General features: G+C 70.7%; 199 protein-coding genes, 4 tRNA genes and 2 pseudogenes (2 of these 205 cut by a window edge). 79 read left to right on the top strand and 126 right to left on the bottom strand.

Translation table 11 applies throughout. From position 1 onward, the window contains the following. From rpoC to AC3RJ7_RS02845, 6 genes are all read right to left on the bottom strand, one after another. Positions 1-1,174, bottom strand: partial view of a DNA-directed RNA polymerase subunit beta' gene (gene rpoC / locus AC3RJ7_RS02870; RefSeq protein WP_491454343.1) — the 5' end (the start) only. Its footprint begins 2,723 nt before the window's first position; the window shows 1,174 of its 3,897 coding nt (coding positions 1-1,174); the start codon lies at positions 1,172-1,174; the stop codon falls past the left edge of the window. Positions 1,175-1,215: 41 nt separating this feature from the next. Then, positions 1,216-4,707, bottom strand: coding sequence for a DNA-directed RNA polymerase subunit beta (gene rpoB, locus AC3RJ7_RS02865; protein ID WP_491454342.1), 3,492 nt, complete (start codon positions 4,705-4,707; stop codon positions 1,216-1,218). A gap of 297 nt (positions 4,708-5,004) precedes the next feature. Beyond that, a complete protein-coding gene (locus tag AC3RJ7_RS02860; RefSeq protein WP_491454341.1) occupies positions 5,005-7,374 on the bottom strand; it encodes an Ig-like domain-containing protein in 2,370 nt (789 codons plus the stop codon). A gap of 264 nt (positions 7,375-7,638) precedes the next feature. Continuing rightward, the gene (locus AC3RJ7_RS02855) at positions 7,639-8,043 is read right to left on the bottom strand and encodes a hypothetical protein (RefSeq protein WP_491454340.1); all 405 of its coding nucleotides are present in this window, start codon (positions 8,041-8,043) and stop codon (positions 7,639-7,641) included. A gap of 1 nt (position 8,044) precedes the next feature. Further along, a complete protein-coding gene (locus AC3RJ7_RS02850; RefSeq protein ID WP_491454339.1) occupies positions 8,045-8,422 on the bottom strand; it encodes a DUF6620 family protein in 378 nt (125 codons plus the stop codon). Positions 8,423-8,543: 121 nt separating this feature from the next. Continuing rightward, on the bottom strand, positions 8,544-10,235 hold the full coding sequence (locus AC3RJ7_RS02845) for an Ig-like domain-containing protein (RefSeq protein WP_491454338.1): 1,692 nt from the start codon (positions 10,233-10,235) through the stop codon (positions 8,544-8,546). Positions 10,236-10,510: 275 nt separating this feature from the next. Between AC3RJ7_RS02845 and AC3RJ7_RS02840 the strand changes: the two genes are divergently transcribed. Beyond that, a complete protein-coding gene (locus AC3RJ7_RS02840; protein ID WP_491454337.1) occupies positions 10,511-13,201 on the top strand; it encodes a helix-turn-helix transcriptional regulator in 2,691 nt (896 codons plus the stop codon). Positions 13,202-13,252: 51 nt separating this feature from the next. Here the strand turns inward: AC3RJ7_RS02840 and AC3RJ7_RS02835 are convergent, their stop codons facing one another. Continuing rightward, positions 13,253-13,609 carry a group I truncated hemoglobin gene (locus tag AC3RJ7_RS02835; protein ID WP_491454336.1) on the bottom strand — a complete coding sequence of 119 codons (357 nt, stop codon included), beginning with the start codon at positions 13,607-13,609 and terminating at the stop codon, positions 13,253-13,255. Between the two features lie 102 nt (positions 13,610-13,711). On the opposite strand from AC3RJ7_RS02835, the gene AC3RJ7_RS02830 reads away from it, so the two are divergent. Both AC3RJ7_RS02830 and AC3RJ7_RS02825 read left to right on the top strand, forming a co-directional pair. Then, on the top strand, positions 13,712-14,479 hold the full coding sequence (locus AC3RJ7_RS02830) for a spermidine synthase (RefSeq protein WP_491454335.1): 768 nt from the start codon (positions 13,712-13,714) through the stop codon (positions 14,477-14,479). Positions 14,480-14,528: 49 nt separating this feature from the next. Continuing rightward, positions 14,529-15,398 (top strand): spermidine synthase, encoded by an 870-nt coding sequence (locus AC3RJ7_RS02825; RefSeq protein WP_491454334.1) that lies wholly within the window; start codon positions 14,529-14,531, stop codon positions 15,396-15,398. Between the two features lie 12 nt (positions 15,399-15,410). On the opposite strand, the gene AC3RJ7_RS02820 is transcribed toward AC3RJ7_RS02825, so the two are convergent. From AC3RJ7_RS02820 to AC3RJ7_RS02810, 3 genes are read right to left on the bottom strand one after another with little or no spacing between them, the layout of a single operon-like run. Further along, complete coding sequence (locus AC3RJ7_RS02820; RefSeq protein WP_491454333.1) at positions 15,411-16,274, bottom strand: 5-oxoprolinase subunit C family protein; 864 nt, start codon at positions 16,272-16,274, stop codon at positions 15,411-15,413. Next, positions 16,274-16,924, bottom strand: a complete 651-nt coding sequence (locus tag AC3RJ7_RS02815; RefSeq protein WP_491454332.1) for a 5-oxoprolinase subunit B family protein — start codon at positions 16,922-16,924, stop codon at positions 16,274-16,276. The genes AC3RJ7_RS02820 and AC3RJ7_RS02815 overlap by 1 nt, the downstream gene beginning before the upstream one ends. Continuing rightward, a complete protein-coding gene (locus AC3RJ7_RS02810; RefSeq protein WP_491454331.1) occupies positions 16,921-17,682 on the bottom strand; it encodes a LamB/YcsF family protein in 762 nt (253 codons plus the stop codon). The genes AC3RJ7_RS02815 and AC3RJ7_RS02810 overlap by 4 nt, the downstream gene beginning before the upstream one ends. Before the next feature lie 51 nt (positions 17,683-17,733). Here AC3RJ7_RS02810 and AC3RJ7_RS02805 point away from each other — a divergent pair, with 51 nt between their 5' ends. From AC3RJ7_RS02805 to AC3RJ7_RS02795, 3 genes are all read left to right on the top strand, one after another. Next, entirely contained in the window at positions 17,734-18,966 is a 1,233-nt protein-coding gene (locus AC3RJ7_RS02805; protein ID WP_491454330.1) for a PQQ-dependent sugar dehydrogenase, read from the top strand. A gap of 81 nt (positions 18,967-19,047) precedes the next feature. Next, positions 19,048-19,545, top strand: coding sequence for a SprT-like domain-containing protein (locus AC3RJ7_RS02800; protein ID WP_491454329.1), 498 nt, complete (start codon positions 19,048-19,050; stop codon positions 19,543-19,545). 95 nt (positions 19,546-19,640) lie between these two features. Next, a complete protein-coding gene (locus AC3RJ7_RS02795; protein WP_491454328.1) occupies positions 19,641-20,330 on the top strand; it encodes a CGNR zinc finger domain-containing protein in 690 nt (229 codons plus the stop codon). A 113-nt stretch (positions 20,331-20,443) separates the two neighbouring features. Here AC3RJ7_RS02795 and AC3RJ7_RS02790 read toward each other — a convergent pair whose 3' ends face one another. The 3 genes from AC3RJ7_RS02790 to AC3RJ7_RS02780 are packed head-to-tail and all read right to left on the bottom strand — an operon-like array spanning position 20,444 to position 25,552. Further along, entirely contained in the window at positions 20,444-23,497 is a 3,054-nt protein-coding gene (locus AC3RJ7_RS02790) for a hypothetical protein (RefSeq protein ID WP_491454327.1), read from the bottom strand. A gap of 9 nt (positions 23,498-23,506) precedes the next feature. Further along, positions 23,507-24,292 (bottom strand): 2-phosphosulfolactate phosphatase, encoded by a 786-nt coding sequence (locus AC3RJ7_RS02785; RefSeq protein ID WP_491454326.1) that lies wholly within the window; start codon positions 24,290-24,292, stop codon positions 23,507-23,509. Positions 24,293-24,301: 9 nt separating this feature from the next. Continuing rightward, the gene (locus AC3RJ7_RS02780) at positions 24,302-25,552 is read right to left on the bottom strand and encodes a hypothetical protein (protein ID WP_491454325.1); all 1,251 of its coding nucleotides are present in this window, start codon (positions 25,550-25,552) and stop codon (positions 24,302-24,304) included. 148 nt (positions 25,553-25,700) lie between these two features. On the opposite strand from AC3RJ7_RS02780, the gene AC3RJ7_RS02775 reads away from it, so the two are divergent. The 4 genes from AC3RJ7_RS02775 to AC3RJ7_RS02760 all read left to right on the top strand — a co-directional run bounded on the left by AC3RJ7_RS02775 (position 25,701) and on the right by AC3RJ7_RS02760 (position 29,695). Next, positions 25,701-26,216 (top strand): hypothetical protein, encoded by a 516-nt coding sequence (locus AC3RJ7_RS02775; RefSeq protein WP_491454324.1) that lies wholly within the window; start codon positions 25,701-25,703, stop codon positions 26,214-26,216. Beyond that, the gene (locus AC3RJ7_RS02770; RefSeq protein ID WP_491454323.1) at positions 26,213-26,842 is read left to right on the top strand and encodes a DUF1684 domain-containing protein; all 630 of its coding nucleotides are present in this window, start codon (positions 26,213-26,215) and stop codon (positions 26,840-26,842) included. The genes AC3RJ7_RS02775 and AC3RJ7_RS02770 overlap by 4 nt, the downstream gene beginning before the upstream one ends. A gap of 289 nt (positions 26,843-27,131) precedes the next feature. Continuing rightward, complete coding sequence (locus tag AC3RJ7_RS02765) at positions 27,132-28,679, top strand: DEAD/DEAH box helicase (protein ID WP_491454322.1); 1,548 nt, start codon at positions 27,132-27,134, stop codon at positions 28,677-28,679. 428 nt (positions 28,680-29,107) lie between these two features. Further along, positions 29,108-29,695: a hypothetical protein gene (locus AC3RJ7_RS02760; protein WP_491454321.1), complete on the top strand. Its 588-nt coding sequence runs from the start codon at positions 29,108-29,110 to the stop codon at positions 29,693-29,695. Positions 29,696-29,729: 34 nt separating this feature from the next. On the opposite strand, the gene AC3RJ7_RS02755 is transcribed toward AC3RJ7_RS02760, so the two are convergent. Together AC3RJ7_RS02755 and AC3RJ7_RS02750 are read right to left on the bottom strand one after the other, a co-directional pair. Beyond that, the gene (locus AC3RJ7_RS02755; RefSeq protein WP_491454320.1) at positions 29,730-30,218 is read right to left on the bottom strand and encodes a hypothetical protein; all 489 of its coding nucleotides are present in this window, start codon (positions 30,216-30,218) and stop codon (positions 29,730-29,732) included. Beyond that, positions 30,215-30,922, bottom strand: a complete 708-nt coding sequence (locus AC3RJ7_RS02750; RefSeq protein ID WP_491454319.1) for an RNA polymerase sigma factor — start codon at positions 30,920-30,922, stop codon at positions 30,215-30,217. Before AC3RJ7_RS02750 ends, AC3RJ7_RS02755 begins: the two co-directional genes overlap by 4 nt. Positions 30,923-31,087: 165 nt before the next feature. Between AC3RJ7_RS02750 and AC3RJ7_RS02745 the strand changes: the two genes are divergently transcribed. Together AC3RJ7_RS02745 and AC3RJ7_RS02740 are read left to right on the top strand one after the other, a co-directional pair. Continuing rightward, entirely contained in the window at positions 31,088-31,591 is a 504-nt protein-coding gene (locus AC3RJ7_RS02745) for a GNAT family N-acetyltransferase (protein ID WP_491454318.1), read from the top strand. Positions 31,592-31,594: 3 nt separating this feature from the next. Next, positions 31,595-32,557 carry a nucleoside hydrolase gene (locus tag AC3RJ7_RS02740; RefSeq protein WP_491454317.1) on the top strand — a complete coding sequence of 321 codons (963 nt, stop codon included), beginning with the start codon at positions 31,595-31,597 and terminating at the stop codon, positions 32,555-32,557. A 41-nt stretch (positions 32,558-32,598) separates the two neighbouring features. Here the strand turns inward: AC3RJ7_RS02740 and AC3RJ7_RS02735 are convergent, their stop codons facing one another. From AC3RJ7_RS02735 to AC3RJ7_RS02725, 3 genes are all read right to left on the bottom strand, one after another. Continuing rightward, positions 32,599-33,180: an NUDIX hydrolase family protein gene (locus AC3RJ7_RS02735; RefSeq protein WP_491454316.1), complete on the bottom strand. Its 582-nt coding sequence runs from the start codon at positions 33,178-33,180 to the stop codon at positions 32,599-32,601. 65 nt (positions 33,181-33,245) lie between these two features. Beyond that, positions 33,246-33,806 (bottom strand): gluconokinase, encoded by a 561-nt coding sequence (locus tag AC3RJ7_RS02730; protein ID WP_491454315.1) that lies wholly within the window; start codon positions 33,804-33,806, stop codon positions 33,246-33,248. A 16-nt stretch (positions 33,807-33,822) separates the two neighbouring features. Next, on the bottom strand, positions 33,823-35,259 hold the full coding sequence (locus tag AC3RJ7_RS02725; RefSeq protein WP_491454314.1) for a GntP family permease: 1,437 nt from the start codon (positions 35,257-35,259) through the stop codon (positions 33,823-33,825). Positions 35,260-35,385: 126 nt separating this feature from the next. Here AC3RJ7_RS02725 and AC3RJ7_RS02720 point away from each other — a divergent pair, with 126 nt between their 5' ends. Beyond that, a complete protein-coding gene (locus AC3RJ7_RS02720) occupies positions 35,386-36,138 on the top strand; it encodes a FadR/GntR family transcriptional regulator (RefSeq protein WP_491454313.1) in 753 nt (250 codons plus the stop codon). Continuing rightward, positions 36,135-36,782 carry an alpha/beta hydrolase gene (locus AC3RJ7_RS02715; RefSeq protein ID WP_491454312.1) on the top strand — a complete coding sequence of 216 codons (648 nt, stop codon included), beginning with the start codon at positions 36,135-36,137 and terminating at the stop codon, positions 36,780-36,782. The genes AC3RJ7_RS02720 and AC3RJ7_RS02715 overlap by 4 nt, the downstream gene beginning before the upstream one ends. 132 nt (positions 36,783-36,914) lie before the next feature. Here the strand turns inward: AC3RJ7_RS02715 and AC3RJ7_RS02710 are convergent, their stop codons facing one another. Continuing rightward, positions 36,915-37,283: a DUF5997 family protein gene (locus AC3RJ7_RS02710; protein WP_491455218.1), complete on the bottom strand. Its 369-nt coding sequence runs from the start codon at positions 37,281-37,283 to the stop codon at positions 36,915-36,917. 161 nt (positions 37,284-37,444) lie between these two features. Here AC3RJ7_RS02710 and AC3RJ7_RS02705 point away from each other — a divergent pair, with 161 nt between their 5' ends. Together AC3RJ7_RS02705 and AC3RJ7_RS02700 are read left to right on the top strand one after the other, a co-directional pair. Beyond that, entirely contained in the window at positions 37,445-38,149 is a 705-nt protein-coding gene (locus tag AC3RJ7_RS02705) for a LysR family substrate-binding domain-containing protein (RefSeq protein ID WP_491454311.1), read from the top strand. After that, positions 38,146-38,889 carry a glutamine amidotransferase gene (locus tag AC3RJ7_RS02700; RefSeq protein ID WP_491454310.1) on the top strand — a complete coding sequence of 248 codons (744 nt, stop codon included), beginning with the start codon at positions 38,146-38,148 and terminating at the stop codon, positions 38,887-38,889. The genes AC3RJ7_RS02705 and AC3RJ7_RS02700 overlap by 4 nt, the downstream gene beginning before the upstream one ends. An 80-nt stretch (positions 38,890-38,969) precedes the next feature. Here AC3RJ7_RS02700 and AC3RJ7_RS02695 read toward each other — a convergent pair whose 3' ends face one another. Beyond that, positions 38,970-39,242, bottom strand: coding sequence for a GlsB/YeaQ/YmgE family stress response membrane protein (locus tag AC3RJ7_RS02695; protein ID WP_491454309.1), 273 nt, complete (start codon positions 39,240-39,242; stop codon positions 38,970-38,972). Between the two features lie 129 nt (positions 39,243-39,371). On the opposite strand from AC3RJ7_RS02695, the gene AC3RJ7_RS02690 reads away from it, so the two are divergent. After that, positions 39,372-40,454 (top strand): DNA polymerase IV, encoded by a 1,083-nt coding sequence (locus AC3RJ7_RS02690; protein WP_491454308.1) that lies wholly within the window; start codon positions 39,372-39,374, stop codon positions 40,452-40,454. Positions 40,455-40,458: 4 nt separating this feature from the next. On the opposite strand, the gene AC3RJ7_RS02685 is transcribed toward AC3RJ7_RS02690, so the two are convergent. Next, positions 40,459-41,010: a GNAT family N-acetyltransferase gene (locus tag AC3RJ7_RS02685; RefSeq protein WP_491454307.1), complete on the bottom strand. Its 552-nt coding sequence runs from the start codon at positions 41,008-41,010 to the stop codon at positions 40,459-40,461. Positions 41,011-41,070: 60 nt separating this feature from the next. Continuing rightward, positions 41,071-41,161: transfer RNA gene (locus AC3RJ7_RS02680), tRNA-Ser, on the bottom strand. A 117-nt stretch (positions 41,162-41,278) separates the two neighbouring features. Between AC3RJ7_RS02680 and AC3RJ7_RS02675 the strand changes: the two genes are divergently transcribed. Both AC3RJ7_RS02675 and radA read left to right on the top strand, forming a co-directional pair. Continuing rightward, a complete protein-coding gene (locus AC3RJ7_RS02675) occupies positions 41,279-42,109 on the top strand; it encodes an SGNH/GDSL hydrolase family protein (protein ID WP_491454306.1) in 831 nt (276 codons plus the stop codon). Between the two features lie 10 nt (positions 42,110-42,119). After that, positions 42,120-43,484 (top strand): DNA repair protein RadA, encoded by a 1,365-nt coding sequence (gene radA, locus AC3RJ7_RS02670; protein ID WP_491454305.1) that lies wholly within the window; start codon positions 42,120-42,122, stop codon positions 43,482-43,484. Between the two features lie 30 nt (positions 43,485-43,514). Here the strand turns inward: radA and AC3RJ7_RS02665 are convergent, their stop codons facing one another. The 6 genes from AC3RJ7_RS02665 to AC3RJ7_RS02640 form a co-directional block, all read right to left on the bottom strand. Further along, positions 43,515-43,922: a dehydrogenase gene (locus tag AC3RJ7_RS02665; RefSeq protein WP_491454304.1), complete on the bottom strand. Its 408-nt coding sequence runs from the start codon at positions 43,920-43,922 to the stop codon at positions 43,515-43,517. Positions 43,923-44,313: 391 nt separating this feature from the next. Then, complete coding sequence (locus tag AC3RJ7_RS02660) at positions 44,314-44,949, bottom strand: hypothetical protein (RefSeq protein WP_491454303.1); 636 nt, start codon at positions 44,947-44,949, stop codon at positions 44,314-44,316. A gap of 78 nt (positions 44,950-45,027) precedes the next feature. Then, complete coding sequence (locus tag AC3RJ7_RS02655; RefSeq protein ID WP_491454302.1) at positions 45,028-45,531, bottom strand: amino-acid N-acetyltransferase; 504 nt, start codon at positions 45,529-45,531, stop codon at positions 45,028-45,030. 24 nt (positions 45,532-45,555) lie between these two features. Beyond that, on the bottom strand, positions 45,556-45,981 hold the full coding sequence (locus AC3RJ7_RS02650) for a MerR family transcriptional regulator (RefSeq protein WP_491454301.1): 426 nt from the start codon (positions 45,979-45,981) through the stop codon (positions 45,556-45,558). Next, on the bottom strand, positions 45,933-46,394 hold the full coding sequence (locus tag AC3RJ7_RS02645; RefSeq protein WP_491454300.1) for a hypothetical protein: 462 nt from the start codon (positions 46,392-46,394) through the stop codon (positions 45,933-45,935). Before AC3RJ7_RS02645 ends, AC3RJ7_RS02650 begins: the two co-directional genes overlap by 49 nt. Before the next feature lie 110 nt (positions 46,395-46,504). Then, positions 46,505-49,033 (bottom strand): ATP-dependent Clp protease ATP-binding subunit, encoded by a 2,529-nt coding sequence (locus tag AC3RJ7_RS02640; protein WP_491454299.1) that lies wholly within the window; start codon positions 49,031-49,033, stop codon positions 46,505-46,507. 193 nt (positions 49,034-49,226) lie between these two features. Here AC3RJ7_RS02640 and AC3RJ7_RS02635 point away from each other — a divergent pair, with 193 nt between their 5' ends. Then, positions 49,227-49,841: a hypothetical protein gene (locus AC3RJ7_RS02635; RefSeq protein ID WP_491454298.1), complete on the top strand. Its 615-nt coding sequence runs from the start codon at positions 49,227-49,229 to the stop codon at positions 49,839-49,841. Then, positions 49,841-50,074, top strand: a complete 234-nt coding sequence (locus AC3RJ7_RS02630; protein WP_491454297.1) for a helix-turn-helix domain-containing protein — start codon at positions 49,841-49,843, stop codon at positions 50,072-50,074. Before AC3RJ7_RS02635 ends, AC3RJ7_RS02630 begins: the two co-directional genes overlap by 1 nt. Positions 50,075-50,128: 54 nt before the next feature. On the opposite strand, the gene AC3RJ7_RS02625 is transcribed toward AC3RJ7_RS02630, so the two are convergent. Both AC3RJ7_RS02625 and AC3RJ7_RS02620 read right to left on the bottom strand, forming a co-directional pair. Next, complete coding sequence (locus AC3RJ7_RS02625) at positions 50,129-55,291, bottom strand: prealbumin-like fold domain-containing protein (protein WP_491454296.1); 5,163 nt, start codon at positions 55,289-55,291, stop codon at positions 50,129-50,131. Between the two features lie 265 nt (positions 55,292-55,556). Continuing rightward, positions 55,557-56,015, bottom strand: a complete 459-nt coding sequence (locus AC3RJ7_RS02620) for a hypothetical protein (protein ID WP_491454295.1) — start codon at positions 56,013-56,015, stop codon at positions 55,557-55,559. A gap of 76 nt (positions 56,016-56,091) precedes the next feature. Here AC3RJ7_RS02620 and AC3RJ7_RS02615 point away from each other — a divergent pair, with 76 nt between their 5' ends. Continuing rightward, on the top strand, positions 56,092-57,141 hold the full coding sequence (locus AC3RJ7_RS02615; RefSeq protein WP_491454294.1) for a pirin family protein: 1,050 nt from the start codon (positions 56,092-56,094) through the stop codon (positions 57,139-57,141). 84 nt (positions 57,142-57,225) lie between these two features. On the opposite strand, the gene AC3RJ7_RS02610 is transcribed toward AC3RJ7_RS02615, so the two are convergent. The 4 genes from AC3RJ7_RS02610 to AC3RJ7_RS02595 form a co-directional block, all read right to left on the bottom strand. Beyond that, a complete protein-coding gene (locus AC3RJ7_RS02610; protein ID WP_491454293.1) occupies positions 57,226-59,802 on the bottom strand; it encodes a M14 family zinc carboxypeptidase in 2,577 nt (858 codons plus the stop codon). A gap of 254 nt (positions 59,803-60,056) precedes the next feature. Next, positions 60,057-61,529: a cardiolipin synthase gene (gene cls / locus AC3RJ7_RS02605; protein ID WP_491454292.1), complete on the bottom strand. Its 1,473-nt coding sequence runs from the start codon at positions 61,527-61,529 to the stop codon at positions 60,057-60,059. Positions 61,530-61,535: 6 nt separating this feature from the next. Continuing rightward, positions 61,536-61,712, bottom strand: a complete 177-nt coding sequence (locus AC3RJ7_RS02600) for a hypothetical protein (RefSeq protein WP_491454291.1) — start codon at positions 61,710-61,712, stop codon at positions 61,536-61,538. A 61-nt stretch (positions 61,713-61,773) separates the two neighbouring features. Continuing rightward, complete coding sequence (locus AC3RJ7_RS02595; protein WP_491454290.1) at positions 61,774-62,472, bottom strand: DUF1684 domain-containing protein; 699 nt, start codon at positions 62,470-62,472, stop codon at positions 61,774-61,776. A gap of 89 nt (positions 62,473-62,561) precedes the next feature. Between AC3RJ7_RS02595 and AC3RJ7_RS02590 the strand changes: the two genes are divergently transcribed. The 5 genes from AC3RJ7_RS02590 to AC3RJ7_RS02570 are packed head-to-tail and all read left to right on the top strand — an operon-like array spanning position 62,562 to position 69,754. Next, positions 62,562-65,213 (top strand): ABC transporter substrate-binding protein, encoded by a 2,652-nt coding sequence (locus tag AC3RJ7_RS02590; RefSeq protein WP_491454289.1) that lies wholly within the window; start codon positions 62,562-62,564, stop codon positions 65,211-65,213. After that, positions 65,210-66,202 carry an ABC transporter permease gene (locus AC3RJ7_RS02585; protein WP_491454288.1) on the top strand — a complete coding sequence of 331 codons (993 nt, stop codon included), beginning with the start codon at positions 65,210-65,212 and terminating at the stop codon, positions 66,200-66,202. Before AC3RJ7_RS02590 ends, AC3RJ7_RS02585 begins: the two co-directional genes overlap by 4 nt. After that, the gene (locus AC3RJ7_RS02580; RefSeq protein ID WP_491454287.1) at positions 66,199-67,056 is read left to right on the top strand and encodes an ABC transporter permease; all 858 of its coding nucleotides are present in this window, start codon (positions 66,199-66,201) and stop codon (positions 67,054-67,056) included. Before AC3RJ7_RS02585 ends, AC3RJ7_RS02580 begins: the two co-directional genes overlap by 4 nt. Next, entirely contained in the window at positions 67,053-68,651 is a 1,599-nt protein-coding gene (locus AC3RJ7_RS02575; protein ID WP_491454286.1) for an ATP-binding cassette domain-containing protein, read from the top strand. The genes AC3RJ7_RS02580 and AC3RJ7_RS02575 overlap by 4 nt, the downstream gene beginning before the upstream one ends. Next, a complete protein-coding gene (locus tag AC3RJ7_RS02570; RefSeq protein ID WP_491454285.1) occupies positions 68,648-69,754 on the top strand; it encodes a peptidase C39 family protein in 1,107 nt (368 codons plus the stop codon). The genes AC3RJ7_RS02575 and AC3RJ7_RS02570 overlap by 4 nt, the downstream gene beginning before the upstream one ends. A 111-nt stretch (positions 69,755-69,865) precedes the next feature. Here the strand turns inward: AC3RJ7_RS02570 and AC3RJ7_RS02565 are convergent, their stop codons facing one another. The 3 genes from AC3RJ7_RS02565 to lysS form a co-directional block, all read right to left on the bottom strand. Further along, entirely contained in the window at positions 69,866-72,961 is a 3,096-nt protein-coding gene (locus tag AC3RJ7_RS02565; protein WP_491454284.1) for a prealbumin-like fold domain-containing protein, read from the bottom strand. A gap of 532 nt (positions 72,962-73,493) precedes the next feature. After that, positions 73,494-73,631, bottom strand: coding sequence for a hypothetical protein (locus AC3RJ7_RS02560; RefSeq protein ID WP_491454283.1), 138 nt, complete (start codon positions 73,629-73,631; stop codon positions 73,494-73,496). A gap of 35 nt (positions 73,632-73,666) precedes the next feature. Then, complete coding sequence (gene lysS, locus AC3RJ7_RS02555) at positions 73,667-75,184, bottom strand: lysine--tRNA ligase (protein WP_491454282.1); 1,518 nt, start codon at positions 75,182-75,184, stop codon at positions 73,667-73,669. A gap of 146 nt (positions 75,185-75,330) precedes the next feature. Here lysS and AC3RJ7_RS02550 point away from each other — a divergent pair, with 146 nt between their 5' ends. The 3 genes from AC3RJ7_RS02550 (at position 75,331) to AC3RJ7_RS02540 (ending at position 79,263) form a co-directional block, all read left to right on the top strand. Then, complete coding sequence (locus AC3RJ7_RS02550) at positions 75,331-76,251, top strand: LysR family transcriptional regulator (protein WP_491454281.1); 921 nt, start codon at positions 75,331-75,333, stop codon at positions 76,249-76,251. 148 nt (positions 76,252-76,399) lie between these two features. Beyond that, on the top strand, positions 76,400-77,758 hold the full coding sequence (locus AC3RJ7_RS02545) for an MFS transporter (RefSeq protein ID WP_491454280.1): 1,359 nt from the start codon (positions 76,400-76,402) through the stop codon (positions 77,756-77,758). Positions 77,759-77,781: 23 nt separating this feature from the next. Further along, positions 77,782-79,263, top strand: a complete 1,482-nt coding sequence (locus AC3RJ7_RS02540) for an amidase (protein ID WP_491454279.1) — start codon at positions 77,782-77,784, stop codon at positions 79,261-79,263. A 42-nt stretch (positions 79,264-79,305) separates the two neighbouring features. Here AC3RJ7_RS02540 and panC read toward each other — a convergent pair whose 3' ends face one another. From panC to tilS, 12 genes are all read right to left on the bottom strand, one after another. Beyond that, entirely contained in the window at positions 79,306-80,172 is an 867-nt protein-coding gene (panC, locus tag AC3RJ7_RS02535) for a pantoate--beta-alanine ligase (RefSeq protein ID WP_491455217.1), read from the bottom strand. A gap of 5 nt (positions 80,173-80,177) precedes the next feature. Continuing rightward, the gene (locus AC3RJ7_RS02530; protein ID WP_491454278.1) at positions 80,178-80,930 is read right to left on the bottom strand and encodes a Rossmann-like and DUF2520 domain-containing protein; all 753 of its coding nucleotides are present in this window, start codon (positions 80,928-80,930) and stop codon (positions 80,178-80,180) included. Further along, positions 80,920-82,635 carry a PH domain-containing protein gene (locus AC3RJ7_RS02525; RefSeq protein WP_491454277.1) on the bottom strand — a complete coding sequence of 572 codons (1,716 nt, stop codon included), beginning with the start codon at positions 82,633-82,635 and terminating at the stop codon, positions 80,920-80,922. Before AC3RJ7_RS02525 ends, AC3RJ7_RS02530 begins: the two co-directional genes overlap by 11 nt. Then, the gene (locus AC3RJ7_RS02520; protein WP_491454276.1) at positions 82,632-83,177 is read right to left on the bottom strand and encodes a PH domain-containing protein; all 546 of its coding nucleotides are present in this window, start codon (positions 83,175-83,177) and stop codon (positions 82,632-82,634) included. Before AC3RJ7_RS02520 ends, AC3RJ7_RS02525 begins: the two co-directional genes overlap by 4 nt. Further along, positions 83,170-83,640 carry a DUF3180 domain-containing protein gene (locus AC3RJ7_RS02515; protein ID WP_491454275.1) on the bottom strand — a complete coding sequence of 157 codons (471 nt, stop codon included), beginning with the start codon at positions 83,638-83,640 and terminating at the stop codon, positions 83,170-83,172. Before AC3RJ7_RS02515 ends, AC3RJ7_RS02520 begins: the two co-directional genes overlap by 8 nt. Beyond that, positions 83,637-84,122, bottom strand: a complete 486-nt coding sequence (folK, locus tag AC3RJ7_RS02510; protein WP_491454274.1) for a 2-amino-4-hydroxy-6-hydroxymethyldihydropteridine diphosphokinase — start codon at positions 84,120-84,122, stop codon at positions 83,637-83,639. The genes AC3RJ7_RS02515 and folK overlap by 4 nt, the downstream gene beginning before the upstream one ends. Further along, positions 84,119-84,499 (bottom strand): dihydroneopterin aldolase, encoded by a 381-nt coding sequence (folB, locus tag AC3RJ7_RS02505; RefSeq protein ID WP_491454273.1) that lies wholly within the window; start codon positions 84,497-84,499, stop codon positions 84,119-84,121. Before folB ends, folK begins: the two co-directional genes overlap by 4 nt. Next, positions 84,492-85,283, bottom strand: coding sequence for a dihydropteroate synthase (gene folP / locus AC3RJ7_RS02500; RefSeq protein WP_491454272.1), 792 nt, complete (start codon positions 85,281-85,283; stop codon positions 84,492-84,494). Before folP ends, folB begins: the two co-directional genes overlap by 8 nt. Positions 85,284-85,383: 100 nt before the next feature. Further along, positions 85,384-85,977, bottom strand: coding sequence for a GTP cyclohydrolase I (gene folE / locus AC3RJ7_RS02495; protein ID WP_491454271.1), 594 nt, complete (start codon positions 85,975-85,977; stop codon positions 85,384-85,386). A gap of 40 nt (positions 85,978-86,017) precedes the next feature. Further along, positions 86,018-88,036 carry an ATP-dependent zinc metalloprotease FtsH gene (gene ftsH, locus AC3RJ7_RS02490; protein ID WP_491454270.1) on the bottom strand — a complete coding sequence of 673 codons (2,019 nt, stop codon included), beginning with the start codon at positions 88,034-88,036 and terminating at the stop codon, positions 86,018-86,020. A gap of 160 nt (positions 88,037-88,196) precedes the next feature. Continuing rightward, complete coding sequence (gene hpt, locus AC3RJ7_RS02485) at positions 88,197-88,748, bottom strand: hypoxanthine phosphoribosyltransferase (RefSeq protein WP_491454269.1); 552 nt, start codon at positions 88,746-88,748, stop codon at positions 88,197-88,199. A 162-nt stretch (positions 88,749-88,910) separates the two neighbouring features. After that, the gene (gene tilS, locus AC3RJ7_RS02480; protein WP_491454268.1) at positions 88,911-89,984 is read right to left on the bottom strand and encodes a tRNA lysidine(34) synthetase TilS; all 1,074 of its coding nucleotides are present in this window, start codon (positions 89,982-89,984) and stop codon (positions 88,911-88,913) included. 62 nt (positions 89,985-90,046) lie between these two features. Between tilS and ppa the strand changes: the two genes are divergently transcribed. Further along, positions 90,047-90,532, top strand: a complete 486-nt coding sequence (gene ppa, locus AC3RJ7_RS02475; protein ID WP_386939536.1) for an inorganic diphosphatase — start codon at positions 90,047-90,049, stop codon at positions 90,530-90,532. 115 nt (positions 90,533-90,647) lie between these two features. On the opposite strand, the gene AC3RJ7_RS02470 is transcribed toward ppa, so the two are convergent. Both AC3RJ7_RS02470 and AC3RJ7_RS02465 read right to left on the bottom strand, forming a co-directional pair. After that, positions 90,648-91,946 (bottom strand): C40 family peptidase, encoded by a 1,299-nt coding sequence (locus AC3RJ7_RS02470; RefSeq protein WP_491454267.1) that lies wholly within the window; start codon positions 91,944-91,946, stop codon positions 90,648-90,650. Then, entirely contained in the window at positions 91,939-93,216 is a 1,278-nt protein-coding gene (locus AC3RJ7_RS02465) for a M23 family metallopeptidase (protein WP_491454266.1), read from the bottom strand. The genes AC3RJ7_RS02470 and AC3RJ7_RS02465 overlap by 8 nt, the downstream gene beginning before the upstream one ends. A 247-nt stretch (positions 93,217-93,463) precedes the next feature. On the opposite strand from AC3RJ7_RS02465, the gene AC3RJ7_RS02460 reads away from it, so the two are divergent. The 3 genes from AC3RJ7_RS02460 to AC3RJ7_RS02450 all read left to right on the top strand — a co-directional run bounded on the left by AC3RJ7_RS02460 (position 93,464) and on the right by AC3RJ7_RS02450 (position 93,823). Next, a tRNA-Glu gene (locus tag AC3RJ7_RS02460) sits at positions 93,464-93,536 on the top strand. A gap of 65 nt (positions 93,537-93,601) precedes the next feature. Further along, positions 93,602-93,675, top strand: a tRNA-Asp gene (locus AC3RJ7_RS02455). A gap of 75 nt (positions 93,676-93,750) precedes the next feature. Next, positions 93,751-93,823: transfer RNA gene (locus tag AC3RJ7_RS02450), tRNA-Phe, on the top strand. Between the two features lie 70 nt (positions 93,824-93,893). On the opposite strand, the gene AC3RJ7_RS02445 is transcribed toward AC3RJ7_RS02450, so the two are convergent. Next, positions 93,894-95,183 carry a hypothetical protein gene (locus AC3RJ7_RS02445; protein WP_491454265.1) on the bottom strand — a complete coding sequence of 430 codons (1,290 nt, stop codon included), beginning with the start codon at positions 95,181-95,183 and terminating at the stop codon, positions 93,894-93,896. Positions 95,184-95,274: 91 nt separating this feature from the next. Beyond that, on the bottom strand, positions 95,275-95,550 hold the full coding sequence (locus AC3RJ7_RS02440; protein WP_491454264.1) for a hypothetical protein: 276 nt from the start codon (positions 95,548-95,550) through the stop codon (positions 95,275-95,277). Positions 95,551-95,834: 284 nt separating this feature from the next. Here AC3RJ7_RS02440 and AC3RJ7_RS02435 point away from each other — a divergent pair, with 284 nt between their 5' ends. Then, positions 95,835-97,556, top strand: a complete 1,722-nt coding sequence (locus tag AC3RJ7_RS02435; RefSeq protein WP_491454263.1) for an AAA family ATPase — start codon at positions 95,835-95,837, stop codon at positions 97,554-97,556. A 26-nt stretch (positions 97,557-97,582) separates the two neighbouring features. Here the strand turns inward: AC3RJ7_RS02435 and AC3RJ7_RS02430 are convergent, their stop codons facing one another. After that, positions 97,583-97,873, bottom strand: coding sequence for a hypothetical protein (locus AC3RJ7_RS02430; protein WP_491454262.1), 291 nt, complete (start codon positions 97,871-97,873; stop codon positions 97,583-97,585). Positions 97,874-98,368: 495 nt separating this feature from the next. On the opposite strand from AC3RJ7_RS02430, the gene AC3RJ7_RS02425 reads away from it, so the two are divergent. Together AC3RJ7_RS02425 and AC3RJ7_RS02420 are read left to right on the top strand one after the other, a co-directional pair. Continuing rightward, positions 98,369-98,794, top strand: coding sequence for a DUF4279 domain-containing protein (locus tag AC3RJ7_RS02425; protein WP_491454261.1), 426 nt, complete (start codon positions 98,369-98,371; stop codon positions 98,792-98,794). A 222-nt stretch (positions 98,795-99,016) separates the two neighbouring features. Then, positions 99,017-99,991, top strand: coding sequence for an epimerase (locus AC3RJ7_RS02420; RefSeq protein ID WP_491455216.1), 975 nt, complete (start codon positions 99,017-99,019; stop codon positions 99,989-99,991). A gap of 22 nt (positions 99,992-100,013) precedes the next feature. Here the strand turns inward: AC3RJ7_RS02420 and AC3RJ7_RS02415 are convergent, their stop codons facing one another. Further along, complete coding sequence (locus AC3RJ7_RS02415) at positions 100,014-100,388, bottom strand: nuclear transport factor 2 family protein (RefSeq protein WP_491454260.1); 375 nt, start codon at positions 100,386-100,388, stop codon at positions 100,014-100,016. Positions 100,389-100,464: 76 nt separating this feature from the next. On the opposite strand from AC3RJ7_RS02415, the gene AC3RJ7_RS02410 reads away from it, so the two are divergent. Then, positions 100,465-100,710, top strand: a complete 246-nt coding sequence (locus tag AC3RJ7_RS02410) for a hypothetical protein (RefSeq protein ID WP_491454259.1) — start codon at positions 100,465-100,467, stop codon at positions 100,708-100,710. Between the two features lie 41 nt (positions 100,711-100,751). On the opposite strand, the gene cls (AC3RJ7_RS02405) is transcribed toward AC3RJ7_RS02410, so the two are convergent. From cls (AC3RJ7_RS02405) to AC3RJ7_RS02395, 3 genes are all read right to left on the bottom strand, one after another. Next, complete coding sequence (gene cls / locus AC3RJ7_RS02405) at positions 100,752-102,224, bottom strand: cardiolipin synthase (RefSeq protein WP_491454258.1); 1,473 nt, start codon at positions 102,222-102,224, stop codon at positions 100,752-100,754. 204 nt (positions 102,225-102,428) lie between these two features. Further along, entirely contained in the window at positions 102,429-103,307 is an 879-nt protein-coding gene (locus tag AC3RJ7_RS02400) for a hypothetical protein (protein WP_491454257.1), read from the bottom strand. 22 nt (positions 103,308-103,329) lie between these two features. Beyond that, complete coding sequence (locus AC3RJ7_RS02395) at positions 103,330-104,346, bottom strand: PHP domain-containing protein (RefSeq protein ID WP_491454256.1); 1,017 nt, start codon at positions 104,344-104,346, stop codon at positions 103,330-103,332. Between the two features lie 114 nt (positions 104,347-104,460). Here AC3RJ7_RS02395 and AC3RJ7_RS02390 point away from each other — a divergent pair, with 114 nt between their 5' ends. Continuing rightward, positions 104,461-105,426 carry a LacI family DNA-binding transcriptional regulator gene (locus tag AC3RJ7_RS02390; protein ID WP_491454255.1) on the top strand — a complete coding sequence of 322 codons (966 nt, stop codon included), beginning with the start codon at positions 104,461-104,463 and terminating at the stop codon, positions 105,424-105,426. Between the two features lie 27 nt (positions 105,427-105,453). On the opposite strand, the gene AC3RJ7_RS02385 is transcribed toward AC3RJ7_RS02390, so the two are convergent. Then, the gene (locus AC3RJ7_RS02385) at positions 105,454-107,346 is read right to left on the bottom strand and encodes a pectate lyase-like domain-containing protein (protein WP_491454254.1); all 1,893 of its coding nucleotides are present in this window, start codon (positions 107,344-107,346) and stop codon (positions 105,454-105,456) included. 242 nt (positions 107,347-107,588) lie between these two features. Here AC3RJ7_RS02385 and AC3RJ7_RS02380 point away from each other — a divergent pair, with 242 nt between their 5' ends. Continuing rightward, entirely contained in the window at positions 107,589-109,040 is a 1,452-nt protein-coding gene (locus AC3RJ7_RS02380; RefSeq protein WP_491454253.1) for an MFS transporter, read from the top strand. A 60-nt stretch (positions 109,041-109,100) separates the two neighbouring features. On the opposite strand, the gene AC3RJ7_RS02375 is transcribed toward AC3RJ7_RS02380, so the two are convergent. The 4 genes from AC3RJ7_RS02375 to AC3RJ7_RS02360 form a co-directional block, all read right to left on the bottom strand. Continuing rightward, complete coding sequence (locus AC3RJ7_RS02375) at positions 109,101-109,304, bottom strand: hypothetical protein (protein WP_491454252.1); 204 nt, start codon at positions 109,302-109,304, stop codon at positions 109,101-109,103. Between the two features lie 87 nt (positions 109,305-109,391). Continuing rightward, a complete protein-coding gene (locus tag AC3RJ7_RS02370) occupies positions 109,392-110,177 on the bottom strand; it encodes a DUF2510 domain-containing protein (RefSeq protein WP_491454251.1) in 786 nt (261 codons plus the stop codon). A 55-nt stretch (positions 110,178-110,232) separates the two neighbouring features. After that, positions 110,233-110,448 carry a hypothetical protein gene (locus AC3RJ7_RS02365; RefSeq protein WP_491454250.1) on the bottom strand — a complete coding sequence of 72 codons (216 nt, stop codon included), beginning with the start codon at positions 110,446-110,448 and terminating at the stop codon, positions 110,233-110,235. 76 nt (positions 110,449-110,524) lie between these two features. Then, a complete protein-coding gene (locus AC3RJ7_RS02360) occupies positions 110,525-111,568 on the bottom strand; it encodes a zinc-dependent alcohol dehydrogenase family protein (protein ID WP_491454249.1) in 1,044 nt (347 codons plus the stop codon). Positions 111,569-111,735: 167 nt separating this feature from the next. Here AC3RJ7_RS02360 and AC3RJ7_RS02355 point away from each other — a divergent pair, with 167 nt between their 5' ends. Continuing rightward, entirely contained in the window at positions 111,736-112,731 is a 996-nt protein-coding gene (locus tag AC3RJ7_RS02355) for an EamA family transporter (protein WP_491454248.1), read from the top strand. A 96-nt stretch (positions 112,732-112,827) separates the two neighbouring features. Beyond that, positions 112,828-113,037: pseudogene (locus tag AC3RJ7_RS02350) on the top strand (alpha/beta fold hydrolase); the annotation flags it as partial. An 88-nt stretch (positions 113,038-113,125) separates the two neighbouring features. Here AC3RJ7_RS02350 and AC3RJ7_RS02345 read toward each other — a convergent pair. The 3 genes from AC3RJ7_RS02345 to pip all read right to left on the bottom strand — a co-directional run bounded on the left by AC3RJ7_RS02345 (position 113,126) and on the right by pip (position 115,409). Continuing rightward, complete coding sequence (locus AC3RJ7_RS02345; protein WP_491454247.1) at positions 113,126-113,335, bottom strand: hypothetical protein; 210 nt, start codon at positions 113,333-113,335, stop codon at positions 113,126-113,128. 151 nt (positions 113,336-113,486) lie between these two features. Beyond that, positions 113,487-114,380: a KPN_02809 family neutral zinc metallopeptidase gene (gene ypfJ / locus AC3RJ7_RS02340; protein ID WP_491454246.1), complete on the bottom strand. Its 894-nt coding sequence runs from the start codon at positions 114,378-114,380 to the stop codon at positions 113,487-113,489. Between the two features lie 9 nt (positions 114,381-114,389). Beyond that, the gene (gene pip, locus AC3RJ7_RS02335; RefSeq protein ID WP_491454245.1) at positions 114,390-115,409 is read right to left on the bottom strand and encodes a prolyl aminopeptidase; all 1,020 of its coding nucleotides are present in this window, start codon (positions 115,407-115,409) and stop codon (positions 114,390-114,392) included. A gap of 114 nt (positions 115,410-115,523) precedes the next feature. Here pip and AC3RJ7_RS02330 point away from each other — a divergent pair, with 114 nt between their 5' ends. The 3 genes from AC3RJ7_RS02330 (at position 115,524) to AC3RJ7_RS02320 (ending at position 117,218) form a co-directional block, all read left to right on the top strand. After that, positions 115,524-116,534, top strand: coding sequence for a malate dehydrogenase (locus AC3RJ7_RS02330; RefSeq protein ID WP_491454244.1), 1,011 nt, complete (start codon positions 115,524-115,526; stop codon positions 116,532-116,534). 83 nt (positions 116,535-116,617) lie between these two features. Continuing rightward, positions 116,618-116,956 carry an SHOCT domain-containing protein gene (locus AC3RJ7_RS02325; RefSeq protein WP_491454243.1) on the top strand — a complete coding sequence of 113 codons (339 nt, stop codon included), beginning with the start codon at positions 116,618-116,620 and terminating at the stop codon, positions 116,954-116,956. Between the two features lie 79 nt (positions 116,957-117,035). Next, positions 117,036-117,218, top strand: a complete 183-nt coding sequence (locus AC3RJ7_RS02320; RefSeq protein ID WP_491454242.1) for an HPP family protein — start codon at positions 117,036-117,038, stop codon at positions 117,216-117,218. Positions 117,219-117,366: 148 nt separating this feature from the next. On the opposite strand, the gene AC3RJ7_RS02315 is transcribed toward AC3RJ7_RS02320, so the two are convergent. The 5 genes from AC3RJ7_RS02315 to AC3RJ7_RS02295 all read right to left on the bottom strand — a co-directional run bounded on the left by AC3RJ7_RS02315 (position 117,367) and on the right by AC3RJ7_RS02295 (position 123,934). Further along, positions 117,367-118,131 carry a TetR/AcrR family transcriptional regulator gene (locus AC3RJ7_RS02315; RefSeq protein ID WP_491454241.1) on the bottom strand — a complete coding sequence of 255 codons (765 nt, stop codon included), beginning with the start codon at positions 118,129-118,131 and terminating at the stop codon, positions 117,367-117,369. Between the two features lie 113 nt (positions 118,132-118,244). Beyond that, entirely contained in the window at positions 118,245-120,353 is a 2,109-nt protein-coding gene (locus tag AC3RJ7_RS02310; RefSeq protein ID WP_491454240.1) for an acyl-CoA dehydrogenase family protein, read from the bottom strand. A 245-nt stretch (positions 120,354-120,598) separates the two neighbouring features. Further along, positions 120,599-120,997 (bottom strand): DUF7144 family membrane protein, encoded by a 399-nt coding sequence (locus AC3RJ7_RS02305; protein ID WP_491454239.1) that lies wholly within the window; start codon positions 120,995-120,997, stop codon positions 120,599-120,601. A gap of 95 nt (positions 120,998-121,092) precedes the next feature. Beyond that, positions 121,093-122,961 (bottom strand): glycoside hydrolase family 3 protein, encoded by a 1,869-nt coding sequence (locus AC3RJ7_RS02300; protein WP_491454238.1) that lies wholly within the window; start codon positions 122,959-122,961, stop codon positions 121,093-121,095. Positions 122,962-123,085: 124 nt separating this feature from the next. After that, positions 123,086-123,934: a histidine phosphatase family protein gene (locus AC3RJ7_RS02295; protein WP_491454237.1), complete on the bottom strand. Its 849-nt coding sequence runs from the start codon at positions 123,932-123,934 to the stop codon at positions 123,086-123,088. Positions 123,935-124,057: 123 nt separating this feature from the next. Here AC3RJ7_RS02295 and AC3RJ7_RS02290 point away from each other — a divergent pair, with 123 nt between their 5' ends. Beyond that, positions 124,058-125,425 (top strand): TetR/AcrR family transcriptional regulator, encoded by a 1,368-nt coding sequence (locus tag AC3RJ7_RS02290; RefSeq protein ID WP_491454236.1) that lies wholly within the window; start codon positions 124,058-124,060, stop codon positions 125,423-125,425. A 4-nt stretch (positions 125,426-125,429) separates the two neighbouring features. Here AC3RJ7_RS02290 and recQ read toward each other — a convergent pair whose 3' ends face one another. After that, on the bottom strand, positions 125,430-127,298 hold the full coding sequence (gene recQ, locus AC3RJ7_RS02285) for a DNA helicase RecQ (protein ID WP_491455215.1): 1,869 nt from the start codon (positions 127,296-127,298) through the stop codon (positions 125,430-125,432). Positions 127,299-127,657: 359 nt separating this feature from the next. Next, positions 127,658-131,896 carry an ExeM/NucH family extracellular endonuclease gene (locus AC3RJ7_RS02280; protein WP_491455214.1) on the bottom strand — a complete coding sequence of 1,413 codons (4,239 nt, stop codon included), beginning with the start codon at positions 131,894-131,896 and terminating at the stop codon, positions 127,658-127,660. Between the two features lie 265 nt (positions 131,897-132,161). Between AC3RJ7_RS02280 and AC3RJ7_RS02275 the strand changes: the two genes are divergently transcribed. Further along, complete coding sequence (locus AC3RJ7_RS02275; protein ID WP_491454235.1) at positions 132,162-133,118, top strand: EamA family transporter; 957 nt, start codon at positions 132,162-132,164, stop codon at positions 133,116-133,118. A 179-nt stretch (positions 133,119-133,297) separates the two neighbouring features. Here AC3RJ7_RS02275 and AC3RJ7_RS02270 read toward each other — a convergent pair whose 3' ends face one another. From AC3RJ7_RS02270 to AC3RJ7_RS02260, 3 genes are all read right to left on the bottom strand, one after another. Further along, complete coding sequence (locus tag AC3RJ7_RS02270) at positions 133,298-135,910, bottom strand: DEAD/DEAH box helicase (RefSeq protein ID WP_491454234.1); 2,613 nt, start codon at positions 135,908-135,910, stop codon at positions 133,298-133,300. 256 nt (positions 135,911-136,166) lie between these two features. After that, positions 136,167-136,916: a DUF1353 domain-containing protein gene (locus tag AC3RJ7_RS02265; RefSeq protein WP_491454233.1), complete on the bottom strand. Its 750-nt coding sequence runs from the start codon at positions 136,914-136,916 to the stop codon at positions 136,167-136,169. Positions 136,917-136,959: 43 nt separating this feature from the next. Continuing rightward, on the bottom strand, positions 136,960-137,886 hold the full coding sequence (locus AC3RJ7_RS02260; RefSeq protein ID WP_491454232.1) for an AEC family transporter: 927 nt from the start codon (positions 137,884-137,886) through the stop codon (positions 136,960-136,962). A gap of 69 nt (positions 137,887-137,955) precedes the next feature. Between AC3RJ7_RS02260 and AC3RJ7_RS02255 the strand changes: the two genes are divergently transcribed. The 3 genes from AC3RJ7_RS02255 to AC3RJ7_RS02245 all read left to right on the top strand — a co-directional run bounded on the left by AC3RJ7_RS02255 (position 137,956) and on the right by AC3RJ7_RS02245 (position 142,381). Next, a complete protein-coding gene (locus tag AC3RJ7_RS02255; protein ID WP_491454231.1) occupies positions 137,956-140,364 on the top strand; it encodes a phosphoketolase family protein in 2,409 nt (802 codons plus the stop codon). Between the two features lie 98 nt (positions 140,365-140,462). Beyond that, the gene (locus AC3RJ7_RS02250) at positions 140,463-141,713 is read left to right on the top strand and encodes an MFS transporter (RefSeq protein WP_491454230.1); all 1,251 of its coding nucleotides are present in this window, start codon (positions 140,463-140,465) and stop codon (positions 141,711-141,713) included. A gap of 50 nt (positions 141,714-141,763) precedes the next feature. Beyond that, complete coding sequence (locus tag AC3RJ7_RS02245) at positions 141,764-142,381, top strand: GyrI-like domain-containing protein (protein WP_491454229.1); 618 nt, start codon at positions 141,764-141,766, stop codon at positions 142,379-142,381. A gap of 28 nt (positions 142,382-142,409) precedes the next feature. Here the strand turns inward: AC3RJ7_RS02245 and AC3RJ7_RS02240 are convergent, their stop codons facing one another. The 3 genes from AC3RJ7_RS02240 to AC3RJ7_RS02230 form a co-directional block, all read right to left on the bottom strand. Further along, positions 142,410-142,850, bottom strand: a complete 441-nt coding sequence (locus AC3RJ7_RS02240) for a VOC family protein (RefSeq protein WP_491454228.1) — start codon at positions 142,848-142,850, stop codon at positions 142,410-142,412. A gap of 145 nt (positions 142,851-142,995) precedes the next feature. Further along, on the bottom strand, positions 142,996-143,469 hold the full coding sequence (locus AC3RJ7_RS02235) for an SRPBCC family protein (protein WP_491454227.1): 474 nt from the start codon (positions 143,467-143,469) through the stop codon (positions 142,996-142,998). Continuing rightward, a complete protein-coding gene (locus AC3RJ7_RS02230) occupies positions 143,466-143,876 on the bottom strand; it encodes an ArsR/SmtB family transcription factor (RefSeq protein WP_491455213.1) in 411 nt (136 codons plus the stop codon). The genes AC3RJ7_RS02235 and AC3RJ7_RS02230 overlap by 4 nt, the downstream gene beginning before the upstream one ends. A 214-nt stretch (positions 143,877-144,090) precedes the next feature. Between AC3RJ7_RS02230 and AC3RJ7_RS02225 the strand changes: the two genes are divergently transcribed. After that, positions 144,091-144,516 (top strand): VOC family protein, encoded by a 426-nt coding sequence (locus AC3RJ7_RS02225; protein WP_491454226.1) that lies wholly within the window; start codon positions 144,091-144,093, stop codon positions 144,514-144,516. A gap of 72 nt (positions 144,517-144,588) precedes the next feature. Here AC3RJ7_RS02225 and AC3RJ7_RS02220 read toward each other — a convergent pair whose 3' ends face one another. Next, the gene (locus tag AC3RJ7_RS02220) at positions 144,589-145,041 is read right to left on the bottom strand and encodes a MarR family winged helix-turn-helix transcriptional regulator (RefSeq protein WP_491454225.1); all 453 of its coding nucleotides are present in this window, start codon (positions 145,039-145,041) and stop codon (positions 144,589-144,591) included. Between the two features lie 121 nt (positions 145,042-145,162). Here AC3RJ7_RS02220 and AC3RJ7_RS02215 point away from each other — a divergent pair, with 121 nt between their 5' ends. Continuing rightward, positions 145,163-146,389, top strand: a complete 1,227-nt coding sequence (locus AC3RJ7_RS02215) for an MFS transporter (protein WP_491454224.1) — start codon at positions 145,163-145,165, stop codon at positions 146,387-146,389. Between the two features lie 95 nt (positions 146,390-146,484). Then, positions 146,485-147,273, top strand: coding sequence for an aldo/keto reductase (locus AC3RJ7_RS02210; RefSeq protein WP_491455212.1), 789 nt, complete (start codon positions 146,485-146,487; stop codon positions 147,271-147,273). A gap of 90 nt (positions 147,274-147,363) precedes the next feature. Here the strand turns inward: AC3RJ7_RS02210 and AC3RJ7_RS02205 are convergent, their stop codons facing one another. From AC3RJ7_RS02205 to AC3RJ7_RS02185, 5 genes and pseudogenes are all read right to left on the bottom strand, one after another. Beyond that, a complete protein-coding gene (locus AC3RJ7_RS02205; RefSeq protein ID WP_491454223.1) occupies positions 147,364-147,675 on the bottom strand; it encodes a TFIIB-type zinc ribbon-containing protein in 312 nt (103 codons plus the stop codon). Positions 147,676-147,740: 65 nt separating this feature from the next. Beyond that, positions 147,741-148,436 (bottom strand): annotated as a pseudogene (locus tag AC3RJ7_RS02200) (UdgX family uracil-DNA binding protein); the annotation flags it as partial. 68 nt (positions 148,437-148,504) lie between these two features. Continuing rightward, on the bottom strand, positions 148,505-148,711 hold the full coding sequence (locus tag AC3RJ7_RS02195) for a cold-shock protein (RefSeq protein WP_491454222.1): 207 nt from the start codon (positions 148,709-148,711) through the stop codon (positions 148,505-148,507). Between the two features lie 108 nt (positions 148,712-148,819). Continuing rightward, positions 148,820-149,914: a fatty acid desaturase family protein gene (locus AC3RJ7_RS02190; RefSeq protein WP_491455211.1), complete on the bottom strand. Its 1,095-nt coding sequence runs from the start codon at positions 149,912-149,914 to the stop codon at positions 148,820-148,822. Positions 149,915-150,069: 155 nt separating this feature from the next. Continuing rightward, positions 150,070-150,273, bottom strand: coding sequence for a cold-shock protein (locus tag AC3RJ7_RS02185; RefSeq protein ID WP_231429943.1), 204 nt, complete (start codon positions 150,271-150,273; stop codon positions 150,070-150,072). Between the two features lie 373 nt (positions 150,274-150,646). Here AC3RJ7_RS02185 and AC3RJ7_RS02180 point away from each other — a divergent pair, with 373 nt between their 5' ends. From AC3RJ7_RS02180 to AC3RJ7_RS02170, 3 genes are all read left to right on the top strand, one after another. Further along, positions 150,647-151,216 carry a VanZ family protein gene (locus AC3RJ7_RS02180; RefSeq protein ID WP_491454221.1) on the top strand — a complete coding sequence of 190 codons (570 nt, stop codon included), beginning with the start codon at positions 150,647-150,649 and terminating at the stop codon, positions 151,214-151,216. Positions 151,217-151,238: 22 nt separating this feature from the next. After that, complete coding sequence (locus AC3RJ7_RS02175) at positions 151,239-151,754, top strand: DUF2510 domain-containing protein (protein ID WP_491454220.1); 516 nt, start codon at positions 151,239-151,241, stop codon at positions 151,752-151,754. A gap of 78 nt (positions 151,755-151,832) precedes the next feature. Further along, positions 151,833-152,948 carry a carboxylate-amine ligase gene (locus AC3RJ7_RS02170; RefSeq protein ID WP_491454219.1) on the top strand — a complete coding sequence of 372 codons (1,116 nt, stop codon included), beginning with the start codon at positions 151,833-151,835 and terminating at the stop codon, positions 152,946-152,948. A gap of 135 nt (positions 152,949-153,083) precedes the next feature. On the opposite strand, the gene AC3RJ7_RS02165 is transcribed toward AC3RJ7_RS02170, so the two are convergent. Both AC3RJ7_RS02165 and AC3RJ7_RS02160 read right to left on the bottom strand, forming a co-directional pair. After that, positions 153,084-153,566, bottom strand: coding sequence for a PKD domain-containing protein (locus AC3RJ7_RS02165; RefSeq protein WP_491454218.1), 483 nt, complete (start codon positions 153,564-153,566; stop codon positions 153,084-153,086). 374 nt (positions 153,567-153,940) lie between these two features. Beyond that, a complete protein-coding gene (locus tag AC3RJ7_RS02160; RefSeq protein ID WP_491454217.1) occupies positions 153,941-154,507 on the bottom strand; it encodes a hypothetical protein in 567 nt (188 codons plus the stop codon). A 145-nt stretch (positions 154,508-154,652) separates the two neighbouring features. Between AC3RJ7_RS02160 and AC3RJ7_RS02155 the strand changes: the two genes are divergently transcribed. Next, positions 154,653-155,231 (top strand): dihydrofolate reductase family protein, encoded by a 579-nt coding sequence (locus AC3RJ7_RS02155; protein ID WP_491454216.1) that lies wholly within the window; start codon positions 154,653-154,655, stop codon positions 155,229-155,231. A 194-nt stretch (positions 155,232-155,425) separates the two neighbouring features. Here the strand turns inward: AC3RJ7_RS02155 and AC3RJ7_RS02150 are convergent, their stop codons facing one another. Next, the gene (locus tag AC3RJ7_RS02150; RefSeq protein WP_491454215.1) at positions 155,426-157,108 is read right to left on the bottom strand and encodes an acyl-CoA dehydrogenase family protein; all 1,683 of its coding nucleotides are present in this window, start codon (positions 157,106-157,108) and stop codon (positions 155,426-155,428) included. Between the two features lie 346 nt (positions 157,109-157,454). Here AC3RJ7_RS02150 and AC3RJ7_RS02145 point away from each other — a divergent pair, with 346 nt between their 5' ends. The 4 genes from AC3RJ7_RS02145 to AC3RJ7_RS02130 all read left to right on the top strand — a co-directional run bounded on the left by AC3RJ7_RS02145 (position 157,455) and on the right by AC3RJ7_RS02130 (position 166,065). Continuing rightward, positions 157,455-159,188, top strand: a complete 1,734-nt coding sequence (locus tag AC3RJ7_RS02145) for an ABC transporter ATP-binding protein (RefSeq protein WP_491454214.1) — start codon at positions 157,455-157,457, stop codon at positions 159,186-159,188. After that, positions 159,185-161,290 (top strand): ABC transporter ATP-binding protein, encoded by a 2,106-nt coding sequence (locus AC3RJ7_RS02140; RefSeq protein ID WP_491454213.1) that lies wholly within the window; start codon positions 159,185-159,187, stop codon positions 161,288-161,290. Before AC3RJ7_RS02145 ends, AC3RJ7_RS02140 begins: the two co-directional genes overlap by 4 nt. A gap of 135 nt (positions 161,291-161,425) precedes the next feature. Then, a complete protein-coding gene (locus AC3RJ7_RS02135) occupies positions 161,426-162,781 on the top strand; it encodes an MFS transporter (protein ID WP_491454212.1) in 1,356 nt (451 codons plus the stop codon). Positions 162,782-162,954: 173 nt separating this feature from the next. Further along, positions 162,955-166,065, top strand: a complete 3,111-nt coding sequence (locus AC3RJ7_RS02130) for a M14 family metallopeptidase (RefSeq protein ID WP_491454211.1) — start codon at positions 162,955-162,957, stop codon at positions 166,063-166,065. Positions 166,066-166,200: 135 nt separating this feature from the next. On the opposite strand, the gene AC3RJ7_RS02125 is transcribed toward AC3RJ7_RS02130, so the two are convergent. From AC3RJ7_RS02125 to AC3RJ7_RS02115, 3 genes are all read right to left on the bottom strand, one after another. After that, positions 166,201-167,061, bottom strand: a complete 861-nt coding sequence (locus AC3RJ7_RS02125; RefSeq protein ID WP_491454210.1) for a 3-hydroxyacyl-CoA dehydrogenase — start codon at positions 167,059-167,061, stop codon at positions 166,201-166,203. A gap of 65 nt (positions 167,062-167,126) precedes the next feature. Next, complete coding sequence (locus AC3RJ7_RS02120) at positions 167,127-167,600, bottom strand: MarR family winged helix-turn-helix transcriptional regulator (RefSeq protein WP_491454209.1); 474 nt, start codon at positions 167,598-167,600, stop codon at positions 167,127-167,129. Between the two features lie 82 nt (positions 167,601-167,682). Beyond that, complete coding sequence (locus AC3RJ7_RS02115) at positions 167,683-168,195, bottom strand: methylated-DNA--[protein]-cysteine S-methyltransferase (protein ID WP_491454208.1); 513 nt, start codon at positions 168,193-168,195, stop codon at positions 167,683-167,685. 159 nt (positions 168,196-168,354) lie between these two features. Between AC3RJ7_RS02115 and AC3RJ7_RS02110 the strand changes: the two genes are divergently transcribed. Next, complete coding sequence (locus tag AC3RJ7_RS02110; protein WP_491454207.1) at positions 168,355-168,669, top strand: DUF1905 domain-containing protein; 315 nt, start codon at positions 168,355-168,357, stop codon at positions 168,667-168,669. Positions 168,670-168,681: 12 nt separating this feature from the next. Here the strand turns inward: AC3RJ7_RS02110 and AC3RJ7_RS02105 are convergent, their stop codons facing one another. Further along, positions 168,682-169,599, bottom strand: coding sequence for an LLM class F420-dependent oxidoreductase (locus AC3RJ7_RS02105; protein ID WP_491454206.1), 918 nt, complete (start codon positions 169,597-169,599; stop codon positions 168,682-168,684). A gap of 212 nt (positions 169,600-169,811) precedes the next feature. Here AC3RJ7_RS02105 and AC3RJ7_RS02100 point away from each other — a divergent pair, with 212 nt between their 5' ends. Continuing rightward, positions 169,812-170,816 (top strand): patatin-like phospholipase family protein, encoded by a 1,005-nt coding sequence (locus AC3RJ7_RS02100; RefSeq protein WP_491454205.1) that lies wholly within the window; start codon positions 169,812-169,814, stop codon positions 170,814-170,816. A gap of 94 nt (positions 170,817-170,910) precedes the next feature. Here the strand turns inward: AC3RJ7_RS02100 and AC3RJ7_RS02095 are convergent, their stop codons facing one another. The 10 genes from AC3RJ7_RS02095 to AC3RJ7_RS02050 form a co-directional block, all read right to left on the bottom strand. Further along, entirely contained in the window at positions 170,911-171,312 is a 402-nt protein-coding gene (locus AC3RJ7_RS02095) for a DUF7715 family protein (RefSeq protein WP_491454204.1), read from the bottom strand. Positions 171,313-171,517: 205 nt separating this feature from the next. Continuing rightward, complete coding sequence (locus tag AC3RJ7_RS02090) at positions 171,518-174,745, bottom strand: alpha-mannosidase (RefSeq protein WP_491454203.1); 3,228 nt, start codon at positions 174,743-174,745, stop codon at positions 171,518-171,520. Between the two features lie 10 nt (positions 174,746-174,755). Next, positions 174,756-175,592 (bottom strand): carbohydrate ABC transporter permease, encoded by an 837-nt coding sequence (locus AC3RJ7_RS02085; protein WP_491454202.1) that lies wholly within the window; start codon positions 175,590-175,592, stop codon positions 174,756-174,758. Then, on the bottom strand, positions 175,589-176,548 hold the full coding sequence (locus AC3RJ7_RS02080) for a carbohydrate ABC transporter permease (protein ID WP_491454201.1): 960 nt from the start codon (positions 176,546-176,548) through the stop codon (positions 175,589-175,591). Before AC3RJ7_RS02080 ends, AC3RJ7_RS02085 begins: the two co-directional genes overlap by 4 nt. A gap of 4 nt (positions 176,549-176,552) precedes the next feature. Beyond that, positions 176,553-177,905, bottom strand: coding sequence for an extracellular solute-binding protein (locus tag AC3RJ7_RS02075; protein WP_491454200.1), 1,353 nt, complete (start codon positions 177,903-177,905; stop codon positions 176,553-176,555). 302 nt (positions 177,906-178,207) lie between these two features. Next, positions 178,208-179,407, bottom strand: coding sequence for an ROK family protein (locus AC3RJ7_RS02070; protein ID WP_491454199.1), 1,200 nt, complete (start codon positions 179,405-179,407; stop codon positions 178,208-178,210). A 624-nt stretch (positions 179,408-180,031) separates the two neighbouring features. Continuing rightward, positions 180,032-180,397 (bottom strand): hypothetical protein, encoded by a 366-nt coding sequence (locus AC3RJ7_RS02065; RefSeq protein WP_491454198.1) that lies wholly within the window; start codon positions 180,395-180,397, stop codon positions 180,032-180,034. Between the two features lie 61 nt (positions 180,398-180,458). Next, positions 180,459-180,929 carry a DUF5684 domain-containing protein gene (locus AC3RJ7_RS02060; RefSeq protein ID WP_491454197.1) on the bottom strand — a complete coding sequence of 157 codons (471 nt, stop codon included), beginning with the start codon at positions 180,927-180,929 and terminating at the stop codon, positions 180,459-180,461. After that, entirely contained in the window at positions 180,926-181,555 is a 630-nt protein-coding gene (locus AC3RJ7_RS02055; protein ID WP_491454196.1) for a hypothetical protein, read from the bottom strand. Before AC3RJ7_RS02055 ends, AC3RJ7_RS02060 begins: the two co-directional genes overlap by 4 nt. 296 nt (positions 181,556-181,851) lie before the next feature. Continuing rightward, positions 181,852-182,505 (bottom strand): NADPH-dependent F420 reductase, encoded by a 654-nt coding sequence (locus tag AC3RJ7_RS02050; RefSeq protein WP_491454195.1) that lies wholly within the window; start codon positions 182,503-182,505, stop codon positions 181,852-181,854. A gap of 170 nt (positions 182,506-182,675) precedes the next feature. Between AC3RJ7_RS02050 and glsA the strand changes: the two genes are divergently transcribed. Then, entirely contained in the window at positions 182,676-183,926 is a 1,251-nt protein-coding gene (gene glsA, locus AC3RJ7_RS02045; protein ID WP_491454194.1) for a glutaminase A, read from the top strand. Positions 183,927-184,103: 177 nt separating this feature from the next. Here the strand turns inward: glsA and AC3RJ7_RS02040 are convergent, their stop codons facing one another. Together AC3RJ7_RS02040 and AC3RJ7_RS02035 are read right to left on the bottom strand one after the other, a co-directional pair. Further along, positions 184,104-185,003, bottom strand: coding sequence for a hypothetical protein (locus AC3RJ7_RS02040; protein WP_491454193.1), 900 nt, complete (start codon positions 185,001-185,003; stop codon positions 184,104-184,106). Positions 185,004-185,668: 665 nt separating this feature from the next. Then, complete coding sequence (locus AC3RJ7_RS02035) at positions 185,669-186,076, bottom strand: hypothetical protein (RefSeq protein ID WP_491454192.1); 408 nt, start codon at positions 186,074-186,076, stop codon at positions 185,669-185,671. A 236-nt stretch (positions 186,077-186,312) separates the two neighbouring features. Here AC3RJ7_RS02035 and AC3RJ7_RS02030 point away from each other — a divergent pair, with 236 nt between their 5' ends. After that, positions 186,313-186,756, top strand: coding sequence for a nitroreductase/quinone reductase family protein (locus AC3RJ7_RS02030; RefSeq protein ID WP_491454191.1), 444 nt, complete (start codon positions 186,313-186,315; stop codon positions 186,754-186,756). Positions 186,757-186,838: 82 nt separating this feature from the next. Here the strand turns inward: AC3RJ7_RS02030 and AC3RJ7_RS02025 are convergent, their stop codons facing one another. Further along, positions 186,839-187,024, bottom strand: a complete 186-nt coding sequence (locus AC3RJ7_RS02025; protein ID WP_491454190.1) for a hypothetical protein — start codon at positions 187,022-187,024, stop codon at positions 186,839-186,841. Between the two features lie 255 nt (positions 187,025-187,279). Here AC3RJ7_RS02025 and AC3RJ7_RS02020 point away from each other — a divergent pair, with 255 nt between their 5' ends. From AC3RJ7_RS02020 to AC3RJ7_RS02010, 3 genes are all read left to right on the top strand, one after another. Beyond that, positions 187,280-187,549: a DUF1876 domain-containing protein gene (locus AC3RJ7_RS02020; RefSeq protein WP_491454189.1), complete on the top strand. Its 270-nt coding sequence runs from the start codon at positions 187,280-187,282 to the stop codon at positions 187,547-187,549. 78 nt (positions 187,550-187,627) lie between these two features. Further along, positions 187,628-188,431 (top strand): alpha/beta hydrolase family protein, encoded by an 804-nt coding sequence (locus AC3RJ7_RS02015; RefSeq protein WP_491454188.1) that lies wholly within the window; start codon positions 187,628-187,630, stop codon positions 188,429-188,431. A gap of 127 nt (positions 188,432-188,558) precedes the next feature. Continuing rightward, on the top strand, positions 188,559-189,344 hold the full coding sequence (locus AC3RJ7_RS02010; protein WP_491454187.1) for a DUF4328 domain-containing protein: 786 nt from the start codon (positions 188,559-188,561) through the stop codon (positions 189,342-189,344). A gap of 52 nt (positions 189,345-189,396) precedes the next feature. On the opposite strand, the gene AC3RJ7_RS02005 is transcribed toward AC3RJ7_RS02010, so the two are convergent. From AC3RJ7_RS02005 to AC3RJ7_RS01995, 3 genes are all read right to left on the bottom strand, one after another. Further along, positions 189,397-190,077 (bottom strand): NADase-type glycan-binding domain-containing protein, encoded by a 681-nt coding sequence (locus tag AC3RJ7_RS02005; RefSeq protein WP_491454186.1) that lies wholly within the window; start codon positions 190,075-190,077, stop codon positions 189,397-189,399. A gap of 81 nt (positions 190,078-190,158) precedes the next feature. Further along, positions 190,159-190,749: a response regulator transcription factor gene (locus AC3RJ7_RS02000; protein ID WP_491455210.1), complete on the bottom strand. Its 591-nt coding sequence runs from the start codon at positions 190,747-190,749 to the stop codon at positions 190,159-190,161. 71 nt (positions 190,750-190,820) lie between these two features. Continuing rightward, entirely contained in the window at positions 190,821-192,134 is a 1,314-nt protein-coding gene (locus tag AC3RJ7_RS01995; protein ID WP_491454185.1) for a sensor histidine kinase, read from the bottom strand. Between the two features lie 192 nt (positions 192,135-192,326). Between AC3RJ7_RS01995 and AC3RJ7_RS01990 the strand changes: the two genes are divergently transcribed. Both AC3RJ7_RS01990 and AC3RJ7_RS01985 read left to right on the top strand, forming a co-directional pair. Then, positions 192,327-192,863, top strand: coding sequence for a hypothetical protein (locus AC3RJ7_RS01990; protein ID WP_491454184.1), 537 nt, complete (start codon positions 192,327-192,329; stop codon positions 192,861-192,863). 107 nt (positions 192,864-192,970) lie between these two features. Then, on the top strand, positions 192,971-193,282 hold the full coding sequence (locus tag AC3RJ7_RS01985) for a hypothetical protein (RefSeq protein WP_491454183.1): 312 nt from the start codon (positions 192,971-192,973) through the stop codon (positions 193,280-193,282). A gap of 159 nt (positions 193,283-193,441) precedes the next feature. Here the strand turns inward: AC3RJ7_RS01985 and AC3RJ7_RS01980 are convergent, their stop codons facing one another. The 4 genes from AC3RJ7_RS01980 to AC3RJ7_RS01965 are packed head-to-tail and all read right to left on the bottom strand — an operon-like array spanning position 193,442 to position 200,907. Beyond that, positions 193,442-194,425, bottom strand: a complete 984-nt coding sequence (locus tag AC3RJ7_RS01980) for a restriction endonuclease (RefSeq protein ID WP_491454182.1) — start codon at positions 194,423-194,425, stop codon at positions 193,442-193,444. A 1-nt stretch (position 194,426) separates the two neighbouring features. Further along, entirely contained in the window at positions 194,427-197,558 is a 3,132-nt protein-coding gene (locus tag AC3RJ7_RS01975; protein ID WP_491454181.1) for a type I restriction endonuclease subunit R, read from the bottom strand. Continuing rightward, entirely contained in the window at positions 197,555-198,862 is a 1,308-nt protein-coding gene (locus AC3RJ7_RS01970; protein ID WP_491454180.1) for a restriction endonuclease subunit S, read from the bottom strand. The genes AC3RJ7_RS01975 and AC3RJ7_RS01970 overlap by 4 nt, the downstream gene beginning before the upstream one ends. Next, positions 198,859-200,907 carry a type I restriction-modification system subunit M gene (locus tag AC3RJ7_RS01965; RefSeq protein ID WP_491454179.1) on the bottom strand — a complete coding sequence of 683 codons (2,049 nt, stop codon included), beginning with the start codon at positions 200,905-200,907 and terminating at the stop codon, positions 198,859-198,861. The genes AC3RJ7_RS01970 and AC3RJ7_RS01965 overlap by 4 nt, the downstream gene beginning before the upstream one ends. A gap of 230 nt (positions 200,908-201,137) precedes the next feature. Between AC3RJ7_RS01965 and AC3RJ7_RS01960 the strand changes: the two genes are divergently transcribed. Further along, entirely contained in the window at positions 201,138-202,022 is an 885-nt protein-coding gene (locus AC3RJ7_RS01960) for an HNH endonuclease (protein ID WP_491454178.1), read from the top strand. A gap of 8 nt (positions 202,023-202,030) precedes the next feature. Continuing rightward, the gene (locus AC3RJ7_RS01955) at positions 202,031-202,495 is read left to right on the top strand and encodes a hypothetical protein (protein WP_491454177.1); all 465 of its coding nucleotides are present in this window, start codon (positions 202,031-202,033) and stop codon (positions 202,493-202,495) included. A gap of 86 nt (positions 202,496-202,581) precedes the next feature. Here AC3RJ7_RS01955 and AC3RJ7_RS01950 read toward each other — a convergent pair whose 3' ends face one another. Then, positions 202,582-203,901, bottom strand: a complete 1,320-nt coding sequence (locus AC3RJ7_RS01950) for an FAD-binding oxidoreductase (RefSeq protein ID WP_491454176.1) — start codon at positions 203,899-203,901, stop codon at positions 202,582-202,584. A 430-nt stretch (positions 203,902-204,331) separates the two neighbouring features. Between AC3RJ7_RS01950 and AC3RJ7_RS01945 the strand changes: the two genes are divergently transcribed. Further along, positions 204,332-204,595 (top strand): hypothetical protein, encoded by a 264-nt coding sequence (locus AC3RJ7_RS01945; RefSeq protein ID WP_491455251.1) that lies wholly within the window; start codon positions 204,332-204,334, stop codon positions 204,593-204,595. After that, entirely contained in the window at positions 204,520-204,939 is a 420-nt protein-coding gene (locus AC3RJ7_RS01940) for an HNH endonuclease (protein WP_491454175.1), read from the top strand. Before AC3RJ7_RS01945 ends, AC3RJ7_RS01940 begins: the two co-directional genes overlap by 76 nt. A 209-nt stretch (positions 204,940-205,148) precedes the next feature. On the opposite strand, the gene AC3RJ7_RS01935 is transcribed toward AC3RJ7_RS01940, so the two are convergent. Then, positions 205,149-205,727, bottom strand: coding sequence for a hypothetical protein (locus AC3RJ7_RS01935; protein ID WP_491454174.1), 579 nt, complete (start codon positions 205,725-205,727; stop codon positions 205,149-205,151). Positions 205,728-205,845: 118 nt separating this feature from the next. Here AC3RJ7_RS01935 and AC3RJ7_RS01930 point away from each other — a divergent pair, with 118 nt between their 5' ends. Continuing rightward, positions 205,846-206,028, top strand: a complete 183-nt coding sequence (locus AC3RJ7_RS01930) for a hypothetical protein (RefSeq protein WP_491454173.1) — start codon at positions 205,846-205,848, stop codon at positions 206,026-206,028. A gap of 26 nt (positions 206,029-206,054) precedes the next feature. On the opposite strand, the gene AC3RJ7_RS01925 is transcribed toward AC3RJ7_RS01930, so the two are convergent. From AC3RJ7_RS01925 to AC3RJ7_RS01905, 5 genes are all read right to left on the bottom strand, one after another. Further along, complete coding sequence (locus AC3RJ7_RS01925) at positions 206,055-206,798, bottom strand: DUF429 domain-containing protein (protein ID WP_491454172.1); 744 nt, start codon at positions 206,796-206,798, stop codon at positions 206,055-206,057. A gap of 65 nt (positions 206,799-206,863) precedes the next feature. Next, complete coding sequence (locus tag AC3RJ7_RS01920) at positions 206,864-207,784, bottom strand: DMT family transporter (protein ID WP_491454171.1); 921 nt, start codon at positions 207,782-207,784, stop codon at positions 206,864-206,866. Positions 207,785-207,905: 121 nt separating this feature from the next. Next, the gene (locus tag AC3RJ7_RS01915; RefSeq protein ID WP_491454170.1) at positions 207,906-209,336 is read right to left on the bottom strand and encodes a TRAP transporter substrate-binding protein; all 1,431 of its coding nucleotides are present in this window, start codon (positions 209,334-209,336) and stop codon (positions 207,906-207,908) included. A gap of 463 nt (positions 209,337-209,799) precedes the next feature. Continuing rightward, complete coding sequence (locus AC3RJ7_RS01910) at positions 209,800-210,993, bottom strand: hypothetical protein (protein WP_491454169.1); 1,194 nt, start codon at positions 210,991-210,993, stop codon at positions 209,800-209,802. 121 nt (positions 210,994-211,114) lie between these two features. Next, the gene (locus AC3RJ7_RS01905) at positions 211,115-212,467 is read right to left on the bottom strand and encodes a hypothetical protein (RefSeq protein WP_491454168.1); all 1,353 of its coding nucleotides are present in this window, start codon (positions 212,465-212,467) and stop codon (positions 211,115-211,117) included. 129 nt (positions 212,468-212,596) lie between these two features. On the opposite strand from AC3RJ7_RS01905, the gene AC3RJ7_RS01900 reads away from it, so the two are divergent. Continuing rightward, positions 212,597-212,941 (top strand): hypothetical protein, encoded by a 345-nt coding sequence (locus AC3RJ7_RS01900; protein WP_491454167.1) that lies wholly within the window; start codon positions 212,597-212,599, stop codon positions 212,939-212,941. Between the two features lie 125 nt (positions 212,942-213,066). Here AC3RJ7_RS01900 and AC3RJ7_RS01895 read toward each other — a convergent pair whose 3' ends face one another. The 3 genes from AC3RJ7_RS01895 to AC3RJ7_RS01885 form a co-directional block, all read right to left on the bottom strand. Beyond that, positions 213,067-213,534, bottom strand: coding sequence for a pyridoxamine 5'-phosphate oxidase family protein (locus tag AC3RJ7_RS01895; protein ID WP_491454166.1), 468 nt, complete (start codon positions 213,532-213,534; stop codon positions 213,067-213,069). A 194-nt stretch (positions 213,535-213,728) separates the two neighbouring features. Further along, entirely contained in the window at positions 213,729-215,039 is a 1,311-nt protein-coding gene (locus tag AC3RJ7_RS01890; protein WP_491454165.1) for an MFS transporter, read from the bottom strand. Between the two features lie 403 nt (positions 215,040-215,442). Further along, complete coding sequence (locus AC3RJ7_RS01885) at positions 215,443-215,766, bottom strand: hypothetical protein (protein ID WP_491454164.1); 324 nt, start codon at positions 215,764-215,766, stop codon at positions 215,443-215,445. A gap of 163 nt (positions 215,767-215,929) precedes the next feature. Here AC3RJ7_RS01885 and AC3RJ7_RS01880 point away from each other — a divergent pair, with 163 nt between their 5' ends. After that, positions 215,930-218,878, top strand: coding sequence for a helix-turn-helix transcriptional regulator (locus AC3RJ7_RS01880; protein ID WP_491454163.1), 2,949 nt, complete (start codon positions 215,930-215,932; stop codon positions 218,876-218,878). 22 nt (positions 218,879-218,900) lie between these two features. On the opposite strand, the gene AC3RJ7_RS01875 is transcribed toward AC3RJ7_RS01880, so the two are convergent. The 3 genes from AC3RJ7_RS01875 to AC3RJ7_RS01865 all read right to left on the bottom strand — a co-directional run bounded on the left by AC3RJ7_RS01875 (position 218,901) and on the right by AC3RJ7_RS01865 (position 222,612). After that, positions 218,901-219,173, bottom strand: coding sequence for a DUF4242 domain-containing protein (locus tag AC3RJ7_RS01875; protein ID WP_491454162.1), 273 nt, complete (start codon positions 219,171-219,173; stop codon positions 218,901-218,903). Positions 219,174-219,375: 202 nt separating this feature from the next. After that, on the bottom strand, positions 219,376-220,542 hold the full coding sequence (locus tag AC3RJ7_RS01870; protein ID WP_491454161.1) for an RtcB family protein: 1,167 nt from the start codon (positions 220,540-220,542) through the stop codon (positions 219,376-219,378). Positions 220,543-220,977: 435 nt separating this feature from the next. After that, on the bottom strand, positions 220,978-222,612 hold the full coding sequence (locus AC3RJ7_RS01865; protein ID WP_491454160.1) for a hypothetical protein: 1,635 nt from the start codon (positions 222,610-222,612) through the stop codon (positions 220,978-220,980). 288 nt (positions 222,613-222,900) lie between these two features. Between AC3RJ7_RS01865 and AC3RJ7_RS01860 the strand changes: the two genes are divergently transcribed. Further along, positions 222,901-225,354 (top strand): cellulase family glycosylhydrolase, encoded by a 2,454-nt coding sequence (locus tag AC3RJ7_RS01860; protein ID WP_491454159.1) that lies wholly within the window; start codon positions 222,901-222,903, stop codon positions 225,352-225,354. Between the two features lie 65 nt (positions 225,355-225,419). Continuing rightward, the gene (locus AC3RJ7_RS01855; protein WP_491454158.1) at positions 225,420-225,905 is read left to right on the top strand and encodes a GNAT family N-acetyltransferase; all 486 of its coding nucleotides are present in this window, start codon (positions 225,420-225,422) and stop codon (positions 225,903-225,905) included. Positions 225,906-225,914: 9 nt separating this feature from the next. Here the strand turns inward: AC3RJ7_RS01855 and AC3RJ7_RS01850 are convergent, their stop codons facing one another. Then, positions 225,915-226,309: the 3' end of a cell wall-binding repeat-containing protein gene (locus AC3RJ7_RS01850; RefSeq protein WP_491454157.1), read on the bottom strand. The gene runs 1,432 nt beyond the window's last position; the window shows 395 of its 1,827 coding nt (coding positions 1,433-1,827); its start codon lies off the right edge, out of view; it ends in the stop codon at positions 225,915-225,917.

Raw genomic sequence — 226,309 nt, 5'->3', positions numbered from 1 at the left:
TGACCGGGCGGCCGCGGCGGCCGTTGTCGAACAGCGCGTCGACCGCCTCTTGAAGCATGCGCTTCTCGTTGTTCACGATGATCTCGGGGGCACCGAGGTCGAGGAGGCGGCGCAGACGGTTGTTGCGGTTGATCACACGACGGTAGAGGTCGTTGAGGTCGCTGGTCGCGAAGCGGCCACCGTCGAGCTGGACCATCGGGCGCAGCTCCGGCGGGATCACCGGCACGACGTCGAGCACCATCGCCGCGGGCGAGGTGCCCGTCGCGAGGAACGAGTTGACGACGCGCAGGCGCTTGATCGCGCGGATCTTCTTCTGGCCCTTGCCCTCGGCGATCTGCAGGTGCAGGTCCTCCGCCTCGGCGGCCAGGTCGAAGGTCTCGAGGCGCTTCTTGATGGCCTCGGCGCCCATGTAGGCGTCGAAGTACATGCCGAAGCGGTCCTGGAGCTCGTGGAACACCGAGTCCTCGGGCTTGAGGTCGCCGACCTTGAGCGTGCGGAAGTCCTCCCACACGCGCTCGAGGTGCGCGATCTGCTCGTCGCCCGACTTGCGGACCTGGGCCATCTCCTTGTCGGCGGCGGCCTCGGCGCGCTTGCGCTGGTCGCTCTTGGCGCCCTCGGCCTCGAGGGCTGCGAGCTCCTCCTCCTTGCGGGCCATGAGCGTCGCGATGCGCGCGTCGCGCTGGTCGCCGATGGTCTTGATCTCGAGCCGGAGCTCGTTCTCGAGGCCGGGCATGTCGGCGTGACGACCCTCGTCGTCGACGTCGATCACCATGTAGGCGGCGAAGTAGATGACCTTCTCGAGGTCCTTCGGCGCCATGTCGAGCAGGTACCCGAGGCGCGAGGGCACGCCCTTGAAGTACCAGATGTGCGTCACCGGGGCGGCGAGCTCGATGTGGCCCATCCGCTCACGGCGCACGGAGGACTTGGTGACCTCCACGCCGCATCGCTCGCAGACGATGCCCTTGAAGCGCACGCGCTTGTACTTGCCGCAGGCGCACTCCCAGTCGCGGCTGGGTCCGAAGATCTGCTCGCCGAAGAGCCCGTCCTTCTCGGGCTTCAGCGTGCGGTAGTTGATGGTCTCGGGCTTCTTGACCTCGCCGTAGGACCACTTGCGGATGTCCTCTGCGGTGGCCAGGCCGATACGAAGCTCATCGAACGTCGTTGCGTCGAGCAATTTCTCTCCTAGATTCCTGAAGTCGTGTCGTACCTGGCGGTTCAGATCTCGTCGATGTTCGACGACTCGAAGCGCGCGGAGATGTTGATGCCGAGCTCCTCCGCGGCGCGGAAGGCCTCGTCATCGGTGTCGCGGAGCGAGACCGCGGTGCCGTCGGCCGAGAGCACCTCGACGTTCAGGCAGAGCGACTGCATCTCCTTCATGAGCACCTTGAACGACTCGGGGATGCCGGGCTCCTGGATGTTCTCGCCCTTGACGATCGCCTCGTAGACCTTGACGCGGCCGAGGATGTCGTCGGACTTGATCGTGAGGAGCTCCTGCAGCGCGTACGCGGCGCCGTAGGCCTGGAGCGCCCAGACCTCCATCTCACCGAATCGCTGGCCACCGAACTGCGCCTTACCACCGAGCGGCTGCTGGGTGATCATCGAGTACGGGCCCGTCGAACGCGCGTGGATCTTGTCGTCGACGAGGTGGTGCAGCTTCAGGATGTACATGTAACCGACCGAGACCGGGTACGGGAAGGGCTCGCCCGAACGGCCGTCGAAGAGCTGCGTCTTGCCGCTCGAGTCGATGAGCCGCTCGCCGTCGCGGTTGGGCAGCGTCGAGTCGAGCAGACCGGCGATCTCCTCCTCGAAGGCGCCGTCGAACACCGGGGTCGCGACCTTGGTGCCGGGCGCGGCCTCGTGCGCGGCCTCGGGCAGGCGCTTGGCCCACGCCGGCTTGCCCTCGACCTTCCAGCCCTGCTTCGCGACCCAGCCGAGGTGGGTCTCGAGCACCTGGCCGAAGTTCATTCGACCGGGGATGCCGAGCGGGTTGAGGATGACGTCGACCGGGGTGCCGTCCGCGAGGAACGGCATGTCCTCGACCGGCAGGATCTTCGAGATGACGCCCTTGTTGCCGTGGCGGCCCGCGAGCTTGTCGCCCTCGGTGATCTTGCGCTTCTGGGCGATGTACACGACCACGCGCTGGTTGACGCCCGAGCCGAGCTCGTCGTCGCCGTCCTGCGCGTCGAACACCTTGACGGCGATGATCGTGCCCTGCTCGCCGTGGGGCACCTTGAGGGACGTGTCGCGGACCTCGCGGCTCTTCTCGTTGAAGATCGCGCGGAGCAGTCGCTCCTCCGCCGACAGCTCGGTCTCGCCCTTCGGCGTGACCTTGCCGACGAGGATGTCGCCGGGGCGGACCTCGGCGCCGATGCGGATGATGCCGCGCTCGTCGAGGTCGGCCAGCAGGTCGGGGCTCACGTTGGGGAGGTCACGGGTGATCTCCTCCTTGCCGAGCTTCGTGTCGCGGGCGTCGACCTCGTACTCCTCGATGTGGATCGACGAGAGCACGTCGTCCTTCACGAGGTTCTGGCTGAGGATGATCGCGTCCTCGAAGTTGTGGCCCTCCCACGGCATGAACGCGACCAGCAGGTTCTTGCCGAGCGCGAGCTCGCCGTTGTCGGTCGCGGGGCCGTCGGCGATGACCTCGCCGGCCTCGATGCGCTCACCGGCGCTGACGATCACGCGGTTGTTGTACGAGGTGCCCTGGTTCGAGCGGTCGAACTTGCGCAGGAAGTAGGTCTGCGTGCCGCCCTCGTCGAGCTGCACGGTGACCGAGTCGGCCGAGACCTCGGCGACCACACCGGCCTTGTCGGCGGTGATGACGTCGCCGGCGTCGATCGCGGCGTAGCCCTCCATACCGGTGCCCACGAACGGCGAGTCGCTGCGGAGCAGCGGCACGGCCTGGCGCTGCATGTTCGCACCCATGAGGGCGCGGTTCGCGTCGTCGTGCTCGAGGAACGGGATGAGCGACGTGCCGACCGACACCATCTGGCGCGGCGAGACATCCATGTAGCCGATCTCGTCGGCCGGGAACAGGTCGACCTCGCCGCCCTTCTTGCGGGCGAGCACGCGCTCCTCCACGAAGTGGCCGTCGGCCTTCAGCGGCGCGTTGGCCTGGGCGACGATGTAGTCGTCCTCCTCCATCGCCGTGAGGTAGTCGATCTTGTCGGTGACCTTGCCGGCCTCGACCTTGCGGTACGGGGTCTCGATGAAGCCGAACGAGTTGATGCGCGCGAACGACGCGAGCGAGCCGATGAGGCCGATGTTCGGGCCTTCAGGGGTCTCGATCGGGCACATGCGGCCGTAGTGCGAGGGGTGGACGTCACGGACCTCGACGCCCGCGCGGTCGCGCGAGAGACCGCCGGGGCCGAGCGCCGAGAGGCGACGCTTGTGGGTCAGGCCCGCGAGCGGGTTGTTCTGGTCCATGAACTGCGACAGCTGCGAGGTGCCGAAGAACTCCTTGATCGCGGCGACGACGGGTCGCACGTTGATCAGGGTCTGCGGCGTGATCGCCTCGATGTCCTGCGTGGTCATGCGCTCGCGGACCACGCGCTCCATGCGGCTGAGGCCGGTGCGCACCTGGTTCTGGATGAGCTCGCCGACCGCGCGGATGCGACGGTTGCCGAAGTTGTCGATGTCGTCGACGTCGAGGCGGATCTCGACCGCCTTGCCGCCGCGGCGGCCCGGCAGCGTCTCGCGCTCGTCGTGCAGGGCGACGAGGTACTTGATCGTGGCGACGATGTCCTGGACCGTCAGCACCGAGTCGGTGAGGGGGGCCTCGAGACCGAGCTTGTTGTTGATCTTGTACCGGCCGACCTTCGCCAGGTCGTAGCGCTTCGGGTTGAAGTAGAAGTTGTCGAGGAGCGCACGCGCGGCCTCGGCGGCGACCTGCTCGCCCGGACGGAGCTTGCGGTAGATGTCCTTGAGCGCCTCTTCCTTCGTGAGGATGTTGTCCTTCTCGAGGGTGAGGGCGATCGACTCGTAGCCGGCGAACTCCTCGAGGATCTCCTCGGAGGTGAGGCCGAGGGCCTTCAGGAACACCGTGACCGACTGCTTGCGCTTGCGGTCGATGCGGACGCCGACCTGGTCGCGCTTGTCGATCTCGAACTCGAGCCACGCACCGCGGCTCGGGATGACGCGGGCCGAGTAGATGTCCTTGTCGCTGGTCTTCTCGGGCGTGCGCTCGAAGTAGACGCCGGGCGAACGGACGAGCTGCGAGACGACGACGCGCTCGGTGCCGTTGATGACGAACGTGCCCTTGGGGGTCATGAGCGGGAAGTCGCCCATGAAGACCGTCTGGGTCTTGATCTCACCCGTGAGGTGGTTCATGAACTCCGCGTTCACGTAGAGCGGAGCGGAGTAGGTCTTCGACTTCTCCTTGCACTCGTCGATCGTGTACTTCGGCGGCTCGAGCTCGGGGTTCGTGAACGAGAGCTGCATGGTCTCGCCGAGGTCTTCGATCGGGGAGATCTCCTCGAAGATCTCCTCCAGGCCCGTGGTCTCGGGCAGGTCCTGGCGACCGGCCGACTTGGCCTCGGCGACGCGTGCCTTCCAGGCGTCGTTGCCGACGAGCCAGTCGAAGCTCTCGGTCTGGAGTGCGAGCAGGTCGGGTACCGTGAGGGTATCGGTGACCTTCGCGAACGAGAGGCGGCTGGCACCGCGTCCGTTCTTGGGGGTGGGCGTGGTCGCGTTGCGCGCAGCAGCCAAGTGAATTACCTCCATGGCCCCGTCGGGCCGGTTCACTGTCGGTAGCGGAGAGTTCAGTACCCCTCAGACACGTGCTGATGCCGGAGATTCGAAGACCTCGACACGCACGGAAGCCGACCGCAATATGAAGGCATGGTGGGTCTGGGAGCGCAAACCTCAACTATATGCGATCCGACACGCGAAGTCCAGTTGGATTCTTGATTTGTTCGCGGATGTCCGGTATAACCCCGCGAACGGCTCGATTCGAGGATGCCGAGAGGGGCCGATTCCCTCGGGAACCGGCCCCTCTCGCCCGGATCAGCGGCTGCTGCCGCGGCGGCGCAGGCGGGCGGCGACGAGCGCCACGAGCCCCAGCATCACGGCGAGGGCGGATGCCTCGGCCGCGCCCCGCAGGTCGGAGCCGGTCTCGGCGAGGGTCGAGTCGTCGACGTCGTCGGCGGCGGGGGCGTCGGCCGGCGTCGCTTCCTCGGGGCGAGTCGGGGCGGCCGCGTCGTCGCCGGCGGGTACGGCGGGCGAGTCGTCGCCGGGCTCGGCCGGCGTGGTCGGGTCCGTCGGCTCACCGGGCTCGGTCGGGTCGGTCGGATCGGTCGGATCCGTCGGGTCCGTCGGATCGGTCGGATCGGTCGGATCGGTCGGATCGGTCGGATCGGTCGGGTCGGTGGGGTCAGTCGGGTCGGTCGGGCCGGTCGGGCCGCCCGCCTCCTCGCCCAGCACCGTGATGGCGACCGTGGCGTAGCGGGTGCCGCCCTCGGTCGTCACGAAGTAGTAGAACGAGTCGGGCCCGGTGTAACCGGTCGCCGGAATGTAGGCGAACGAGCCGTCCTCGCCGAACTGGAGGGTGCCGTGCTCCGGCTCGGCCGCCTGGCGGCCGATCGTGAAGGGCAGCCCGTCGGGGATGAGGTCGTTGGCGAGCACCCCCGGTGCTGCGACCTCGAGCGGCTGGCCGGCCACGGCGAAGTACGCGTCGTCGCTGCCGTAGGTCGGCGCCTCATCCGAGGCGGTGACGACCACTCGCGCCCAGGATGCCACCCGGGACGCGCCGTCCGTGATGTCGAAGCCGAACGAGTCGGTGCCGACGTAACCGGCCTCGGGCGTGTACGTGAACGAGCCGTCCGCGTTCAGGTCGATCGTGCCGTGCGCGGCGTCCCAGCCGATGAGCACGGAGAGTTCGTCGCCGTCGCCGTCGAGGTCGTTGGCGAGCACTCCCGGGGCACTGACGACCAGCGACGAGCCGGACTCGACGGTGAACCAGTCCTCCGTCGGCACCGGCGGGGTGTTCGCCGTCGAGTCGGCCGGAACGACCTCGAACTCGACCTCCGCCTCGCTCGACGAGCTCAGGCCGTGTTCGTCGCGGATGCGGTAGGTGCCGCGGTCGATGCCCGTGAAGCCGGCCGGCGGGGTGTACATCAGGAACCCGGCTCCCCAGTTCCACTCGCCTGCCGGGCTCTCACCGGTCAGGTGGAACTCGATCTCGTCGCCGTCGGGGTCGAGGTCGTTCGCGAACGGGCCGGGCGCGGGGATGTAGAGCGTCTCGCCGGCCTTCGCGACGAAGTGGTCGTCGACGGGAACCGGGCGGTGGTTGGTCGAACCGTCCCCGACCTGCAGCTCGACCGCGACCGACTTGCTGAGGTAGCCGTGGGAGTCCTTCGCACGGTAATGGAACACCTCGGTGCCCGTGTACCCGGGCTGTGGCGTGTAGACGAAGCCGCCGTTCGCCGCCCAGACGAGATCCCCGGTCAGCCCGGTGGGGTCGACGACGACCTCGAGCGTGTCGCCGGGCTCCGAGTCGCTGTCGTTGAAGAGCAGTCCGGGCGCCTTGATCGAGAGCATCGTGTCCTTCACGACGCCGAACACGTCGGGCACCGCGACCGGCGCCTCGGGGATCGCGTCGGGGCCGGAGGGCTCGACGCCCTCGTCGGCAGGGTAGAGCCAGAGCGTCGCGTCGCTGCAGCCGGCCGCCGTGCAGACGCGGTACGTGAGGGAGAAGGTGTTCGGGTACTCGTTCTCCGAGTCGGCGAAGAACCCGCCGCCCAGGCCGAGCAAGGTCACCTGCCCGTTCGAGATCTGCGCGCCGTCCGGGAACTCGAGGGAGGTGACGGCCTCACCGCCGAGCTGGTCGTTCGCCAGCAGGCCCATGTAGTCGGCGACGTAGAGCGGGCTCCCCGGGGTGTAGAGGTACGTGTCGTCGGCGGCGACGGGCGAGGCGGCGAGCTCGGCGGTGCCCAGCGGGTCGAGCGCGAGGGACGGCGCGGCGGTCCGCTCGTACGGTTCGTCGGTCTGGATCTCGGCATCCGACGATTCGTTGCCGGTGCTCTCGCCGGCGGGCTCCTCGACCGGGGTCTCGGCATCCTCGTCAGCGGCGGCCTCCTCGGTCGCAGCATCCTCGGTCGCAACATCCTCTACCGGGACCTCCTCGGCCGGCGCCTCCTCGGCGGGCGCATCGCTCGGCGCCGCTTCGACCTGGTCGGTCGTTTCAGCGACGGTCTCCGCGGTCTCGGGCGCCGCGGTCGCAGGGGCGGTGCTCCCGGCCGGAGCGACCTCCTCGGCGCTCGCGGCGAGCGGTGCGCCCGCGGTGACGACGGCGACGGCCATCGCGAGGCCGGCGATGCGGGCGGCCGCTCGTCGCGGCATCCCCTCGTCGGCTGAGTGGTGGTCTCGGAATCGCATCGGTCTCTGCTTTCGTGGTCGTGGTGATCGGTCGGGGTCCGCGGGCGCGGGTCCGGTCGTCATGAGCATGTCGGCGTCGGCCGCCCAGCCGGATGGGCACCGGATGCTCATCTCGGCGCGGCGATTGCTCACCTGCCCGGGGGATTGCTCAGGGGGTCGCCGGGACGTCGTCCGGGCACGGAGAAGCCCCCGCCGTCCGGGTGTCGGCGGGGGCTCCGGTGGGCGACGGAGGCTCGGGTCGTCCGTCGTCCGGGCGGGGCGGGCTCAGCCGCCCCACTCGACGCGCACCGTGTCGGGACGCCCCGGCACGAGGCTCACGTCGAGGACTGCGCCGGGCACGGCCCGGGCCAGGTGCAGCGGCGCGAGCTGCTCGGTGCGACTGACCGGCAGCGGCACGCCGCCCGGCATGAGCACGTGCAGGTCGAGCTCGACGATCGAGTTCATGCCGATCATCATCGGCAACTGCCGCGCGTCGAGGATCGTCGCCGTCGTGCGGAGCCGCTGCGCCTCGAGCCCGGGCTCGGCCTGGGCCGGCATCGACGCGGCCATCATGCGGCTCGCCTGCTCCATGGAGGCCTTGGCCTGCGCCATGCTCGCGCCGACGTCCAGTCGCTGCTGGGCCTCGTAGCCCTGACGCGTCAGCGTCGCGAGGTCGCGGAGGAAGCCCATGTCACACCGCCTGGTAGATCTCGTTGAAGCGCCGCCCGACCCCGCGGTCGGACTGGATGCGCGAGGCCCAGCCGGCGGCGGCCGACTCCCACGAGGCCGCGTCGATGCCGAACATCGCGGCGACGGCCGGCAGCTTCGAGGCGTCGTAGCCGTAGGCGGCGATGCCCTTCGAGATGCGCGCGTAGCGGTCGAGGTCGACGCCGGCGATCGGCTCGAGGTTGCCGGGCTGCGGCTCGGCGGTCATCGTCTGCACGGCCTGGATGTCCATCTGCTGGCGGTACTGCTCGGACTGCGCCTGGAGCTGGTTCGCCTGGTCGATGAGGCCGGGAGCGGCCTTCACCATCTCGGCCATGTCGCCGAACTGCTTGAAGAGGTTCATGATCGTTTTCCTTCCGGGTGGTGCTGGTGAGTGGGTGTTCGGTTGTCGGTGTTCGGTTGTCGTGTCCGGTGGTACGGGGCCGGATGCCTCGGGGCTCGGGGTGCCCGAGGCATCCGGCGGCTCATTCGGCCCCGCGGCGCCGCTTCGCGGCGACGAGGCTCGCGCCGATGACGATCGCGAGCAGCGGGATGCCGAGGATCGGGCCGAGGTCGAAGCCGGTCTCGGCGAGCGCGGCGGCCGGCTCGGCGTCGGGCGTCGCGGTGGCGGTCGTTCGCTCGGGCGTCGTGGTCTCGTCGACGGGCTCGGTCGGCTCCTCGGGCTCGGTCGGCTCCTCCGGCTCGGTCGGCTCCTCCGGCTCGGTCGGCTCCTCCGGCTCGGTCGGCTCCTCGGGCTCGGTCGGCTCGCACTCCTCGTCCTCGGGCGAGGGCACGGCCGCGGCCGACGCGGCGAACGAAGGCGGCGTCGGTTCGTCGCCCGGCTCGCAGTCCGCGGCCGGCGCGAGCACGGCGATCGACACGATCGCCTCGGCATCGGCGACGCCGTCGACGTCGGTGACGGAGTACTCGAAGGTCTCGACCCCGGTGAATCCTGCGGGCGGGGTGTACTGGAACGAGCCGTCGGCCTTCCAGAGGATGGTGCCGTTCACGCCTTCGACGCCGTCGACCCGGATGTCGCCGGGCCCGAACGCCTCGTCGTTCGAGAGCAGGCCGGGAGCCGGCACGTCGAGGGTTGCTCCGGCGCTCGCGGTGTAATGGTCGCCGAGCGCCATCACCGAGGACGCACCCTTCTCGATCACCTCGAGGTTGAGGAACGTGCTCGACGTCTCGGTCCCGTCGCTGATCGTGTAGAGCATCGCGTCGTCGCCGACGTAGCCGGGGTCCGGCGTGTAATCGACCGTGCCGTCGGCCGCGATCGTTCCGGTGCCGTGCTGCGGCCCGAGTACCGACACGACGGTCAACGTGTCGCCGTCGAGGTCGGAGTCGTTCGAGAGCACCCCCGGTGCGGCGACGTGCAGGCTCGCATCCTGTGCGACCGGCACGGTCTCGCTCCAGGCGTTCGGGCCGTAGTTCGCCGGCTCCGTGACGTGGTAGGTGACGGTGCCCGCCACCTCGTGCTGGCCGTCGCTCACCACGTACCCGATCGAGTCGGTACCGGTGAACCCGTCGTTCGCCACGTAGCCGATCGAGCCCTCCGCCGACCAGTTGTAGAGCACACCGTGCGCGGGCGGCGTCACGGCGACGAGCACGAGCCCGTCACCGTCGGCGTCGACGTCGTTCGCGAGCACGCCGGGAGCCGTGAAGTTGAAGTACTCGCCGGCGAGCATCTCGAACGTCTCACCAGTTACGACCGGGGCGACATTCACGATTCCCGCGGGGCCGCCTTCGGCGGCGGCCTTCGCGAAGCCCGCGTGCCCCTCGGCGTCCGCCGCGGCGGCCGGCCGATGGGCGGCCTCGGCCTCCGCGGACTTCGCCACGTCCTCGGCGGGCGCCGCATCGCCGCTGATCGCGGCCGGGTCGGCCGACTCGGATCCGCCGACGGAGTCCCCGTCGCCGTCGAGCGCCGGCTCGAGCGGCGCGGTCTCGGCCGCAGTCACGCCCTCGATCGGCGTCGTCTCGGCCGGGGCCGTCGTCTCGGCCGGGGTCGTCGTGTCGGCCGCGGGAAGCTGCTCGGCGACGCCCGCCGGCAGCTCGTCGGCCGCGGCCGCCACGGCGACCGGGCCGACGACGGCGAGCGCGGCGACCGTCGCCGCGGTGAGCACCGCGGCTCGGCGACGACGGCCGCTGCCGGGGTTCGTGAATCGGAGGTTGCGCATCTCGGTTCTGCTTTCTGCTGGGAAGTCCGCGGGGCCGTTCCGGCCCGTCGAGCCGGACCGTTCGACCCGACGACATGAGATTCCCGCACCCGCCCGGGTGCACGGATGGGCACCGCCTGCTCAATCGGCGCAGCGCCGACTACTCACGAAGCGGCCGCGATTACTCAGCCCGCGCCCGAGTACTCAGTCGGGGGCGCGACGTCCGCGAGCGGACGATCCCCCCAATGCGGGGTACTGCGCTGCTGTGCATCCGGGCAATACAGTGAAGCGATCCGATGACGCGAAAGGCGGCGATGGCCCCGAACGACCCCGGAGCGGCAGCCGGCCCCGAGCCCGACCTCGACGGCCCCTGGCCGCTCGTCGGCCGCGACCCCCAGGTCTCGCGCGCCGCGGGTGCGCTGGCCTCGGGTCAGGCGCGGTCGGTCTTCCTCTACGGCCCGTCGGGCATCGGCAAGAGCCGAATCCAGTCGGCCGTCGGCGACCTGCTCGACGAGGACGGCTGGCTCGTGCTCACCGCGAGCGGCAACCCCGCCCTCTCGGCCGTGCCGTTCGCGACCGTCGCGCCGGCACTCGCCCGCGGCATCGACAACCCGGTCGTGCCGCAGGTGAGCGACCCGCTCGCGCTCTTCGCCTCGACGAGCGCGACGATCGCCCGACTCGCGGGCGGACGGCGCGCCGTCATCGCGGTCGACGATCTCTCCTCGGCCGACAGCGTGTCGGTCGCGCTCATCTCCCAGCTCGTCGCGGCCGGCACGCTCGCGCTCATCGCGACGCTGCCCGAGGGCCAGCCCGTGCCCGACGGGGTGATCCCCGTCGCCTCGTCGGCCGACTCGGTGCGCATCGACGTCCCCGCGCTCGATCTCGACGAGGTGACCGAGCTCGTCTCGGTCGTGCTCGACGCACCCATCGCGCATCGCGACGCCGTCGAGCTGCACCGCGCCTCGCACGGCAACCCCCTGTTCCTCCGCGAGCTCGTGATCGGCGCCGTCGACGCCGGCACCCTCGTCCGCGCAGGCGGACACTGGCAGCTCGAGGGCGACCCCGTCGGCACCCCCGCCCTTCGCGACCTCATCCGGGCGCGACTGCGCAACCTCGGCCCCGAGGAACGCGACGCGATCGAACGGCTCGCCCTCTGCGAGCCGCTCGGCATCGACGAGTTCGTGCGCCCGGGCGCACCCGAAGCGCTCGCCGAGCTCGAACTGCGCGGCATGATCCGCGTCGACGAGTCGGGCCACGGCATCGCCATCACCCTCGCGCACCCGCAGTACGCCGGTGCCGTGCGCGAGTCGTTGCCGCGCATCCGGGCGATCTCGGTGCTGACCGAACAGGCCGCCATCGTCGAGCGCGGACCGATGACCGTCGTCGACGAGCTGCGCATCGCCATGTGGCGGCTCGACGCCGGGCGGCCGAGCGATCCCGCGCTGCTCGCCCGTTCCGCCGACCTCGCCAGGCGCGCGCACGACCATCGCACCGCCGTGCGGCTCGCCGCGGCCGCGGTCGCCGCCGGCGCGGTCGACCCGGCCTCGCACATGCTCCACGCCGAGCTGCTCTGGTCGCTCGGGCGCGGCCCCGAGGCGCTCGAGGCCTTGACGCACGCCGAGGAGGCGGCGCGCGGCGAGGAGCACCCCGAGGCCCTCCTCGCCGCGATCGCGCGCATGCGTGCCGAGGTCTACGGCGGCGACCCGCTCGGCAGCGAGCGGGGCATCCGGCTGCTGGAGGAGATCGAGGAGGCCCTCCCCGAACAGCGCCAGATGCTCATGCTGAGCAAGGCGACCCTCGTGCTGCATCTCGAGCGCGCGTTCGACTCGCTCGAGATCGTCGACCGGGCCGCGGCCGAGATGGGCGACAGCCCGCTCGAGCAGGCGCTCATCGGCATGAGCCGCGCCATGCCGCTCTCGCAGTTGCAGCGCTCGCGGGAGGCCGTCGAGGCCGCCGAACTCGCGGTGGCGTACGCCGAGACCGAGGGCGCCGTGATCCCGAAGCGGCGAGCGCAGCTCGCGCTCGCGCACGCACTCGTCGAGGGCGACCGGTACGCCGAGGCGCGAACGGTGGTCGTCGACTCGCTGCACGACGCGATCCGCAACGACGACGAGCTGAGCGCCCGGCTCGACGAGTTCCTGATGGGGCGCATCTTCTGGGCGATGGGCCGGCTCGACACCGCGGCACGATGGTTCCGGGACACCGTGTCGGGCGCCGAGCTGCGCGGCCCGGCGTCGCTCCGCTCCCCCGCCCTGGGGTTCCTGGCGATCATCGCGTGCGAGCAGGGCGACCTCGCCGCCGCGAAGGCGTTCCGGGCCCGCATGAACGAGGGCTACGACGACCAGGACACGCTCACGGCCCTCGCCGAGGCATGGATCGCCCGCACCGAGGGCGACGTCGAGACGGCTGCGCGCCTCATGCTCGCCCGTGCCGACGACCTGCTGCCCCGCGGCGCGTACTTCGTGGTCGCGGCCTTCCTGCACCATCTCGCGCGGCTCGCGTCGCGCCCGCATGCGAAGCAGGCCGCCGAGCGGCTCGAGGCGCTCGCCGAGCTCACCGGCGCCCCCGAGATCGCGCTTCGCGCCCGGCACGCCCGCGGGGAGGCCGATGCCGACGTGGCGCTGCTGCGCGAGGTCGGAGCCGAGTGGGAGCGGCTGGGCGCCCTCGTCTTCGCGGCCGAGGCGTTCGCCTCGGCCGGGCAGGCCGCGCGCGCCGACGGGCGCGGGCGCGAGGCCTCCGCCGACCTGCAGCGGGCGGGGGCGCTCGCGGCCGCCTGCGAGGGGGCGCGCACGCCGCTGCTCGTCTTCACCGACGGCACCGAGCCGCTCACCCCGCGCGAACGGGAGATCGCCTCGCTCGCCGCGCAGGGCCTCAGCTCGAACGAGATCGCGCAGCGGCTCTTCCTGTCACCGCGCACGGTGAACAACCACCTGCAGGCGACGTACACGAAGCTCGGCATCCGCGGACGGCACGAGCTCCAGCTGTAGCTGCGGCGGTCGGGCGGACCGCGGACGCCGCCCCGCCGGACGCCGACCGGGCTACGCGCTCACGATGTCGCCGCGCATGCCCTCGAGGCGCTCGCCGACGGCACCGACCGCCTCCTTCGCGACGCCGAGGTCGGCGAGCGCGGTCATGAGGGAGGAGACGACGCGGTCGAACGCCTCGTCGGTGATGGCCATGTCGTGGTGCGCCTCGCCGATCGCGCGACCGCTGAACACCTGGGGGCCGCCGAACGCCGCGGCGAGGAACGCGCGCTGGTGGGCCTGCAACCGCTCGGTGTCGACGCCCTCGAACCAGGGGGCGAGCTCCGGGTCGGCGGCGATGCGGTGGTACATGATCGTCACCGCCGTGCGCACTCCGTCGCTGCCGCCGAGGTCGTCGTAGATCGCGTTCATCCGTCCTCCTCATCCGATCTGCTCCCAGCATGGCGGAACGCGCGCGGGGGCGCCTGAGCAATCGTTGCTCATCCCGGGCGCGATCCGTGGGACGATGCCACCGTGCCCGCCACGCCCCGCCGCATCGAGTTCGAGACCGACGTGTTCTCGGCCGGCGGCTTCACGCTCCTCGTCGACGACGTGGCCCAGTCGCACGTCGATGCGGCCGACCCGACGCGGCTCTTCTTCGAGTACGTGCGCCGCATCGGGCACGTCGTCGACGCGATGGGGCTGCCGGGCGAACCGCTGCGCGTGCTGCACCTCGGCGGCGGCGCCATGACGCTCCCCCGCTACGTCGAGGCGACCCGTCCCGGCTCGACGCAGCTCGTGGTCGAGATCGACGGCGAGCTCGCGCGGCTCGTGCAGGCCCGCCTGCCGCTGCCGGCCGGCGGCGACATCTCCGTGCGGGTCGACGACGCGGCATCCGTGGTGTCGGAGCTCGCCGGCGGCGAACGCTTCGACCTCGTCATCGTCGACCTCTACGACCGCCTCGAGGCGCCCGCCTTCGTCGAGACTCGCGAGTTCATGGGCGGATGCCTCGGGCTGCTCGCCGATCGCGGGCTGCTCGTCGTGAACGTGGCCGACGCGGCCGGCCTCGCCCGGCTGCGGGCCCAGGCGAGGGCCGTGGCGCGCGCCGACCCGGGCGCCGAGCTCCTCGTCGCGGGCGATGCGAGCGTCGTCTCCGGTGCCGAGGAGGGCAACACGGTGCTCGTCGCCGCCCCGCACGCGCCGCCGGCGCGGCTCGCCGAACGGCTGGCCGCACTCGGCCCGCACCCGGCGGCCGTGCTCGAGCGCGAGCGCCTCGACCATGCACTGTGGGGCGCCTGCTGATCGCGCTCGCGGCGCGGGCCGGCCGACCCCCGGCGGGTAGCGTGGTCGTGTGACCTCCGACCCCTCGCTCGAACGCCGCCTCGCCGTGAGCGGCCACGTCGCCCGGCTCGAGGAGTCGCGTCAGTCCCCGGGCTCGTGGACCCTGTACGTCGACGGGACCCCGCAGTCGCACGTCGAGCTCGATCGCCCCGAGTGGCTCGGCTTCGAATACGTGCGGCGCATCGGGCACGCCGTCGACCTCGTGCGCCCGGAGGGCGAGCCGATCACCGCCGTGCACCTCGGCGGGGGTGCGCTCACGCTGCCGCGGTACGTCGTCGCGACCCGGCCCGGGTCGCGGCAGCAAGTGATCGAGCTCGAGTCCGAGCTCGTCGACCTCGTGCGCGAGCACCTGCCGCTGCCGCGCGGCGCGCAACTCCGTATCCGTCACGGCGATGCCCGCGAGGTGCTCGCGAAGCTGCCCGGCGGGCTCGACGGCGCGGTCGACCTCGTCGTCGTCGACATCTTCTCGGGCGCGCGCACCCCGGCGCACGTCACGAGCACCGAGTTCTACGGCCTCGTCGTGCCGCGGCTCGCCCCCGGCGGCATCGTGGCCGTGAACGTGGCCGACGGCGCGGGCCTCGCCTTCGCACGTTCCCAGGCGGCGACGCTGTCGCACGTGTTCGAGCACGTCGCGATCGCCGCCGACACGGGCATGCTCAAGGGGCGGCGGTTCGGCAACATCGTCATGTACGCGTCCGATGCGCCGCTCCCGTTCGACCCGATGCCACGCCGGCTCGCGAGCGATCCCGCGCCGGCGAAGCTCGTCGAGGGCGACGAGCTCCGCCGCTTCATCGCGGGCGCCCCGGTCGTGACCGACGCGACCGCGGTGCCGTCGCCGCCGCCCGCGCGCTCGATCTTCCTGGCGAAACCGGGCGGCTGAACGGGGCGCGGGTCAGGCGTGGCGGAAGCGCAGCTCCTGCCCCGGCCGCAACTGCGCGACGGCGTCGAGCGAGGCGGCCGCGACGACCGCGATCACGGGGTAACCGCCCGTGACGGGCCGGTCGGCGAGCAGGATCGTCGGCTGCCCGTCGCCCGAGACCTGGATCGAGCCGGGCACCGTCGCCTCGCTCGCGAGCTCGCCCGCGACACGCCGTCGGAGCGCCGGCCCGACGAGCCGCACCCCCACCCGGTCGGCCCGCTCGGAGACCCGCCACGACGTCTCGAAGAGCGCGGCTCGCGCGGCGTCGGTGAACCAGTCGGCCCGCGGCCCCGGCCGCAGGGCGAGGGTCACCGCGTCGTCGGGCGGCGCGAAGGCCGCCTCCTGGTCCAGCAGCGGCACGGATGCCTCGGGCTCCGGTCCGATCGCGAGTTCGCGACCCGGCGTCACCGGCTCGGGACCGAGGCCGGCGAGCGTGTCGCGCGAGCGCGATCCGAGCACGGGCTCGACGTCGAAGCCGCCGCGCACCGCGAGCGCGTAGCGCAGTCCGCGCTGGGCGGCGCCGAGCTCCAGCACCGCACCGTCGGGTGCACGCACCGCGGTGTACGGCGCGACCGGCCGACCGTCGAGCGTGATCGGCCCCCACGCCCCCGCGACGGCGAACCACGTGCCGCCGCCGACGATGCGCGCGCGGAGGCCGCCGACGAGCACCTCGAGGATCGCCGCGCCGTCGGGATTGCCGACGAGCCGGTTCGCGAGTCGTGCGGCGCCCCGGTCGAGGGCTCCGGAGCCGGCGACCCCGAGGTGGGCGAGGCCCGGGCGTCCGAGGTCTTCGACGAGTGCGAGCGGGCCGACCGCGTCCACGACCAGGCGACGCATCAGCGCACCGCCTCGAATCGCACGCGGCGCCCCGGGGCGAGGAGGGCGGGATCCGGTCGATCGGGGTTCCACAGTTCGGCGTCGGTGCGGCCGATCAGGCGCCAGCCGCCCGGGCTCTCCCTCGGGTAGATCCCCGAGAACGCTCCGGCGAGCGCGACCGCCCCCGCGGGCACCCGGGTGCGCGGCGCCTCGAGGCGCGGCACCTCGATCGTCCAGTCGTCGCTGACCAGATACCCGAACCCGGGTGCGAACCCGCCGAACGCGACCCGCCACCGCGCGCCCGAGTGGCGTGCGACGAGGGATTCGACCGACCAGCCGAGGAGCGCGGCGGTCTCCTCGAGGTCGTCGCCGTCGTAGGCGACCCGCACGGTCACGGTGCCGGCGCCCCCGTCCTCCGCGGGCGCGTCGCCGACGGCGGCCGCGGGAGCGCCCGCGCCGGCCTGCGCCCGGCGCACCCACGTGGCGACCGACTCGAGCGGGAACCGCTCGGGATCGACCGCGACCAGCACCGTGCGCGCGGCGGGCACGAGCTCGACGAGGCCGGGTCGGCGGTCGGCCGACAGCGCGTCGTGCAGGGCGAGCACCTCGTCGAGCGAGTCGCACTCGACGAGGAGCGCCGCCTCGCCGCTGGGCAGCAGGCGCCCGGTCACGCGAACGCCTCGATGCGGCAGCCGGCGGACTCGAGCGCGGCGCGCACGGCGCGGGCGATCGCGACGGCGCCGGGGGTGTCGCCGTGCAGGCACAGCGAGTCGGGGCCGAGCTCGAGCCGGCTGCCGTCGTCGGCGGTGATGCCGCCCGTCTCGGCGAGCTCGAGCGCGCGGTCGGCCGCCGCCGCCGGGTCGTCGACGACCGAACCCGGCTCGCCGCGCGGGGCGAGCGACCCGTCTGCGGCATACCCGCGATCGACGAACGCCTCGCGGGCGTAGCCGAGGCCCGAGGCATCCACGGCGCGTTCGAGCGCGCTCGCGGGCGGACCGAGCACGAGGAGCGAGGCGTCGTAGCCGGCGACCGCCTCGACGAAGGCGTGCGCGGCGGCGGCATCCGCCGCGAGGCGGTGGTAGAGCGCGCCATGGGCCTTGACGTACCGCACCCGCGTGCCCGCCACGCGGGCCACGCCGTCGAGCCCGCCGAGCTGCACGACGAGTTCGGCCGCGATCTCCGCGGGCGTCGCGTCGAGCGCCCGACGGCCGAACCCGGCGAGGTCGCGATACCCGGGATGCGCGCCGAGTGCGACGCCGTGCTCGGCGGCCCGACGGGCGCTCGCGAGCATCGTCATCGGATCGCCCGCGTGGAACCCGCACGCGACGTTCGCACTCGAGACGAGGCCGAACATGGCCTCGTCGTCGCCGACGCGCCACGCGCCGAACGACTCGCCGAGGTCGCTGTTGAGGTCGATCACGGGCCGCATGCTCCCATTCTGCCGCCGACGCGAGCACACTGGGACGGGGAGGGGGACGCGATGCGTTCGGTGGCGACGACGGCCGCGCGGGCCCGGGGCGGCGTGCCCGCCGCGCGTGGATCCGCGCGTCGCACGTATCGGGGCGGCCGGCTCGTCGGCGCCGCGTGCCTCGTCGCGGCCGCGCTCACCGCGTGCACGCTGCATCAGCCGTCGCCCGGCCCGACCGCGACCGGCCCGGGTGCGAGCCCGGCGCCTGCGCCGTCGACGACCGCACCGCCGACGACGCCGGCCCCGGTGCCGCTCGAGCCGAGCGGCGAGGTCGGCGTCGTCGCCGCCGGCCTCGACGCCCCCTGGTCGATCGCGCTCGTGCCCGGCGGCGGCGTGCTCGTCTCCCAGCGCGACCGGGGCGACATCGTCGAGGTGCTGCCCGACGGCGGCCTCCGCGTCGCCGGCACGGTGCCCGGGGTGGTGCCCGCCGGCGAGGGCGGCCTCCTCGGCATCGCGCTCCGTCCGAGCGAGGCCGGCCGACCGGCGGAGCTCTACGCGTACCTCACCGCGGCCGACGACAACCGCATCGTCCGCATGCCGCTCACGGGCGCTCCGGGTGCGCTCGCGCTCGGGAAGGCCGAGCCCGTGCTCACGGGCATCCCGAAGGCCGGCAACCACAACGGCGGCCGCATCGCCTTCGGCCCCGACGGACTGCTCTACGCGACGACGGGCGACGCGGCCGTGCGGGAGGCCGCCCAGGACCCGGACTCGCTCTCGGGCAAGATCCTGCGGATGACCCCCGACGGCGGGCCCGCGCCCGGAAACCCCTTCGGCACGCGCGTCTACACGCTCGGGCACCGCAATCCCCAGGGCATCGCCTGGGACGCCTCGGGCCGGATGTGGGCCTCCGAGTTCGGGCAGGACACCTGGGACGAGCTCAACCTCGTCGAGCCGGGGGCGAACTACGGCTGGCCGGTCGTCGAGGGCGCGGCGGGCGACCCGCGCTTCGTCGACCCGGTACTGCAGTGGTCGCCGGGCGAGGCCAGCCCGAGCGGGCTCGCGGTGATCGGCGACACGCTGTTCCTCGCATCGCTCCGCGGCGAGCGCATCTGGACCGTCGCGCCGGCGAGCGGCTCCGAGCGCACCGCGACACCGTGGTTCACGGGCGAGGTCGGCCGCATCCGCGACGTCGTCGAGGCCCCCGACGGCCGGCTCTGGTTCCTCACCAACAACACCGACGGCCGGGGCTCGCCGCGCGACGGCGACGACCGCCTCCTCGCGGTCGGGCTCGTCGCGGCCGGGTGAGCACGCCGCCGCCCGGAATCCGCCCCGTTCGGGGGCCGTGCGTCCCGCCGGAACGTGGGCGGGCGGGGCTATTCTCATCCCATGGCGGATCTCGAGCGGGTCAGGCGCTGGGCCGAGGCGCTCATCGTGCTGCACCTCGACCCCGAGGTCTGGACCTTCGGGTTCGACAACGCGAAGAAGCGCGCCGGGCTCTGCAACTACACGGCGAAGCGCATCTCGGTCTCGCGGTACCTGGCCGCCCGCTACGACGACGACGAGGTCCACCAGATCCTCCTGCACGAGGTCGCCCACGCGATCGCCGGGCCGCGGGCCGGCCACGGCCCGAAGTGGGCGTCGATCGCGGCCGGCCTCGGGTTCGTCGGCCGGCGCACGCACGACGGGGAGGTCGCCCACGAGCTCGCCCCGTGGGTCGGCCGCTGCCCCGCCGGGCACGAGCACTACCGGTATCGCGAACCCACTCGCCAGCTCAGCTGCGGGCTCTGCCGGCGCGGGTTCGACGCGGCGAACCTCATCGTCTGGCGGCATCGCGAGATCACCCCGGCCGTGCGCCGCCGGGCGGCCAGCGCCGCCGCGGGCTGACGGCCGCGCGACGACGCCGAACCGTCCGTCCCGAACGTCGCCGACGGGGCCGGAGCGCGCGCTCCGAGGCATCGCCCAAGCGCTACGCTGATCGAATGCCCGTCTCCACCGTCTCGATCCCGATCGGACAATGGCTCGTTCCCGCCGAAGGCGTCAAGTGGTGGTTCGACTCGGGCTCGGTCGCCCTCGACTTCGCGACGACGGGCGCGATCGGCGGTGCGGCCGCCTCGGCGGGCGTCGAGCGGTTCCACTCCCCCGACGACCTCACCGAATGGCTGCGCGAGCGGTTCCCCGTCGCGGTCGGCCAGGCCCGCTCGCGCGACCTGTTCGACGCCGTCGCGCTCCGCGACGCGATCGCGCGCATGGCCGTCGCCGCGAGCCGGCGCGAACCCGCACGGGCGGGCGACATCGACCTCGTGAACCTCTACGCCGCGACGCCCGACGTCCCCCCGGCGCTCGGCGGCGGCACCCGCCAGGCGGGCCGCTCGGTGCACACCGTGGCGCAGGCGCTCTCGACGATCGCGCGCGACGCGGTCGACCTCTTCTCGCCGGCGAGCCTCGAGCGCATCCGCGAGTGCTCGGGCGACGACTGCGAGATCGTCTACCTCGACACCTCGCGCGCGGCGACGCGGCGCTGGTGCTCGATGCAGCGATGCGGCAACCGCGCGAAGGTGCGCGCGCACCGGGCCCGCAAGAGCGGGCGCACCGCGGCCTCGGCCGGTGCCACGCAGCTCGCCATGCCCGATCCCGAGCCCGAGCCCATCGAGCCCGACCGCGCCGCCTGACACCGAGGCCGGCGCGCCCGCTCGGCCTCATTCCGCGTCATCCCCCACCGAACGTGCACCCGTCGCCCGGGCACCGGGCGACGACGGCAGGCTCGTCGAGCACGCGGTGGTGCTCAGTCGCGACGGGATGCCTCGGTGCGGCGCCGCGGGAGCGCGAGCAGCACGCCCGCCAGGAGCAGCACGACACCGAGCCCCGCCGCGTACCAGGCGGTCTCGCCCGGGATGTCGAGGTACGTCGTGATGCCGAGGATGCGAGCGAGGCCCCACGGCAGCAGCCCCATCTCGTCGTTCCAGAGCGTGAGGGCGCGCTCGAGCCCGATCGCCCCGACGACGACCGACGGCACCACGAGGCCCGCGCCGACGGCGGCGAGCACGAAGCCGGTCGCGCGCCGCCCGCCGACCTGCGCAGCGAGCGCCCACCCCGCCGCGACGAACGCCCACGCGAAGAGCGCGAACGCGACCGCGATGTAGGCGGTGCGCAGCGCCGGGTCGGTCCAGAACGCGAACCAGTAGCCGCCGGGGCCGGTGAACGAGAGGGCGAACAGGGTCACGATGCAGCGCAGCACCACGACGCCGCCGACCGCGGCGATCACCGGCCACGGCGAACGCCGGCCGACGCACAGGCGCAGCACGAGGGCGAACACCGTCCACGCTCCGATGACGACGGCCAGATGCGTCCACGACAGGAACGAGGTCTGCACGGCGCGCGTCGCCACGAGCAGGGCGACCGGGACGAGCAGGAGCAGCCAGCGGTCGAGGTCGTCCATGCCGAGGGTCTCGAGGCGGGCGCGCCAGGGATGCGTCGACGCCGTCCACGTCGCGCGGGCGGCTGCGGCGCCGGGCCGGCGGACGAGCCTGGTCCGTGCGGCGAGCACCCCGATCACGACCCATGCGAGCGCGAGTACGAGCAGCCCGCGGGCGAACCAGGCCATGACCGCGTCGCGCTCGGCACGGTCGACGCCGAGCTGCGCGGCCTCGAGGTTGAACGCCGGATGGTCGAGGTCGCCCTCGTAGCGCTCGAGGTGCTCGGCGGCCCGCTCCTCGAAGACCGCCCGGTCGGCCTCCCACGCCTCCCGTGCGGTCGGAGCCAGCGTGTCGTGCCACTCGCCCTGGTGCAGGATCATCGCGCGGTACGCCTCGAGGAGGCGGAGGGTGTCGAGCTCGTAGTCGAGCGTCGAGACGAACGCGTCGCGCAGCTCGGGCGAGCGCCAGCTCGCGGCGTCCGTCGCCGTGACGAGGTCGCGCATCTCCTCGACGGCGGCGACCGCCTCGGCGCCGCTCGCGATCGCCGCCTCGACCCCGGATGCGCCGTCGCCGCCGGCCGAGTCGCGGACGATCGAGTACATGACGTCGAGCACGGCCGAGTCGCCGGTGAGGATGTCCCACTCGAAGATCCACATCATGGGCGGCGGCTCGAGCCCGATGGCGAAGACTCGCTGCTCGGCGAACTGCTCGACGTACATGCCCTGCTCGATCGCCGCCCGCGACCGGGTCATCGCGGCGACGATCGCCTCGACGGTCTCGGGGTCGTCGGAGAACCACTCCCGCGCCCAGTCGGCGGTGATCGCGGCGACGTCGGCGTCGGGGTCGCGGGCGAGGTCGGCGGCGAGCTGCGTGTTCAGCTCGTACAGCTCCCAGAACCCCGCCTTGAGGTAGAGCGTCATGGGGCCGGCCCGCCACGGGCCGCCGTCCTGGGTCCACACCCACACGCCCTCGATGCGGTCGTTCGCCGCGAGGAGCTGCTGCAGGGCCCACTGGTACTGCGTGCCGAGGTCGTTGGGGAACGCCCCGAAGTTCTCGAACTCCCGGCGGCTCTGGAACTCGACGATGCGCCGCTGATCGCCCTGCTCGAGCGTGTGGTTGAGCGGCAGCCACGAGTAGAAGTCGCCGAGCGTGTACTTCGTCGAGACGATGAGCGCGGGCGAGTCGATGCCGTCGAGCACCGCCTCGTACGAGGCGTCGTTGGTGTGCATGTCGCCGACCGCGCCGACGCCGACGCTCCAGGTGCGGAAGACCACCTCGCGGTCGGCGGCCTCGGCCTGGCCCGTGAACGCCTCGAGCATCGTGCGCACCGCGTCGACCGTGGTCACCTCGAGCGCCGAGTAGTAGTCCCAGCCGCCGACGTCGTAGATCGCTCCGGCCTCGCCGATGCGTATGAGCACGCCGTCGAGGGCGGGCACGGCCTCGTAGAGCTCGTCGAGTCCCGCGGTGTAGACGTCCCAGAACCCCGGGGCCTCCGTGTCGAGCGAGCCGAAGCGGTCGGTGAGGTAGCGCTCGAGCGGCCCCGTGAGGGCGAGCATGTCGGTGCGCAGGAAGACCTGCACGCCGAGCTGGTCGGCGCGCTCCCAGAACGGGGCGAAGGCGTCGCGGAGCGCGATCGCCTTGTCGCGGTGGTCGTCGCCGTCGGCGTACACCGCACCGTCGGGCGCGCCGTCGAACGTCACGTACTCGACGAAGCCCGGGAACGCGACCGCGTTGAAGCCGTTCGCGAGCGAGTGCCGGAGGAACCCGTCGAAGTCGTCGAACGCCTCGGCGAGCGCGGCCTCGTCGATGTAGGGCGCCTCGGGCTGCACGACCGCGGCGAACGCCTTCGACGCGTGCGAGTAGTCGTCGCCCGACTCCCACTCGGCCGGGTCGGGCGCGACGCCGACGGCGCCGAGGTCGGTCATGCGCAACGGCAGTCGCGAGGGTTCGTGCGCGCCGACGAGGTCGGCGATCGACGCGGCGGCGCGCACCTGCGCGGCGAGGTCGTAGATCGCCCGCACCGCGCCGGTCTCGGTGTCGGCGAGGATGCGCAGTGCCGAGGCATCCCCGCGCAGTTCGTACCCGTCGTCGCCCGGACCGGATTCGACCTCCTGCCTCGGGACGACCTCGACGACGACCGAGGCTTCGCCCTCGCGCACGGGTGCGTCGGCGACCGCGTCGAGCAGTTCGTCGACGGCGACGCCGAACCGCACCGTGTCTGGCACGTCGAGCGTCGTGAACTCGGGCGGGGGCACGGGCGCCTCCACCTCGGGCACGACCGCGGCGGCCGGCCGCATCTGCTCGCTCGGCTCGGTGCGGATGCCGAGGGCGTCGCCGACCGCGAAGGCGGCGCCGAGCCCGAGCCCGACCAGCACGACGGCGGTGACGACCGCGAGGATGCCCCGCCTGGTCGCCGTCGTCATGAGCAGATCCTATTCGGCGACGAACACCCCGTCGCGCAGTACCGGCACGACGTCCGTGACGTCGCGCTCGGCGGCGAGCCGCGCATCGCCCGCGAAGCCGAGCTCGCGTAGCTCGACGCCGCTGCCCGAGGCGCTGATCAGGTGCCCCGTCGCGCGCGCGAGCCCTTCGAACGCCGCGCACGCGACGGCGGCCTCCGGCGACGTGTGGTCGATGCCGCGGGCGACGAGCGCGTCGACCACGGCTCCGGCGACCAGGAGGTCCTCGATGCCGAAGCGGATCCCCTCGCCGTCGCGGTCGCGCTCCCCGGCGGCGACGATCGCGATCATGAGCCGCTCGCCGCGCGCGGCCTGCAGGGCGAGGAGGTGCTCGGCGACGGCGGTGCGGTTCCGCATCGCGGCGGCGATGACGACGACGTCGCGGTCGGCGAGCGCGTGGGCGATCGCGCCGCCGTTCGGCGAGGGCACGACCACGGGGGATGCCTCGACATCGGTCCAGCTCGCGGGCGAGAGCGACGGCCCGGGCTCGGTGCGCCGGGCGGCGACGCGTCCGCCGCGCGCGCGGGCGAACGCTTCGGCGGCCTCGCGCCCCCCGGGGTCGTCGGGCCACGGTGCGACGGCGACCCCGTGCTCGGCGGCGACGACGACGGTCGTCGTGAACGAGAGCGCGTCGACGACCACGACCGCGTCGGCACCCGGCAGCACTCGCTCGGCACCGACGATCCCCCAGTCGAACCTGACCTGGTACTTCTCCTGGCCGAAGGGCGCCGTCGAGGAGGCCGTCGTGCTCGTGGTCATCGGGTCAGGCTACCGGCCGAGGGCGTCGTAGCGTGCGAGGGCCTCGGCGTCGTTCGCCCGCGCGTTCGCCCGTCGGGCGGCGTCGAGGGCCGCGACGGGGTCGGACTCGGCACGCGCGACCTGCAGCTGCCGTTCGGCTTCGGCGAGACGGGTGCGCGCGGCCGCGCCGACCGCGCCGCCGGCGCGCGCGATCGCGGAATGCGCGACGCCGATCTGGCCTTCGGCGATGGAGAGCGCGCCGTCCAGCGCGCCGCGCGCCCCGTCGAGCCGACCTTGCGCAGTCCGTGCCGCCGCCCGCGCCGACTCGAGCCGGTCGCGCGCGGTGCGAAGGCGATCGCGATCGAGCACCGGGTCGCGGGTGAGCGCGGCTCGGGCGGCGAGCGCGGCCGCGGCGTCGGCGACCGCCTGCCCGAGCTGCGCCGCCGCGTCGGCGTCGTCGATCGCGTCGCGCTCGCGTCGCGCGGCGGCCAGCTCGTCGTCGAGCTCGGCGGCCGCCGCCGCGGCGTCGCCGGCCGCGGAGGCCAGGCCGGCCTCGGCGCCCTCGAGCTCGTCGAGGTCCCGGCCCGCCCGGGACAGGGCGTCGGCCGCGCGCGCGAGGAACTCGGCGGCCGGCTGCGCTCGTTCGACGAGGCGGTCGGCCTCGTCGAGCGCCGATCGGGCCTCGGCGAGTCCCGCACGCGCGCGTTCGGCCGCGGCGCGGGCCGCGCCGAGCGCCGAGGCGTCGTAGCGGGAGCCGAGCCGCGTGAGCACGGCGTCGGAGGCCTCGACGCGGCGAACCACGTGGGTCGCGTCCTCGTGCACGGCCGGCAGATCCGCCCCGGCGCCGCGCTCGCGCCGACGCCGCACCGCGAGTGCGTCGCCGGCCTCGGCGAGCTCGGCGAGGGCCGAGCGGCAGAGGTCCTCGATGCGGGCGGCCCACCCCCTGCGGGCCGCCGCGGTGTGCGAGTCGGCGTCGTCGAGGCGCTGCTGCAGCAGGAACGCCTCGCGCAGCTTCCCGCGGGCGTGCTCGACCGACGCCCTCGTCTCGCGCGCCGTCGCGGCCCCGAACTGGGCCTCGGCGAACGCGACCTCGCGATCCGCGTCGCGGAGCGCATCGTCGGCCTGCACGATGAGCTGCTTCGCCCGGACCTCGGCCTCGCCCGCCGCCGCGAGCTCGGCCCGCGCTCGGCGCAGGCCCGCTCGTCGCAGGGCCGCGATCGCCGCGACGGCGAGCAGGGCCGCGACGCCGAACACCACCAGCGAGGGCAACCACGAGGGCATGCCGGGAGTCTAGATGAGCCGCCTGAGCCCTCGGGGTCGCACGAATCGTCGGCAAGCGACCTCCGTCACGACGATTCGCGCGACATCGCCGCCCGGCGACCTCGGCGAGGCACTTGGCACGGGCACCCGCCGGACCTACGCTCGGCTCATGCGGGTGCTCCTCAAACTCGAGCTCGACTGCACGCCCGACGCGGCGTGGCGGGCGCTGCGCAGCCCGGCGGTGCTGCGGGAGGTCGTGGCACCTTGGCTCGACCTCGCCTCGCTCGAGCCCGGCGGCCTGCCGACGACCTGGCCCGAGGGCGGCCATCGGGTGCGCGCACTGGCGTTCCGCCGCTTCCCCGCGGGCGAGGAGCTCGTCGACGTGAGCTACCCGGGCGGTCTGCCGACCGGCGTTCGGATGCTGCGCGACGGCGGCGGCGCCCTCACCGGCCCGCTCGCGCGGTTCGGTCGCTGGGACCACCGCATGGCGGTCTCGCCGCTGCCCGACGGCCGCACCCTCTACCGGGATCGCCTCGTCGTGCACGCGGGCGGCTGGGAGGTCGCGGCCTGGTACCCGACGTGGGCGTTCTGGCAGTGGCGAGGACTCCGGTTGCGCCGGCTCGCCCCGACCTGGTCGTTCGACCCGCCGGGGACGGCCGACGCGACCCCGGGAGCCGGCGCATGAGCGACACGATCGGAGCCCTGCAGCTCGCCGACTGGCGCCGTCGCGTGTTCGGCCTCTACGCGGGCGTGCGCCAGCTCAGCGTGCACGATCCCGCAGCGGGGCACGAGCTCTGGAAGTCTGGTCGCGACGAGCTCTTCGCGGGCCATCCCCGGTCGCCGCTCCTCCCCGACGACCGGGCGAGGTTCACCGGGCTCGACGTCGCCCGCTACGACCCCGACTGGCGGTTCGAACTCGAGGTCCGGCGTCCCGACGAACCCGTGCGGATGACCGTCGACAGTGCGACCGACGGCCCGATCCCGTTCTCGCTCGTCGGCACCGTGCGCCTGCCGTACCTCGGCACGCTCGACGTCTGGCGGCTCGCGGGCTACGGGGGCGGGCTCTTCCTGCCCGTGAAGGACTCGCTCGCGGGCACACCGGGCGGCACGTACGGCGGCGGCCGCTACCTCATCGACACCGTGAAGGGCGCCGACCTCGGCCCGGGCGCCGACGGCGACTCCCTCATCGTCGACTTCAACTTCGCGTACAACCCGTCGTGCGCGTACGACCCCTCGTGGTCGTGCCCGCTCGCGCAGGCGGGCAACACCCTGCGCGGCGAGGTGCCGGTCGGCGAGCGGATGCCGCGCTGAGGGGCGCGGCGGTCTCGGTACGCTCCTCGTCGACCACCGGCACAGCGCCCGCCCCGAGGCATCCGCTATGCTGGGCCACGGTGCGCGCGACGATCGCGCCGCCTGCGTCGTAGAAACGCTTCCGGGCCGGGTTCGAACTCGAGCCGCCCGATGACTCTCATACGGCGAACGGATGCGCCGACCGGCGCCTTCGCCACCTTCCCACCGTCGGGTCCATCCCCGCCGTGCTTCGCGCCTGTCGAAGTGCGCGCGCGGCGCACCCGTCCGTGGCATGCCCCCGAAAGGCACCATGACCGACCAGAACTTCTCCGCCCTCGGCGTGCCCGCGCCCCTCGTGGCGATCCTCGCCGCCGACGGCAAGACGACCCCCACCCCGATCCAGGCCGACTCCCTGCCCGACACGCTCGCCGGCCGCGACGTGCTCGGCCGCGGCAAGACCGGCTCGGGCAAGACCATCGCCTTCGCGCTGCCCATGGTCGCGCGCCTCGGCACGAGCCTCGCCGGCGGCGGTCGCCGCGCCGGCCGCCCGCTCGGCCTCGTGCTCGCTCCGACCCGCGAGCTCGTCACCCAGATCGCCCGCACCATCGAACCGCTCGCCGAGGCGTACGACCTCAAGGTCACGACGATCTTCGGCGGCATCAACCAGAAGCGCCAGGTCGAGGCGCTCCGCGCGGGCGTCGACATCGTCGTGGCGGCGCCCGGCCGCCTCGAGGACCTCATGCAGCAGGGCTTCGTGCACCTCGATGCGGTCGAGATCACCGTGCTCGACGAGGCCGACCACATGGCCGACCTCGGCTTCCTCCCGGTCGTCACGCGCATCCTCGACAAGACGCCGCGCGGCGGCCAGCGCCTGCTGTTCTCGGCGACCCTCGACAACGGGGTCGACAAGCTCGTCAAGCGCTACCTCGAGAACGAGGTGCTGCACTCGGTCGACGAGGCGAACTCGCCCGTCGCAGCGATGACGCACCACGTCTTCCTCACCGACGACGCCGACACGAAGTTCGAGCTCGTGAAGACGCTCGCGAGCGGCATGGGCCGCCGCATCCTGTTCATGCGCACGAAGCACCACGCGAAGAAGCTCGCGAAGAAGCTCACCGAGGCGGGCATCCCGGCCGTCGACCTGCACGGCAACCTCTCGCAGCCGCAGCGCGACCGCAACCTCGCCGCGTTCGCCGACGGCTCGGCCAAGGTCATGGTCGCGACCGACGTCGCGGCCCGCGGCGTGCACGTCGACGACATCGAGCTCGTCGTGCACGTCGACCCGCCCATGGAGCACAAGGCGTACCTGCACCGCTCGGGTCGCACCGCGCGCGCCGGCAGCGAGGGCGACGTCGTCACCATCGCGATGCCCGGCCAGCTGCAGGACCTCAAGCAGCTGCTGCGCAAGGCCGCGATCACGGTGACCCCTGCGCCCGCGACGCCGGCCTCGCCCGAGGTCGTCGCGCTCGTCGGCGACGTCGCTCCGTACGTGAAGCCCGCCCCGCGCGAGCCCAAGCCCCAGCACGGCGGCGGGCGCTCGCAGGGCGCGAACGCGCAGCGCAAGCGCGCGGCGCGCGACGCCCGCGGGCAGGGCGGCCGTCAGGGCGACGGTTCCGGCCGCCGCGGTGACGCCGCCAAGCACGGGGATGCCGCGGGCCGGCCGCGCCGCGACCGCTCGGGCCGCCCCGCCGAGGCGAAGGCGCACGCCCCGAAGCAGGGCGGCGGCCAGAGCCGCGGCGCCCAGACGACCGGTGCGCAGCGCCAGACGTCGAACCGCGGGGCAAAGCAGCCGCTCCGCGTGGGCAGCCTCGTCACCCCGTCGCGGAACGCGCGCACGAACCGCCGCGCACAGGGCTGAACGCCCGCGCGGCCAGCACCGCGCCGGATGCACCGAGGCCCGTGGAGTCACCGCTCCACGGGCCTCGGCTGTGCGGGTCGCGTCCCCCGACCTTCGACCCGCCGTCCCGTCCCCCGACGGGATCGGGCCGCCTCCCCCGAAGCAGCCCAGTCTTGAAGTCACATGCCCTGCAGCACCACCCGGCCGATCTCGCTGCCGACGATCAGGGCCATGCCGATCGCCGCGGCGCCGGCCACCGCCACCGCCACCAATGCCGTGGTCACGTTCCGCGTTCGACGCATCGCTCCTCCTGCCCTCATCACTGATATGTCCGGATACGGACGAAAGGTTCCCGATTCGTCCGGAACTTTTTCGCCGGGTCCGGACATACCTGTATGACGGGCCGTTCGACCGGCCGCGCCTTTCCACCCGAAGGAACGGAGTCACCCATGTCCATGCGCCTCGCCGCCCTCGCCGCCGCGGGCCTCGTCGCCGCCCTCGCCGCCGTCGCCGTCCCGGTCGTTCCGGCCGGCGCCGTTGAGCTCGCCGGCACCGCATCGATCGGTACGCACCGCGCGGGCGAACCCACCGAGCACTGCGCGATCGGCCTCGACGCCGCCGCTGCCGCCGACCGGGCCGAGGCCGATGCCCCCGACCCCGTCTGCTTCGCGACGCTCGCGGAGGTCGACCAGTACCTCGCCGAGCAGACCGCCGACGACGGCAGCCGCCTCACGGCCGCCGCCGCGTCCGTCGCCGTCGGACGCGTCTACAAGGATGCCAACAAGGGCGGCTCGAGCCTGACGTTCTGGGGCTCCAGCGGTTGCGCGGGCGTGGTCTTCGGGTTCCCGACGCTCTCGTCGAGCTGGAGCACGTCGATCAGCTCCGCGACCGGGCTCAACGGATGCTGGGCGACCTTGTACACGGCGACCTCCTACGGCGGTTCGCGCCTCAACTGCACGGCGTACTGCTCGAGCATCGGCTCGTTCAACGACCGCGTGAAGTCGATCGTGTTCCGTCCGACCGGCACGCTGGGCTGAGCTCCCGGTCGCGAGCGCGACGCCCGACCCGGCGTCAGGCGGGGTCGGCGAGGCCGAGCGCTGCGCAGATCGACTCGTTCGACGACGGCACGACGGCGGCTGCGCCGTCGTCCATGACGCAGAGCTGGAAGTGGTCGGGCACTCGCCCCGGCGGATTGCTCGCCGAGGTCGGATCGTAGTCGGGCTCGAAGAGGCCCTGCTCCCACATGATCGTGCACAGTTCGATCGGATCCGTCGGCAGTCCCTCGGCGCCCGACGCCCCCGACCCGGGGTAGCTGCCATCGGAGTTGCGCTCGTCGTCGCTCAGGCAGAAGACGAAGCGGTTCTCGGTCACCGACTGCGGGCTGAGCAGCACGGCGCCGGCCGTCGCGGCGACGCCGATGGCCAGCACGCCGAGCCCGCTCCAGCCGATGATCCGGTTGCGCCGCTGCCGCGCCGCGACCGCAGGCTCCGTCCGGGCATGCTCGACGAGCATCGCGCGGATCGCGTCGGCCCGTTCCGGGCGCATCTCGGGTTCGGTCATCCGAGCACCTCCAGGTCTCCGGACTCGGCCGACCCGCGCTGGGCGTCGCCCGGCGCCGCACGCTGGGCGTCACCCGGCGCCGCACGCTGGGCGTCGCCCGGCGCCGCACGCTGGGCGTCACCCGGCGCCGCGCGCTGCTCGAGCCACGGCGAGTCGCCGAGCTCGGCCTTGAGCTTCGTGCGCGCGCGGGAGAGCCGCGACTTGACCGACCCGATCGGCGCGTCGAGCGCCGTCGCCGCCTGGGCGATCGGGAGCCCCTCGACGAGGCAGAGTTCGACGACCCGTCGCTCGGCCGGGGTGAGCCGACGGAGCGCCGCGCCGATGCGGCCCGACAGGCGCTGCCCGTCGATGAGGTCCTCGACCTCGCGGCTCGGGTCGATCGTCTCCGGTCCGCGGGGGATCGTCGCGAGGAGCCGTCGATGACGCCTGGCCGCGCGCTGCGTGTTGAGCGTCACGTTGGTCGTCACGATGAGCAGCCAGGGCAGCAGGGAGCCGTCGACGAACCGCACGTCCTTGCGGCGGCGCCAGGCCTCGAGGAAGACGATCGCGACGATGTCCTCGGCGTCGGACGTGTCGAGCACCTGCGCGTACGCGCGCCGGAAGATACGCGCCCGGTACCGGTCGTAGACCACGCCGAACGCGGCCTCCGTGCCCGAAGTCGCTTCGAGCCAGAGCGCCGAGTCGCTACGCCGATCCTGCTCCATGCCCGGCCAAGCCTAACCGGGGAGCGCACGGATCGGACATCCGTGGGCACGGAGGCCGGCTGCGAGAGTCCCATGTACAGATATGTCCGGATGCACCGCAAAGGTTCCCGATCGCACGGCCTCGCTCGATTTCGCGGCTGGCGCGGCCTGGCCTAGTCTCGGGGCATGAGCACCGAAGTCGCTGCCGAAGTCGTCGTCCGTCCCATCCGCGATTCCGACGTCGAGGCGCTCGGTCGCGTCCACGCGACGTGCTGGCACGAGACGTACGACCACCTGATCAGCGCAGCGGCGTTCGAGAAGCTCTCGCCGCGGCGCATGGCCGATCTCTGGACCCACATGGCCGCGCGCGGCGAGGAGTACGCCCAGTTCGCCGCCCTCGTCGACGGCGAGATCGTCGGCTTCGTGGGCTCCGGTCCCGCGCGCGACGAGAACCCGCCGCGCGAGCGCGAGCTGTACTTCATCTACGTGCTCGACGCATACCACGGCACGGGCATCGGCAAGAAGCTCTTCGACGCGGCCGTCGGCGACGACGAGGTCTACCTCTGGGTCGCCTCGGACAACCCGCGCGCGCACCGCTTCTACGAGCGCAACGGCTTCACGGCCGACGGCGCCGACCAGCACGTGCCGTTCCTCGGTGAGGAGATCCACGAGGTGCGGCTGGTCCGCTGACCCATGGCCGTCCCCGTCATCCTCGACGTCGACACGGGCGTGGACGACGCCCTCGCCATCCTGTTCGCCGTCGCGCACCCCGACCTCGACGTGCTCGGCATCACGTGCGTCGCGGGCAACGCACCGCTCGAGCAGGTCGTCGACAACACCCTCCGCATCCTCGATGCCGCGTCAGCGGGCGACATCCCCGTCGCCGCCGGCGCGACCCGCCCGCTCATCGCGCCGGCGCGCGCGGCCTCGCACGTGCACGGCGCGAATGGGCTCGGCGGACTCGTGCTGCCGGCGACCGACCGCCGGCCTCGCCACGAGCACGCGGTCGAGCTGCTGCGGCGGCTGATCACCGAGCACCCGGTGCCGGTGACCCTCGTCGCGCTCGCACCGCAGACGAACCTCGCGCTGCTGCTGCGCACGCACCCCGAGGTCGCCGGGCGCATCGAGCGCATCGTCGTGATGGGCGGCTCGGCGAGCGTCGGCAACGCCACGGCCGTCGCCGAGTTCAACGTGTGGCACGACCCCGAGGCGGCGGCGATCGTGCTCGACGCGGGCATCCCCGTGTACATGTACGGGCTCGACGTGTTCAACCGCGTCTCGGTCCCGGCCGACCGGGCGCACGGGCTCGAACGCGGCGAACACCCCGTCGGTCGCATCGTCGGCGAGCTCCTCGGCCACCGCGTCGCGCTCAGCGAGCGCGAGGACGCCGAGTACACGGGGCTCATCGGCGACGCCGGAGCCGTGTGCTCGATCGTCGCGCCCGACGCGCTGCGCACCGAACGCCGGCCGGTGCGCGTCGAGCTCGCCGGGTTCGGCCGCGGTCAGACGCTCGTCGACCGCCGCGACTTCGCGGGCGAAGACCTGGTGCACGGCCTGGCCGACGCGTGGCCCGTCGTCGAGGTCGCGCTCGAGGTCGACGCCGAGCGCGTCGCCGGGCTCTTCCTCGACACGGTCACCGCGCCGCGCGCGGGCTAGCAGGCCGACGACGCCCGCGCGTCACGCCGGGACGCGCGGCGTCAGCGCAGCGCGCCGACCGAGGCGAGCGCCTGGGCGACGAGGACGCCTCGCCCGCCCTCCATCTCGTCGACGACGGGCTTGCCGACGGCCTCCTGCGGCGTCATCCAGGTCACCTCGAGCGCGTCCTGCCGCGGCTCGCACGTGCCCGTGACCGGCACCACGTACACGAGGGACACCGCGTGCTGGCGCTCGTCGGTGAACGGCGAGATGCCCGGCAGCGGGAAGTACTCGGCGACGGCCGCGGGCACCGGGCTCGCGGGAAGCAAAGGGAACGCCATCGGCCCCAGGTCCTTCTCGAGATGCCGGAAGAGCGCGTCGCGGATCGTCTCGCCGTACATGACGCGCCCCGACACGAGCGTGCGCGTCATCTCGCCGAGCGCGTTCGCCCGCAGCAGCATGCCGACCTCGCCGACCTGGCCGAGCCCGTCGACCCGCACCGGCACCGCCTCGACGTAGAGAAGCGGCAACCGGCCGCGCACCTCGGCGAGCTCGATGTCGCTCAGCCAGCCCGGATTCGCGGGCGGCCGGACGACGGGCTCGTCGTCCGGATTCCAGTCGGGATCGGGGGTGCGCACGCTCATGCCTCCGATTCTGCCCCACGTCCCGGTCCGGCGTCAGGGGTTCCGGGCTGCCCCACGCGCACGCGTCAGCCCTCGTACCGCCCGAGCCCGAGGCGCGAGATCGTCTCCGCGACCTCGTCGTCAGGGGTGCCCTGCGCGTCGACCACGAGGCCGCGCTCGTCGGGCTCGAGCGGTTCGAGCGTCTCGAACTGCGAGCCGAGCAGCGAGGCGGGCATGTAGTGGCCCGTGCGGTGCTCGAGCCGGCCCGCGATGAGCTCGCGCGCCCCGGCCAGGTGCACGAACACGACATTCGGCCGTGCGAGCCGGTCGCGGTACGACCGCTTGAGCGCCGAGCAGGTGATCACGGCGGGCTCGCCGGCCGCCAGGTGCCCGTCGATCCACGCGGCGATGCGGTCGAGCCACGGCCACCGGTCGTCGTCGGTGAGGGGCGTGCCGCTCGCCATCTTGGCGACGTTGGCCTCGGGGTGCAGCGCGTCGCCCTCCTGGAGGTCCCAGCCGAGGCGCTCGGCGATGAGCTCGGCGAAGGTGGTCTTGCCGCTGCCCGACACCCCCATCACGACGAGCACGGGCGGGTGCTCGAATTCGATCGGGGATGCCTCGGGCACGGCGCCCGGCGTGCGGTTCATGGTCGTCCTCCCCGGCTCACGAGACGAACGGGCTGAGGGCGAGCACGCCCGCGAGGCCGACGAGGGAGATGAGGCACTCGAGCACGGTCCACGACTTGAGCGTCTGGCCGATCGTGAGGCCGAAGTACTCCTTGATGAGCCAGAACCCGGCGTCGTTCACGTGCGAGAGGAACACCGACCCCGAACCGATCGCGAGCACGAGCAGCGACGTCGCGCCGGCCGAGAGGTCGAGGTCGGCCACGAGCGGCTGCAGGATGCCCGCCGCCGTGATGGTGGCGACCGTGGCCGAACCGGTCGCGACGCGGATGAGCACCGCGACGAGCCAGGCGAGTGCGAGCACGACGGCGAGCGAGCCGCCGAAGCCCGAGATGGCGTCGGCGATGACCTGGCCGATCATCGAGTCGACGAGCACCTGCTTGAAGCCGCCGCCGGCGCCGACGATGAGCAGGATGCCCGCGATCGGCGGCAGCGACGAGCCGACCGAGGCGGCGATCTCGTCGCGGCCCATGCGGCCGCCGCGGCCGAGCACGACCATGCCGACGAGCACTGCGATGAGCAGCGCGATGACCGGCTTGCCGAGGAAGTCGACGACGAGCTTCCACGGTTCGCCCGACGTCGGCGCGACGATGTTCGCGAGCGACGAGGCGAGCATGAGCACGACGGGCAGCAGGATGCAGAAGAGGGCGGCGCCGAACGAGGGCCGCGGCTTCGCCGAGACGTCCTCGCCGCGGTCCTCCGCCGTGACGAACAGGGCGGGCACCGGCACCTTGACCCAGCGGGCGGCGAGCTTCGAGAACAGCGGGCCCGCGATGATGACGGCCGGGATCGCGACGATGACGCCGAACAGCAGCGTCTGGCCGAGGTCGGCGCCGACGAGGTCGATCGCGGCGAGGGGGCCCGGGTGCGGCGGCACGAGGCCGTGCATGGCCGAGAGGCCCGCGAGGGTCGGGATCGCGACGCGCATGAGCGGCAGGCCCGAGCGACGCGCGACGAGGATGATGACGGGCACGAGCAGCACGAGGCCGACCTCGAAGAACATCGGGAGGCCGATGAGGGCGCCGACGCCGCCCATGACCCACGGCAGCGCCTGCACGCTCGAACGCGCGATCAGGGTGTCGACGATGCGGTCGGCGCCGCCCGAGTCGGCGAGCAGCTTGCCGAAGATCGCGCCGAGGGCGATGAGCACGCCGACGCCGCCCATGGTCGCGCCGAAGCCGGTCGTGAAGCTCAGGATGGTCTGCACCGCCGTCATGCCGGCGACGAGGCCGGTCACGATCGCGCCGATCATGAGCGAGATGAACGGGTGCAGCTTGACCCAGGTGATGAGCACGACGATGACGGCGATGCCGACGAGGGCGGCGGCGATGAGCTGCCATTCGGGCGCCGTCGTCGTGGGGACGACGGGATCGGCGGCGGAGACGAGCGCTGCGGCGGTGGAGAGCACGGTGGACATGGGGCCTGAACTTCCTCGGTCTGGCGGACTGGTGAGCTGACTCTACATATATGTAGGACATATTTCAAGCTGCAAGTGAGAACGTCGGGCATTTACGCGTGGCTCCGGCTCGGCGATAATCAGTGCATGGATGCTTCGCCGAACGGTTCGTCCGCGCTGCACGAGCGGATGATCGAATCGTTGGGCGCCGACATCGCGTCGGGGCGCCTCGCACCCGGATCCCGCATCCTGACGACCGAGGTCGCCGAACGGTTCGGGGCCTCGCGCTCCGCCATGCGCGAGGTCGTACGCGTGCTCGAGTCGATGGGCCTCGTCGACGTGCGCCGCCGCGCGGGTGTCGAGATCCTCCCGAAGGAACGCTGGAATCCGTACGCGACGCGCCTCATCCGCTGGCGGCTCGCCGGACCCGACCGCATCGAGACCCTGCATTCGCTCAGCCAGTTGCGCAGCGCCGTCGAGCCCCTCGCGGCGCGACTCGCCGCCGAGCACGCGACGCCCGAGCAGCGGTCCGCGCTGATGGCCGCCGTGACCGGCATGACCGAGCGGTCGCGCGAGGCCGACGAGCCGCCCTACCTCGAGCACGACGTCGCCTTCCACGCCGCGGTGCTCGAGGCCTCCGGCAACCCGTTCCTCGCGGCGCTCGGCCCGGTCGTGGGCGAGGTGCTGCGCGGCCGCACCCAGCACGCCCTCATGCCGCACGTCGCGAACCCCACGGCGCTCCGGCTCCACCAGGAGGTCGCCTTCGCCGTCGCGGAGGGCCGTGCCGACGACGCCGAGCGTGCGCTCGCCGCGATCGTGAGCGAGGCCGATCAGGCGGTGCAGGCCGTCGCCGAAGCCCCCCGGCCCGACGAGGCCCGAGCCCACGAGGAGACCCGATGATCATCGACGACGAGGCCGTGCTCTGGTCGGCCTCGGGCGACGACCGCGTCGACCGGCCCGTGCTCGTGCTGCTGCACGGCTACAACTCGAACGAGGGCGACCTGTTCGGGCTCGCGCCGTACCTGCCGCTGCGGCCGGTCATCGCCTCGCTGCGCGCGCCGCTCGACGCCGGTTACGGCTACGCCTGGTTCGAGGTCTTCGACGAGCGCGGCCGCATCGACGACGACTCCCCCGCCAAGCAGGCCGAGTCCCGGGCGGCCGCCGAGGCCGTGCTCGCGTGGGTCGAGCGCGCCGCGCCGGGCGCCCAGGTCGGACTCGTCGGGTTCTCGCAGGGCGGCGCCCTGTGCCTGGAGCTCCTGCGCCTCGCGCCCGAGCGCTTCGACTTCGCCGCCATCCTCGCCGGCTTCGCGATGCCGGGCGAGCGCGACGGCGACGCACGGCTCGCGACCGTGCGGCCGCCGGTGTTCTGGGGTCGTGGCACCCTCGACGAGGTCATCCCCGAGGCATCCGTCGCCCGGACCCTGGACTGGCTGCCCCGCCACGCGATGGTCGACGCCCGCATCTACGAGGGCCTGGGGCACTCGGTGTCGGAGCTCGAGCTCGCCGACCTCACGGCCTTCCTGCGCGACCGCTACGCGGCCTGACGCCTCACCGTTTCGGGAAGAAGCACGCTCGTCAGGACGGAATCCGGGATTCCGTCCTGAATGGCCGCCTATTTCCTGAAACGGCGTTGGCGAGCGGCGCGGATGCCTCGGGGGCGTCGCGCACCGGCCGAGCTACTCCCCGGACCTGGCGGCGCGTTCGCGGTCGCGCTCGGCGACGCGCTGCTTCTCGGCGCGCACGGCCGCCTGCGTCGCGCGCTCCTCGACGAGCCACGACGGCGGCGCCGCGAGCAGCGCCTTGATCTCGGCGGTCGTGAGCGGCTCGGTGACGCCCGCCCGTACGAGTCCCGAGTTCGAGACGCCGAGCTTGGCGGCGACGACCTGTCGCGGGTGCGGACCCTCACGGCGGAGGGTCGCGAGCCACTCGGGCGGGTCGGCCTGCAGCGCGTCGACCTCGTCGCGGGTGATCGGCCCGGAGCGGAACTCGTCGGGCGCGGCGGAGAGCAGGATGCCGAGCTTCTTCGCCGCGGTCTCCGCCTTCATGGTCTGCGGCTTCTTGGCCCGGGGCTGCTTCTCGCGCGGCTCTGCGGCCGGCGACTCGTTCTCGCTCACCCTGCAACCGTAGCCGACGGTAGCCTGAGAGGCACCGGCGCGAGGCACACGAGCACGCGGCATCCCGGGCGAACGGCACGACAGGGGGCGACATGGCGTTGCGACTCGACTACGTCGCGGGCGTCTCCCCGTCGAAATGGCTGCGCGCGTGGTCCGACCGCCGCCCCGACCTGCCGCTCGAGGCGGCCCGCGTCGACGAGGCGACGCAGCTCGACGGCGTGCGGTCCGGCGAGGTCGATCTCGCGTTCGTGCGCCTGCCGGTCGACGACGAGGGCCTCCACAGGATCCCGCTGTGGGAGGAGGTCGCGGTCGCCGTCCTCCCGAAGGACCACGCCTTCGCCGACGCGATCGAGCTCTCGCTCGCCGATCTCGCCGGCGAGCCGCTCGCGCCCGTGCAGGCCGACCCCGCGATGACGATCGAACTCGTCGCGGCGGGCAGCGGCCACGCGATCGTTCCGCACTCGATCGCCCGGCTGCACCACCGCAAGGACGTCGTCGCCATCCCGGTGACGGATGCCCCGCCGACGCGCATCGCCCTCGTCTGGCGCACGGAGCGCGACGACGCCGACATCCAGGAGTTCGTCGCGGTCGTACGCGGGCGCACGGCCCGCAGTTCGCGCGGCGACGAGGCACCGACCGTGAAGCCGGCGAAGGCGGCGAAGCTCGCGGCCGCCGAACGTCGGGCGGCCGCCGGCGGCACCAAGGGCGGTTCGAAGGGCGGCACCGCGAAATCGGGTCGTCCCGCGCCGCGGACCGGCCAGGGCGCCAAGCAGCGGCATCGGCGGCGCGGCCGATGAGCGGCCGGAAGCCCTTCCTCTTCCTTTCGGCACGCCCCGAGGTCGAGGCCGTCGGGCCCGAGTACGAGTCGGTACGTCGCGCCACGGGCCTCGACGCCGGTCGGCTCGAGCACCACCGCCTCGACGTCGAGCCGCTCGGCAAGCCGCCGCTCGACGCGTTCGCGGGTATCGTCGTCGGCGGCAGCCCCTACAACGTGACGACCCCCGAGGAGCACAAGCACCCCGTGCAACGACGGGTCGAGTCGGAGCTCGCGGTGCTCGCGGAACGCGCCCTCGACGCCGGCTTCCCGGTGCTGTTCACCTGCTACGGCATCGGCGTGCTGACCCGCGTGCTCGGCGGGCACGTCGGCACCCGGCACGGCGAGAACGCCGCGGCCGTCGAGATCGTGCTCACCGATGACGGCGCGGCGGACCCGCTCGTGGGGGCGTTACCGCGCCGGTTCGATGCGCTCGTCGGCCACAAGGAGTCGACCGAGCGGCTGCCTCCCGGCGCGGTGCTGCTCGCCGCCTCGGCGGTGTGCCCGGTGCAGGTCTACCGGGTGGGCCCGAGCGTGTACGCGACCCAGTTCCACCCCGAGGTCACGACCGACGACTTCATCGCGCGCGCGCAGGTCTACCGCCACCACGGCTACTTCCCAGCGAGCGAGCTGCGCGAGGTGTCGCAGCGGCTCGCCGAGGCATCCGTCACCGAACCGCAGCACCTGCTGCGGCGCTTCGTCGAGCTCGCCGACGCGCGCTGAACGCGACCGACGAGGCGGATGCCGCCGGCGGCATCCGTCTCGCCGGCCGGGGAGGCCCGGTCACCCGCCCCGGTGCGCCCTCACGCGGTGCTCTTGCGGCTGCCCCGGGTGATCAGGCCCCAGATCAGCAGCACGATGATGGACCCGGCGATCGCGAGCAGCCAGGTGCCGAGGTCCCAGAACTCGGTCAGCGGGCGGTTGAGGATGAGGCTGCCGAGCCAGCCCCCGAGCAGGGCGCCGACGACGCCGAGCAGCAGGGTGACGAACCACCCGCCGCCCTGCTTGCCCGGCAGGATCAACTTGGCGATGGCACCGGCGATGAGGCCGAGCACCAGGAACGCGAGGAAACTCATGGCGGCTCCTTCGATTCGGATGCCTCCACCGAACCACCGGGGCGGATGCGGCGCAAGGGCTTGTGCGGCGCGGCGCCGACCCGGTATCGATGCTCGCACCCGGCGCCGGCGAGGCGGCAGAATGGCGGGGTGAGCCGGCCCGTGCGCCCGTGGGTGCTGCACGTCGACCTCGACCAGTTCATCGCGGCGGTCGAGATCCTGCGCCGCCCCGAACTCGCGGGGCGGCCGGTCATCGTGGGCGGCCGCGGCGATCCGACCGAGCGCGCCGTCGTCTCGACCGCGTCGTACGAGGCGCGCGAGTTCGGCGTCGGGTCGGGGATGCCGCTGCGCATCGCCGCGCGCAAGGTTCCCGACGCCGTCATCCTGCCGGTCGATGCCGACGCGTACCTCGCCGCGTCCGACGAGGTGATGTCGACCCTCAGGGCGCAGCCTGGCGCGACGGTGCAGGTGCTCGGCTGGGACGAGGCGTTCGTCGGCGTCGACACCGACGAGCCCGAGGCGTACGCCCGCGGCCTGCAACGGGCGGTGCTCGACCGCACGGCGCTGCACTGCAGCGTCGGGGTCGGCGACACGCTCGTGCGCGCGAAGGTCGCGACGGGGTTCGGCAAGCCGCGCGGCGTCTACCGGTTGACGGCCGAGAACTGGCTCGAGGTCATGGGGCCGCGCCCGACGAAGGACCTCTGGGGCGTGGGCGCCAGGATCTCGCGGCGGCTCGCCGCGCACGGCATCACGACCGTGGCCGAGCTCGCATCCGCCGACCCGGCGGTGCTCGCCGCCGAGTTCGGCCCCCGGATGGGGCCCTGGTACGGCGAGCTCGGGCGCGGCGAGGGCTCCCGCGTCGTCGACGACACCCCGTGGGTCGCGCGCGGGCACAGCCGGGAGACGACGTACCAGCGCGATCTCGCCGAGCCCGCGGAGGTGGATGCGGCGCTGCACGCCCTCTTCGAGCAGGTCTGGGCCGACATCGTCGCCGAGGGGAGGCCCGTCACCGGCGTGACCCTGAAGGTGAGGTACGCCCCGTTCATCACGACGACGCACCAGCGCCGGATCGCGACGACCGCCGATCGCGACGTCGCCCTCGCGCACGTCGAGGCGCTCGCCGCCGACCGCATCGAGCCTCGCCGACCCGTGCGGCTGCTCGGCCTGCGGCTCGAGATGCCGATGCCCGAGGAGGCCCGCGAGGGCCGCACGCCGACCCGCGGCGGGTGGTGAGGCGTCAGTCGTCGAGCAGGCGCTCGAAGAGCACGTGGTCCTGCCACTCCCCCGCGATGCGGAGGTATCGGCGGGCGAGCCCGAACCGTTCGAAGCCGTTGCGCTCGAGCACCCGCTGCGACGCGACGTTGTGCACGAGGGTGCCCGCCTGCACCCGGTGCAGGCCCGCCGAGCGGGCATGGTGCACGGCGACGCCGACCGCGGTGGTCGCGAGCCCCCGGCCGTTCAGTCGCCCGTCGACCCAGTAGCCGAGGTGCGCGTTCTGGAAGACCCCGCGGACGAGGTCGGAGAGGTTGACCCGGCCCACGATCTCGGCGCCCGCCTCATCCCCCACGGCGAGCACGAGCGGAACGAGGGTGCCGGCCTCGAGCCGGAGCATCGCGCCCGCGACGTCCCGTTCGTGCCAGGCGGCCGTGAAGAAGTCGGCGGTGCGAAGCGGCTCCCATGGCGCGAGGTGCTCCCGGTTGCGTGCGTAGGCCGCGGCGAGCGCGGGTCCGTCGCCCGGTGCGAGCAGCCGCACGACGATGCCGCCGTCGAGTTCGACCGGCTCGAACATCCCAGCCTCCGTCCGCCCGTGGAACGACGAACCCCGCGACCTTGCGATCGCGGGGTTCGGTGGCGGTGACGGTGGGATTTGAACCCACGGTAGGGGGTTACCCTACACAACTTTTCGAGAGTTGCACCTTCGGCCGCTCGGACACGTCACCGGGATCGATAGTAGACGACGACGGCCGGATGGCCAAAACGAGCCGTCTCCCGAGCGCCCAGCCGGCGCCCAGCGAGCGCCCAGTCGACTCGAAGACGGTGTGGATACCTTCGCCGTCATGACCGTTCCCGACCTGCTCGGCACCGCGTTCGCGCCCCCGCGCCCGCGGCCCTCGATGCGCGCGCTCGCCGCCGGCGGCGGGCTCGCCGCCTCGACCGTGCTCGGGAGCGCGGGAGTCCGCCCGTTCAGCTCGCGGGTCGCGACGCGACGGTCGACCCTCAACGACACGCTGCCCGTGCACTCGAAGTGGTGGCGCGAGCACGGAGCACGGGACGGCGACCTCCTCTACGTCGCGATCGGCGACTCCGCGGCGCAGGGCATCGGCGCCTCCCGGCCGGACCGCGGGTACGTGGGCGTGCTGGCCGACGCCATGCGAACGGCCTCCGGGCGAGCCGTCCGCACCGTCAACCTCAGCGTCTCGGGCGCGACCTCGGCGCTCGCCGTGCGCGACCAGCTGCCCCGGCTGCACGGGCTCGCACCCGACGTCGTGACCGTCGCGATCGGCGCGAACGACATCGCCCAGTGGGCACCGTCGGAGTTCGACGCGAACCTGCGCGCCATCCTCGACGCCGTCCCGCCGCACGCGATCGTCGCGGAGCTGCCGTGCTTCCACTTCCCCCGCAACGAGCGGAAGGTCGCCGAGGCGAACCGGATGCTCCACGACGCCGCGCGCGAGCGCGGACTCGCCGTCGCTCCGCTGCACGCCGCGACCCGGCAGCAGGGCGTCCGCGGCATCCTCACCCAGTTCGCCAGGGACATGTTCCACCCGAACGACCACGGGTACGCGGTGTGGGCCGAGGCGTTCCGCCCGCTCGTCGGTGCGCGCCTCGCCGAGCTGACGGCGTTGCCGGCCGCCGCGTCGGCCGGTCGTGTCGGCGGCGGCCGATAGTGTCGGGGGCATGGCCCGCCCCACCTCGTCGTTCCGCTGCACCGAGTGCGGGTGGACCACCGTCAAATGGGTCGGCCGTTGCGTCGAGTGCCAGCAGTGGGGCACCGTCGTCGACGTCGCCGAGCCCACGGGCATCGTCCGTGCGGTGCAGGCCGTGAAGCTCGGCGAGGCGCGCACTGCGCGCCCGATCGTCGAGGTCGAGACGACCGACGCGGCCCACCGGCCGAGCGGCATCGGCGAGTTCGATCGCGTGCTCGGCGGCGGCATCGTCGCGGGTGCGGCGATCCTCCTGTCGGGCGAGCCGGGCGTCGGCAAGTCGACGCTCCTGCTCGAGGTCGCCGCCCGCGTCGCCGCCACCGGCCGCCGCGTGCTCTACGTCACGGCAGAGGAGTCGACGGCGCAGGTGCGCCTGCGCGCCGGTCGCACGGGGGCGCTGCACGGCGAGCTGTACCTCGCCGCCGAGACCGACCTCGCCACGATCCTCGGGCAGATCGACGCGACCGCGCCCGACCTGCTCATCGTCGACTCGGTGCAGACGGTCTCGTCGTCCCTCTCCGACGGGCTGCCGGGGCAGCCGAGCCAGGTGCGCGAAGTCGCCTCCACCCTCATCCGCGTCGCGAAAGAGCGGCAGCTGCCCGTGCTGCTCGTGGGCCACGTCACGAAAGACGGCTCGATCGCGGGTCCGCGCCTGCTCGAGCACCTCGTCGACGTGGTCTGCCAGTTCGAGGGCGACCGCCAGACGGCGCTGCGCTTCGTGCGTGCGCTGAAGAACCGGTTCGGCCCGACCGACGAGGTCGGCTGCTTCGAGATGACGGGCGACGGCATCGCCGAGGTGCCCGACCCGTCGGGGCTCTTCCGCTCCACGGGGCGCAGCGAGGTGAGCGGCACGTGCGTGACCGTCGCACTCGAGGGGCGTCGCGCGCTGCCCGTCGAGGTGCAGGCGCTCGTCGTCGCGACGAAGGCGCCGCAGCCGCGCCGCGTCGTCAACGGGGTCGACCCGTCGCGCGTCGCGATGATCATCGCCGTGCTCGAGCGTCGCGCCGGGCTCAAGGCGCTCGGCGAGCACGACGTGTACGTCTCGACCGTCGGCGGGGTGCGCCTGGCCGAGCCCGGCGCCGACCTCGCGATCGCGGTCGCCATCGCCTCCGCGATGCGCGACGCCGCCGTGCCGCACGAGTTCGCCGCCTTCGGCGAGATCAGCCTCGCCGGCGAGGTTCGCCCCGTGACGGCTGCGAAGCAGCGCACCGCCGAGGCCCGGCGGCTCGGTTACACCACGATCCTCGACGTCGAGGCCGGCAGCGTGCGCGCCGCCGTCGCCCGGGCGATGCTCGCGTCGACCGACGCCCGCCAGCGCGAGCTCGACGCCGCGTTCTGAGGCGAGCCCGACGCCGCGTTCCGAGGTTCGTCAGATCTCGAGCGCGCGCAGCAGTTCGGTCGGCGAGGCCTGCATCGGGTGCGGGCCCGCGATGTCGAGGAACACCGTGGTGATCGTCGACTCGTAGCGCGTGAGGAAGCCGCGCAGCCAGGCGGGACTGTGCAGGCCGACCGCGGGCGGCAGGTTCGCCGGCTTGTTGGCGGCGTCGCTGAAGAGCAGCAACGCGATCTCGCCGCTGCTCGGGTCGCGGAACGTCCACACCTCGCCGCCGTCGAGCGGCTTGTCGCGCGGGCCGGGCTTGATGAGCGGCACGACGGTGTTGCCGTTCCGCAGCGCGAGGGCGACGGCCGCCATGTCCTGCCGTTCGAGCGCCTCGGCGAGTGCCTGCGACCGGAACTCCACCTGCGGCTTCGCCGTCTTCTTCGCCTTGCCTGCCATGCCCTCAAGCGTAGCCGGGGGCGCCGGCGCCTCGGCTCCGGCGCAGCACCGAGCGACCCCTCGACGGGAGAGGGGTTGCGCTCGAGGACGACGGTTCGGGTACCCGTCGGATCAGTTCCCCGAGTGCAACCCCGGGCGGTCTCGCCCTGCCAGGCCCTCGACCATCCCTGCCCCCGAGTGTCCCCCGGATCGGGCCCGTCGGGGTACGCCCAGTTCGAGGGGCAGGACCGATCCCAGGGGAACGGCGTCTTGGGGGGATCGCCGATCGGGACCGGCCCTGCTGACTCCAGTTCAACGCGTGCCCGGCGATCCGGCCAGCCCCAGTTCCCGGGCCATTTCCGACATTCGGGCGATCACGCGGCCGACGCGCGCGGCCACGCGGGCGGCCTCGTCAGTAGAGCAGGAACTGCTTCTGCTCGGCCGAGTCGAAGCCGTCGATCGACACCGCCAGGTAGTACGACGCGCCGCCGGCGGGTACCGATTCGCGCGGCCCCTCGCAGGTCTCCGGGTTCGAGCGCGTGCGGTCCCACACGATCGGCGAGCTCGACGAGATCGGCTTGCCCGGCTGCAGCGACACCTCGGCGTCGATCGCGTCGACCTGGCAGTCGGTCGAGATCCAGTAGACGTCGTCACCGCTCGTGATCGTGAACACCTGGGCCTTCGTGCCGGCGTTCAGCACGCACACGTTCTTGCCGGTGTTCTCGATCGTGACCGAGAGCTGCGGCTGCTCGCCGGCCTCGTACGACGACTGGTCGGTGATCGGCTCGACCACGATCTGATCCGGGGCGCACGGGTCGCCGTCGGCGGCCGTGGGCTCGGTCGGGATCGTCGTCGATTCCGGATCGTTCGTCGGTCCGGCCGTCGATGCGCCCTTGCCCTCGGGAGTCTCCTCGCCCTGGCTCGCCCCGGGCCGCACGATGATGAGCACGATCGCCGCGACCACCGCGAGAAGCAGGAGCAGCACGACGATCCGTCGACGGCGGTACACCTGCGGTGACTGGCGCCCGGCGGGAGGATTCGTCGACATGGTCACAGGGTACGACCGAGTGGGGCCCGCCCCGAGGCATCCCCTCGGCGGGTTCCGACACGGCTCACGGGGCCCGGATCAGAGCCGTTTCAGCATGCGGGTGTTGCCGAGCGTGTTCTGCTTGACCCGTGCGAGGTCGAGGAACTCGGCGACGCCCTCGTCGTGCGAGCGCACGAGCTCCGCGTACACGTCGGGGTCGACCGTCTCGGCGCCCATGTCCTCGAATCCGTGCCGGCCGAAGAACTCCACCTCGAAGGTGAGGCAGAACAGCCGCGAGAGGCCGAGTTCGCGCGCGTCGGCCTCGAGGACGTCGAGCAGTGCGTGGCCCACGCCGCGCCCGAGCCACTCGTCGCCGACGGCGAGCGTGCGGACCTCGCCGAGGTCCTCCCAGATGACGTGCAGGGCACCGGCGCCGATGAGTCGCCCGTCGGCGGCCTCGGCGACGCGGAACTCCTGGATCGCGCCGTACAGGTCGACGCGCTCCTTGCCGAGCAGGATGCGTCGGGCGACGAACGGCTCCACGACGTCGATGATCTTCGGCACATCGCTCGTGCGCGCCCGGCGCACCGTGAAGTCGGTCATCCGTTCATCGTAGAGCCGCGCCGTTCAGGCGATCGCCTCGATGACGGGACACGTCGGATGCGCCGGCCCGCTCTCCACGAGCGTCGCGAGCGCCGAGCGCACCCGCTGCAGGTCGCGGATGCGCTCGTCGAGCTCGTCGAGCTTCGCCGAGACGCGATCGGCCACGTCGCCGAACTCGATGAGCTCGGGCTCGTCGGACAGCCGGAGCACGCCGCGCACCTCGCTGAGCGTGAAGCCGAGCTCCTGCGCGCGGCGGACGAATCGGACGCGACGAACCGCGTCGTGATCGAACAGCCGGTACCCGCCGATCGAGCGGCGGGCGGGCGCCACGAGCCCCTGACGCTCGTAGAAGCGCACCGTGCTGAGCGCGACGTCGGCCGCCCTGGCGAGCTGCCCGGAGGTCAGCGCCGGCGCAGCCGCAACAGGCCGCTCAGTTGCAGCACCAGCCATACGAGTTCTCCGATCAGGAAGGCGACGAGGGTCGCGCTCTGCCCATTCAACAGCGCCCAGGTCATGAACAGTGCGAACAGCGCCCGGCCGACCGTGTCGATCACGATGAACCGCGCCTCCGGGCGCAGGATCCTCGCGATCGCCCACATCGTCACCACCGTGCCGAACATGCTCGTCAGCATGAGCGCGAAGGTGCCGAGCTCGGGCGCAGGGGCGCCCGGCAGCGCGAGCGCCTCATGCACCCGACGCGTGAGGTCGATGATGAGGGCCGCGGTGAACGGGGTGGCGAAGCCAACCGTGACGACGAGATCGTAGATCGCCCCGGCCCTCCCCCACCTCGGCGGCGTGAACCCGGGGGCGGACGATGGGAGCGGGCCGGCGTTCGAGCGGTTCGGGACGAGTACTTCGGTCATGGCTTCATCGTCGACCCTGCACCATGGTGCAGGGTCAAGTCCCGACGCGCGGGCGCGGGTACGACGAAGGGGCGGATGCCCCAGCATCCGCCCCGTCGTGACGCTCGCGCCTACTCGCCCGACGCGGCCGCGAGGTCGGGCGTCGCGGTGCCGGTGCCGAGCGCGGCGTTGGCGTTGACGCCGACGTTCGCCGGCAGCGCGCGCTGCGACGTCGTGAAGACGAACTCGCCGTTCGCGTAGTCGACGTGCACGTGGTCGCCCGCGTTCAGCTCGCCGTGCAGGATCTTCTCGCTCAGGCGGTCCTCGACCTCGTGCTGGACCGCGCGGCGCAGCGGGCGGGCGCCGAGCGCCGGGTCGAAGCCGACCTCGATGAGCCGCTCCTTCGCCGCCTGCGTGAGCTCGACCGTCATGTCGCGGTCGAGCAGGCGCTCGCTGAGGCGCTTGAGGAAGAGGTCGACGATCTGCAGCAGCTCCTCCTTCGAGAGCTGCGGGAACACGATGATCTCGTCGACGCGGTTCAGGAACTCGGGCTTGAAGTGCTTCTTCAGCTCCTCGTTCACCTTGCCGCGCATGAGGTCGTACCCGGTGCGGGGGTCGCCCTCCAGCTGGAAGCCGACGGGCCCGCCCGAGATGTCCTTCGTGCCGAGGTTCGTCGTCATGATGATGACGGTGTTCTTGAAGTCGACGACACGGCCCTGACCGTCGGTGAGGCGACCCTCTTCGAGGATCTGCAGCAGCGAGTTGAAGATGTCGGGGTGCGCCTTCTCGATCTCGTCGAAGAGCACGACGCTGAACGGCTTGCGACGCACCTTCTCGGTGAGCTGGCCGCCCTCTTCGAAGCCGACGAACCCGGGAGGGGCTCCGAACAGCCGCGAGACGGTGTGCTTCTCGCCGTACTCGGACATGTCGAGCGAGATCATCGCGGCCTCGTCGTCGAAGAGGAACTCGGCGAGCGCCTTGGCGAGCTCGGTCTTGCCGACGCCCGTGGGACCGGCGAAGATGAACGACCCCGAGGGGCGCTTCGGGTCCTTGAGGCCCGCGCGGGTGCGGCGGATCGTCTTCGAGAGGGCGGAGATCGCCTCCTCCTGGCCGATGACGCGCTCGTGCAGCGCCTTCTCCATGAAGACGAGTCGCGAGCTCTCCTCCTCGGTGAGCTTGAAGACGGGGATGCCGGTGGCCTGCGCGAGCACCTCGGCGATCAGGCCCTCGTCGACGACCGCGGTGGTCTTGACGTCGCCCGACTTCCACTGCTTCTCCAGGCGCAGGCGCTCGCCGAGCAGGTTCTTCTCCTCGTCGCGCAGCGACGCGGCCTTCTCGAAGTCCTGCTCCTCGATCGCGGTCTCCTTCGCGGCGCGGACGACGGCGATCTTCTCGTCGAACTCGCGCAGCTCCGGCGGCGACGAGAGGATCGAGAGCCGCAGGCGTGCGCCGGCCTCGTCGATCAGGTCGATGGCCTTGTCGGGCAGGAACCGGTCGCTGATGTAGCGGTCGGCGAGGTTGGCCGCGGCGACGATGGCGCCGTCGGTGATCGAGACCTTGTGGTGCGCCTCGTAGCGGTCGCGGAGGCCCTTGAGGATGTTGATCGCGTGGGGCAGGCTCGGCTCGGCCACCTGGATCGGCTGGAAGCGACGCTCGAGCGCCGCGTCCTTCTCGAAGTGCTTGCGGTACTCGTCGAGCGTCGTGGCGCCGATCGTCTGCAGCTCGCCGCGGGCGAGCAGCGGCTTGAGGATCGAGGCGGCGTCTATTGCGCCCTCGGCCGCACCTGCGCCCACGAGGGTGTGGATCTCGTCGATGAAGACGATGATGTCGCCGCGGGTGCGGATCTCCTTCGTGACCTTCTTCAGGCGCTCCTCGAAGTCGCCGCGGTAGCGGGAACCGGCGATGAGCGAGCCGAGGTCGAGCGAGTAGAGCTGCTTGTCCTTCAGCGTCTCGGGCACCTCGCCCTTGACGATCGCCTGGGCGAGGCCCTCGACGACGGCGGTCTTGCCGACGCCGGGCTCGCCGATGAGCACGGGGTTGTTCTTCGAGCGGCGCGAGAGGATCTGCATGACCCGCTCGATCTCCTTCTCGCGGCCGATCACCGGGTCGAGCTTCGACTCGCGGGCGGCCTGCGTGAGGTTGCGGCCGAACTGGTCGAGGATCTGCGAACCGCCCTGGGCCTGCTGCTGCTCGTTGGCGCCGACCTGCACCTGCTCCTTGCCCTGGTAGCCGGAGAGCAGCTGGATGACCTGCTGGCGCACGCGGTTGAGGTCGGCGCCGAGCTTCACGAGCACCTGGGCCGCGACGCCCTCGCCCTCGCGGATGAGGCCGAGGAGGATGTGCTCGGTGCCGATGTAGTTGTGGCCGAGCTGCAGCGCCTCGCGGAGCGAGAGCTCGAGCACCTTCTTGGCGCGCGGCGTGAAGGGGATGTGGCCCGTCGGCTGCTGCTGGCCCTGGCCGATGATGTCCTGCACCTGCTCGCGCACCGCGTCGAGCGAGATGCCGAGCGACTCGAGCGCCTTGGCGGCGACGCCTTCACCCTCATGGATGAGCCCGAGCAGGATGTGCTCGGTGCCGATGTAGTTGTGGTTGAGCATCTTGGCCTCTTCTTGGGCCAGGACGACGACACGACGGGCTCGGTCGGTGAATCTCTCGAACATGCTCTACTCCTCACGGCCCCACTGGGCAGGGGACGTCGATACATCGAGCGTAAACACTCGGGATGCCTCGTGGGCCGGTGTTCGCCGTGGGCGCATCACGATCCTGGGAGGCGACGGCGGGCTTGACACGGGCGGCGGTCCGCGCCATGGTTATCGATATTCGATGTTATTGATTTTCGATATGGAGGAGCGAATGTCCGTCATCGCCGACACCCGCCTCAGCCGGAGCGACCAGGCCGGCATGTTCCTGACCATCGCCATCGCCGCCGTCGCGATCGTCGTCACCGCATGGCAGGCGGTCGCGCGCCTCATCGAGGTGCTTCCCGGCCGCCACGTCCCCGTCCTCGTTCCGTTCATCGGCGAGGCTGCGACGCTGCCCATCGGACCGGACGGCGCACCCGTCGAGGTCGACGTCGAACAGGCGATCGTGACGGTGCCGCAGCCGGCCTCCGCGACGCAGTTCGCCCTGGTCGCGGAGCCGATCGTCGTCGCGCTCGCCGTGATCGCCGGAATCGTGCTGCTCGCCCTGCTCTGCTGGAACCTCACGAGGGGGCGGGCCTTCACCCGGGCGAACACCCGCATCATCTGGTGGGGCTCCGCGGCGATCACCGCGGGCTGGGTGCTCGGCTCGCTCTTCCAGACCATGTCGGTGAACGGAGCCCTCTCGGCCGTGAGCGAGTACACGTACGAGGGCATCACGTTCGCGATCAGCTGGGTGCCGTTCTTCGCGGTGCTCGTGCTCGCGGTCGTGGGCGCCGCGTTCCAGGTCGGCGAGCGCCTCCAGCGCGAGGCCGAAGGACTCGTCTGATGGCACCGGCCGAGCCCGACGACACCTCCGACGTGCACTGCCGGCTCGACGAACTGCTCGAGGCCCGCGGCATGACGCTCACGCGGCTCAGCGAACTCGTCGGCGTCTCGCTCGTGAACCTCAGCGTGCTGAAGAACGATCGCGCGAGGGCCATCCGGTTCTCGACCCTGCAGGCCATCTGCGAGGCGCTCGAGTGCGAGGTCGGCGAACTCCTCGTGGTGCGCCGACGCTGAACGCCGAAGGGCCGCCGGTCCGAACTCGACCGGCGGCCCTTCCTGCGTGGTGCGCTACGCGCCCAGCTGACGGCGACGGCGCAGCATCAGCAGCACCCCGCCCGCTCCGGCGAGCATCAGGCCCGCCCAGAGTGCACTGAGCGTCGCACCGGTGGGCGGCATGGGCGGAGCCGGCGGCACCTTGACCGGTGCGCAGGCCTCGGCATCGTCGGTGCCGCTCCAGCTGGTCAGTTGCGCGGTGTTCAGCAGGCCGGTCCCGGTCTCACCCGATCCGAGCGTGCAGTCGGCCTGCGCAGAGGTGATCGCCGACCCGACGCGCACCGTGACCGTCACGCGGTACTCGTGCTCCCCGAGCGCCGGGATCGCGACGTCGGTCCCGACGACCTGGTCGGTGAGGCCGTTCCAGCCCTCGTTGACCGCGATCCCGTCGAGCGAGACGACCTCCGAGGTGAGCACGGTGATGTTGCCGCCGTACTTCAGTTCGTCGGAGAGGTCGTAGAGCTCCTCGATGTTCGAGCTGCTCGTCGCCGTCAGCAGGTAGTCGATCGACCACGTGCCGTCGCCGTGGTCGACGACGCTGCCGTCCTCCACCACCTTCTCGAGCACGACCGGGCCGCGCTCGGCATTGGTGAACGTGCAGGTGACGACCATTCCGGGCTCGAGCGCGACCACCGTCTGCAGCTCGGCCAGGTCGACCTCGCCGCAGTCGATGTCGGTCAGCGCCCAGCCCTCGAGCGCCGCCTCGACGATCGTGAACTCACCCGCCGGCAGCCAGCCCGAATCCCAGGGCTGGTCCTCCTCGTCGGTGGCGTCGTTGAGCGTGAACTCCACGCCCGCCTCGCCACCGGCGAACACGAACTCGAAGCCCTGGTCGGACTCGTCGGGCACGGTCTCCTTGTCGACGAGCACCTTGACGCGCTGCGTGTTCGTGTAGGTGCACTCGACCGTCTCACCCGGGTCGAGGTCGATCGTCGCGAAGAGATGGGCCTCGTCGGTCGTCGTTCCCTGATCGGGGTCGAGGCAGACGAGGTTCGTCGTGTCGTAGCCCTCGATCGGCAGCTCGGTGACGGTGTACTCGCCGCCGACGATCTGGGTGAACGTCGCGGTGCCCTCGCCCTCCTCGGTCTCGATCGCGAACTCCGACGGCTCGGGCAGCCAGGTGCCCGTGTAGTCGAAGGTCGCGTCATCGAGGCCGACGACGACCTTGTGGATGATGATCGTGCCCTTCTTCTCGTTCGTGATCTCGCACGAGATCGAGTCGCCCGGCTGGATCGTGAAGTCGCTCGTGTCGAGCGACTCCTCGCTCTCGTCGGCGTGGGTCACGGTGCAGTTCAGCTCGCCGGCGATCCAGTCGCCGCCCGGGTCGACCTCGCTGAGCGAGAAGCGCGAACCCGGCACGAGGTTCTCGAAGGTCGCGACGCCGGTGCCGTTCTCCGTGTCGACGGACGAGACGATCGCATCGCCGACCGGTTCGCCGTCCTCGTCGAGCGGCTGCAGCGCGAACTCGAAGGTGCCGTCTCCGCCGACCGTCGACTTCGTCACGTCGATGTCGACCGGGAGGGCGCGGTTCGTGACCGTGCACGTGATCGAGACGCCGACGTCGGCGATGAACTCGAAGCCCGGCTCGTCGCCGTTGAGGTCGTCGAGTGCGGATTCTCCGACCCAGCAGGCGATGTCGCCCTGGACCCAGCCGGCCACGACCTCTTCCGTGATCGTGTAGTGCGCACCGGGCACCAGCTCGTTCCAGCTCACCGAGTCGTCACCGGGTCCGGTGCCCTCAGCGGTCTGGGTGGCATCCTGCCCGGCCGGAACCGGGTCGATCGTGAAGTCGAACGCCCAGTCGAAGTCGTCGGAGACCCCGCTCGTCGTCTTCGTCACCGTCACGTCGCCGGGCTCGGCGGTGTTGGTCACCGCGCACTCGACCACGAGGCCGGGCGTGACCTCGAACTGGAAGCCCGGGTCATCCGACAGGTCTTCGAGCTCGCCCGCGTTGCAGACGATCTCTCCGATGGTCCAGCCGTCGGGCACGTCCTGCTCGATCAGGGTGTAGGTCGACCCGACCTCCAGGTCGGACCAGGTGACCGTCGCACTGTCGGGAAGGTCGGAGTTGTCGACCGACTGCACGTCGGGGTCGCCGTCGGGCTCCTCGATGAGCGCGAAGTCGAAGCTCCACTCGTAGGCCGGGTCGACGCCCTCGACCGACTTCGTGAGCGACACCTCGCCGGGCTCGGCCCGGTTCGTGACCGCGCAGTCGATCGACACCCCGACCTCGGCCACGAACTCGAAGCCGGGCTCCTCACCGTTCAGGTCGGTCAGCGTCTGCCCGTCGGCCGAGCACGTGATCGCGCCCTGCGCCCACCCGCCGACGACCTCTTCGGTCACGGTGTAGTGGGTTCCCGGGACGAGCTGGTTCCAGCTCACGGTGTCGGAGCCCTCACCCTCGCCCGACGCGGTCTGCGTGGCGGACTGCCCGGCGGGCACCGGGTCGATCGTGAAGTCGAACTCCCAGTCGAACCCGTCGGCGACGTTGCTGACCGTCTTGGTCACGTCGACGTCGGCAGGCGAGGCCGTGTTCTCGACCGTGCAGTCGAGCACGAGACCGGGCGTGACCTCGAACTGGAAGCCCGGGTCGCCCGACAGGTCTTCGAGCTCGAGCTCGCCCGCGGTGCAGACGATCGCGCCGACGTCCCAGCCGTCGGGCACGTCCTGCTCGATCAGCGTGTAGGTCGACCCGACCTCCGGGTCGGACCAGGTGACCGTCGCACTGTCGGGAAGGTCGGAGTTGTCGACCGACTGCACGTCGGGGTCGCCGTCGGGCTCCTCGATGAGCGCGAAGTCGAAGCTCCACTCGTAGGCGGGATCGACACCGGTCACCGACTTCGTCAGCGACACCTCGCCCGACTGCGCCGTGTTCTCGAAGACGCAGCTCACGACCTGGCCGGGCTGGAGCGTGATGGTGGTCGTCGCCCCGTCCCGCTCACCGCAGTCGATGCTCGTGAGGCTCCAGTGCTCCGGAACCGTCTCGGTCACCGTGTAGGTGCCGGCGACGATGTAGCCGGACGTCCACGGGTCGGCCTCGTCGTCGGTGGCGTCGTTCAGCGTGAACGGCGTCTGGAACTCTCCGTTGCCGAAGACGAACGCGAAGTCCTGGTCGTACTCGTCGGGCACGGTCTCCTTGTCGACGAGCAGCTTCGCCCGCTGCGTGTTCGTGAACGTGCACTCCACGGTCTCGCCCGGATCGAGCTGGATCGTGGCTTCGAGGTCGTCGACCGTCGTCGGTTCGCCGTTCTCGTCGCTGTCGGTGCAGATCAGGTCCGTGGTGTCGTACCCCTCGAGGTCGTCCTCGGTGAGGGTGTACTCGCCCGGCGTGACGTTCTCGAACGGCTCGTGCGATCCGATGCCGTTCTCGGTCGTGATCTCGAACTCGTCATCGGGCGTCAGCCAGCTGCCGTGGTACGTGAAGGTGGCGTCGTCCTCACCGACCACCGACTTGTGCACGATGATCCGACCGTCCTGGCGGTTCGTGAACGTGCACTCGGTGGTCTGGCCGGCGACGGTCGTCACCGTGACGGAGGTGCCGACTTCTTCACCCGCGGTGGAGCAGGTGATGTCGACGAGGTCCCAGTCGGCGGCGAGCGTCTCGGAGATCTCGACCTCGGTGCCCGGCGCGTACTGGAACGTCGCGCTCTGCCCGTCGGTGAGGGTGTAGCCGTCCTGGCCGGTGGTCTCGAACGGGAACTCGACCGCGGAACCGTCGGGCTGCGTCTGCTTCGTCACCTCGACGAAGGACGTCGCGTTCGTGAAGGTGCAGTTCACCGTCTCGCCCGCGACCGTCGCGATCGTGGTCGTGCGCTGTGCCAGGTCCTCCGCAGTGGGCTCGACCTCCTGGCCGTCGACGGTGCAGACGATGTCGGCGAGGGTCCACTTCGAGTCCGGTGCCTCGGTGATCGTGACCTCGGTGCCCGGTGCGAACTGCATCGCGGGCGACGTCTCGCCGTCGCTCAGCGAGTCGATCGGGTCGCCGTCGACCGTGAAGGCGAAGTCGCCCTCGGTGCCGGCCGGGTTCGTGATCTTCGACACGTCGAGGAACGAGGTCGCATTGGTGATCACGCACGACGTCGTCGTCGCCGTCTCGACGGGGAACGTGTCGGTCGGTCCGTCGAGCACGATCGGCTCGCCGTCGCCGACGGTGCAGACGATCGAGTGCTGCGTCCACGGGGCGCCGCCCGGGATCGACTCGGTGAGCGTGAAGTCGGTGCCCGGGTCGACGTCGGTGAAGCTGTCCGTCTCGTCGATGAGGAGGTCGCCGCTCGCGTCGTAGTCCGCGCTGTCGACGGTGTACCCGAAGAGCGTCGGGTCGTCGGTCGCGAGGTCGTTCAGCGACTTCTTCGTCACCTCGAGCGCACCGCACGTCGACGGCGGGGTGACGCTGAGGGGGTCGACGTAGCCCTTGAGGTTGCCGTTCCCGCTGCCACCGGTGATCGAACGCATGTAGACCGTGGCGAGGTCGGTGATCGGCGGGCAGCCCGGGGCGACGTCGGCCAGTTCGGTGAGGTCGAAGCCGATCTCGAAGAAGTCGCCTTCCTCGCCGTCGATCGTGGTGGTGCCGACGGCGCTCGCGAAACCGGTCGTGTCGGTCGTGCACCCCGGATCCGAGTTCACGTCATCGGGGTAGGTTGCCTGGTCGTCGTATTCGCAGAGCTGGCCCAGCACGGGGTCGGCGCCGCCGTTCATGTTGACGTAGGCCACGACACCGCCGTTGGTGCGGATCGGCTGCGGCGAACCGTCGTCGCCGACGTTGACGCCGGCGAACGAGAGGTCGATCGCGTACTTGGCCGTGCCGCTGTCGCCGGTGCGCTCCCACGCCACGTACAGGTAGTAGTGCCCGTCGGCGCCGACCTGCGCGTACGTGTACACGGTCGCGAAGTCGGACTTGTCGGGGGTGTCGCCCGCCGACGTCCAACCGGACGGGGGGTCGACGTCCTTCGACGAGGCGCTGTACGTGCCACCCTGCGTGGTGCTCTCGAAGTCGACGTTGTCCCAGTCGAGCCCGCCGTCGGGTGGACAGTTGACCGGTTTGTCGCCGTCGATCTCGAAGCCGCCGAGGTCGCAGTCGGGTGCGGCTGCCGCCGGTGAGGCGAGGACGATCGGGCTGAGAAGCGCGGCCAGGAGTGCGGAAATGGCGACGACAGCGCCGCCGCTCTTGCGTGAGAACACGGCTCAGGTTCCTTACGTGTCGGGTCCGCCGCCCTCGGGATAGGCAACGGCACGTACCCCGCACGTTAGTCCTGAGGTTCCGTCACGGATATCGCCCAAAACGGGGGGCAAATCGACACGTCGTCAGGAAATTCGGGGCGCCTGAGCACCGCCCCGCATCCGCCGCGTCGTCCGGGAGGCGGGGCGCCTGGGCGCGACCCCGCGGACGATGCGTCGTTCGGTCGTCGCGGGGTACCTGAGCATCACCCCGCTGGCGACCCGTCGGCTACTTGATCGGAACCGTGATCTCGGTGTCCTGGACCTCGACGACGAGCGGCTCGGTCGTCGTCACCTCCATCGGCGTCCAGAACACCGTGGTGTGCGGCACGAGGTCCATCGTGCAGACCTGGTTCGCGGGGTACTCCTTCAGCTCGATCGCGACGCGGTTGCCCTCGCCGGCCTCGTCGACGACGCTGATGTGCTCGCCGACCGGCGGGCAGGTCGAGCTGCCCCAGAGGGTGACCGAGATCTGCCCGCCCTCGCCGACCCAAGCGGCCTGCGGGGTGCCGTCGCCGCCCTCGGCCTCACCCTCGTGGCCCTCGGCCTCACCCTCGTGGTCGGAGACCGGCGCGCCCGAGTAGTTCTCGGCGGGGGTCTCCGGCGGCGCGCACGCGGCGAGCAGGAACACGGAAGCGAGTGCCGCGGCAGCGAGGCCGGCACGACGAAGACGCACGGAGGTAGCCATGCCGCATATGCTACCGGTCGCACCGCCCGCGGATGAGCCGGCCGAGCCGCGTCGTCCTGCGGATTAGGCTGGCGGCATGAGCAATCTCGAGAAGGATCCGCTCGAACTGCTCTGCCCTCCCGAGGGGCGGCAGGGCCCGGCGGTGCAGGTGCTCGCTCCGCGCGACGTGCCGCTCGGCGGCCCCCGCGCGATGAACGTGCGCCGCACGCTGCCCCAGCGGGGGCGCACGACGATCGGCGCCTGGTGCTTCGCCGATCATTACGGCCCCGACGACGTCGCCGTCTCCGGCGGCATGGTCGTTCCGCCGCACCCGCACACGGGCCTCCAGACGGTGAGCTGGCTCTTCGAGGGCGAGATCGAGCATCGCGACTCGACCGGAAGCCGTGAGCTCGTGCGCCCCGGCCAGGTGAACCTCATGACCGCCGGACGGGGCGTCTCGCACTCCGAGGTGTCGACGCCCGAGACGTCGCGACTGCACGGCGTGCAGCTCTGGGTCGCGCTGCCCGAGGCGTCGCGGCACGCCGCACCGTTCTTCGAGCACGCCGACGTCGAGGCGCACGAGGTCGACGACGCGATCGTCCGCGTCTTCGCCGGCTCACTCCCGGGCATCGGCGACGATGCCGGCGTGACCCTCTTCAGCCCGCTGGTCGGGGCGCAGATCGACGTGCCCGCGGGCGGCGAGGCCTGGATCGAGCTCGACCCGGCCTTCGAGCACGGGGTGCTCGTCGACGCCGGCCCGGTGCACGTGACGATCGCCCCGACCGACGACGAGATCGACGACTCGCCGGCCGACGCCGACGGGCTCACCGTCGCCGGCCACTCCGCCGCGCTCGAGTGGAGCGAGCTCGGCTACCTGCCGGTCGGCCACGAGGGGGTGCGCCTCCGCGCCGACCACGGCCCCGTGCGCGTCGTGCTGCTCGGCGGGGTGCCGTTCGGCGAGGAGCTCGTCATGTGGTGGAACTTCATCGGCCGCGACCACGACGAGGTCGTCGAGTACCGCCGCCAGTGGCAGGCCGAGGTGATCGGCCGCGACAACCCCGACGGGCGCTTCGGGCACGTCGACTACGACGGGGCTCCCCTTCCGGCGCCCGAGCTTCCGACGGTGCGGTTGAAGCCGCGCGGCTGACCCGGACCGCGGGTTCGTCGAACGCGACGGCGGCGCCGGCCCGAGGGCCGACGCCGCCGCGCGATCACGTCGTGGCGACCACCCCTACGGGGCGGGCACCTCCGCGCCCTCGGCGCCGACCCAGAAGAGCCCGCGCGCGAGGTTCGAGTACGCCCCGACGGGGTGGGTGCGGAAGTTCGGCGACGTGCCGATCATGAGCACCCGGTTGCCCGCTTCGGACTCGGCGGAGACGACCGACGCCTGCCCCGCGGCATCCGCCTGGGAGCGGCCGCCGCTCGCCGCCCAGTGGCCCGAGACGAACGGGTCCTCGGCGTCGTAGCGCTGCTCCACCTCGGCGTTGTCGCCGAGGCCCGAGTACCAGACCGCCGGGTAGACGAACGCCGTGTCCTGCGCGTACGTGCCGAACAGCCCCTCGGCCTCGTCGACGACCGAGACGATGCCGTTCGACCCGGAGGTGCCCTGGGTGGCCGTCGACGTGACGAGGCCGAAGGCGTTCGCGAAGCCCGCGATCGCGGTGCCCTTGCCCGCGACGCCCTTGCCGCTCGCGAGGTACGCCGCGACCTCGTCGCGCCCGGCGGCCTGCGCCGGCGTGAACGAGAGGTTCGCCCCGATCCACAGCACGTCGACGTCGTCGAGCTGCACCTGCCCGCTCGTGAGGTTCGCGCTCGTGACCTGCACGAGGTCGTCGAACCCGAGCTGGCCCAGCGAGACCCGCTCGTCCTGCGTTCCCGAGTAGGCGACGGTGAGCTCGTCGAGCCCGCGGCTCGGCTCCTCGTCGAGGCGCGAGCCGTCGGAGGCGGTGAAGCTCACGCCGTAGTCGTCGACGACGGCCTCGGCGGCGGCGTACGACGCGTCGTCCGGCCCGAGGATCACCGAGCCGTCCTCGAACGCCGACACCGCGACATCCGCCTCGAGCAGGGCGTTGATCGCCTGGTACTCGGCGACGCCGCTCGTGGCGAGCTCGAGGTATCCGCCCGGCTCGGGCAGGCTGCCCGACCGGTCGGCGGCGTCGACGGGCTCGAGCTCGACGTCGAGCGCCGGGTCGGTCGTCGAGCCGACGGCCTCGACGTCGGCACCCCAGAGGAGGGCGAGGCTCCAGGCCGAGATGTCGTACATGTCGGGGACGCGCTCGGAGATGTCGGTGCCGTCGGCGAGCAGCACGTTCGCCATCCCGCGCAGCGGCTGGTGCAGGTCGACGACGTACGAACCCTCGGCGTACTCGGCGCCGTCGGCCGTGAAGTCGGACTCGGCCCGGTCGACCTCGACGCCGTTCGCGATGAGGTGGTCGACGAGGCGGGCGGCGTCGGTGGCCGAGCGCTGCGTCTCGTCGACGGGGATGACGTACGCGCGCGGGAAGTCGGCCTGGTAGACGTCGGTCTCGTCCCAGATCTCCGCCCACTGGTTCGGCTCGGGCACGCTCGCCGGGTCGATGTCCGCCGGGATGCCGACGAGCGGCTCGCCCGCGGTGCCCCGACGGAAGATCTCGATCTGGTTGTCGAGCAGCGCCTGCTTGTTCTCGTCGAGGTAGCCGACCGCCGAGTCGAGCACGACTCCGGCGACCTCGATGTTCACCTTCGAGTTGGCCTGGTTCGTCTCCTGGTTGTTGGTGCGGCCGAGCGGCAGCTCGACCGTGTTCGTGACGGCACCCTGGTACGCGAGGTACTGCGGGGTGAAGATCGGGGGCCAGTCGTCCCAGCCCGCGCGGACGTCGCGGTAGGGGATCTTGATCTTCCCGGTGTTCTCGGTCGTCGCGCTGCCGTCGGCGGCGAGGTACGTGTTGCCCGGGATGTCGGCGTCGACGACGGCCTCCTCGATCGCGAGCGCGGCCGCGTAGGCGTGCGGCAGGAAGAGGTCGTACTCGTAGTTCTCACCGTGGGGCGGACCGCACGGCTCGACCTGGAGCACGCTCGTGTACCCGTGCAGGTCGAGGTAGAACGTCGGCTGGATGACGCCGGCGAGGTCGCGGATGACGCGCGACTCGGGGGTCACGCTCGTGATCATGTCGCGGTTCGCGTCGAAGCCCTGCGCCGTCGCGCGCTGGCCGAGCGCACGGCCGTCGGGGTTGTTCGTCACGGTGAAGTAGAACCGGTAGTCCTGCAGGAGGTCGCGCACCTCGGGCCACGGCGCCGTGGCCAGGTGCTCGATGTAGTTCAGCACCCCGTCGGTGCCCTCCCATTCGTTGCCGTGGATGTTCGCGTTGATCCAGATCGGCACCTTGTACTGGTTCATGAGCGGCTTGTTCTTCGCCGCCGCCTCGGGGTCGGCCTTGATCTGCTCGCGCCACTGCGCCTGCTTGGCCGTCTGCGCCGCCGTCTCCTTGGCGGTGAGGGTCACGAGGTGGATGTCGCGGCCGAGTGTCGACTGCCCGACGACCTGCGCCGAGATGCGATCGCTCTGGGACATGAGCTCGTTGAGGAAGGGCGCGATCTCGTCGTACGGCGTGACCCCGCGCGCGATCGATGCGTCGGTCGGGTCGTCGGGCACCGTCGGCAGCACCGGCTGCGACGGGTAGCTCGAGGGCGGCTGGACGAGGCTCGAGACCGGGGTGACGATGGAATCGGCGGGCGCTTCGCTCGCGCCCGCCGGGGCGGCGCCGACGACGAGCGACGCCGCGGCGAGGGCCGCGACGCTCGTGCCGGCGATCAATCGTGGGAACGACATGGTGCTCCGTTTCTGCGGTGATCGGAAGCCGCGTCCTCGCAGTCGGCGCTGGTCGGCTCCGATGCCAGGGACGCGAGCGATCCACGTGTGGCGGAATCGCGCGTTGTGCGGCGGTCGGACTCAGCCTGACACGCGAACGGGGGACATTTCAGCCCCGATCCATTGCGTCTGCATCAATGATCTTGCAACTTTGTCGAACAAAACGGGATGCTTCGGCGTCGGCGCCGCTCCGGGGCATCCCGCCCGCCGACCGGCTACTGCAGGGCGGACGTGAGCCTCGCGAGGTTGTCGAGCACGGTCGAGCGCAGCGGCTGCTTCAGCCATTCGTCGAGCGTCAGCTCACGACTGTCGTGCCGGTAGCCGTCTTCGACCGCGCGCATCTCGCGCACGAACGACGCGCCGCGCACGAGCAGCGACACCTCCATGTTGAGCTCGAACGACCGGATGTCCATGTTGCTCGACCCGATCACCGCGACGTCGTCGTCGATCGTGAAGTGCTTCGCGTGCAGGATGTAGGGCGCCTTGTACATGTAGATCTTGACGCCCGCGCGCAGCAGCGCCTCGTAGTACGAGCGCTGCGCGTGGTAGACGAGCGCCTGGTCGCCGATCTCGGACACGAAGAGCTCGACGTGGACCCCGCGCTGCGTGGCCCCGCTGATCGCGTACAGCATCGACTCGTCGGGCACGAAGTAGGGGCTCGTGATGATGAGCTTCTCCTTCGCCGCGTAGAGCAGCGCGAGGAAGAGCTTGAGGTTGTTCTCGCTGCGGAACCCGGGACCGCTCGGCACGACCTGGCAGTCGAGGTCCTGCGCCTCGCCGGGCTGCTCGAGCGCATCGGTGAGGTCGCGGGCCGGCTCCTCCCCCGTCTCGAGGTACCAGTCGGTCGCGAAGATCGCGTCGAGGCCCGCGACGATCGGGCCCTCCACCCGGGTCACGAGCTCCTTCCACTGGAGGCCCCGGCGGCGGTTGGCCCGCTTGTTGTAGCTGCGGTCGATGATGTTCTGCGATCCCATGAACCCGACGTCGCCGTCGACGACGAGGATCTTGCGGTGGTTGCGCAGGTCGGGCCGCTGGTACCTGCCCTTGAGCGGCTGCACCGGCAGCATGAGCTGCCAGCGCACGCCCATGCGGTCGAGGCGCTTGAGCGTCTTGCGATAGCCCGCGACGCGGGCCGAGGCGATGTGGTCGAGCAGCACCTTCACGTCGACGCCGCGCGCGACGGCCTCTCCGAGGGCGTCGAAGAACGGCGCGGTCGTCGCGTCGAGGGCGAAGATGTAGAACTCGACGTGCACGAAGCGCCGTGCGCCGCGGACCGCCGCGGTCATCGCGTCGAGCGAGCCCTGGTAGTCGCCGATGAGACCGGCACTGTTCTGCCCGATGAGCGGCATGGAGCCGAGGTTGCGGTTGAGCCGCACGACCCCCTCGAACCAGCTCGGCCACGCGCGCGAGTCGCTCACCCGCTCGACGCCGTGGGTCGACTCGCGGATGTAGCGGTCGACCTCGGCCTGCTTCTCGCGACGGTGCTTCGGCAGCTTCGGGTTGCCGATGAGCACGAAGAACAGCACCCCGAGGAAGGGGACGAAGAAGATGGCGAGCAGCCACGCCATGCCCGCGGTCGGTCGGCGGTTGCGAGGAACGACGATGACGGCGATGACGCGTACGACGAGGTCGAGGAGCAGGACGAAAGCGGCGACGACGAGCGTCACCTGCTCCGTCGTGGTCGTCATGCCCGGTTAGCCGGCGTGCTTCTCTCGGGCCAGCTTGGCGCGCTCCTCGGCTTCGATGCGCGCGTACGCCTTGCGCTCGTTGCGGTCGGCACGGATCACCGCGCGCATCACGAACCAGAAGATGAGGCCGATCAGCACGGTCGGCGCGAGCGACCAGATCGCGTTCGCCCAGAAGTCGTTCATAGTGCGTACAGGATATCCGGCTTCCCTGCGAGTTCCACCGCAGCGGCCCGGACGCCGGTGTTCACCGGACCCGGCGCTCGCCCGCGCGGACGGGCACGGACCACCGGTTGCCGGGCACGGGCATCACGCAGACGTAGTGGTCGGAGAACGCGCACGGCGGCAGCGAAGCACGATTGAAGTCCACGACGACCGCCCCGTCGGCGGACGCGGGGAATCGGATGAACCGGAACGCGTGGCTCTCGCGCCCGGCCGTCGCGTCGGCGAATGCGGCGGAGTACCAGCCGTCGTCCTCCTGCACCGTCAGCGAGAACGCCCCGCCCTCCCACTCGAGGTCGACGACCGCGTCGAACGCCGACGGAGCGGCGTGGCCGTCGACCGACCTCGTCTCCGCGGTCGTCGCGACCCGGCGCACGCGCCCGGTCAGGCGTGCCCGCTCCGAGAACGCGAATCGTTCGATCGACGAGATCCCCCTCGCGGCCGGTGCGCCGGGATCGAGGACGCGCAGCGCGATCGAGCCGTCGCGCTCGAAGGCCCGCAGGAGGACCCCCGCCGTCGCGGTCTCCTGTCCCGGGGCGAGCCGCACGCCGTCGTCGCCGATCACGGCGCCGCCGCTCGCGCGCCAACGGCCGGGCAGCCCCTCGAGTTCGGCCGGCTCGGAGGTGAGCCAATGCGTCGCGGCGAGCGTCGCGATGCCCCACTCGCCCCACACGCGGGCGTCTCGCTCCTCGATCCACTGCTCGTGCGCTGCGCGCAGGTCCATTACGGGCTCCGTTTCGGTCTCGGACGTCACATGACGTTCGTATGCATATTGTTACGCCATCGAAACCTAGAGATCTATAGTCTCTGCCTATGGAGGATGCAGGACTCATCGAGATCGACGCCCTGACCCGGGTGCTCGACGTCCATTCGCTGCGGATCCTGGTGGCGATCGACCGGACCGGCTCGATCAGCGCGGCCGCCCGCGCGCTCGGCTTCAGCCAGCCGACCATCACCCAGCACGTGCAGCGCCTGGAGTCGCGCCTCGGCACGCCGCTCGTCGCCCGCACCGCCCGCTCGGCGAGCCTCACCGCGATCGGCCAACTGCTCGCCGCCCATGCGCCGCGCATCGACGCGAGCCTGACCGCGGCCGCCACCGAACTCGCGCGCGCGCTCGGCCATCGGGTCGGCACCGTGCGCATCGCGGCCCACGCCGAGGCCGTCGTCGGCACCATCGCCCCGGCACTCGCCCGCATCGCCGCCGACATCCCGGGGATCGAGGTGCGCTTCGTCGAAGCCGACACCGACGAGGCGCTCGAGCTCGTGCGGTCCGGGCGCGTCGACGTCGCCGTGACGACGGGCGTCTCCGGCGAGCGCGGGCAGCGCCTTCGCCGCGACGGCCTGCGGTCGACCTTCCTCTACGCCGAGGAACTCATCGCCGCCCTGCCGTTCGACGAGACGCCCGCGCCGGGGGCCCGGGTCGAGGCATCCGCGATCGCCCACCTGCCGTGGATCTTCGGGGAGGGCACGCGCTCGGGCGTCGTGGCCGAGGCGGTGGGCCGCGCGAGCGGGCCCGGCGACCTCGAGGTCAGCCGGCCCGACGCCGCGCTCGCGCTCGTCGCCGGGGGATTCGGCGCGACCTTCCTGCCCGAGAGCGCCTTCGCGACGGCCCCGCCCGCCGGAGTCCGCGCACTCGGCCTGAGTCCGGCGCTCAGCCTCCGTACCGTCGCCGTCACGCTCGCCGAGGCGAGCGAGATCCCCGCCGTCGCGGCGAGCCTGCGCATGCTCGCCGCGCGTCGTCCGAGCGGCTACGAGGTGGAGGCCCTCGCCGAAGCCCGTCGCCGCGCGAACGGACACCGCGCACGATTCGCACGCCCCATCGCCCTCGCACCACTCCCGATATCGCAAGAGGAGGACTCCCCCATGTCCGCATCATCCCGTTCCCGCATCGCGCGGGCGGGCGCCGCAGCGGCCGGTGTGCTGCTGCTCGCCGCCTGCACGAGCTCCCCGGCCGAATCGAGTACCGGCACCGACACCGGCGAGGAGATCGAGCACATCAGCGTCGCCCTGCCGGGCTCGCTCTCGAACCTCTACGTCGGCCAGGAGGCCGGCATCCTGAACTACTACATCGCCTCGATCGCGCAGGAGGGCCTCGTCTCGGTCGACGCCCAGGGTCGCGTGCAGCCGGGCCTCGCCGAATCGTGGGAGCAGACCGACGACGTCACCTACGTCTACGAGCTCCGCGACGACGCCGAGTTCCAGGACGGCACGCCGGTCACCGCCGACGACGTCGTGTTCAGCCTCGAGCAGGCCCGCGACGAGACGACCTCGCCGGGGCTCGCGTACTACCTCGCGGGCGTCGACACCATCGAGAAGACCGACGAGCACGAGGTGACGATCACGCTCACCGCGCCCGACGCCGCGTTCGCCGCGAACATGAGCTCGGGCGGCGCCGCCTTCGTCACCTCGCAGGCCTTCTGGGAGGAGCACGGCGGCAAGGTCGGCACGGCCGACGCTCTGCTGCTCGGCACCGGGCCGTACCAGGTGACGGAGTTCGTCCCCGACTCGCACGTGCAGTTCGAACGGGTCGACACCTGGTGGGGCGAGCTCCCCAAGGTCAAGTCCATCACCGTCGAGTTCATCCCCGACGAGTCGACGAGGCTGCTCGCGGCGCAATCGGGCGACGTCGACGTCGCCTTCAACGTGCCGCTCGCACAGGCGACGCAGTGGGAGCAGCTGCAGACCATGCGCGTCGAGTACGTCAACGACCTCTCGTACGTCGGGCTCTACTTCAACACGTCGCTGCCGCCGTTCGACGACCCCAAGGTGCGCGAGGCCTTCGCGCACGCCGTCGACCGCGACGCCGTCGTCGACAAGCTGCTGCGCGGCCACGGCGAGGCCGCGACCGCGATCATGACGCCCGAGTCGCTCGGCAAGGCGTACGACGGCGACGAGGCGCGCGAAGTGCTCGCCGGCATCCCGCAGTACGACTTCGACCTGGACGCCGCGAAGGCGGCGCTCGCCGCCTCCGAGCACCCCGACGGGTTCGAGGCGGAACTCCTCACGCCGTCGACCGGCCCGCAGCTCGGCACCGCCGCCCAGTCGCTCGCGGAGAACCTCTCGGAGATCGGCATCACGCTCAACGTGCGCGAGGTGCCCATCGAGGAATGGCTCGCGAGCCTCGATGCCTCCTCGAGCTACGGCGTCGGCATGATGTGGTACTTCTCGACCCTCGGCGACCCCGCCGAGGTGCCGAGCTACCTGCTCGGAGCCGGCAACCCCGCGGCCTACTCCAACCCCGAGATCGACGAGCTGCTCGCGCAGGCGGGGGCCGAGTCCGACCCCGTCGCCCGGGTCGACCTGCTCGTGCAGGCCGAGACGCTGCAGGCCGAGGACGTCGTGAACGTGCCGCTCTGGTGGGGCCAGTCGGCGACCGCCTTCGCGAACGACCTCGGGTTCGACGACTACAGCTCGTTCGCCTTCATCTCGTCGTGGCCGACCCAGCTCTACCGCACCGCGCCGTGACCGAGTCCGCCCCCATCGCCCGCGCACCGCGACTCCGGCCCATCGGCCGGATGCTCGCGGTGCGCGTGCTGGGCACGGCGGCGATCCTGTTCATCCTCTCGATCGTCGTGTTCTCGATGCTCCACCTGGCTCCCGGAGACCTCGTCAAGACGCTGCTCGGCACGCGCCCGGCCTCGCCCGAGGCCGTCGCCGCGATCCGCGAGCAGTACCACCTCGACGACCCGCTGCCCGTGCAGTACCTGCGCTGGCTCGGCGGCGTGCTGACCGGCGATCTCGGGCAGTCGATCCGGCTGCAGACCTCGGTCGCCGACGCGATCGGATCTCGGCTGGGGCTCACCCTCGCGCTGTGCGGGCTCGCGTTCGGAATCGCCCTCGCCGTCGGCATCCCGCTCGGCGTGCAGAGCGCCGTACGCGCGGGCGGCGTGGTCGACCGCGCGGGCACCGCGCTCGGCGTCATCGGGCTGAGCGCGCCCACCTTCGCCGTCGGGCTCCTCCTGCTCTACGTCTTCGCGTACTACCTGCCGATCTTCCCGGTGTACGGCGGCGGGCGCGGACCGCTCGACACGCTCTACCACCTCGTGCTGCCGGCGGTCACGCTCGCGGCGGGCCTCGGCGCCATCGTGCTGAAGCTCACCCGCACCGCGATGCTGCGCGAGCTCGACGCCGACTACGTCACGTCCGCCCGCGCCCGGGGCATCCCCGAGTCGCGCACCCGTCGGCTCGCGCTGCGCAACGCGGCCATCCCCATCGTCACCGGTGCCAGCCTGCTGCTCACCTTCCTCGTCGGGGGCACGGTGCTCGCCGAGACGACGTACGCGCTTCCGGGGCTCGGCACCCTGCTGCAGGACTCGGTGCTCTTCAAGGACCTCGCCGTCGTGCAGGCCCTCACGCTGCTCGTCGCACTCGTGATCGCGGTGATCGCGCTGCTCGCCGACCTCGCCTACCTGATGCTCGATCCGCGCGTCCGCGCGCAGGGAGGTGCCGCATGACCGCCTCGCTCGGCACCGTCGGCGTCGACTTCCGCTCCCGCCGACGCGTCCCCGCCACCGTCGTGGCCTGCCTCGTGCTGCTCGCCGTCGTGCTGCTCGCCGTGGTGTTCGGCCCGCTGCTCTTCCCCGACGCGACGAAGCAGGACATCCTCTCGAGCCTCATGCCCGCCGGCTCCCCCGGGCACCCCCTCGGCACCGACGAGCTGGGCCGAGACATCCTCGCCCTCACGGTCGCCGGCGCAGCATCGGCGCTCGTCGGCCCCGTGTGCGTCGCGGTCGGCTCGATGCTGCTCGGCATCCTGCTCGGCACCCTCGCCGGGTACGAGCGGGGACCGCTCGACTTCGCGATCAGCCGGTGGACCGACCTGCTGCTCGCCCTGCCGGTGCTGTTGGCCGCGATCGTCGTCTCCGGCGTCTTCGGCGGCGGCTACTGGACGACCGTGGCGCTCCTCATCCTGCTCTTCTCGCCGTCCGACATCCGCATCGTCCGGGCGGGCGTGCTCGAGCAGGCGGCGCGCCCCTACATCGAGGCGGCGCAGATGCTCTCGCTCTCGCGCTGGCGGGTGATGTTCCGGCACATCCTGCCGAACGTCTCCTCGCTCGTCATCACGAACGCGATGCTCAACGTCGCGTTCGCCCTCGTCGCGTTCTCGTCGCTGTCCTTCCTCGGCGTCGGCGTGCCGCCCGGCACCGCCGACTGGGGCCGCCAGCTCACCGACAGCAGGGCGATCATGTTCGACAACCCCGCGGCGGTCATCGTGCCGGCGCTGCTCATCATCGCGGTCGCGTGCGCCGTCAACCTCGTCGGCGACTGGCTCGGCCAGCGGATGACGCGGTCGGGAGGCCTCGCATGACCGGCATCGACGTCGCGATCGACGGGATCGCCGGGCCCGCAGGGCCGATGGTCGAGGCGCTCGCCTTCGCGATCGAGCCGGGCGCCTCGCTCGCGCTCATCGGCGAGTCGGGCTCCGGCAAGACGCTCACGGCGAAGAGCCTCGTCGGCCTCCTGCCGGCCGGGTTCGCCGCCAGGGGCCGGTTGCGGGTCGACGGTCGCGAGCACCCGCTCGAGGCGACGGATGCCTCGTGGCGACGCGTGCGCGGTCGCGAGGTGTCCCTTCTGCTGCAGGACCCGTTCACGAGCCTCTCGCCGGTTCACCGCTGCGGGCCGCAGATCGCCTGGACTCTCGAGGCGAAGGCCGGGCGGCGGCTGTCGAAGCGCGAGCTCGACGAGGCCGTCGCGGCGCGCCTCGCCGAGGTCAACCTGCCGGCCCGGGTGGCGCGCGCGTACCCGCACGAGTTGTCGGGCGGCATGCGGCAGCGGGTCGCGATCGCCGCGGCGATCGCCTCCGACCCGCGCCTGCTCATCGCCGACGAGCCGACGACGGCGCTCGACGCCTCCAACCAGGCCGAGATCCTCGACCTGCTCCGCGAGCTGCAGCACGAACGCGGGATGGCGATGCTGCTCATCTCGCACGACCTCGGGCTCGTCCGCGGCCGCACCGACGAGGTGCTGGTCATGCGGCACGGCGAGGTGGTCGAGCGCGGTGCCACCGCGAGGGTGCTCTCGGCGCCCGAGCATGCGTACACGCGCGCACTCATCGCCGCCGACCCCGCCCTCTCCCTCGAAGCCGCCGACGCCGAGGCCGGCGAGTCCGCGTCCCGCCTCGAGCACGACGTGATCGCGGAGCCGCGAGGTCGCGCACCGCTCGTCGTCGCCTCGGGGGTCGTCAAGCGCTTCGGGCTGCGCACGGTGCTCGACGGCGTCGATCTCTCGATCGTCCCCGGACAGATCGCCGGCGTCGTCGGCGAATCCGGTTCGGGCAAGTCGACCCTCGCCCGCTGCATCGCCGGACTCGAGCGCGAGGACGGCGGGACGATCGCCTTCGACGGACACCCGCTCGCACCCGGCCGCCGGTCGCGCACACCCGGGCAGATGCAGATCGTGTTCCAGGACCCGTACTCGTCGCTCAACCCGATGATGACGATCGGGGCGATCCTCCGGGAGGCCCTCGCGGTCGGCGGGCGTCGACCCGACGAGGTCCCGGCGCTGCTCGAGCTCGTCGGCCTGCCGGCCGACGCGGCGGTGAAGCGACCGGTGCAGCTCTCGGGCGGCCAGCGTCAGCGCGTGGCGATCGCGCGCGCCCTGGCGCCGCGGCCGCGACTCGTCATCTGCGACGAGTCGGTCTCGGCGCTCGACGTGCAGGTGCAGGCGCAGATCCTCGACCTGCTCGGGCGCCTGCGCGACGAGCTCGACATCTCGATCCTCTTCATCTCCCACGACCTCGCCGTCGTGCGCCGTATCGCCGACACCGTCACGGTCGTCTGGCAGGGGCGGGTCGTCGAACACGGCACCTGCGCGCAAGTGCTCGACGACCCCGCCGAGGAGTACACGAAGCTCTTGGTCGCGGCGGCGCACCGCGACAGCACAGGAAGGACCACCGTCGCATGACGACCACCGCCGACACCCTGCTCGACGACGACCTGCGTTCGGCGCTCGGCGCCGAACGCGCTGCCCGCTGGGCGACGCCGCGGGCGCCGTACTCGCCCCGCGTCGACCTCGCGCACCGCGACGGGTTGCCGGTCGCGGCGGCGCTCACCTCGCGACGAGGGGCGACCGCCGCGGTGAAGATCGTCGACGTCTGGTGGCGCACCGAGGCGGATGTCGCGACCGCGGCGGCCCTCGTCGACGAGATCGTGGCCCGAGCGGAGGCCGCGGGCGACGCGGCGGTGAAGTGGGAGGTGCCGTTCGGACGGGATCTCCCCGGGTTCGCGTCGGAGCGCGGCTTCACGCCCCTCGCCCCGCCCCACCCGTCGGCACCGGGCACCCTGGGGTCGCGCGGCTACGTGCGCTGGCTGGTCGACCTGCCGCACGACGAGGCGCCGTACTACGCGCAGACGACGCTCTACACGTGCGGTGCGGTGAGCGGGCTCCTCGCGGCGGAGGCCGTCGGAGCGGCCGGCTTCGGCGGCTCGGGAGAGGTCTCGGCGGACGACGCGCAGCGCTCGGAGCCGCTGCCCTCGGTCGACGACCGCGATCTGGAGCTCGCGTTCTGGCGACGGGCGAGCAACTTCCCGGCGATCGAACCGGTCGGGCTCGGCGTCGTCATGCGGGAGCATCTTCCCGCTGATCGCACGGTCGAGGTCCACCTCGACCACGACGGCCCGGTGCTCATCGAGGCCTACGCCGGATTCGAACGCGACTTCAGGGCCGAGCTGCAGGCCGAGTCGCTGCGCCAGGGCGAGGCGGTCGGGCTCATCGTGCACCGCACGCGCGTCGGCGTCGACGAGATCGCCCGCCGCGTCGCCGACGGCGACCTCGCCCTCCTGCTGATCGACGAGGCGCCGATGCACGGCGAGACCGGCCCGCATTGGGTGCTCGCGCATGCCGCGGGCCATGGCGTGGTCGTGATCGAGGATCCATGGATCAGCTCCGACGAGGGCGAGACGTGGGTCGATTCGCACGAGCTGCCCATCGCGCACGCCGACCTCGACCGCATGGTCGCCTGGGGCGCCGCCGGCTATCGCGGCGTCGTCTTCGTCGGGCGGAGCTGACGCCGGACGGCATCCCGCGGCACGCGAAACGGGCGTCGGCATGAAGCCGACGCCCGTTTCACGGTTCCGGCGGGGTGGGGGCCGTGGCTCGCCCCACCCCGCCCGAGTCCGCTACTCGGCGTTCGTCAGTCGACGACGACGGAGCAGCATGAACACGACCAGCGCTCCACCCACGGCGAGCAGGCCGACCGCGACGGGAATCGCGGCGAGGCTGGCGCCGGTCGAGGGCAGCGGCGGACGGAGCGTGTTCGTGATCTCGCAGGCGATCGAGTCACCGGCATCGACCAGGAAGTCGGCCGAGTCGATCTCGAGGGCTTCGCCGCCGACCGGGGTGACCGTGCAGCTCAGGCTGCCGGCCTCCCAGCCGCTCGGGACGTTGGTCTCCGCGATCGCGTAGCGCGTGCCGGGGAGGACGTCGTCGAACGAGACCTCGCCGACGCCGTCGACCGTCGTGACCTCGGCCGTGACCGGGTCGCCGCCGTTCTTGGGCGTGAGCGTGAACTCGAACGTGCCGTCGCCGCCTTCAGCCGACTTCGTCACGGTGATCGAACCGGGAACCGCCTCGTTGTCGACCGTGCAGGCCACCACGAGTCCCGGAACCGCGAGGAACTGGAATCCGGCGGTCTCGAGGTCGAGGTCGTCGAGCGGGCCACCCTCGGGGACGTCGGCGACACAGGTGATCTCGCCGCTGACCCAGCCGGGAACCTCGGTCTCCACGATCGAGTACTCGGTACCGGGAAGGAGCTCGTTCCAGCCGACGACCGGCGACTCGTTCGTCGCGGTCTGCGTGCCGTCCTGCTCACCGGGAACCGGGCTGATCGTGAAGTCGAACGCCCAGGCCGCGCCGTCGGCGTAGCCGCTCACGGTCTTCTCGACGGTGACCTCGGCCGGCGTCGCCGTGTTGACGACCGAGCACTCGAGCTCGAGGCCGGGCGTCACGACGAACTGGAAGCCGTCCTCTTCGGTGTCGGCGTCTTCGAGGCCGGTGCAGACGATGTCGTCGGCGGTCCAGCCGAAGGGCAGGTCGGCCTCGATGAGCGTGTAGGTCTCACCGACGGCGAGCCCGTCCCAGGTGGCGACGGCGCTCTCGGGGAGTGCGCTGTTGTCGACCGTCTGGACGTCGGGGGTGCCCTCGGCGCTGCCGCCCTGGTAGAGCTCGAAGTCGAACGACCACGGGTAGCCGTCCGCCACGCCTTCGGCCGACTTGGTCAGCGTCAGCGAGCCGGGCGCCGCGGTGTTCACGAACGTGCAGGTGACGACCTGGCCGGCGGCGAGTTCGATGGTCGTGCCATCACCCTCGACCGTGCCGCAGTCGATGCTCGTCAGGTCCCAGTTGGCCGGAACGGTCTCGTCGACCGTGTAGGTGCCGGGAACGATGAGCCCCGAGCTCCACGGGTCGTCCTCGACATCGGAGGAGTCGTTCAGGGGGAACGGCTCACCCCCGTCGAAGCTGAACTCGAAGTCCTGGTCGTAGTCGGCCGGGATCGTGTCCTTGTCGACGAGGATCATGCCGCGCTCGGTGTTCGTGTACGTGCACTCGACGGTCTCGCCGGCCGCCAGCTCGATCGCGGCGCTCCAGTTCTCGAGGTCGGTCGTCGTGTCGTCACTCGGGTCCTCGCAGATGAGGTTCGTCGTGTCGAACGGCAGCTCCTGCGGCTCCGTCACGTCGTACGACCCGGGGATGAGGTCCGAGAAGGTCTCGGTGCCCATGCCGGTCTCGGCGTCCGTCGTGATGGTGAAGTCGCCCAGCGTCTCGCTCGTGAACGGGAACTCGGCCTCCTGGGCCGGGTCGACGAGCTTGTTCACGATGATCGTGCCGAGCTGCTGGTTGTTGAACACGCACTCGATGACCTCGCCGGCGACCGTGGTCACCGCGACCGAAGCCGTACCGGGCGTGCCGATCGGCTGGCCGTCGAGGGTGCAGCTCGCGTTCAGGAAGCGCCAGCCCTCGGGGACGACCTCGGAGACCGTGTCGGCCGACTCGGGGATCGTGTAGTACGTCTCCGACTCGCCGTCGACGAGCGAGGTCCAGTCGACGCCGTCGACCTGGAACTGGAACGGCTGCGTCGAACCGTCGGGGTCGGTCTGCTTGGTGACCGTGACGCCCGAGCTCTGGTTCGTGATCACGCACGTCGTGATCGTGGCCTCCTCGACCGTGAAGGTCTGGTCGCCCGTGATCGTGACGGGGTCCTCGTCGCCCGTGGTGCAGACGATGTCGCGGAGCTCCCACGGGGCGGGCGGGGTCGACTCGGAGATCGAGTACTCGCCGGGCGAGACCTCGGCGTCGGTGTCGGTCTCGCCGATCTTGATCGTGCCGTCGAGCGAGAGCTCCTCCTCACCCGTGACCTCGTACGCGAAGTCGGGGTTGGTGGGCTGGAGGTCGTTGTACGCCTCCTTCTTGACGACGATCATGCCGCAGGTCGACGGCGGCGTGACCTCGAGCGGCGCGACCCAGCCCTTCAGGTTGCCCTGCGAGGAGTTGCCGGTGATGGACCGCATGTACACGGTCGCGGCGTCCTCGGTCGCGGGGCAGCCGGGCTCGATGCCGGCGAGCTCCGTGAGGTCGAAGCCGACCTCGAAGAAGTCGCCGTCGGGGCCGGTGCCGACATCGCTCGCGAAGCCGCTCGTGCTGGTCGTGCAGTCGGCGCCGCCGTCGAAGATGTCGTCGGGGTAGCCGGCGAGGTTGTCGTACGTGCAGAGCTGCCCGAGCGAGGGCGGCGTGCTGCCCTGCGTGTTGATGTACGACACGATGCCGCCGTCGTCGCGCACGGGCTGCGGTGCGCCGTCCTCACCGACGCGGTCCTCGGCGAACGTCAGCTCGATCGCGTACTGGCCGGTTCCGCTGTCGTGCTCGCGGTCCCATCCGACGTAGAGGTAGTAGTGGCCGTCAGCGCCGACCTTCGCGTAGGTGTAGACCGTCGTGAAGGTGGTCTTACCCGGCGTCTCGCCCGCGTTGTCCCAGCCGGCGGGATCGCTGATGTCCTTGTTGGACGCCGAGTAGGTGCCGACCGTATCGGTCGTCGCATATTCGACGTTGTCCCAGTCTTCGATGCCCGGCGGACAGTTGACGGGAAGGTCGCCGTCGATCTCGAACCCACCCAGGTCGCAGTCCTCTGCCGCATATGCGGGAGCGGCGAAGGCGACGGGCGAGAAGAGGCCGACGACGAGCGCGCTGATTGCGAGCAGCGCAGATCGCTTTGAAGCCACGGTGAATACCCCTTATGTGTTCGGATTCGCGGGCAGGCGTGCCCACGGCCACATACGGGAGAAGGTACCCGCGCGGTCCAACCGCGACAACGCACAAGAACCCTGAAAATATGCCTCTCATCAGGCATTGAATACCCGAGGTCCGCCATATGGGGGACAGTGGTCCCCACAAATGAGGACAATCCCTCGATCGAAGCCCGCCGATCGGGGGACATTTCCCCGTTGCGGAATCGTTATAAAGGGGATTTCCGCCGTTTTCGACCCGCCGAAAACACCGCCGAGCGCACCCCCCAATACGCGGGCCACAGGCAGGATTGCGCCGCGGTCGGGCGCACGACGCCCGCAAACGTCACGAACCCGCGCAGCGGTCATGGGCACGACCGCGCAGCGGTCACGGGCACGACCGCACAGCGGTCACGAACCCGACCGCGCAGCGGTCACGAATCCGCTGCGCAGCCGTCACGGACACGACCGCACGGCGGTCAAGGTCGAGACCTCACCGCCCGCACCTCCGCCGCCGAGCGGAGGCGGCTCAGCCGTTCGTGAGGAGCCCCCACACGCCCGAGCCCACGAGATAGAGCCCGACCGCGGCGACGACCACCCAGATCACGATTCGCGCCGTCGACGGCGGCTCGCGGTCGGGCTTCCGGTCGTTCGATCGGTCGTTCATGCGAGGCATCCGTTCACTGTGGGCGTCGGCGCGCGCTACTTGACGAGCGGGAACAGGATGGTCTCGCGGATGCCGAGACCCGTGACGGCCATCAGCAGCCGGTCGATGCCCATGCCCATGCCGCCCGTCGGCGGCATGCCGAACTCGAGGGCCCGCAGGAACTCCTCGTCGAGGCGCATCGCCTCGGGGTCGCCGCCGGCGGCGAGCTTCGCCTGCGCGACGAAGCGGTCGCGCTGGATGACCGGGTCGACGAGCTCGGAGTACCCCGTCGCGAGCTCGAAGCCGCGGACGTACAGGTCCCACTTCTCGACGACGCCCGCGATCTCGCGGTGGCCGCGCACGAGCGGCGACGTGTCCTCGGGGAAGTCCATGACGAAGGTCGGCCGCACGAGGTCGCCCTTGATGTGGTGCTCCCACAGCTCTTCGACGTACTTGCCGGGCAGCGGGTGGTCGATCTCGATGCCGACCTCGTCGGCGAGCTCCTTCAGCCGCGACATCGGGGTCTCGGGCGTGATCTCCTCGCCGACGGCCTGCGAGAGCGAGCCGTACATCGAGATGCGGTCCCAGTCGCCGCCGAGGTCGTACTCGGTGCCGTCGGCCCAGGTCACGACGTGCGAGCCCGACACGGCGACCGCCGCGTCCTGGATCAGCTTCTGCGTGAGGTCGGCGATCGTGTTGTAGTCGCCGTACGCCTCGTAGGCCTCGAGCATCGCGAACTCGGGCGAGTGCGTCGAGTCGGCGCCCTCGTTGCGGAAGTTGCGGTTGATCTCGTACACGCGCTCGATGCCGCCGACCACCGCGCGCTTCAGGTACAGCTCGGGTGCGATGCGCAGGTAGAGCTCGGTGTCGAAGGCGTTCGAGTGCGTGACGAACGGGCGCGCGCTGGCGCCGCCGTGCATGACCTGCAGCATCGGGGTCTCGACCTCGATGAAGCCGAGGCTCGTGAAGGTCTGGCGCAGGCTCGCGTTGACCTTCGCGCGGTCGACCACGTTGCGGCGGGCCTGCTCGCGGGCGATGAGGTCGAGGTAGCGCGAGCGCACCCGGGTCTCTTCACCGAGCTCGTTGTGCAGGTTCGGCAGCGGCTGGATCGCCTTGGCGGCGATGCGCCATTCCTTCACCATGATCGAGAGCTCGCCGCGACGGCTCGTGATGACCTCGCCCGAGACGAACAGGTGGTCGCCGAGGTCGACGAGCTCCTTCCACGCGGCGAGCGACTCCTCGCCGACCTCGCCGAGCGAGACCATGGCCTGGATGCGGCTGCCGTCGCCCGACTGCAGGGCGGCGAAGCACAGCTTGCCGGTGTTGCGCAGGTGCACGACGCGGCCGGCGAGCCCGACGGTCTCGCCCGAGGCCTCGTCGACGCCGAGGCCGACGAAGCGGTCGCGCACCTCGGGGATGGTCGCGGTGATCGGCAGACGCACCGGGTAAGCGCCGCCCCCGAGCCCGGATGCCTCGGCGATGAGCCGCTCGCGCTTCGCGAGCCGCACGGCCTTCTGCTCGCTGATCTCGTCGGCGGTGGGCTCTGCGGGCTGGTTCGGCGTCTCGTCGGCCATCGTTCTCTCTCGTCGCGCGGAAACGTGCGTGGACAAGCCTACTTGCGCGACAGTCGCCCGTGCTTCGGTGGACCTGTGCCCGTTCTACGATGGGGCTTTCCGCGACCGGACGCGGAGACGAGCGACGGGGTTCGGACGGGAGCACTGTGGAGGACTTCACACTGGTCCAGCTGGAGTACTTCAGCACGGTGGCCGAGACGGGCAGCATGACGGCCGCGGCGGCCAAGCTGAACGTCGCGCAATCGACGCTCTCGAGCGCGATCGGCTCCCTGGAGCAGCGCTTCGGCACGGAACTGCTCCGCCGGATCCCGCGCCTCGGCGTCGAACCGACGCCGGCCGGACTCCGACTGCTCGCCGGTGCGCGCCGGCTCCTCGACGACGCCGCCGGACTGAACTCCGCCGTGCTGGACGACGCGAGCGAGATCGCGGGCCGCATCAGGATCGCCGTGTACTCGCCGCTCGCTCCGATCTACGCACCGCGGATCGTCAGCGAGCTCGAGGCGAGGCATCCGGGACTCGAGGTGACGATCGTCGAGGGCGACAACCACCAACTGTGGTCGATGCTCCTGCGAGGGTACGCCGAGTTCGCACTCTGCTACGACGTGGCGCTCGGCGAGGGATGGGAGGTCGAGCTCGTCAGGGAGATTCCGCCGCACGTCATCGTCTCGGAGCGTCATCGGCTCGCACGAGAGCCCGACCGCCCCATCCACCTCGCCGAACTCATCGACGAGCCCGCAGTGCTGCTCGACATGCCGACCGCACTCCATCACTACCTCGGCTACTTCCGCGCGCTCGGGCTGGAGCCCCGGATTCGCCACACCGCCCAGAGCTACGAGACCGTGCGCGCGTACGTGGCGGCCGGCCTGGGCTACTCGGTGCTCAACCATCGCTACGACGCCCGCCCCATGCAGGCGGTCGCCGTCGTGCCGATCCCCCTCTCCGACACGCTCGCCCCAGCGCGGCTGAGTCTGATCCGCGCGTCGGGCGGGCCCGAGTCCCGTCGCAGCACGGTGTGCCGGGAGCTCGTCAGGACGGCGGTCGAGAAGGTCGACTCGATCGTGTCCTGACGCCCTCGCCGACGCGACCCATCGACCGAGTCGATGGATCGATCCGGAAAGTTCCGTTGGTGCCGATCGCCCCTCCGCCCGAAGAATTCCAGTGGCATCCCAACGCCCGTCCTGCCGACGCAGGACGCCGAACCGACCGGGAGATCACGTGTCAACGACGACCGAAACCCCTGTACGCCCGATGCAGCGCCGAGTCCTCGCAGGCGGCGCGATCGGCCAGTTCATCGAGTTCTACGACTTCGGCCTGTACGGCCTGAGCGCGCTGATACTCGCACAGCAGTTCTTCCCGGCCGACTCGCAGGTCGCCGGACTGATCGCGACGTTCGCGACGTTCGCGGTCGCATTCGTCGCGCGCCCGCTCGGCGGGCTCTTCTTCGGCGCGCTCGGGGACCGCATCGGCCGGCGTCCCGTGCTCTTCATCACGCTGCTCGGCATCGGCGTCGCGACGGCGGCCATCGGCCTGCTTCCCTCGTACGCCGCGATCGGTGTGCTCGCCCCGTGCCTGCTGATCCTCTGCCGACTGGTCCAGGGCTTCTCGGCCGGCGGCGAATCGGTCGGCGCCCCGGCGTTCGTACTCGAACACGCTCCCGTGAACCGACGCGGTCTCTGGCTCTCGATCACGCTCGCCGCGACTGCACTCCCGGGCGTTCTCGCTTCCGCGCTCATGATCTCGCTCGACGCGGTCGTCGGCGCCGAGGCGTACGCCGACTGGGCGTGGCGCATCCCGTTCCTGCTCGCCCTCCCGTTCTCCTTCATCGGCCTCTGGATCCGCAATCGCACCGAGGAGTCACCCGAGTTCAAGGCCGTCGTCGAGAAGAACCGCAAGCGCGAGTTCTCGCCGATCCGCGCGGCGTTCGCCGAGAACGGGCTCCGGATCTTCCAGGTGATGGTGATCTGCGGCATGACCGCTCTGGCCTTCTACCTCCTGGCCGGATACTTCGTGACCTTCCTCCAGACGCAGGCGCAGATGGACCGCGGCACGGCGCTCCTCTTCAACGCCGCCGTCATGGTCGTGCTGTCGTTCGTGATGCCGCTCAGCGGCGTCATCGGCGACCGGATCGGCAGGAAGCCGTTGCTCATCGCCGGATCGATCCTGTTCGCCGTGGTGGGCATTCCCGCGTTCATGCTGACGTCGACCGGTTCGGTACCCCTCGCCGCACTCGGGTTCGTGCTCTACGTGCTCGCCCTCGTGGTGTACGCGGGCGGCAGCACGACGACGTTCGTCGAAGCGTTCTCGACGCGCACCCGCTTCACGAGCGCCGCGATCTCGTACAACGTCGGCTACGCGCTGCTCGGCGGAACGGCCCCCATGATCGCCACCTGGTTGCAGACGACGGGGGTGAGCTGGGCGACCGGCGGATACCTCTCGCTGTACGCCGTCGTCGTCCTGCTCGTCGTTACGCTGACCCGCTACCCCGAGACCAACCCGCTGATCGGGCGCGCCGCCGCCGATCGGCTGCCTCAACCGGCCGGTGTCGCCCGAGTCGACGCCGGCCTCAACCGCTGACCGCGAATCCCAAGGAGCACATCATGCAGGCACCCGCATCGACCACGGTCGCGACCCGGCTCGAATTCCTCACCGCCGTGGAGGCGTTGGAGGGCTTCAGCTCGGGCGCATTCGCCCCGAGCGAGGTGATGGAAGCGCACTGGCGACAGGCCGACGCCGTGAACCGCCCCGACGACGACGGCGTCAACGCACTGTCGCACGAGTATCGCGAGAGCTCGCTGGCCGCGGCCCGCGCGGCCGACGACGCGTACGTCCGCGCGCGGATCGACGGATCCCGGACGCCCGCCCTGCTCGGCCTCGCCGTCGCCGCGAAGGAGAAGCACGCGATCGCCGGCGAGCCGGTGACGCAAGGGCTGCTCGCCCAGCGGGGCGCGCGTGCGGAGACCGACCTGCCGATCATCGAGCGGGTACGCGCTGCCGGCGGCATCATCCACGCCCGCACGACGACGCCCGAGTTCTCGTGCGCCTCGGTGACGCATTCGAGGCTCTGGGGCGTCACACGCAACCCGTGGAACGCGCAGGCGGGCCCCGGCGGGTCCTCCGGCGGCGCCGGGGCCGCCCTCGCCGCGGGCCTCACGACCCTCGCCACCGCCTCGGACATCGGCGGCTCGACCCGCATTCCCGCCGGCTTCTGCGGCGTGGTCGGCTATAAGGCGCCCTACGGCCGGATCCCGGGGGCGGCACCGCTCTCGGCCGACTGGTACCGCGGCGACGGGCCGATGGGACGCTCGGTCCTCGACACGGCGCTGCTGGCGTCGGTCATGTCGGGACAGCACCCGAGCGATCACACCTCGTGGGGTCCGCGCAACTCGCCGGACCTCGTCGAACTCGCCGCGCGCGCCGACACCGACCTGCGCGGGTTTCGCATCGCCTTCGAGCCGACCCTCGGCGGGTTCCCCGTCGACCCGGACGTGGCTGCGAACACCAGGGCGGTCGTCGACGCCCTCTCGGCTGCCGGCGCCGAGATCGTCGAGGTGCGTGCGGGATGGGACGTCGAAGAGGTCCTGACCACCTGCTTCACCCACTTCGGGCAGATCATGGGCAACGCGCTCTTCGATGCCGTCGACGGCGACCTCGGCTCGCTCTCTCCGTACGCCCGGCGGTTCATCGAGGTGACCGCCGATGCGCGCAACGCCGCATCCCTCTTCGACTCCATCCGGATGGATCTTGCGATGCAGGCCGAGGTCACCCGCATGCTCACCGGTGTCGACGCCCTCATCACGCCGACCTCGGCTGCCGCGATGCTGCCCGCCGACGGGAACTTCCTGGACGGCATCACCCTCGAGGGCGCCCACTACGACAACTACATGGCCGCGCACATGACGATGCCGTTCAACACCGCGAACCGGTGCCCCGTGCTCGCCGTGCCGAGCGGTCTCGCCGCATGCGGCGTGCCCACGAGCGTGCAGGTCGTCGGGGCCCCGCTCGATGAGCGTTCGGTGTTCCGCGTCGGTGCGGCGATCGAGGCACTGATCCCGTCGATCGGCATCGCGCCCGGCATGTGACCCGGCATCTGACGCGAGGGCGGGGCCGGTCGGGCTCCGCCCTCAGCCGAGCTCGATCGCGCGGTTGTCGATCAGCCGGGTCGCGCCGACGCGCGCGGCGACGAGGGCGAGCGCCGGCCCCGAGGCATCCGCGGTCACGGGCAGGAAGGTCGACGGGTCGACGATCACGAAGTAGTCGAGCTCCGCGCCGTCGTGGTCGCCGAACGCGGCCACGGCCTCGGCGAGCGCCTCGTCGACCCCGTCGGCGGCGGCGTCGGCGGCCGCGGCGAGCGCCTCCGAGAGCACGAGCGCCGTGCGCCGTTCGGTCTCGTCGAGGAAGCGGTTGCGGCTCGAGAGGGCGAGCCCGTCGCCCTCGCGCACGGTCGGCACGACCTCGATCGCGAGCGGCAGGTCGAGGTCGCGCACCATGCGCCGCACGAGGAAGACCTGCTGGGCGTCCTTCTGGCCGAACACCGCGATGTCGGGCGCGACGATGTGGAAGAGCTTCTGGACGACCGTGAGCATGCCGTCGAAGTGGCCCGGGCGGGAAGCGCCCTCGTAGAGGCCGCCGACCTCGCCCGCGACGACCCGAGTCGAGCTGGGGCCGTCGGGATACATCTCGGCCGCGGAGGGCGCGAACACGAACTCGACGCCGAGCCCCGAGAGCGCGGCGACGTCGGCCTCGAGCGTGCGCGGGTAGCGGTCGAGGTCTTCGCCCGGCCCGAACTGCAGCGGGTTGACGAAGATCGAGACGACGACGACGTCGGCGAGTTCGCGAGCCCGGGCGACCAGGGCGAGGTGGCCGTCGTGCAGCGCCCCCATGGTCGGCACGAAGGCCACGGTTGAGCCGCCGCGCCGGCGTTCGGCGACCAGGGTGCGCAGTTCGGCGATCGTCGGGACCACGCGAGTGCCCGTCGCTCGGGCGTCGATCGCGCTCACGCGCCACCTCCTGACGGCCGGTCGGACGCGGCCCCGTCGATCGTACCCTCGGGCAGCGGCCCGCCGTCGTGCCGGGCGAGCGCGTTCTCGACCGCGCTGCGCGCGAGCGAGGCGAGCACGGCGCCGGGGCGCGGCACGCCGATCGCGTCGAGCTGGTCGCTCGCCTGGTCGACGATCGCGCTCGAGAACGACACGACGGTGTCGACCGCCTCGCCGTACGCCGGCCGGTCGGCCTCGGCGACGACGAACGGCTCGCCGCCCATCTCGACGACGAGCGCCTGCCCGATCGGCAGCACGGGCGCCGGTGCGGTCACGGCGAACCAGGTGCCCGGCAGGCGGGCGAGGTCGATGCTCGTGCCCGTGAAGGTCATGGCCGGGTGCACGGCGAGCGGGATCGCGCCCGCGCGGCGCGCGGGATCGAGCACCGCCGTGCCGAACCGCGCCGAGGTGTGCAGCACGAGCTGGCCGGGCTGCCAGACGCCCGCCTCGGCGAGGCCCGCCACGAGTCCTTCGAGTTCGTCGTCGGGGACCGCGAGCAGCACGAGCTCGCTGCGCTCGACGATGAGCGGCACCTCGAGCACCGGCACGCCCGGGAGCATCACGGCGGCGCGCTCGCGGCTCGTCTCGGAGACGGCGGCGACGCCCGTGAGCGCGTGCCCGGCTCCCCCGAGCGCGGCGGCGAGCACGGCTCCCACCCGGCCCGCGCCGATCGTGCCGACGCCGAGCCGGCCTGCGCGTTCAATCGCCATCCGATCCTCCTGCCGGGGCGCCCCAGTGGTGCGTCGTGTCGGTCGCCGCGCGTGCGACGGCTTCGTCGGCGAGACGCTCGAACAGCCGGCCCGCCTCGTCCCGGTCGACGACCGGGAGCACCGCGCTCACCGGCCCCATGACGGTGTGCAGCCGCAGCGCCGAGAGTCGCAGCGCGCGGTCGATCGGCCCCGCCGACACCGCGACCGACTGCATGCGGGCGAGCGGCACGAGGGTGAGGCTGCGCACGAGGGCGCCGCGACGGATGAGCACGACCCCGTCGGCCGCCGCCCATCCGATGCGACGCCACGAGAACGGACGCAGCCACGCGGCGCGTCGAGGCGTCGTCGAGAAGCCCGACGCGCCGCCCCGGCCCGCGAGGCCGGCCGCGACGAACGGGTCGACCTCTGCCGAGGCATCCGGCAGCAGGAGGGCGAGCACGCGGTGGACGTCGGCCGCCGTGCCGACGGGGAGCACCGTGGTGCGCTGCGCCGCCTCGTTCGAGTTGGCGACCGAGTGGCCGGCGACGTTGATGCGCAGCGACCACCAGCCGAACGGGCGCCAGAAGACCCACTGCGTCGCCTCGATCGCGTGGATGCGACCGGGCGGGATCGTCTGGTTGCCGGTCGAGAGCAGGCCGTGCCCGATGCGCACGCCGTCGGGCGTGCCCGCGATCGAGTAGCGCAGCGACTTCGTGATGCGCGACCACATGTAGCTCACGAGACCGATCGCCGCGGGCACGAAGCTGAACAGTACCCACGGCTGGCCCGTCGAGACGCCGACGGTGATGATGACGACGAGCACGATCGCCCAGATGGTCGACCCGCCGAGCACGGTTGAGCCGATCACCCGGCTGAGCGGGAGATGGACGACCGACTCGGGCGGGGCGAGCCCCGGATCGAGCTCGGGCGCCATGAACTCGTCGATCCGATGGTTGACGAGCGCTCCGGCGCGGGCGCCGACCGCGGGTCGCGCCGGGGCGGCGCGGTTCGCGACGTCGGCGGGGCCGGTCGGCTCGGCCGGCCCGACCGCCGTCGCCGGGGTCGCACCGGAGGCGACGGGCGGCGCCGGGATCTCGCCGCGCCCGGCGGCATCGGCCGCCGCCCGTTCGGCGCGGACGCCCGAGGCGAGACGCAGGATGTCGGCGCGCAACCCGTCGGCGAGCGCCGAGCCGAGGTACGAGAGGTCGACGTTGCCCGACTGGCCGGCGACCGAGACCTCGAGCTTCGCGGTGCCGAAGAGCCGGGCGAAGAGCGGCCGGTTGACGTTGATGCCCTGGATCCGGTCGAGGCGCGCGCTGCGGTGCGACCTGAACAGGATGCCTCGGCGCACCTCGACGGCCTCGCGCGTGACCCGGAACGTGTGCATCCGCCACGACATCCAGAAGCCGATGATCACGGCGACGATGACGACCGCCACCGCGAGGAGCGCCCACCAGACGAGTCCGTGCGACACGATGCCGCCGATCGGGTCGTTCACCCAGTCGCTCTGCCACTCGTCGTAGCTCGAACCGAGCTCGTCGTCGGCCTCGGGGGCGAAGATCGGCAGCAGCAGGTCGACCGCCCGCTCGCGCAGGTTCGCGAGCACGAAGCCCAGCACGGCGATGAAGACGAGGCCGCCGCGCAGGAGCGGGCTCGCGGGGTGCAGCCGATGCCACTCGCCGTCGGCGAGGTTCGTCACCGGCGCCGGACGCGCGGGTGCGCTCACAGCCCCGCCCGGCGGGTCTCGGCGAGGGCGACGAGCTCGTCGCGCAGCCGGTCGGCCTCCTCCATCGGCAGGCCGGGCACGGTCACGGCGGTCGCGGCGGCGGCCGTCACGAACTTGAGCTCGGCGAGCCCGAGGGCGCGGGCCACGGGCCCGCGGGTGATGTCGACGAGCTGCATGCGACCGTATGGCACCGCGACCTGTCGCTGGAACATGATGCCGCGGCGGAACAGCAGGTCGTCTTCGCGCAGGCGGTACCCGATCGACCGCACCCGCCGCGGCTCGAACGCGATGCCCACGAGCGAGAACACCGCGACCGCGCCGGCCGCCCAGAGCGCCCACCACGGCTGCCAGAGCAGGTGCACCACGACGAGGCCGCCGACGAAGACGACCATGCCGATGAGCGAGCCGACGACCTCGACGACGATGTACTTCGGCGACACGCGCCGCCAGCCCTCGTCGGACGGCGCGGCCGGCGGCGCCGTCGACGGCCCCGGCTCGATCTGCCCGGGCGTCTCGACGGGGGCGCCCTCGGGGTCAGGCATGCGCGTGCTCTTCCTTCTCGTCGTGGTCGTCGGGCGGCAGGGTGCAGCACCACTCGGCGAAGAGCCCGGCGGCGAGCAGCACCGCCGCCCCGATCGCGGTCGCGGCGGCCTGCCAGACGACGCCGGCGGGCGGCAGCACCGTGCGCGTCAGCAGGAACAGGGCGATGCCGACGCCGATGCCGAGCACGAGCGCCCCGCTCAGGCTGCACGCCTTGGCGAGCACCGCGACCCGCATCGCCCGGAAGGGGTCGAGTCGGCGCGGCGTCTTGCCGGTCACGGCACGGCGGATCGGCCAGGCGAGCGCGACGACGACCGCCGCGACGCCGACGAGCGTGATCGCGAGCGAGATCGGCGGCACGAGCGCCTTCGACCCGGCGCTCACGATCGCGAGATCGCCGAGGTACCCGACGACGATTCCGCCGAGCACGTACGCGAGCACCGTCGAGAAGTGCGTGCGCTTCATCGCCGCACCACCTCGTCGGAGGCGGCGGCCCGGAGCGCCGCCACGCGGCCCCGGCCCGCGAGGATCGCGTCGGGGTCGAGGTCGAGCCACGGCTGCAGCACGAAGGCCCGCTCCCACGCGCGCGGGTGCGGGAGCTCGAGCCGGTCGTCGGCGAGCTGGAGCCCGTCGAAGTCGATGAGGTCGAGGTCGAGGGTGCGGTCGCCCCAGCGCTCGGTGCGCACCCGGCCCTGTTCGCCTTCGATGCGCTGCAGCACGTCGAGGAGCGCGTGGGGCGCGAGCGCCGTCTCGACGACGAGCACGCCGTTGAGGTAGCCGGGGGCGTCGTGGTCGACCCCGGTGGTCTTCAGCGCGGGGGTCTCGTAGACCGGCGAGACGGCGACGAGCTCGACGCCGTCGACGTCGGCGAGCCCGCGGACCGCGGCGTCGATGGCGGCCTCGCGGTCGCCGAGGTTCGCCCCGAATGCGATGACGGCGCGACTCATGCCCGTCGCCTCACGATCGTGACCGAGACATCCTCGAAGGGGACGGTGATGGGCGCCTGCGGCTTGTGCACGGTGACCTCGACCTCGTCGACGGCGGCGAACCCGAGCGCGACGCCCGCGACGCGCTCGGCGACGGTCTCGATGAGGTCGACCGGGTCGCGCTCGACGGCGGCGACGACCTGCTCGGCGAGCTCGCCGTAGTGGACCGTGCGCGCGAGGTCGTCGCCCCGGGCCGCGGCCGCGAGGTCGACGGCGACCGACACGTCGATCACGAACTCCTGGCCCTCGACGCGCTCGAACTCGAAGACGCCGTGATGGGCGCGCACGCGCAGCCCGGTCAGGGTGATTCGGTCGCCTCGATCGCGCGGTTCAGCCACGTCGTCCACTCTGCCACGCCCCGAGGACGTCGAGCGCGCGCCGCGTGCCGACGACGTCGTGCACGCGCACCCCCCAGGCGCCCGCCTGCGCCGACAGGACGCTCACGACGGCGGTCGGCAGGTCGCGTTCGGCCACGGATGCCTCGGCCGGGAGCATCGCTCCGAGGAACCGCTTGCGCGAGGCGCCGACGAGGATCGGCAGGCCGAGCTCGCCGAGCACGTCGAGCCGGCCGAGCAGCTGCCAGTTCTGCTCGCCCCGCTTGGCGAACCCGAGTCCCGGGTCGAGGATCAGCCGGTCGTGGGCGACGCCGGCGGCCATGAGCTCGTCGACGCGCACCGCGAGCTCGTCGCGCACGTCGGCGGCGACGTCGTCGTAGTCGGCGAGCGAGTCCATGCGGTCGGAGTGCCCGCGCCAGTGCATCGCGACGTAGTGCGCCCCGGTCTCGGCGGCGACGCGCGCCATGGCCTCGTCGGCGAGTCCGGCCGACACGTCGTTGATGATCTCGGCCCCGGCCTCGACGGCGGCGAGGGCGGTCGCGGCCCGCATCGTGTCGACGCTGACCCGGATGCCTCGTGCCGTGAGCTCGCGGATGACGGGCACGACCCGGCGGAGCTCCTCGTCGGGTTCGACCCGAGCGGCGCCCGGCCGGGTCGACTCGCCGCCGACGTCGACGAGGTCGGCGCCCTGCTCGACGAGTTCGACGCCGTGCGCGATCGCCGCGTCGGCGTCGAACCAGCGGCCCCCGTCGCTGAACGAGTCGGGCGTGACGTTGACGACGCCCATCACCACCGGTGGTCGAGCAGGGAGCGCAGCGACCGTATCGAGACCACCCTCGGCGGAGGGTCTCGATACGCGCTTCGCGCTACTCGACCGGCCGGTGGCCTCACCCATCGTGCGCCCCGATGAGCGCGATGATCTCGGCGCGGGCGGCCGGCTCGGCGAGTGCGCCGCGGCTCGCGATCGTCACGGTCGAGCTGCGCTCCTGGCGCGAGCCGCGGGTGGTCACGCAGCGGTGCTGCGCGTCGAGCACGACGAGCACGCCCTTGGGGTCGAGGCCGGCGACGAGGGTGTCGGCGATCTCCTCGGTGAGGCGCTCCTGCAGTTGCGGACGGCGGGCGAGCGTGTCGACGACCGCGGGGATGCGTCCGAGCCCGACGACGCGGTCGCGCGGCAGGTAGGCGACGTGCGCGGTGCCGACGAACGGCAGCAGGTGGTGCTCGCACACCGAACGGAACGCGAGGTCGCGGAGGACGACGGCGTCGCTCGTCGCCGGGACGCCCGACTCGGTGGCGCCGAGCGGCACGCTGTCGGCCAGGTGCGTCAGCGGGTCGGTCTCGAGCCCGCCGAAGAAGTCGGCGTACGCCTCGGCGACGCGTTGCGGGGTGCGCTCGAGCCCGGGACGCGCCGGATCCTCCCCGATCGCGAGGAGGATCTCGAGCACGGCCCGCTCGATGCGTTCGTTGTCGACTCCGGCCATCGGCCGCCCTTCGGGTCTGTGTCTTCGCGCTACCCCGGGCCTACGCGGTGGCGGGCCGGGGGTTCGAGCGCGGCGTGCGCGCGGCGGCCGGCTCCTCGCTCGGGCTCGAGCCCGAGTCGACGCCGCCGTCGACGGCACCCGAGTCGATCGGCATCTTCTCGGTCGGGAAGCTGATCGGCGGGATGTCGCTCACCGGACGGTTGTCGCTCGAGAGCCAGAGCGGGCGCTCGGGCAGCTTCTTGACGTCCTTGAAGATCTCGGCGATCTGGTTGTGGTCGAGCGTCTCGTGCTCGAGCAGTTCGGCGGCGAGCCGGTCGAGGACGTCGCGGTTGTCGTTGAGCACCTGCCAGGCCTCGTCGTGCGCCTGCTCGATGAGCGTGCGCACCTCGATGTCGACCTTCTCGGCGATCTCCTCCGAGTAGTCGCGCTGGTGCCCCATGTCGCGGCCGAGGAACATCTCGCCCGACGACTGGCCGAGCTTCACGGCGCCGACGTTGGCGGACATGCCGTACTCGGTGACCATCTTGCGCGCCGTCGCCGTCGCCTTCTCGATGTCGTTCGACGCGCCCGTCGAGGGGTCGTGGAACACGATCTCCTCGGCGACGCGACCGCCCATGGCGTAGGTGAGCTGGTCGAGCAGCTCGTTGCGAGTGATCGAGTACTTGTCTTCGAGCGGCATGACCATCGTGTAGCCGAGGGCCCGGCCGCGCGGCAGGATCGTGATCTTCGTGACCGGGTCGGTGTAGTTCATCGCCGCCGCGGCGAGGGCGTGGCCGCCCTCGTGGTAGGCCGTGATGAGCTTCTCCTTGTCCTTCATGACGCGCGTGCGACGCTGCGGGCCCGCGATCACGCGGTCGACCGCCTCGTCGAGGGCGCGGTTGTCGATGAGCTGCGCGTTCGAGCGGGCGGTGAGCAGGGCGGCCTCGTTGAGGACGTTGGCGAGGTCGGCGCCGGTGAAGCCCGGGGTCTTGCGCGCGAGCACCTCGAGGTCGACGCCCTTGGCGAGCGGCTTGCCCATCGAGTGCACCTCGAGGATGCGCTGGCGGCCCTTGAGGTCGGGCGCGTCCACGCCGATCTGGCGGTCGAAGCGGCCCGGGCGCAGCAGCGCCGGGTCGAGGATGTCGGGGCGGTTCGTCGCCGCGATCATGATGACGTTCGTCTTGGGATCGAAGCCGTCCATCTCGACGAGCAGCTGGTTGAGCGTCTGCTCGCGCTCGTCGTGGCCGCCGCCCATGCCGGCGCCGCGGTGACGACCGACGGCGTCGATCTCGTCGACGAAGATGATGGCCGGGGCGTTCTGCTTGGCCTGGTCGAAGAGGTCGCGGACGCGGCTCGCGCCGACGCCGACGAACATCTCGACGAAGTCGGAGCCCGAGATCGAGTAGAACGGCACGCCCGCCTCACCCGCGACCGCGCGGGCGAGGAGCGTCTTGCCGGTGCCGGGAGGGCCGTACAGCAGCACGCCCTTCGGGATGCGCGCACCGACGGCCTGGAACTTCGCCGGCTCCTTCAGGAACTCCTTGATCTCCTGGAGCTCCTCGATCGCCTCGTCGGCGCCCGCGACGTCGTCGAAGGTGACCTTCGGGCTCTCCTTCGAGACGAGCTTCGCCTTCGACTTGCCGAACTGCATGACGCGGTTGCCGCCGCCCTGCATGCCCGACAGCATGATCCAGAAGAAGACGCCGATGAGCAGGAGCGGCAGCAGGATGCCGAGCATCGACATGAACCAGTTCGGCTGCGGCACCTCGTCGTTGTAGCCGTCCTTCGGGTCGGCGTCGTCGACCGCGTTGACGATGTCGGTGCCGCGGGGCGTCACGTAGTAGAACTGCACCTGCTTGCCGAGCTTCTCGTCCTCCTCGGCGAGGGTGAGGTCGACGCGGTTCTCGCCGTCGACGATCTTCACGGCGGCGACCTTGCCGTCGCTCAGCAACTCGAGGCCCTCCTGCGTCGACACCTCGCGGAACCCGGACGCGGTGATCAGGCTCGAGCCGATCCACACGGCGACGATCGCGAGCAGGATGTAGATGATCGGCCCGCGGAAGACCTTCTTCATGTTCATGATCTTGCAAGGCTACCTCGGCGCCACTGGGCGGCGGCTGCCTGTTCGCTGAAAGCGCGCACGACCCCCGCCGGTCGAGTAGCGCTCGACGAAGGAGGACGCGTATCGAGACCTCGCGAGTCGGTTTCGACCGGCTCCGCTACTCGACCACCGGTACGGCTCAGCTGTAGACGTGCGGCGCGAGGATCGCGACGTCGCGCAGGTTGCGATACCGCTCGGCGTAGTCGAGCCCGTAGCCGACGACGAACTGGTTCGGGATGTCGAAGCCGATGTACTTGACGTCGACCACGACCTTGGCGGCGTCGGGCTTGCGCAGGAGGGCGCAGATCTCGACCGAGGCGGCGCCGCGCGAGCGCAGGTTCTCGAGCAGCCAGTGGAGGGTGAGGCCCGAGTCGATGATGTCCTCCACGATGAGCACGTGGCGGCCGGTGAGGTCGGAGTCGAGGTCCTTCAGGATGCGTACGACGCCCGACGACTGGGTGCCGGCGCCGTACGAGGAGACGGCCATCCAGTCCATGTTGAGGTGCGGCCGCAGCTCACGGGCGAGGTCGGCCATGACCATCACCGCGCCCTTCAGCACGCCGACGAGCAGCAGGTCCTTGCCGTCGTAGTCGGCCTCGATGCGGCGGGCGAGCTCGGCGAGCTTCGCGTGGATCTCGGCTTCGGTGACGAGGGTCTCGGTGAGGTCGGCCTGAATCTCGCGCGCATCCATGCGTCGATTCTAGGCGAGCGGCCCTCTCGGTCGGTCGAGTAGGAGCGAAGCGACGTATCGAGACCACCCGTGCCTGCGGCCCGTGGTCTCGATACGCTCCTTCGTCGCTACTCGACCGACGGGGTAGTGGTCTCGATACGCTTCGCTACTCGACCGACCTGGTCAGTGGTCGTGCTCGAGGATCTCGGTCGACCCCGTGGTCGAGAACACGACGTGCGCGCCCGAGCGGGTGGCGAGCGCCCCGCCCGGCAGGTCGATCGGGCCCTGGCCGTGCCAGTCGGTGACGAGCCTCGCCACCTCGAGCGTCTGCACCCGGCTCAGCGACACCCCGAACTCGCTCGCGACGACGTGCCGGATGATGCGCTGCCTGAGCGCTGCCGGGTTCGCGGCGAGCGCGGCGACGGAGACGGCGATGCCCGCTTCGGCGGGTTCGCAGATCTCCTCGATGAACTCCTCGATCTGCTCGGCGAAGGCCTGCTCGTCCTCGCGCAGCTGCTCGGCGGTGCGGGCGAGCGCCTCCGCGATGCCGGGCCCGAGCTCGCGCTCGAGCACGGGCAGCACCTGCTCGCGCACGCGCACGCGGGCGTAGGCGGGGTCGACGTTGTGCGGGTCGTCCCAGGGTTCGAGGCCGGCGTCGAGGCACGCCTGCCGCGTGGCCTCCCGCCGGATGCCGAGGAGCGGCCGGGCGTACCGGCCCGAGACGGACGCCATGCCGGACAGGCTCGCGGCGCCCGACCCGCGGGCGAGCCCGAGCAGCACCGTCTCGGCCTGGTCGTCGAGGGTGTGGCCGAGCAGCACGAGCGCGGCGCCCGTCTCGTGGGCGACCGCGTCGAGCGCGGCGTACCGGGCTTCACGGGCGGATGCCTCGGGGCCGGCGCCCGCCGCCACGTCGACCCGTCGCACGACGACGGGGTCGAGCCCGAGCTCGCGCGCCACGCTCGCGGCGCGCTCGGCGACCTCTGCCGAGCCCTGCTGGAGCCCGTGGTCGACGATGACCGCCCCCGCGGCGACGCCCGCGCGGGGCGCCTCGAACGCGGCGGCCGCGGCGAGCGCGAGCGAGTCGGCGCCGCCCGAGAGCGCGACGAGCACGAGCGGGCGCGGGGTGGTGGTCTCGATACGCTCCTTCGTCGCTACTCGACCGACGATCGAGCGAACCGCGCGGCGCACGTCGGCGATCGGCGGGGTCAGTCGCGGACGGCGCGGGCCCGAGGCATCCAGCTCTTCGTCGGAAGTCATCGGGGTAACCTTATTCCGCCGCGCGCCGAGCGCCCGGCGAGACTTCATCACAAGGAGAGAGCATGGGCGAGTACAACGCCGTCATCGAGATCCCCAAGGGGAGCCGCAACAAGTACGAGGTCGACCACGAGACCGGCCGGGTCTTCCTCGACCGCGTGCTCTACACCGGGTTCGTGTACCCGACCGACTACGGCTTCTTCGAGAACACGCTCGGTGACGACGGCGACCCGCTGGACGTGCTCGTCCTCCTCGAGTACCCGCTCTTCCCGGGCGTCGGCGTGAAGGTGCGCCCGGTCGGCGTCTTCCACATGACCGACGACGGCGGCGGCGACGCCAAGGTCATCGCGGTGCCCGCGGGCGACCCCCGCTGGAACCACATCCAGGACGTCGACTCGATCCCCGAGTTCACGAAGAAGGAGATCGAGCACTTCTTCGAGCACTACAAGGACCTCGAGCCCGGCAAGTGGGTCAAGACCGAGGGCTGGGCGAACGCCGCCGAGGCCGAGGCGCTCATCCAGAAGGCGATCGAGGCCTTCCCCGGCCACTGACGGCCGGCCGGTCGAGTCGGCGCGCCGGCGCCGTATCGAGACCGTGGATGCCTCGCGGCATCCCGCACCGAAGGGGGCGAGCCACTCGGCTCGCCCCCTTCGTCGTACCCGGAGCTCAGCCCGCGGGCCGCGCGGCCGCCGAGGGGCTGCCCCAGATGAAGTACTCGCGCACCGGCACGCCCTCGCGCGGCGCCTCGAGGATGCGGCCGCCGCCGAGGTAGATCGCGACGTGGTAGTAGTCGCCGCCCGAGCCCCAGAACAGCAGGTCGCCGCGCTGGATGCTGCCGAGCGGCACCGCCTTGCCGCGCCCTGCGAGCGTGTAGTACTGGTTCGTGGCCGAGTGGGTGCCGATGCCGATTCCCGCGTACGCGTAGGCGGCCTTGGTGAGGCCCGAGCAGTCCCACACGTCGGGGCCCGCGCCGCCGAGCACGTAGCGTTCGCCGAGCTGCTGGCTCGCGAACCAGATCGCCGATTCGACCGCGCCGCGGTTCGGCGGTGCTGGTACGGGTGCCGGCGCGGGGTTCGGGGCCGGTGAGGTGCCGCCACCGCCCGACCCGGCGTCGTCGCGCGCGTCCTGTTCGCGCTGCTCGCGCTCGCGCTCCTCGCGCTCGCGCCGCTCCTGCTCCTCGAGCGCGGCGAGCGCCGCCTCACGGGCCCGACCCTCGGCGCGCTCGCGTTCGAGCTCGGCGGTGGTGTCCTTGAGCGAGGCGAGCTGCGCGTAGAGCTCGACCGAACGCTGCTCTGCGTCGGCCACGGCCGCCGTCGCGGCGTCGGCGGCCGAGCGCGCCTCGTCGGCGCGAGCCTCCGCGAGGGCCGCGAGCCGCTCGCGTTCCTGCGCGGCCTCCTCGGCCTGCGCGCGGAGCGCGGCGGCGGCATTGCGATCGGCGCTCGCCTGCTCGTACACGTTCTGCGCCTGCTCGCCGAGCTTCGCCGCCGTGCCGAGCTGGTGCAGCAGCCCATCGACGTCGTCGCCCGCGAACATGAGCTCGCTCGACAGGTCGCCGCCGGCGGTGCGCGCGAGGTGCGCCGCGAGGAGCCCCGCGCGCATCTTCGAGATCTCGGCGACCGCCTCGGCCTCGTCGGCCTGCCGGGCGAGCGATGTCTCGCGCTCCTGGGCGGTGTCTCGGGCGTCGACGGCCTGACGGTAGGCCTCATCGGCCTTCATCGAGGCCTCCACCGCGACATCCGCCGCCTGCTGCAACCCGGCGATGAGCCCGCCCAGCCGGTCGATCTCGGCCTGCTTGGTCGCCTCGTTCTGCTTGGCCTGCTCGATCTCTCCCCACGACGGGTAGTCGGGCTCGGCCGCCGCGGGCGGACCGACGAGGCCGACCGAGGCGGTCACCGCGCCGACGGCGACGGCCGACAGCACCGCGCCCGAGGCGCGGGAGACCGGTCCGGTGCGCTGATCAGCCAAGGTAGACCCCCCGTGCGGCCATGAACGGCACCGGGTCGATGCGGTTCCACCCGTCGTAGACCTCGAAGTGCAGGTGGCAGCCCGTCGAGGCGCCGGTCGTGCCCGTCCAGGCGATCTGCTGCCCCGACGACACCCACTGGCCGTAGCCGACGAGGAGACCCCCGTCGACGATGTGCGCGTAGCCGGTCGAGATGCCGCCGCCGTGATCGATCTTCACGAAGTTGCCGTAGCTGCCCGACCAGCCCGAGTAGGTCACGACGCCGCTGTTGGCCGCGTAGATGGGCGACCAGCACCCGGTGGCGAGGTCGGTCGCGTAGTGGAACGAGTTCGAGCAGTAGCCGCCGCCGCAGATGACCTCGCGGGGGCCGTAGTCGCCCGAGATCCAGCCCGAGGCGGGCAGCGCCCAGCCCGAGCTCGCGACGCCGCCGGGGCTGCCGTTCTCGAGCGCCTCGCGGCGCCGGCGCTCCTCCTCCTTGCGGCGGCGCTCCTCTTCTTCCTTGCGCTTGCGCTCGCCCTCCTCGTAGGCCGCGGTGGTCTTCGCCTCCGCGTCCTTCAGGAACTTCAGCTGCGCCTCGAGCTCGGTCTTCCTCGCCTGCGACTCGGCGAGCGCGGCCTCGGCCTGCGCCTGCGCCTCCTGCGCGACGCGCAGCGCCTCCTCCGCGGCGACGCGGAGCTTCTCGCGTTCGGCCTTGGCGACCTCGGCCTGGTCGCCGAGCGACTGCGCCGTGTTCTGCGCCTCCTGCGCGACGCGGTACACCTCGGAGGACCGCTCGACCATCTGGTTCATGCTGCCGAGCTTCGCGAGCAGCGCGTCGGTCGACTCAGCATCGCCCGCCTCGAGGAAGAGGTTCACGCTGAGGTCGCCCGCACCGCTGCGATAGAGCTGGGCCGCGACCTGGCCGGCGTTGCGCTCGGCGTCGGCGGCCTCCTTCGCCGACGCGTCGGCCTCGGCCTGGATCCGGTTCGCCTTCGTGACGGCGTCGTCGTACTTCTGCTGCGCGACGATCAGTTCGTCGGTGCGCCGCTCGGCCTCGGCGCGGGTCTCGGCGACGTTCACCTCGAGCTGCCCGATCAGCCCCTCGATCTCCTCGACGGCCGCGGCGCCCGCGGCGGTGTCGGCCTTCGCCTGCTCGACCTCGTCCCACGTCGGATAGTCGGCGGCGAAGGCGGCCTGCGGCGCCGCGACGGCGCCGACGACGGTGACCGCGGCGAGCAGGGCGCCGGCGAGCAGCCGGCGCGCGGCAGTCGTTCGTGGTGTGGTGCGGTTCATGGTTCCCCGTCCACGCGGGCCTCGGGTTCCCCGCGCTCCTCGCTCTCGATTCCGGGCACTGGCAGCCTTCACGATAGGCACGGCGAGCCCCGATTCCGGGGATTTCCGGGGCATGTCCGGGGATGCCTCGGGCGCACGCCGGCTCGTCGCGAGGGGTCTGCACGAGGCATCCGACCGCTCGTTTTGCACTCTCGCGAATCAGCACGTATGCTTGGCTGTCGGCGGTCATGCCCCAGGCAAGACCTCCGGCCCCATCGTTTAGTGGCCTAGGACACCGCCCTTTCACGGCGGCAGCACGGGTTCGAATCCCGTTGGGGTCACTGAAAATGGCAAGTTACAATTGAATAGTCTCAGCGAGAAATCACGCAGTGTTTACTCACATCGAGGCCCTGTGGCGCAGTTGGTTAGCGTGCCGCCCTGTCACGGCGGAGGTCGCGGGTTCAAGTCCCGTCAGGGTCGCTCAGGCGACAAGCCCTTTCCCTTACGAGAGAAGGGGCTTTCTCCTTATCGAGGCATTCTTCGTGGATGCCTCGAGGCTCTGTAGCTCAGTTGGTAGAGCGTTCGACTGAAAATCGAAAGGTCACCGGATCGATGCCGGTCGGAGCCACAGTCAAAACCCCCGGTCATCCGGGGGTTTTTGCTGCCAACCGTGAGCGACCACCTAGTTCGGGGGTGCCCTACTTGGAGACGGTCCGTGTGAGGAGAGTAAGTAGCTGCTGAAGGACGGTCACGGGAACCGCGTCATCTGGTCTGTCATCTTTCTGCGGGACATACGCTTGGCCGAACGCTCTGCTTACAAGATCCAGCCGTGCCTGGTCTACGCTCTCGCGATCGTCCACCGCGCTGAGGAATGGTCCCATTGTTCGAAGCTCCATCGCGAGGCGCTTGTAATCTGCAGACCGCTTCAGATAGCCGCCGCCGATCTTCATCGCCACCGTTGCGGCTCCGACTAGGACCGCGGCAACGCCCGCGCGAGCAACGACAGAGGGCCAGTCAGGGGTAGGCATGCTCCATTCGAAAAAGGCAGTGAATAGGGGCTGGAGCACTACGAGAAGCAGCGGGAGCGCAGCGAGCAAGAGCAGGACGAACCCGCCAATCGTGGCCCGCCAACCTGACCGACTCGCCGAATCGGCCTCCTCTTCGTAGTGCTTCGCGAGGCGATCGGCAGAGTCGGCCTGAACGAGCGCCTGATAGTCACTGACCGTGGATGTTAGTTCGGCGTATGTTTCTTGCGCTGATACAAGAAGGGCTAGCTGCTGAGTACGCAAGTCATCGAGCCGCTCCTCGAAGGCACGGTTTCGCTCTTCCTCCCATTCGGCGAGGCTTGAGTCAAGCACTGTCTCGAATCCGGCGATCTTTGCATTGCCCTCGTCAATGACGGTCCCGATTCGGGCCTTCTCCGCATCAACCGCATTTGTCGCCTTGGTCACAAGCAGTCCGATCGACTCCTCGGCCTTCGCGACAGTGGTGATGGCCCGATTCGCTCGCTCGTCGGACTCTGCGATCAGCGAGTCAAGGTGGCTGAGTCGTGCCCTCACCTCCTCATCGATCGCGGCTGATCGTTCGATTAGCGCATCGACAACGCTAACTTCGAGCCGCTCCTCACTCTTGGTCGGCATCGCGGTCGGCCAAGATCCCTGCGCGGCGGTCGCTGCGAACGCGTACACCTTCGCTTGATTGAGATACTGCGTGCGGGTGTTGGGGTCTGCGTGAGCCTGCGCAGCCTCGATCGCTGACTCGAATTGCTGGTAGTTCCCATCTAGGGCACCAAGTTGATCCGGCACCATGAGCGGGGCGAGACGCTTACGGGTCTTGTAGGTTGCCTGAATCTGAGCGATTCGGATATCGAGCTCATCGATCAGATCGATGTTTCGCCCGTCATCCTCGAGCCGCAAATGGGCGAGCCAACCGGCGATGTTGTCGACACGACGCCAAATGGGGTGGGCTTCGAACTCACTGAGCTTCATCGCTCGCTCCTCAATCCTCGAGACGCGCGTGCGACATAGAGCACGACTCTCGATAACCTATCGCCCCAAACAGCATCAGCATCGAAGCTCGTCAGTGCTGCTGAAGTTCAGCGCCTCGCGTGGTCGGTTCTGGTGAGCGTGCCGGCGACAGCCGATGTCGGGCGGCGGCTTCAATTTCCGACTCGAACCCGATGCGACCTCGCTGCCCGACCGAGTGAACCAGTGCCCAATGCACGCGTTCGCAAGATGCGCGGAGCGTTCCGCCGTAGCCGAGCAAGGCGCCTTTGAACTCGACGCGATACTTCGGTTCGCCGTCGAGCCTCACAAGGCGGATGAGCCCGTATTCCTTGCCGAGGCTGTCGATCATGCGCCATGTCCCCACAGGGCCTTCTACGGCCGCTAGGAGGGGGTGCCAGCGTGGTTGGCCTCGGACCATACGTGCTCCTGTCGTGGAGCGCGCCGGCCCGCGCATTATCGGAAGCCAGCCCAATGCGCCCGCAACCATATAGACATTTCGATCCTATCCGTCGAGCGAATTTGAGCTCAGCGGCGGCCTTAGGCAAGGGAAGCTGCTCGAAAGCGCAATAGCTTGGGGCGCCTCTACGAGCGAGCCTTCTGGTGACCTCGATGCGGCTCTGTCACGATTGCGCAGTGGAACAGCTTCAAGGACTCGGGTTCGGCGGATATCGAAGCTTCTCAAACGAGCCTCTTTCGAGGCTCTTCCCGCTCTCGAAGGTCAACTTGATCGCGGGCCAAAATAACGCCGGCAAGTCCAACATTCTGAGATTCATCCACGCGACGTTCTCTGATGAGGAGGGCCGAGAAGATTCGGACCACCGGGGTCAGTGGGACAGACCGATCGGTAGTGGCGACGAAGGCGTTCGTCTCGCGATCGCGGTGGCTCCCGGAGTCATCAGCGATCGGTTGGGCCTGGATGGTCGCGGCACCGAACTCCTCGAGTCATTTCTTCGTTCGGAGCCTCTCTTTTCAGATGGCCTGTGTTGGTTCCATTACACCCGTCACGAACTTGGCTCTCTACGAATCAAGGGGTGGTCCTCCGATTCCGCTTTCGCCCGCTACCTTGCTGGTGCGTTGTCGAAAACACACGTTGGCCTACACGTCGTGCCCAACCTTCTCCGGGGATATTTGGGATCCTTTCGAGGCGATACTATGCGCGACATACACCACCTCTATTCCCTCATTGAACCCAAGATTGGCGACCTACCAACCGCCCGCACTGTTGTCGGATTTCGCCGAATCGCCGATGGCGATGTAGACGGCGGGTTGAGTGGCATAAATCTGATTCGTCGACTGCGCGAACTTCAGAACCCCACGATGAGCCGGCAGGAAGACAAACTACGGTTCGCGCGAATCACGAAATTCGTACAGGTCGTCCTTGAGGATCCGACAGTCGAGATCGAGATCCCGCACAACCTCGGCACGATCCATGTGACCAAGGACGGCCGAACACTTCCACTTGAAAACCTTGGAACGGGCATCCATGAGGTAGTGATCCTCGCGGCAGCCGCAACGGTCGTTGAGGATTCGATCGTTTGTATCGAGGAACCAGAGATTCACCTTCACCCGGCGCTTCAGCGGAAACTTCTCGCCTACTTGAACGCGGAGACCTCGAACCAGTACTTCATTGCGACCCACTCTGCGCACATCCTAGACAGCTCGCAGACGTCCATATTCCACGTACGACACAACGGCACTCGGTCGACCGTCACCGCGGCCGGAAGCCCCAGCGAGCGCGCTGCGATCTGCGCCGACCTCGGATACAAGGCATCAGACCTTGTCCAAGCGAATGCAGTCATCTGGGTGGAAGGACCTTCGGATCGCGTTTATCTGACGTCTTGGATTCGTCGGCTCGATCCCGATCTGGTTGAGGGAATCCACTATTCCGTGATGTTCTACGGAGGTCGGCTGCTGAGCCATCTGACTAGCCATGATCCCGAAATCGATGACTTCATCTCGCTCCGCCGACTCAACCGCTTCATGTCGATCTTGATCGACAGCGACAAGCCGCGTGCACAGAGCCATCTCAACGACACGAAGAAGCGAATTCGTAGCGAGTTCGACTCGTCCGGTCCCGGATTCGCATGGATCACGAAGGGGTACACAATCGAGAACTACGTCCCGAACGAACTACTCGAAGCAGCTCTGCGGAGTGTCCACCCGAGGTCATCTCTCCCAGCGAGCGCTCCGGGACAGTTCGACGATCCTCTGTCTCATGACCGCCTGGGGTTCACAGCCGACAAGGTAAAGATTGCGCGCCACGTCGTCGAACATTGGAACTCCGACGTGTGGCCGCTCGATCTGAAGAAGTCCACGGCGCAAATCGTCGCACTAATCCGCGAGGCGAACAGGTAGGGCAGTATCCAGGCGCGCCCACCTCGTTAGCCCAGCAACGTACGACCGAGCAGAAGATAGCCGTCTGGCACCTGTGCCTTGAGCGCAGCATTCGCTGACTCGTAGTCGGCGCCGTCGGCAACGACATCTTCAGTGCGGATCGCGCGAATCATGCCCTTGGCGGTGGTGACGCCATCCTTCATCGTGAAATGCGCCTGCAGTAGTTCGAACCGCTCGGGCACGTGTGCCGCTAGCGCATCGTATGCGGTGCCGCGATCGTGGCCCGCTGCGACGATCTCAGACGTGGCGGTCGGGCGAACGGATCCGGTCAAGCGCATGCATTCGAGCCTACGATCCCTTGCTTGCGTCCGGCTGCATCCGAGTGCCGGTGGTTGTCTCGGGACCCGTCGTTCGCGTCATCTGCCATTCGACAGCGCGGACAATCACGTAGCCCACAAGGGCGACAGTGCCAATCTGGCTAACCCATCCAGCAACCGCAAGGAACGAGGGTACGAGATCAGGCGGAGTAGTCGTGGCACCGAGGGCAGCGATCGCCCCTACGATGATCGCGATAGATCCGCCAAGGCCTAGCGCGGTTCCCCACGGGTTCGGGTTCTCATTCATGCGGTGAGCATAGGGTTCACTGCCACCCATTGCTAGATCCCCCGAAAGGCCGAAGTCGACGACGATGACCTCACAGTCGCGGCACCAATACTCCCTTGGGGTCGATGCATTGTGCGGGTGCCGCAGTTCGGGCATCTGTGGAATGCAGCGTAGATGTCACGCCGATAGCGAGGCGCCAGCGCTCCATTCGCTAGCTCTACACTCGGCTCATGATTCAGTCCGGTCGAGCGTCATTCATCGTCTGGTCGTCAGAGACGGACCCAGCGGCGATCTCGAGTCTTCTCGAGCTCGATCCGACCGACGTTACGGAGGCTGGCGCATCTCGCATGTCTGGCCGCGTCGCAAGTCACCACGCGTGGATCGTTGACACTGGCGAGGTTCACAACACGAGCGACGATCAGACCGGCACTCATGCTGTTCGAACGCTCCTCAAGCTGATCCAGCCGGCGCTCGGGAAGGTGGCGAACCTTCCGCCGGACTGCGCACCCCGCATCCAGTGGTCGGCCTACTCGGATTCCGTTCAGGGCGGATTCGTTATGCCCTCCGATCTTGCGGGGGCAATCGGCGAGTTCGGTGTCGATGTGTACGGCACGGTCTATCTCGACGCCCTTGATGGCATTCACGCGGACGCGTAGCTTCGTTGATCCGGCGCCGACCTTCCGCCAGCACCGGCCCGCCGCCAGCCGCCAGCCGCCAGCCGCCGCCCAGGCTCACTGAAAATCGAAAGGTCACCAGATCGATGCCGATCGGAGCTACCAGATGAGGAAGACCCCCGGTAGCCCGGGGGTCTTCGTGTCTTGCGGCCCTGCCCGGTCGCTTCAGTACGCTGGCGAAATCGCCGGAATGACGGGAGTCGCATGCCACATCCGCCTGTAGCCGTGGTCGCGGGCGCGACCGGGTTCGTCGGTACCGCGCTCGTTCGTTCCCTTACCGACGACGGCTACGTCGTGCGGCGGATCGGGCGAACCGGCGACGTGACATGGGACGACCCCGCGGCGATCTCCCGCGCCGTCGACGGGTCGTCGGTGCTCGTGAACATGGCTGGCAAATCGGTGAACTGCCGCTATACCGACGCGAACCGCAACGAGATTCTCCGGTCCAGGGTGGACACCACCCGCGCGCTCCGGGAGGCGGTTCGACGTGCCGACGCGCCACCCGAGTTGTGGCTGAACGCCTCGACTGCGACGATCTACCGGCACAGCATGGATCGCCCGAACACCGAGGGCGACGGCGAACTCGGCGAGGGGTTCTCCGTCGACGTGGCACGCAACTGGGAGCTGGAGTTCTTCGCGGGTGATCTCCCGCACACCCGCCGCGTCGCGCTCCGCATGGCCATCGTGCTGGGAGACGGCCCGGCGACCAAGTCGCTCGTGACGCTCGCACGCCTCGGCCTCGGCGGCGCGCAGATCGACAGCCCGTGGCTTCCGCACCGACGCTACCGGGGCATCGGCCCGTCGCCGACCGGTACCGGTCGGTCGGACTGGCATCGCACCCGGGGCCGGCAGAAGTTCAGCTGGATCCACATCGACGATGTCATCGGCGCCATCCGTTTCATCCGCGACCGCGATGACCTCTCGGGCCCGGTGAACCTCGCCAGCCCGAATCCGAGCGATAACCGATCGCTGATGCGCACCCTCCGCGAGAGCGTCGGCGCGCCCATAGGGCTCCCGGCCTGGAGGTGGATGCTCGAGCCCGCGATGTGGGCGCTCCGCACCGAACCCGAACTCGTGCTCAAGAGCCGATGGGTGGTTCCCACCGCTCTGGTCGAGGCCGGCTACACCTTCACCTACCCAGACCTGGATGCCGCAATCAAGAGCGTCACGGCGAGCTGAAGCTGGGATTTCGCGCGGCCCATCAGTGCGTGATCGTCGTCTGCTGGTACAGCGCGAGCCGCGGCCGCCCATCGACGCGACGGTACACGCTCGACATGAGCGCCTCGAACGACTCACTGCCGTCATCGCGCGACGAGACGGCACGGTAGACGAGGGCCGCCGCGTCGTCGCCGACGTCGATCAGACGCGCGTCGCTCAGCTCGTACCGCGCCCACGGCGGTGCGTCGTCGAGCGAGTGCGCGACGGCGTCGCGGTCGAGCACCATGCCGTTCACGAGCACCATCACGGCGTCGGCAGTCATGAGTTCGCCGTAGAAGGCCCCACCGCTGCCGTCGCTCAGCGATGCCCATCCGTCGTGTTCGAGGGCGAGCAGTTCGTCGAGGGTGAAATCACTCATGCGCGCGATCCGAGCACATTCAGGGCGACTTGTGAAGGGGGTTGGCGCACGCCGGAGAGCTTGGGACGATCACCCGATGGACACGAATGACGAGCGGAGCGACGAGGTGCAGACCGAGCCGGTCGAGGCCGGCCACGACGACGCGAGCCGCGCGGAGAAGCTCGAGGGCGTGATCCAGCAGGTTCGGGGCGACCTGCTGCTCGGTCATGTCGATGACGCGCGCGGGATGGTGCGCGACCGCCTCGCCGACGCCGGGCTCGGCTCCTCCGAGAGCGACGTCGACGCCGTGCTCAGCGCGATCGAGGGCGGCGCCCCGGCCTGAAGCCGAGCACGCCGCCCTCGAGCGACTGTGATGCTTCGCCGCTACTCGAGCGCCGAGGTGAGTCGCGCCACGCCGTCGAGGAACTTCGCCCGCGTCGGCTCGTTCAGCCAGGCGTCGAGGGTGAGCTCCTTGCTGATCTGGCGGTAGCCCTCCTCGACCTCGCGCATGTCGCGCACGAACGACTCGCCGCGCACGAGCATCGAGATCTCGAAGTTCAGCAGGAACGAACGGATGTCCATGTTGCTCGAGCCGATGAACGCGATGTCGTCGTCGATCGTCATGTGCTTCGAGTGCAGGATGAACGGACCCGGGTACATGAAGATGCGCACGCCCGCGCGCAGCAGCGGCTCGTAGTACGACCGCTGCGCATGCCACACCATGCCCTGGTCGCCGATCTCCGAGACGAATAGCTGCACGTCGAGCCCGCGGAACTTCGCCGAGGTGATCGCGTACATCATCGCCTCGTCGGGCACGAAGTACGGGCTCGTGATGATGACCTTCTCCTGCGCGGCGTTCACGAGGCCGAGGAACATGCGGAGGTTGTTCTCCTCGTCGAACGACGGGCCGCTCGGCACCACCTGGCAGACGAGCGCCTCGGGCGACTCGTCGAACTCGACGTCGGCGACCTTCACGTGCGCCGCGTCCATCAGGTTCTCGCCGGTCTCGGCGTACCAGTCGGAGAGGAACACGGTGTTGATCGCCGCGACCGTCGGCCCCGTGACCCGCGTCACGAGCTCCTGCCACTTGAGGCCGCGCTTCTGGTTCTTCGGCGAGTCGTAGTCGCGCGAGATGAGGTTTTGCGAACCGGTGTAGCCGACGTGGCCGTCGACGACGACGAGCTTGCGGTGGTTGCGCAGGTCGGGGCGCTGGAACTGCCCCTTGAACGGCTTCACCGGCAGCAGGTAGCGCCAGTCGACGCCGATGCGGTCGAGTTCGGCGATCGTCTCCTTGTGGATGGGCACCTTCGCCGAGGCGATGTAGTCCATGAGCAGGCGCACCTTCACGCCCCGCTGCACCGCCCGCTCCATCGCGGCGAAGAACTCGCGCGTGGTGTCGTCCCACGCGACGATGAAGAACTCGATGTTCACCCACGACCGCGCCGTGTCGATCTCGGCCGCCATGCGGTCGATCGACGCCTGGTAGTCGCCGATGAGCTCGGCACGGTTGCCGCCGGAGGCGGGCAGGGCGCCGAGGGTGCGGTTCTGCTGCACGATCGACGCGAACCACGCGGGCCACGTGGACCGGTCGACGGTGTAGTCGTGGGCGTCGACGTTCTGCGCGATGATCGCGTCGACCTCCTTCTGCCGCTTCCGCCGCTTCTCCGGCAGCTTCGCGTTGCCGATGATGAGGAACAGCAGCACGCCGATGAACGGGATGAGGAAGATCGCGAGCAGCCACGCCATCGCTGCGGTCGGTTTGCGATCCTTCGGCACGATGAAGAGCGCGACGATGCGGATGGTCCAGTCCGCGAGGATGAGCACGACGGTCCAGAAGACCGTCGGATCGAAGTTCACGAACGCCGCCCGTCGGACTCACGGCTGAAACGGGTCATGGCTCCTCCTCGGGCCCCGGCGACACCCCTCGCCGCCGCGGGTGAGATAACGATAGCGGTCGGGGGTTACTCGAACGAGCGCAGACGCGCGGCATCCCGCCGGGTATGTCGCTGCGTGCCACGGTCACGAGAGGGTACGGATGCCTCGTGCACGCGCCGCTGCAGTTCAGCGCGCGGCGCCGAACAGCAGCGGGACGAGCTGGATGCCGAGGCCGCTCGCGACGAAGCGCAACCGGCGGTCGCTGCGCAGCCGCGCGACCCAGTCGAATCGGCCGAGGTCGGCGATCTCGACGAAGTCGCCGGTCGGCCCGTGTGCGCCGAAGCCGACCCGCAGCCCGTCGTAGTAGCCCGACTCGAGCGATTCGGCGGCGATCTCGACGTGGGGCAGCCGCTCGGCCAGGCGCTCGCGGATCCGATCGCCGAGCACCTCCTTGTCGGGCGCCGTGCGCACGATCGCGCGCCGGCCGGGGAAGACGAGGCCGAGCTCGGCGGCGGCCGTGTCGAAGAATCGGTCGAACGCCGCGAGCTGGCGGCCCACGGCGTCGACCTCGAAGCCGTGGTCGGGCCCGGCCCGACCGGCCGTGGCGAGTGCGAACAGGCGGAAGTGGCGCGAGTGCGACGGCTTTCCGGCGGTGAGCGACTGCGCGCGCACCGTCTGGTGCACGGTCGCGAGACGCACCGTCGAAGGGGATGTCGCGAGTCGGGCCGCGCACTCGAGCGCGAGCACGTTCGTGGGATCGGAGACCACCTCGGTCGTGCGGATCGTCGACAGCGTGCGGTCCTGCGAGGTCGGGGCGACGACCGAGTTCGTGCCGAGAGGCGCCACCGGCGACAGCAGGATCGCCTCGGCATCGGGAGCCGAGTCGAGCGCGAGCCGATCGAGCGCGGTGCTGAGCCGCTGGTCGATCGGGCTCGGCGCGACGAATGCGTCGTCGCGATACTGCCGCAGCAGGTCGGCCGGTCGGCGGCGGCCGGCCTGGCCGCGCAGCAGGCTCAGCAGGTCGCCGCGCGACTCGCTCGGCGACGCGTCCTGCTCGAACGGCATCGGCTGCCCCGTGCTCGCGCCGTCAGCCCTGCGCCCAGGCGAGCAGTCGCTCGGCGGGCCAGGTCGTGACGATGCGCTCGGCCGGCACCCCGTTGGCCTCGGCGCGGGCCGCACCGAGCTCGAGGAACGACAGGTGCCCCGGCGCGTGCGCGTCGCTGTCGATCGAGAAGAGGCAGCCCGCGTCGAGGGCGATCGCGATCAGGTCGTCTGGCGGATCCTGCCGCTCGGGCCGGGAGTTGATCTCGACGGCGACGCCGTGCTCCGCGCACGCGGCGAACACCGCCTCGGCGTCGAACTCCGACTGCGGGCGGGTGCCGCGCGAGCCCTCGACGAGGCGCCCGGTGCAGTGGCCGAGCACGTTCAGGTGCGGATCGGCGATGGCGCGAAGCATCCGTGCCGTCATCTCGGCCCGCTCCATGCGCAGCTTCGAGTGCACGCTGCCGACCACGATGTCGAGCCGGTCGAGCATCTCGGGGGTCTGGTCGAGCGCCCCGTCGAGCAGGATGTCGACCTCGATGCCCGCGATCAGGCGCAGGTCGGGGATGCCCGCCTGCACCACCTCGATGAGCTCCTGCTGTTCGGCGAGCCGCTCGGCGCTGAGGCCGTTGGCGACGCGAAGGCTCGGCGAGTGGTCGGTGATCGCAAGGTACTCGAGCCCCTGCGCCGCGGCGGCGCCCGCCATCACCGCGAGGCTCGTCGTGCCGTCGGACCACTCGGTGTGCGCGTGCAGGTCGCCGCGCAGCTCCGCACGCAGGCCGGTCGCGGCGGTTCCGGCAGGCGAGAGGCCCGCCTTCGCCCGCAGGTCGGCGAGCCGCTCGGGCACCTCGCCGGCGAGCGCCTGCGAGATGACGGCGAACGTCGAGTCGCCGACGCCCGCGGTGCGCCGGAGCCGGCCGTCGGCCGCGCGGGCGGCGAGGTCGTCGGGCTCGAGGTCGCGGATCGCGTCGGCGGCCTTGCGGAAGGCCTTCGACTTGTACGCCGAGGCGCGGTCGCGCTCCAGCAGGAACGCGATCTCCTCCAGTGCGGCGACGGGGTCCATACGTCGATTGTGTCGCGAAAGGGGTCGATCGTGCTCGACAACGTCGAGGTTCGCCGGCGTCGATCACCGTGCCCGTGTCGGTAGGGTGCACGTGAGGAGATCGAGGAGGGCCGGGTGGCACGGGTGACGAGCGCCGACGTCGCACGCGCGAGCGGTGTCTCGCGGACGACGGTCAGCTATGTGCTCAACGGCACCGAGGGCGCGTCGATCTCGGCCGAGACCCGGCAGCGCGTGTTCGACGCCGCCGAACGACTGGGCTACGCCCCCTCGGCCGCGGCGCGGGTGCTCCGCAGCGGCCGCAGCGACCTCGTGCTCTGCATGCTCCCCGACTGGCCGGTCGGCCCCGTGGTCGAGACGCTGCTCGATCACCTCGCCGACGACCTCGCGGCCCGCGGCCTCTCGGTGCTCGTGCACCACGCCCGGGGCGAACGCCCGCTCGCCGAGCTCTGGCGCGCGGTCACCCCGCGCACCGTGGTCGGCCTCGCGGCGTTCGAGCCCGCCGACGTGCAGGCGATGCGGCGGGCGGGCATCCAGGTCGTCGACACGAGCTCCGATGAGGCGACGGCCTCCGACCCGCAGCCGGTCATCGGCGAGATCCAGGTCGAGCGACTCGTGGCCGGCGAACGCACTCGACTGGGCTACGCCGCCACCGCCGACCGTCGCGTGGCCGAGTTCGGCGATCGGCGGCTCGAGGGTGTGCGCGCAGCATGCGCGACCCGCTCGATCGAGCCGCCCGTCGTGGTCGAGCTCGAGGTCGACGCCGCCTCCGGTGCTCGTGCGGTCGACGCGTGGCGCGCTGCGGGCGTCACGGGCGTCGCCGCCTACAACGACGAGATCGCCTTCGCCGTGCTCGCCGGCGCCAGAGCCCGCGGGCTCGCGGTGCCCGGCGACCTCGCCGTGATCGGCGTCGACGACGTGCCCCTCGCCGCCCTCGCGTCGCCCCCGCTCACCACCGTCACCCAGTCGATGGACCTCGAGGCCGCCTACCTGGCGGCCCGGGTCATCGCCGCGATCGACGGCACCCCGCCGCCGAAGCGCACCGGCGGCGCGCCGGCGCTCGTCGTGCGGGACTCGGCCTGAGCGGCTGGAGTCCCGCACGACCGCCGGTCACGGCAGCGGGTACTCCGCGAGATACTGCGGCACCCCGACGTTCGTCGTGTCGGCCTGCCCGCCGACGCCGTTCACGACATGGCGAACGGTGCCCGCGCTGAGGTTCACCGTCATGATGTGGTGCAGGCGCACGCCGGCGGAGTCCGGCGCCTCGAACCCGTTCTCGGTGACGATCGCCGGGTTGTTCTGGTTGAAGACGTACACCCCGCCGCCGTGGAGCGTGTGCTCGACCACGTCGTCCGCGACCTTGTAACCGGCGTAGCCGAGCGTGCCGTCGGGCCGGGTCCAGTCGGCCTGCGTCGGCGGGTCGTAGGGCAGCTCGTTCTGGTACAGCACGGTGGTGCCGCGCTCGCCGTTCCAGACCGTGTTGAACTGCTGGAAGTGCTCGACGAAGAGCCCCGTCGCGGTGACGTCGTCGCCATTCACGACGACGCCGGTCCGACCGGTGTTGGTGTTCCAGCGGTCGGTGTCGCCGTTGACGCCCTCGGTGAAGTCCTCGACCCCGTGATCGCCGCGCCACACCCACGTGTGGTCGATGAGCACGTGGTCGCTGTTCACCACGAGCGCGGTGTCGGCCTTGCCGATGTGCGGCCCGCCGACGCGGAAGTAGACGTCGGAGAGGGTGATCGGGTTCGCGGGGTCGATCCCGGCGTCGTGCCCGCCGCCGGGCTTGCCGACCTCGAGCAGTACCGGCGACTCCTCGTCGCCTGCGTCGATCGTCACGCCGGCGACCACGATGCCCGAGGCATCCCGCACCCGCAGCGGAACCGCGCCGCCGACGGCCGTCAGCGTCGCGTGCCCCATGCCGAGCACGACCGTGTCGGGCCGGGTCACGTTGAGGCTGCCGTCGAGGTCGTAGACGCCCGGTGTGAGCAGCAGGTTGCGGCCCTTCGCCAGCTGCGAGTTGATCGCGCCGACCGAGTCGCCGGGCTTCGCGATGTAGAAGTCCGTGATCGGCACGGTGCGGCCCGGGGTCTCGCCGTCGGCCCAGCTGATGCCGCGGGTGTTCGTGCGCGCCTCGGGCACCCGAACCGCGTACCGCCCCTCGTCGTCGACGAAGAGGTACGGCTTCTCGCGGCTCACGGGCGTCTCGTCGAGCGTCGTGTACGGCGGGGCCGGGAATGCGGCGTCGTCGGGTGCGCCCTCGACTCCGGAGAACACCTGGTTCCACACGCCGTTCGACCAGCCGTCGACGACGCTGTTGCGGATGAGCCACTGCTGCTGCGAGCCGTTGATCACGAACGGCAGGCGCGAGTCGGCGATGAAGCCGCCGCTCGCGTACTGCGGCCCCGCGGTGCAGTAGTCCATGAGCGAGAGGTTGGCGCCCGAGATGTCGAGGCGGCGCATCGAGACGGCCTGCGAGACGGCCCAGAAGTTCGCCGAGGCGCGGCAGCCGTCCTGGCCGAGCGCGTCGACGTGGAGCGAGAGGTTCGAGACGGTGCGCCAGAAGTTCACGAGCGCGAGGCAGTTCGCCGTGCCGTCGCCCTCGAGGCAGCGGTTGTAGACCTCGAGCTTGCCGTTGACGATGACGTCGCCGGGTGAGGCGCCGAGGCCGGCGAGCTCGGTGTAGTAGCCGAGCTTCGCCTGCAACGGGGCGGCGTCGGTGCCGTACTCGCCCGGCAGGAACAGCACGCTGCGGCGGGCGGTCGACATCTCGGCGTCGACCTGCGCCGAGGCGAGCTCGTCGAGCGCGTCCTGGATCTCGTCGACCGGGGTGTCGGGGCCGAAGATCGTGACGTTCGGACCGAAGTCGGGGTTGAAGGGATCGATCGCCTGGGCCGGCGCCGCGGCCGCCGGCGCCGCGCAGCTCAGCGCCACGAGGGCGCCGGCGATCGCGAGACCGGTGCCGACGCGTCGTGGGACGACCGTCGAACGGGTGTGGGTGCTCATCGGTGGTGCTTCCTCCTCGTCGAGGCTTCTTAGTGACTCGTGTCACCAACTGGCACGCCTCACAGTAGGCAACGCCGCCGGGTGGCCGCAAGAGCCGATTCGGGCCGGTATCGACGCCGGCCGCCACGACGAGCCGCGACCCCCTCGCTTGACGTCGACGGGATTCGTCGGTATATCTATACCCCCTAGGGGTATTCAGATTCCGAAGCAACAGATCCGAAGCAGAACGAAGGAGCAGCCTCATGTCCACCTCCACCGCCGCCGCACCACGCCGGTGGCTCGGCCTCGCACTCATCGCGGCGGCCCAGTTCGTCGTCATCATGGACACGTCGATCATCGGCGTGGCCCTGCCCGACATCCAGGCCGAGCTCGGCTTCACGCCCGAGTCGCTGTCGTGGGTGTTCAACGCCTACGTGATCGCGTTCGGCGGCCTGCTGCTGCTCGGCGGCCGGCTCTCCGACCTGTTCGGCGCCCGTCGCGTCTTCATCACCGGCTGGGTGACGCTCGCCGCCGGCTCGGTGCTCGCGGGCGCCGCCTCGAACGTCGGCCTCGAGATCGCCGGCCGCGCCGTGCAGGGCGCCGGCGCCGCCCTCATCGCCCCCGCCGCGCTCACCCTGCTCATGGTGCTCTTCGGCGGCACGCCCGAACTCCCCCGCGCGTTCGCGGTATACGGCGCCGCCGCACCGATCGGCGGCACGGCGGGCGTCTTCCTCGGCGGCGTGCTCACCGAGTACGCGAGCTGGCCGTGGGTGTTCTACGTGACCGTGCCGATCGCCCTCCTCGTCATCGCGCTGACCCCGCTCGCGCTGCCGGCCGTACCGCGCCGACGCGGATCGGTCGACCTCGCCGGCGCCGTCACCGCGACCGGCGGGCTCGCCGCCGTCGTCTACGGCGTGGTCCGGGCGCCGGAGGTGGGCTGGGCCTCGGCCGAGACGGTCGTCGCCCTCACGGTCGGTGCGGCCCTGCTCGCCCTGTTCTTCGTGATCCAGGCCCGCAGCCGTCAGCCGCTGCTGCGGCTCGGCATCTTCCGCGCGCCCCGTCTCGGCGCCGCGAACCTCGCCCAGCTGCTGCTCGGCGCGGCCTGGGTGCCGATGTGGTTCTTCCTGAACCTCTACCTGCAGCAGGTGCTCGGCGCCGGCGCGTTCGCGTCGGGCGCGGCGCTGCTGCCGATGACCGCGCTCATCGTGATCGGCATGGTCGGTCTCGCTCCGCGCCTGCAGGCCCGGTTCGGCGCGAAGCCGCTCATCGTGGCCGGATTCGCACTCCTCGCCGTCGGCCTCGGCTGGCTCGCGCTCGCCCGCCCCGACGGGAGCTACGTCACCGACGTGCTGCCCGCGTCGCTCGTCGCGGCGCTCGGCATGGCGCTCGCGTTCGTGCCGTCGCTCGGTACCGCGATCGGCGCGGCGAACCCCGAGGAGACGGGCGTCGCCTCCGGACTCGTGAACACGAGCTACCAGATCGGCTCGGCGGTCGGGCTCGCGGTGCTCACCGCGGTCGGTGCGGCGGTCACGGCCGGCGGCACGGATGTCTCGGCGCTGACGAGCGGGTTCGCGGCGGCGTTCCTCGGAGCCGGCCTCGTCGCCGTGGCCGGATTCATCGCGACGGCGATCTTCCTGCGCGGGGCCCGCTCGGGCGGAGCGGCGTCGGCGGACGACGCGGCGACCTCGACCGATCCGGTCACGGTCGACGCCTGACACGACGAGACGCGGCGCCCGCCCGGTCGAACCGGTGCGGGCGCCGCGTCGTGTCGGGTGTCAGCTCACGACGCCGCCGTCGCGCACCGCGTCGGCGACGTACGCACCCGACGTCGCCTCGCCGTGCGCGCGGTCTCCGGAGTGCAGCGCGACGTGCGGGTCGCCGGGCCGAGCGCGGGTTCGACGCTCGCGGACGGCCAGCCAGATCGCCGCGGCGACGATGACGACGACCACTGCGATGATCGCGATGATGCCGAGATCCATGAGCCGACCTCCCTGTTCGTGTGGTGTCAGACTAGCGAGGCCGTGCGCCCCTGAACAGCCCCGCGTCGATCCGACCGTCCGGCCGAGTCAGTAGGTCGGCACCGTCTCCGCGACCATGGTGACGATCTCGGCGAACATGACGCCCACCCAGACGAACACGGCGATCATCGTGACGACGTACACCGCGATCCCGACCCACATGGGTGCGCTCCCCCGGCCCGCCTGCCGCTTGACGACGACCGAGCGGCCGACCACGTAGACGAGCGTCAAGAGGAACGCCCACGCCCAGTGGAACTGCCGCGCGAACCCCTGGCGTTGCAGCTCGGCGCGGTCGAGGTAGGCGAACCACACGCAGAGGCCGTAGATGACGTAGCCCGAGACGCTCAGCACGAGGTACCACGGGTCGGTGTACGGCCCGATCACCTGCTCCATCGGCGACAGCGGCGACGTGAGCGACATCGAACGCTCGATGTACGAGCTCCAGTCCCAGAAGAAGAGCGGGATCACGCCCAGCACGGGCAAGGCGACGATGAGCCACACCCAGACCGTGTCGGTCGGGGTCTCGCGCGAGACGGTGGGCTCCGCGCTGCCGTAGGGCGCCGGCTGCGCCGGAGCGTACGCACCATACTGCGGCTGAACCGGCTGCGCCGGGGCGTACGCACCGTACTGCGGCTGCGCCGGCTGCTGCGGCTGCTGCGGCTGCGCCGGAGCGTACGCGCCGTATTGCGGCTGCGCCGGCTGCACCTGCGGCGCGGGCGGCGGCGCGAGCGGCGTCGAGTACTCGGTCCAACGGGTGCCGTCCCACCAGCGTTGGCCCTCGGCACCGCTCGGCTCGGGGTACCAGCCGGGCGGTGGCAGTCGCGGATCGCTCATCGTTCCTCCAGTCGGGTCGGAGCCCATCGTAGGGCGCGACCCGGCCGCGCCGCGTTCAGCCCGCCCCGCAGTTCGTCGGCGGCCCGATCGTGCCGTCGGTTCCGTTCCAGGCGATGCACGCCCCGGGCGCACCTGCGCCTGCGCGCTCGGCGGGTCCCGCGACATCCTCGTCACCTGGTCGCTCGCGCAACCGATGGTCGCGCACGGCGACCCACGTCACCGTGGTGACCGCGATGCCGGCCGCAACCAGCACGAATCCCAGCAGGTCCACACCGACCACCTCGCCCCCGTCTCGCGCGAGAATAGCGCGGATCGGGCACGGCGGCCAGCACGTATTTCGGTCGTTCCTACAGCTCGACGACCGTCATGCCCGAACCCGACGCGCCCGCCGTGCCCATCGCGGCGAGCGCCGCCGGCACCTCGTCGAGCGCGATGCGCCGGCCCACGAGCTCGATCGGGCGGAAGTCGCCCGAGGCGACGGCCCCGAGCATCGACGGGTACTCGTGCGCCGCCATGCCGTGGCTGCCGAGCAGCTCGAGCTCGCCGGCGATGACCGCGTCCATCGGCATCGCGGCCTGGGCGGAGTCGCCGACCATGAGGCCGATCTGCACGTGCCGGCCGCGCTTCTTGAGGCTCTTGACCGATGCGAACGAGGTCTCGCTCGAGCCGAACGCGTCGACCGAGACGTCCACGCCGCCGCCGGAGGCCTCGACGATGCGCTCGGCCGCGCCCTCCCCGCCCTGAACAGGGACGGCCCCGAGCGACTCGGCCGCCGAGAGGGCCGCGTCCGAGACATCCACGCCGTAGACCTTCACGCCGGCCGCGACGGCGATCATGATCGCAGAGAGGCCGACGCCGCCGCAACCGTGCACCGCGATCTGCTCGCCGGGTGCGAGCCGGCTGCGCGAGACGATCGCACGGTAGGCCGTCGCGAAGCGGCAGCCGAGCGAGGCGGCCTCGACGAAGCCGAGCGACTCGGGCAGGCGGATGAGGTTGAGCTCGGCCTCGTCGATCGCGACGAGCTCGGCGAACGAGCCCCAGTGCGTGAAGCCCGGCTGCGACTGCTGGTCGCACACCTGCTCGTTGCCCGACCGGCACTCGTCGCAGCGGCCGCACGCGCAGATGAACGGGGCGGTGACGCGGTCGCCGACCTGCCAGCCGCTGTCGGCCGACACCTCCGAGCCGAGCGCGGCGATCTCGCCGGCGAACTCGTGACCGGGCACGTGCGGCAGGCTCACGGTGTCGTCATGGCCCATCCAGGCGTGCCAGTCGCTGCGGCAGAGCCCGGTCGCGCGCACGCGGATGACGGCGCCGCGCGGCGGGCAGGCGGGCTCGGGCACCTCGGTGAGGCGGGGCTGGGCTCCGAAGTCGTCGAAGAGCACGGCGCGCACGGGGGTCCTCTCGGTTCTGCTGGCCCGTCGGGTCGGGTCGCGGGGATGCCGCGTGGCCGGCGGCCCCCTCCCGCGCCGCGCGCGCGACATCCGTGAGCCTACCGGCCCGGCGAGCGGTCGCCGTTCACGCGGGGTGCCGTCCTCCGCAAATTGTGTAACAATCTTCCATGCGCTTCGTGGTCGCCGTCCTCCTCGCCGCCGTGTGCTTCGGCACGACCGGCACGGCGCAGGCGCTCGGACCCGAGGCGAGCGCGATCTCGCTCGGCGCGGCACGCCTCGTGATCGGCGGCGGCGCGCTCGGGCTGATCGCCCTCGGACTCCGGCGGCGGCGCGGGGCGGACGGGACTCCCGCCGCGCCGCCGACCGGCCCAGGATCGGCACCCGGCACGAGGCATCCACTGCCGGCCTGGCTGCTCGTGCTCGTGGGTGCGGCCGGCGTGCTCGCCTACCAACCACTGTTCTTCGCCGGCACCGCGGCCAACGGCGTAGCCGTCGGCACGGTCGTCGCGCTCGGATCGGCGCCGGTGCTGACGGGGGCGCTCGACTGGCTGCTGCGCCGGCGCTACCCCGGACACCGCTGGGCGATCGCGACCGTGATCGCGACGACGGGCGTCGCGATCCTCGCGAGCACGACCGCCGCCGGTGCGGGCGGCGATGCGACGGTCGGGCCCGTCGGACTGCTGGCCTCGGTCGGGGCCGGTGCCTCGTACGCCGTGTACACGCTCGCGGCGAAGGCGCTGCTCGACCGCGGATGGTCGTCGACGGGCAGCATGGGCGCCCTGTTCGGCACGGCTGCGGTCGCCGCCGTGCCGGTGCTCATCGCGTCGGATGCCTCGTGGCTGGCGACGCCGGCGGGGCTCGCGACCGCGGCGTGGCTCGGGCTCGTCACGACCACGCTGGCCTACGTGCTGTTCGGCTACGGGCTCACGGGGCTCGCGCCGGCCACCGTCTCGACGCTCACCCTCGCCGAACCGCTCACCGCGGGCGTGCTCGGGGTGCTCCTGCTCGGCGAGCAACTGACCGCGGGCGCCGCGGTGGGGCTCGCGGTGCTCGCCGCCGGCATCGTCGTGCTCGCCGCCGCCGGCGCAGGCACGGGCACGGGCACGGGCAGTGTTTCAGGAAAAGGGACGCTGCTCAGGACGAAATCCGCAGAATCGTCCTGACTGGGACACTGTTTCCTGAAACCGTGTCGGCGCGGTGGGGTGACCGGGGTGGGATGCTGCCCGCCGATGTCTGCGGTCGGCCGTAGTCTCGCCGGCATGGACGTCATCCTCATTCCCGGATTCTGGCTCGACGCGTCGTCATGGTCGAAGGTGACCCCGATCCTCGAAGAAGCCGGTCACACCGTGCACCCGCTCACCCTGCCGGGGCTCGAGTCGGTCGACGCCGACCGGTCGGGCATCGGCCTGCGCGATCACATCGACGCCGTCGTCGCCGAGATCGATGCGTTGACGAAGCCGGTGCAGTTGGGTCAGGCGATCGCGGCCGCGCTGACGCGCTGAGCACCGCGGTTCCCACGACGGGTCAGTCCCACGGCGAGCGAGCCCCGGCGACTGCTCACGCCCGTTCGACCGGCGCCGCGTCGATCGGTGCTGCGTCGGTCAGCGCCGCGTCGGGCGCCGGCGCCGTGTCGGCCTGGGCCGATGCGGCTGGGGTCCCGCCGGCGTCCGGCGTCTCGGTCGCGCCTGTGATCGTCTGCGGCTCGGCGTACCAGTGGTCGACCCCGCGCGGACAGGTGCACGCGAGCGCCACGGTCTCGTCGATCATCACCGCACGGAAGAACTCGCGGTGCGGCACCGGAATCCTGCGTCGTCGCATGAGCTCCCGCCTCCTCGCCGTGGGCGCCCCGGCGGCGCCCGTCACTCAAGAGACGCGACCGGCGCGCGATCATGACGCGGGTTTCGCGACGCCGGCCGATTCAGAGCTGGTTCGCGGGCACCGAGAAGGTGTCGCACGCCGCGGCCCCGTGCTCGAAGCCGGTGCGGAACCACCCCACGCGCTGCTCGCTCGTGCCGTGCGTGAACGTGTGCGGGTTCACCTGCCCTTGCGCGGCCTGCTGGATCCGGTCGTCGCCGACCGCCGCGGCCGCGCTCAGCGCGTCGCGATACTGCGCCTCGGAGATCGGCCGCAGGAACGGCACCCCGTTCACGTCGGGCACCGACGCCGCCTCGGCCGCCCACGCGCCCGCGAAGCAGTCGGCCTGCAGTTCGACGCGCACCGCGTTCGAGGCCGGACCCGTCTGCCCGTCCTGCGCCTGCTCGAGGATGCCGAGCACGTTCTGCACGTGGTGCCCCCACTCGTGCGCGACGACGTACATCTCGGCGAGCGGGCCGCCGCTCGACCCGAACCGCTGGCGCAACTCGTCGTAGAAGCTGACGTCGAGGTAGATCGTCTGGTCGGGCGGGCAGTAGAACGGCCCGGTCGCCGACGAGGCGCTGCCGCACCCCGTCGAGGTCGCCGTGTCGAACATCACGAGGTCCTGCGGCGGGACGTAGTCGAACTGCAGCTCCTGCGCCTCGCGCTCCCAGTACTCCTCGAGCGAGGCCGACGCGCCCTTCATGCGGCACTCGATGTTCTCGTTCGCGTCCTCACCGGTGAGGCACTGCTCGAGCGAGGTGTCCTCCGACGTGCCGCCGCTGCCGCCGAGGTCGAAGCCGCCGCTGCCGAGGAGCCCGGTCAGGTCGACGCCGAAGAAGCCCCCGAGCACGACGAGCGCGAGCACGCCGAGCCCTCCGCCGACGGCGATGCCGGTGTTGCGCCCCCGCTTCGAGGCCCTGCCGCGCGAGATGTCCGCGTTGGGATCGAACGTCATGAGCAGACGCTACTCCGACTCGGGCGCCGCGGCACCCGTGCCGTCGTCGGCGAACGCGCCGCCGTCGGAGCCGGCCTCCGCGAACCGGTCGGTCGCCGTGATCAGCGCGTCGAGGATGCCGGGCTCGTCGAACGCGTGCCCCGCGTCATCCACGATGACGAACTCGGCCTCGGGCCAGGCGAGATGCAGGTCCCACGCGGTCATCACGGGCGTGCAGACGTCGTACCGCCCCTGCACGATGACGGCTGGGATGTCTCGCAGCCGTGCCGCGTCCCTGATGAGCTGCCCCTCCTCCCACCAACCGCCGTGTCGGAAGTAGTGGTTCTCGATGCGGGCGAACGCGGCGGCGTACTCGGGCGCGGTGAAGCGCGCGATGGTCTCGGCCTGCGGCAGGAGCGTGATCGTCGACGACTCCCAGCGCGACCACGCGATCGCGGCGGGCTCGTAGACCTCGGGACGCGGGTCGGAGAGGAGGCGCCCGTACGCCTCGATGAGGTGGCCGCGCTCGGCCGCCGGAATGGGCGCCAGGAACTCCTCCCAGAGGTCGGGGAACAGCGCCGACGCGCCGCCCTCGTAGAACCAGTCGAGCTCCGACCGGCGCAGCGTGAAGATGCCGCGCAGCACGAGTTCGGTGACGCGCTCGGGGTGGGTCTGCGCGTACGCGAGCGCGAGCGCGCTCCCCCACGAGCCGCCGAACACCTGCCAGCGATCGATGCCGAGGTGGTTGCGCAGCCGCTCCATGTCGGCGACGAGGTGCCAGGTGGTGTTCGCCGAGAGGTCGGCCTCGGGCTCCGAGGCGTGCGGGATCGACAGCCCGCAGCCGCGCTGGTCGAACAGCACGATGCGGTAGCGCTCGGGATCGAAGAGGCGGCGGTGCGAGGGCGACGTCCCGCCGCCGGGGCCCCCGTGCAGGAACACCACGGGCTTGCCGTGACGATTGCCCGACACCTCCCAGTAGATGTGCTGCCCGTCCCCCACGTCGAGCATGCCGGTCTCCAGCGGCTCGATCTCCGGATACATCTCTCGCATGCGGCAACGGTAGCGACCGCGGGATGCCTCCACCCGGTGCCGCGCCGCAGCCGGGGCGGGGTTGACAACGCAGGCCGCCCATCGAAGGCGCCGCGGCGCGGTTAGGCTCTCGGTATGGCTTCGACGAGGCCGGTCACCGTCACGCTCACGGGCGCCGGCGGACAGATCGGGTACGCACTCCTGTTCCGCATCGCCTCCGGGGCGATGCTCGGCCCCGACACCCCGGTGCGCCTCAACCTGCTCGAGATCCCGCAGGGCGTGCGCGCCGCCGAGGGCGCGGCCCTCGAGCTGCAGGACTCGGCGTTCCCGCTGCTGAGGCACGTCGAGGTCTACGACGATGCGAAGGCCGCGTTCGCCGGGGCGAACGTGGGCCTCCTCGTCGGCGCGCGGCCGCGCACGGCCGGCATGGAGCGGGGAGACCTGCTCGCCGCGAACGGCGGCATCTTCGGCCCGCAGGGCGCGGCGATCAACGCGGGCGCCGCCGACGACGTCCGCGTCGTCGTGGTCGGCAACCCGGCCAACACGAACGCGCTCATCGCCGCATCGAACGCCCCGGATGTCCCGGCGGAGCGCTTCACGGCATTGACGAGGCTCGATCACAACCGGGCACTCGGGCAGCTCGCCGTCACGGTCGACACCCCCGTCGGCGACCTGCGGGGCGTGACCATCTGGGGCAACCACTCGGCGACCCAGTTCCCCGACCTCGCCCATGCGCGGGCGGCGGGCGACTCGGTGCCGGCCCTGCTCACGGCGCGGTTCGGCACGGACGGCTACCGGGAGTGGCTCGTCGACGAGTTCATCCCGCGCGTCGCCAAGCGCGGCGCCGAGATCATCGAGGTGCGCGGGTCGTCGTCGGTGGCCTCCGCGGCTGCCGCGACCATCGACCACGTGCGCGACTGGGTCGGCGGAACGCCGAACGGGTGGACGAGCGCCGCGGTCGTGTCCGACGGCTCGTACGGCGTGCCCGAGGGGCTCATCTCGTCGTTCCCGGTCGAATCGGTCGACGGTGCGTGGCGCATCGTTCCCGACCTCGGGATCGACGCGTTCGCGCGGCGCCGCATCGACGCCTCGGTCGCCGAGCTCGTCGACGAACGCGACGCGGTGCGGGCGCTCGGGCTCATCTGATCCAGGGCCCGGCGGCCTCTTCCGGACGGGACTCGGCGCGTCCTAGGATGAGCGCACCCCGTCACGTCGATCACTGGAGTTCCGTGGACGATCCGTTCAGCCCCTCGGTCGAGCTCGATCCGTTCGCGGGGGCGCCGCCGGGGTTCCAGGCGATGTTCGTGCTCGTCGGCCTCCTCGTCGTGGCCGGCTTCGTGATCACGGTCGTGCTCGCGGCGCGCAACTTCAGCAAGATCCGGGATGCCGGCCACGATCCCTTCACGCTGAAAGCCGACCTCGCGACGCGTGCGCTCGACAGTGAGCTGCTCGCGCCGAAGCAGTCGGTCGAGCAGCGTCTCGCCGAGCTCGACGACCTCGTCGCTCGCGGGGTGATCACCGACGCCGAGCGCGCCGCCGCGCGCGCCGACATCCTCTCGGGTCGCTGAGTCCGCCGGCCCCGGAGCAGCGGCCGCGTCGCCCGAGCGGCCGCACGCTGCGCCCGAGCCCGCGGCCTAGGCTGGTGGCATGGCCGAATCCCCCAGCCCGTCGCCCGCCGCCCGTCGCAAGCAGCTCATCGTCGGGCTCGTCGTCGGACTCATCATCGGCGTCGTCGTGAGCCTGTGGACCACGTTCTGGCTGTGGCTGCCCGCCGGCCTCGTCGTCGGCGCGGTCGCCGGGCTCCTCATGAAGCCGCCGGCCGAGAGCTGACCTGTCCCTCCCCCGGTGTCGGAAACGCCCCTCGGCTATCGAGTGGGCAATGGTCGTCCGCTGTCGTCGAGAATTTGGACGACCATTGCCCATTCGATGATGCAGGGCCGTCTCCGGTCGAGGTGCGGGGCAATCCGGCGTTCGTCGGTCAGGCGACGCGGGTCGCGGCGAGGTACGCCTCGATGCCGTCGATGACTCGCGCGAGCGCGAACTCGAAGGCGTCGGTCGGGGCGACGTCGATCGCACCGGCCGCCTGGCCGACCCGCCCCGAGACGGGGTAGCGCTCGGGCTCCATGATGCGGTCGAGCAGCGGCGCGTTGCGCGCCCACCAGTCGTCGTCGGATTCGGCCGACGACCGCTGCAGGCGCTCGGCGTCGAGGTGCGCCCGCGCCGGGCCCGCGACGAAGCCGAGCAGCATGGTGAGCACGCGGTCGAGGTCGAGGTCGTCGAATCCGAAGCCGTCGATCGCGCGCAGGCACCACTCCCAGTGGTCGGAGATGTGCGGCCCGAGCGGCGGCCGGCTCGTGTCGATCGAGAGCAGCCACGGGTGGCGCAGGTACTCGTTCCACTGCAGTCGGGCGATGAGCGCGAGCCGCTCGCGCAGCGACCCGGATGCCTCGGGCAGCGGCACCTCGCCCGCGACGTGGTCGACCATGAGCTCGACGAGCTCCGCCCGGCCGGGCACGTAGGTGTAGACCGACATCGGCTTCATGCCGAGCCGGTCGGCGATGCGCCGCATCGACAGCGCCTCGAGCCCCTCGTCGTCGGCGAGCAGCACGGCCGCCTCGACGACCTCGTCGACGCTCGACCGCTGCTTCGGGCCGCGCGTGCCGACGGGCCGGCCGAGCCGCTCTCGCCAGAGCAGTCGCAGGGTGAGGTCGGGCTCGCCGAGCCCCGTGGATTCAGCGGGCATGCGGGAAATCCTACATTCTCCGTCACCAGTACGAAGTAACGCCACGGCGGGCGAACGGCCGAGGGCCGAGGCATCCATGATCGGGATGCCTCGGCCCTCGTGCCGCACGCGGCCTACTTCTTCTTCTTGGGCTTCGACTTCTCGGGCGTCGGCAGGGTGCCGGCGCGGCGCTCGGCGTCGAAGTACGCCCGCGCCTCGTCCTGCCGCTCCTGCTCGATGCCGGTCGCGATCGTGGCGCGCAGGTGCTCGGGCTTGAAGCCGAAGGCGTCGACGAGGTCCTGCGCGTGCGGGCGCAGTCGCTCGAGCAGCCGGTCGATGTAGGCGGTCACGGCCTGGGCGCGCTGCGGCGACAGCCGGCCGTTGACGAGGTACCAGGCGAGGTGCTTCTCGAGGAGGCCGAGTCCGAACAGGTCGCGCACCCAGGTGAGCACCTGCTTCGTACCCTCGTCCTCGACGCGGGCGACGCCTCGGGTGAACGCCTCCCACTGGAGCAGCTCGCCGTGGGCGCGCGCCGCCTCGATGAGCTCGTTCTGGTTGCGGTTGAACGCCGCTGCGGCGTCGGCCTTCGGCAGCTTGCGCGCGTCGCGCAGGCGCCCCGCGATCTCCGCGATCATCGTCTCGACGCGATCGGTGAGGAGCTCGCGCTGGGTCTCCTCGTCGCGCAGCTCGCTCACCGAGCGGGCCGTCGAACCGAAGTCGGCGATCGTCTGGCCGAGGCGGCGCAGGCCGGTGCCGTGGTACGCGCGCTCGGCCGTCTGCGCCACGACGTAGCGGGCCATCGCCCCGGCGTCGGCGTTCTTGAACTGCTTCGAGAAGTCGGTCAGCAGGCGCTTCGCCACGAGCTGCAGCAGCACGTTGTTGTCGCCCTCGAACGTGACGTAGATGTCGAGGTCCTGGCGGAGGCCGACGATGCGGTTCTCGGCGATGAAGCCGGCGCCACCGCAGGCCTCGCGCGCCTCCTGCAGGGTGTCGAGCGCGTGCCACGTCGAGAGCGGCTTCAGCGCGGCGGCGATCGTCTCGAGGTCCTGGCGGTCGTCGTCGGTGTCGGCCTTGCCGCTGAACACCGCGTCGAACTTCACGAGGAACTCGTCGTGCGCGAAGTACTGCGCGTAGGTCGTCGCGAGGCGCGGCAGCAGGCGGCGCTGGTGGCGCTGGTAGTCGAGCAGCACCTCTTCGTCGGTCTCGCTCGAGGCCGTGAACTGGCGGCGCTGGTTGCCGTAGGTGATCGCGATCGCGAGGCCCATCGCGCTCGCGACGGTCGAGGCGCCGTCGAGCGAGACGCGGCCCTGCACGAGCGTGCCGAGCATCGTGAAGAAGCGGCGGCCGGGGCTCTCGATGGGCGACGAGTAGGTGCCGTCGGGCGCGACGTCGCCGTAGCGGTTGAGCAGGTTCTCCCGGGGGATGCGCACGTTCGTGAAGTGCAGGCGGCCGTTGTCGATGCCGTTGAGGCCGCCCTTGAGCCCGTCGTCCTCGCCGCCGACGCCGGGCAGGAACTCGCCCTCGTCGTCGCGGATCGGCACGTAGAAGCAGTGCACGCCGTGGTTGACGCCTTTGGTGATGAGCTGCGCGAAGACCGTCGCGTGCTTGCCGTGCAGGCCCGCGTTGCCGAGGAACTCCTTCCACGCCGCACGGAACGGCGTGTGGATGACGAACTCCTCGGTCTCCTCGTCGTAGGTCGCCGTCGTGGCGATCGACGCGACGTCGGAGCCGTGCCCGATCTCGGTCATCGCGAACGCGCCGGGCACCTCGAGCGACATGATCGCGGGCAGCCACTTGTCGTGGTGCGGCTTCGTGCCGAGGTGCAGCACCGCGGCGCCGAAGAGGCCCCACTGCACGCCCGACTTGATCTGCAGGCTCGGGTCGGCCGTCACGAGCTCTTCGAACGCGGCGATGTTGCCGCCGTGGTCCTCCTGGCCGCCGAGCGCCTTCGGGAAGGCGCGGTGCACGGCGCCCTGATCGACGAGGAGCTTCAGCTGCCCGAGCACGCGCTCGCGGTGCTCGGCCATCGACTGGCCCTCGATGCGCTGCAGCTCGGGCATCGCGGCGCGCTCGCGCGCGGCGATGCGGATGTCGGCCCACGTGCCGAGGAGTTGCCGGCCGAGCGCCTCGACGTCGATGCGGGGCTGCGCGGATGCGCCGGGGCGGGCGCCGTTCGACCGCGGCGCGGCGGCGCGGGCGGGCGCGGGGCTCTCGTGCGAGGTGCGTGGTGCGGTGTCAACCATCGTCGGTCTCGTCCTTCGTGTGGAGTCGTGTGCGTCACATGGCGGCGCGCGGCGTGCGGCGTCGCTGAACCTCTCTCCACGGTAGGACGGTGCCCGGTGAGCCCGAAATGGTGCGTTCGGGCCCTACAAACGGCGATCGGACCGCCTCGCCCGGCACTGTGCAGCCCCTACAAACCGGAGCCCGCCCGACGCAGCGCCATCCACAATCGCACCGCCCCGGTTGCCGCGGGGACCGGTCGGCGTCGTCAGTCGCGGAAGAACGCGTCGGCCCGGCGCGTCCAGAGGATCGCGATCACGATGACGGCGATCCCCGCGCTGAAGTACTCGCCGATGGCGCCCGCCGGATAGGCGATCGCGAGGAAGATCGACGCCACGATCGAGAGCGCCTCGACGATCGTCACGACGATGCGCGCCCCGTTGCTGCCGCGCAGCAGGCCCGCGGCCACGATGATGACGACGATGCCGATGAGGATCGACACGATCGCCGACGCGATGAGCTGGCTCGCACCGCCGAACGCCTCGACGGTCGCGGCCGCGCTCGTCTGGAAGAGCAGGAGCGTGCCGCCGATGACGTCGAGCAGACCCGAGATCCAGGTCAGCACGGCCACGAACGTCACGCCACCCGGTCGTCTCACAGCTCCCATGGCCTCGATCGTAGCGATCGACCTCCGGCCGGTCGAGTCGCGCAGCGTATCGAGACCACCCCGGGTGCGGGTGGTCTCGATACGGCGCTTCGCCCCTACTCGACCGACGACGCCGCGTAGCGCAGCCCGTGTCCGTGGCGGAACAGCGGGTCGGCCGTGTCGAACGGCACGTCGGGGCGGCTCGCCTCGACCGCGGCCATGCTGCGCGGGAGGTCGAATGGCAGTCGCCCCTTCGGCTCCGCCGAGCCGGTCAGCACGTCGAGCATCGCCCGCGCGTTCGCGCCCCAGTTCGCGGTGACCGCCGCGACCTCGTCGACGATCGGCGTGAGGATCGCCGGTCGGTCGAGGAACACGTCCACCACGGTCGGCACGGCCGCCGCGACCTCGCGCACGTGGGCGACGACGTCGGCGGGGAAGTCGAGCGAACCCGAGTGGAAGAAGTTCTCGAAGAACGTCGGGCGCTCGTCGAACGGCGCCGCGAGGCGGAGGATCGCGACATCCGCCTCCGCGGGCGTCGCGACGACCGCGCCGTATTCGGCCGCGACGTCGGGGGCGATGCCCTCGACGTAGAGCTTCAGCCCGCGCGCGATGGGCAGGGTGGGCGAGGATGCCTCGGCCGAGGCATCCGCCCGGTCGGTGTTGGCGAGCAGGGTGATCGCCGCCCGCTGCGCCGCCTCGCCGGCCGCGATGAACTCCGCGGAGCCGACGACGCGCTTCGCGCGCTCGACGTCGACGTAGCGGTGGTCGAAGAGGCCGAGCACGAACTTCTCGCGGAGGAGGCGCCGGGCCGAGGCATCCAGCCGCGCTTCGGTGATCTCGCCGTCGCGAACGAGTTCGATGAGCAGCTCGGGGCACGCCTCACCGCCGAACTGGTCGCAGCCGGCGTCGATGACCTTCTTGACCCGCTCGCGCGGGGTCAGGTGCTCGACGCCCCACGCGCGCGCCGGGAACGGCTCGCCCATGATCTCGTCGTCGTTGATGAGGCCCCAGTCGGTGCAGACGATGCCGTCGAATCCGTAGCGTTCGCGCAGCAGGCCCGTGATGACCGACTTGTTGAAGCCGAAGCCGACCTCTTCGAGCTCGGTGCCGACCGGCATGCCGTAGTACGGCATGATCTGGCTCGTGCCGGCCTCGAAGGCCGCCTCGAACGGCTTCAGGTGCAGCTCGAACTCGCCGCCGGGGTAGACCTGCTCGCGGCCGTGCGCGAAGTGCGGGTCCTCGCCGTCCTGCTGGGGGCCGCCCCCGGGGAAGTGCTTCGTCATCGTGGCGACCGAGTCGGGGCCGAGCTCGGCGCCCTGGAAGCCGCGGATGTAGGCGGCGCCGAGCCGGCTCGCGAGCTCGACGTCTTCGCCGAAGGTCTGCAGGGCGCGCGACCAGCGCGGCTCGGTGGCGAGGTCGATCTGCGGGTGCAGCGCGACACGGATGCCGACGGCCGTGTACTCCTGCCGGGCGATGTCGGCGAAGCGCTCGACGGTCGCCTCGTCGCCGATCGCGGCGAGGCCCATGGGCTCGGGCCACACCGAGAACGCGCCGGCGAAGAGCGCGGCGAGCGGGTTGTCGCTGTACGAGTTCCGCGGGTCGCTCGAGATCGTCACGGGGATGCCGAGTCGGGTCGCCGCGGCGAGCTCCTGCAGGCGGTTGTGCCACTCGGCGAAGGTGCCGGGGTCCTCGGGCGCCTGGTGGATGTTGAAGTGGTTCATCTTGAGCCCGTTGACGAACTCGTCGGTCGACCCGCCGCCGGCGTCGCCCTCCTCGCGGTCTTCGGCGAGCGCGCCGTCGGGGCCGATGCCGATGACCGTCTGGAAGAAGAGGCCGGCCTTCTCCTCGAGCGTCATCTGCGCGAGCAGGATCTCGACCCGCTCGGCGACGGGCAGGCTCGCGTCGAGATACCGGGTGTCGAGGTCGGCGGGCAGGGGCCCCGGTTCGGTGGATGCCTCGGTGCTGGTGTTCTGCAGGTCGGTCATGCCGGCACTCCTTCATGCTTCGGGCTCTGGTGGCGGCGTGGCCGCGCTTCGATCATAAACCGAGCGGCGTTCGGGATTGAACGCCGCTCGGTCGATGCTCAGGATTCCTGGGCGACGCCGCCGGTCAGTCGGAGCCGGCCTCGACGTAGCCGAGGTCGTTGACGGTGCGCACGGTCCACGTGCCGTCGCGGTACTCGAGCTCGGAGACCGCGCCGTTCTCGATGCCCTCGACGACCTCGCTGAGGTCGGCCCCGAGCGCGTCGAGCGCCGAGATGATCGTGATGCCGCTCGAGACGACGAGCACGTCGCCGCCCTTCTTCGACTGCTTCGCGGCGATGTCGTCGAGCGCGTCGAGCGCGCGCTCGGCGACCTCGGCGGGCGTCTCGGCCGTGAGCCCGCTGCCCTCGTTGAGGCGGGCCATCGCGTCGAGCGCGGCACCCATGTCGAACTCGGGGTCGGCGAACATCTCGCCGAGGTCGGCGTAGCCGAGCTCGACGGCGATCTCGTTCCACATCTCGAGGCCGTCGCCGCCCTCGTACTTGCCGAACGCGATCTCGCGCAGGCGCTCGTCGCGCACGATGTCGCCGCGATAGGCCACCTCGTCGAGGGCGAGCGTCGCGGTCTCGTGGTGCCGCACCATGTCGGCCGAGTAGGCGGCCTCGAAGTCGACGCCCGCCTCGGCGAGCCCGGCGCCGAGCTGCTCGGCGACCGCGCGGCCCTCCTCGGTGAGCGGCGAGTCGGACCACCCCTGCACGCGACCGAGGGCGTTGAGCATGGTCTCGCCGTGGCGGGTCAGGTAGATCGTGACGGTCTTGCCCTTGGCCTTCTTGTCGGCGGCGATCGGCGCCGCAGCCCGCGCCGCGGTGTCGACGGCGGAGGGGGCAGAGGGGGCGGAGAAGGCGGCGAGCGAGCACATCGCGGCGACGGCGACGGTACCGGCGGCGGCGATGCGGATGAAACGGCGAGACGACATCGTCTTCGGTCCTTTCGAGACGGGAGGGATCGGATCGGTGGGAGCCTAGCCGATTTTCGACCGCTTGGTAACAAAATGCGGATGCCTCGCCGCCGGTAGCCTCGAGACGATGAGGATGCCGCGATGAACCAGGAGCCCGAGGCCGGCGTGCCGACGGAGTTCGGCGATGCCCCGGCCCCCGCCCGCCAGGCGCGCACCGCCGCGACCCGCGCCCGCATCCTCGACGCGGCGACCGACGCCTTCGTCGCCGACGGCATCGCCGCCGTCTCGCTGCGAGACGTCGCGTCGCTCGCGGGCATCACGCACCCCGGACTCCTGCGCCACTTCGGCTCGAAGGACGCCCTGCTCGGCGCGGTCGTCGAACGCCTCGATCGCGAGAACACCGAGTGGATCGAACGGCTCGAACTCTCCCAGGACTCGCTCGGCATGGCGGCTCTCGCGGAGCACAACGCCGGCACGCCCGGCTATCTCGAGCTCTACACGGCACTCGCCGGCGAGGCGACGAGCCGCTCCCACCCCGCGCACGACCACCTGAGGGCGCGTTACGCGCGAGTGCGCGGTGCGATCGCCGATCAGTTGGCCGCGTCGAACGTGCGGCCCGGGATCGACCCCGGGACGCAGGCGGCACTCGTGGTCGCAGCCTGGGACGGCCTGCAGCTGCAGCAGCGCTACGACCCGTCGATCGACGTCGTCGCTCGCCTCGAGCAGCACGAGCGTTGGTTGCTGGGCGCCCCGATCGTCGTCGACGACGCGGAACGGACGGCTCCGGCCGAACCGGTCCAGCCGACCGTCATCGTCGAGGCGGACGACCCGGCGGATCTCCCGGAGACGGCCGGGCGACCGGGCCGGCCCGGCGGGCCGGACGGGCCGAGCGGGGCGGGGCGGCCGGGCGGGCCGGGCCGGCTCGGCCGCGAGCGTCGGGCGCAGATCACGGCGAGCGCCATCGAGCTGTTCGCCCGGAGCGGCTACCACGGCACGAGCCTCCGCGAGCTCGCCGAGCGCACCGGGATGTCGAAGGCGACGCTCCTGCACCACATCGGTTCGAAGGACGAGCTGCTGATCTCGGTGCTGCGGTTGCGCGATCGGCGCACCATCTCGCCCGAGCCCGCCGGCGCCTCAGCCGTCGAGCGGCTCTACCGTCTCGCCGACACCGCCGATCGCACCGCGAGCGCCGAGCCGGGACTCATCGAGCTCTACGCGGTGCTCTCCTGCGAGGGCGCCACGCCGGGGCATCCCGCCCACGACTACTTCGCGCGCCGGTTCCGCGAGAGCCGCCGGTACTTCGTCAACCTGTTCCGTCGCATGCGCGACGAAGGCGCACTGCGCGACGATCGCAGCCCGTCCCACGAGGCGGCCTGGTTGCCCGCGGTGTGGGACGGCCTGCAGATCCAATGGCTCTACGACCCGACCGTCGACGTCGGCGCCCACCTGCGTGCGCACTTCGACGACCTGGTCGTGACGGATGCGCGACCGGCGACCCGCGCGCGATGACGTCTCAGGCGCCGGCGACCACCGAGATGAGTGCGTCGCCGTAGGCCTCGCGCTTCTTGGCGCCGATACCCGTGATGCCGTCGAGTTCGGCGAGGCTCGCCGGTTTCGCCACGGCCACAGCTCGAAGGGTCGCGTCGCCGAAGACGATGTAGGCCGGCACCCCCTGTTCGCGCGCCTCGCCGGCGCGCCAGGCGCGGAGTCGTTCGAACAGCTCGGCCTGCGCCGGCTCGAGGTCGGCCGCGGCGGGCGCCGCTTTCGCCCGCGAGCGCGGGGCGCGCTCGACCTCGGTGCGCAGCATGACGGTGCGCCGGCCCGAGAGTACGTCGCTCGCGGCATCGGTGATCGTGAGCGTGCCGTACTCGCCCTGGGTCGCGAGCAGCCCCTGCGCGAGCAGTTGCCGCACGATCCCGCGCCACTGCTGTTCGCTGAGGTCTTGCCCGAGCCCCCACGTCGAGAGGTCGTCGTGGCCGTACTGGCGCACGCGCGGTGTCTCCTTGGCGCGGAGGATGTCGATGAGGTGCCCCGCGCCGAACTGCTGGCGCCGCTCGCGCTTGAGCCGCACGATCGTCGACATGAGCTTCTGCGCCGGCACCGTGCCGTCCCACGAGGCGGGCGGCTCGAGGCACGTGTCGCAGTTGCCGCACGGCTCGGACGCCTCGCCGAAGTAGGCGAGCAGGTTCTGCCGGCGGCACTGCACGGTCTCGCAGAGCGCGAGCATCGCGTCGAGGTGGGCCGACATGCGCCGCCGGTGGGCCAGGTCGCCGGGGCTCTCGTCGATCATGCGCCGCTGCTGCACGACGTCTTGCAGGCCGTAGGCGAGCCACGCCGTCGCCGGCGCCCCGTCGCGGCCGGCGCGCCCCGTCTCCTGGTAGTAGCCCTCGACCGACTTCGGCAGGTCGACGTGGGCGACGAACCGCACGTCGGGCTTGTCGATGCCCATGCCGAACGCGATCGTCGCGACGACCACGACGCCGTCTTCGCGGAGGAAGCGGTCTTGCGTCGAACGCCGCAGCTCGGGGTCGAGACCTGCGTGGTACGGCAGTGCGTTGATGCCGTTGGCGGCGAGGAACGCCGCGATCTTCTCCGTGCTCGCCCGGCTGAGCGCGTACACGATGCCCGGCACGGCATTGCCCTGCGCGTCGACGCCCTCGCTGCGCACGAAGTCGAGCAGCTGCTTGCGCACCTCGAGCTTGGGCGCGATGCGGTACTGGATGTTCGGTCGGTCGAAGCTCGAGACGAAGTGCTTCGCGGCACCGAGCGAGAGCCGCTCGGTGATCTCGCGGTGCGTCGTCTCGGTCGCGGTCGCGGTGAGCGCGATGCGCGGCACGTCGGGCCAGCGCTCGGCGAGCTCGGAGAGCGCGAGGTAGTCGGGACGGAAGTCGTGACCCCACTGGGCGACGCAGTGCGCCTCGTCGATCGCGAACAGGGCGACCGTGCCGCGGGCGAGCAGCTGCTTCGCCCCCTCGGTGTTCAGGCGCTCGGGCGCGATGTAGAGCAGGTCGAGCTCGCCCGCGAGGTAGGCGCGCTCGACGGCGGCGCGCTCGGCCGGCTGCTGGCTCGAGTTGAGGTACGCGGCACGCACGCCGTTGCGCACGAGCGCGTCGACCTGGTCGTGCATGAGGGCGATGAGCGGCGACACCACGACGCCCGTGCCCTCGCGGAGGAGTGCCGGGATCTGGTAGCAGAGGCTCTTGCCGCCGCCGGTCGGCATGAGCACGACGGCGTCGCCGCCTGCCGCGACCTGTTCGATGATCGCCGCCTGCTCGCCGCGGAACGCGTCGTAGCCGAAGACCGTGTGCAGCGCCTCGAGCGCCGTCGGGAAGCGAGCCGGCGCGGCCACGGCGGGGCGCTGCAGGCCGGATGCCTCGTGCATCGGCTGCTGGCTCGAGAACCCCCGACCGGGGCCGGACGAAAGGTTCGGAGCACCGGCGTCGGGTGCGCCCCAGGCGACCGCGCCGCCGCGGTACTCATCGGGCGGGGGCGGCGGAGCCCAGTCGTCGTCGGGCGGCGGGGCGAACTCGTCGGGGTCGAACGGGACCTCGTCGCTCCAGTCGGGTTCGGCGCTCCAGCTCACCCGGCGAGTCTACCCAGCGCCCCCGACGCGCGGCCCGGGTGCGGCCGAACCTCGCCGGCCGGAGGCATCCGGTTCGCTGTGGAGGACGGGTCGCGGACCCGTGCATGCGAACGGGGCCGGGTGCAGATGCACCCGGCCCCGTCCGTGTCGGATTCGGGTCAGCCGACGTTGAGGGTGAACGAGCTCACCGTGCCGGTGGCCGGCACCGTGATGTCGAACACGGTCGGGCCGCTCGCGCCCGCGGGAATCGCGAACGTGACGGTCGCCTTGCCGATCTCGTCCACCGTGGGGGTGTACACCCGCGAGACCGAAGCCTGCGTGATCTCGGTTCCGCCCTGCGAGATGACGACGGTGCCGGCAGCCGGCTCGCTGCGGCTGAAGTCGAGCGACGACAGCAGCACCGTGACGGTCTCGCCCGGCGCGTAGGTGCCGTCGCCCTGGTCGTCGACACCGACGGCACGCTGGGCGTTGTCGGGCGTGATGGTGTGATCGGGTGCAGCCTCGAAGTAGTCGACCATCGATTCGAGGTCGATCTTGCCCGAGTCGGCCTTGTTCGCGCCCTTGCCGAGGGTGAAGAAGTTGTCACCACCGGCTGCGAGGAACGAGTTCGCCCCCACCAGGTAGACCGTGTCCGGGTCGATCGGCTCACCGTTCAGCAGCACCGAGGTGATGTGCTTCGCTCCGACGGGGACCGTCGGGTCGTAGGTGTACGTGAGCTCCTTGTTCACGCCGAGCTTCAGGAACGGACGCGACGAGCCGGTGGGCTGCCACTGCTCCTCGAGCACCTGCATGACCTGCGCACCCGTGAGCTCGAGCGTGACGAGCGTGTTCGCGAAGGGCTGCACGTTGGCGGCCTGACGGTAGGTGACCGTGCCCGAAGCCAGGTCGGCGCGCAGGCCGCCCGGGTTCATGAACGCGATGTCGACCTTGTCGGCTTCCGGACGGTCCTCGTTCAGCGACCAGAGCTGCACGTCGGCGACGAGGTTGCCGAGCGTGGACTCTCCGCCGCGGTTCTCGGGGAACGACGACGCACCCGCCGGGTCGGAGGCGACCGCACGCCCGAACGCACCGTTTGCCGTGCCGAGCTCGACGCTGCCGAGCTGGTCGGCGACCTTGACGGCCTCGTCGACGATGGGCTTCACCGCGGGGTCGTCCTGGAAGAGCGGCGTCGTGCCGTCCATGAGGTTGAAGATCTCGTTCTTCATCGTGAACGTCTTCGTCTTGCGGTCCCACTGGATGTCCATCTTGCTGTACCGCTCGCCGTACTGGCCGCTCGAGATGACCGGCATGGGGGCGTGGTCGGCGCGCTTCACGACGTGGTTGTACGCGAGGTGCGTGTGCCCCGAGACGACCGCGTCGACGTTGTCGTCGACACCGAGCACGATCTTGCCGAAGCGCGAGGCCGGGTCGACCGCCGACGAGATGTCGGTCGTCGCCGCGCCCTCGTGCACGAGGGCGATGACGATGTCGGCCTCGCCGTTCTCGTCGTTGCCGTCGCTCAGCTGGTCGGCCACGCGGTTGATCGCCGTGGTCGGGTCCTCCACCGAGATGTCCGCGATGCCCGCCGGGCTCACGAGCGACTCGAGCTCGTCGGTGACCGCACCCACGAAGCCGATGGTCACGCCGTCGAACTCCTGGGTGAAGTACTCGGGCAGCGCGGCGTCGCCGGTCGTCTTGTCACGGATGTTGGCGCCGAGGTACTCCCAGTCGGCCATCGGCATCACACGCTCGGTCAGGTCTGCGAAGCCCTGGTCGAACTCGTGGTTGCCGACCGAGCTCACGTCGAGACCGGCGGCGTTGAGCGCCTTGATGGTCGGCTCGTCCTGCTGGATGAACGACGTGAAGGTCGAGGCGCCGATCATGTCACCGGCGGCCGCGAACACGGTGTTCGGGTTGCCGGCGCGGATCTGCTTCACCGCCGTCGAGAGCGCGGCGATGCCGCCCGACGGGGCCGACTGCTCGATGCGACCGTGGAAGTCGTTCACCGTGACGAGGTCGATGTCGACCTTGCCGGGAACGGCCTCGGATCCGACGCCGACGAGGATCGGGTCGTGGTCGCTCGATCGGAACGCCGTGGCCTCGTCGACCGTCTCCGCGGCAGGACCCCAGTACTCGCGACCCGCCCACTCGGGCGAGTTGATCGACCAGACCGCGGTCTTCTGCACCCGGCTCGCCGCGGCGGGCGAGGCGATCACGTGGTCGAGCGAGCCGAGCTCGCCGTCGAACGTGTAGGTGTACTGGCCGCGAGCCTTGCTGAACACGAGGTCGGTCCACCCGGCGTCGGTGAAGACCTTGATCGGGTCCTCCTTGGCGTACGAGTTGAAGTCGCCGACGAGGTAGATCGCGTTCTTGCGGTCTTCCGAGAGGGAGTTCGCGAAGGCGAGCAGCGACTGCGCCTGCTTCACGCGCTCGTCATTGAAGGCGTCCTGGCCCTCCTGGGGTGTCGGGTCGGTGCCGCTCTTCGACTTGAAGTGGTTGGCGATGACCGTCACGAACTGCTTGCCGTACTTGAACGTCTGGGCGATCGGCTCGCGCGCGATGTCCCACACGGTCTCGTCGATGATCGTCTGCGCCTCGCCGCTCGGCTTGACCGTGGCGGGCTTGTAGATGATCGCGTTCGTGATGACGTCGGTGATCGCGGCGTCGTGCAGCGCCGTGGGCGTCGTCACGTACTTCCACGTGCCGGCGCCGGCGTCGGCGTTGAGCCCCGCGACGAGGTTCGCGAGCGCCTCGTCGGGCGTCTCGCCGAGGGCCGCCGAGTTCTCGATCTCCTGCAGCGCCACCACGTCGGCATCGAGGCTGTTGATCGCCGCGATGATCTTCGCCTTCTGCACGGCGAACTCCTCGGCGGTGTCCGCGCCGCGCGCCTCGGAGTTCTCCGACGTGAGCGTCGTGAAGTAGTTGAGCACGTTGAACGACGCGACCGTGATGTCGCCGCCGACGGCGGGAACCGCGGGGCGCGGGTTCGACGCCGTGTACGTCGGCTTGAGCGAAGCGGGGCTCGCGTCGTTGATCGGGGTCGTCGGCTGCAGGCGCCACTCGTTGAAGCCCCAGCCGAGCACGTAGCCGGCGGTCGGGAACTTCACCGTGTCGCCGTTGCGCACGACGGTGCCCTTGGTGAAGTAGGGCTGGTCGCCCGGGTGCGCCGGGTTGTCGGTGCCGTTCGAGTTGCGCACGGCGATGCTGTAGCCGTCGTCGAGCAGGATGCGGCTGGCCTTGTTGGCCGCGGCGATGTCGCTCGCCGCCTTGGTGCCCGGCCGCTGCGTCTCGGTCGACTTGACCGGCATGTTCGCGCCCGCGTTCAGCCAGAGCTCGCCGAAGCGGTTGAGGTTGTGGCTCGAGATGACCTTGTAGGTGCCGTCGGGCACGACGAGCATGCCCTCGAAGACCTCGCGCGCCGCGTTGCCGACGGCCGTCGCGGGGAGCTTGGTCACTGCGGGGAGCCCTGCGTCCTCCTGCAGGAGCACGACGTCGGCCGCGGTCGCGGGCCTGACCTGGGTCTGGCCGTTGAACTCCTCGACGACGCCGGTGACGCTCACCTTGTCGCCGATCTCGACGGCGGGGTTCTCGCCGTGGAGGTAGACGAAGACGCCGTCGGAGGCCTTGGGGGTGGTGTCGGCGCCCGGAGTCTGGATGTAGATGCCGGCGTAGCCGCCCTCGCGGTGGTCGGCCGTGACGACGCCCTCGGTGACGACGGCCTTGCCCACGAGCGGGCTCGCCGCGACGTCGGTGCCCTGGATCTGGGCGATCGTCTTGGCGACGGGCAGGATGGGGCCGCTCGGGCTGCCCGAGTTCTGCGGGGTCGGGGTCGACGTGAAGGTGAAGTCCTTCGAGTTGTCGTTCGTGTCCTTGGCGCCGGTGCGCGTGATGCTGCCGGGCACGCCGTTGGTCCCCGGATACGCGGCAACCGCGGTCTCGAAGGAACTTGACGTGCCGTACCCGACGAAGTCCACGACCTGCTCGTTGCTGGTGATCGAACCGGTGCCCGGGTTGATCGCACTCGACGTCTTGGCGAGGTAGATCGAGCCGGTCGTACCGCTCACGAGGACATTCGTGAACGATGCGTCCGTCGCCGGAAGCCCGGCTCCGACGCTGCCGTTGCTGTTCAGCCCGATGAGGTAGTAGCCGCCCGACTTGATCGTGCCGGTCAGCGCACCGACGCCGTTGGCATTGCCCGTTCCGGTTCCGGAGCGATACTGGATCGACCAGCCCGAGAGCGAGATGTCGGCGTTCGTCGGGTTGTACAGCTCGACGAACTTGTGAGTGAACGGCTGATTGTCACTTCCTCCGCGCCCGTACACCTCGTTGATCACCACACCCGAGCCGTCGGGCGCGGCGAACGCGGGCGCGGCGCCGAGCACCCCGGCGACGAGCGTGCCCGCAGCGGCCAGGGCCACCGCGGACAAGCAATTGACTGTGCGACGTTGCATGACTCTCCTCATCGGACGACCACGCCAGCCTCGGATTCGGCGCTGAGTCGAGCGCGCCGGCGGCTGGGCGATGTTCCGTAGCCTAAGTCCGGCCTCCGACCCTGCCAAGGGGATTCAGGCCCTGTTCGCCGCGATTTCATAACGGAATTCGGGCCGCCTGCTCAGATGAGCAATCGCCCCGGAGAAGCCCGCGCGAATGAGCACGATCGGGGCCGGATACGCTGGACCGACCATGCTCACCGCCTTCCTGTCGCTCACCGGAGCGTTCGTCTTCGGGGCGGCCGACTTCCTCGGCGGACTCGCGGCGAAGCGCCTCGGCGCCGTGCTCGCGACGGCGGTCTCGGGCCTCGTCGGCTTCCTCGCGCTGGGCGTCGCCGCCCCGCTCGTCGGCGGCACCTGGACACCCGACGACCTCTGGTGGGGTGCTGCAGCCGGCGTCGCCGGCGCGGTCGCCATCGGCCTGCTCTACGCGTGCCTCGCGATCGGTCCGATGTCGATCCTCTCGCCGCTCACGGCGCTCGTCTCGGCGGTCGTGCCGATGGCGTGGGGGCTCGCGACGGGCGGTTCGCTCGGCCCGCTCGCGTACTGGGCGCTCGGCATCGCCCTGATCGCCGTCGTACTCGTGGGGTTCGTGCCCGAGCGCGGCGCGGTGCGGCCGAGCGTCACCGGCATCGTCATGGGCATCGGCTCGGGCGCGGCGATCGGCGCGTTCTTCATCATCATCGACCAGACCTCCGACGAGAGCGGCCTGTGGCCCCTCCTCGTCAACAGCGCGGTGACCGCGGCGATCATGTTCGCGGTCGCTGGCGGGCTCGCGCTGCGGGCGCGTTCGACGGCGGCACGGATGCCTCGGGCCGAGGCCGCCCGGACGATCGACGCCGACCGCGCCGACCCGGAAGCCGGAACGGCTGCCGCCGGCGTGCTCACCGCGGTCGAACGATCCGCGGCGGCCCGCCGGAGCGGCCTCCGCATCGCGGTCGCGTGCGGGCTCGTCAACGCCGCGGCGAACACGCTGCTCCTGCTCGGGATCCGGGCGGGCGAGCTCGCGATCGCCGCCGTGCTCGGCGCGATGTACCCGGCCGGCACCATCCTGCTCGCCGCGCTCGTGCTCAAGGAGCGCATCGCGCCCGTGCAGTGGGCCGGGCTCGTGCTCGCGCTCGTCGCCGCGGGCATGCTCGCCGTGGCGTAGCCGCCATCGCCGGTAGTAGCGCGCGACGAAGGAGCACGACCTTCGCCGGTCGAGTAGCGCGCGACGAAGGAGCACGACCTTCGCCGGTCGAGTAGCGCGCGACGAAGGAGCACGCGTATCGAGACCGAGTTCCCAGTGGCCTCGAGAAGCTCCTTCGTCGCTGCCTCGACCGGCCAGGCTCAGAGGCGCACGACCTCGGTGACGCGCACGACGGCGACGCCCTCCTCGGCCGACGCCTCGAGGTCGACCTCCGCGCGGATCCGCCAGTCGTGGTCGCCCGCCGGGTCGTCGATCGTCTGCTCGACGCGCCACATTCCGTTGGAGGCATCCACCTCGTCGATGGCGACCATGCGCGGCGAGCGGGCCGCCGGCCCTGTGCCGATCTCGTCGTGCTCGGCGTAGTAGCGGTCGAGCGCACCGGGCCAGTCGGCCTCGGGGTCGAGCTCGGCGAGCTCCTCGTCGCGCTCGAGGGCGGCGAGCTGCACCCGCCGGAACAGCTCGTTGCGCACGAGCACCGTGAACGCCCGCCGATTGGTGACGACCGAGGGCGGCGCGGGCGGCACCACCGCCCGCTCGTCCTCCGGCAGGTGCGCGCTGGGATCGATGAGCTCGGCCCACTCGTCGACGAGGCTCGAGTCGACCTGGCGCACGAGCTCGCCGAGCCATTCGATGACGTCGTAGAGCTCCTCGTCCTTCGCGTCGTCGGGCACGGTCTGGCGGACCGCGCGGAACGCGTCGGAGAGATAGCGCAGCACGAGGCCCTCGCTGCGCGCCAGCTGGTAGTACGAGACGTATTCTCCGAACGACATGCTGCGCTCGAACATGTCGCGCACGACCGACTTGGGCGAGAGCTCGAAGTCGCGCACCCACGGCTGGCTCGACGCGAACGTCTCGAACGCCTGGTGCAGCAGGTCGTCGAGCGGCTTCGGCCAGGTGACCTCCTCGAGCGCCTCCATTCGCTGCTCGTACTCCACCCCGTCCTGCTTCATCGCCGCGACGGCCTCGCCGCGGGCCTTGAACTGCTGCTGCGAGAGGATCGGCCGCGGGTCGTCGAGGGTCGACTCGATGACCGACACGACGTCGAGGGCGTAGTGGCCCGTCGCGATGCCCGTGCCGGGCGCGGCTTCGGGATCGAGGAGCTCGATCGCCGCGAGGGCAAACGGCGAGAGCGGTTGGTTGAGCGCGAAGTTCGGCTGCAGCTCGACGGTGAGGTGGAGTTCGACGCCGAGCCCGCCGCCCGCCGGGTGTTTCCGTTCCGACCGAGCGTCGCTGTCCGCGCGGGCACCCTCGGTCGGAACGGAAACACTCGACGAACCGGCCGGCGCGATCACGACGACACCGGCGTCGCGAAGGGTGCGCAGGATCTCGAGCGCGCGACGCGCGAGCTCGAACTGCCGCGCGCGCGACTCGTGGTTGTCGAAGGCGAGGGCGCGGATGTCGGCGACGACGTCGCCGCCGCGCGCGATGACGTTGATGAGCATCGCCGCGGTCAGCTGGAGGTGCGGGGTGAGCGCCTCGGGCACCGCGGCGATGAGCCGCTCGAACGAGACCTCGCTCCACGTCACGAAGCCGGCGGGCGCCTTCTTGCGCACGACCTTCTTGAGCTTCTTCGGGTCGTCGCCCGCCTTGCGCAGGGCCGTCTCGTTCTCGATCTCGTGCTCGGGCGCGAGCACGACCACGGTGCCCGCGGTGTCGTAGCCGGCCCGGCCGGCGCGACCGGCGATCTGGTGGAACTCGCGCGCGCTGAGCTGCCGCATGCGCTGCCCGTCGAACTTCGAGAGCTGCGTGATCAGCACCGACCGGATCGGCACGTTGATGCCGACGCCGAGCGTGTCGGTGCCGCAGATGACCCGAAGGAGACCCCGCTGGGCGAGCGTCTCGACGAGCCGGCGATAACGCGGAAGCATCCCCGCGTGGTGCACGCCGATGCCGGCGCGAACGAGCCGTGACAGGGTCTTGCCGAACGCCGTCGTGAACCGGAACCCGCCGATCGCCTCGGCGATCTCGTCGCGCTGCTCGCGGGTCACCACCCGGATCGACGACAGCGCCTGGGCCCGCTCCATCGCGGCGGCCTGCGAGAAGTGCACGATGTACACGGGCGCCTGCCGGGTGCCGAGCAGCTCCTCGACGGTCTCCTGCACGGGCGTCTTCGCGTACGAGAAGTGCAGCGGCACGGGCCGCTCGACGCCCGTCACCTGGGCCGTCGACCGCCCCGTCCGACGCGAGAGGTCGTCGGCGATCGCCTCGACGTCGCCGAGCGTCGCCGACATGAGGATGAACTGCACCCGCGGCAGCGTGATGAGCGGCACCTGCCACGCCCAGCCGCGGTCGGAGTCGCCGTAGAAGTGGAACTCGTCCATCACGACCTGGTCGACGTCGGCGTCCGCCCCGTGCCGCAGCGCGAGGTTCGCCAGGATCTCGGCGGTGCAGCAGATGATCGGCGCGTCGGCGTTGACCGAGCTGTCGCCCGTGACCATGCCCACGTTCTGCGCGCCGAAGATCTCGACGAGCTGGAAGAACTTCTCGCTCACGAGCGCCTTGATGGGCGCCGTGTAGTACGAGCGGCCGCCCCGGGCGACGCAGGTCGCGTGCGCGGCGACGGCGACGAGCGACTTGCCCGTGCCGGTCGGCGTCGAGAGGATGACGTTCGCCCTCGACACGATCTCGATGACCGCCTCGTCCTGCGCAGGGTAGAGCGCGAAGCCCCGGTCGTCGGCCCACTCGACGAAGGCGTCGTACATCGCGTCGGCATCGTACGGGCGCGGGGCTCGGTCGAGCAGTGGCTGGGTCACCCGTCGAGTCTGTCACGCGAGCACGGGGAAGCCGGCCGGCGCCTCGTTTCGGGTCCGAGGTGCCGGCCGGCCGTGATCGCCTCGACCCGCGGTGACAGTTCCCCCTGCAATGCCGCGGCGACGATCTGGTTCCAAGCTACGCGGCGGGCGTCGACCGGGGATCAGGGTTGTCCCTGAACGTCGTGCGGCGCCGCTCGGGGCGCGTCAGGCGGCGGGCCGCTCGGGGTGCGTCAGGCGGCCGGCCGCTCGGGGCGCGTCAGGCGCCCCTGCGCTTCGGGGCCTGCACCGTCGGCCGCCACACACCGCCGGGGTCGCCGCCCGTGACGAGCTCGACGACGGCCTCGACGAGCCGGAAGGGCAGCAGGGCCAGCAGCTGCACGAGCACGAGCGGTCCGAGCAGCGCGAGCGAGAAGGTGAGCGTCGCCACGAGGCCCGCGAGCCGCCCGTGCAGGAGCACGGCGACCGCGACGACCGGCCAGGCGAGCAGCCAGGCCGGGTTCCAGCAGGCGGCGACGGATGCCGCGACGAGTGCGAGCGCCCCGACCACGGACTGCACGACGAGCACCCGACCGCGCACGCCCCCGAACTGGCGCTCGCGATCGGCGGCGACCCACACGTGCATGAGGCGCGCCCGCAGTCGCGGCACCCCCTGCTCGCGGAGCGCGCTGTGGAACACCCGATCGTCCTCGCGCCGCTGCGCGAGCGCGGCCCGCGGGTCGCCCAGGGCGGCCGCCTCGCGCGACCGCGCGTCGTGCAGCACGGCCGGCGCCGACTGCCGCCCGTAGCTCGCGATCAGGCCCCACAGCGGCGTCGGCACCGAGGCGAGGTCGGTCGACGCGTCGGCGAGCGGGGATGCCTCGTGCCGCGCCGGCACCCGGTACCGTCGCCCCGTCTCGGGGTCGAGGTAGGTGAACGCCGCGGTCAGCTCGAACCGCGAGGCATCCGCCGGTCGTTGCGCGAGGCCGAGCTCGGCGAGCGGGGCACCGTCGTCGGCGAGGAACGGCATGGGCGACCTCCTTGGCTCTCCCCCATCATCGCGCCCCGGTCCGTCAGCCGAGGGAGTGCACGAGGGCGAGCCCGAGGAGCACCGGCAGGCAGCCGAGCGTCGTGATGAAGACGGTGTCGCGCGCGACGATCTCGGCGGTCTCGTAGCGCTGCGCGTAGTTGAACACGTTCTGCGCCGTCGGCAGGGCCGCGAGCACGGTGACCGCGTAGAGCGCCGTGTCGTCGAGCCCGAAGGCGAAGCGGCCCAGCAGCCAGGCGACCGCAGGCATCACGGCGAGCTTGAGGGCCGATGCGAGCAGCACGTCGCGCCGGCCGGTCCCGGCCGCGAGGAGGCGCTGTCCGTTGAGCGACATGCCGAACGAGATGAGCATGAGCGGCACGGCCGCGTGGCCGATGAGCTCGATCGGCTCGAGCACGATCGGCGGCAGCTCGATGCCCGCCACGGCGACCGCGACGCCGAGCAGCGAGCCGACGATGATCGGGTTCGTGAACGTCGACCGCACGATCTGCCAGGCCGAGGTGTTGCCCTGCACGCGGGCGCCGAGGATGGCGAGCGCGACCGGCGCGAAGAGCAGCAGCTGCAGCAGGACGATGGGCGCCGAGTACGCCGCATCGCCGAGCATGTAGACCGCGATCGGGATGCCGAAGTTGTTGCCGTTCACGTAGCCCGAGGCGAGCGAGCCGACCACCGTGCGCTCGAGGCTGCGGCGCCACACGAGCATCGCGACGAGCCCGAACACGAGCATCATCGTCACCGCGGCGAGCGCGGACACCGGCAGCAGCGCCGAGAACAGCGCCCCGACGTCGGCGGTCGCGAGCACCGAGAAGAGCAGGAACGGCGCGAGCACGCTGAAGTTCAGCCGTGCGAGGATCGGCCGCGCCTCGGGGCCGACGACGCCCGTGCGCGCGGCGAGCCACCCGACGAACACGGCGAGCGCGATCACCGCGAAGCCCGTGAACACCGATCCCATCGGCTCGAGCCTAGCCGCGGGGTCGTAGGCTCGAGATCGAGCGCACGGAATCGAAACGGGGCGGAGACGATGACCGGAGCTGACCATGCGGTATCCCTCGAGCTCGTGGACCGATGGTGGCGGGCCGCGAACTACCTGAGCGTCGGGCAGATCTACCTGATGCGCAACCCGCTGCTCGACGAGCCGCTCGCGGCCGGCGACATCAAGCCGCGCCTGCTCGGCCACTGGGGCACGTCGCCGGGACTCAACCTCGTCTACGCGCACCTCAACCGCGCGATCGTCGAGCGGGGCACGCCGACGCTGTACGTGTGCGGGCCCGGGCACGGCGGTCCCGCGATGGTCGCGAACGCGTGGCTCGACGGCACCTACTCCGAGCTGTTCCCCGAGGTCACGGCCGACCGCGAGGGCCTGGCGCGGCTGTTCCGGCAGTTCTCGTTCCCGGGCGGCATCCCCTCGCACGCGGCGCCCGAGACGCCGGGCTCGATCAACGAGGGCGGCGAGCTCGGCTACGCGCTCATGCACGCCTACGGCGCGGCGCTCGACAACCCCGATCTCGTGGTCGCGTGCGTCATCGGCGACGGCGAGGCCGAGACGGGGCCGCTCGCGGCGAGCTGGCGCGGCCACGCGTTCCTCGATCCGGCGACCGACGGCGCGGTGCTGCCCATCCTGCACCTCAACGGCTACAAGATCGCGAACCCGACGCTGCTCGCGCGCATCCCCGAGGCGGAGCTCGTCGACTTCTTCCGCGGCAACGGCTACGAGCCGCTGCTCGTCACGGGCGGCTTCGACGGCGAGGAGGCGATGGCGGTGCACGCGCGCCTGGCCGACGCGATCGACGTCGCGCACGACCGCATCGCGTCGATCAGGGCGGATGCCGCGGCGGGGGCGTTCTCGGAACGGGCCGCGCGGTGGCCCGCGATCGTGCTGCGCACGCCGAAGGGATGGACGGGCCCGGGCCTCGTCGACGGCGTGCAGGTCGAGGGCACCTTCCACGCCCACCAGGTGCCGCTCGCCGAGGTGCGCGAGAACGCGGGGCACCTCGCGATGCTCGACGACTGGCTGCGCTCGTACCGCCCCGACGAGCTGTTCGACGAGGCGGGCCGCCCGGTGCCCGAGCTCGAGGCGCTGCGCCCGTCGGCCGAGCTGCGGATGAGCGCGAGCCAGCACGCGAACGACGGCATCGTGCGCCCGCTCGAGCTGCCGCCGACGCGGCCGCACGCGGTCGACGTGCCCGCCGACGGGCGCGGCGTCACCGGCGAGGCGACTCGCGTGTTCGGCTCGTGGCTCGCCGACGTCGTGCGCGAGAACCCCGACACGTTCCGCCTGTTCGGGCCGGACGAGGTGCTGTCGAACCGGCTCGGCGCGGTCTTCGACGTCACCGACCGTGTGTGGGCCGAGGCGCTCGACCCGCTCGACGAGCACCTCGCGCGGCGCGGACGGGTGATCGAGGCCCTCAGCGAGCACCTCATGCAGGGCCTGCTCGAGGGGTACCTGCTCACGGGGCGGCACGGGCTCATCACGAGCTACGAGGCGTTCATCCACATCGTCGACTCGATGTTCAACCAGCACGCGAAGTGGCTCGAGTCGGCGAGCGACGTGCCATGGCGGGCGGATGTCGCGAGCCTCACCTACCTGCTGTCGTCGCACGTGTGGCGGCAGGACCACAACGGCTTCTCGCACCAGGACCCGGGGTTCCTGAACGTCGTCGTCAACAAGCAGGCCGACATCGTGCGCGTCTACCTGCCGCCCGACGCGAACACCCTCCTCGCGACGATGCGCCACGCGTTCGGCACGCGCAACCGCGTCAACGTCGTCGTCGCCGGCAAGCAGCCGCAGCAGCAGTGGCTCTCGGCCGACGAGGCCGACGCGCACGTCGAGGCCGGACTCGGGGTCTGGCCCTGGGCGGGCAACGAACCCGGGTTCGACGCTGCCGACCCCGAGGCGTCCACGCCCGGCGTCGTGCTCGCGTGCGCGGGCGACGTGCCCACGGTCGAGGCGATCGCCGCGGCGCAGCTGCTGCGCGAGCGGCTGCCCGACCTGCGGGTTCGCCTCGTCAACGTGGTCGACCTGATGCGGCTGCAGGACCCGGCGCACCACCCGCACGGACTCGCCGACGCCGAGTTCGACACCCTCTTCACGACGTCGGCACCGGTGATCTTCGCGTTCCACGGGTACCCGTCGCTCATCCACCAGCTCGCCTACCGGCGCACGAACCACCGGAACCTGCACGTGCGCGGCTTCGCGGAGCGCGGCACGACGACGACGCCGTTCGACATGCTGCACCTCAACGATCTCGACCGGTACCGGCTCGCGCTCGACGTCGTGCGCCGGGTGCCCGGCCTGGCGGCCCGGCCCGGCGTCGCCGAGCTCGCGGAGGAATGGCACACCGCGCGCGTGGCCGCCCGCGAGTACGCGTACGAGCACGGCGAGGACCCGGACTGGATCACGCGGTGGCGGTTCGAGGCGCGGCCCGACTGACGCGGCGCTCGTCGCCCTGCTCGCGCGCGGCGGGATGCTGCGGGTCGGTGTCCGGAACCCGCGGATGAGTAAGGGATCCTGACTGATAGCCTCGGCGCGTGCCCACCGTCTCACGCGCCCGCTGGTCGCTCATGGCCCAGTTCGCCCTGTTCGGCCTCATCCAGGTGTCGTGGATGAGCCGAATGCCCTCGATCCGCACCGCGCTCGACATCAGCGCGCTGCAGCTCGGCTCGCTGCTCATCATCGGCGGCATCGGCTCGCTCATCGGCGCGCTCACGATCGGGGCGATCGTCGCCCGGTTCGGCAGTCGCAACGTGCTCATCGCGGGCACCGTCGGCAACGTGCTCGGCTTCGGGCTGGATGCCGCGGGCCTGACGGGCTGGGGACTCGGCTTCTTCATCGCCGGCATGTTCGTGAACGGCGTCTGCGGTGCGTTCATCAACGTGCCGATCAACATCAACGCGGCCGCCGTCGAGCAGCGGCTCGGCCGGGCGGTGCTGCCGCAGTTCCACGCGGCGTTCTCGATCGGCGCCGCGGTCGGCGCCCTCATCGCGGGCGCGTTCGCCTTCGCCGAGGTGCACGTCGCGACGCAGGTCGTGATCGTGACGGCGGTTGTGACCGTGCTGCGGGCGCTGCTCGTGCCGGCGTCGACGGCGTTCACCGCCCGCCCCGGCGTCGTGTCGACCGCGATCGGCTCGGTCGACGCCGCCGCCACCGGCGCCCGCAACCGCCAGGCGGTGCGCTCGGCGCTCGGCGCATGGCTCGAGCCCCGCACGCTGCTGCTCGGCGTCGTGCTGCTCGCCGCCTCGCTCGCCGAAGGTGCCGCGACGACCTGGCTCACCCTGGCCGTCGTCGACGGGTTCGCCTCGACCGAGGCCGTCGGCGCGGTCGCCTACGGCACGTTCGTCGGGGCGATGACGGTGTTCCGCTTCGTCGGCACGGGCCTCATCGACCGGTTCGGACGGGTCGCCGTGCTGCGGTCGTCGGGCGTCGCGTCGCTCGTCGGGCTCGCGCTGTTCGTCTTCGGGCCGAATCTCGCGATCGCGTGGATCGGCATCGTGCTCTGGGGCTGCGGCACCGCGCTCGGCAACCCGATCGCGATCTCGGCGGCATCCGACGATCCGTCTCGCGCGGGGCAGCGGGTGTCGGTCGTGACGTCGTTCTCGACGATCGCGGCGCTCGCGGCGCCGCCGCTGCTCGGGCTGCTGGCCGACGAGGTGGGCGCCCGGTACGCGCTGCTCGCGGTCGGCGCGGTCATGATCCTGAGCCTCTCGGTCGCGGGACAGGTGCGTCGCCGGCCGGCGGAGGTGACGACCGCGAGCGGGGCGACCACCGTCGTCGGGGCCTGAGGCGCCCGATTCCGCCCACCGTGTCAGCGGCCCTCGGCATGATGGGCGTCATGCCGGCGACGAAGTTCGACCCCAAGCGAGAGATCGCGAGCTACACGGCCCCGCGCGGGCGCTTCGAGCTCGTCGAGGTGCCGACGCTGCGCTACGCGGCGGTCGACGGCCACGGCGACCCGAACACCGCGCCCGAGTACGCGGCCGCGGTCGAGGCGCTCTACGCCGTCTCGTACGCGGCGAAGTTCGCGCTGAAGCGCGACCTCGGCCGCGATCACGTCGTCGGCCCGCTCGAGGGCCTGTGGACGGCCGACGACCCGACGACCTTCGTCACCCGCGAGAAGTCGGCCTGGTCGTGGACCATGATGATCTGGCAGCCCGACTGGCTCGACGTCGAGACGTTCGGCACCGCGGTCGAGAAGGCCGCCGCGAAGGCGCCCGCCGCCGGTCGCGTTCAGCTCGAGGCCCTCGACGAGGGGCTCAGCGTGCAGACCCTGCACCTCGGCTCGTACGACGACGAAGGTCCGACGCTCGCACGGCTGCACGACGAGTTCATGCCCGAGCACGGTCTGCGGTTCAATGGGCCGCACCACGAGGTCTACCTCGGCGACCCACGCCGCACGGCGCCCGAGACGCTGCGCACGATCCTGCGTCAGCCGGTCGCGCGCACCGCCTGAGCGGCGCGCGCGACCGGGGCCGCCGGGCTCAGGCCTCCTGCTCGGCGCCGAAGCGCTGCCGCGCCTCGACCGGGATGAGCGGGCGCTCGGCACGGGCTTTGATCTGCTGCACGGCCCACATGTTGCCGTCGGGATCGGCGAAGCCGAAGAAGGTGCCGCCGTCGCGCGGGTCGAACACCTGGATCGGGCTCGCGTCGATGCCGCGCTCGATGAGTTCGGCGCGCGCGGCCTCGGCGTCGGCGACGACGAGCTGCACGCCCTTGAGCGAGCCGGGCTCCATCTCGCGCTGCGACGGCAGCGAGCCGATGACGATCGAGCATCCCGATCCGCGCGGGGTCAACTGCGCGACATCCATGTGCTCGTTGACGGTGCGGTGGTCGAGCTCGAACCCGACGCGATCGCGGTAGAACTCGATCGCCCGGTCGAGGTCGCTCACCGGCACGATGACCACTTCGAGGGTCCAGTCCATGAGGTGCTCCGTTTCTGCGGTGGGCCGCCGCCACGACCTCGGAGATCACCACTCGTTCGGCGCCCCGAAGGGGGACGCGTCCGAATCGGTGGTGTTCTCCGAGATCGTGGCGGTCGGCTGTGGGTAGGTGTCAGCCGGGCGACGGTCAGGCCGCGACGAGGCCGTCGAGCCGGGCGTAGCCCTCGGTGAGGCCGGTCTCCATGCCGCTCGCGACCATGCCGTCGCGGGCCTCGACGGTCGGGTAGACCGAGTGGATGCGGAGCTTCGTGCGACCGCCGCCGAGGTCTTCGAACGTCATCGACTCGATCGCGACGACGTCGGGGTAGCCCTCGAACTCGAAGGTCTGGATCGCGAGCTCGTTCTCGCGCACCGAGTGGAAGGTGCCGTTGAAGGCCCACTTCCCGCCGTCGGTGTCGGTGTGCACGTAGCGGTAGCCGCCCTGGGGCACGAAGTCCCAGCGCTCGATCTCCATCTCGTAGCCGTTCGGCCCGAGCCACTGCTTGACGAGCTCGGGGTCGCGGTGCGCGTTGAACACCGCGGCGACGGGGGCGTCGAACTCGCGCTCGATCTCGATGAAGGGCAGCCCCTCGGGGGCGGTGATGGTGACGGGGTTCGTCATGATCGTTCTTCTTCCATTCGGCGGCCGGCCTCGCCGGCCGCGGGGTCGGATGCCTCGGGCGAGGCCTCCGCGGTGGTGCTTTCGGCGAGCAGCGCGTCCAGTGAGCGGAACTGCTGCTCGTGGATCAACCGGTAGCGGTCGATCCACGCGGTGAGGGCTTCGAGGGCCGCCGGGTCGAGGTGCACCGGGCGACGCTGGGCGTCGCGGGTGCGTGTGACGAGTCCCGCGTGCTCGAGCACCTGGATGTGCTTCGAGACGGCCTGCTTGGTGATCTCGAACGGGTCGGCGAGCTCGTTGACGGTCGCCGGCCCCCGGCTCAGTCGCGCGATGATGCGTCGGCGCACCGGGTCGGCGAGGGCCATGAACGCGCGATCGAGACGGTCGTCCGAGCTCGGGTCCACGATCATCATCCCTCCTCAACCTATTCTTTGATCAACCTTTTGGTTGATTAAGAGATTACGACGCCTCGAGCCCGTCGTCAAGACCTTTCCCGAAGGATGCCGCCGTCACGACGCTTCTCGAAGACCGCGTCTCCGCGAGCGGCACGGATCGGGTCTTGCGGCCCGGGTCGCGAGCGAGAATCATCGGCCGTGACCGCACACCACGACGAAGGGACGCACCATGGCTCGGCTCAACCCGTACCTCAACTTCCAGGACGATGCCCGCGCGGCGCTCGAGTTCTACCACTCGGTCTTCGGCGGTGAACTCACCGTCAGCACCTTCGCCGATTTCGGGCAGGCCGACGACCCGGCCGACGCCGACAAGATCATGCACGGGCAGCTCGAGGGCGAGGGCGGCATCGTGCTCATGGCCGCCGACACCCCGAGCCACATGCCGCCGGCCGCGACGACGAGCAACATCTCGGTCTCCCTGTCGGGCGGCCCCGAGGACGACGCGACGCTCCGCGGCTACTGGGAGAAGCTGCTCGGCTCGGGCTCCGAGATCGTGCCGCTCGAGGTCGCCCCGTGGGGCGACGCGTTCGGCATGTGCGTCGACGGCTACGGCGTGACCTGGCTCGTCAACATCGGCGGCGAGTCGCAGGGCTGAGCGCCGCTTCCACCACGCACGCGAAGCGCGCCCGGGCATTCGGCCCGGGCGCGCTTCACGTCGACTCGGCCGTCAGCCCGCGACGGGCGCCGCCGTGTGCAGCGCGTCGACGACGGGCGCGAGCTCGGGCTGCGCGGATGCCTCGGCGAGCACCCGCTCGAGCGTCTCGTCGTGGATCGGCCGCGCCGCTTCGTAGAGCGCCCGGCCGGCCGGGGTGAGTTCGGTGTAGATGCCTCGGCGATCGTCGGCGCAGAGGATGCGGGTGAGCAGCGCGCGATCTTCGAGACGGTTCACGAGCCGGGTGGTCGCACTCGGGCTGAGCGCGGTCGCGCGCGCGAGCTGCTGCATGCGCATGTGCCAGCCGTCCTGGCGGCTCAGCGCGTCGAGCACGGTGTACTCGACCACCGAGAGGTCGACGGAGGAGCCGAGCGCTCGCTCGAGCTCGGACTCGATGAGCCCGTGCAGGGCCGCGAGCGTGCGCCACCCCTGCGCGCGCACTTCGACGGCGTCGTCGGCGATGCCCATGCTCACTCCTCCTCGAAAGTAGTTGCTTGCGCTTTGTATTTGCGTGTGCAAGTATTTAAGTCGCTCGCGCAATAGAGCGCGTTTGCAACTAATCTTCCTCCACTGTATCAGGAGAACACGCATGCCTCTCGGACTCATCGCCCTCGCCATCGGGGGTTTCGGCATCGGACTCACCGAGTTCGTCATCATGGGCCTCCTGCCCGAGGTGGCCGCCGACTTCGGTGTGAGCGAGGCCGCGGCCGGCTGGTTCATCTCGGGCTACGCGCTCGCGGTCGTCGTCGGCGCGCTCGGCCTCACCGCCGCCACCACGCGCCTCCCCCGCAAGCCCGTGCTCATGGGCCTCCTCGTGCTCTTCATCGCCGGCAACGCGATCTCGGCGATGGCCCCGAGCTACGAGCTCATGATGACCGGCCGCATCATCGCCGCCCTCTGCCACGGCGCGTTCTTCGGCATCGGCTCGGTCGTCGCCGCGAGCCTCGTCGCCCCCGAGAAGGCCGCCGGCGCGATCGCGATCATGTTCACCGGCCTCACCGCCGCGAACGTGCTCGGCGTGCCGTTCGGCACCTTCATCGGCCAGCAGTACGGCTGGCGCGCGACCTTCTGGGCGATCTCGGCGATCGGCGTCATCGCGCTCGTCGGCATCGCGACCCTCGTGCCCGTGCTGCGGACCTCCTCGGCCGCCCCGAGCCTTCGCCGCGAACTCCGCGCCTTCCGCTCGGGCCAGGTCTGGCTCTCGCTCACGGTCACCGTGCTCGGCTTCGGCGGCATGTTCGGCGCCTTCACCTACATCGCCTACACGCTCACCGAGGTCAGCGGCTTCGCCGCCGGGGCCGTGCCGTGGCTGCTCGTGCTCTTCGGCGCGGGTCTCGTCGTCGGCAACTGGGCCGGCGGCCGCCTCGCCGACCGCTCGATCGACGGCACCCTGCTCGCCTTCATCGGCGCCCTCGTCGTCGTGCTCGCGCTGTTCGCCTGGCTCGCGTTCGACCCCGTCGCGACCGTCGTGCTGCTCGTGCTCATGGGCGCCTTCGGCTTCGGCACCGTGCCCGGTCTGCAGAGCCGCATCATGCGCTACGCCGCCGAGGCCCCGACGCTCGCCTCCGGCGCGAACATCGCGGCGTTCAACCTCGGCAACGCGCTCGGCGCCTGGGCGGGCGGCCTCACGATCGCGGCCGGACTCGGCTTCACCTCGCCCATCTGGGTGGGCGCGGCCATCACGCTCGCCGCGCTCGCGGTGATGGCCGTCGCGGCCGCGACAGCACGTCGCACGAGCCGCGCCTCGAACTCGCAGCCGGATGCCTCGGCGCCGTCGCTCCCCGTCACCTCGCCGACTCCCGCCGCAGCCCACTGACCACCCGTCACCGACCCCACCGTCCGACCCCACTACGGAAAGCGAACACCGTGAACCCCATCGTTCCGAACGTCACCCTCAACAACGGCGTGCAGATGCCCCAGCTCGGCTTCGGCGTCTTCCAGGTGCCCGACGCCGAGACGACGGCCGCCGTCGCCGTCGCCCTCGAGGCCGGCTACCGCAGCATCGACACCGCCGCGATCTACGGCAACGAGGCGGGCGTCGGTCGCGCCCTCGCCGAGTCGGGCCTCGCCCGCGACGAGCTGTTCGTCACGTCGAAGGTCTGGAACTCCGACCAGGGATTCGACCAGACCCTGCGCGCCTTCGACGCGAGCCTCGGCAAGCTCGGGCTCGAACAGCTCGACCTCTACCTCATCCACTGGCCGACGCCCGAGCACGACCGCTACGTCGACACCTGGCGCGCGCTCGAGCGACTCTCCGCCGAGGGCCGCGTGCGGGCGATCGGCGTCTCGAACTTCGAGCCCGCCCACCTCGAGCGCCTCGTCGCCGAGACCGACATCGTGCCCGCCGTCAACCAGGTCGAGCTGCACCCGGCCCTGCAGAACCGCGCCACCGTCGCGGCGAACGCCCGCCACGGCATCGTGACCGAGGCGTGGAGCCCGCTCGCGCAGGGCGCCGTGCTCGGCGACGACGCGGTCGTCGCGAGCGCCGCCCGCCACGGCGTGAGCCCCGCGCAGGTCGTGCTGCGCTGGCACCTGCAGCAGGGCCGCGTCGTGATCCCCAAGTCGGTGACGCCTGCGCGCATCGCCGCGAACCTCGACGTGTTCGGATTCGAGCTCGCCGCCGACGAGCTCGCCGCGATCGACGCCCTCGAGCGCGACGGCCGCACCGGCCCCCACCCGGTGGAGTTCAACGCCGCCTGATCGGGCCGAGACGACGGATGCCGCGGCGCCGGCCCTGCGAGGGGCGCGACGCCGCGGCATCCGTTCGTGAGGCGGCCTCGCCGCCCGGGCTCAGTCGAAGAGCTCGGAGAGCCAGCTCTCCTTCTTCTTCTTGCGGTAATAGCCCTGGTCGCCGTAGCCGCGGTTGTCGTACGGCTGCTGGTACTGCTGCTGGCCGTAGGCCGGCTGCTGGGGCTGCTGCGGGGGCGCAGCCGGGGCCTGCGGTGCGGCCTGGCCGCCGCCGAACTCGCGGCTCGCTCGCTCGACGATCTTGTCGAGCTCGCCGCGGTCGAGCCACACACCTCGGCACGTCGGGCAGTAGTCGATCTCGATGCCGCTGCGCTCGCTCATCACGAGCACGGTTCCGTCGGTGGGGCACTGCATGGGGGCTCCTTCTCCTGGCGGGATGTTCGGTGACTCGAATCTATGGGCTGAAGCTCTGAGACCGCTCAGCGTCCGGCCGCGTCGGCCGCGACGCGGAGGTCGGCGACGAACGCGGCGAGCGCGGCCTCGCGTTCGTCGGGGTCCTCGATGCGCAGGAGCGAGGAGGGATGCACGGTCACGACGGTCGGCGCGGGCAGGCCGGCCGTGTCCGACGGCGGCGGGAGCACCCGGCCGCGCAACTCCCCCACGCGCGCAGGATGCCCGAGCACGGCTCGGGCGGCCGTCGCGCCGAGCGCCACCACGACGGCGGGATCGACCGCCTCGAACTCGGACACGAGCCAGGGCCGGCAGGCGACGATGTGCCCGACCGCGGGCTTCTCGTGGATGCGGCGCCTGCCGCGTCGCTCGAACCGGAAGTGCTTGACCGCGTTCGTGAGGTACACCCCATCGCCGGCGATGCCCGCGGCCTCGAGCGCGCCGGCGAGCACGCGCCCCGCCGGCCCGACGAACGGTTCGCCTTCGCGATCCTCGCGGTCGCCGGGCTGCTCGCCGACGAGCATCAGCCGTGCGGCCGGCCCGCCGCGCGAGAAGACGACCTGGGTCGCCTCGCGCCAGAGCTCGCAGCCGCGACAATCGGGCGCGGCGGCACGCAGGGCACCGATGTCGCCGTCCTCGGGAACCCATTCCTCGGCGCCCGGCCGTTCGGGCCGCTCGGTCATGACCGCAGGATAGGCGCCGGCACGGCGGGCCGTGAGGGGGTTGCGCCGCTCCGCAGACGACGAACGCCGCCGCGGCGGAGGCCACGGCGGCGCATTCGTGCGAGCGAGAACTAACCGATGACGGTGATGTTCTCCGCCTGCAGGCCCTTCGGGCCGCGGGCGGTCTCGAACTCGACCTTCTGGTTCTCCTCGAGCGAGCGGTACCCGCCCGACGTGATCGCGCTGAAGTGCGCGAAGACGTCGGCCGAGCCGTCGTCGGGGGCGATGAAGCCGAAGCCCTTGTCGGCGTTGAACCACTTGACGGTTCCGGTTGCCATATTCATTTCCTTCTGTAGAGCCGCGCCGCCGAAGCGGCTGCGGCGTGCACGACCCGGAGATCGTGCGGGGTTCCGGCGACGACGTCCGCCGCCGGAAGCGTGTGGAGTTCAGACCCGGCGGAAGCGGTTCACCATCGGGCAGTCGAACGGGTCGCGCGCCGAGAGGCCGACGCGGTTGAGGTACTCGATGACGATGCCGTACGAGCTCATCAGGGTCGTCTCGGTATAGGGCACCCCGAGGGTGCGGCAGTGCTCGCGCACGATCTCGCGCGCCCTGGCGAGGTGCGGCCTGGGCATGTTCGGGAACAGGTGGTGCTCGACCTGGTAGTTGAGCCCTCCGAGCAGGGCGCTCGCCCACAGCCCGCCCGAGATGTTCCGCGAGGTGAGCACCTGCTTCGAGAAGAAGTCGAGCTTCGCATCGGCCGGGATGAGCGGCATGCCCTTGTGGTTGGGGGCGAACGACGCGCCCATGTAGATGCCGAACACGGCGAGTTGGACGCCGATGAAGGCGAACGCCATGCCCAGCGGCAGCATCCAGAAGATCGCCCCCAAGTACACCGCGAACCGCGCGGCGATGAGGCCGAGCTCGAGCCACCGGCCCTTCACCGGCCCCCGGTCGAACAGGGTGCGGATCGACCGGACGTGCAGGTTCACGCCCTCGAGCGTGAGCAGCGGGAAGAACAGGTAGCCCTGCTTGCGCGTGATGAGCGCGAGGAGCCCGCGCTGCCGGCGGGCATCGGCCTCGGTGAACGAGATCGTGTCGAACTCGATGTCGGGATCGCGGCCGAGCTTGTTCGGGTTCGCGTGGTGCCGCGTGTGCTTCGTCATCCACCACGAGTAGCTGATGCCGACGACGCCTGCCGCGAGGATGCGGCCGATGCGGTCGTTCGCGGGCCCCGACTCGAGCACCTGGCGGTGGGAGGCCTCGTGGGCGAGGAAGGCGAACTGCGTGAAGATCAGGCCGAGCGCGCCGGCCATGAGCAGCTGGAACCAGGAGTCGCCGAGCAGGATGAATCCGGTGATCGCACCGCCGAGGGCGAGCACGAGCACGGAGACGAGGGCGAGGTAGAACCACCGGGTGCGGTTCAGGAGGCCGGACTCGCGAACGACCCGGGAGAGGGCGGTGTAGCTGCGCGTGATGTCCGCGGAGCCGGTGCGGGGCTTCGTCGCCCGGATCGCACCGAGTGATTCGGTGTGAGAGATGGTGGTCCCAGCTGTCGTCGACTTCCCAGCCGGGGATCACGGGCGAATGCCCGCTGAAGATGCCTCCGAGCCTACGCGAACCCGAATGGGAACGTGCTGGGAGACGACGAACGCCGCCGCGGCACGAGCCGCGACGGCGTTCTGGGAGCCGGCGCCTAGACGGCGCGGATGTTCTCCGCCTGCAGGCCCTTCGGGCCCTGTGCGACCTCGAACTCGACCCGCTGGCCGTCTTCGAGCGAGCGGTAGCCCGAGCCCGTGATCGCGCTGAAGTGCGCGAAGACGTCGGCCGAGCCGTCGTCGGGGGCGATGAAGCCGAAGCCCTTTTCGGCGTTGAACCACTTGACGGTTCCGGTTGCCATACTGCTGTCCTTCTGTCGTGCGGGCCGCACCTGCGACCCGATGCGATCGACTCTCGATCGCTGCTCGGGCGACGGGTGCCGCCCCAGCGAGGGGCGAGTGGCGGGGTTGCGCTCGCGCATCCGCCGGCTCGTATCGGGTCATGCCACGCGGATCGGTCCGCCTCCGGGCAATCAGATGGAGGCGCGGGCGTCTGCCCGCATGATGGAGGAATCAGTGAACGCAACCCTATCTGCTCAGGCGCGCGGGCACACCCGGTCGCGACCGGATCGTGACATTCGGCGTGATCTCGGGCATCGCCGACGGTTCCGCATTCTCAGGACACTCTGTGGAGAATCCAGCCCGCTCGCAGCCGTTCGAGGGCACAATCGAGGAATGGATCGCCGCCCCCTCGGTCTCGTCGCTGCCGCCTACGCAGCGATCGTGCTGTGGGTGACGATCGGCCCGGCACCGTGGCGCACCGCGAGCCACCAGCTCGACGGCGGCATCCTCAACCCCGACGCGTGGACGGCTGCCGTCACCTGGACGACGGGCTACATCGCCGAGATCGCGTTCAACGTCGCCCTCTTCGTTCCCATCGGCGCCCTCGCGGCACTGCTCATCGCACGTCGGCGCTGGCCGCTCGCGCTCGTCGCGGGCTTCGCGTTCGCGACCGTGATCGAGCTCATCCAGGTGCCCGAGCCCGACCGCATCTCCGACCCGCGCGATCTCGTGATGAACACCGCCGGCACCGTGGTCGGCGTCGTGCTCGTGCAGACCGCGCGGATGGTGCGCCAGGCCGGCGCGGTCGCCGCGTCCGAGGTGCTCTCGCCGACCGAGGCGATCGACGCCGCGATCGAGGCGGGCGAGCTCGAACCTCCGGCGACGCACGTGGCGACGGAGCGGCCGTCGCACCACGAGCCGGCGCTCGCCGCCATGGGGAGTTCTGCCGATCGCGCGGCCTGACCCGCGGACGTACACTCAGCGGGTGACCTCCTCCGCCGCGCCCGCGAACGCCGACCGGCGTCGCGCCGGCTGGTACGACGACGAGGCGGATGCCTCGGCGCTGCGCTACTGGGACGGCCGAGGCTGGACCCCGCACACGGCACCGAAACCGGTCGCGCACGCGGAGTCCGCGCCCGAGGCGCCGGATCCCGTGCTCGCCGCACTCGCCGCGCCCGCGGCGTCGGCCCCGCTGGAGCCGGTCGCCCTCCCCCGCTCCGAACCGGTGCTCGCCGGTGCGTTCGCCGACGTGGCATCGGCAGGCGACGTCGGGATCGACGCGCCGATGACGCACACCGTGCGACTCGTGCCCGAGCACACGACCGTGCCGACGCCGAACGCCGGCCCCGTGGCATCCATCTCGGTGTACGGCGCCGAACCGGTGCACCCGCGCGACGCGCTCTCGGCCGGCCAGGTCGCACTGCTCGTGCTCGCCGCCCTCGCGGCGGGGGCGCTCACCCTGTCGATCGTCTCGACGATCGCGATGATGCTGCTCGCCTGAGCGGGGCCGCTCGACCGACAACCCCTTGACAGCGCGGCCCTCGCTCGCGAGAGTTCGAGCATCGAGGAAGAGGGGGCGATGACCACCTTCGGCATCGAGGAGGAGTTCGTCTTCCTCGACCCGCAGACGCTGCGTCCGGTCGACGTGGCCGACGAGGCGTTCGCGCACCTCGCCGCAGAGCCGGCATGGAAGGCCGTGGCGCACCGCGAGTTCCTCGCGGCGCAGGTCGAGCACGCCTCGGCGGTGTTCGAGACGACCGACCAGGCGCTCGCGGCACTGCTCGGATTCCGCCGCGAGGTCGAAGCGGAGGCCCGGAAGTTCGGCGTGGTCGTCGCGAGCGTGGGCAGCCCGCCCGACGCGCTGCCCTTCCCGACGATCACCGACACCCCGCGCTACCGGCGCATCGTCGACGACATGGAGGGCGTGATCGCCGACCACCAGATCCAGGGCCTGCACGTCCACGTCGGCGTGCCCGACCGGGACCTCGCGATCCGGGCGTTGAATGCGACGCGCTGCTGGCTGCCGCTCCTCGCCTCGCTCACCGGGAACTCGCCGATCTGGCGCGGCCACGACACCGGGTACGAGAGCTGGCGCAACGTCGGCCTCCGCCGCTGGACGACGACGGGCGCACCGCCGGAGTTCCGCGACGCGGCCGACTACGACCGTCGGCTCGAGCGGTTGATCGGCGTCGGCGGCACCGAGGACCGGGCGGTCGTCATGTGGACCGCACGCCTCTCGTCGCACGTGCCGACCGTCGAGGTGCGCATCGCCGACGCGCAGCTCGAGGCCGACGAATCGGTGCTCGTCGCGGCGCTCTGCCGCGCGCTCGTCGAGAGCGTCGTCGACCCGGTCGACGGTGCCCGCGGGGCCAGCGCGGTACTGCCCGACGAGTCGGCCGCGCCGGGGCCCGAACTGCTCAACGCGGCGCTCCTGCACGCGGCGCACCGCGGACTCACGACGACGGTCCTCGACCCGGTGCTCGGCGAGCTGCGGCCCGCGGCCGAGGTCGTCGACCGCGCGCTCGACCGCCTGGGGCCGGCGCTCGACCGCCGCGGCGACGCCGAGTTCGTGCGCCGCGGTCTCGCGCGACTGCTCGACCACGGGACCGGCGCCGTCCGGCAGCGGGCCGCGTTCGCCCAGTCGGGAATGCCGGGATTGCGCGAACTCTACGCGGCGACGTTCACGGCCGAATAGGGCGGGTCGGCCGCTTCGGCCGCTACGGCCGCCACGGTCGCCGCCCTATAACAGGAAAATCCGCCCAGCACCTCCGTATACGGGCGTGCTCGCGCGCTCATCCTGTTCAAGCGCGGACCGATCGTCGTTCCGGCGTCAGCAACCGGGGCCGGAGGGGTTCGCCCGGCAGTCGCCGTTCGTCAGCACCGTGTCGACCTCGCCCACGAGCACCCGAGTCGGCTCACCCGCGACGGTGAGCACTCCGGAGATGGGCCGCCAGCCCGAGCCGCCGAACCGGTACTCGGCTGACAGTGCGACCTCGAGCGTGACGGTGTACTCGCCGCGCTCGGCGTAGGCGTGGCTCGTGTCGGTCGCGGAGAACTCCTCGACGCCGAGGTCGGCCCAGCTCGCTCCCGGTGAGGTGCTCTGCACCACGCCGCCGTCGCTGTGCACCCAGCGGTACGCGACCGGCGTGAACCGCACCTCGGCGCGCCGCCCGAGGAGCGTGCCGGAGACGACCTCGGGCTGCTCGACTTCCGCGACGAAGTTCGCCGGGACGCCCACGACGGCCCACCCGTCGGGCTCCATCACGGCGACCGGCGGGGTCGGGCGGAACGAGGCGATATCGCGCAGGGTCACCACGACGGGGCCGCCCGGTCTCGTCGGCGTGGGCGGCGGTGCGGGTTCGTTCAGACGAGAGCAGTCGGCCTGGAAGTTCGCGTCGCACAGCCGGTCCCACTCGGGACCCGACCAGATGTCGAGCGATCCCGGAGGCCCGAGGTCGATGACAGTCTCGCCGGAGCCGGTGTCTCCGCCTATATCGTCGCCCGCACTGTTGCGGTTGCCGCCATCGGTGCCGGTCTGCTCGGCCCAGATATCGACGCGCCCACCGTCTGTAGTAGCACCGGTGTCGTTCGAGCAAGAGCCGCTGTTGATCTGGCTAATGGAACACGCGAAGGCGGCCTGTTCCGCGGCCGTGACACTTAGGCAAACGGTTGCTGTAGCGAGGAGCACTAACAGAAGTCGTCGCCGGACCATAGCTCGCTCTCATTCAGACGCAGATCATCGGCGCCACTACCAACAAACGAGAGCGAGAGAGGAACGACCGCGTCTCGATCGGCTGGCGTGATGTCCTTTCCGCTGTTGTCGATAACCTTCGTCGTTCCGACACCAACACACGCATATATCTGGACCTCTACCGGCGGGCCATCTGACCATCGAACAATCGACGGCGACTCAAGTGAGTTACGGCCCACCACGCGGTATCCCTTTTCGGCGAGATTCTCGTAGTTCTGAATTTCGTCTTCTGCGTAGGCTTCGGTGACGACCTCCAAGACGCGCTCGGGATCACGGCCTCCTGCTTCACCGATGACCTGAGAGACATCGATGTACGCCTCATACGCCGCCACCGCCGCCGCGAGCGCCTCCTCGTCCGACGCGAAGATCGGGGCGGCACTCTCGCTCGGCGCCGTCGTCGGCGACGGCTTCGGCTCGGGCGTGCACGCGCTCAGCGCGAAGACCAGCACGCCGGCGAGGCCGGCTGCGGCGAGCGCGGTGGCTCCCGGGCGTGAGATCGACATGGCGACCACCCTAGGCGAGGCGAATGCGCGGCGAGCGAGTTATCCACAGGGTGGGCGGTGGTCCGAGGGGCCCCTCGGCGCTACCCGACGGGCAGCGGCGAATCAACCGCTGGCGGCGACCCGCGCACGCGCGCAAGATGGGCGCATGCGCAGGATCACGGTCACGAACCACGTATCGCTCGATGGCGTGATGCAGGCGCCCGCGAGCCCCGACGAGGACCGGCGCGGTCACTTCCCCTACGGCGGTTGGGCCGTTCCCGACAGCGACGAGGTGCTCGCCTCCGAGATGTCGGCCGGAATGGGCGAGGGCGGAGCCATGCTCTTCGGCCGCCGCACCTACGAGAGCATGGCCGCGTTCTGGCCGCACCAGACCGACGGCAATCCGTTCACGACCTATCTCAACGCCGCCGAGAAGTTCGTCGTCTCGCGCGATCCGCACATGCGGCTCGCCTGGCAGAACTCGCGGCTGCTCGTCGGCAATGCCGCCGACACGGTCGCCGAACTCAAGCAGACCGACGGCGACGACCTCGGCATCCTCGGGAGCGGCGAACTCGTACGCTCGCTCGCGGCCGCCGAGCTCATCGACGAGTACGTGCTGATCATCCATCCGATCGTGCTCGGCACCGGGCAGCGCCTCTTCGGCGACACGCACCAGCGGCTGGAGCTCACGCGCAGCGTGAGCACGCCGAAGGGCGTGATCGTGGCGTACTACCGGCCGGTCTGAGGGGGATGCCTCGGGGCGATGCCGACGGCGGGGGCGGTGGTTTCGATACGCGTCCTCCTTCGTCGGGCGCTACTCAACCGACCGGAGCTTCGTCGGGCGCCACTCGACCGACCGGAGCTTCGTCGGGCGCTACTCGACCGACCGGAGCTTCGTCGGGCGCTACTCGACCGACGCGAGCTACTCGACCGCCGGGATCACGCGCGGGCGACGAGCGCGGCGAGGTCGGTGCCCGCGGGCAGCACGCCGTAGTTCCATCCGCCCTCGCCGCCGAGCCGCGTGCGCGCGAACGCATCGGCCACCGGGTCGGGCGCGTGACGTGCGAGCAGCGACGCCTGCAGCAGCACCGCGAGGCGCTCGGTCAGCTCCCGCGCCTGCAGCGCGGCGAGCCCGGCGCCGTCGCTCGCGAGCGTCGCACCGAGCGAACGCACATGGGCCTGCGCCGAGGCGAGGCCGGCATCGAACGCCGGTGACGACCCCGCCGCCCGCCCGACCTCCGCGAAGAACGCCTCGAACGCCTCGGGCTCGCGGGCGAGCACGCGCAGCACGTCGAGCGCGATGACGTTGCCCGACCCCTCCCAGATCGCGAGCAGCGGCTGCTCGCGGTAGCGCCGCGCGAGCGGGAACGCCTCCGTGTATCCGTTGCCGCCGAGGCACTCGAGCGCCTCCGCCGCGTGGCCCGCCCCGCGCTTGCAGACCCAGTACTTCGCCACGGCCGTCGCGAGCCGCCGGAACGCCTGCTCCGAGCCGTCCGCATCGGTGTCGAACGCGCGGGCGAGCCGCATCGCGGTCCACGTCGCGGCCTCCGACTCGAGCGCGAGGTCGGCGATCACCGCGGTCATCGCGGGCTGGTCGACGAGCCGCGCGCCGAACGCCTCGCGGTGCCGCACGTGCCACGCCGCCTCGGCGACGGCCTGTCGCATCCCCGCCGCCGTGCCGATGACGCAGTCGAGGCGCGTGCGCGTCACCATCTGCACGATCGTCGCGACGCCGCGCCCCTCGTCGCCGACGAGCCACGCCGTCGTCCCGTCGAACTCGATCTCGCTCGACGCGTTCGACCGGTTCCCGAGCTTGTCCTTCAGTCGCTGGATGCGGAAGACGTTGCGCGATCCGTCGGGCAGCACGCGCGGCACGAAGAAGCAGCTGAGCCCGTGCGGCGCCTGCGCGAGCACGAAGAACGCGTCGCTCATCGGCGCGCTGCAGAACCACTTGTGGCCGGTCAGCGCGTACTCCGCGCCCCACGACGGCATCATGCCGTCGCCCGCTCGGCGCTCGGCGCGCGTCGTGTTGGCGCGCACATCGGAGCCGCCCTGCTTCTCGGTCATCGCCATGCCCATGAGCGCCGACGGCTTCGCCGGCGCGTCGGTCCCGCCGAGGGCCGGGTCGTACGCGCGGCTCAGCAGCCGAGGCATCCAGTCGTCTCGAAGGCCGGATGCCGCGAGCTCGAGCGTCGGCACGGCGGCATGCGTCATCGACACGGGGCAGGCGTGGCCCGGCTCGACCTGCGCGAACAGGAGGAACGCCGCGGCGCGGTCGACGTTCGCCCCCGGGCCGGGGTCGGCGACGGCTCCCGTGTGCGCGCCCGCGCCGACGGCCGCGGCGATCACGCGATGATACGCGTCGTCGTACTCGACCTCGTCGATGCGGCGGCCCCAGCGGTCGTGGGTGTTCAGCACGGGCGGGTGCGTGTTCGCCCGCTCGGCGTCGCGCCGGAAGGCGGCCGAACCGACTCGGCGGCCGATCTCCGGGAGGCCGGCGGTGTGCACCGAGGCATCCCGCCCCCAGGTCGCGACCGCCTCGACGAACGGCGCGTTCGTCGCGTACTCGTCGACCGCCTCGCGCGGCGGAACCTGGTTCTGCACCTCGTGCGTCTGCGTCATCGTCGACCTCCACCGTCATTCTGCTCGTTCGCGCCGGGTTTCGAGACGTCGCTGGGCTCCGCCTCGACCCAGTCGCTTCTCGACCGACCGGGGTGGTCCCGATACGGCGCTTCGCGCCTGCTCGATCGGCCGGTGGCGTCGGATTTCGCCCTCGGTGAACGGAGTGGGTCGGATGCCCCGGTCCGCTTGCGTCCCGGGGAGGTGCGTGTTTGGCTGAGACGCTGCAATGTCGGACGGGGGTGCGACGATGCAGTCGGGCCAACGGGTCAACAGCCCTGCCCGCGGTCGTGCGCGCACGAAACCGCCGTGACCGAGGCCAACGCCGCTCGCGATTCCTGGAGATCACATGCTCGGAAGACTCCTGTTCAGATACCTGAGGCCGTACTGGCCGCTCCTACTCGGCGTGCTGGCCTTCCAGATCGTCGCCGCCTACGCCAACTTCCAGCTGCCGACGCTCAACGCGCAGATCATCGACGACGGCGTCGCCAAGGGCGACACCGAGGTGATCTGGCAGTCGGGGGCCGTCATGCTGGGCATGTCGCTGCTGCAGATCGTCACCCAGCTCGTCGCGACGTGGTTCGCCGCGATGGCCGCGATGAAGCTCGGCCGCGACATCCGCGACGACGTGTTCGAGCGCGTGTCGGGATTCTCCGAGCGCGAGGTGTCCACCTTCGGGCCCGGCTCGCTCATCACCCGCAACACGAACGACGTGCAGCAGGTGCAGATGCTCGCGATGATGGGCTCGACGTTCCTCGTGGCGGCGCCGATCATGGCGTTCTACGGCATCTACAAGGCGCTGTCGGTCGACGTCGGCCTCAGCTGGATCATCGCGGTCGCGGTGCCCGCCCTGCTCATCGTCGCCGGCATCATCATCTGGCGCATGGTGCCGCTGTTCCGCTCGTACCAGGTCAAGCTCGACGGCGTGAACCGCATCATGCGCGAGCAGCTCACGGGCATCCGCGTCGTGCGCGCGTTCGTGCGCGAAGACATCGAGGAGGCGCGCTTCCGCGAGGCGAACACCGACATCATGATCGTCGGCCGCAAGGTCGGCTCGCTCTTCGTGCTGATGTTCCCGCTCGTCATGCTCGTGCTCAACGTCACGCTCGTCGGCGTCATCTGGTTCGGCGCGATCGAGGTCGACGAGGGCAACACCGAGATCGGCGTGCTCTTCGCGTTCATGCAGTACGTCATGCTCATCCTGATGGGCGTCATGATGGCGAGCTTCATCACGATCATGATCCCGCGCGCGGCCGTCTCGGCCGAGCGCATCGGCGCCGTGCTCGACGTCGACACGACGCTCGCGCGGCCGGCGAACCCGGTCACGACGTTCCCGACGCCGGGAACCGTCGAGTTCCGCGCCACGGGCTTCACCTACCCGGGCGCCGAGCACCCCGTGCTGAGCGGCATCACCGTCAAGGCCGAGCCGGGTGAGACGCTCGCGATCGTCGGCTCGACCGGCGCCGGCAAGACGACGCTCGTGTCGCTCCTGCCGCGCCTGTTCGACACGACCGAGGGCGCCGTGCTCGTGAACGGCGTCGACGTGCGCGAGGCCGACCTCGACCTGCTGTGGAAGAGCATCGGGCTCGTGCCGCAGCGTCCGTTCCTCTTCACCGGAACCGTCGCGTCGAACCTCCGGTTCGGTCGTGAGGACGCGACCGACGAAGAGCTGTGGCACGCGCTCGAGATCGCGCAGGGCCGCGACTTCGTCGAGGAGATGGAGGGGCAGCTCGACGCGAGGATCGCCCAGGGCGGCACGAACGTCTCGGGCGGTCAGCGCCAGCGGCTCGCGATCGCCCGCGCGATCGTGCACCGGCCCGACATCCTCGTCTTCGACGACTCGTTCTCGGCGCTCGACCTCACGACCGACGCGAGGCTCAGGCAGGCGCTCTGGCGAGAGCTGCCGAACGTGACGAAGGTCGTCGTCGCGCAGCGCGTCTCGACGATCACCGACGCCGACCGCATCGTCGTGCTCGACGACGGCGTCGCCGTGGGCGTCGGCACCCACGAGCAGCTGCTCGAGACGTGCCAGACCTACCGCGAGATCGTCGAATCCCAGCTCGGAGTGGAGGCCGCACGATGACCGACCAGACTTCCAAGACCGCCGAGCCCGAGCTGACGGAGGACGAGAAGCTCGAACTCGAGATGGCCGAGCAGGCCCGCATCAGCGCCGACGACTGGAGCGGCGGCGTCGCACCCGGCAAGGCCGCGAACTTCCGCAAGTCGTTCGGTCGGCTCCTCGGCCTGCTGAAGCCGCACGCGTTCGGGTTCACGGCCGCATCCGTGCTCGGCGCCATCGGCGTCGTCATGACCGTGTGGGCGCCGAAGGTGCTCGCCGAGGCGACGAACCTCATCTTCGAGGGGTTCATCTCCGCGCAGATGCCCGAGGGTGTCACGAAGCAGCAGGTCGTCGACCAGCTGAACGCCGCCGGCCAGACCGACCAGGCCAACATGGTCCAGGCGATGAACCTGGTGCCGGGCGAGGGCATCGACTTCGTCGCCCTCAGCCAGGTCGTCATCCTCGTGCTGTTCCTCTACATCGCGTCGTCGATCCTCATGTGGATCCAGGGCTACGTCGTGAACGTCATCATGGTGCGCGCGATGTGGAAGCTGCGCGAGGACGTCGAGGCGAAGATCAACCGGCTGCCGCTCAGCTACTTCGACAAGGTGCAGCGCGGCGAGCTGATCTCGCGGGTCACGAACGACATCGACAACATCACGCAGACGATGCAGCAGTCGCTCTCGAGCGCGCTCACCAACGTGCTCACCGTCATCGGCGTGCTCGTCATGATGTTCTCGATCTCGTGGCAGCTCTCGCTCGTCGCGCTCGTCTCGCTGCCGCTCATGGGCGTGATCTTCGGCATCATCGGGCCGAAGTCGCAGAAGGCGTTCGGCACGCAGTGGCGCAAGGTCGGCCGGCTCAACGCCCGGGTGGAGGAGTCGTTCTCGGGTCACGCGCTCGTCAAGGTGTACGGCCGCGAGGCCTCGAGCCGCGAGGCGTTCAAGGCCGAGAACCAGGAGCTGTACGAGGCATCCTTCAAGGCCCAGTTCCTCTCGAACATCATGATGCCCGCGATGACCTTCGTCGGGAACCTGCAGTACGTCGGCATCGCCGTGCTCGGCGGCATCATGGTCGCGAGCGGCTCGCTCCGCCTCGGCGACGTGCAGGCGTTCATCCAGTACTCGCAGCAGTTCTCGCAGCCGCTGTCGCAGCTCGGCGGCATGGCCGCCGTGGTGCAGTCGGGCACGGCCTCGGCCGAGCGCGTCTTCGAACTGCTCGACGCCGACGAGCAGGAGCCCGACGCGGCGAACGCCCCGGCGCCGGTCGACGGCGACGGCACGATCGTGTTCGAGCACGCCGCGTTCTCGTACCACCCCGACCGCCCGCTCATCAAGGACCTGTCGTTCCGCGTCGAGCCGGGGCAGACGGTCGCGATCGTGGGCCCGACGGGCGCAGGCAAGACGACCCTCGTGAACCTCATCATGCGGTTCTACGAGCTCAACTCGGGGCGCATCCTGCTCAACGGGCAGGACATCGCCGAGCTCACCCGGCACGACATCCGGGCGAAGACCGGCATGGTGCTGCAGGACCCGTGGCTGTTCGCCGGATCGATCCGCGAGAACATCCGCTACGGTCGCGCCGACGCCACCGACGACGAGATCGTCGCCGCGGCGAAGGCGACGTACGTCGACCGGTTCGTGCACTCGCTGCCCGACGGGTACGACACCGTGCTCGACGAGGACGCGTCGAACGTGTCGGCCGGCGAGAAGCAGCTCATCACGATCGCTCGTGCATTCGTGGCGCAGCCGAGCGTGCTCATCCTCGACGAGGCGACGAGCTCGGTCGACACCCGCACCGAGCTGCTGCTGCAGCACGCCATGGCGGCGCTGCGCGAGGGTCGCACGTCGTTCGTGATCGCGCACCGCCTCTCGACGATCCGCGACGCCGACCTCATCCTCGTGATGGAGCACGGCGACATCGTGGAGCAGGGCGACCACGACCAGCTCATCGCCGCGAAGGGTGCGTACTACCGCCTCTACAACTCGCAGTTCGAGCAGGCCGCGACCGACCTCGACGCCGAGCAGGCTCTGGGTGACGGCACGATCGTGACCTCGTCCGACGTCCAGCCCGAGTCGGCGCTGCTGAGGGGCATGGAGGAGGAGATCATCGAGGCGAGCGAGTAGTCGCTCGCGTCGATCGCATCGCGTGGGAGCGGGCGCCCTTCGGGGCGTCCGCTCCTTCGTCTCCGGCGCCGGCACCCGAGACGGCGCGAGTCGAAGCGATTCGATGCCGGCGCCGACTCGGGAGAGAATGGATCGGTGACGATCCTCCCCCAGCCCGTGCGCCCCTGGCGGCTGTGGCTGGTCTGGGGGGTCGGGGTCGCGGCCTACATCGTCTCGGTGACGAACCGCACCTCGCTGGGCGCGGTCGGCGCCGACGCGGCCGTCAGGTTCGACGCGGATGCCTCGACGCTGTCGATGTTCGCGGTGATCCAGCTCTTCGTCTACGGCGGCATGCAGATCCCCGTCGGGCTCCTGCTCGACCGGTTCGGCGCCCGCCCGATCGTCACCGCCGGCATGGTGCTCATGGCGATCGGCCAGCTCGTGATGGCGCTGTCGACCGACGTCGGCACGGCGATCTTCGCCCGCGTGCTGCTCGGCGCCGGCGACGCGGCCGTCTTCCCGAGCGTGCTGCGCGTCGTCGCGACCTGGTTCCCGCAGCAGCGGGCGCCGTTCGTCGTGCAGATGACGGGCATCGTCGGGCAGACGGGGCAGCTGCTCGCGCTCCTGCCGATGGCGGCGCTGCTGCACGCGACGAGCTGGACGGTCGCCTTCGGCAGCCTCGCGGGCCTCGGCGCCCTGTTCGCGGTGCTCACGTTCGCGGTCATCCGCAACCACCCGCCGTCGAGCGATGCGGACGTCTCGGTCAACACCGAGACCGGCGCGATCGCCGTCGTCCGGTCGTCGGCAGACCTGCGACAGGGCTTCCGCGAATCGTGGGGGCACCCGGGCACGCGGCTCGCCTTCTGGTCGCACTTCACGACCCCGTTCGCCGGCACCGCGTTCGTCATGCTCTGGGGATTCCCGTTCCTCACCGCGGGCGAGGGCCTCTCGCCGGCCACCGCGTCGCTCGTCGTGAGCGCATTCGTCGTGTTCGGCATGCTCGTCGGCCCGGTGATGGGCGCGCTCTCGGCGAGGCATCCCCTGCGGCGCTCACGCATGCTCGTGCTGCCGACCATCGCGATCCAGGCGGTGGCGTGGCTCATCGTGATCGTGTGGCCGGGGCAGGCGCCGCTCTGGCTGCTGTTCCTGCTCGCGCTCGCGCTCGCGACGGGCGGACCTGCGTCGATGATCGCGTTCGACCACGCCCGCACGCACAACCCGAGCCACCGGCTCAGCACCGCGACCGGCATCGTCAACGGCGGCGGCTTCATCGCCGGCCTCATCGCGATCTTCCTCATCGGCCTCGCCATGGACCTGCAGGGCGCGGGCACGCCCGAGACCTACACGCTCGAGGCGTTCCGGATCGCGTTCCTCACCCAGATGCCGCTCTGGATCCTCGGGTCGGTGTTCATCGTCGTCGAGCGGCGACGCACGCGGGTTCGCATGGGGCTCGACGAGCCGCGGTCGCGGCCGCGGCGGCGGGATCTCGATGCCGACCGCGATCCCGACTGACGTCGCCGAATTCGCGCGAGCAATCCTCAGAATCGGGTTGACAGCCGAGAGCGAGGCGCGGGAGGCTATCGCGTAGGGTCCGCAGCGAGCGCCTGAGGCGTGACGACCTGTCCAACGCACATCGATGTCGTCATGATCCCCCTCGGCCGAAGACGGACCGAAGGAGTCCGCTCATGGCTGGAAATCGCTCCATTCGAAACCGCGTCGTCTTCGTGGCCGCCGCCCTCGCGCTGACGTTCACGATGCTGAGTCCCGTCGGTGCAAGCGCCGCCGAGGACGACGGCGCGCTCGACATGTACACGGCGGTGGTGACAGGTGCCGAAGCCGCCGAGGTCGCGGCCGCCGGATTCGACGTCGCCAACCGCGAGGTCACCGAGTCGGGCCTGCGCATCGACCTGGTGCTCACCGCCGACGAGGCGAAGGGCCTCAAGGCGCGGGGCATCGACGTCGCGGTCAGGAAGAACAAGGACGGCAAGTCCGCCCGGCAGCTCGCCGAGGAGCAGGCCGCCTCGGGCTACACCGTGTTCCGATCCTGGGACGAGCCCGGAGGCATCCGCGACGAGCTGTACGAGCTGGCCAAGCGGTACCCGCAGGTGGTGAAGCTCGAGGTGCTCGGGCACACGCACCAGGGCCGCGAGCTCATCGCGATGAAGGTCACCCAGGCCGCGAAGGCGACGCCCGACGGAGCCAGGCCGGCGGTGCTCCACAGCTCCACCCAGCACGCGCGCGAGTGGATCTCCACCGAGGTCAACCGCCGCCTGCTGCACTACTACATCGACGGCTGGAAGAACAACGACAAGGAGATCAAGGACCTGCTCAAGCAGAACGAGCTCTGGTTCCTCGTCGTGGCCAACCCCGACGGCTACCAGTACACGTTCGACCACGAGCGGCTGTGGCGGAAGAACCTGCGGGACAACGACGGCGACGGCCAGATCACGCGCGCCGACGGCGTCGACCCCAACCGCAACTACCCCGAGCACTTCGGCTACGACGAGGAGGGGTCGTCGTCGCAGATCTCGAGCGACACGTACCGCGGCCCGTCGGCCGGGTCGGAGCCCGAGACGCAGGCGATGATGTCGTTGTTCGACCGGGCCGACTTCTCGTTCCAGATCAACTACCACTCGTACGGGCAGTGGCTGCTGTACGCGGAGGGCTGGCAGACCGGAACGCCGACCGCCGACGACCCGATCTACTACGCGCTCTCGGGCAACCGCGACGATCCGGCGATCCCCGACTTCGAGCCGGGCCTGTCGTCGGATGTGCTCTACGTGACGAACGGCGAGACGACGGACTTCGCCCACTCGCAGCGCGGCACGCTCGCCTGGACGCCGGAACTCGGCGAGGGCCTTCCGGCCGGTGGCGGGTTCGTGTTCCCCGACGACGAGGCGCAGGTGCAGGCCGAGTTCGAGCGCGCGCTGCCGTTCGCGCTCGACGTCGCGAAGTCCGCGGCCGACCCCGACGACCCGGTGTCGCACCTCGGCATCGAGACGAAGCCCTTCTACCTGGAGAGCGACGACACCTACAAGGCGGGCCTGCCGCTCGCGGACTTCACGTTCGACTACTCGTACGGCGACCCGCAGGAGGTCCGAGTCATCGCCAAGCGCGACCTCGGCGACGTCACCCTCAAGTACGCGATCGGCGATGACGACCCGGTCAGCGTGCCGACCGAGGAGTGGACGGGCGGCGACCGCTACGGCGGAAAGACCGGTGCGCACTATCGGATCGTGAGCGGGTTCGTCACCGGCACGGATCCGGGCGACGAGGTCGAGGTCTGGTTCGAGGGCGGTGGCGAGACGAGCGATTCGTTCACCTACACGGCCGTCGAGGAGTCCGACGACGACGTGCTGATCCTCGCCGCCGAGGACTACACGGGCGCATCGCCCGTGCAGGGCGTCACCGAGCCGAAGTACCTCGACGCCTACGAGGCGGCCCTCGAGGCGAACGGCACCGGCTTCGACGTCTACGACGTCGACGCGCGAGGCCGCATCGCCCCCGACAGCCTCGGCGTGCTCTCGCACTACGACGCCGTCATCTGGTACACGGGCGACGACGTCGTCACGAGAGAACCCGGCTGGGGCCCCGGCACTGCCTCGCGGCTCGCGCTGGACAACACGCTCGAGGTCCGCGACTTCCTCAACGAGGGCGGCCAGGTGCTCTACACCGGCAAGTACGCGGGAAGCCAGTACACGGGCGGCTTCGGCCAGTTCTACGACCCGACCGAGGCGAACGCCCAGTGCTCCGACCCGGCCGTCTCGGAACGTTGCCGTCCGCTCGGCGGATCGGGTGACGGCATGGACGACACGCTGCAGTACTGGCTCGGCGCGTACCTCGTCATCGACGACGCCGGCACGACGGAGGACGGCGACCTGCTCGACGTGCTCGGCGTGGACACCCCGCTGACCGACCTCGACTGGGGCTTCAACGGGCCCGACAGCGCGCAGAACCAGGACCACAGCAACTCGTTCATCACGACGAGCGGCATCCTCGATCCGCAGCAGTACCCGCAGTTCGAGAGCTGGGTCGCGGGGCGCTGGGACCGCACGGGCGGACCGTTCGAGCCGCGCACCGGCGAGGCGTATGCGTACTCGCAGATCGCCGACGTGTCGTACAAGCGACTGACGCGCACGATCAACGTGCCGGCCGGTGGCGCCGAACTGTCGTTCTGGACGTCGTACGACACCGAGGAGAGCTGGGACCACGTCGTGGTCGAGGCGCACACCCCCGGTCAGGATGACTGGACCACGCTGCCCGACCTCAACGGGGGCACGACGGACAGCACGGGCGACAGCTGTCCGGCCGGCTGGCGCGAGCTGCACCCGCATCTCGACCACTACCAGACGTACGACGCGGAGGCGGTGAGCTGCGAGCCGACCGGCACGTCGGGCGAATGGCAGGCCACCTCCGGCAGCTCCGGCGGATGGACGGAGTGGACGGTCGACCTCGGCGCCTACGCCGGCGGCGAGGTCGAGGTGTCGATCGCGTACATCAGCGACTGGGCCACCCAGGGGCTGGGCGTATTCCTCGACGACATCGAGGTGACGACCGGCGAAGGGACGACGTCGTTCGAGAACGGCGACACCGGCGGCTGGGAGGTCACCGGCGCCCCCGAGGGCAGCGCACCGAACCCGAACGACTTCATCGTGACGACGGCCGCCGGGTTCCCCGAGGCCGCCGTCGTGGCCACCCCGGGTTCGCTCATGACCGGTTTCGGCTTCGAGGGCATCGACGATGCCGGCACCCGAGCCGACTGGATGGGCAGGGCCCTGGAGCACCTGCTCGACTGACGCCGGTCCACCGGTCGAGTAGCGAAGCGTATCGAGACCCCGCGAGGGGTCTCGATACGCTCGCTGCGCTCGCTACTCGACCGGCCGGAAGGGGCCTCGATACGCCGCTGCGCCCCTACTCGACCGGCCGGGCTGTCAGGCGCCGTAGCGGTAGAACCCCTCGCCGGTGGCGACGCCGAGCTTGCCCTGGTCGATGTAGCGCTCCTTGATGAGGGCGGCGAACTCCTGCTGCTTCGGCCCGCCCATGATCGAGATGTTGTACGCGGTCGTGAGGCCGACGATGTCGTAGATCTGGAACGGCCCCATCGGCGCACCGGTGCCGATGCGCCAGGTCGCGTCGATCGCCTCGGGCTCGGCGACGCCGTCGACGAGCAGCTGGCCGGCCGCCGAGAGGAACGGCACGAGCAGCGAGTTCAGCACGTAGCCCGGCTGCTCCTTCTTGATCTCGATCGGCACCATGCCGATGACCTCGGCGAACTCGACGACGGTGCGGTAGACGGCCGGGTCGGTCGCGGGCGTGCCCATGATCTCGGCGGTGTTGTGCGCCCAGATGCGGTTCGCGAAGTGCAGGGCGAGGAACCGGTCGGGCCGGCCCGTCGCGTCGGCGATCGCGCTCGGCAGGAGCGTCGACGAGTTCGTCGCGAAGATCGTGCGCTCGGGAGCGACCGCCGCGAGCCGCTCGTAGGTGGAGCGCTTGATCTCTATGCTCTCGGGCACGGCCTCGATGACGAGGTCGGCGTTCGCGACGGCCTCGCCGAGGTCTGCCGAGTAGGCGATGCGCGCGAGCGCGGCCTGCGCCCCGCCGTCGGCGGCGCCCGCGACGCCCTCGGCGACGTAGGTCGCGGCGAGCTTCTCGAAGCGCTGCTTCGCGGCGGCGAGTGCGGCGTCGTCGAGGTCGTACGCGACGACCTCGAGCCCGCTGAACGCGGTCTGGTACGCGATCTGGGAGCCGAGCACTCCGGTGCCGAGCACGGTCACGTGCTGCACTGCGGTCATGGTGTTCCTTCTTCCTGTTCTGCCCTCGTGGGGCGTGGTCGGTGCCCTCGTGGGGTTCGCGCGCCTCAGCCGGCGCGTTCGTCTCGTGGATGCCTCGGCCGGTCGCCGTCGGCCGCGGCATCGTTGAATCGGGTGAGGTCGGACGCGAAGCGTTCGACCTCGTCGTCGTTCCAGTCGCCGAGGTGGCGGTCGACGACGCGCTGCAGGAGGGCGATCGCCTCGCGGTACGCGGCCCAGCCGGTGTCGGTGAGCTCGAGCGGGCGGCCCCGGCCCGAGGCATCCGCGATCTCACGGACGACGCCGAGGCGGGTGAGGCCCGCGAGCTGGCGCGACACGGTCGAGCGATTGAGGCGGAACGCCTCGGCGATGTCGACCGAACGGCATTCCGGGTGGTCGACGATGTAGCCGAGGATCGACTGGTCGGTCATGCTCAGGCTGAGCGGCGCGGTGCGGGCGTCGGCGACGCCGCGGCGGCTGATGACGATGAGCTCGCGCAGGATCGCTGCGGCGTGCTCGTCGCGAGAGGTGCGCTTCGCCATTCCCGACTCCTTCTGTTGTCAACTGCAACGCTACGCGCGTGCGTTGCATTCCGCAACAGAAGTCGGGCGGGTCCGCGCCGGGTCAGAAGAGTCGTGCCTGCGCGACGACCGGGGCGCCTTCGAGCTCGAGCAGGAACCGCTTGCGCTCGAGGCCGCCGGCATAGCCCGTGAGCGATCCGTCGGCACCGACGACGCGGTGGCACGGCACGACGATGCTGAGCGGATTGCGGCCGACCGCGTTGCCGACACGGCGGGCGAGGTTGCGATCGCCGAGGCGGTCGGCGAGCTCGCCGTAGGTCACCGTCGTGCCGAGCGGGATCTCGCGCAGCATGCCCCACACCTCGTGCTGGAAGTCGTCGCCGTCGGGCGCGGTGGGCAGGTCGAAGGCGGTGCGCTCCCCGGCGAGGTATTCGTCGAGCTCCACGCCGAGCCTCGTGATGAGCACGTCGTCGCGAGCGGGCACCTCGACGCCGATCGTGCCGGCGGCCGGCGGATGCCAGTGCCGCGGGAAGTAGATGCCCACGAGCGCGTCGCCGTCGGCGACGACGAGGAGGTCGCCGAGCGGCGTCGTCAGCGTGGCGTGGCGTCGGGTCATGTCTCCATCTTCACCCCGCGCCGGGGCGTCGGGTCGCGCGCGAGCAGCGGGAATCGGACGTGATGCCCGGGGACGCGCGGCCGCGGCGGGCACGGGGACGTCTGCGTGACGGCGCGACGGGGATGACCGCGTGACGGTGGTCGGCCGTACGCTGGCGTCATGCGTGACCCTGGCCCCACCGACGGCATCCGCGTCGTGTTCTCGGCGGAGATCTACGAGTGGGCCTCGCGCCGGAACTGGTTCTTCGTCGATGTGCCGCCGGAGCCGAGCGCCGACATCTCCGACCGGCCGCGCATGCCCCGCGGTTTCAACTCGGCCCGCGTCACGGCGACGGTCGGCGGTACGACGTGGAAGACGTCGATCTTCCCCTCGGGCGACACCTACGCGCTGCCGTTGAAGCGGGCGGTGCTCGACGCCGAGCAGATCGGCGAGGGCGACGTGATCGAGGTGCGCCTGACCGTGCACGACGGCTGAGTCGAGGCGCGGTCAGTCGGCTCCGCGGACGGCGCGGGCGTTGACCTCGTCGCGCCAGGCGACCAGTTCGCGGATCGGGCCGAGATCCCACCCGGTCTCGGCTTCGAGGCCGACCGTGAACAGGCGCGTTCCGACCGCGTACAGCGCTTCGGCGTGCCCCGGGTAGTCGTCGAGGTCCTCGGCGTAGCGGCCGGGCTTCGGCGAGACGCCGGCGCTCCGCTCGATCTCGGCGGGGTCGCGACCGATGCGGCGGCACCACTCGTCGAGCACCGCGTGCTTGTGCGCGATCGTGTCGGCGTCGCCGAAGCCGTGCCAGATGTCGGCGTGCTCCGCGACGATGCGCAGCGTCACCCGTTCGCCGGCCCCGCCGACGAGCACCGGGATGTCTCGCGTCGGCGGCGGGTTGAGCTTCGCCCACCGCTCGCGGATGAGCGGCAGGTCGGCGCGCAACGTGCGCAGCCGGTCGGGCGCGGTGCCGAACTCGTACCCGTACTCCTCGTAGTCGCGCTCGAACCAGCCCGCACCGATCCCGAGGACCAGCCGGCCGTGGCCGCCATCGCGCGCGCTGATGTGATCGACCGTTCGCGCCATGTCGGCGAGCAGCTGCGGGTTGCGGTAGCCGGTGGATGACACGAGCACGCCGAGCTCGACCCGCTCGGTGACCTCGGCGAACGCCGCGAGCAGCGTCCACGCCTCGAGGTGCGCACCGTCCGGGTCGCCGCTGAGCGGGAAGAAGTGGTCCCAGCCGAACACGACGTCGGCCCCCGCCTCCTCGGCGGCCACGACGGCGGCCCGGAGTTCCGCATAGCTCGCGTGCTGCGGTTTCACCTGCACGGCGATGCGGGCTCGACGATCGGGGCGGGGCACGTGCGGCGTGACGGGCACGTCGAGCGTGCCCGTCGGCGCGATGCCGACTTCGGTTCCGGTCATGCTCGCGAGCCTACGCCGGGCGGCCGCGATGGCGGGCCGCCGACGATTGCCACGGCACGCTCCTGCGTGCTACCGTCCCGGTGATCGTGTCCGAGGCAGGAGGTGAGACCCATGAACGCAGTATCAGTGGGCGCTCCCCTGCAGTCCACGATCCGCGACTGAGGTAGTCGCCGCCGGGAGCGCCGAACGGCAATTCGCGAAAGGCGACTCCCATGAACAGCACCGCTTCTTCACCCCTGCACGATCCGTCGACGCCGGCCTCGAGCCACCCGATGCCGGTGGACGCCACGAACCGCATCCCCGTCCGAGGCGACCGAGCCCTCGTGCTCGGCGGCGGCGGGTCGACCGGCAACGCCTGGCTGATCGGCGTCATCGCCGGGCTCTTCGACGCCGGGCTCGACGTCACGACCGCCGACCTCACCATCGGCACCTCGGCCGGGTCGACGGCCGCCGCGCAGATCGCGGGCGCCACCCCGCCCGAGCTCTACGACGCGATCGTGACCGCGGCACCCCCGCATCGCCCCTCGCCCGGCACGCCCGCCGGCGGACCCGGCGCACCCGGCCGACCCGGCGGCCCTCGGCCGACCGGTACCGCGATCGACCACCTCGAACGAACGGCCCGGGTCATCGCCGTCTCCGAGGACGCCGCCGACATGCGCGCCCGCATGGCCGCATCGGCACTCGGCCTCGAGGCATCGTCGGACGACGCCCAGCAGGCGCAGTGGCGGTCGACCGTCGCCAATCGGCTGCCGAGCCGGGAATGGCCTCGTCGCAGCGTGCTCATCACGGCGCTCGACGCCGAGACGGGCGAATCGGTGGTCTTCGACCGCGACAGCGGCGTCGACCTGATCGACGCCGTCGCCGCAAGTTGTGCGGGCGGCTTCGCCTACCGGATCGGCGGCCACCCATACATCGACGGCGGCTACCGCACCAATGCCGAGAACGCCGACCTGGCCGCCGGATACGAGCGCGTGCTCGTGCTCTCGCCGTTCGGCGGCAGGACCCGGCTGCCGCGCGAGTGGGGCCTCGACCTCGCGACGCAGGTCGAGGCGCTGCGCGCCGGCGGCAGCCGCGTCGAGACGGTCGCGCCCGGCGGTGACGCCGCGCAACTGATCGGCGGCAACGCCATGAACCTCGCGCTGCGCCCGGCGGCGGCCCGGGCCGGTTACGAGCAGGGTCTCGCGCTCTCGGAGCCGCTGGCCGAGTTCTGGCGCTGACGTGAACGCGGCCGACCCTCGCGCCCGTCGAGGGTCGGCCGCGACGACGCCTCGATGCGACCGACCCGGTCATGAGCCCGTCACCCGACGCCCGCTACTCGACCACCGACGGGCGTCGGACACGGATGCGATCGACGACGCGCTCGACGACGGTGCCCGCCGGATGCAGCCCGGCGAGCGCCACCAGGCTCCACGCCTCGCCGACCGCGTCGAACGGGCAGGTGCAGCCGAGGCTGCGCTTCACCAGGTGGGTCGCCTCGAGGCAGTCGACGTACTGCTCCATCGTCAGCCCCGGCACTTCGCGCACGAGCGCGGTCGTCGAGACCTCGTCGCTCGTCATGCCCGTGAACGTGATGCCGCACGGGCACCCGTCGTACGGCCTTCGGCGACTCGCGTCGCACGTCTCGATCATGAAGACGAACTCGCCTTCGACGCAATCCATCACGTCAGTCGTTCGAGCACCCTGTGTGAGCCCCGTCGCGACCAGTACTTTCATCGCCCATCGTTCCGACCCGGCACGAGTTCAGTGGATAAGGTGCTCCACACGTTAGGCCCGGCCACTGACATCTCGCCGCGCCGGGAGCGGATCGGGGAGTGCGGGCCGGTCAGGGGTGCACGGTGGTCTCGATACGGCGCTGCGCGCCTACTCGACCGACCGACCGCGCTGCGCGCCTACTCGACCGACCGACCGCGCTTCGCGCCTAGGCGTCCGACGCGGGGCGCCGCAGGCGCAGCGTCACGACCTGGAAGGGGCGCAGGTCGAACTCCCACACGCGCGGACCCGCGTCGGCGAGCGCGACTCCGACCCCGGTTCCGCCAGTGCCCGACACGGGGCGCTCGAGCAGGTCGGTCGACTCGGCGACGGCGGCGAAGGATGCCTCGAGCCGCGCCCGCGCGCGGGCCCCGTAGGGCTCGTACGCGCGCACGACGACGTCGCCCGAGCCGTCCTCGGCGAGCTTGACCGCCTCGACCACGGCACCCGTCACCGTCACGAGCGGCTCGATCGCCGAGGCATCCACACCGCTGAAGCTGCGCAGCGGGAGGTTGAGCCGGTAGCCCTCGGCGATCGCCTCGGGGATGCCCGCGCCGGGCGCGATGGAGACGCGCAGGCGGTGGGCACCCTGGTCGGCCTCGGGGTCGGGGAAGCGCGGAGCGCGCAGCAGCGAGAGCCGCACCGTCGTGACGGTCGCGCCCGGGCGCGAGCAGTCCGACGCCCGTTGCGTGTCGTGCCCGTACGTCGCGTCGTTCGCGATCGCGACGCCGTAGCCGGGCTCGCCGACGTGCACCCAGCGGTGGGCGACGGTCTCGAAGCGCGCCGCGTCCCACGAGGTGTTCGCGTGCGTCGGCCGGTGGATGTGGCCGAACTGGATCTCGCTCGTCGCGCGGTCGGCGTGCACGTCGAGCGGGAACGCGAGCTTCAGGAGCTTCTGCCGCTCGTGCCAGTCGACCTCGAACTCGACCTCGAGCGCACGGTCGTCGGCCCCGAGCGACACCGTCTCGACGAGGCTGGACGCCCCGAACCGGCGCGCGATGCGCACCATTGCCCGTTCGTCGCCGACCGAACCGATCGCCGGCGGGACCACCTCGATCGACTCCGCCTCGCGCAGCTCGACGACGTTGCGGGCGTAGTGGGCGTCGATGTCCCACGCGTCCCACTGGTTGGGGGTGTCGCGGAAGAGCTGCAGCAGCTTCGCCGAACGGCCCGGGGCGATCGCCTCGCGGCCGAGCCGCCCGTCGGGCTCGCGATGGCGGAGGGAGACGAGCAGTCCGTCGGCGTCGAGCACCGCCACGAGGTGGGCGTTGGCGAGGGTGTACCCGCCATCGCCGGTCGAGTAGGCGCGCAGCGCCGTATCGGGAGCATCGTCATTCGCTGCGGCGTGGTCTCGATACGCTCCTTCGTCGCTAGATTTCGATACGGCGCTGGCGCGCCTACTCAATCCGGCGCTCGACCGACGGGCCCCACCCAGCGCCGGCACGCCCGACACCTCGTTCGGCCCGGCGTTCAGACGAAGCATCCCCTCGCCCGACCCGGCGAGCGCGCGCACCGATCGCTCGATGATCGCCTCCAGCACCTCGGCGACCTCGGCGTACTTCCGCTCGGCCTCGCGGTGCACCCACGCGATCGACGACCCCGGAAGGATGTCGTGGAACTGCTGCAGCAGCACCGTGTGCCACGCGTCCTCGAGCGCTTCGACCGGGTAGGGCGCCGCACCGCGCACCGCGGCCGTCGCCGCCCACAGCTCGGCCTCGCGCAGCAGGTGCTCGCTGCGACGGTTGCCGCGCTTCGTGCGCGCCTGCGACGTGTACGTGCCGCGGTGGAACTCGAGGTACAGCTCGCCCGCCCACACCGGCGGGTGCGGGTACTCGGCCTCGGCGGTCTCGAAGAACCGGCGCGGCGACGACAGCGTCACCCGCGGCGAGCCCTCGAGGTCGGCCGTGCGGTGCGCCGCGGCGATCATCTCGCGGGTCGGCCCGCCGCCCCCGTCGCCCCAGCCGAACGGCACGAGCGACGTGTTCGCGGTGCCCTTCTCGGCGTACTGGCGCTCGGCGCGCGCGAGCTCCGCCCCCGACAGCTCGGAGTTGTACGTGTCGACGGGCGGGAAGTGCGTGAACACCTCGGTGCCGTCGATGCCCTGCCACCGGAACGTGTGGTGCGGGAAGCGGTTCGTCTCGTTCCACGAGATCTTCTGCGTGAGGAACCAGCGCGACCCCGCCGCGCGCACGAGCTGCGGCAGCGCCGCCGAGTACCCGAACGAGTCGGGGAGCCACACCTCGAGCGGTTCGACGCCGAACTCCTCCATGAAGAAGCGCTTGCCCGTGACGAGCTGGCGCGCGAGCGCCTCGCCGCCCGGCAGGTTCGTGTCGGACTCGACCCACATGCCGCCGACGGGCACGAACGACCCCTCGGCGATGCGCGCGCGCACCCGCTCGAACACCTGCGGGTACTGCTGCTTCAGCCACGCGTACTGCTGCGCCGACGACGCGGCGAACACGAGGTCGGGATGCTCCTCGATGAGCGCGTCGACGTTCGAGAACGTGCGCGCCACCTTGCGCACCGTCTCGCGGGTCGGCCAGAACCAGGCGCTGTCGATGTGCGCGTGCCCGACGGCGTGGATCCGGTGCGAGCTCGCCCAGGCGGGTGCCGCCAAGACCGGGGCGAGGATGCTTCGCCCGAGTGCCGCGGTGCCGGCGATGTCGTCGGGATTCATCTCGTCGATCATGCGCTCGAGCGCCCGCACGATCTGCGCGCGCCGCGTCGACGCCTCGGGCAGCTGCGCCTCGAGGCCGCGGAGCGTCCACACGTCCTGCACGAGCTCCCACACGGTCACGTCGCGGAGCGCGAGGTCGACCGCGCCGAGCACGTAGATCGGGTCGTCGCCCGCCGTCTCCCACTCGCCGCGAGGTGTCGGCGCGAACGACCAGTTCTGGCTGATGTCGGGATTCGACGCCGCCTCGAGGTACACGACGGAGTCGGAGATCAATTCCAGCGGCACCGCACGGTTCAGCGGTTCGACCGCCTTCGCGATCGTGCCGTCGGGTCGCCACACGAGCGCCTCCGCCTGGAAGCCCGGCGCGACTCCGATGAACCCGAGGTCGACCACGAGCTCCCAGCGCGTTTCGCCGCTCCGGTCGGTCGAGTAGGCGCCGCTCCGGTCGGTCGAGTAGGCGCGCAGCGCGGTATCGAGACCACCGGGCACCTCGGGCAGCGCGACCCGGAACCACGTCGTGCCCCACGCGCGCCCCCACGCGTCGCCGGGGGCGACGGGCGTGAACTGCTGCGCGACCGCCTCGGCGAACGGCACGGGTTCGCCCGGTGCCTCCCACCGCTCGAGCCGCGCCGGAACGCGCGACCGATAGATCGCCGGTTCGAGCCGCTCGCGCACGAAGCGCGCGATGCGGGTCTCGACCAGGGCGGAATCGTCGTGCATGCGGGCTCCCCTATCCCTTGACCGCGCCCTGCAGGGCGAACGAACCGCCGATGCCGCGCGACACGAGCACGTACAGCGCGATGACCGGCAACGAGTACAGCAGCGAGAAGGCGGCGAGCTGGCCGTAGGCGACGGTGCCGTACTGGCCGAAGAAGCTGTAGATGCTCACGGCAGCAGGTTGCTTCGCCGGACTCAGCAGCAGGATGAACGGCACGAAGAAGTTTCCCCACGCCTGGATGAACACGAAGATGAACACGACCGCGATGCCGGGCCGCATGAGCGGCACGACGATGCGACGCAGGGTGCCCATCGCCGACGCGCCGTCGACCCACGCCGCCTCCTCGAGCGAGACGGGCACCGAGTCCATGAAGTTCTTCATCATCCAGATCGCCATCGGCAGGCTCGTCGCCGCCATGAAGAACGTCACCGCGGCGAGGTTGTCGAGGTAGCCGAGCCTCACGAACAGACTGTAGACCGGCACCATGATCGCAGTGATCGGCAGGCACGTGCCGAACAGGATCGCGTAGAGGTACGGCTTGTTGAACCGCGACTGGTACCGCGACAGCGGGTACGCCGCGAGCACGGCGACGAGCACCGTCACGATCGCGGTGCCGGTCGAGAGCAGGGTCGAGTTCCACAGCGGCAGCAGTGTGCCGTCGACGGTGAGCACCGCCTGGTAGTGGTCGAGCGTGAACCCCTCGGGCACCTCGGTGCGCTGGCTCGGTGACGGGTCGATCGAGGCGAGCACGAGCCACGCGAGCGGCACGAGGAAGCACACGCCGATGAGGGCGAGCGCCAGGTTCCGGGCGAGGGATGCCGCGGCACGGCGCGGCGACGCGAGGTTCACGTGTCACGCTCCGGACGCAGCATCCTGATGTAGCCGACCGAGAAGATCGCGCCCACGACGATCATGACGACCGCGATGGCCGAGCCGTAGCCGATCTGCTGGAACTTGAACGCCTCCTGGTACGCGAAGATCGGCAGGGTCGAGCTCGCCATGCCGGGTCCGCCCTGCGTCATCACCCAGATGAGCGTGAACACGGCGAGCGTCTGCAGCGTGATGAGCATGAGGTTCGTCGCGATCGACGAGCGGATCATCGGCAGCGTCACCCACCACAGGCGCTTCGCGCCGCCCGCACCGTCGACGATCGCCGCCTCGGTGATCTCGGGCGGCACGTCGTTGAGTGCGGCCTCGTACACGAGCATCGAGAACGCGGTGCCGCGCCACACGTTCGCCAGCATGACCGCGAGCATCGGGAAGTCGAACAGCCAGTTCGGGCCGGCGATGCCGACGGCGGCGAGCAGCTGGTTGAGGGTGCCGTCATCGGCGAAGTACGCGTACGCCGCGAACGCGGCGACGATCTCGGGCAGCACCCACGCGGCGACGACCGTCGTGCCGACGACCGCGCGCACCCCGCGGTTCGCCTTCACCATGAGCAGCGCGAGCCCGAGGCCCAGCAGGTTCTGCCCGATCACGGCCGAGCCGAGCACGAAGACGAACGTGAGCAGCAGCGACAGCGGGAAGGCGCGATCGGTGAAGAGGTCGACGTAGTTCTCGAGCCCGACCCACTGCGGGTCGCGCGCCGCCCGCCCCGTCAGCGCGGTGTTCGTGAACGAGACGTAGACCGCCCAGACGACCGGGCCCACCATGAAGAGCGCGAGCAGCACGATCGACGGGGCGACCGGCAGCAGGCGCACGAGGGCCCGCCGGCCGTGCCGGGGCGGTTGCCGGCCGACGCGGAAGTTCGGGTCATCCCGCGTCGGCCGGCCGCCTTCGATCGGCGGCGACGAAACCGCGACCATGCTCCTAGCCGGTCACGTTGTCTTCGCCGACGATTCCGACCACCGCCTCGTCATAGGCGGCAGCCGCCTCTTCCGGAGACATCTGCCCGGTCATGACGGCCTCGGTGGCCGCCTGGATCTCCGCGGAGATCTGAGGGTAGTCGGCAGTCGCCGGCCGGAAGTGCGTGTACGTCACCAGATCGGTGAAGAACCCGATGAAGGGGTTCGCCTCGAGGTACGCCGGGTCCTCGGCGACGTCGGTGCGCACCGCGATCTGCGAGTTCGCGATGTTGTACTGCAGCGCGTTCTCCTTGTCGAGCGCCATCGCGAGGAAGTCGAAGGCCGCGTCGGGGTTGTCGCTGTTCGCGCCGACGGCGAGCGTCCAGCCGCCGGAGAGGCTCACCGCGCCCGGGCCCTGCCCGGTCTGCGTCGGGAAGGCCGCGACGCCGATGTCGTCGACGTACTCGGGCCAGGCGTACTGGCCGCCCTCCATCCAGAACGACGGCGACCAGGAGCCCTCGATCGTGCCGCCGATCTCTCCGTTCGGGAACCACTCGCCGAAGAGCTTCTGCCACATCGAGGCGTCGAGCGCGACGTCGGGCGCGGGCGCGAGGCCCTCGGAGTAGAGCGTCTCGATGAACGCGAGCGAGTCGACGAAGCCCTGCGAGCCCGTGACCCACTTCTTCTCGTCGGCGTCGTAGAGCACGTCGTCGGTGCCGTACATCAGCATGCCGAAGCCCTGCATGACCGAGCCCTCGCCGGCCGGCTTGCCGGAGTAGACGTTGAACGCGACCTTGTCGGGCGACGCCTCGTGCACCTTTCGGGCGGTGTCGAGGATCTCCTCCCACGACTTCGGCTCCCACGGCAGGGCGACGCCCGCCTCCTCGAGCACCGACTTCGAGTACCAGATGCCGCGGGTGTCGGTGCCGAGCGGCACCGCGTAGACGCTGCCGTCGTCGGCGCGGCCCGCCTCTTTCGCGCCCTCGTTGAACTGCGACCAGTCCTCCCAGTCGGCGAGGTACTCGTCGAGGTTCAGCAGGTAACCGGCGTCGACGTCGCTGCGCACCTTGAACGTGTCTTCGTAGAAGACGTCGGGCGCGGTGTCGGGGCTCTGCTGCATGAGGGCGAGCTTGGTGCCGTAGTCGGCCTCGTCGGCGACGATCGGCTCGAGCGAGACCGTGATGCCCGGGTTCGCCTTCTCGAACTCGGGCTTGACCTTCTTGAAGAGGTCGTCGAGCGCGACGAACGCGTCGGTCTTCTGGTACACGATGCGGATCGTCTGGTCGTCACCGCCGCCCGAATCGGCACTGCAGCCCACGAGGGCGACGGTCGCGGCCGCGACGAGCGCGAATGACAGGGTGGCGCGGGTGCGGTGCATGATCTCGTGCTCCTTTGCTCGAGTGCTGCAGTGCGATTCGGGCGGATCGGGTGGTGCGTCGGGTAAATCGACCCGTCGGGGCATCGGGCTCATTTCGGGCGTGCGGAAGCGACACGCCCCGTGGAGATCGTCGGCTCCCCCGAACCACGCTCCGCGGGGCGTTCGCGTTCCCCACGTGGACATAGTAAATCGAATGGAGTTAGTCGGCAAGTGGCAGTTCTCCCCATCGACACGACCCCGCCGGTCGAGTAGCGCCCGACCGCCGGTCGAGTAGCGCCTGACCCGCCGGTCGAGTACCGCCGTCAGCCGAGCAGCAACCGCGTCGCCGACGGGCTGAAGCTGCGCTCGAGCACGAGGCTCGCCGCGCCGATCGCGGCGACGTCGTCGCCGACCCCCGTGCCCGTGACCGCGATGCTCCGGAGCGCGGCGGTCGCGCTGTACTCGGCGAGCCGCGGCGGAATGCGTTCGAGGTACCGCGCCTCGAGGCGGTCCCAGAACGGGCCGCCGAAGACGACCCGGTCGACGTCGAGCAGGTTCGTCAGCACGGCGACCGCGCGCGCCGTGCGGTCGGCGGCGCGGTCGAGGATGGCTCCGGCGGAGGCATCCCCCGCGGCGGCCGCCTCGCAGAGCAGGTCGAACTGCGCGTCGATCTCGCGCGGCGTCTCGTGCGGGGCGGGCGCGAGCACGCCCGCCGCCTCGCCGTCCTCGACCATCGACAGCGGCGTGATCGTGACCGCGATGCAGCCGCGCTGCCCGCAGAAGCACATCGGGCCGTCGGGATCGGTGACGATGTGGCCGATCTCGCCCGCGTTGCCCGAGACGCCGCGCATCGACTCGTCGCCGAGCACGAGGCCGGCGCCGATGCCGGTGCCGATGTAGAAGAAGACGAACGATCCGGTGCCGCTCTCACCGCCGACCCAGGTCTCGGCGACGGCGGCGGCGATCACGTCCTTGTCGACGAGCACGGGCAGTCCGGTCGACGCCTCGAGCGCGTCGCGCAGGGGAACGCGATGCCACCCGTGCAGGTTCGGCGGGTCGACGATCGTGCCGCGCTCCTGGTCGATGGGGCCCGGGGCGGCGAGCCCGAGGCCCACGATCTTGTCGCGGGCGATGCCGGAGTCGTCGACGAGCTGTTCGAACCGGTCGTGGATGCGGCCCATGACGTGCTCGGGGTCGGCCGCCTTCGGCGTGCGCAGCCGGCTGTGCGCGACGACCCGACCGGTGAGGTCGAGCAGCACGAAGGTCATGACGGCGGGGTCGATGTGCACGCCGGCGGCGTAGAGCCCGTCGGGGTTCAGCCGCAGGATCGTGCGCGGCTTGCCGAGGCCGGCGGCACTCGTCTTGCCCGCCTCGACGATGAGCGCGTCGTCGAGCAGCCGCCGCGCGATGTTGCTCACGGTCTGGGTCGAGAGGCCCGTCATCTCGACGAGCTCGACCCGGCTGCGCCCCTCGGGAGCGCGGCGGATGGCGTCGAAGATCACCGAGCGGTTGAAGTCGCCCATACGGGGCAGGTTCGTGCCGCGGCGGGCTGACGGGGCGGATGACTGCGGCTGCGCCGACGACGCCGGGTTCGATAGCGTGGATGTCGGAGCCTGCGCCATCTCGTGCCCCCTCCCCACAGGTTCGCCGCCTCACGAACCGCCTCTCTCGAGTTTGTCACATCGATGGACAAATTGGGAGGGAGCGCTCTCACATTCCGGACGCTCGGACCGAAACGACGCCTCCTCGCCGGTTTCGAACTCGATGCGGTGCGCACGAGCGGCGCCTCACGCCATGTCGCCCCGCCACGAAACCACTCAGAGGTCGCGCCAATGGATCGCTGAATCGCCCGGAGCTTGGCTCCTATCGTTTCTGTGGCTGGCGGCGGCCAGGACGGCTGGGTCTACGGACCACCTGCGCGGAGCAACTCGTCCCTGCCCAGTACGACTCCAACGACGGTTCCATGCATCGCGGTAAGCCGCCGAGCGCGTGTCACTCTGGAACGCGCGACCACACGACCACACGACCACACCTCGCGCGACCACACGACCACACGACCACACCTCGCGCGACCACACGACCACATGACCACACGATCCGTGGTCGGAACCTCCCGCCGGAGCGTTCGACGCGGACGGAGTCGAGGCCTACTGCTCCCCGAGCAGCATCCCGCGTTCGGTCGTCTGCCGGCGCAGCGCGTCGAGGTACTCGGCGTAGGCCTTCTTCGTCTTCGAGTAGCCGATCGCGCCGCCCTTGACCGCCCCGAGGCCCGTGGCCTCGTCGAAGCGCAGCCACGTGTTGCCGTACTGGTCGACGCCGATGTCGAAGGTGAACGAGATGTGGAAGTTCTTGCCCGCGAGCGCGCCGAGGAGCATCGTCTTCGAGAAGTCGCCGCGCTCGAGCTTGATGCTGCCGTGGTTCGGCTGCGTCGCCTCGTAGCCGAGGGCGCGCGAGATCTCGATGACGACGGGCACGGTCTGCTGGTCGTTGCCGGAGAGGATGAGCTGGGTCATGGGTCGGGCTCCTGGGTTCGGGTCGGGGTTCGAGTGCTGGGTCCGGGTCGATCGGCGGCGGTCAGGCGTAGGCGTACGGCTGCGGCTGCCCGTGCCCGGTCGACCGGGGCAGCCCGCGCCACGGCTCGGTCCGCCCGTAGGCCAGGTATGCGGCCCACACGAGCGGGAGGAAGACGTAGAGCACCGTCCAGCCGGTCGACTTGCCGAAGCCCTGGTTAATCTGGTTCACCGCGATGATGATGAACACGAGCGACACGATGCTTCCGCCCGGCACGAAGCCGAGCATCGCGATCCAGCCGGACTGTCCGCCGAGTTCGAGCAGCCTCCAGGTGCCGTACACCGGCACCCACGCCGGCCAGCCCTCGACGCCGATTCTCTCGAACACGTTCGAGAGCAACCAGCCGTTCATGACGTACACGAGCACGCCGTAGAGCAGCAGGAAGCCGTAGAACGCGAGATAGGGCATGAAGAGGCCGACGACGTCGAGAGTCGGCTCCTGGGCGGCGAGCGGGTGCATGACGGTTCCGTTCATCGATCGGCGGGCACGATATCGAGGCTGAGCAATTCGTCGGCATCCAGCAGCGTCTCCCGGACGAGGAAGCCGTCAGCGCATTCGACGGTGTAGAGGACACCTGCGGAGATGCCCGGGAAGGCGCGGGCGACCGCCACGCCAGGACCGCCATCCCAGACGTAATCGACCGCGATCGCGTCGGCGTACCGCCAGTACGATCCGTCGCTGGCCGCGGTGATCATGGTGTCGTACGCGTTCACCTCGTCGACCTCCACTCCGCCGGCCGCTTCGACGAGCGCCATGCTCGCGTCCCGGTCGGTCTGGGCGGGGTCGTCGACGGGATCGAGCTCGACGTCCGAGAAGCGGACGGTACAGCCCGTGTCGGCGTTCCGGTACTCTCCGGAGTTCGCAGCAGCCGGGCTGATCTCCTCCCATTCGGGATCGTCCGCGAACGAGTTCCCCAGTCGGACGAATCCACCGGCTTCGACCTCGACGTCCCACACCAGGTCGCGGTGATCCGCAGGCCCTGAGGACGCCCATCCCGGATCCCCGGCGACCGCTGTACCGTACGCGGCGACCGGCACGAGCATGGCGACGATCATCCAGAACACGAAGACGGGAATCGCGATGATCGGCAGCGCCGACACGATGATCGCGGCGGTGAGCGCTCCGGCGAGCCCTGTGGGGCGCTCGCCGCCCGACGGAGGTACCGGCGGCACCGGCGCGGACGGGTCGAGCGTCACGAGTCCTCCAAGCGGATTCCGTGCCGGGGTTGGCACTGCCAACCGATGCTAGTGGGCGCAGCCCACTCGCACGATGGGGACCCCTCCACTCGCTCTCCCTTGTCGGTCGAGTAGCGAGCGACGAAGGAGCACGCGTGTCGAAACCGCCTACGCGTCGACCGCTGGTTTCGATACGCGTCGTCGCTCCGCGCCGGCGCTACTCAACCGGCGGATGCGCGGCGCTCCGCCTTCGCGAGGTTGGCGACGAGCTCGTCGCGCGTCTGCGCACCGGCCGAGTAGGCGGGCTGATCGCGCTCGACCTTCCAGCTGTCGTCGAGCGGGCCGACGTTCACGGCGTCGAATCCGAACTCGTCGTACAGCGAGGTGACGAAGGCCGCGGCATCCTCGTGGTCGCTCGCCGTGGCGAGCGCGCGGCGGGCCGGGTCGCCGGCCGGACGCCCCTCGGTCGTGATGTCGGCGGCGACGATGTGGTTGAAGCCCTTCGCGACGCGGCTCGTCGCGAGGTGCTTCTGCAGCATGCCGGTGACGGTGTCGCGGCCCTCGTCGAGGGCGGGCACGTGGCCGTCGCGCTCCCAGTAGTAGTTGTCGGTGTCGATGACGATCTTGCCCGCGAGCGGCTCGACCGGGATCGACGCGTACGCCTTGAACGGCACGGTGACGACGGCGATGTCGGCGGCGGCCGCGGCCTCGTCGGCGGTGGCGGCGCGGGCCGACGGACCGAGCTCGGCGATGAGGCCCTCGAGCGTCTCGGGGCCCCGCGAGTTCGCGATCACGACCTCGTATCCGCTCTTGACGGCCGCGCGGGCGACCTGGCTGCCGATGTGTCCTGCACCGATGATTCCGAGAGTGGTCATGGTGGTTCCAACGCGGTCACCCGCGAGTTGTTCCCCACCTCGCCGGTCGAGGTGCGAGCGACGCCGGAGCACGCGTATCGAGACCACCACCCGCCGGAATGGGTTTCGATACGCGTCGTCGCTGGGCGCCGGCGCTAGTCGACCGGCGGGCGCGGTCGTAGGCTGACCGCATGGCTGCGGCTCTGGGGGATCCGGTTCGTCACGCGCTCGAGTCGGTGCTCGACTCCGTTCGAGATCGCACCGACGGCGCGGTCGCGTCGTACATTCCCGAGCTCGCGAAGGTCGAGCCCGAGCAGCTCGGCGTCGCGCTCGCGAGCACGCACGGCGTCGTGCACGAGGCGGGCGACGTCGAGGCCGAGTTCACGATCCAGTCGGTGTCGAAGCCGTTCGTGTTCGCCCTCGCGGTCGACGCGCTCGGACTCCCCGAGGTGACGAAGCACGTGGGCCTCGAGCCGAGCGGCGAGCCGTTCAACGCGATCAGCCTCGACGAGCCAACCGGTCGCCCGATGAACCCGCTCATCAACGCGGGCGCCATCGTGACGACCTCGCTCATCGCGGGCGACACCGCCGACGAGAAGTTCGCCGTCGTGCGCGCGGGCATCGAGCGCTTCGCCGGCCGCGACCTGCAGGTGAACGAAGAGGTGTACTCGTCGGAGGCATCCACCGGCGACCGCAACCGCGCGCTCGCGTACCTCACCCGGGCGGCCGGCACCCTCGGGTCGGCGGTCGACGTGGCGACGCTCGCGTACTTCCGCCAGTGCTCGCTCAGCGTGAACGCGCGCGACCTCGCGATCATGGCGGCGACCCTCGCGACCGGCGGCGTGAATCCCGTGACCGACGAGCGGGTCATCAGCGAGGATGCCGCGCGCTGGACCACCGCGGTCATGACGAGCTGCGGCATGTACGACGAGTCGGGCGACTGGATGGTGCGCGTCGGCCTGCCCGCGAAGAGCGGGGTGGGCGGCGGCATCGCGGCGGTGCAGCCCGGACAGTTCGGCATCGGAACGTTCAGTCCGCGCCTCGACGCGCGGGGCAACAGCGTGCGCGGCGTCGCGACCCTCGAGCTGCTGTCGCAGCGGCACGGCCTGCACATGCTGCAGCACCACGGAGCGCAGCTGTCGCCGATCGCGTCGCTGTCGCGCGACGGCGCCGGTGCCGGCGGTTCGTCCGGCGACACGGTCGCGATGCTGCGCGGCGAGATCCTGTTCTCGGAGGCCGAGGAGATCCTGACCCGCCTCGCTCCCCTGGTGGGCGATCATGGATGCCTCGTGCTCGACTTCACCGCGGTGACGAGGGTGGCCGCGGGCTCGCGCAAGATCTTCGCCGCCCTGCCCGAGGCGATGGGCCGGCTCGACGACGGGCGCCCGCGCGTCGAGGTGCGCGACCCCGACGGCGTGCTCGCCGCCCCTCCGGTCGGTTGAGTAGCGCCCGACGAAGTCGGCCGCGTATCGAAACCACCGCCGCGAGCAGCCTCAATACGCCGGAACGAGCTGCACCGCGAACAGCCGGTCGACTTCCGTGCGCACCGCCGCGACCTGTCGCCGGTCGTCGCACCGGAGTCGGGTCATCGGGTCACGGCTGCTCCCTCATCTCCAGCGTCACATGGCCGACGTCAGCGTGAGGATGAGGCGTTGGTCGACGGCGGCGCGCACCTGGTCGAGCACCACGTCGTCGGGGCAGTCGATCGTGTAGGCGACGCCCTCGCCGATGCTCGGGAATGCCCGAGCGACGCCGACGACCGACCGGTCGCCGTCGGCGAGGTCGACGGTGACCGCGTCGGCGCGCCCCCAGCTTTCGCCGTCGGCAGTGAATGTCGTGATGGAGTCGTCGACCGCGTCGGCGTCGGCGAAGTCGAGTTCGACCGCGGACCGCAGCAGGGCGAGGCTCGCGACGCGGTCGCCGTGGGTGACGTCGATCGCCGACAGCGGGGCGTTCGCGAACCAGACGCGGCATCCGCTCGGGGAGTTCTCGTAGACGGCATCGTTGTGGTTGATGTAGCTCTCGCCCTCGCCACCGGCCCGCGTCCAGTTGAAATCGTCGGCGAAGCCGTCGTGTACCCACGTGTAGGCGTCGCCGCCGAGTCGGACATCCCACGGCAGGTCTGCGGGAATTTCGGCGGAGAGCGAGCTGTCGGACTGGTCGCTCTCGTCCTCCGCGGCCGGAGCCGTGGCCGCAGCAGTGGCCGCGGCAGTGGCGGTCGTAGTCGCGGTGAGGCTCGCGACGACCATCCAGATGATGAGCGCGGGCATCGCGAGCATCGGCAGGACCGAGACGATGATCGCCGCCGTGAGTGCGCCGGCGAGCCCCTTGGGGCGACCGGGATGCTGCGGGGCGGGCGGTGCGCCCGCGGCTGGAGCGTAGTTCGGAACGGGCTGGATCGGCGGCGCGAGGGGTGCGGGCGGCACCGGCGCCTGCACCGAGGGCGGCTGCGGTGCGGGTGGCGGCGCCTCGGTCGGCTGCCTCGCCGGCTGCTGCGGCAGGGTCGGTTCGTCAGTCACAGGGTTCTCCATCGGGTTGGAGCGCAGGGTCGCTGAGGATCGATCGTAATGGCCCCCGTACCCGCCGGCTTCCACGGCCGCTCGAGCAGCGCCCGACGAACTCGATCGGGTTCAAGACCGGTGCCCATGCCCCCGCTGAATCGAGCGATTGCGGGGGAAGCCTCATCGCGAAGTCGGCCGCGTTTCACGACCGGCGGCCCCATGCGCCCCCTGAACCGAGCGATCGCGGCGGAAGTGTCATCGCGAAGCCCGCCGCCACATGAACGTGTGACCTCGGGCATGTGGATTTATGGAGTTGTGGCCTCCGGACCTGGGAGTTGCCGTGGCACCAGGTGTGGTCAAGTGGTCATGTGGTCCCCCGACCTGTGGCCATGTGGTCAAGTAGCCACCCAACCTGTGGCCATGTGGTCAAGTGGCCACCCAACCTGTGGCCATGTGGTCAAGTAGCCACCCAACCTGTGGCCATGTGGTCAAGTAGCCACCCAACCTGTGGCCATGTGGTCAAGTGGCCACCCGACCTGTGGCCATGTGGTCAAGTGGTCGCCTGCTGGGGAGAGACTGCACCCGCCATCGGGGCGACCACCGTGTTCAGCGCCGCATTCTGCGCCGCGTTCAGCACCGCGTTCAGCGCCGGCGAGCGCCCTACCTGTGCCGGCCGGCGCGGCTCAACGGCGGCGACGCTCGAGCAGGGCGGTGCGGCGGGCGTCGAGCGCGCCGAGGCGGTGGCGCAGGGTGAGGAGCAGGGCGGCGACGCGGTCGCGGTGGTGCGGCTCGAGCGCGTCGGTCGCCTCGAGGTCGGCGGCCTTCTGCGCGAGCGAGCGGATGCGCCCCACGAGGTCGCGGCGCCAGACCTGGTACTGCTCGTCGGGGCGGGAGGCGAGCCGCTCGAAGCGATCGTCGATGAGCGCGAGGCGCAGCTCGAGTTCCTTGACCTCGGCGGAGAACCGGGCGAGATCGGTACGGCGACGGGCGGTCGCCGCCTGGCGGGCTTCGCGTGCGGCGAGCTCTGCGGCTGTGGTGGTCGTGCGGGTGGGCGGCGGCGTCGGAACGATGCGGGAAGAGTCGAACCCCATGGTCGTCTCCTGAAGTGACTCCGGCGTCGGCCGAAGATCACGACGTTAGACGGGGCCTCCGACATCGGTTCATGCGTTGCGTGGTTTCGATACGCGTCGCCGCTCCGCGTCGGCGCTACTCAACCGGCGGGGGGAGCTTCGCGTCGGCGCTACTCAACCGGCGGGGGCTTCGCGTCGGCGCTACTCGACCGGCGGCGGGGGTTCACAGCGCCCGACGAGCTCACGAGAATCGAAGCATGGCGATGGGGTGGTTCAAGCGGGGGTGGCTGACGTTCATCCAGCACACGCTCAACCGGCTCACGCTCTGGAAGGCGCGGCGCGGCGCCGGGCCGTTCGCGCTCATCCGGACCACGGGGCGCAAGAGCGGCCGCACCTTCGAGACGCCGCTCGTGCTCGCGCGCGTGCGCGAAGGTTTCGTCGCCGAGCTCACCTACGGGCCCGAGGTGAACTGGTATCGCAACGTCGTCGCCGCGAACCGGGCGACGGTCGTCTGGAAGGGGCGCGCGTTCGAGGTCGTCGGCATCGAGCCGATCGAGACCGCGGCGGGCCTGCGCGCCTTCGGCCCGGCGAGGTCGTGGTTGCTGAAACTGCTGCGACGGAAGGAGTTCCGGTTGCTGCGCGAGGCGCGACCGGGATCAGGTTGGAGTCCTGACGGCGCCGAGGCATCCGGTTCGTCGTGAACCGCCGCGCCGAGGCATCCGGTTCGTCGTGAACCGCCGCCCCGAGGCATCCGGCTCGCGGTCGTGAAACCGGATGCCCCGGTCAGTGCGCCGCGTGCAGGTGCAGGCGGTGGACGAGGCGGTGCAGGCGTCCGGCCTGCGCCGCGCGGTCGGCGCGGTCTACCGTGCGGCGCTCGCCCTCGGTGCGGCGGCGCTCGTTCGCCGCGGCGGCGAAATCGGCGTCGTTGCGGGTGATGGTCGTGGCGATGAAGCCGGCTGCGAGGTCCATGGTTCCGATCCCTTTCGGATGCTTCGCGGCCGACGTTCCGGCCGCCTGAGAACAGATTCGTCGCTGAGGTACCGGGGTCGTATCGGGCGGGTGCCGTATCTTCGCGGCGTCGTCGGGCGGGCGCGGCGCCTGAGGTACCTCAGGGCCGTCTGAGGTACCTCAGATCGTGCCGGTCGCGCGGCATCCGACCCTCGCCGCGCGGTCGGCAGATGGGTAGCCTCAGAGGTGGAACCGGACCGGAAGGTGGTGAGTTCCATGGATGCGACGAAGCAGTGGAGCGTCACCGTCGACATCGACGAAGAAGAGAACAGCACGATGGCCGAGGCCACGGTGCGGACGCCCGCCGGTCGGGAGGTGACCGGCGTCGGCAAGGCCGACCGAAATCCGCTCGACCCGAACGTGCCCGCGATCGGCGACGAGCTCGCGGTCGCCCGCGCGCTGCGCGACCTCGCCGAGCGGCTGCTGCACACGACGGAGAAGGACATCTCGGGCATGACCGGGCAGCCGGCGCACGTGCATCGCTAGGGAGCAGGGCGCGTCGGTGACGCTGCCTCCGGCAGCAAGCACTGGCCGCGCTCCCCCGCACGCGCTAGCCTCGCGCCCATGACCTGGATGCACGGCACGACCGCCACCGGCGTGCCCTACTCGGCCCGCGCCGCGACCCGCCCCGAAGCGCCCATCGTCGTCGGCTGGCATCTGCTCGACCCACCGTCGACGCCCGCCGCGATGGCCGCGGCGCTGCCGCTCGACGGCCTCGACGCGCACGTCGCCTACCTCGGCCTGCCGCTCAGCGGCGAGCGCGCGCCGTACGCCGACTTCGAGGAGTTCCTCACGAGCGGCATCGACGTGGTCACCGACTTCTTCGGGCCGATGCACGAGCAGGCGCTGGCCGAGTTCCCGGCGACGCTCGACGAACTGCGCGGCACGCTCGGGGCGTCGGATGACTCGGCGCTGGCGGTGCTCGGCGGGTCGGCCGGCGCATCCGTGACGGCCGAGGTGTTCGCGACCCACGCGGCCTCGCACCGCATCGCCGCGTGCGTGCTCATGAACCCGATGCTGCAGCTGCGGCCGATGGTCGACGCGATGGGCGAGTTCCTGCCGGAACCGTACACGTGGACGCCCGCCGCCGACGCGGTCGCCGAACGCATGGACTTCGTCGCGCGGGCCGGCGAGCTCGCGGGCGCCAGCGGCCCGCTGCTCGTCATCGAGGGCTCCGACGACGAGCCGCACTTCCTCGCGGCGGTGCGCGAGCTCGAACGCCTCGGCATCGGCGACGTGCGCTACGTCGACGGCGTCGCGCACGCGCTCGCCGCCTGGCCCGAGGATGCCTCGGCCGAACGCACCGAGGGCGCGAAGACGTACGACCGCATCGCGGCGGAGTGGCTCACGAGGGTCCTCGCGGCATAGCGCCATTCACCGTGTGCAAATCGTGATCCTGACGCTTCGCAGGATCCCTTAGAGTTGCACGCGATCCAGCGGAGAGAACCGTCCGGATCGCACGCCGTGTCGAAGACGATCGCCGAGGAAGCCGCCCATGACCAACAACGTCCCCACCGCAACGCCACCCGGCTGGTACCCGGCGCCCGACGGGTCGTCGGTGAACTGGTGGTGGGACGGCGAGCGATGGACGCAGCCGCAACAGCCGACCCAGCTGCCGCCGCTGCACCAACCGGCACAGCGGCCCGGGGCGACCGGCGCCATCGCCAAACTGGCGATCGCCGTCCAGGTGCTCCTGCTTGTCTGGGTCGTCATGGCCATCGCCACCATCTGCGTCGAGATGTTCGGAATCACCGTGGCAGGCGAATTCCTCAGCGGCCGCGACACGAGCGTCGACAAGCTCGAGCTGTACGACCAGAGCATCCTCGTGGTCGGCATCATGTCGTCGATCGTCTACGTCTCGACCGGAGTGATTTGGGTCATCTGGCAGTACCGAGTCGCCAAGCAGGTCGCCGGCCAGACGCGCCGATCACCGGGATGGCACGCCGGCTCCTGGTTCGTGCCCATCATCGCCCTTTGGTTCCCGTATCAGAACATCTCGGACCTTTGGCGAGCCGTCGGCCGCACTCGACCCTCCTGGCTGATCGTCTGGTGGTTGCTTTGGATCGTCAGCGGCTTCATCATGCAGATTTCGACCCGTATCTCCCTGTCTGCCGAGGACCTCGAAATGTTCCGTGTCGCGATGTGGCTGAGCGTCGCGCGCGATGTTCTCCTGTTGGCGGCTGTGCCGCTGGCGTTGCTGGTCGTCCGCGGGATCACCCAGGGCATCGTGCAGCGGTCGTCGTATCCCGTGCCGTCGCCGGTGGCCTCGCCGGTCGCCTGACGACGCCCGCCGGGCTGATCCGGTGGCGGGGCCGGGGTGAGCGGCCCGCCGCTCACCCCGCCCGCCAGAACTCCAGTTCGCTGATCGACGTGTCGTGCGCGCCGTCGTCGCCGACACCCGACCAGGTGGTGCGGATCGTCAGGGTGACGTAGTCGGTCGAGCCCGCCACGACGCCCAGCTGCCGAAAGCGCTGGAACGTCGCCGCGTCGCCGTCGCGCAGCACCGACACCCTCGTGCCCGCCTTGGTGGCGACCTCGAGCTGCCGCGCCCGCGAGTTCTCGCGGTAGAGCCCGAACGTCTTCGCGTAGCCGTTCACGACGCAGATCATGCGCAGGTCGGTGCCCGGCTCGAACGTCACCGTGATCGACTCCCCCGCGCCCGTGCCCTCGGCGCTCTCCGCCCAGGCGGTGCCGGCGTCGCCGTCGATCGCGTCGCCCGGCGGATGCCCGTGCTCGGGGTCGGCCGCCATCGGGTCGATCGTCATGGTGCTCGACGCGTCGATCGCGACCGGCGTCGCGACGACGAGGCCGCGCGGGTCGTCGCAGCTCGGTTCGGCCAGCAGCGTCTCGCGCACGACGGGCGTCAGCCACACGAGCAGCACCGCCGTGATCGCACCGGCGATGACGCCGGCGAGCACGCCGACCACCGTCTCGGAGCCGAACCAGGACGACCGGCTGCGCCGCACGACGGGTCGCCCCGCCGTGTCGCGTTCGGTGCCGTCATCGCCGGTCATGTCGATCTCCCCGCATTCCCGACACTAGGGATGTCGCGGCGAGACCGGAAGCCCCCCGACCGGGCACGCTCCGCGCGACCCTCAGATCCACCCCTGCTGCCACGCCTTCTCGGCGGCCTCGTGGCGTGAGCCGGCGTCGAGCTTCGTCATCGCCGACGAGAGGTAGTTGCGCACCGTGCCCTGGGCGAGGTGCAGGCGGTCGGCGATCTGCTGCACGCTCATGGTCGAGCGGCTGAACCGCAGCGCGTCGAGCTCGCGGTCGGTGAGCGGGCAGCGTTCGGCCGTGAGGGCGGCGGCGGCGATCTCGGGGTCGATGTAGCGGCGTCCGGCGGCGACGTCGCGGATGACGTGCGCGAGCTCCTCGGCCGGCGTCGGCTTCGGCACGAAACCCGACACCCTCGACGCGAGCGCCCGCCGCAGCACACCCGGGCGGGCGTGCCGGGTGACGATGACGACCCGGGTCGACACCGTCGCGAGGATGCGCGCCGCCGCCTCGATGCCGTCGGCCTCGGGCATCTCGAGGTCGAGCAGGCACACGTCGGGCCGCTCGGCGATCGCCTGCTCGACGGCGGCGGCCCCGTTGTCGGCGGTCGCGACGACCTCGATGTCGGGCTCGAGGTTCAGCAGGGCGACGAGCGCGCCGCGAATGAGGTGCTCGTCATCGGCGATCATGAGGCGGATGCCTCGGGCCGAGGCATCCTCGACCGTGCCCGCCGCACCGCCGGGCGCCGGAACCGCGCCGCTCACGCCGCCACCCCCGCTCGCACGGGAGCCGTGGCGATGAGCTCGAACGTGCCGGCCGAGGCATCCTCGTGGTGTTCGAGGCTGCCGCCCACGGCGGCGAGCCGCTCGCGCAAGCCCGCGAGTCCCGAGCCGGGCGCGTTTGACCCGGCGCCCCCTCGCTCCCTGAGCCTGTCGAAGGGGGCCGGTGCCGAGGCATCCATGCTCGAAATGCCGTCGTTGACGATGCGCAGCTCGCAGCGACCACCCTCGGTGGTGAGCGCGATGGTGACCGTCGCGGCCTCGCTGTGGCGCAGGATGTTCGTCGTCGCCTCGCGCACGACCGAGGCGAGCGCGCTCTGCGCGGCGGCATCCGCCGGAAGCGGGCCGAGCCGCAGCTCGCACGCGGCGCCCGACGCGGTGAGCACCTCGCGGGCGTTCTCGAGCTCGTCGTCGAAGGCGACGTGGCGGTAGCCGGCGACGAGCGAGCGGGTCTCTTCGAGGGCCTCCTTCGCGATCATGCGCGTCTCGTGCACGAGCTCGCGCGCGGCCGCCGGGTCGATCTCGAGCAGCCGCTCAGCGAGCTCGGACTTCAGCGAGATGACCTGCAGGTGGTGTCCCTGGATGTCGTGCAGGTCGCTGGCGAAGCGCAGCCGCTCCTGCGTGACGGCGAGCTCGGCGGCCGTGCGCCGGTTGCGGTCGAGCTGCACGACGACCTCCCACCACCAGAGGCTCGTGAGCAGCATGATCGGGAGGATGACGGCGAACAGGCCGATCATGAAGGTGTTCGAGCCCTGCGGCTCGTCGGGTGCGCCATGCAGCGCGGTGAAGATCGCGACGTGCGCTCCCGTGAGAATGGCCCCGATCAGAAGCGTGAGTCGCCGCTGCGGCTTCGGCAGCAGGGCGGCGATGAGGGATGCCGCGGCCCACAGCGGAACGGCGGCGACGAGCGCATCGCCCGGGGCGGCGAGGCCGACGAGCCAGACGAGTGCGGCGGGCGCGACGAGCGCCACCGTCCACCCGGGGTGCGGCAGCCCGCCCCCACGCCCGACACGCAGGAACCAGCAGTACCGGAGTTGGGTCGCCGTCGCGATGACGGTGAGCACCAAGACCGGGATCGCCAAGAGTTGGTCGGTCGAGTAGGCGCGCAGCGCCGTATCGAGACCACCACGGTCGGTCGAGTAGCGAAGCGTATCGAGACCACCGCCCGCGCCCACCACCGTCTCCAGCATGCTCAGCCCCACGATCAAATCGAAGAACCCGAAGAAGAACACGATCGACCCGAGCGTGTACAACCACGTGGTGTGCACGCTGCGCGCGGCTGGTTCGGCAGGCATGCGCCCGAGCCTATGCCAGTGACATTTGTCACGCCGGGCGCGTGCGATTTCGCACGGGAACGCGTGACACGGCGGCACTGCCGCGGTTTCGGCGAATTTCAGAGGCTTGATGCATCAACGCGGTCCCGCTCCCTGAGCCCGTCGAAGGGAGCCCACGCCACACCCGCGTTTCACCACTGAAACGGATACATCATGCTCAACACCCTCCAAGACTTCGCCTCCTCCCTCCCCGACTTCCTCCAGTGGTTCGGGGTGATGCTCATCTCGGCCGTCCCGTTCATCGACTCGTACTTCGGCTCGGTCGTCGGCGTGCTGATCGGGCTGCCGCCGGCGGTCGCGATCGGCGTCGCCGTGATCGGCAACGTGATCTCGATGCTCGGGTTCGTGTTCGCCGCGAGCGGGGTGCGGTCGAAGGTGGTGGCGGGGAGGGCCGCTGCGGCGGGTGCCGGGGCTGGCGGTTCTGCTGGTTCGTTGTCGTCTGCCGCGGCTGGTGCTGTGGATGCTTCGTCGTCTCGCAACGAGAAGGTGCGCCGCGCCTTCGACAAGTACGGCGTCGCCGGCGTGAGCCTGCTCGGCCCCTTCGTGCTGCCCAGCCAGTTAACCTCGGCTGCGATGGTCTCATTCGGCGCGAACCGCAACGCGGTGATCGCATGGCAGATCGTGTCGATCGTGATCTGGGGAGTAGCGGCGGGCGTCGCAGCATCCCTCGGAGTCGCCCTCGCCCGGTGAGCCCGTAGCCGTCGACCCCGAGTACCGTTTCCAGTCCTCGTGCAGAGGAGGTCGGCAGCTACGCGATCGTGTGAGCGTCTGACGCCCAGGCCGAATAGAATCCGGGGGTGAGCGCTTGGCAGGTTTGGTATCGGGAAACCACTCGGGGCGAATCGTTTCGAAAGGTCGCCGCCCGAATCGGACGGCCCGGAGCCAGCTCAACCGTTCAGCGTTGGTCCCTCGACACACAGCCGGCGGCGGACGCAGTTCTCGCGATTGCACGCGCCTACGATGTCGACCCAGTGGAGGCGCTTGTCGTGACAGGCCACCTTGAGTCCAACGAGGTGAAGACAGCGCATGCGAGCAACGCACTTCGGTCAGCCACGATGCTCGAGCTGGCAACTGAACTGCACCGACGCGCGGTGCTCTCCGAGCAGTGAGGCCGATCCCGGACCCGCAGCCGTGAACGCGGCCCTCCGGTAGGCGCACATGTCTCAGCGACCTAGAGCAAGCATTTCGACAACGCCGCGGCGAAGGAGTTCAAGGCTCCCCTCCAGAAGTTTCTCGGCCCGCTGTCGTCCACCGACAATCTCGAGAGCTCAGGCGAAGAAGTCCTCATCGATCTCGACGACCTTGTAGGTCTCTCGCACCTGCACGCCCACGCCGTAACGGATCATGAGGCTAGTGAGGCGCTTCCCGTCGATCAAGATGACGCGCGTTGGGACGCCATCGGCGTACGCGCGCGCACCCTCCGAGAATCGGCTAGTCGTGATGAAAACGCCGCTATCTGCCTTACCGCTGAGCGCACCGACGAACCCCTGAAGGTCAGGTCGCTGTACGACGTTGGTGTCGGCGTACCGTTTGGCCTGGATATACACACGGCGGAGGCCGAGCACATCCTGGTCGATCACGCCATCGATGCCGCCGTCATTGCTGAGCTGAGTGACGCTGCCGCTGCCGCTCGTTCCGCCGTACCCCATGGCAAGAAGCAACTGGACGACAGCTTGCTCGAAGAATCCGGGCTCCTTTCCCTGCAGCCGTATCAGTAGTTCCGCTGCCACTTCCTCGTGGATGCGCTCGATCCCGCTCTGAACCTGCTCGATCGGCGTCATCGAATCACCATCGATGTCAACATCGGGCTCGCCAGACTTCGCGCGTTCGGCCTTCTGGTAAACGCGGATGGGCGAGTTCGGGTCTTCGCCTAGCGCTCGAATGTCGCGCTCACGCACGCCGTTCGGGAACATCGTGACGAGCTGCTTGCCAGCCTCGGTGATCGCATAGTGACCCCGCTTCGGTCGGGACAGAGCACCGACGTTCGTGAGAAAGGACACGCCCCAGCCGATTCGGTTCTCGTACTTGACCTGACTCCCGGACGGCAGCAGTTCCAGCTTTTGTGCTTCTGAGAGCTTGACCTCCTCCGCGACCAGCGGCTGGAACTCGCGCCAGTGGCGGACCACCCCGTCGCTCAGCACCTTGAGCGTTGGTATCATGAAACCCTCCCAATTGGGCATCCACTCCGTCAATTCGCCTCCCTCATCGACGTCATCCCAGTCCTTCAGCTGGTGCGTCGCGCGCCCGTCCAACTCATTGGCCCTTTAGGAACTCGTACAGCATCGCCGGCAACGCCTTGCTGAGTTCGGCATACAGGGCAGCATCACCGAACATGTCATCCACGATTTGAGGCGTCTCATCACGTGTGCCGAGCATCGCCTTGTTGAACGCTTTGGTGAGCGCCGGCGACTCCGCAAATTGCTCAGGAGTGTTCGCTTCTGCTTGCTGCACAAGCTCAGCATCGATCGCGAGCCGCCCAAGGATCCCGCCAACGGTGATGTCCACAGCACCGGGCGCGTACTTGTCACCAAAACGCTCGTTGAGCTTCGCGATGATCGCCTCGAGCGCCGATCGATGCTTCTCGTGCACGGCACCCGAGCCGATCGCCGAGATCGGGTCGAGCCCCGGCCCCTGACCGAGCTTCAGTTGTACCGACTCCCCCGCGCTGATCTGCACCCCCACCAGTGACACCTTCGAGATGTCCACTGGGTCGTCGTAGGTTGCCGTCGACAGCTGCGGCAGGATGCGCCGGAAGAAGTAGTGCCGACGCGGCAGATCGGTGTCCTCGAGGTTGCGCGCCTGCGAGATGAAGTCGTAGAACTTCACGAACGCCCCGACATCGCTCTTGAACAGCTGAAGCTCTTCCTGCTCGAGAGTGTCACCGTCGAGCACGGCGTTCACCCACCGATGCTGGAACCGCGAAACCGCCGGCGCCGTCGCCGCCGACACTTTCGAGTTCGCATTCGTCCCGCCCATCAGCGCGGCATCGAACGCCTGCTCGACCTCCTGCATCGTGTAGATGCCCGAGGCATCCAGCTTCGTCACGAGATCGTAGATGAGGTTCGGGTCCGTCGTCGCCGTGAGCTGAGCGCCCCGGAAGTACGGCAGGAACGCATCCAGCACATCGCCCGGCTCGTTCACGAAGTCGAGCACGAACGTCTTCTCCTTGCCCGGATACGTGCGATTCAACCGCGACAGCGTCTGCACCGCCTGCACCCCACCGAGCCTCTTGTCGACGTACATCGCGACCAGGCGCGGCTGGTCGAACCCGGTCTGGAACTTCTCCGCGACGATCATCACGTTGTACGTCGACGGCTTGAACGCCTCCGCGAGATTCGACGTGTGCAGCCCTGGGTTCTGCGTCTTCTCGGTCAGCCCCTCGCCAACATCCTCGGGGTCATCGACCGTCCCCGAGAACGCGACGAGCGCCCGAACTCCCTGCACCTGCGACGACGCGAGATACTGGTCGAGGTACTTCTTCCACCGAACCGCTTCCTTGCGCGATCCGGTGACGACCATCGCCTTCGCCTTGCCGTCGAGCTCCGACTGCACGTACGTGCGGAAGTGATCGACGACGATCTTCGCCTTCTGGCTGATGTTCGTCGGGTGCAGCCGGACGTACTGCACCAGCGCCTTCACCGCGGTCGACTCGTCGACCTCATCGAGCCCGTCGTAATCTGCGCCGGGATGCTGCAGTTGCCACGCCACCCTGTACGGCGTGTAGTTCGCCAGCACGTCGAGAATGAACCCCTCCTCGATCGCCTGCTGCATCGAATAGAGATCGAACGGTTCGGGTGTCGCCACCGGCCCATCGAGAGCAGCGGATGTCACGGCAGCACCACTCGCGTCTGGCACACGCCCGAACAACTCGAGCGTCTTCGCCTTCGGCGTCGCCGTGAATGCGAAGTACGAGATGTTCGGCGCCTTCGCCGTGACCTCCATCGCCCACTGCAGGTACGCGTCCGAATCGATCGGCGCACCTTCGGCGACCGCCGCCTGCTCGGCCGGCGAGAGCACCTTCGTCAACGCGCCCGCGGTCGAGCCGGTCTGTGACGAGTGCGCCTCATCCGCGATCACGGCAAAGCGACGACCTTGCAGCTCGGGCAGCGTCTGGATCGCGGTGATGAGCGCCTCGAACGACTGGATCGTCACGATCACGATGTGCTTGCCACCCGTGAGCGCGTCGGCGAGCTGCTTCGACTTCGAATCGCCGCCGTCGCGGGTGATGGACTGCACGACGCCGGCTTGCTTCTCGAACTGTACGATCGCATCCTGCAGCTGCTTGTCGAGCACCGTGCGGTCAGTCACGACGACGACGGTGTCGAACACGCGCTCGTTCGCGTCGTCGTGCAATTGAGAGAGACGATGGGCAAGCCACGAGATCGAGTTCGTCTTGCCCGACCCCGCTGAATGCTGCACCAGGTAACGATGGCCCGGCCCCTCAGCGCGAGCGGCCTCGACAAGCCGGGTCACCGCGCGCCACTGGTGGTACCGCGGGAACAGCACCTTCTCGGTCTTCGTCTTCTTCCCCGTGTCGGGATCGACGTCGACCTCGACCTGCAGGTGCACGAACGACCCGAGCAGCGACAGCCAAGTGTCGCGCTGCAGGATCTCCTCCCAGAAATACGAGGACGCCGATCCATCGGGGTTCACCGGGTTCCCCGCACCCTGATCGTGACCGCGGTTGAACGGCAGGAATCGTGTCTTCGCGCCGGCGAGCTTCGTCGTCATGCGCACCTCGGAGTTCGACACCACGAAATGCACCAACGACCGCTTCGCGAACGCGAACAACGGCTCCCCGACTGGCGACCGGTCGAACCGGTACTGCTCGACCGCGTTGTCGATCGGCTGCGTGAAGTCAGTCTTCAGCTCGACCGTTGCCACTGGGATGCCGTTGACGAACAGTACTAGGTCCAGCGCCTTGTTCGGATGCTTCGCCGAGTAGCGCACCTGACGCATCACCCGCACCCGCATCTTCGAGTACGCCTCCAGCGTCGCCGGATTGTTCGTCGTCGCCGGCCGGAACTGCGCCAGCTTGAACTTCACCGCCCCACCCGACAAAGGCACCATCGTGAAGCCCTCATGCAGTACCTGAATCGTGCCACCGTTCTTCAACGGATCGTTGTCGAGTGCCTTCGCGAGGCGATCGAGGATGCCCCGAGCCGCCGCCGCACGCTGTGCCTCTGTGTCTCCAGGCCGCACGACCTTGGCAAACTCGTCCGGCTGCGTCTCCTCGAGCCAGCCGAGCACGTCTTCGGGGAGCAGCGCGAGGTCGCGGTCGTAGCCGGCGTCCGTCGCCGAGTACAACCAGGTGTTCGCGGACAGATGCTCGGCGATCTCGGCCTCAAGGGCCGACTCGAGATGCACACCCGACGGACTCGTCATGCTGCCACCCCCACGTCAATCTTCCCGGTCACGGCGGCAGAGATCAGCGCGGCGCGACGCTCGCGGGCGAGGATGATGCCACGCCTCGCCACATCACTGGCGCGATCGATTGTCGCGATTTCCTCGTCGAGATGGTCTGCGATCGCAACCTGTTCCTGATGAGATGGGACGGGAACCATCGTCGCTGCGACCTTCTCCGCCGTGAAATGAGGCATCGACGCAACGCTGGCCACCATCTCGATGTAGCCAATCTCCCGAAGATGCAGCAACACATAGGTCAGGAAGCGGCCGTCAACGGATTTGTTCGGCCGAACGCGCACGATCGAGTTCTGGAATCCGACATCGGGCAAGTCGTCAGAAATGAACGCCGCCCTGCCGTAGCCCCCAACGCCGCCCTCGACGATTACCAGGTCACCTCTCACCAACGTCAACGATCGTTGCTCTCTCGGCGAGAACCACATCCTTTTGATCGTAGAGAGATCCAGCATGCCGGCAGGCTGAACGCTTGCAGCCCGTAGATACAGCATCTCAAGGTCGCCGTCGGCGCGCTGAGACTCCTGCAGCATCTTTCCGAGAGTGACGGCGCCTAGAGTCTTCATTGGCGAGAACGTCCAGCCCGATGGGATCTCCTCGAGCCAGCCCTCGCGAATGGGGACCAAATCCGCAATCGATCCAAGTCCGCGCGTAACAGCGTTGCCAATTGCGGCGGCGCGACGTTCGGTGAGGAGGGCGATGAGTTCGTCGTTCTTCGCGATGAACGCGTCGATCTGCGCCGTCTCTCGATCCAGAAATTCCGCAATCGTCTGCTGCTCCTCGACCGGCGGAACGGCGATGCGCAATGCCGCGGCATCGGCCTGGTAGATCGTCCGGTGGGTCGAACCCATCATCAGACGGTCGAACTCTGGGCGCATCGCCTGCAGCTGGTACCAGAGGAAGTCCGAGCGCAGGCCGGCGCCTGGGACCCAGTTCCAGAAGTCCTGGCTGGTCGCCATCGCAGTCGGCATAATGCCGCTGAATCCAACCGAAGCAGTCCGGGAGAGAACTACGGTCCCGGCCGGGAGCAACTCTGCGGCAGAGTTCGCGAGCCCGCGCTCGGAGATCTTCTCCGACGTCTCGCCGAGCTCGCGTGCACCGGCGCGAAGCTGCCAGACATCGGCGAGCGTGAACCACGGGATCGTGCAGTCCACCCAGTACTCAGCTGTCTTTCTGCTCGGCGTGTGGCCAGTGCGCATCGACGCGAAGCGACGAATGCTGCCGGACTCCCAGTGCGCCGGGATCTCGCCGAACCAGTCGGCGTCGCTCACCGCTCGACCTCCACAAGCATGGCCCGGAGCTGGTCCATGACGGCGTCGAGGTCGTGGTCGATCTCTTCAAGGGGGCGTGGCGGGACGTACTGGTAGAAGTGGCGGGTGAAGGGGATCTCGGCGCCTTCCTTGGTCTTGGCGTGGTCGATCCAAGCGTCCGGGGCATACGGGAGGACTTCGCGGGCGACGTAGGCGTCGACGTCCTCATTCCAGGGCACGTTCTCGGTATCGCGGAGCGAGGCATCCGGTTCCGGTTTGCCTTTGGGGTCGAGGCACGGTTCGGCGGAGTCATCCTGCTCGCCGAGGGCGATTGTGACGGTCTTCAGGAGTGGCGCCGCGAGCGTGAGACCTTCCGCCTTCGCGGCATCCTTCAGCGCCTTCTGGAAGGCGGGGCGATTGGTCCACGTCTTGGTCTCGACAGGCGCGACCAACGAAGCGGGCTCGACCGGCTGGTTGAGGGATTCGAGGGCGGCGCGGAGCGCCAAGGTTTCCGATTCATTGAGTTTCTCGACGGGCTTGGTCTCGAAGACGGCGTCGATGCGCTCGGGAGTGGCCTGCCAGTTGAGTTTGAGGGGGCGTTCGACGGTGATGGTGCGGTAGAGGAAGTCCTCGTTGCGGAAGGTCTTCGAGTGCTCGCCGTCCTCGAATCCGACGTAAAGGCGCACGATCTCCGCGATGTTCTCTGGCGAGAGTTCGTTGCGCTTGGAGCCGAGGCCCTTGCGAAGCTTCTGGAACATCTCACGGCCGTCGATGAGCTGCACGCGCCCCTTGCGGTCATCCGTCTTGCGGTTGCTGAGCACCCAGATGTAGGTCGAGATGCCGGTGTTGTAGAACATGTCCTTCGGCAGTCCGATGATCGCCTCGACGAGGTCGTTGTCGAGCAGCCACTTGCGGATGTTCGACTCGCCGCCGCCGGCGCCGCCAGAGAACAGCGGCGAGCCGTTGAGCACGATCGCCATGCGCGAGCCGCCGTCTTCGGACTTTCGCATCTTCGAGACCAGGTGCAGCAGGAACAGCATGGCGCCGTCGCTGACGGTCGGCGTTCCAGGGCCGAAGCGGCCGTTGAAGCCGAGCTTGGCATGCTCGTCCTCGATCTCCGTGCGCTGGTCCTTCCAGTCGACGCCGAACGGCGGGTTCGAGAGCCCATAGTCGAACCTCTTGTCCTCGAAGCGGTCCTCGGTGAGGGTGTCGCCGAGCGCGATGTTGTCGACGTCCTGACCCTTAATGACCATGTCGGCCTTGCAGATCGCGTACGACCCGTCGTTGATGTCCTGCCCGTACAGGCTCAGGTTGATGCCTGGGTTCACCGAGTGCAGGTACTCGTCGGCGACCGAGAGCATGCCGCCGGTTCCGGCCGTAGGGTCGTAGATCGAGCGGACGGTGCCCGGCTTTGTCAGCGCGTCGTCGTCGAGCGCGAACAGCAGTTGCACCATCAGTGCGATGACCTCGCGCGGCGTGTAGTGATCACCCGCGGTCTCGTTCGACCGCTCGTTCGCCCACCGGATGAGCTCCTCGAACACGAGGCCCATCTCGATGTTGCTGACCACGCTCGGGTGGAAGTTCGCCTGCGCGAACTTCTCAGTCACGGAGAAGAGCTTGTTCTTCTCGGCGAGCTTACTCAGCGTCTTGTTGAACTCGAAGCGCTCGAAGATGTCGCGCACGTTCTCGGAGAACCCCGCCAGATACGACGCGAGGTTCTCTCGCAGATCCGCCGGGTCAGCCGTGAGCTTGGCCATCGTGAACGGACTCGTGTTGTAGAACTCATAACCGGATGCCTCGCGGAGCTTGAGCTCCCGCAACTGCTCGGGCAGGCTCGCGGCCAGCTTCGCTTCCTTGAGTACCGCCTCCTTCGTTCCGGCCAGCACCGCGTCGAGACGGCGCAGCACGGTGAAGGGAAGGACGACCGACCCATACTCCGACGGCTTGAACGGCCCACGCAGGGACTCGGCGATGTTCCAGATGAAGGAGACGTGGTTTACCAAGGGTGGAACTCCTGTGTAGGGCTCAGGTCGGTCGGGGCCGTGATGTTCGGCTCCAAGGGACATCTTGTCTCAAGTCACTGGCGAATGGTCTCCTACGCGCCCGACCACAGAATGAGGCCGGAAGCGTGCTTCCGAACATAGACACCAGACCGGCTCGGCGGGTACAGCGATCACCGAACACCCCCCGCATTGGGGTGGTCGACTGCGCAATGGACAAACTCGATCATCCGTGTGCGAGCATGTCCCGTGGTAGCCCATGGGCGCATTAACGACTCTGAGAAGGTGATTGTCGCATGAGGTCCGAGGCGGAGCAGCACGCCATCCGCGAAGATATCTTCCGATGGCTCGACGAGCGTCTCGGCAGTGGCGCCTATGAGATGCATCACACCGAGCTCAAGGCATACGCATTCCGTGGCGAAAGGATTCCCCTCCTTGACACAGGTCGGGGGATCCGAAATCCCGCCAGCTTTTCCTCAACGCTGTCGCTGATGACTAGCGCAAAGCGTGTCGAATACAACGACGAGATCCGCCCAGACGGACTGTTGCGCTATTCGTATCGAACCGGAAATAGTTCGGACAACTTCAAACTTCGAGAGGCGGCCCGCCGGAAGGTCCGCCTCGTGTACTTCAAGGGGGTTCGCCCAGGGGTGTTCGTCCCGTACTACCCCGCCCGGGTTGTCGCCGACGACCCCGTGGATCGCGCAGTGTATTTGGCGTTCGACGAGATGTTCGACTTCTTCGGCGACCCGCTCGAGATGACCGGCGATGAACGTCGCTACGCCGAGCGGATTACGAAGACCCGCCTTCATCAGCCCATGTTCCGAGCGAGCGTCATGCGCGCATACGACGCGACCTGCGCTGTCTGCAATCTGAAACACGCTGAGCTGCTGGATGCCGCGCATATCGTTGGCGACGCAGAGATCGACGGGTTCGCACACGTGACGAACGGCCTTGCACTCTGCAAAATCCATCACGCATCGTACGATCGCAACCTGCTCGGCATTACGCCGGACTATGAGGTTCGGATCGACGGTGAGCTACTCAACGAGGTTGACGGGCCTATGCTCCGACACGGGCTCCAGGACATGCATGGCAAACGATTGAGCCTGCCAAATCGGCGATCAGATTGGCCATCACAAGAACGCCTCGCTTCGCGGTTCGTTCGATTCGCCGCTTAGGAGGAGCGATGACAGTCAGTGCCTTCAACGAATGGGTGACCGCGATTGGAGGGGTCGTAATCATCTTCGGAGGCGGATTTGCAGCATTCCAGCTCTGGTTGATGACGCGCCAAGGCCATCGAGAGTTCGAGAGTTTGTATGTCCAACGGTACTGGGAGCTGATCGATCGCCTCGGCGTCGACGCTGCTCTTGGTAAGAACTCCGCTCGTGTGTCACGCAAAGATCGGCGCCACCTCGTCGCATACGTTCAGCTCTGCGAGGACGAGGCTGACATGTTCGAGCAGGGAAGGGTGACCTCCGCTACATGGACGATCTGGCAGTCGGGTATCGACGCGATGCTCGAGCTGCCCGCCGTTGAAGAAATCATCAATGCGTCCGAATCCGGGAGATTCGACACTTTGAAGCGCTACCGCACTGAAGGGCAACTGAGGCCAAAGTATGGCCGGTTCGGGCGATTCCTCCGCGGCCTTTGACGGCAAGCGTGCCAACAAGGTGCTGCCCGACGTGATCGAGGCTGGGGCTTCGCCGGCAGGTGGGCTTCGGCGGATTGCTTCGTCAGCTACTCACCGGTTTGGGTCGAGCTCCGCGATGGCTTGATGTTCTGGTTCAGCTGAAAAATGTTCGCGGAGTCGTACGAGTTCTTCACAGCCATCAGTCGCGCGAGGTGCTCCGGTGCATACGCACGTCGCACGCCCGCGGAGCCCTCATCGCTGAGTGCGTTGACATACGCACCACTCGCGAAAGGCTCCATCGCAGCGGCATACCTACGCGCGCCCGCGATCCGCGCCTCATCGTCGGCCGGATCGACCCACTTCGACGCACACACGAACTCGAACGCCGTATCCCGCCGTGAGAACGCTGTTTCACCCGGTGAAATCGAGGCGATCGCTCCCCCATACGCCTGCAAGCTCGCGTTCGGCAGATCATCACCGCCACGCGCGAGCACCGCGTCGATGACGTCGTCGGTCAGCTCGCTGAAGTAGTGGCCCTTCCAGTAGCGGCGCCACTCGTGCGCCTCGACGTCGTCTTCGCGGGTCTGCAGCTCGAGGTACGTCATCGGCACGATCACTCGCTCGAAGCCGGCGTCGACCTCGGCGAGACTCGTCGCGAGCGCGGCCGCCGCGGCCTCGCCGTCGACCGGGTCGCCGACCCAGACGAAGCCGAGCGACAGCGTTCCGTCGGAGATGGTCGCGTTGTAGGTCGCGCGTCGGTCGGCTCGGGTGCTCTCGTCGCGCCAGCGACGCATCGCCGCGGTGGCGGATGCCACGGGGTAGAGATACTCGACCGAGAGCACGTCTCCGGGCTCGGGGTGCAGCACGAGCTCGAACTCGGTGACGACGCCGAAGTTGCCGCCGCCACCGCGGAGCGCCCAGAACAGGTCGGGGTGACGGTCGCGGTCGACCCGCAGAATCTCGCCGTCGGCGGTCACGAGCTCGAACGAGACGACGTTGTCGCACGTGAGCCCGTGCTGCCGGGCGAGCCAGCCCATGCCGCCGCCGAGCGCGAGTCCGCCGATGCCGGTGTGCGACACGTTGCCCGCGGTCGTCGCGAGGCCGTGCGCCTGGGCCGCACGGTCGAGTGCACCGAGCAGCGCACCACCTTGCACGCGGGCTCGTCGCGCCGAGGCATCCACCTCGACTGACCCCATCGGCCGCAGGTCGATCATGAGCCCGCCGTTAGGCACGGCGTGGCCGACGATGCTGTGCCCGCCGCAGCGCACGCCGATCTCGAGGTCGTTCGCCCGCGCGAAGCGGATCGCCTCGGCGACCTCCTCGGCGCTCGAGCAGGCGACGATGTACCGGGGTCTGCGGTCGACCATCGCGTTCCACACGCGCCGCGCGTCGTCGTAGCCGTCGTCACCTGGTTCGAGCGTCTGCATGAGATCTCCCCCGCCTGTCTCGGGGCCGAGGATGCCGCGGACGGGCGCCGGCGTCAAGAGGCGTCCTCAGATGAAGATGGATGATGGATGATGGAGAATAGACCGATCTCGAGCAGCACGTTGGCGCCGTCGATGAGGATGCGCCGCAGACCTACTGCGGCTCCGTCAGCGAGTTCGTGCGCGAGAAGCTGGTCACCCCCTGCCGTCGCCTCATCCGTTCGCGCCCGCGAACGGCCGAGCGATGGACTGCTGAAGCACCGAGCCCCTAGCTATCCACGAGGATTACGGGTCCGCTGGAGATCGGCGGAGAGATCGACTTCCTCAGTCATGGACGTCGCGTCGCGTGCGCCAAGAACCAATGAGCGCCAACTGATGCCGTCGCGTTAACCGTGCGGCCCTGATGATGACACCGGTCGAGTAGCCTGCGGACATGAAGTACACACCGGCGGATCCCGACGAGGCCAGGTGGCACGAAGCGGAGCTTGCTGAAACGTTCCGCATCCGAGTCGGTCGCCCAGACCCGGCTGACACGGCCGCGTATGCCAGATGGCTGGACACCCCGCTGCCGAAGGACCGGCGGCGGGTAGCGGTGTACCTGCACGCGGAGTTCGGCGCCGAGTGCGGAGTCTGCAAGACGTCGGTCGACATCGACCTACGGCGCCCCCTCCCGCGGCCGCAGAGGTTGACCATGTGACCCCGCGAGCTTGGTTCGGAAAAGACGTGTGGGGAAACGTCCGACTGGCGCACGCCTACTGCAACGGATACCGCAGTGACGTTCCCGGCAAAGGGTTCGAGGAACCTGACCCGGCCACAGTAGCCCTTGGCCTCGCTCGGGTCGTCGAGTGGTTCAACGACGCGTTCGCCCGAGCGAACCCAAAACTAGTGCGCGCGAGCTACCGGTTTGAGGCTGAGAAGCGACGGGCGTTCGATTACCGAGAGGCCCAAGGCACCCCGCACCCGGATGGACGGTGGGGCGAGCCGGGGAATCCGGAAATCTGGAGAGAGTGGGCGGCTCAGGTCGCGTCGGACGACTCCTAGACAGCCAACCCCAGCCCGGCTCAGGTTCGCGGAGTCGCCGATCACAACGTGGCGTCTGACTCGGTTACCTCAACCGGGTTAGCGTCCTCGATGGTCTTGCGTCGGCGAACATGTGGAATGCGCCCACGAGTCGTTACGGCGACGACATAAATCGGCCGCGCAGGTGACCTCCTCGCGGTCCCCGGATGCGGACGGCGAGCATCCCAGCACTACCAGCGCTCGGGCATGTTGTCGGCCCACGGATGCCCCACCGGGAGCCCAACGCGTTCTTCGAGCGCGTAGCCGTGGTATTCGGGCGGCAGCAGGACTGGAGCGTTGTAGGCTGACTCCTCGAGCAGGTCCCAGCGGCCTTCGTAGCGGGCGAGGATCTCGACTTGGACGCGGCTGCGGTCGACGCTGGCATTCCGTTGGCCGGCCGGGACCCCGGGTTCGGTGAGCCACTGCATGTGCGTGATCCAGGCTGCGGCCGCGATGTGTGCCCGAGGCACGACGAAGCCTCGGGGAGGCCGGTCGTTGTCAGCGGGGATCGCAACCATTACAAACCACTCGGCGTCGTGTTTGGGGGGCTGCTGACTCTTCTCCCCGAGCGGCCAGCTTGAGCGCAGACTGTCGCCGCGGATCGACTTCACCTGAACCTCAATCATCTGGCGGCGGTCACCGGTGTGCACGGCCAGGATGTCTGTCCGCTCGAGACCGTCTCGAGTCAGCGCGGGCGCCCAGCCACGTCGGGCGAGTTCGGAAGCAGTCCAATGTTCGCCGATGCTCTTGGTCTGCTTGGTGTCGGCCATAACGCAGAGCGTACCTGTGGCTGCCGATGCGTCGACCGCGCTGAGCGGCCTGGCCTCCGCTAAGAAGTCCGAAGGGGCACGCCGGTCGTGGGCTACGGTGGGCCCCAAGGAGGGCAATATGTCATTCGATGAGCGCGTCGACCCGGCGTCGGAGATCGACTCGACGATCCAACGGGCGCTCGAGGCGGCGAGCCTTCGCGCCGGAGATACACTCGGCGGCACGCCTGCCTCGGTGGTCGAGAATTGGGAGCCGTCGGCGGCCGAGGCGGGCGATCTCAGCGGCGCCGCTGACGGCGACTGACCAGGACCGTCTGCAGACCGCGTTCGTCAAGAACCTCCGAGCGCTCCCACCCCGCCACTCGGCAGCACGATCCATCCTTCACGATCCGCCCGCTCACGAGCGACCGCTGGCACCGGATGCGTCTGCCCGAGCGCGTGGGCCCGCGCGATCAGGGCCGCGATCACTGCGTCGAACACGTCATCCGACTCGATCATCCGACCCCTGACCGAATCGAGGTCGAGCCACGGCACGCGCTCCTCGAGGCTCTCGACCAGCTCGGCCCGCGTATCTGCGTCGGTCTTGTAACCCGGCCGGCTGAGTTCCCATAGGCGCAGAGCCGCTGCGGGGTAGACCTCGACGACACGGCCCGAGCCACCACGTGGGATCGGCCCGATGCGGTCGGCCAGCGCGTCGAGGAGTGCCGCGCAATGCATGGCGGTCAGACCGAGCCGATCGGTCGCCACACTCAGCGGAGCACGGCCGGTTCGCCGGAGCACCTCGCGGTCGGTCTCGCGATAGGCGAGGCGCCGGCGCCAGTCGATCCCGCGATCGCGCGAGAGATCGACGCGGTCGCCCTGCGCATGGCGGCTGACGAACTCCACGAAGTCATCGGGCCACCCGAACGCGCAGTCGATGCCCATTCGGTCGACCTCAGCGGCGACATCCACAATGAATTCATCGGATGCCCCGAGTTCGACCGATTCGACCGTCGCCCGACCCGGCTCCCACCGGATGATCGCGATCGCGGTCTTCTTGGTGTCTGCGGCGAGGTCGACTCCGGCGGTGCGCACGCTCGAAGTGTAGCGACGACCCTATTCGGCCGAGGGGGCGGTGGTCTCGATACGGCACTGCGCGCCTACTCGACCGACGGGGCTGTGGTCTCGATACGCTCCTGCGTCGCTACTCGACCGACCGGGGCGGGGTGCTTCTTCGTCACGAGATACGACCCGAGCAGCACGAGCGCGAAGCCGACGATCGTCCAGACCGTGACCCGCTCCCCCAGCACGACGACGCCCGCGATGATCGCGACGGCCGGGTTCACGTACGTGATCGTGGTCGCCTTGACCGGGCCGATCTCGGCGATGAGGCCGACCATGAGCAAGAAGGCGAGCGCGCTGCACACCACGGCGAGCACGATCACCGAGACGATGACGGGCGGGGACGGCCAGGCCGTCGGCACGCCGCCCGTGAGCAGCACGAATGGCACGTATGAGATGGCGGCGCCCGCGAGCGAGACGGCGACGATGCCGATGCCGGGCAGGTCGGGCATCCAGCGCGCGAGGATCGCCGGGCCGAGCGCGTAGCCGACGACGACCACGGCCATCTGAGCGACCGCGAACAAGTCCGACCCCGCGACATCCAAGCCGACCAGGGCGGCGACGCCGAGCATGCCGAGTGCGATGCCGATCCAGTTCGTGCCCGAGAGGCGTGCCGGCCGCCCCATGAGGAAGGCGATGCCGACGCCCGCGAGCGGCACCGCGGCGAGCAGCAGGCCGGCGGTCGAGCTCGGCAGCGTCTGCTCGGCCGAGCTCAGGAAGTACCACGGCAGCACGATCTCGACGAGGGTGTACGCGAGCATCGGCTTCCACCGGCGAAGCACCGGGCCGACCTCGTGCCGGAACAGCGCGAGCGGCAGCAGCAGGATCGCCGCGAGCCCCGACCGCGCGAGCACCACCATGCCGGGGTCGAGCTCCGACACGGCGACCTTGATGAACAGATATGGGATGCCCCACGCGATTCCGAGCGCGATGAAGAGGAACAGCCCACGACGAGTCACTCGAGTATTCTGCCGCCGACCGCCGACACCCGCGCCGGCGAGACCGTCGAAGCGGCGCGAATTCCTGCGAGTTCAGGTCGTTCGCCGAGCCGCCGTCCACCGCGGCATTGTGGTCAGGACGTCAAGACCCGGCCCACGTCCACGTGATTGCGCCGAACAGCTTCTCGTCGCTCGCGATGGGCGCGACGATGTTTGAGAGCCTGAGTCGCCACGACTCCACGGTGAAGTCGGCGGCAATGAAGGGCCCGGGCGAGCGGCCGCACTCGTCACCGGTGATGAGGCTGATCGTCACGCGGTCGCCGTCGACCGTGTACTCGCCGCTGCAGGCGGCGAAGATCCCGCCCGGGCTCTCCACCCGCAGCTCGAACCCCCCGCGAGTGTCGAAGGCGAGCCGGTACGCGCCGGCTGCGCCGCGAGCCTCCTGCGCCGTCAACCCCAGATCTCGAAGGTCGGGTTCGCCCAGTTCGGGCGACTCGTAGAAGCCGTCGAGGAGCGCAACGTCCTTCCAGTCGGTGTCACGGGGCGTCGGACCGCGGCACTCCTCGGGAATGCTCGGTGCGGCCGCGGGCCCTCGGCCGGCCTTGAGCTCGACGATCGCACGATACAGCGGGCCGGCGGCGGCATCCGCATCGAGGTCGGCGTAGACGCCAGCGACCGCGTCGCGCATGTCCTGCAGATCTCCCGCGGATGCCTCGGAGAATCGGGCTCCCGACGAGCAGGCCGACTCGAGGGCGGCGTCGTCGAGCTGCGCGAGCTCGCCGGTGCGGTCGACGACGTCAGCGGCCGCACGTTCGAGCACCGCGAGCTTGTCGTCGGAGAGCCGGTCGGCGAGGCCGGGGTTCGCGATGAGCACGGAGATCCTGGGCCAGAGCACGAGGTTCGTCGTGGCGTACGGAGTCATCTCCTCGTGGTGGTCGTCGAGCATGAGCAGGGAGTTCTCGAAGCTCGAGATCATTCCACTGAACAGGCCTTCGTCACGGGTGTTGATGCTCACGTCGAACGGATCCGCACCGAGTGCACGCAGGGCGTCGGCCGTGCTGGCCGAATGGAACGCCGCGATGGTGCGCCCCTTCCAGTCGGCGAGGCTCAGCACAGGGGCATCCGCCGCGAGCGGATGCCTCAGCGCACCGGGCATCACCGCCATGCCCCGCACGCCGAGGCGGTCGAGCGCTGCGAGACTCTCGTTCGCGGCGTCGCTCGCGGCGACCTGCTGCTGCAGGCCGTAGTCGTCGATGAGCAACGGCGCGGTGAGGGCGTCGAGTTCATGCACGCCGAGGTCTCCGAGCACGCGGGTGCCCGTCCAGCCGAGATCGGCATCGCCGGCGGCGACGGCCGTGACGAGCTCCTCCTCCTGGAGGTTGGTCTCACCGCAGCACGCCCGCACGACGTCGACCTTCAACTCGCCGCCGGAGCGTTCGCTCACTCGATCGGCGAACCAGCCGACGGCTGGGTCGAGGTTGCCCGATCCGTCGAGGTGGAACAGCGTGACGACCGTGGGGTCGGGCAGCGGCTGGGTCGTGCACCCGCCGAGCGCGACAGCACCCGCAGCCACCAGCACGATGAGGGGATGCCTCGCCCGCATGTTGCGACCTTCCGTCGAACGACGCGCCGACGGTAGTCGAGTGGGTGGCACGGCCGCATCGGGGGCAGCACGCATTCGTCGCCGACCGCTGGGCGGCTGACCGTTGCGCCGACCCGTCGCATTTCACACGCGAACGGGGGTCACGGCAGCGCCCTGTCGCCCAATACGGTCGGAATCCAAGGCATCGACCGATCGCGACGCGACCGCCGGGACGAATGGAGGACGAGCCCGTGACCTCGAGCCACAACCCGTTCACGCTCATCGCTCGTCACCGCGCTCATCGCCGCGGCTGGGCCGACTGAGTCGGGTGGTCTCGACACGCTTCGCTACTCCAGCGACGGAGTCGCGTGGCCTCGATACGCTTCGCTACTCGACCGACGGAGTCGGGTGGTCTCGATACGCTCCTTCGTCGCTACTCGACCGACGGGGTGGGTCACGAGACCGCCGACATCGCCCCGCGGCCGATGCCGTGGTGGCGGGATGCCTCGATGTCGCGCCGCGCGAGCAAGAGGGCCTCGCTCGCGAGGAGTGCGGCACGCCGCGCCATGGCCGCCACCTGCGCCTGGTGATCCTGGTCGGTCACCGAGACCACCACCGCGGGGCTGCCGAGGTACTGCCCGAGATCGATGCGGATGCGCTCGGACTCGGCCAGCGCCTTCATGGCCTCGGCGCCGATGCGGCCCGGGTTGCGGGCAATGGCGTCGCGGACGACCTCGAGCCTTCGGTCGGCGGCCTCGATCGCAGAACTCACCTGGTCGACGGGCGGAATCGGAATCATCGCGCGCTCGCGAGCCGCCGCCATCGCCGACTCCAACGCGGCATGCGCCGTGCGGATTCGACTCAGGTGGGCGAACGGGTCGGTGTTGACCCCTGGCGGGAGGCCCGCGAGGGCCGCCTGCAGCTCGACGATCGCGGTCGAGACCCGGTTGGAGGGCGGCGTCTCGAGCGCCACGGCGACGTGCCGACGAGACTCGGCGACGATCGCCGCCAAGGCGGATTCGGCCCGCAGCGCCTCGACCTCGAAGGTCTCAACCGCGTCGAGCATCGCGGCGGCGCGGCGCACCGAATCAGCGGATGCCTCGAGCGCGACCTGCGCCTGATCACGCGCGCCCGCCTCGCGACGTCGCTCGGCCACGCGCAGGCTGTGCTCTGCGAATGCGATCAGGCGCTCGGCCTCTGCGGCGTCGGCCTCGACGGCCATGAGCGCCTCGCGCGAATACCGGGCGGCGAGGCATCCGATCGTCTCGCGCACGAACGGGACGCGAGCGCGCAGCCGTTCGATCTCGGCTCGCAGACCGGCGATGAACTCGGGTTCGCGCCGCGCCCGCGCGATCCGCTCGGTGATGGCGGCCATCTGCTCGTCGAGCGCGACCTCGGCGGCTTCGCACAGCTGCACGACGCGCTCGTATCGCGCACGCACCTCGTCGACCGTGCCGGGTGTCGCCTCGTGGTTGAGCCGGTTCAGGAGGAAAGCGGTGCGCAGGCGTCCGCGCGCGTCGGCGAGCGTCTCGCCCAACGGCTGGATCGCACCCGCCCCCAGCTCGGCCTCGGCGAAGCCGAGCTCGTCGGCGGCGACGCGGATGCGCTCATCCGCGGCGAACAGCGCTGCCCCGGCCCGCTTCGCCATTTCGGCGTCGTGTGCCTCGATTCGGTGCGCGCCGAGTCGGCGCCTGACCCGGAACCCGGCCATGTCCCGATTTTAGGATCGGCGCGCAGAACCCGCTACCGGGCTGCCTGAGGAGCGGTGGTCAGTCGAAGATCCCATCGAGGATGCTGCCGATCACGAGCCCGCCGAGGATGCCGCCCATCACGTCGGAGCCACTGCTGCCGCGGCGGCCGCCGCCCCAACCCTGGTCGCCCCACTGGCCGGGGCCGCCCTGCGGGCGCGACGAGTCGATGTCGCGCTGCGCGAGGTGCAGTGCCTCGGCTGCGAGGTGTGCGACGCGGCGGGCCATGGCCATCGCCTGCTCGCGGTGCTCCTCGCCGATCACGGTGACGGTCGCCGCCGGCATGCCGAGGAAGTGGTCGAGCTCGAGCCGGATCCGCTCCGACTCGGCGAGCCGGGTGCGGGCGTCGGCGCCGATCCAGCCGCGGTGGCCGGCGATCACGTCGCGGGCGATGGCGAGCTGCCGGTCGGCGTCGTCGATGGCGTGGTGCACGTGCTCGAGCGGCGGGATGGGACGGGCCGCTCGCTCGCGGGCCGCGGCGATCGCGGCGTCGAGGCCCGCGTTCGCCTCGCGAAGTCGGCTGAGCTGGGTGAACGGGTCGGTGTTGACGCCGGCCGCGGGCAGCGCGGCGAGCGCACCCTGCAGCGTCGAGATCGCGGCGGTCACGCCTGGTGACGCGGGCTCCTTCAGCGCGACGGCGAGGTCGCCGCGCGAGTCCTCGACGATCGCGGCCAGGGTCGACTCGGCGCGCAGCGCCTCGACCTCGAAGGTCTCGACCGCGTCGAGCAGCGCCGCCGCCCGGCGCACCGATTCGGTCGCCGCCTCGAGCGCGAGGTTCGCCTGCTCGCGCTGGCCCGCCTCACGCCGACGCTCGGCGACGGCGGCGCCGTGCTCGGCGAAGCCGAGCAGCTGCTCGGCCTCGGCCGGGTTCACCTCGACCTGCGCGAGCGCCTCGGGCGAGTAGCGCGCGGCGAGCCGCCGAATCGTGTCGCGCGTCTGGGGAATGCGAGCGCGCATCCGGTCGGCCTCGGCCCGCACACCGGCGATGATCTCGGGAGCCCGACGCGCGCGGGCGATCTTGTCGGCGAGCGCGGCGGTCCGCTCGTCGAGCACGTCTTCGGCCCACTCGCAGAGCTGCACGATGCGGGCGTTGCGCATCCGCAGTTCTTCGGACGTGTCGGGAACCTCGTCGTAGTTCAGCTGGTTCAGCCGGAACGCCTCGCCCAGGTGCTCGCGCACCGCGGTGAGCGCCTGCTTCAGGTCGGCGGTCGCGTCATGCCCGAGCTCGGCCTCGGCGAACGCGAGCTCGTCGGCCGTGACCCGGATGCGCTCGTCGGCCTCGACGAGCGCACTGCCGGCGCGCTTCGCCAGGTCGGCGTCCTGAGCTTGGAGTTCCTGCTCCTCGCGCTTTCGCTTGCCCCAGAATCCGGCCATGCGATCGATCCTAGGCGCGACGGCTGGAAGGGGGTCCGGTCGGGCGGAATCGGGAGGAGAATGAGACGAGTCGGTCGCCCCCGCGCGTCTCGCCGGCGCCCGCGGCCAGTCCCGATCACGGAGGCCGAGATGTCGAACCGCCCGCCCGAGCACGACGCGCCCGTGCCGAACCGCGAACCCGCCGAGCAGCCCGCCCCGCCCGCCCCGCAGCCTGCGGCCCCCGCGACGCCGGCGCGGCCGAACATCCACGTCTCGGCGCTCATCGTGTGGCTCACGATCTTTCCGCTCGTCGCCATCGTCGGCATGCTTACGGAACCGCTCGTGAGCGACTGGCACCCCGTGCTGCGGGCCTTCGTGCTCACGCTCGTCGTCGTGCCGATCGCGGCGTACTGGATCATGCCGATGATGTTCAAGGGGTACGCTGCGCTCGAGCGGAACCGGGCGACGCGACGCGCGGCGAAGCACCCGACATAGTGGCGCGGTTCTCCCTCGTCGGAGACGGTGCACCGTCGGACGGTGCCCACGAATCCACGAATCCACACCCTGCGAGGGCATGGTCCACAGGTCCTGACGGGCGCACGGCGCCGGCTGCGAGCCGGCTACTCGAGCACTGGCACCCGGTGTTCGCGCTCGTCGAGCACGTACACCTGCGTCGCCGTCGCGCGGAAGAGCCGGAACGGGGCGTCGCCGGTCACGTCGGCCGCCGCCCATGGGCGAAGACCTCGGGCGACCGACTTCGCGCTATACACCTCGAGAGCGGCGGCGAGCTGGGCGTCGGGCACGATGCCGGCGACGCCCTCGACGTACACGGCGATCGCACTGCCGACCGCGACCGTCGAGTCGAAGACGGCGAGCGCGACCTCGGCCCGTTCGGCGAGGTTCTGCGAGTGCCGGGTCTCGGGGCGTGAGACCCAGTAGTACTCGCGCAGCTCGCGCTCGGCGAACCAGACGGGCGTCGCCCACGGTTTGCCGGCGGCGTCGGCGGTGGCGATCGTCAGGTACGAGGCGGCGTCGATGACGCGGCGGGCGGACTCGAGCGGGGCGGAGTTCACGCTGGGCATGTTCATGGGTATCAGCTCCTGGGGGTGGGCTGGAAGGGTTGCCGGGGCGTGGTCTCGATACGGCGCTTCGCGCCTACTCGACCGACTCAGCGTTCGCGGGCGTGGTCTCGATACGGCGCTTCGCGCCTACTCGACCGACGGCGTACATCGGGGCGTGGTCTCGATACGGCGCTGCGCGCCTACTCGACCGACGGGGGGTGTCAGGCGAACGCAGGCTCGGGCGAGGCATCCACGTCGTCGAGGTCGGTCGGCTCCGCGACATCCAAGGGGTTCGCGAGTTCGTCGCGGCGCATGCGGGCCGCGACGATCGCGACGACGCCGATCGCGAGCGGGGCGATGCCGGCGATGAGGAACACGACGGGGAGCCCGACGAGCTCGCCCGCGGGCCCGGCGATCGCCATCGATACGGGCATGAACGCGAGCGACACGAAGAAGTCGAGGCTCGAGACGCGGCCGAGCATCTCCGGCGGAACCCGGCGCTGCAGCAGCGTTCCCCAGATCACGACGCCGCCGTTGAACGCGGCGCCGACGGCGAACGCGGCGAGCGCCATCACCCACACCTGGTCGGTCAGGCCGAAGACGGCGAGCGGCACGCAGCCGAGCCCCCACAGCAGCACGATCGCCGTCAGGTACCGGCGCGGCAGCTTCATGGATGCCACGACCATCGACCCGACCGCGCCGCCGACGCCGAACGCGGCGAGCACGAGCGCGTGGCCCTCGGGGCCGGCCTCCGCGACATCCTTGATGACGAACGGCACGAGCACCTCGAACGGCCCCATGATGAGGAGGATCAGGAGCGACGCGAACGACAGCGTGCCGAGCAGCCACGGCGTGCGCATCATGTAGGCGAATCCGTCGCGCACGTCGACGAGCAGGGCGACGGCCGGATGCTGCGTTCCGCTCGCCCGTTCGCCGCGCAGGGGCTGATCGGGCACCCGTCGCAGGCACACCGCCGCGACCACGCCCGTGAGCGCGGCGACCGCGAGCGCCGCGCCGGGCGACGACACCGCGATGAGCGCGCTCGCGAGGGCCGGCCCACCGGCCTGCATGAGCACGGGCCGGGCCATCCCTTCGAAGCCGTTGGCGGCGAGGAGTTCGTCCTCCGCGACGACGCTCGGCAGCAGCGCCGAGTACGCCGGGTAGTAGAGGCCCGCCATCACACCGCCGACGAACGCGACGACGGCGAGGTGCCAGACGTCGAGCGCTCCGGCGAGCGCGAGCAGGGCGACCGTCCCGACGCTCGCGGCCCGCACGACCTCGACCGTGATGAGGATGCGCCGCTGCGGGATGCGGTCGGCGAGCGCACCGCCGAGGAGCGTGGTCAGCAGCATCCCGATCGCCGACGCACCGGCGACGAGCGACAGCTCGGCCGCTCCCCCGCCGATCGCGACGATCTGCCAGACGAGGGCGACCATCCAGATGCCCGCGCCGATCATCGACGCGACGAGTGCGGCGGCGAGCCACCGGTAGGCGGGGTTGCGCAGGGGCCGGAGTGCCCGAGGTGCGGTCATGATCGTGCTCCTTGCCGTTCAATTCCGTTTCGAATGCTTCGTGAAGCGGTGGCGCAAAGGTGCTTCTACTCATGCGTCGAACGGGGATCGGCGAGATCGACAGCCGCGGACGGTTCTCTTCGGAAGGCGCGACCACATGACCACACGACCACACCCCGCGCGACCACATGACCACACGACCACACCCCGCGCGACCACATGACCACACGACCACACCCCGCGCACGAGGAGCACTCCGGCCGCGGCATCCACGGCGGGTTTCGGGACGGCGCTGCGTGCCGTCTCGACCCACGGCGCGAGGGGGCCTCGACACACTCCTTCGTCGCTGTTCGACCGGCGAAGCCGCACGCACGAACGGATGCCGCGAGGCATCCGTTCGTGCGTGGTCGGTCGCTCCGGCGGCTCAGCCCTGACGGTGCTCGGCGTGCCAGCCGAGGCTGAGGTCGTCGCCGATCATGAGGTCGGCTCGGGCCTGGCGCCACTCTGGGTGACGCCCGTACCAGCCGAGGCTGAGGTCGTCGTCGATCGGGTCGACGGTCGGCGTGACGCAGAGTCCCTCGGGCACGTGCTCGCGCACGTACGAGGGGATGAAGCATCCCTTCTCCGAGACCTCCGGAACGTTCACGTTCGCCGAACCGGCCTCGCGTGCGGTGGTCATCCCGCACCCGGAGAGCAGGAGTGCCACGGCGACGACCGGAACCGCGTATCGCATCGCTCGCGTGTTCATGATGATTCCCTTTCCATGCCGGTGCACCATCGCGACCGGCTGAGGCCGACGCTACGGAGACGGCATCCCGCCCGCATGACGCGGATCAGGCATCTTCGCGCCGGTCGGGCATAGGCAATTCGGACCATCGACCGCGCCTGGGCGCGGGGCTATCGTGAGGGGCATGCGGTACTGGACCGCACCGGCACTGCCGACGAGCTGGACGAACACCGGCGCCCCGCCCTTCGTGGCCAGACGCGAAGAACTCCGCGCGCTGCACGCCGCCTACACCGACGCAGTGTCGGGCGCCGGCCGGACGGTATTCGTACGCGGTGACCCCGGCACCGGCAAGTCGCGGCTGCTCACCACCATCGGCAGCGCACTCCACGCCGAGGGTGCGGCGGTGCTGTACGGCGACTGCATCCAGGAGCTCGGGCGACCGCTCGAACCGTTCGGCCAGGCGCTCGGGCCGCTCCTCGCCGCGCTCGAGGCGGGCCGATCGGGCGAGCCCGCAGCGGCCGAAGCCGCGCGATCAAGCTCGGCCACGCCCGGCCGAGACGGGCCTGCGGCCGACGACCTGTCCTCCGACGCGCTGCCCGACGCCGTGCTGTCGGCCGTGCGCGACACCTTCAGCGCGCGCGACCGCGCGGCGGCGCCAGCCATCGGCCAAGACCGACTCTTCGACTCGGTCGTCGAACTGCTCGTCGAAGTGTCGCGGGCGAGGCCCATCGTGCTCGCCCTCGACGACCTGCACTGGGCGGGCGACGACGCGGTCAGGCTGCTCGGTCGCGTCGTCACGGGCACGGCCGACGCACGCATCCTCGTGATCGCGGCGCTGCGACCCGACCCGCCCGACCGATCCGAGCCGCTCGCCGCGGAGATGCGGCATCTCGCGCACCTGCCCTCGGTCGAGGTGATGCAGCTCAGCCCGTTCAGTGTCGACGACCTCGCGGAGTACCTCGAGGTCGGCGGGGTGCCGGCCGCCGAGGCGAACGCGAAAGCGGCCGCCGTCGCCGAGGTGACCGGCGGCAACCCATTTCTCGTGCGGACGACCTGGCGACACGTGCTCGACGCCCTCGCGACGCACGACCAGCGCATCGAGATGCCGGAGACGGCATTCGGGCTACTGCGCCCGCGGCTCGCGATGCTGTCGGAGGACGAGCTCGGCGCGCTCCGGATCTGCGCGCTGCTGGGCCACGAGTTCGACGTACTCGAGCTGTTGGCCGTGAGCGGAGCATCGCAGGCCGACGTGCTCGGCGCGATCGACGCGAGCGTTCGAGCGGGCCTGCTCGAGCCGCCGACGGGGGCCGGCGGCGCGTACGGCTTTCCGCACGCGATCGCGCGGCAAGCGGTGCTCGATGGGATGGCGCCCTCGGACATCATGCGCCTCCACGCCGAGATCGCTCAGACGCTCGAAGCCGAGTTCCCGGCGGCGCCACGACGCGTGCAACGGCTCGCGTATCACTACCTGTCGGCGCGTGCCCTCGGCTTCGGCGAGCGCGCCGTCGACTACCTCGAACTCGCCGCCGAGAGCGCGGCGGCGGGGCTCGCCTTCGAGGAGGCCGGTCGACTGCTCGAGCGGGCGGCCGATGTGACCGCACGGGCAGACCGGCGCGACGCCCTGCTCATGCGGTCGGCCGAGAACTGGTCGGAGGCCTCGGACTTCGCCCGCGCCCGCCTCCAGTACAAGCGCGTGATGACGTCCTCCGACCCGCGCACCCGACTGCGCGCCGCCATCGGGCACGAGGATGCCTCGTGGCGGCCCGGGCTCCGCGGAAGTCACAGCCGCAAGATGCTGTCAACGGCGCTCGAGGCGGTGCCCGACGATCCGCGCGATCCGCTGGTCATCGAGGGCCGCGCGAAACTCGGACGCTCGATCGCCTTCACCGGCGATGTGAGAACCGGCGCTGCTGAGGGCGATCGGGCGCTCGCGCTCGCCCGCGAGCTCGGTGATGAGCAGACCGTCGCCGCCGCATTGCGCGCGCGCATCTCGCACTCGCTACGGCCGGAGGGCGTGCGCGAGCGACTCGTCGAGGCAGATGAACTGGCGCGGATGAGCGCGGGTAGGCACCACGACTGGGACGGACCGGCCGCCGTCATCTTGAGCTGGGGCTCGTACCTGGTCGGCGATGCCACAGGAATGGATCGGGCTGAGGGCATGCTCGTCGACACCGCCCAACGTTGGGGGTCGTACTGGAAGTACTGGGCGGAGTGCGCCCGGTTCGCCCGCGCCTTCGCCGACGGTCGTCTGGGAGATGCGAACACCCGGCTGCGCAGGATCGACGCCGTCGAGCAGACCATCCGCTCCGATGCCAAGACGAGCACCGGGGCGATCCAGAGCTACATGATCCGTCGCGAGACGGATCGCCTCCGCATCGCGGCCGCGACGATCCGGGGCAACGAGGCGCCGACGCAGGCGTGGGCACCTGCACTCCTCGCCCTCTACACCGAGCTCGCCATGCAGGAGCCATGCCGTCGTGTGCTCCATTGGATGCTCGACCACGACAACGCGGCGGCGCACGTCTCCAGCGACTGGCCGGCCCGCCTGACGTTCACGTGCGAAGCCGCCATCGCGATCGGCGATACCGAGGCGGCGATGAAGCTCCGGCCGCTGCTGCTCGACTACTCGGGAGTCAACCTCGTATCGGGGTTCTTCGTCGCCCTGTTCGGCCCGGCCGATCGGTACCTGGGCGAGATCGACGGATTGTGCGGGACGGGCGACCCCGTCGAGGCGTTCGCTCGTGCGATGCACTTGGCCGAGCGTCTCGAGGCGCCCCTGCACATCGCCTACACGGCCGCAGCCACTGCCGTCCACCTCCGCCGTACGGGCGAGCATGCCGCGGCCGACGCATATGCCGAACGCGCACGCACGATCGCCGAGCCGCTCGGGCTCATCCGGGTGCTGCGAGCCCTGCCCGAGGCATCCACGGTGCCCGGAATCGGCGGTCTCACCGCTCGGGAGACCGAGGTGCTGCGGCTCGTCGCCGACGGGCTCAGCAACCGGGAGATCGCGAACGAGCTCGTGATCAGCGAGCACACCGCCGCGAACCACGTACGGAGCATCCTGATGAAGATCGACGTGCCGAACCGCACTCGCGCCGCGCGCTTCGCGCGCGAGCAGGGACTCGTGTGAGGCCGCGCTCCGTTCTCGGCGATCACTCGACGGGGACGAACGCGCCGCTCGGCAGCACGCGCCCGTCGACCTCGGTGATGACGTCGGCCGGCACCCCCGCGCGCATCGCGGCGGCGAGGATGGCCTCCGCTGACTCGGCCTCGTACACGCAATAGCTCTTGCGGCGATCGATCGAGAGGAACGAATACAGCCAGCGAACCTCCTCCTCATCGTTGATGAGGTTGAGCGCGTCGAACTTGCCCTCGGCCGGGATCAGGTCTTCGGCGAAGTTGCGTTCGATGATGAAGTAGGGCATCTGCACCCCCACTGGACTCGTGTGGTGACGAGGGTACTCCGCCGTCGGTCGCGCCGATACCGTGCTACCACTCGCCGCAGGGGAGGCACCCCGGCCACGGCCCGCGCAAGTTCCCCCTGTGCGCGGGCCGCAGCCCGAGGCATCCCTGCCGTGTCGCGGGTTTCGAGACGGCGCCCCGCGCCGCCTCGAAACTCGCTCCCCCTCAGTTCCCCTTCACGTTCACGATCTGGCGCAGCGTGTGCCGCACCGACACGAGCGGGGCGGCGTCGGCCATCACCCGGTCGATCGGCTTGTACGCCTGCGGGATCTCGTCGATGAACGCGTCGGTGTCGCGGAACTCGATGCCGACCATCGCCTCACGCAGCTGCTCGTGCGTGAACTCCCGCCGGGCCCTCGACCGCGAGTACGTCCGGCCCGCGCCGTGCGGCGACGAGTTCAGCGACATCTTGTCGCCCAGCCCCTCGACCACGTACGACGCGGTGCCCATCGAACCCGGGATGAGCCCGAGCCGACCGACGTCGGCCTGGATCGCGCCCTTGCGCGACACCCACACCCGCTTGCCGAAGTGGTGCTCGCTCTCGGTGAAGTTGTGGTGGCAGTTGATACGCTGCCGCTCCTCCACCGGGGTGCCCACCCACTCCGAGACCTGCCGGATGACCCGGTCCATCATCTCCTCGCGGTTGAGCAGCGCGAAGTGCTGCGCCCAGCGCAGCTCGGCGATGTACCGCGTGAACTCGGGCGAGCCCTCGACGAGGTAGGCCAGGTCGGGGTGCGGCAGGTCGATCCACCACTGCTTCGCGAGCCGCTGCGCGACCTTGATGTGGTGCTGTGCGATCTTGTTGCCCACGCCCCGGCTGCCCGAGTGCAGGAACAGCCAGACCCGGTCGGCCTCGTCGAGCGACACCTCGATGAAGTGGTTGCCGCTGCCGAGCGAACCCAGCTGCTCGCGCCAGTTGCCCGCGTACCGCGCCGGGTCGAAGCCCTTCGCCTCGCCGAGGGCCTCGAGCTCGGCGATCCGCGGCGCAGCCGTCGCGACGATCTTGCGGTTGTGCTTGCCCGCCGACAGCGGGATCGCGCGCTCGATCTGCTCCCGGACCTCCCTACGGCCCTCGGGCAGGTCGGATGCCGCGAACTGCGTCTGCACCGCGATCATGCCGCAGCCGATGTCGACCCCGACGGCGGCCGGGATGATCGCACCGAGCGTCGGGATGACCGAGCCCGCCGTGGCCCCGAGGCCGAGGTGCGCGTCGGGCATGAGCGCGAGGTGCGGGTAGATGAACGGCATCGTCGACGAGACGCGGGCCTGCTCGATCGTCAGCTCGTCGAGCAGGCTCGCCCACGAGACGAGCCGGTCGGAGATCTTCTCCATGTTCCTTTCCTGTCTGGTCTCGACGCGCTCCGCGGATGCGGGAGGCGTCGTGCGAGTTCCTCGGGCCCGAGGGTCTCGTCGCGCGCAGACAGAGAAACACCCCGGGCCTCGAGCGGCACGGGGTGACGAATTCGCGAATGGTCGCGGGCGTCAGGGTGCCTGATCGAGAAGCTGGTCGAATTCACGGATGAACCCGCGCTGGGCGGGCTGGTTCGTGGGCTCGACGAAGGCCGGCTTGTTCGTGCGCTGCAGGTACACGCTCATGGCCGCCTCCATTCCAGATTCCGGGGATGCTGCGCGGTCGGCGCAGCCTTGCGACACTAGCGGGCGATCGGGGCGGGGGTCAAGGGCGGGTTGCTCGAAGGTGTTCGCACGCGGTGCTGCGTTGCGCACGGGTTCGGCCGACCGACGATGCAACCGCCGATCGGCGAGTGTTCAGCGGTCCGGCTGCTCGGGCGAACCGAGCAGATCCTCCAGACGCTGCTTGACGTCGGCAACGGGCTCCAAGTCTCGGGCAGCGAGTACCGCAGCGCGCGCCTCCGAGGGCCATTCCTCGGTCGGCCATGCCTGCAGCGTCTTGATGGCCATGTTCCGGTTTCGAATCACGGGGCTGCGCAGGCCGACCTCGACGAGCGGCCATCCGGTGCCGGGGAACCGTCCGAGGTTTTGCAGGATCGCGTCGAGCGCGCCGTGCTCGGCATACGTCGGGCCGAAGCCCATCTCTTCGGCCGGTCCGGTACCGAGCTCCTCGAGCTCGAGCGTCGTGGTCGCCCAGTCGACGACCCGTCGGATGCGGGCGGGATCCTCCGTTCGCATGAGGTAGTAGATCTGGGAATAGCTCCCAGAAGTGAGTCGGTCGAAGCGCGCCGGCCAGGCGTCCAATCCCATCCGGTCGGCCGCGCTCGCGGCAGGCCAGAACGTCTGCATGTCCTCGGACTGCAGTCCGGAGGTGATGAGCACCTTCCAACGCGGGTCCGAAAGGATCCGCTCGGCGGAGGCTTCGATCTCTCCACGTCGGCCCGCGCTCCATCCTGATCCTCCGGTGGTCGGCTCGTCGTCGGTTCCGGCCGAGTTCGCGGCGAAGCTTCTGATCGCCGCGACAGTCAGGTACTCGTCCGCCCGCGCCGGAATCCGACGGCTGAGGTGCTGCAAGTAGCGCTGGACGGCTTCCGCCCCGTCGGCGTAATCAGAAATGTCTTCCGCAGGCCCACCGCCGATCAACGCCCACAGGATCTCCCCGGCTCCCCGGAGCAGCGCATCATCGATGTCGTCATCGCCGAGCGCGTCCGACAAGCCGCCGGTCACCGCACAGGTGTACGCCAGATACTCATTCATGACCGAGTTGCGGTACCCGTCTCGCAGCATCCATCCACGGATGTCGGCGCGCGTCGTCCCTGCGAGACGCTCGACGAGCTGGATACGGCCCCATCCGTTGACCCGGCGCGCCAACCACCACTGGCTGTCCTCATTTTCTGGATCGGGGAGCGAGCCGAGCGCCACCCCGGCGTACAACGTGAACTCGTCATGGACGCCGAGCACCCGCAATGGTCCGACGTCTTCCAGCGGGGTGACCATGCCCAACAGCGCGATGCCGACCTTCACGGCGTCACGGTCAGGGCTTTCGGTCATCAGCCACGCTGCGAAGGTTCGCAGGCGATCAGGTGCGATCTCGCCGCGCTCCGCGACCGTCTGACGCAGTGGGTCAACGAGGCTCAACACCGCGCCGTCGACGACCGAATCGTAGAACTCCTTGACCGCCCGCGTAGAGCCGGTGTTCACCGCGCGAGCCAACAGTTGCGCCACTCGATCGACGTCCGGGCCATCCCCTGCGCCGGCGTGATGCCCCAGAACCCCGTCGAGCGCCCCGGGCGCCCAGCGCACGCCCCCGCCCTGCCGTGCCGCCACGATCTCTTCGTCCGGAAGCTCGTACGCCTCCTCGGGCAGGGAACCTCCATCCGGAACCTCGAACCGCGAGAGGTACCCGAAGATGCTCGGCCGCGTGGCATCCCACGGCACCGGAAACACCGAACGGTTCACTGCCGACCGACGACGAAACCAGGAAAGACCCACCCCAGAACTCCCAAGCAACCAGAACGCGCGCCTCGAGCCGAACGTTGCTCGAGGTCCTTTGAACGTCCCTGATCATATGGTCGCGCCGTGGGCTGATGCGACGAGAGCGGATGCACTGGCCGGGATCCCGGCCGACCCGGGTCTCGATACGGCGCTTCGCGCCTACTCGACCGACCGACGGGGCCACGCGAAGGTCACAACTGGGTCACTTGTCCCACTTGGGTATTGACCCGCTGGAAACCAGCGCCGAGGATGGCTGAACCCCGATCCCCGTCACGATGGAGTGCCATGCGCAACCTGCGCCGTCCGATCGTCGCCGTCGCCGCGACATCCCTGCTGCTGATCATTCAGGCCGCGATCGACCCGACGGGCCTCCTCGCCCTCGTCGGCTGGCCCGGCGGCACGCCGCGATTCGATCTCTGGTGGCCCGTCGCGCGGTACGTCGTGTTCGTGCCCGTCATGCTCGCCGTCGTGTGGTGGGCGGCGGTGCGTGCGGGCGACCGTTTCTGGACGCTGGCGGCCGGCGTCGTGCTCGCGGCCCTGCTCGCGCAGACGGCCGCCTGCTTGGCGATGACGGGTGACCTCACGCTCGCGGCGTGGGCGGGCGGGTACGTCACCGCGAAGGCCGTGCCGACGGCGTTGATCGTGGCGGGCGTGGTGCGGGTGGTCGAGTGGGGCGTCGCGAGACGGCGTGGTCTCGATACCGCGCTTCGCGCCTACTCGACCGACGGGGTCACCGTGTGGCCGGCGGCGGTCGCGCTCGGCGCGGTGGCGCCGCTGCTCGCGGGGTCGTGGTGGACGGGCGCGACGTACGCGCCCGGCATCCCGACGCCCCGCCCCGACGACGGCCTGATCTCGATGATCGTCTCGATGCTCCTGCTCATCGGCGCCGCGTGGCTCTCGATCCGCTGGATGCGGCGGCGCGTGCCCGGCTTCCTCGGCACCTGGCTGGGCGCCCTCGTCGCCGGCGGCCTATTCGGCCTCGTGCAGTCGCTCGTCGGGCTCGTCGTCGACGACGGGTTCCGCGGCGACCTCTGGCCGCTCATGGCCGCCTACATCCATGTGGCCGACGGGCTCGCGTTCGGCGCCTGCGTCGGCTGGATCGCGGCCGTCGTCGCCCTCGTCGCCGACCACGTGGTCGCGCGGCGGGCGGCGCGCGGCGACGTCACCGCGGCGGGCGACGCAACCACCGAGCACCGGGATGCCTCGCCGGCACGCATCGCGGCGGGCGTGGGCGTCGGCGTGGCCGTCGTCGCGGTGACCGCGATCACCGCCTCGCTCCTCGCCCCCGCGGCGCCGGCGGTCGCGACCGCCCAGAACGAGGCATCCGTGCCCGCCGGGTTCCTGCGCGTCGAAGACGGGCGCTTCACCGACGGCGAGGGGCACCAGGTGCTGCTGCGCGGCGTCAACGTCAACCAGCTCGTCGACTTCTACCAAGCGCGCGCCGACGTGCCCGCGACCCGCGAGCTCACCGAGCAGGACTATGCCGACATGGCTTCGTACGGCTTCAACGTCGTGCGGCTCGGGCTGTCGTGGTCGGCGCTCGAGCCGACGCGGGGCGAGCTCGACCCCGAGTACCTGGCCACGGTGAAGCAGGCGGTCGCGTGGGGCGAGCAGTACGGCATCCGCACCGTGCTCGACATGCATCAGGACGGCTGGTCGAACCTGCCGACCGCCGAGGGCACCGTATGCCGCCCCGGCACCGACCCGATGTGGGGCTACGACGGCGCGCCCGAGTGGGCGACCCACTGGGACGGCACGCCCCGCTGCTCGTTCACGGGCCGCGACATCTCACCCGCGGGCGACCGCGCGTTCGAGCACTTCTGGTTCGACACCGACGGCATCCAGACGGCGCTCGCCCGCACCTGGGGCGAGCTCGCCGGCGAGTTCGCCGACAACGAGTGGGTCGCGGGCTTCGACCTGCTCAACGAGCCCGGCTTCGGCGAGACGGCCCCCGTCACGACGTCGAAGAAGAACGGCGAGTACTCGGCGAAGGCGATCGCGGCGATCCGGGAGGCGGGCGCGCCGCAGATCGTCTTCGTCGAGCCGAGCATCCTGTGGTCGGGGCTCGGCTTCGACTCGGGCCCCGCGCGCGGCTTCACCGACGACCTCAACGTCGCGTTCTCGCCGCACCTCTACGCCGAGTCGATCACCATGGATGCCTCGCTCGGGCTCCCCACGATCGTCAGCACCGAACGGCAGTTCGAGCTCGGCCAGCGCGTGGCCGACGAGCTCGGCATGCCGATGTGGTCGGGCGAGTACGGCTACTGGGGCGACGACGAGTCGACGAAGGCGCACCTCGAGCGGTACGCCGCCGAAGAGGACGCCCGCATCCTCGGCAGCGCGTACTGGGTGTGGAAGCAGGCGTGCGGCGACCCGCAGAACGGCATCCAGGAGCTCGGCAACGGCCTGCTCTCGGAGTTCTGCGCGACCGGCGAGGAGGCGCCTCGCAAGGACCACCTGCTGAGCATCCTGTCGCGGGCGTACCCGCAGGAGGCGCCCGGCGTGCTCACGAGCCTCCGCGCCGGGGTCACCGGTGAGGCGGATGCCGCGGCGACGATGTCGCTCACGGGCGAGGTCGCCTCGGAGACGTGCGGGCTGCAGGTATGGGTGCCGGGCTCGACGGAGCCGACGGTGGAGTCGAGCGGCGTCAGCGACGTCGAGGTCGACGAGGTGCCCGGCGGCTGGCTGCTCACGGGCTGCGCCGAGGGCGAGTACTCGCTGTCGACGTCGGTCGAGTAGGGCAAGTAGCGCGCGACGAAGTCGCACGCGTATCGAGACCACCCCGTGAGAAGTACTGTGGTGCGATGCCCGAGATCACCCGCGTCGACCCGGCGAGCCCCGTCGGCACGGCGATCCGGCGGCGCTACTTCGACGACATCATCGCGCGCTACTACGGCCGACCGTCGACCGCCGACGAGATCGACGAGCAGCTCACCGAGAACCCCGACGACGACCTGCGGGGCGACCTCGGGGCGTTCTTCGTCGCGACCGCCGGCGGCACGACCCTCGGCTGCGCGGGCGTGCGCTACGTCGATGCCGGCACGGCCGAGCTGACCCGCGTGTTCGTCTCGCCCGAATCGCGCGGCCTCGGGCTCGCCGCGGCACTCGTCGGCACGGCCGAGGCCGAGGCCGCCGCCGCCGGGCGCTCGATCATGCGGCTCGACACCCGCTCGGACCTCGTCGAGGCCCGCGCGCTCTACGCCAAGCTCGGCTACGCCGAGGTCGAGCCCTTCAACGACAGCCCGTACGCCGAGCACTGGTTCGCGAAGGACCTGCCGCCCGCGCGCTGACCGCCGTGGCTACGGCGCCCCCGGCAGGGTCTCGCAGGCGATGCGGTCGCCGTCGCCGTCGAGCCGGGCGATGTCGCCGTAGTACGGGTAGTACTTGTCGAACCAGTCCTGGGCGGCGCGCCACGTCGAGAAGTCGGCGCAGTCGACGTCGTCGGGCACCGCGGGCTTCGAGGGCGGTGTCGTTGCCGTGGCGCAGACGGTCAGTGAACCCACCGAGTTCGAGATGACCCCTGTGCCGCCGAGCAGCACGATCGTCGACGGGTCGAGGGCGATGATCTGATCGCGCACGACCTTCGGCACGCACGTGCGCTGCACGAGGAACAGCGGCGAATCGGTCGCGCCCGCGAGCGCACCGCCCGCGAGGGCGTCGGCGTACCCGGTGCCGACCGCGAGGTAGACGGTGC

It is taken from the genome of Agromyces solani (genome assembly GCF_058349925.1).
The sequence above is the reverse complement of the archived record's forward strand: the minus strand, read 5'-3'. Positions and strand labels throughout refer to the sequence as shown.

Coding starts and splice junctions, on each gene's coding strand:
- AC3RJ7_RS02860 (WP_491454341.1), bottom strand. CDS start 7,374: ATGCGATTCCGAGACCACCACTCAGCCGACGAGGGGATGCCGCGACGA.
- AC3RJ7_RS02855 (WP_491454340.1), bottom strand. CDS start 8,043: ATGGGCTTCCTCCGCGACCTCGCGACGCTGACGCGTCAGGGCTACGAG.
- AC3RJ7_RS02850 (WP_491454339.1), bottom strand. CDS start 8,422: ATGAACCTCTTCAAGCAGTTCGGCGACATGGCCGAGATGGTGAAGGCC.
- AC3RJ7_RS02845 (WP_491454338.1), bottom strand. CDS start 10,235: ATGCGCAACCTCCGATTCACGAACCCCGGCAGCGGCCGTCGTCGCCGA.
- AC3RJ7_RS02840 (WP_491454337.1), top strand. CDS start 10,511: ATGACGCGAAAGGCGGCGATGGCCCCGAACGACCCCGGAGCGGCAGCC.
- AC3RJ7_RS02835 (WP_491454336.1), bottom strand. CDS start 13,609: ATGAACGCGATCTACGACGACCTCGGCGGCAGCGACGGAGTGCGCACG.
- AC3RJ7_RS02820 (WP_491454333.1), bottom strand. CDS start 16,274: ATGCGTCGCCTGGTCGTGGACGCGGTCGGCCCGCTCGCACTCGTCGAA.
- AC3RJ7_RS02810 (WP_491454331.1), bottom strand. CDS start 17,682: ATGCGGCCCGTGATCGACCTCAACAGCGACCTCGGCGAGTCGTTCGGC.
- AC3RJ7_RS02805 (WP_491454330.1), top strand. CDS start 17,734: ATGCGTTCGGTGGCGACGACGGCCGCGCGGGCCCGGGGCGGCGTGCCC.
- AC3RJ7_RS02800 (WP_491454329.1), top strand. CDS start 19,048: ATGGCGGATCTCGAGCGGGTCAGGCGCTGGGCCGAGGCGCTCATCGTG.
- AC3RJ7_RS02795 (WP_491454328.1), top strand. CDS start 19,641: ATGCCCGTCTCCACCGTCTCGATCCCGATCGGACAATGGCTCGTTCCC.
- AC3RJ7_RS02790 (WP_491454327.1), bottom strand. CDS start 23,497: ATGACGACGGCGACCAGGCGGGGCATCCTCGCGGTCGTCACCGCCGTC.
- AC3RJ7_RS02785 (WP_491454326.1), bottom strand. CDS start 24,292: ATGACCACGAGCACGACGGCCTCCTCGACGGCGCCCTTCGGCCAGGAG.
- AC3RJ7_RS02780 (WP_491454325.1), bottom strand. CDS start 25,552: ATGCCCTCGTGGTTGCCCTCGCTGGTGGTGTTCGGCGTCGCGGCCCTG.
- AC3RJ7_RS02775 (WP_491454324.1), top strand. CDS start 25,701: ATGCGGGTGCTCCTCAAACTCGAGCTCGACTGCACGCCCGACGCGGCG.
- AC3RJ7_RS02770 (WP_491454323.1), top strand. CDS start 26,213: ATGAGCGACACGATCGGAGCCCTGCAGCTCGCCGACTGGCGCCGTCGC.
- AC3RJ7_RS02765 (WP_491454322.1), top strand. CDS start 27,132: ATGACCGACCAGAACTTCTCCGCCCTCGGCGTGCCCGCGCCCCTCGTG.
- AC3RJ7_RS02760 (WP_491454321.1), top strand. CDS start 29,108: ATGTCCATGCGCCTCGCCGCCCTCGCCGCCGCGGGCCTCGTCGCCGCC.
- AC3RJ7_RS02755 (WP_491454320.1), bottom strand. CDS start 30,218: ATGACCGAACCCGAGATGCGCCCGGAACGGGCCGACGCGATCCGCGCG.
- AC3RJ7_RS02750 (WP_491454319.1), bottom strand. CDS start 30,922: ATGGAGCAGGATCGGCGTAGCGACTCGGCGCTCTGGCTCGAAGCGACT.
- AC3RJ7_RS02745 (WP_491454318.1), top strand. CDS start 31,088: ATGAGCACCGAAGTCGCTGCCGAAGTCGTCGTCCGTCCCATCCGCGAT.
- AC3RJ7_RS02740 (WP_491454317.1), top strand. CDS start 31,595: ATGGCCGTCCCCGTCATCCTCGACGTCGACACGGGCGTGGACGACGCC.
- AC3RJ7_RS02735 (WP_491454316.1), bottom strand. CDS start 33,180: ATGAGCGTGCGCACCCCCGATCCCGACTGGAATCCGGACGACGAGCCC.
- AC3RJ7_RS02730 (WP_491454315.1), bottom strand. CDS start 33,806: ATGAACCGCACGCCGGGCGCCGTGCCCGAGGCATCCCCGATCGAATTC.
- AC3RJ7_RS02725 (WP_491454314.1), bottom strand. CDS start 35,259: ATGTCCACCGTGCTCTCCACCGCCGCAGCGCTCGTCTCCGCCGCCGAT.
- AC3RJ7_RS02720 (WP_491454313.1), top strand. CDS start 35,386: ATGGATGCTTCGCCGAACGGTTCGTCCGCGCTGCACGAGCGGATGATC.
- AC3RJ7_RS02715 (WP_491454312.1), top strand. CDS start 36,135: ATGATCATCGACGACGAGGCCGTGCTCTGGTCGGCCTCGGGCGACGAC.
- AC3RJ7_RS02710 (WP_491455218.1), bottom strand. CDS start 37,283: ATGAAGGCGGAGACCGCGGCGAAGAAGCTCGGCATCCTGCTCTCCGCC.
- AC3RJ7_RS02705 (WP_491454311.1), top strand. CDS start 37,445: ATGGCGTTGCGACTCGACTACGTCGCGGGCGTCTCCCCGTCGAAATGG.
- AC3RJ7_RS02700 (WP_491454310.1), top strand. CDS start 38,146: ATGAGCGGCCGGAAGCCCTTCCTCTTCCTTTCGGCACGCCCCGAGGTC.
- AC3RJ7_RS02695 (WP_491454309.1), bottom strand. CDS start 39,242: ATGAGTTTCCTCGCGTTCCTGGTGCTCGGCCTCATCGCCGGTGCCATC.
- AC3RJ7_RS02685 (WP_491454307.1), bottom strand. CDS start 41,010: ATGTTCGAGCCGGTCGAACTCGACGGCGGCATCGTCGTGCGGCTGCTC.
- AC3RJ7_RS02675 (WP_491454306.1), top strand. CDS start 41,279: ATGACCGTTCCCGACCTGCTCGGCACCGCGTTCGCGCCCCCGCGCCCG.
- radA (WP_491454305.1), top strand. CDS start 42,120: ATGGCCCGCCCCACCTCGTCGTTCCGCTGCACCGAGTGCGGGTGGACC.
- AC3RJ7_RS02665 (WP_491454304.1), bottom strand. CDS start 43,922: ATGGCAGGCAAGGCGAAGAAGACGGCGAAGCCGCAGGTGGAGTTCCGG.
- AC3RJ7_RS02660 (WP_491454303.1), bottom strand. CDS start 44,949: ATGTCGACGAATCCTCCCGCCGGGCGCCAGTCACCGCAGGTGTACCGC.
- AC3RJ7_RS02655 (WP_491454302.1), bottom strand. CDS start 45,531: ATGACCGACTTCACGGTGCGCCGGGCGCGCACGAGCGATGTGCCGAAG.
- AC3RJ7_RS02650 (WP_491454301.1), bottom strand. CDS start 45,981: ATGGCTGGTGCTGCAACTGAGCGGCCTGTTGCGGCTGCGCCGGCGCTG.
- AC3RJ7_RS02645 (WP_491454300.1), bottom strand. CDS start 46,394: ATGACCGAAGTACTCGTCCCGAACCGCTCGAACGCCGGCCCGCTCCCA.
- AC3RJ7_RS02640 (WP_491454299.1), bottom strand. CDS start 49,033: ATGTTCGAGAGATTCACCGACCGAGCCCGTCGTGTCGTCGTCCTGGCC.
- AC3RJ7_RS02635 (WP_491454298.1), top strand. CDS start 49,227: ATGTCCGTCATCGCCGACACCCGCCTCAGCCGGAGCGACCAGGCCGGC.
- AC3RJ7_RS02630 (WP_491454297.1), top strand. CDS start 49,841: ATGGCACCGGCCGAGCCCGACGACACCTCCGACGTGCACTGCCGGCTC.
- AC3RJ7_RS02620 (WP_491454295.1), bottom strand. CDS start 56,015: ATGGCTACCTCCGTGCGTCTTCGTCGTGCCGGCCTCGCTGCCGCGGCA.
- AC3RJ7_RS02615 (WP_491454294.1), top strand. CDS start 56,092: ATGAGCAATCTCGAGAAGGATCCGCTCGAACTGCTCTGCCCTCCCGAG.
- AC3RJ7_RS02610 (WP_491454293.1), bottom strand. CDS start 59,802: ATGTCGTTCCCACGATTGATCGCCGGCACGAGCGTCGCGGCCCTCGCC.
- cls (WP_491454292.1), bottom strand. CDS start 61,529: ATGACGACCACGACGGAGCAGGTGACGCTCGTCGTCGCCGCTTTCGTC.
- AC3RJ7_RS02600 (WP_491454291.1), bottom strand. CDS start 61,712: ATGAACGACTTCTGGGCGAACGCGATCTGGTCGCTCGCGCCGACCGTG.
- AC3RJ7_RS02595 (WP_491454290.1), bottom strand. CDS start 62,472: ATGGACCTGCGCGCAGCGCACGAGCAGTGGATCGAGGAGCGAGACGCC.
- AC3RJ7_RS02590 (WP_491454289.1), top strand. CDS start 62,562: ATGGAGGATGCAGGACTCATCGAGATCGACGCCCTGACCCGGGTGCTC.
- AC3RJ7_RS02580 (WP_491454287.1), top strand. CDS start 66,199: ATGACCGCCTCGCTCGGCACCGTCGGCGTCGACTTCCGCTCCCGCCGA.
- AC3RJ7_RS02575 (WP_491454286.1), top strand. CDS start 67,053: ATGACCGGCATCGACGTCGCGATCGACGGGATCGCCGGGCCCGCAGGG.
- AC3RJ7_RS02570 (WP_491454285.1), top strand. CDS start 68,648: ATGACGACCACCGCCGACACCCTGCTCGACGACGACCTGCGTTCGGCG.
- AC3RJ7_RS02560 (WP_491454283.1), bottom strand. CDS start 73,631: ATGAACGACCGATCGAACGACCGGAAGCCCGACCGCGAGCCGCCGTCG.
- lysS (WP_491454282.1), bottom strand. CDS start 75,184: ATGGCCGACGAGACGCCGAACCAGCCCGCAGAGCCCACCGCCGACGAG.
- AC3RJ7_RS02540 (WP_491454279.1), top strand. CDS start 77,782: ATGCAGGCACCCGCATCGACCACGGTCGCGACCCGGCTCGAATTCCTC.
- AC3RJ7_RS02530 (WP_491454278.1), bottom strand. CDS start 80,930: ATGGCGATTGAACGCGCAGGCCGGCTCGGCGTCGGCACGATCGGCGCG.
- AC3RJ7_RS02520 (WP_491454276.1), bottom strand. CDS start 83,177: ATGCCTGACCCCGAGGGCGCCCCCGTCGAGACGCCCGGGCAGATCGAG.
- AC3RJ7_RS02515 (WP_491454275.1), bottom strand. CDS start 83,640: ATGAAGCGCACGCACTTCTCGACGGTGCTCGCGTACGTGCTCGGCGGA.
- folK (WP_491454274.1), bottom strand. CDS start 84,122: ATGAGTCGCGCCGTCATCGCATTCGGGGCGAACCTCGGCGACCGCGAG.
- folP (WP_491454272.1), bottom strand. CDS start 85,283: ATGGGCGTCGTCAACGTCACGCCCGACTCGTTCAGCGACGGGGGCCGC.
- folE (WP_491454271.1), bottom strand. CDS start 85,977: ATGGCCGGAGTCGACAACGAACGCATCGAGCGGGCCGTGCTCGAGATC.
- ftsH (WP_491454270.1), bottom strand. CDS start 88,036: ATGAACATGAAGAAGGTCTTCCGCGGGCCGATCATCTACATCCTGCTC.
- hpt (WP_491454269.1), bottom strand. CDS start 88,748: ATGGATGCGCGCGAGATTCAGGCCGACCTCACCGAGACCCTCGTCACC.
- tilS (WP_491454268.1), bottom strand. CDS start 89,984: ATGACTTCCGACGAAGAGCTGGATGCCTCGGGCCCGCGCCGTCCGCGA.
- ppa (WP_386939536.1), top strand. CDS start 90,047: ATGGGCGAGTACAACGCCGTCATCGAGATCCCCAAGGGGAGCCGCAAC.
- AC3RJ7_RS02465 (WP_491454266.1), bottom strand. CDS start 93,216: ATGAACCGCACCACACCACGAACGACTGCCGCGCGCCGGCTGCTCGCC.
- AC3RJ7_RS02445 (WP_491454265.1), bottom strand. CDS start 95,183: ATGAAGCTCAGTGAGTTCGAAGCCCACCCCATTTGGCGTCGTGTCGAC.
- AC3RJ7_RS02440 (WP_491454264.1), bottom strand. CDS start 95,550: ATGATCGACAGCCTCGGCAAGGAATACGGGCTCATCCGCCTTGTGAGG.
- AC3RJ7_RS02430 (WP_491454262.1), bottom strand. CDS start 97,873: ATGCGCTTGACCGGATCCGTTCGCCCGACCGCCACGTCTGAGATCGTC.
- AC3RJ7_RS02425 (WP_491454261.1), top strand. CDS start 98,369: ATGATTCAGTCCGGTCGAGCGTCATTCATCGTCTGGTCGTCAGAGACG.
- AC3RJ7_RS02420 (WP_491455216.1), top strand. CDS start 99,017: ATGCCACATCCGCCTGTAGCCGTGGTCGCGGGCGCGACCGGGTTCGTC.
- AC3RJ7_RS02415 (WP_491454260.1), bottom strand. CDS start 100,388: ATGAGTGATTTCACCCTCGACGAACTGCTCGCCCTCGAACACGACGGA.
- AC3RJ7_RS02410 (WP_491454259.1), top strand. CDS start 100,465: ATGGACACGAATGACGAGCGGAGCGACGAGGTGCAGACCGAGCCGGTC.
- AC3RJ7_RS02400 (WP_491454257.1), bottom strand. CDS start 103,307: ATGCCGTTCGAGCAGGACGCGTCGCCGAGCGAGTCGCGCGGCGACCTG.
- AC3RJ7_RS02395 (WP_491454256.1), bottom strand. CDS start 104,346: ATGGACCCCGTCGCCGCACTGGAGGAGATCGCGTTCCTGCTGGAGCGC.
- AC3RJ7_RS02385 (WP_491454254.1), bottom strand. CDS start 107,346: ATGAGCACCCACACCCGTTCGACGGTCGTCCCACGACGCGTCGGCACC.
- AC3RJ7_RS02380 (WP_491454253.1), top strand. CDS start 107,589: ATGTCCACCTCCACCGCCGCCGCACCACGCCGGTGGCTCGGCCTCGCA.
- AC3RJ7_RS02375 (WP_491454252.1), bottom strand. CDS start 109,304: ATGGATCTCGGCATCATCGCGATCATCGCAGTGGTCGTCGTCATCGTC.
- AC3RJ7_RS02370 (WP_491454251.1), bottom strand. CDS start 110,177: ATGAGCGATCCGCGACTGCCACCGCCCGGCTGGTACCCCGAGCCGAGC.
- AC3RJ7_RS02355 (WP_491454248.1), top strand. CDS start 111,736: ATGCGCTTCGTGGTCGCCGTCCTCCTCGCCGCCGTGTGCTTCGGCACG.
- AC3RJ7_RS02345 (WP_491454247.1), bottom strand. CDS start 113,335: ATGATCGACGAGACCGTGGCGCTCGCGTGCACCTGTCCGCGCGGGGTC.
- ypfJ (WP_491454246.1), bottom strand. CDS start 114,380: ATGACGTTCGATCCCAACGCGGACATCTCGCGCGGCAGGGCCTCGAAG.
- pip (WP_491454245.1), bottom strand. CDS start 115,409: ATGCGAGAGATGTATCCGGAGATCGAGCCGCTGGAGACCGGCATGCTC.
- AC3RJ7_RS02330 (WP_491454244.1), top strand. CDS start 115,524: ATGGCTTCGACGAGGCCGGTCACCGTCACGCTCACGGGCGCCGGCGGA.
- AC3RJ7_RS02320 (WP_491454242.1), top strand. CDS start 117,036: ATGGCCGAATCCCCCAGCCCGTCGCCCGCCGCCCGTCGCAAGCAGCTC.
- AC3RJ7_RS02315 (WP_491454241.1), bottom strand. CDS start 118,131: ATGCCCGCTGAATCCACGGGGCTCGGCGAGCCCGACCTCACCCTGCGA.
- AC3RJ7_RS02310 (WP_491454240.1), bottom strand. CDS start 120,353: ATGGTTGACACCGCACCACGCACCTCGCACGAGAGCCCCGCGCCCGCC.
- AC3RJ7_RS02305 (WP_491454239.1), bottom strand. CDS start 120,997: ATGGGAGCTGTGAGACGACCGGGTGGCGTGACGTTCGTGGCCGTGCTG.
- AC3RJ7_RS02300 (WP_491454238.1), bottom strand. CDS start 122,961: ATGACCGACCTGCAGAACACCAGCACCGAGGCATCCACCGAACCGGGG.
- AC3RJ7_RS02295 (WP_491454237.1), bottom strand. CDS start 123,934: ATGTCGTCTCGCCGTTTCATCCGCATCGCCGCCGCCGGTACCGTCGCC.
- AC3RJ7_RS02290 (WP_491454236.1), top strand. CDS start 124,058: ATGAACCAGGAGCCCGAGGCCGGCGTGCCGACGGAGTTCGGCGATGCC.
- recQ (WP_491455215.1), bottom strand. CDS start 127,298: ATGCACGAGGCATCCGGCCTGCAGCGCCCCGCCGTGGCCGCGCCGGCT.
- AC3RJ7_RS02275 (WP_491454235.1), top strand. CDS start 132,162: ATGCTCACCGCCTTCCTGTCGCTCACCGGAGCGTTCGTCTTCGGGGCG.
- AC3RJ7_RS02265 (WP_491454233.1), bottom strand. CDS start 136,916: ATGCCGTTCCTCGCCGACGACGGTGCCCCGCTCGCCGAGCTCGGCCTC.
- AC3RJ7_RS02260 (WP_491454232.1), bottom strand. CDS start 137,886: ATGGGATCGGTGTTCACGGGCTTCGCGGTGATCGCGCTCGCCGTGTTC.
- AC3RJ7_RS02255 (WP_491454231.1), top strand. CDS start 137,956: ATGACCGGAGCTGACCATGCGGTATCCCTCGAGCTCGTGGACCGATGG.
- AC3RJ7_RS02245 (WP_491454229.1), top strand. CDS start 141,764: ATGCCGGCGACGAAGTTCGACCCCAAGCGAGAGATCGCGAGCTACACG.
- AC3RJ7_RS02240 (WP_491454228.1), bottom strand. CDS start 142,850: ATGGACTGGACCCTCGAAGTGGTCATCGTGCCGGTGAGCGACCTCGAC.
- AC3RJ7_RS02235 (WP_491454227.1), bottom strand. CDS start 143,469: ATGACGAACCCCGTCACCATCACCGCCCCCGAGGGGCTGCCCTTCATC.
- AC3RJ7_RS02230 (WP_491455213.1), bottom strand. CDS start 143,876: ATGATCGTGGACCCGAGCTCGGACGACCGTCTCGATCGCGCGTTCATG.
- AC3RJ7_RS02225 (WP_491454226.1), top strand. CDS start 144,091: ATGGCTCGGCTCAACCCGTACCTCAACTTCCAGGACGATGCCCGCGCG.
- AC3RJ7_RS02220 (WP_491454225.1), bottom strand. CDS start 145,041: ATGGGCATCGCCGACGACGCCGTCGAAGTGCGCGCGCAGGGGTGGCGC.
- AC3RJ7_RS02215 (WP_491454224.1), top strand. CDS start 145,163: ATGCCTCTCGGACTCATCGCCCTCGCCATCGGGGGTTTCGGCATCGGA.
- AC3RJ7_RS02210 (WP_491455212.1), top strand. CDS start 146,485: ATGCCCCAGCTCGGCTTCGGCGTCTTCCAGGTGCCCGACGCCGAGACG.
- AC3RJ7_RS02205 (WP_491454223.1), bottom strand. CDS start 147,675: ATGCAGTGCCCCACCGACGGAACCGTGCTCGTGATGAGCGAGCGCAGC.
- AC3RJ7_RS02195 (WP_491454222.1), bottom strand. CDS start 148,711: ATGGCAACCGGAACCGTCAAGTGGTTCAACGCCGACAAGGGCTTCGGC.
- AC3RJ7_RS02185 (WP_231429943.1), bottom strand. CDS start 150,273: ATGGCAACCGGAACCGTCAAGTGGTTCAACGCCGAAAAGGGCTTCGGC.
- AC3RJ7_RS02180 (WP_491454221.1), top strand. CDS start 150,647: ATGGATCGCCGCCCCCTCGGTCTCGTCGCTGCCGCCTACGCAGCGATC.
- AC3RJ7_RS02170 (WP_491454219.1), top strand. CDS start 151,833: ATGACCACCTTCGGCATCGAGGAGGAGTTCGTCTTCCTCGACCCGCAG.
- AC3RJ7_RS02160 (WP_491454217.1), bottom strand. CDS start 154,507: ATGTCGATCTCACGCCCGGGAGCCACCGCGCTCGCCGCAGCCGGCCTC.
- AC3RJ7_RS02155 (WP_491454216.1), top strand. CDS start 154,653: ATGCGCAGGATCACGGTCACGAACCACGTATCGCTCGATGGCGTGATG.
- AC3RJ7_RS02150 (WP_491454215.1), bottom strand. CDS start 157,108: ATGACGCAGACGCACGAGGTGCAGAACCAGGTTCCGCCGCGCGAGGCG.
- AC3RJ7_RS02145 (WP_491454214.1), top strand. CDS start 157,455: ATGCTCGGAAGACTCCTGTTCAGATACCTGAGGCCGTACTGGCCGCTC.
- AC3RJ7_RS02140 (WP_491454213.1), top strand. CDS start 159,185: ATGACCGACCAGACTTCCAAGACCGCCGAGCCCGAGCTGACGGAGGAC.
- AC3RJ7_RS02130 (WP_491454211.1), top strand. CDS start 162,955: ATGGCTGGAAATCGCTCCATTCGAAACCGCGTCGTCTTCGTGGCCGCC.
- AC3RJ7_RS02125 (WP_491454210.1), bottom strand. CDS start 167,061: ATGACCGCAGTGCAGCACGTGACCGTGCTCGGCACCGGAGTGCTCGGC.
- AC3RJ7_RS02120 (WP_491454209.1), bottom strand. CDS start 167,600: ATGGCGAAGCGCACCTCTCGCGACGAGCACGCCGCAGCGATCCTGCGC.
- AC3RJ7_RS02115 (WP_491454208.1), bottom strand. CDS start 168,195: ATGACCCGACGCCACGCCACGCTGACGACGCCGCTCGGCGACCTCCTC.
- AC3RJ7_RS02110 (WP_491454207.1), top strand. CDS start 168,355: ATGCGTGACCCTGGCCCCACCGACGGCATCCGCGTCGTGTTCTCGGCG.
- AC3RJ7_RS02105 (WP_491454206.1), bottom strand. CDS start 169,599: ATGACCGGAACCGAAGTCGGCATCGCGCCGACGGGCACGCTCGACGTG.
- AC3RJ7_RS02100 (WP_491454205.1), top strand. CDS start 169,812: ATGAACAGCACCGCTTCTTCACCCCTGCACGATCCGTCGACGCCGGCC.
- AC3RJ7_RS02095 (WP_491454204.1), bottom strand. CDS start 171,312: ATGAAAGTACTGGTCGCGACGGGGCTCACACAGGGTGCTCGAACGACT.
- AC3RJ7_RS02090 (WP_491454203.1), bottom strand. CDS start 174,745: ATGCACGACGATTCCGCCCTGGTCGAGACCCGCATCGCGCGCTTCGTG.
- AC3RJ7_RS02080 (WP_491454201.1), bottom strand. CDS start 176,548: ATGGTCGCGGTTTCGTCGCCGCCGATCGAAGGCGGCCGGCCGACGCGG.
- AC3RJ7_RS02075 (WP_491454200.1), bottom strand. CDS start 177,905: ATGCACCGCACCCGCGCCACCCTGTCATTCGCGCTCGTCGCGGCCGCG.
- AC3RJ7_RS02070 (WP_491454199.1), bottom strand. CDS start 179,407: ATGGGCGACTTCAACCGCTCGGTGATCTTCGACGCCATCCGCCGCGCT.
- AC3RJ7_RS02065 (WP_491454198.1), bottom strand. CDS start 180,397: ATGACCCAGCTCATCCTCTCCGGCAACGACCAGCAGACCGTGCCCGTC.
- AC3RJ7_RS02060 (WP_491454197.1), bottom strand. CDS start 180,929: ATGAACGGAACCGTCATGCACCCGCTCGCCGCCCAGGAGCCGACTCTC.
- AC3RJ7_RS02050 (WP_491454195.1), bottom strand. CDS start 182,505: ATGACCACTCTCGGAATCATCGGTGCAGGACACATCGGCAGCCAGGTC.
- glsA (WP_491454194.1), top strand. CDS start 182,676: ATGGCTGCGGCTCTGGGGGATCCGGTTCGTCACGCGCTCGAGTCGGTG.
- AC3RJ7_RS02035 (WP_491454192.1), bottom strand. CDS start 186,076: ATGGGGTTCGACTCTTCCCGCATCGTTCCGACGCCGCCGCCCACCCGC.
- AC3RJ7_RS02030 (WP_491454191.1), top strand. CDS start 186,313: ATGGCGATGGGGTGGTTCAAGCGGGGGTGGCTGACGTTCATCCAGCAC.
- AC3RJ7_RS02025 (WP_491454190.1), bottom strand. CDS start 187,024: ATGGACCTCGCAGCCGGCTTCATCGCCACGACCATCACCCGCAACGAC.
- AC3RJ7_RS02020 (WP_491454189.1), top strand. CDS start 187,280: ATGGATGCGACGAAGCAGTGGAGCGTCACCGTCGACATCGACGAAGAA.
- AC3RJ7_RS02015 (WP_491454188.1), top strand. CDS start 187,628: ATGACCTGGATGCACGGCACGACCGCCACCGGCGTGCCCTACTCGGCC.
- AC3RJ7_RS02010 (WP_491454187.1), top strand. CDS start 188,559: ATGACCAACAACGTCCCCACCGCAACGCCACCCGGCTGGTACCCGGCG.
- AC3RJ7_RS02005 (WP_491454186.1), bottom strand. CDS start 190,077: ATGACCGGCGATGACGGCACCGAACGCGACACGGCGGGGCGACCCGTC.
- AC3RJ7_RS02000 (WP_491455210.1), bottom strand. CDS start 190,749: ATGATCGCCGATGACGAGCACCTCATTCGCGGCGCGCTCGTCGCCCTG.
- AC3RJ7_RS01995 (WP_491454185.1), bottom strand. CDS start 192,134: ATGCCTGCCGAACCAGCCGCGCGCAGCGTGCACACCACGTGGTTGTAC.
- AC3RJ7_RS01990 (WP_491454184.1), top strand. CDS start 192,327: ATGCTCAACACCCTCCAAGACTTCGCCTCCTCCCTCCCCGACTTCCTC.
- AC3RJ7_RS01975 (WP_491454181.1), bottom strand. CDS start 197,558: ATGACGAGTCCGTCGGGTGTGCATCTCGAGTCGGCCCTTGAGGCCGAG.
- AC3RJ7_RS01965 (WP_491454179.1), bottom strand. CDS start 200,907: ATGTCCCTTGGAGCCGAACATCACGGCCCCGACCGACCTGAGCCCTAC.
- AC3RJ7_RS01960 (WP_491454178.1), top strand. CDS start 201,138: ATGAGGTCCGAGGCGGAGCAGCACGCCATCCGCGAAGATATCTTCCGA.
- AC3RJ7_RS01955 (WP_491454177.1), top strand. CDS start 202,031: ATGACAGTCAGTGCCTTCAACGAATGGGTGACCGCGATTGGAGGGGTC.
- AC3RJ7_RS01950 (WP_491454176.1), bottom strand. CDS start 203,901: ATGCAGACGCTCGAACCAGGTGACGACGGCTACGACGACGCGCGGCGC.
- AC3RJ7_RS01945 (WP_491455251.1), top strand. CDS start 204,332: ATGAAGTACACACCGGCGGATCCCGACGAGGCCAGGTGGCACGAAGCG.
- AC3RJ7_RS01935 (WP_491454174.1), bottom strand. CDS start 205,727: ATGGCCGACACCAAGCAGACCAAGAGCATCGGCGAACATTGGACTGCT.
- AC3RJ7_RS01930 (WP_491454173.1), top strand. CDS start 205,846: ATGTCATTCGATGAGCGCGTCGACCCGGCGTCGGAGATCGACTCGACG.
- AC3RJ7_RS01910 (WP_491454169.1), bottom strand. CDS start 210,993: ATGGCGAAGCGGGCCGGGGCAGCGCTGTTCGCCGCGGATGAGCGCATC.
- AC3RJ7_RS01905 (WP_491454168.1), bottom strand. CDS start 212,467: ATGGCCGGATTCTGGGGCAAGCGAAAGCGCGAGGAGCAGGAACTCCAA.
- AC3RJ7_RS01900 (WP_491454167.1), top strand. CDS start 212,597: ATGTCGAACCGCCCGCCCGAGCACGACGCGCCCGTGCCGAACCGCGAA.
- AC3RJ7_RS01895 (WP_491454166.1), bottom strand. CDS start 213,534: ATGAACATGCCCAGCGTGAACTCCGCCCCGCTCGAGTCCGCCCGCCGC.
- AC3RJ7_RS01890 (WP_491454165.1), bottom strand. CDS start 215,039: ATGACCGCACCTCGGGCACTCCGGCCCCTGCGCAACCCCGCCTACCGG.
- AC3RJ7_RS01885 (WP_491454164.1), bottom strand. CDS start 215,766: ATGAACACGCGAGCGATGCGATACGCGGTTCCGGTCGTCGCCGTGGCA.
- AC3RJ7_RS01880 (WP_491454163.1), top strand. CDS start 215,930: ATGCGGTACTGGACCGCACCGGCACTGCCGACGAGCTGGACGAACACC.
- AC3RJ7_RS01875 (WP_491454162.1), bottom strand. CDS start 219,173: ATGCCCTACTTCATCATCGAACGCAACTTCGCCGAAGACCTGATCCCG.
- AC3RJ7_RS01870 (WP_491454161.1), bottom strand. CDS start 220,542: ATGGAGAAGATCTCCGACCGGCTCGTCTCGTGGGCGAGCCTGCTCGAC.
- AC3RJ7_RS01860 (WP_491454159.1), top strand. CDS start 222,901: ATGCGCAACCTGCGCCGTCCGATCGTCGCCGTCGCCGCGACATCCCTG.
- AC3RJ7_RS01855 (WP_491454158.1), top strand. CDS start 225,420: ATGCCCGAGATCACCCGCGTCGACCCGGCGAGCCCCGTCGGCACGGCG.